We start from the raw sequence: 230,686 nt of genomic DNA, 5'->3' as shown, positions 1-230,686 counted from the left end.
GTCAGGGGCGGGGTGGTGGCGATCGCGGTCAACTCGTCGAGGGCCAACGGGATGTTCCGCTGTGCCTGCCGCCTGCCCTCGCGTCGGTGTTGTCGGCGTCGCCGGCTGTGGCGACGATCCGGGTGCCTTCGGGACGGTAAGCGACGACACTGCGTTCGAGCGTGCGGACACCCTGTTGATCTCGAACCAGGTATCCACCGAATCGAGCACCGTACCGTCCGGACGGGTGCCCGACCGAAATCTGGGTGCGGCGGGCACCCTGCCTGCGGCAGACTGTGCCTGGTGATCCTGACGATTTCCACGACGGCGCGCCCGGCAACCGATCTCGGGTACCTGCTGCACAAGCACCCCGATCGGGTTCAGGAGTTCACCCAATCCTGCGGTGTCGCACGCGTGTTCTATCCCGAGGCGAACGAAAATCGTTGCACGGCGGCGCTGTTGCTCGATGTCGATGCGATTCGGCTCGCCCGCACGTCCGGCAGGTCCGGCAGGTCCGGCAGGTCCGCCGACTATGCGCTCGGACAGTATGTCAACGACCGGCCGTACGCTGTGTCGTCGCTGCTGTCGGTGGCGTTGGCGGATGTCTTCCGCACTGCCCGTGCCGGACGGTGCACGCTCAAGCCGGAATTGGCCGCGACGCCGATCCCGCTGGAGATTTCGCTGCCCGCACTGCCGTGTCGCGGTGGACCGGAACTGGCCGAACAACTCTTCACGCCACTGGGGTGGACCGTCGAGGCGCGCCCCGTGCCACTCGACGACGCGTTTCCGGAATGGGGCGATTCCCGCTATGTGCGGCTCACCTTGCGCGGCGACATCCGGCTCGCCGACGCCCTGAATCACCTGTATGTACTGCTTCCGGTGCTCGACGACGCCAAGCACTATTGGGTCGCCTCCGACGAGGTCGACAAGCTGATCCGCGCCGGTGGATCCTGGCTCGCGGAGCACCCGGAGAGCACCCTCATCACCCGCCGCTACCTGCGGCATCAGTCCGCCCTGACGCGCTCGGCGTTCGAGCGGCTCGCCGAACTCGGCGACGACGTGGCGGAGCGGTTGGAACCACCGGTCGACGAGGAGCCCGGCAGCGACGCGGCGGGCATTGGGTGCGAGGCGGACACGGCGGCCGCCCCGCCGCTGAACCTGCTTCGGCGCGAGGCGGTCCTCGGAGCGCTCGGCGAACTCGAGGCCCGCACCGTCATCGACCTCGGATGCGGTTCCGGCCAACTCGTTTCCGCGCTGCTCGACGATCCCCGCCTCACCGAGATCGCCGCCGCGGACGTGTCGACCCGGGCGCTGACGATCGCGGCACGCCGGCTGCGGCTCGATCGGATGCCGGAGCGCCGCCGCGAGCGCCTGCAACTGTTCCAGGCGGCCCTCACCTACACCGACAGCAGGTTCGCCGGCTACGACGCGGCCGTGTTGATGGAGGTCGTCGAACACATCGACCCGCCGCGGCTCACCGCACTCGAGCAGGTGATCTTCGGTACCGCGCGGCCCGGGCACGTGATCGTGACGACACCCAACTCCGAGTACAACGTGCGCTACCCCGAACTCGAGGGAATGCGTCACCGCGACCACCGCTTCGAGTGGTCCAGGGCCGAATTCCGTTCGTGGGCAGGCAACGTATGCCGGGTCCACGGATACACCGCCGACTTCCGGCCGGTCGGCGAGGACGACCCCGAGGTCGGTCCACCGACTCAGATGGCGGTTTTCGCGCGGGCGGGTGGTTCCGATGCCTGACATCTCTGTGCCGGCACTGTCGCTGGTGGTTCTCGTGGGTGTGTCCGGCAGCGGCAAGTCCAGCTTCGCTGCGCGGCATTTCGCACCGACCCAGGTGCTGTCGTCCGACTTCTGCCGGGGGCTGGTCGCCGACGACGAAAACGACCAGGCCGCAACCTCGGACGCCTTCGACGTGCTGCTCTACATCGCCGAGACCCGGCTGCGGCGTGGTCTGCTCACGGTCGTCGATGCCACCAATGTGCAGCGCGAAGCACGCAAGGCATTGATCGATCTGGCCAAGTCCCACGACGTCCTGGTGGACGCGATCGTGGTCGACGTTCCCGACGACGTCGCGATCGCGCGCAACGCGACCCGACCGGACCGCGACTTCGGTGCACACGTGATCCGACGGCAGCACAAGGACCTTCGGCGGTCACTGCCGAAGATCGGCCGCGAAGGCTTCCGGCGAGTGCACGTGCTCACCGGAGTCGACGCCATCGACTCGGCGTCGGTGTCGACCGAGAAGGCCTGGACCGACAAGCGGGATCTGACCGGTCCGTTCGACATCATCGGCGACGTGCACGGCTGCCGAAGCGAGCTGGAAACGCTACTGCGCGAACTCGGCTGGCGGCTCCAGCCCGATGGCGCCGGCGCCCACCACCCCGAGGGGCGGACCGCAGTGTTCGTCGGCGACCTAGTCGATCGCGGACCGGACACCCCGGGCGTGCTGCGCCTGGTGATGGGTATGGTGGCGGCCGGAACGGCGCTGTGCGTCTCGGGCAATCACGAACAGAAGCTCGCCCGGGCGCTGCACGGCCGGAAGGTCGCCGCCTCGCACGGTCTGCAGGAGTCGCTCGATCAGCTCGCCGCGGAACCTGACGACTTCCGTAAGTCGGCGCACGCCTTCATCGACGGCCTGATCAGCCACTACGAACTCGACGGCGGCAATCTGGTGGTCGCGCACGCCGGGCTGAAGGAGGCCTACCACGGCCGCGCATCGGCGCGGGTGCGTTCGTTCGCCCTGTACGGCGACACCACCGGTGAGACCGACGAATACGGGCTGCCGGTGCGCTATCCGTGGGCCCACGAGTACCGCGGACGGGCCGTCGTCGTCTACGGCCACACCCCTGTTCCCGAGACCGAGTGGATCAACAACACCATCTGCCTCGACACCGGAGTCGTCTTCGGTGGCAGACTGACCGCCCTGCGCTACCCCGGCAAGGACATCGTGTCCGTTCCGGCCGAGCAGGTGTGGTTCGAACCGGCGCGACCACTCGAGACGGGGCCGGCCACACCAGCGCGTCGGACACAGCGCGATCCGGCCCTGTTGTCCATCGACGACGTGCGCGGAACACGGCACATCGACGTCCGGCACAACAAGGGACGCATCAAGGTGCGCGAGGAGAACTCCGCCGCCGCGCTCGAGATCATGAGCCGGTTCGCCGTCGACCCGCGCTGGCTGGTGTACCTGCCGCCGACCATGGCTCCACCCGCCACCTCGAACCTCGACGGCTACCTGGAACACCCCGCGCAGGCCTTCGCCGAGTTCGCGGCGAATGGGATCACCGAGATCGTGTGCGAGGAAAAGCACATGGGTTCCCGGGCGATCGCCGTGCTCGCCCGCGACGCCGCAACCGCGGCGGAGCGGTTCGGTGTCACCGATGGAAGTTCGGGGATCGTCTACACCCGCACCGGCCGACCGTTCTTCGACGACCCGGCCACGATGAGCGAACTGGTGGCCCGGCTCCGCACCGCGTGCAGGCCGCTGATGGACGATCTCGAGTCGTCGTGGCTGGCGCTCGATTGCGAGCTGCTGCCGTGGTCGGCGAAGGCCGGAGAACTGATCCGCAGCCAATACGCATCGGTCGGCGCCGCGGCGGGTGCGGCGCTGCCGGACGCGATCACCGCACTGGAACGGGCCGCGGCACGAGGGTTGGACGTCGCAGACCTGTTGGCTCACACCCGGACCCGCGCGGCCAACGCCCGACGTTTCAGGGACGCGTACGCGCGGTACTGCTGGCCGGTGACCGGCCTGGACGGGGTGCGGCTCGCACCGTTCCACATCCTCGCCTGCGACGGCCGCGCAACCGCGGTCACCGAACCGCACTCATGGCACCTCGCGAAGCTGGCGACACTCGACGATCCCCTCATCGCCGAGACCAGGCACCAGTTCGTCGATCTCACCTCCGACGAGTCCCGGGATGCGGCGACCACCTGGTGGTCGCAACTGACCGATGCCGGCGGCGAGGGCATGGTGGTCAAGCCACTCGGCTCCACACCCGCAGAACTGGCACAGAGAAGGATTCAGCCTGGCATCAAGGTGCGGGGACAGGAATACCTGCGAATCATCTACGGCCCCGATTACACCGAGAACCTCGACGTTCTCCGCGACCGCTCACTCGGTCGCAAACGATCGATGGCCCTGCGCGAACATGCGCTCGGCCTCGAGACGCTGACCCGGCTCACCGAAGGCGACCCGCTGTGGCGGGTGCACGAAACGGTGTTCGCGGTTCTGGCGCTCGAATCCGAGCCGGTGGACCCGAGGCTGTAGCCGTCACCGGATGCTCTGCCGGTGTGCGGTGATTGCGCCGTGAGGCCTGTAGCCGCTCCCGGTTCGGGTATGTGTCTCGATCACCTCGAAGCCGGCCTGGGCCAATTGCCGGCCGAGTTCGGCAACCGGCCAACGATGGGCAGTGGTCACGGCATGGTCGAAAGTCTCGACGGTTGCTCCTTCGAAGAAGCCGACCAGCAGCCCTCCGCCCGGTCGGATCACGCGCGCGAACTCGGCGAGCGGAATTTCGATGTCCTGTGGACCGTGATGAATGAGCGAGTACCAGGACAGCACACCACCCAGTGATTCTGTCGCGACGTCCAACGTCTCGAAGCTGCCGCCGCCGAAGGAGAGGTCCGGATATTGCGCGCGAGCACGTTCGACGAACTCGGGAACGAGATCAATTCCGCTCACAGCGGCTCCGCACGCGGCCAAGAAGTCGGTCCACTGCCCCGGACCGCACCCGGCGTCGAGCACGGGACCCGTCAGGGCGGCGGCCCAGCTGCTCACCAGGGCCCGATCGGACGGGTGCGTCGAAGTCATGGAGCCGAAGAGATCCGTGTACTCCTGGGATCTGGCCGAGTACGACTCTCGGACGATGTCGCCCGGCTGGATTCTCGTGTTCGCCATGCCGTCAATGATCGTCGATCGGGTGCTGCGAGTGCCGATCCTCCCCGGGGCGAGTCGACACCTGACGTCGACAACCGCCGTACGATCGCGTGGACCGCCCACGACGATCCGTTGTCGTCTCGCGATCGGTCGCAGTGTGTGGGCGAGCAGCGTGCAGAAGGATGGAGAGCGGGATGTCCAGCTCAACGGTGACATTGCAATGCTGATCTACTCGATGAGCGTCTCGGTGGACGGCTTCATCGCCGACCGGGAGGGCGGATTCGGGTGGACGGTGCCCGACGAGGAGCAGTTTCGTTTCCACGTCGCGCAGATACGCGAGCTCGGCGGCTATCTGTGCGGCCGCAGGCTTTACGAGACCATGCTGCCGTGGGACACGGATCCGTCGATGCGCGACAACGAGCTTCACGCCGCGTTCGCCGACGTCTGGTGCACTATCCCGAAGGTCGTCTTCAGCCGCACGCTCGACAGCGTTCACGGCAACGCCCGGCTCGCCGAGGCGTCGGTGGCCGAGGAGGCCGCCGCGGCGCGCGACGCGACCGACAAGGACGTCGCGATCGGCGGCGCCGGCCTGGCCGCGGCAGCAATCGAGCTCGGTCTCGTCGACGAGCTGCGCATGTTCCGCAATCCGATCGTCGTCGGTGGCGGCACGCCGTTCCTGCCGCCGGTCACCGAAAACGTTCCGCTGGACCTCGTCGAGACCAGGACGTTCGGCTCGCGCGTGATCTATGAGCGCTACCGGTGCGCCCGCGACGAGTCCGACGGGCCGGAAGCGAGCATCGAACTGTCATAGTGGCACGAACAGTTGCATTCCTCACCACGAAGGATTCGTCGATGACGTTTCGGTTCAAGTCGATACCGATCGCCGGCGTCGTCGTCGCCACGTCGGTGCTGATGGCTGCGTGCGGTTCCCACGGCGGCGAGTCAGCACCCCCCTCGGTGGGAGTGGAAGCAACGTCATCCGTGCCGGCCACACCCGACATTCCGGGATTGCTCCCGACGGCGGACGAGCTGACCGCTCTGTACAACACTGCCCTCGACTACGACGTCCCGTTGTCCGACCGAGTGAATCTGATTCAGGGCGTCGATGACGCCGATCCACGGCTCGCCCAGAAGTTCGTTCAAGAGGGAATGACGGTCGAGTTCCACCTAGTGGTGGACCGTGGCGACGGATCCTTACTCGCCTTCGGCAACCCCGTCTTACAAGGGCAGGCACAGCCGGAAGGGTCTCCGATTCCGTTCGTCGCCGAAGACGGAGCATGGAAGATCGCCAGAAGCTGGGCATGCTCACAGGGCGGCTGCTAGGCAAGGGCTCAGCCGGTTCGCGGCCGCTGTGCGTCCGCGCCCTATGAACTGCTGCCGAATGGTCCGGGTGGCGGCTGGACGGGATAGGCGGCGACGTCCATGAGCACCGAGCCTTCGCACGGGCCGCTGTCGATGTCGGTACGCCAGGAACCGGTCAGCGTCCCGTCTGGCTGCGGTGTGTAGTACGCAACCGAGTGCGCCGGTGCCCACACCTTCGGCACACCCTCGCCCTGGTAGCAGTCCCACTCCCAGTCGTAGGTGTGGACCCAACTGGTCCCGTCCCAGGTGTACCGCGGCGGTAGCGGCAGTGTCGGATTGGCCGGCGTGGGTCCATCGGTCACGGTCGCAACGCAGGAGTCGTCCGTGCAACTCGTCTCGAATCGGTACGTATCGGAGAAGTCGGGCTCCCACTGCCGCGCGGCCAAACTCGTGCCGGTCTTCGTCGCGGCGAAGCGCTTCAGCGAATACTCCCCCGACCAGGACGGCTGCGTCGGTGCCGCCCCCGCAGGCACAGCCCCGGCAACCGACCAGGACGCGATCAACGCGACTATCAGCAGTGACTTGCGCATGACGCGATTGAATCACAGGCGTCGGCAGCGCGGTGGGTGTATGTGTCCCGCGGTGGTAACCGGGATCGCGGCGACCAAGCAGCCCCAGAATGATTGGAGTCGCCCGCTCTGCACAGAGAAACAGGTCGCCGCATGCCTGCTAATCCGCGGAACTCCGCAGATCAGGACCGTGATCAGATCACCGGTCTCGGCAGTGAGTGGCGACCTGTTGCTCGTCGCGATGGTACGAGTAGTTCGCCCCTCTGACAGAGGGGATCTGATCCGCCCGCTACAGCGCGACCCCCGGCTGTCGACCCGCGAGCCACCTCACGGAACCCTGCGCAACGCTGCGCCCCATCGGCGACGATGAGTTTTGCATTGATTCCCAGTCAGTACCTACATCGATCAAACGTGACTCGAGGAGAACGACATGACCGCGACCTACACCTTCGACGTCTTTTCCAGCCTCGACGGCTACGGCGGCGTCAGCGGCGGAGACTGGGGAGGCTACTGGGGCAAACAGGGTCCCGAGTTGCTCGACCACCGCCTTTCCTTGTACGCGGCGGATCAGCGGATGGTCTTCGGGGCCAACACGTATCGGGCATTTGCGCAAATGCTGGCATCGAGCACCGAAGAGTCCGAAGTGCGTGACCCGTGGGTCACTCGGATGAGGAGTCTGCCTGCAACGGTGGTGTCGACGAGGTTGAAAGGACCTCTCGACTGGCCGGACGCGACCATCGTGAGCGGTGACGCCGTCGACATCGTCGCCCGGCTCAAGCAGGAGTCCGACGTGCCGCTGCGCTCCCACGGCAGCCTGTCGATGAACCGGGCGCTGTTGGCCGCCGGACTCGTCGACCGCCTGCAGGTGACGCTCTTCCCAGTGATCACCGGTCAGACCGGTGACGACCCGATCTTCCAGGGTGCGGCCGACTTCGACCTGGAACTGCTCGAGAACCGGACGCTCGACGGTCACATCCAGGAGCTCATCTACCGACCCACGCTCCATTGACCTACCGATTCCCGATGCGCGAGTAGAATTACCGCTCCGTCTTCGACGGATCGGCATACCGGATGACATCATCCGTGGATGGACACACGCCGAACGATCGATCTCGGGGTTCCTGTCCTCTTCGTCAGACTCTGGAGGGCGGCGCCGGGATCCAGAACGGCGACCTGAGCTCCGATTCGTGTGGACGTCTCATCTTCCTGGGGACCGACTTCGTCGTGGTCTACACGGGTGCGACATACGGCCCGGCGGAGGTCGGCATCAGCGTACGGACCACACCGCCGACGACCACGATGACCGAGTGGGAGACGATCGAGGAAGGCACGTTCGCGGTGACTGGCCCACTCTCACTGATCCCGCATCCTGCAGGGACCGAGACCTCCATCGAGGACATCGCGGGAGTGACCACGGTGGACGACATCTCGCCCGGTTCATGGCACATCCGGGTCCACGCGCGAGGACGGGACGCCGACCGGGGCGACGTGGCTGTCTTGCTGCAGCTATCGCCCGCCGAGCACCCGTTGCCACTGACGACGGTGAAAGTGGGCGACTCCTACCTCCCCCGGATGCTCACCACAGTTCCGACCCGGCCGGCGCCCTCACCCGCCACAGACCCTGCCGGCACGATTCATCGTTCCGCTGTCCTGCAGGAAGACGCCGCCCACGCGGTCATCGAGCAGTAGACGCGGATCGCCCACTGGATCCGCACACACCTGACCCCCGCGCCGATCGCCGGTGCGGACCGGGCACAGATCACCCAGTCCGTCGACGCCACCGGCGTCGAGTGGCCATACGAGCTGACGGCATTCTTCGAGCAGATCAGCGGATTTCCGCACGAGAATTGGGTGGCGTTGTTGCCGGCCTACGAACTGTTCGACCTCGAACGCCTCGTGGAGGAGCGGCAGTATGGAACTCGACATCTGGGGAGAGCTCGACGAAGAAATGGGCGGCGCACCCGCGGGTGGCAATTCCGCAGGCGAGACCGCGTTCACCTACCTGCCCGGGTTCATCCCGTTCGGCGGTGGATGGACGCCCGCTGTGACCGACGGGAAACTGAACTGGCAGTGCCGGCCCTGAAACCGCGCACCGATCAGGACTTGTCTGCTGGACTCTGTACACGGATGTCGAGAATGTGGCGCCGACTCCGTCCCAGGCACACCGGCGGCCACGAAAGGCCGCGCGACCACGAAGGAGAACCACATGGCGATTCAGCGGATGGACCACGTGAGCGTCGTCGTCGACGACCTCGAGGCTGCTATTGCGTTCTTTGTCGAACTCGGTATGGAGCGGGAGGGCGAGGCGCGGATCGAGGGACCTTGGGTGGACCGCATCAACGGGCTCGACGGCGTCCGAGTCGACATCACGATGATGCGGACCCCGGACGGCCACGGCCGGCTCGAGCTGACGAAGTTCCACAACCCGACGGCGGTCAGCGCCGAGCCGAAGAACGCACTGGGGAACACGCTGGGTCTACGGAGCATCATGTTCGCCGTCGACGATATCGACGACACTGTCGCCGGTCTGCGAGCCCACGGCGCGGAACTCGTGGGACAGATGGCGCAGTTCCAGGACAGCTACCGGCTCTGCTACGTACGCGGCCCCGCGGGGATCATCGTCGCGTTGGCCGAGGAGCTGAACTGACGGCACGTTGCCGACAGGAGATCGGTGACCAGGCCGGTCTGCACAGGAGCATAGACTTTCGAACGTGGTCGACCCGATGCACTTCGAGGCGCACGCCGACACCTACGGTGAGGCGCGGCCGCCGTATCCGCCGGCCCTGTGGGACGGTCTTCGCCGTCTCGGTGTTCTCCAGCCCGGCCGCCGCGCCCTGGACATCGGAGCGGGAACCGGGCAGGCGACCGGTCCCCTGCTCGCCGCGGGCCTGAACGTCACTGCGGTGGAGCCCGGCCCTCGACTCGCCGCACACCTTCGACGTGCATATCCGGACGCGGCCGTCATCGTCGAACGCGTCGAGGACGCCGAGCTTCCGGAGAATGGCTTCGATATCGCGATCGCGGCCACTTCCATTCACTGGATCGATCTCGCTGTCGCTCTTCCGAAGGTCCACCGCGCGCTGACCCACGAGGGGAGGTTCCTGGTGTGGCGGAACGTCTTCGGAGACCCCGATGCCGGGACCCCGTTCCGGGAGCAGGTCGCACGGATCGTGCAGGACCGCGGCACACCAGCACACCCCGGACGCGATCCGGAGGATGTTTCAGCGCTCACCGCGGAGTTGATTCGTTCGGGCCTGTTCACCGTCGACGTGGTCCGCACGTTCCGGTGGAACATCGAACTGAACGACCGGCAGGTGTTCCGGCTGTTCTCGACGTTCAGCGACTGGACCGCAGAGGAGGCCGACCGCGCTGCCGCCGCTGTCCGGGAACTCGGAGGCACCGTGGTCGAGCACTATATGACCTGGCTCGTCGCATCGACCCCCGCCAAGATTCCGTGCGCGGATCGGCGGTAGGTCAGCGCCCGTGGTTGTGCATGATGTGTTTGGTGCGGGAGTAGTCGTCGAGTGCGTAGATCGACAGGTCACGTCCGTAGCCGGATCCTTTGAACCCGCCCCAGGGGACTTCGTTCGCGAGGACGAGATGGGAATTCACCCACACGGTTCCGGCGTCGATGCGTGCGGCGACATCGTGGCTACGACGGGCGTTCTCGGTCCAGACCGATGCGGACAGCCCGAAGGGGACATCGTTGGCGCGGCGGATGGCGTCGTCCTCATCGGTGAAGGTTTCAACGGTGACGACGGGGCCGAAGATTTCCTCGCGTGCACATTCGGCGCCGTCGGGCACACCCACGAGCACGGTCGGTGCGACGAAGTAGCCGGGGCCGTCCAGTGGCGCTCCGCCGATGGCCGCGGTGATTCCCTGCTGCGCAGCGCGTTCGAGGTATCCGGCGACGCGGTCGTAATGCGCCTTCGACACGAGGGGTCCGATTTCGACGTCGCCGACGGCAGGTTCGCCGACGACGAGAGTGGCAACCTGCGCGACGAGTTTGTCGACGAAGGCGTCGGCGACCGATTCGTGGACAAGGATGCGGCAGGCGGCGCCGCATTCCTGGCCGGAGTTCCAGTAGCTCGCCGCGCGCAGGGAAACGGCGGCGTCGTCAAGGTCTGCGTCGGCGAAGATCACCACGGATGCCTTGCCGCCCAGCTCGAGGTGAACGCGTTTGAGGGATTCCGCTGCGCCGCGTGCGACGGCTTTGCCGCTGCCGACCGATCCGGTGAGGGCGATCATGTCGAGGTCGGGATGTTCGGTGAGGCGTGCTCCGACCGAGGCACCGAGTCCGGTGACGACGTTCAGGACACCTGCAGGCAGTAGGTCACCGACGAGTTCGGCGAACTTGAGCGTCGTCAGTGGGGTCTGCTCGGAGGGTTTGATGACGACGGTGTTCCCGGCGGCGAGGATCGGTGCGAGTTTCCAGGCGGCCATCAGCAGGGGGTAGTTCCACGGAGTGACGACGCCGACGACGCCGAGGGGTTCACGCAAGATGAGCGAGAGGTGGTGCTCGGCGTAGTCGCCCGCGGAGAGGGAGGTGGTGGCGCGCAGTGCGCCTGCCATGAATCGGAAGGTGTCGATGGCGCCGGCGACGTCGTCGTTCGAGACCTCGAACGGTTTGCCGGTGTTAGCAGATTCGAGGCGGGCGAGGATCTCGGAGTTCTGCTCGAGTCGGTCTGCGATGCGGTGCAGTATTTCCGAGCGTTGTTTGGGGACCAGCCGCGCCCAGTCGGGCTTGGCGGCGACCGCGGCGACGACGGCTCGGTCGACATCTGCGGCGGTGCCTTCGGGGATTCGGGTGATGACGGTTTCGGTGGAGGGGTCGACGATGTCCGTGAACGAGTCGGTCTCGCCGTCGACGAATTCTCCGCCGATGTAATGCTGCAACGGCGGGAGATCATCGGAGACCTTCAGTGAACCGTCGGTGGGTCGACGGACCGACGTGTGTCCAGTATGAGTGGGGATGGACATCGGACGAACCTCCATGGTGTTCTATGAAAATCGAACTGGCGCGTCGGCGTGGTTCCGACGGGTAAGAACTCGCGAAGTAAGCGCGCCCCCATCACGCGGGTTCCGCGCGAAGGACCGCGCACAGCGTCACATCGACGCCGTGCACGGTCCTCGAACGAAGAGCTCAATCTTTGCGATCCGCTGTAACGGTCGTGGCGCTGCTTTCCTCCCAGAAGTCGGCTCCTTCGATGCCGAGCGACTTCGGGTCGAAGGTCGGGTCGAGTCCGCGCTTCTTCTGCTGCTCGAAGTCGCGGTAGACCTTGTAGACCATGGGGAACAGCAGGACCAGGCAGGCGAGGTTGATCCAGGCAATCATTCCGAGCCCGATATCGCCGATGGCCCAGACGATTCCGGCGTTCACCACGGAACCCACGAAGACGATCGTGAGTGTGCCGATCTTGAGAATCAGCTTGGGCACCGGTCCCTTTCGCCCGTTCAGCAGGAACAGGAGGTTCGAGTTCGCGACGTAGTAGTACAGCAGCAGACAGGTGAAGCCGAACAGGAACACGGCGACGGCGATGAAGCCGGCACCCCATCCCGGCGCCAGTGTGTCGATGGACTTCTGGACCCAGTTCGGCCCTGCCTCGACGCCGGGAAGATTCTCGACGAGATGTCCGCCGGAGCCGTCCGAGACGTTGTACTGGCCGGACACCACCATCATCAAACCCGTTGCCATGCAGATCAGCAGGACGTCGATGTAGATGCTGAACGTCTGGACCAGGCCCTGCTTGCCGGGATGCGAGGTCCGCGCCGCCGCGGCCGCGAAGGTGGCCTCACCGATGCCGTTCGCCGACGCGAAGACCGCCCGGCGAACACCCCACGCGACTGCGGCGCCCGCGATACCGCCCAACACGGGATCGATACCGAATGCCGAGTTCACGATGAGCTTGATTGCGTCGGGGACGCTTTCGAGGTTCGCGAAGATCACGGCCAGTGCCAGCACGAGGTACCCGATTGCAAGAGTCGGAACGAGAGTCTGGGTGACTTTGACGATCCGCGTCGTGCCGCCGAAGATCACTAAAGCGATCAGCGCGGTGACGAAGACCGCAGGCACCCAGCTCGGCAAGCCGAACGCCAGCTGAGCACTGGAAGCGATGGTGCTGACCTGGAACCCGGGGAACATGAAGCCGTAGCCGACCAGCCCGAGAAACGCGATGAGCGCCGCGACCTTCGGAAGCTTCAGGCCGTACTTGATGTAGTACGGCATGCCGCCGATGTCCTCGCCGGCCTTCTTCCGGTCCTCGTCCTCCACCTGACGTTTGAACACCTGCGCGAGGGTGGCCTCGGCGTACCCGACGGTACAGCCGACGAGACCGGTCACGGCCATCCACAGCAGTGCGCCCGGTCCACCACCGCCGACCGCGGTTGCGACGCCCGCGATACTTCCGACACCGACGCGGCTCCCGAGAGCGAGCACGAGCGCTTGGAAGGAGGACAGGCCTCCCTCCCCCTCGCTGTGCTCCCTCAGTTGGCGAATCATGTCGGGAATGCGCCGGAACTGAATGCCTTTCATGGCGATGGTGTATGCCAACCCCAGGCCCAGGACGACATAGGCCATCGGTCCCCAGATTCCGTCTGCCAGAGTCGTGAGTAACTCGGCCCAGTCGATTTCCGGCACGATTTACCCGTTCCGGTCAGCGAGCTTCTTCAGTGCTCGTCCGATTCGCTCGACCTGCTCGGCGGGGAGCTCGGCCGTGGGTCGCCGGGGAGCGCCGACCGGCTCGCCCTGCAGGGCAAGTCCCGCCTTGACGGCGGAGATGAACGGAACGGAGATCATCGAATCGATCACCGGGTACAGGTCACGCCACTTGGCGAGCGCGCCGTGCAGGTCGCCGTCGGCGATGAGCCGGTTGACTGCGACGATCTCGTCCGGAACCACGTTTGCGGCACCTGCCATGACTCCGGCAGCACCCTCGACCAGAGCACTGTAGATGTAGGAGTCCCAGCCGATGAACGTACCGATCACGTCACTGTGGTGGTGGATCAGCTGCAGTGCCTGTTCCCAGTTCGCGCTCGAGTCCTTGATGTAGCGGATGTTGTCGACCTCTTCGGCCAGCGAGCGAACGGTGGCGGGGTCCAGGTTCACACCGGTGACCGCGGGGATGTTGTACAGCATGATCGGCAGTTCCACCGACGAAGCGACATCCTTGATGTACGCCACCGTCTCTTCGGTCGAGAGCGGCTCGTAGAACGGGGTGATCAGCATGAGCACGTCTGCGCCCGACTTCTCGGCGGCGCGGGAAAGCCGGATGGCTTCGGCAGTTGTCGTGGCACCGGTCTGAGCGATGACGGGCACCCGGCCATCGGCATGTTCGATGACCGTGTCGACGAGCCGCAGGCGCTCGTCCGACGACAGCGCCCCGACCTCACCGGTCGATCCCGCGGCGACGACTCCGTCGACGCCCGCCTTGATCGAGCGGTCCACCACGACCTCGAGCTTGTTCACGTCGATCTGCTCGTCGGCGTCGAACGGGGTGGTCAATGCAGTGAGGACACCGCTGAGTTGCTTGGACATAAGAGTGACTCCTGGATCGTTGGGGGGTGTGCGGAATATCAGGCGCTGGCGGCCTGTGCGGCTACGGGGCTGCTGTGAAGTGTCTGACGGTGTGTGGCGAGCACACTGGTCACCTCTTGTGCGGCGGAGAACCCGGAGGTGATCGACGTTTCCGTGTAGAGCGTTCCGAGGTAGTCGCCGGCCAGGAAGACGCGACCCGCTCCACGAGTCAGCGTGGGCTGCAGCTTCGCGCGACCCGGGAAGCTGTAGGGCGACGCATTCTTCCATCGCGCGGCCTTTGCCTCGACGACCGTGTCGGAGAATCCGGGCCCGAGGATCTGCTCGAGATCGGCGAGGTGGGTCTGTACGACCTCTTCGTCGCTCTTGTCGAGCAGTGCCTGACCCAGGGCTGCCGGCGAGAACGTCATGAAGCTGCCACCCGGCTGCCGTACGGACTCGCTGCCGCGCACGATGCTTGCCTGGTTCAGGGCAATCGCGAAGGAACGCTTCGGGGCAGCGATGGCGTAGATGTCGTCCCACGGCTGCTTCGTCTTCTCGTCGGTGAGGAACGCCGAGCTGACGTGGGGTCCGTACTTGACCTGTGCGAGCGCTTCACGCAGCTCCTGCGGCAGATCGACACCGACGCGATGCGACACGTCCGCGGTCGTGGCGAGAACGACGGTTCGCGCCTCTACCTCGTGGTCACGGCCGTCCTGGCGGTAGCGGACGACGACCGATTCCTTCTTGTGGACGACCTCCTGCACCTCCGCACCCAACTGAACGCGCTCGCCCAACGACGCGGCGAGGGCTTCGGTGAGGGTGGAGGGTCCGCCGACGATGCCGCGGCTCAGACCCTGTCCGAATCCGAGCACCAAACTGAAGTATCCGATGCCTGCACCGGCTGAGATCTGGTCCATGTTTCCGGCCGACCGGGTGACGGTGGTCTTGAACAGGGCGGCCGCATCCTCCGGCAGGTCTCCGACGAAATCGAGGAACGACTCGTCGTTCGCGAAGTTGTAGATTCGCTGCTGTCGCATTGCGCCGGACTCACCGGCACGCGTCCGCACCACTCCGGTGTACTTTCCGACGCCCGCAACGATCTTCATTCCGGCACGCATGGTCGCCATCCGCGCCGACAGGGACATCGGGATCCGGAACGGGTAAGTGGCGATGTGTCCCTTTTTGAGGAACTTCCCGTTCATGGAGAGCGCCTGAAGCGACCCGGGAATGTCGACCGACATGACGCCGGCCTCGTTGAGCAGGGCTTCGGTCGACGATCCGGGGCCGGCGAACACGTGGCCACCCCAGTTCAGCCAGTACGACCCGCGACGCTCGGAGCGAATACGGCCACCGACGCGCTCGTCGGACTCCAGAACAAGAGTGTCCCAATGACGCAACCGCCAACCGGCAGAGAGTCCGGCCAGGCCCGCGCCGACAACAACTACATCTCGCACTTCGTATCTCCTTGACTAGCGCCGCGTCCCCCACCGGAGGCATCGGCGAGTTGCTGGCGAATCCTTGTTTCGGGACGCCCGTCCTGGCTTGCGGTAGCGCCGTTGAAAGCCAGGCCGGGTCGAGTCGCACATATCGGGTGTGACGGTGATGCCCGTCATACCCGGACCACCTAAGACTAAAGTGTGATCACAGATCACGCAATCCCGAATCGCGGAAACTTCGGCGATTCCGAAGACTGTGGCGAGCTGACCGTCCGGTCAGGAAGGCTCCGCCGGAGGCTCATGCAGGGGGCGGACGGTCATCATCCTGGTCACCGCCGTGCTGATACTGCTGACGATCCCGTTCGCCGCCGCATTCGGAACGGCCACCCACATCCGGCTCGAACATCAAGCCCTCGCGCTCCGCGCTGGTGTGCAGCAGGTCCCGGCCGTCCTGCTCGACGACACCCACCCCGCACCCGACACCCCCGAAGACGCCCTCCGCCCCACCGGCACCAAAGACAGCGCCCGCGCCCGCCGGTCGACACCCCACGGCGAGCACACCGCCGTCGTGCCCATTGACACCCCCGCCAAGGCCGGTCAAACAATCACCATCAGCATCGGCGCCGATGGCAAACTCACCGGACCCATCCCCAGCAGCCGGCAGAACACGGCCCTCGCGGCGACCGCGGCGACCGCGGCCTGCGGAGTCTGGGCACTGTCCGCCGGCGCCCTCCTTGTCCCCACCACACTCACACGCAAACTGCTGCACCGAAAGCGACTGCGGCAATGCGCGTACGAATGGAAACAGCTCGACACCCCACCGGGATAGCACTCGATAAGCCAGAGTGCGGCGATGCAGACTGATCTGGTGATGCTCAGTGCGTCGAGCGCGATGTGGGGTCGAGTCCACGGAGGAAGGCCGCGAGGCCGGTGTCGAACTCGTGGTCTTGGCCGAGGGCGACGACTCGCCGTGCGATGTCGACGAAGTGAGACGCTGCCGCGTCGGTTCGATCGGTGGCGACGACGATCTCACCCCCGTCACCCGCCGTCTGCTGTTCGATCGCCGAACCGATGGTGTACCGCGAGATGGCGATCAGAGCCAGCGCGGCGTCCGTATCGCGAAAGCCCGCATCCTCCAGAAGCGCTATCTGTTCGATCGCGTTATCGAGACTCGGACTTCGCGCGCCCGTCGACGCGATCAGTCGGGCGCCGTCGACGAACTCCACCGCGCACCCGCCGAAGTGCGAGCCGATCTTCTTGCACGGCATCGCAGTACCAACTACTCCGTCGTCGACATCGAGCTCATCGACGAGCTCTATCGCGCCGAGTACGCCGAGCGAGTCAGCGGCGACCGTCGGCTGTTCATGCGCCGCGCATCGAGTGTCGACTCGGTCGTCGACACCGCGACCGGTATCAACGTCGTGGTCCGCGACCACATCAGCGGGGCCACCGACACACTCGAGTGTGACGCACTTGTGCTCGCGACCGGGTTTGAGCCGGCGCCACTACGTCCCATTCTCGGTGAGCTCGCACCGACGCAGACCGCCGAGCAAATCGTGTCCCGCGACTACCGACTCGCAACACCCGCAACCGTGACCGCGGGAATCTACCTGCAAGGCGGTACCGAAAAGACACACGGAATCACCTCGTCACTGTTGTCCAATGTCGCGGTGCGCGCAGGGGAAATTCTCGACTCCGTCGTCACCGGGCGAGGTGGCGAGGGCTGCAGCGTACGGATCGACCCCAGTACCGAAACATCCCGCCGGGTGACTCCGGCAACAACGTTCGCAGGGAGCGCAACACGATGAGCACGAACCCGTTCGACGATGAAGACGGCCGCTTCCACGTTCTGGCGAACGCCGAGGATCAGCACTCGTTGTGGCCGATCTTCACGCAGATCCCGGCGGGCTGGGATGTCATGTTCGGCGAGGCGAGTCGCCCCGCTTGCCTAGCGTACGTCGAGAAGAACTGGACCGATATGCGTCCACGCAGTCTTCGCGAGATGATGGGCACCGTCGCTGCAGTGCCTGTGCCCCAGCGCTGAACTGTCGCAGTCAGAGCGAATTCACCCTCGTACAGGTCCATGGCGCTCAGGCCGCTGTCGACATGCAGCGGCTGCCGGCGCCCCTCTCCACCGGTTGCCGGTGGACGGCGGCTCAGCGGTCCCTTCCGGTCGGGGCGGGACTTTCGTCACTGCTCATCCGGTGTAGTCCGAGAGGTCGTACACGGTGGCCGACCCCACGGTGGTCGGCTGGAAGTGGGCCGTCACCCAGTCCGCGATCTCGGAGTGCCGGTTTTCCCGTCCCGCGGCGTTCGCCGGGATCCCGCCGGCACCCGCCGCACTCGGCCGGGTGGTGCCGGCGCCGGGTGCCGTGTTGGGTGCGGTGTTGGGCTGGTGGTCGTCGCCTCGGTTCTCGACGATGTAGTAGGTCACCCGGTGGCCGGTGATGTCGTCGATGAACTGTCCGAGCGTCGGCGCCGGGTCACTTCCGGTGAACCCGCCGACCGCCATGACCGCTGTGCCGGTGGAAAGTTCGAGGTCGGCGGCGGCCGAGGAGCGGTCGATCGCCGCCGACCATGTGGTGCCGGTAGCCGCGAGCAGGTGATCGAGTTCGGGATTGTCCGCGTTCTCACCAAACATCCCGCCGCCGCGACCGCCGGGCTGCGACGTGGCCGCGGGCCCGACGGTCGGGCCGCCCCCGAGGTGCGGCTGCCCGATCGTCTCGATCGCATACGCGGTGGGGCCGCCGAGCGCGGCGACCACACCGGCAATGAGCGCTGCTGTCGAGAGCCACCGGACCGGGCGCGCAGCCCGGGACAGCACGATCGCGAGGGCAGCGAACACGGCTAGCAGTAGTAGCGCCCACCGCAATTGCGGAAACCAGCTGCTGTTGCGGCCCAGGATCCACCAGCCCCAGACCCCGGCGGTGAGCACCAGCGAGGCCAGGCCCACCAGGCCCAGCCACGACCCGCGCCGGACCCACATCTCGTGTCCACCGATGGCCACCATGCCGGCGATCGCCGGCGCAATCGAGAGACTGTAGTAGGGGTGGATGGTCCCCTGCATGTAGCTGAGCACCAGCCCGTCGACGATCAACCAGCCGCCGAACACGATCCCGCCCGCCCGGACGAGATCGGTGCGTGGTGCCCGCCACCGGGACACGATCACCAGGACGGCGGCGAGCAGTGCTGCGGGCAGCAGCCAGGCGATCTCGTACCCGAATTCACCGGTGAACAGCCGGGGCAGCCCCTGCGTCTGCCCGCCGAATCCGCCGTGGGCAGATTGTTCTGTCGCGGGAGTGCCGGCGTCGGGCAGCTGACCCGTCGCGAACGCGGACGCGCCCGGGCCGGGTCCGGGCCCCTGCCCATCGGGGTGGTTGCGGCCGAGGACCCTGGCGAACCCGTTGTAACCCAGCACCAGGTTCATGAAGCTGTTGTCCGTCGACCCAGCCAGGTAGGGGCGGGCGGACGACGGCCAGAGCACGGTGAGCAGGACGTACCACCCGGACGAGACGATGAGTGCGGTCGCCGCGCCGACCAGGTGCACCAACCGGGTACGCAGCGGCGTCGGCGCTGCGATCAGGTACGCGAGCCCCAATGCCGGCAGCACCATCAGGCCCTCGAGCATCTTCGACAGGAACGCAAATCCCAGGGCGACACCCGCCAGGGCGATCCACTTCGCGCTCGCGCGTTCGAGAGCACGCACCGTGCAGTAGGCCGCCGCGGTCATCAGCAGCACCATCACCGCGTCGGGATTGTTGAACCGAAACATCAACGCCGCCACTGGGGTCACCGCGAGGACGGCACCCGCGAGTAGACCGGCTGCGCGGCCACCGATGCGGGCGACCGCCGCATACAGCAACGCCACCGCGCCGACCGCCATCAGCGCCTGCGGGATCATCATGCTGGCACTACCGAAGCCGAACATTCGGCAGGACAGCCCCATCACCCACTGCGACAGCGGGGGCTTGTCGACGGTGATGAAATTCTCCGAGTCGAGCGAACCGAACAGCAGCGCCTCCCAGTTCCTCGAACCGGCCTGCGCAGCCGCGGCGTAGAACTGGTTACCCATCCCGTTGACGGTGATGTTCCACAGGTACATCACCGCGGTCCCGACAAGCAGCACAATCAGACCCGCGCGTTCCCACCCTGCGATCCGGCCGGGTTCTGCGGGGTCAGTCGACTGTTCGGGCGCTTCCGTCGTCGTGGTCACACCGCATTCACCCATGCCCAGCTGCTCGGGAACTGCCAGCACCCTGTGAAGTAGCTGGCAACTCGGGCTCGATTCGTTCTGCCATCCATGGCAGCGCCTCCGCGAACGCGCCGGCGGCGAACTGCCAGGTGTGCCCGCTGCTGACGGTGTGCACCGAGCAGGTGATCGCCTGCGCGCTCGCGGCGGCGCAGAGATTCTCCGCGGCGCCCTGATTGTCGGGGTTCGAGGCACGGTCCCGCCCGCCTACCCGTCCGCGGCCGCATCGGCCTGCGGAGGCCGAGACGCGGCGCCACCACCGCGGCCGCCGCCCCGTCCGGCCGTGGTGGTGTCCTCGAACCAGCCCGACACCCCGTGCAGGGCCCATGGCCGGCGAGCACGGTCATCGGGCCGAATCGGGACCACTGTGCCTCGTCGCCGCCGTAGAGTCGCTACGGGCTACCGGCCCGGGACGGCACAGCTGCCGGTCGTCATCTTCCGCAGCTTCGCGAGATCTGACGCAAGATCAACACCGCGCACTCACGCGCGGGCAACATCGGTAGCAGCTCCTGCCCGGCGCGGGTCCCCGTCGGCGCACATGACCGCGTGCCAGTGGAGTTTCTTTCCCACAGCCCTTCCTGGCTGGACCTGACGCCAGGGGGTGTCCCCAGCGCCGTTGCCCCTCGGGGTGTGCAGTTTCAGGCCGCATGTGCGGTCTGATGGACCGTCTCGTATTCGACGGGCGTCAGTCGACCGAGCTCCGCTACCGGCGCCGACTACACCGCCACTCCCGTCGTCATCACGAAACTCTCCACCAACACCGAACACTCCTCCAGAAACTCCTTGAACCGCATCAACCCCTCCGTCGCGAACTCGACACCATCGCATACCTCGAAGAAGACGAAGTCTCGCCCGCAGCACGCAAACCGCAGAAACAGGTACCGCCATACGCCAAACGACCCATGCGCAACCTCGCAGATCACACCACAATTGAGACCACTCGAATCACAGCCGAACCGTCAGAAGGAGGCCGCCGGACACAACGTCCGAACCACAACTTCACTCGCAGACACGCAGGCAGCACACCCCGCGCAGCCGCAGACAGGCAACATGCGCCCCCTTTTGAGGGATCGGTGCTGCACTCCCCGACCGCACCACCCCCTGGTGCGGTCGGGGGATCACCCCGCCCGTACGACGGCACCGTCGTACGGGCGGGCCTCCCTGCGCCCGACACGACCGCCTGTCCCGACCAGACAGCTTCACCGTCGCACTCCACGCCGCCAGCTTGATCGCCGTTACCGCTACCCGCCGGCCATAGACAGCGCCGAACTCGACGATCTGATACCCACGCGCAGAACATGATTGACGCGCATCGACTGAATCCAATGTGCGGGTTGTCGGCGCCAAACCCCGCCGGCCGTAAGTACGGCCCGCCCGAGAAAGTCATGTGGCGTGGGTCACACTTCGGAGTTGGGGGCTGGCGGCGGATCTACCATTTCCTCGCACCGGAACACGAAGGAGTAGGTCGACAAGCCACTGCTGCGCCAGCCAAACCTCTACTGGCCAGCAGGGATTGGTGAGCGCCAGTCCTGCCGAAACCGTGAATCCGGTCGATAGTTTCACACGCGGCAAACGTCCGAGGAGATATCAGCGAGGCCAACTGCCCAGGTACACCATCGCCGAACCGCACGTCCCGGCGAGGTCCCTGCCGGACCGCTTTGACTCACCTGGGTAGCACACCGAATCTCGGAGCGACGACGCGCGTATGTCACAGCGGCCGAGCTGGTTTCATCTTCCGCCGATACTCCGGCCGTGGGCTCGACGCCTCGGGCTCAGCCCGGTCCGACCAACACCCGCGAAACCCGCACCGGCGCACACCCTGCACCCGTCGTCGACCTCACCCGACACAGATCAGGACACCCACCACCGCCACTGCGACCACCGAGGCGCCGCCGCAGATCAGCCACGCCCGCGTTGCCAGCTGCCGGCACTGATCGCACCGCTCGTCCACGTCCGCGACCGGTCCCCTCGGGTTCGGATCGGGGGCTCGGGACTGCGAGAGACGGCGGACCTTCGCGTCCGCTCGTGCCGCCACACCGAACGAGACGGGAACCACCACCAGTGCAGCCATCAGTAGACCGACCATCGCGCCGATGTTCGTCCCGAACATTGTCGTTCCTTCCACACCACCAGGGCCCGTTACAGGCACCGCGCGTTGATCACCGGCCGTAACGCCGCCACCGGCCCAGGGCCATGAGCCGCGGCGGGCCTACACGCCGGGCATCGGGAACTTCCACACCGCCACCACGACCACGCCCATGATGAGCCCGGCGTACAGAACAGTGCCAACCACACTGACCCGCAATGTATTCAGCAGATTGGTACCCGGATTCTCGACGATCGGTGCCATGACAACTCTTCTCTCAGGTGCAGATATTCTCGGTTGCCACGTCGATGACGTGGCGTACCAGCTACCTTGGACCGACTTCGGCACCTGCACATTGGCCGAAATACCTGCACCCATACCCGTATTTGGGTATGGAGGCTTGGGTCTCGGCTAAGAGTTGCAACCGAACATCCCCGAGCACCAGGCTTCCACCATAGATTCAACTGTGTTTTACGTCACACATTCGGCGTCTGCACTCTGTCGCCCAAGTATTTCGCGTCGCCGACGCAGATCGCGCGGGGGTTGCCGATCGGCTCCGATCGCATCCAAACATGCTGTAGCACAAAGTAATCGGCCGTCTCGACCGATCGGGGTTCTCACGCAACTGCTCGACAACCAGAGTGCGCCGCCACTGCGGTGACGAAGTACAACACATCAGGTCCGGTCGCACACCCCTGTCGCAGCTCGCGCCGATCGCGACTGAGCAACTCCAACCGGATCATGCATGGCGTACGAGGACGTGAAATAACACTTACTGGTCGGTAATTCGGAAGGTGCGAAAATAGTGCAATGGCATGGATCACATTCCCTGGACCTTCCATGCGCCGGCTCACCAACATCATTGATGCGCTGCTCGTTACTACGTGCAGGTTGTCCGTGTAGCGCCCCTGCCAGCTGATATACATCGTTGGCGGGGGCTGCGCTTGGCTACGCCACAACAGTCAACCGGGGCCGCCCGGACAATACGCCGGCCATCGGCGTACCCGAACTCGGCAGACCGCTTCCGACTCGTACATGAAACCCTCTGTCCTCCAGTCACAGTCGCCGTCACTGCGCAGAGCCGACACCGACAACCGGCCCCACGGCCGACATCTCCACACGATGTCGAAGCGTGTGCGCCGGTCACATCCACGACCTTCACCGCGTGCGGATCCCACCCTACGGACAGCCCCCGGGCACGAAATAGGTATGTCTACCGGTCGTTCTACCGTCGTCGGATGGACATCTCGCGAGGAGTGTTGGAGTCGAACAACCCCCGAACCCTGCAAGTCGAGGCCCCCTATGCACGATCAGCTCCACTGCTCCCCCCTCGTCGCACGCGACGTGTGCACCATCCGCCACTGCGATCAGTGCCACACCATGCTCGCCGCCAACCCATCCACGTGCTCGTCGTGCCGCAGCACCGCACCGAGCAATGCTCCCTCGTCGGAAACGGCAGGGTCGTGTCGTAGATCGTCGTCGAGTTGTCGCCCGGTCGGACGGGCACCGACTTCACCACCTGTCACCGTCGCGATCGTCGCGCTCGACGATCGGACCGTCAGGCATACACCTGAGTCGACGACTCCCTCACCCAGGGTGCCCGGGGCAAACTCCGCGTCCGCGATGACCGGATGAATGCGGGCCAGCCGACCTCGCCGTTCTTCAGAACGATGTCTGTGCCCTGACTGCCTTGCCGAAGGCTGAGCCTGAAGCCGACGGCCACCGGCAGACAGAGTCCCGCTGCTTCAGGCTCCCGGAAGTCAGCGTGGAGAAATCGTCACATCGAGCCCAGCTCGCCGCCACGAAGAGCGGCCTCGAGATAGTTGCTCGAGGCCGCGAAGAAGAGAGAACTCAATTGAGAAGGCAATACGGGTTTCTAGCGTGTCTCGCAGTCACCCTCGGCGCATTCCTGGTCAACACGCCGACGGCATCGGCCACCGGTGTCGTCTCCAACGGTATTCCCTGGACCGACGACCTGAACCCGATACCACAGCCCCCCGGCGTCATCGATTTCTGCACGATGGGCGTCGTCGGTACCGACTCGATCGGCAACAAGATCGGCATCTCCGCCGCCCACTGTGTCGACGACGCACCCGACGGTGCGCCCGTCTACCGCTACACGCCGACCGGACCGCGGGAACACCTCGGGAACATCGCGTACCGCAGCCCCGGCGGCGGCACCGGCGTCGACTGGGTGGTCATCCGCCTCAACGCTGACGCGGTACTCACATCAAATGGTCCCAGTGCCCGGGTCGACGGGATCGGCGCCTCCGACCCGGTCGGTCCTCATTGCAAGGACGGGGCCGGTACCGGCGTTCATTGCGGGTCGATCACTTCGCAGAACATGACACGGTTCTACAGCAACGCCCAATCAGGCGGTGGCGACTCGGGTGGTCCCGTACTTCAGAACAACACCGAGATCGTGGGCATGGTCCGCGGATTCGACACTGCGCTCTTCGCATTCGAGTACATCAAATTCGCTGCCGTCCTCGACGGCATCTACGCCCAACCCAACCCTGTCGGCAAGGGCTTCGTCGTCACCAATAACTAACCCGCATCCCAGAAACCCCGAAGCTGAGAAAACGTCGCGGACTCAGGTCGGGTAGAACAGCGGACTACCAGAGCTGCTGCACAATCAGCCACAACCATTCTCGGACAGGTTGAGGAAACGGGCTGTAGTACAACCACCAATTGTCCATTGTCCGTCCTTCCGCGTGGGCGCCCCGGCGGTCCGTCGATCATACGTCCGACGTCTCGACAACGACGGGCGATCCGACCCTGTCCGACCCCGTAGTTCTTGTCACGCAGCGGCAGACGCGGACCTGTTGTCCCAATCTACGCTGACACGCGAAACGAAGCACATGCCCGGCAATCGAACTGGCGTGGCCCGGACCATGCTGCGGGCACTCAGACTCCGCTGAGACTTGATACGAATTCGTCGACGGCGCCGCTGCGGCCTGGGACGACCACTTTCTCGAAGAGGGTCAGGATCAGCTCGTCAAGGTGGTCGGTGTGCGCGTGGGTGGTGCGCGTGACGCTGACAGAACGGCGTCCGCGTCCGCGCACGAGTTCTGCGAGCAGTGCTCCATCACGCTCAGCGGTCGCCTTACAGCCGGACGTGTGCCGAAGTGTGTATACGCGTCCGGAAAGGGTGACTTCGGCTCTTTTGTACTTGCGGCGCATCCTTCCGGCCATTTGGTCCGTGACGGCCCCGGTGGTTCCGTCGGCCAGTTCCAGAGATGCTGGTACGCCCTTGCGTAACGCGGCACCGTAACGGTCAATGCGCTCGGCCAGGGATTCTCGCGTGAGGCGGGAGAAGTGGGCGGTGAACTCGTCACCGGGTCCCGGGCGCAGGGTGGCGCGGGCGATATGCGACGGATCGATCAGCGTGACCGAGGACAGGTCGTTGCTGATCCGGGCGGTCCATCCGGTGATTGTTGGTTGATTCCACGACATGTGGTGATTCTGTCAGGCCCGTGTGCAGACCGCGTGACCCGCATCGCGGGCCTTGCTCCCCACGTGCGCGTCGGGCGATCGAGATCAGTAGATATCTCGAGCGCCGGAATCCTCGCGCAGCAAGCCCGCGCCGACGAAACGCTGTCGCTGTTGCAGCGCGGTTCCGACAGCCGGCCCGAGGTCGACTACACCGCGCACACCGCCGCGCTCGCACACCTGATCCCACAGACCCCGCCGGGATCGGCGGCCGCCACCCCCGTGGCCGCGGCGAACGCGGAACTCGAACGGTGGCGCCAGGCTTTCAACTGTTGCCGATATATCTAACACTAGTAGTCGGTTCTGACATTGTCTGCCTGTGTGAATTGGTGAGGCCGCGGAATGCTCGGGATGTCGGTGGTTGCGGTGTGCAATACGGCGGCATGGGGCCGGTGGCCTTCTGGGAGTGTCGGTTCGGGTCACCGAATCATTGACCGCGCGGACCTCGCTCCTCCCTGGGCAGGCCCGGAGGGGGTATGCGGGAGCGACGCCGGAAAGGGGGTGGAGGCGGTGTATTGCCGGGTGTGGGACTCGAGGGGACAACGGGACGTCGATGGCCAATCGGGAAAAGATGGTGCGGGACAGCGCCACTGGTGAGGTGTAGTGGGGGTAGGCATGGATCGCGGCCCCGAGTCCGCGGGGGCGGCGCGCGGGGTTGGGCCGGATGCTCGGCGGCGCGGCCGAGCGTCGGTTCACGGTGGTGCGGGTGGTGTGGCGCGGGATCGATTGGGCCGGTTCGCCCGTGGGCTGGTTCGGGCGGTGCTTGTCGGAGGTCGGCGTTACAGTCGAGATCGTACGAGAGGGGGGTGTCACATGTGCTGGTGGGAGGGTCGATGAATGACGTCACGGCGGTGCCGGCATCGTTGTCCGGCCCGTTCTCCGGGCGCTGTGGCCGACACAGCAACAACGACGGGGTCTCCACGACGCCGCGGCAGTTCGCGTTCACCACCCGCGCCCACGTGGCGGTCGACGACGCGACCGGCGAACCGATCGGCCTCGACGACGTCGACACCCGGGTGCGGTGGCTCCTCGACCTGATCACCGTGGCCGGCGGCCAGTTGGTGTCGCGGCTGTGGCAGCCGGCGACGTTCGACGTGCTCGCCGCCGGCCGGGACCGGCACGATCGCAGGCTGCCCGCGCAGGGCCACGTCGCCGCGGCCCGCCTCGGCTGGAACCCGCACTACCCGGACGGGGTCTACGTGCCCTCGCGGGTGAGCAGGGTGGTGACGGCGCAGGTGATGGCGACCCTGCGGACCCTCGCCTATCGGGACACCGCGATCACGGCACTGTCTGAGCGGTTCGACCCGGCCACGGGCCGGATAGCCCCGCCCACCGCCGTCGCGGACTGCGTGCCGTTGGGTTTCGCTCGGGGCGTGCGGCGCCAGCTCGTCGCCCACGCCCGCGGCACCGGCGGGGCACTGGCCGGCCGGTTGCGGATCACCGACGTCCAGGGGCCGCCGCAGGTCGCGGCGATGGCCCAGCTCTCCGCCGTCGATCGGCAGCTCGCGCAGATCACCGCGACAGAACGTGAGTTGGTGTTCACGGTGAGGCTGCCGACCTGCCCGGCCCCGGCGGGGCGGGCGCAGTGGCGCAATGTCCGGCTGACCGCCGCCATCCCTGGGCACCTGCACGGCCGGGCGATCACCGACTGGCACCTGCCGACCCTGGTCCTCGACCGCCGGGGTCTGTGGTGGCGGTGCGCGGCGACCGAACTCGTCCCCGACTGTGACCTGGGATCGGCGACCGTCGCGGTGGGGGTCGATTGGTCCCCGTCCACGCTCGGTGCCGCCGCCATCACCACCGAGAACCCGGACGGGTTGTCCTCGGATTACCGGGGCTTCACCTACGACGACCGCGGCCTCGGGACCAAACTCGCCCGCCTGCAGACCGAGGGGCAGATGCTGCACCGCAAGGCCGCCCGGTTGGAGAAGCTGGCCGCCACCGCCGCACCAGAGGTCCGCGCCCGGCTGGAGACGAAGATCGCCGTCCTCAACGAGCACCGCACCGCGGTGGGCGTCAAACGGGCAGTTGCCCGCGATCCGGGTCGCCGAGCACGCACCGGTCCGCAAGTCCCGGGACAAGACCAGCCCGACCCCGAGCAGGCCGCGGCATCGCCGGGTCCGCCACAGCCTGCCCACCACACCACAGCGGGTGGGGGTGACTCCGAAACAGCATGTTCCTGCACCTCGAGCGTCGGTGTGGGACACGGTCAAACCCGCACCGCCGCACGGTGATGCGGGTAGCCGTGACACACGTCTATCTCCGACATCCGCCACGCAAGTGGCAGAGAGTATGAGATCTACGTAGACGCTCATACTCGCCAGCAGCAGGCACTCGACCGCGGCGATTGTCAAGGCGCCGCACGCATTGCGGTGGGTACCGGCGCCGACGACTCCGCGGCCGCCTTCGACGACCTCACCACACACATTCAGGAGGCGATCACTGCGTTGCGGGAAGAGGCAGTGAACGCCACCACCGAGTCGTATCGGGCCCTGTCGGCCCTGACGGACGGTGCGGTCGCATTGAGTGTGCTCGCCGCGCTCGCCGTCGGCGCCGGGGTGTGGCCCCGAGTGAACGAGTACCACTGATGCGGCCCCACCCCCTCATGACCGCGTGCCGGAACCTCTTCGGCGTGTTGATCACGGCCGCGGTCCTCCTCTCGGGATGCTCCGCGCCGCAAGAGCTCTCGCCGCCGGCCAACGAATCCTACGGCGACCTCCCCCTCCCGAACGGCGCGACGATCATCACGCCCATCGCCGCCACCGGCGGCACTGCCCCACCCGAACCGCAATCACCAGCAGAGTGCGGCGCCCTTGCCAGCCTCCGCCCCGCCCCGTCGGGCGCGGCATCCGCGGGCGGGGCGGTCGCCGCGATTCGCGCGCGCGGCCCGTTGATCGTCGGTGTCGACCAGAGCACCAACCTGATGAGCTTCCGCGACCCGGTGACCGGCACCCTGTCCGGTTTCGACGTCGACATCGCACGGGTAATCGCACGGGACCTGCTCGGGGATCCGTCAGGATCGAATTCCGCCTCCTGACATCGGCCGCCCGACTCGACGCACTGGAGAACAACGACGTCGACATCGTGGCCCGCACCTTCACCATCACCTGCGCACGGGCGGAACGAATCGCGTTCTCGACCGTGTATTTCCGGGCGAGCCAACGCCAGCTGGTACGCACCGACGACGCACCAGAGACTCCGGTGAACCTGGAGAGTCTGGCGAACCGGAGAGTGTGCTCGCTCGTCGACACTCCCTCGCTCGATACCGTGCAGCGGCTGGTGCCCACCGCGACGATCGTCGCCGTACGGGACCTCGACGATTGCCTCATCGTTCTCCAACAGCGCCAGGCCGACGCCGCGAGCACCGATGACGTCATCCTGGCGGGGATGGCAGTGCAGGATCCGCACCTCGAGGTCACCGGCCCCGAGCTGCAGTTGGATCAGTACGGCATCGGCGTGAACATGGACCACGACGACCTCGTGCGGGCAGTCAACGGCACCCTCGAACGCGTACGCTCCGACGGGACCTGGATGCGTTTGTACGACCGCTGGCTTGCCGCCCCGCTCGGTCCGGTGGCCGGCCCACCCACCCCGACTTACCGTGATTGACAGCGGCAGGCAACGTTGATGCGGTCGGGCCTTCCACTGCGCCGGGCTCGCCCTCGGCGGCGACGAATCTCCCAGCTGACCGCCCGGTGAACGCGAAACGCTGCACACACATCGGCCACGAGGGCTAGCATCCCCGATCGTGACAACATTGCGCGGCGTGCCGATGACACTTTTGCGAATGAATTATCAATTGCTGCGCATCCCTTTGCAATTCGTGGAGTACGTCGCAATCACGCAACTCGACGAACGAGCGCCGGCGCGCCTCGCGTACGAGCAATTGCTGATTCGGTGCGATCGCGCGGCCGCCTATTTTCTCGACGACGAGAACGCCGACGGCCGAGCGGCGGAACTTCACCGACATACGACTGCCGTTCGAGCCGGGATTGCCCGTCGACAACAGCAAGTAGATGCCGACAGCGCGACGCTCCTGGATCTCCAGCGCGCCCGGTTCCATCAGCGCCGCCAACCCCGCAGGGCCACCGACCCGGCGTGACGCACCGCGCTTCGCCGGCGCGGCAGCGGCCGATGCGGTCGAGCACCGGGCCGACCTCTCACCGGCACAGGCTCCGTTCGGCGGTGGCGATCAGGATGCGAGCGACCTCGTCGACGGGGAGGCTTCGCCCCGAGAAGAGCTGGTCGAAGCTGTCGAAGCTCGCCAGCAACCAGAGCAGGTCTGCGGCCTCGTCGACGGTGACGTCCGGCCGCAGGACGTCCTGCTCGGCCAGCCGCCGGGCGAGGTGGACCATCCCCCCGGCCCTGTTCTCCTCGATCCGCTCGATGGCCCCGCCGACGGCATCCGCGTCGAGTTGAGCCATCGAGAACAGTGTCCGGAAGACGTCGCGGTGGGCTGCGAACACCCGGACTCCCGCATCGATCCCGCCGCGCAGGTGCTCGCGCGCGTCCGGGTGCTCCACCGCGTCCACCACCCCCTGGAAACCTGCCCGGTTCCACCACAAGTCGGTGGTGAGTGCGTCGAAAAGCCCGGCTCGTGAACCGAACACCAGGTAGACGGTGGAGCGGGAGACACCCGCCGTCCGGGCCACTTTGTCGACACTCACCGGTGTGGCCGGCGCTTCCCGCAGCCGCTCGTAGACCGCGTCGAGGATGTTGCGCCGTGTTTCCTCGGCCGCCTCCGCACGCAGGCGCTGCTGATACTTCCTGGTCGCCACAGGCGTCACTCTAACATTTTCACTTGACATGTCGTCTCGTGAAGTTCACGCTTGTAATCGAAAGACATACTGTCCGGCGAAATTGGGAAGTGTCTGTGCACTCCCCTGGCACCGGGACAACCCGCCTTCCGACGAAGGAGCTGACGTCGTGAACAGCCCGACCACACCCACCCACCCGCAGAGTCCCCCGGCGTCCACTCCTGTCCTGGTGGTCGGTGCGGGACCGGCGGGACTGACCGCGGCCATCACCCTGGCTCGCCACGGGATCGAGGTCCTGGCGGTGGAGCGGCGACCGGCCCCCTCCGGCCTACCGCGGGCGGCCTCGGTCAGTACCCGCACGATGGAATTGCTGCGTTCCTGGGGCCTGGAACAGGAGATCCGGGCTGGCGGGGTGGAGGTCGAATGGAAGCAATGGGTCGGTCCCACGCTCGCCGCGACCGGTGACGCACACCTGACGAGCTTCCCGACCCGTGAACAGAGCGCGGTCCTCAGCCCGACCGCCCCTGCCTCGGTTACGCAGGATCACCTCGAGCCCGTGTTGCTGGACCACCTACGGTCGTTCGGCTCCGCTCGAGTGGAAATGGGTACCGAGGTGGCCGGCCTCGACAACCGATCCGACGGTGTCGACGTGACACTGCGCGACGTCGAAAGCCGCGAAACCCGATCCGTCCACGCCCGCTTCCTCGTCGCGGCGGACGGCGCGCGTAGCACGGTGCGTGCTGCCCTCGGGATCGCCATGCGTGGGCCGGGCCGTCTGTCCCAGGCCATCGGAACCGAGTTCCGCGCCCCGCTGTGGGAACTGCTCGGCGACCGCCGCTTCTGCATCTACGCCGTCACCCACCCCGAAGCCGCGGGGGTCTTCGTACCGGCCGGCCGCGGTGACCGATGGGTGTACGGCGTGGAGCACGACCTCGCCCGGCAGTCCGTGTCGAGTCTGACGAAGGAGCAGGCCGCCCGCCTCATCCGGCTCGGCAGCGGACTGGCCGACCTGGAGCCGCGCATCGAACGCATCGGGACGTTCACGTTCGCCGCACAGCTCGCGGACCGCTGGCGGGACGGCGCCGTGTTCCTGACCGGCGACGCGGCGCACCAGATCACGCCACGTGGGGGCACGGGAATGAACACCGCCATCCAGAGCGCCCACGACCTAGGGTGGAAACTCGCTTGGGTGCTGCACGGTTGGACCGGCCCGCAGCTGCTGGACACCTACGAAACCGAACGCCGACCGGTGGCCGCGCACAACGTGGCCCACTCGGCCGATCCGCTCGGCGGAACCCGGCTCGCCGCGCAGGAATTGCCTGCAGACCTCGGCGGCCGAATCCCGCACGTCTGGCTGCCCTCCCACGCCCACACGGTGTCCACCCTGGACCTGCTCGAACCCGGGCTGACGCTGTTCACGACGCACCCGAGCGCGTCCTGGCAGCGCGCCGCGACCACTCTTCCCGGGCCACCGCTCGTCGTCCACGACCTCGACGCCATCACCGCCCGCGGAATGGGCATCCCCCACGGCGGGGCGCTCCTGGCCCGGCCGGACGGGTCGACGGCCGGATGGTGGCCGGCAGGCACCGAACCAGGCACTGCACTCCGCCACGCAATCCACGCCCTGCGGGCCCAGTCGGATTCAGCGGATCGAATTTCCGAAGGCGCTAGTTCGTAGCGTCGACAGCCGCTAGCGCAAGGGGAACCCGAGACGGATCAGCGATTCCTTCAGCCGGTCCCGCCCGTTCAACCGTGCTGCCGAGGCGAGTCGGTCCAGAACCCGTGCAGTCCACGAATGTTCGAGCTGCTGGGCGCCGTAGAAGGCTGCGATCCGCCCCTCGTAGGCGTCGACGTGGTCACGCTGGGCGGGCAGGTCGTATTTCTCGTGGTGCAACACCGCCTGCCGGGGCAGGCGCGGTTTGATCTGGGCGTCGGCGTCCGGATGCGGATGTCCGACGACGAGCCCGAACACCGCGAACACGTGGGGCGGCAGACCGAGTTCCGCGACGACCTCCTCGGGCTTGTTGCGCAGCGCTCCGATGAACACCGTTCCCAAGCCGAGGGACTCCGCCGCGGTCACGGCGTTCTGCGCCGCCAGGGCGGCGTCGATGAACCCGAGGTAGCTGCTCTCGAGGTAATCGGCTCCCTCGATCGGCGCGCCGCGGTCGCCGGCGAGTTGTCGGACGCGGGCGAAGTCGGCGAGCCACACCAGCAGGACGGGGGCCTCGACGATGTGGGCCTGATCGCCGGCGAGCGCGGCCAGGCGGGCCTTCCTGTCGGGGTCGCGGACCGCGACGACACTCCACGCCTGGAGGTTCGACGACGTGGCGGCCGACTGCGCCGCCGAGACGAGGACGTCGAGGGTCTCGTCGGTCAGCGGATCGGGCAGGTAGCGGCGAACCGACCGGTGCGAATGCAGGGCTTCGAGAACCGGATTCCACTGCGCGGGTTCGGTGAGGGCGGGGTCCCAGTAGCGCTGCTGCAGTGCGGTACGAGGTGCGATGTCTGCGATGGTCACCGGGACAGGAAACCCGACTCCGCGTCCCCACTCCAGGGTTCGGCGCACCGTGATTCCTGCGGGCACCACGAACCGGCCGACCGAACGGCGGCTGTCGAACACCGGCGATCGGCGACAGTTCGATGGTTACCATCAGTTGGTCGTGAGCATGTGTTGTCGACCGAATTGAGGAGTGAACGTGACGGAACGGGTCATCGTCGTGACGGGTGCCGGCTCGGGCATCGGACGATCCATCACGACCGCACTACTCGACGCCGGACACCACGTGGTGCTGACCGGACGGACACGCGACGCCCTCGATCAGACGGCGTACGGGCACGACCACGCGCTCGTGGTACCGGCCGACGTCTCCTCACCCAAGTCCGTGCACAGCGTCTTCGCCGCCGTCGCCGAACGGTTCGGCCGCCTCGACGTACTCGTCAACAACGCCGGCACCCCTCCGGCGCGGTGGACGAGATCGAACCGGAGGACTGGGACCGGACAGTCGCCGCAAATCTGACTGGGGTCTTCCTCTGCTCCCGAGAGGCGGTGCGAATGATGAAGTCGCAGACACCTCGCGGGGGACGCATCATCAACAACGGCTCACTGTCCGCGCACACGCCACGACCCGCGAGCGTCGCTTACACGGCAACCAAACACGGGGTGTCGGGGTTGACCAAGTCGATCGCGCTCGACGGACGCGACCACGACATCTGCTGCACCCAGATCGACATCGGGAACGCCACAACCGCCATGACCGCCGGCATCGGCCACGCCGCCCGCCAGGCCGACGGGTCCGTGCGAGCGGAACCCACCTTCGATCCGCGGTACGTCGCGGACGCGGTGACCCGGCTGGTCGAGCTGCCCCTCGACGTCACCGTGCCGACGATGACGATCATGGCCTCCCGCATGCCGTACATCGGCCGCGGCTGACCACAGTCCGGCGGCGCCCCCGCGGCCGCTACCCCGTCCAGTCGACTCGGGCGGCCAGTGCATGCAGCGAACGTTTCCTGCTCTCGTTCGATTCCCCGACCCAGGCGATGCGCCCGTAGACGTACTCGCGAAAGTGCGGTCTTTCGTCACGATTCTGCGAATCCGGTCCGTGCCGAACGCAATTGAACAGCAGCGCCTTCACGTCGTCGTACTCGGCACGGGACGCCTGCGGACGAGTGTTGACCACCAGCCCGGCCAGGTGCTGCCGCCGGTGTGCTCGCATCACCCGGGTCTTGCCGGGGTGGACGGCGAAGCCTTCGTCCGTCACGATCCCGCCGACGGCGTGGATCAGTCGATCCACCGCCAGGTCCGAGCCGGAGAACGCAAGGTCGTCGGCATACCTGGTGTACGCGACGCGGTGGGCGCGCGCAAGTCCGGTCAGCCTGCGATCGAGCCGGTGTGCAACCAGATTGGCGAGAGCCGGCGACGTCGGCGCCCCCTGCGGTAGGTGCGCACCCCGGAGCCGGCTCGCCGCGTCGAAGGGAAGCTGCGCGAGGACACCGGGTGGGGTCGACGTCGTGCAGAGCCCGGCGAGCACCCGCGACACCCGGGTCGGATAGCCGAGTGCGTCGAAGACCGCCCGCACCCGCGTCCGCGAAACCGAGGGAAAGAACGCGCGAAGGTCGATGCGCAGCACGACCTCGTGCCCCGCATGCGGGCCGGCGAAGGTGTGGACACTGCGGCCTCGGACGAATCCGTGCGCCGCCGCATGAGGCGGAACGCGATCGAGGACGGTCCGCAGAATCCGGCGCTGTACCTCCCGGAGGCGTTCCTTCGGCGCTTCGAGCAGGCGGTTGTCCGGCCGGATCCGATAGCGGTAGTGCTGCAGCGGCGGCGCCTTCGTGCGCAGCCACCCGCCGGGATCGGCGAACCAGTCGAGTTCGGCGGGTGTGAGGCCGACCGCCTCGGCGACCGCGGCGGTGCGCGACCACTGCGGGACGTCGAACCTCCAGTCGTTGCCGGAGACTTCGTCGACAATCGGCTCTGCTCGCTCGATCAGCGGGAGGTCCGACAGCAGCCGAAAGACGCTGTCGATGCCGTCGATCGGCGGCGTGGGCATGAGGTCGTGGAGCCGTGCCGCGATCCGGGCGGCGTCCGGCACTCCGGATTCCTCGAAGCGGAGAACGAGGCCGGCCCTCGTCCAGGTTCCATCGATCGCCGCCGCTGCGAGGCGACGGGCGAACTCGGGCGGCAGGGCCGGACGTTCCGTCATGTGTGCGACGGTGCGAGGTGACCGATACCTGTCGTCTGCGGCGCGCCGGAGCACGCGGAGCATGCGGTCGCGCGTCGGACGGTGTCTCCGGTGAACACTGTCGAGCCAGGGGTTACCCCTGACGTGGTCGCGGTCGGCGAACCGGCCACACCACTCTCACCTCCGCACCGTCGCACCTCGTGAGAATGCCACATGACTTCTGCCGTGCGGGGCCCTATCGGTCTTGCTTTCGAATCGAGCGACTCCGCCGGTCGGAGTGCGCCATCGACCCGGTCAGCGGGGGCACAGGGCGACGACGTCGATTTCGACCAGGAAGTCACCGAGGTGCGATCCGACGGTGGTCCGCGCCGGATACGGGTGCGAGACGAACTTCTGATAGGTCTCGTTGAAACCGGTGAAGTCTCGCGCCGGATTCTGCAGGTGGACGGTCGCTTTGACCACGCGCGAGAAGTCCGAGCCGCACGATTCGAGTACGGCTGCGAGATTGCGCATCGCCTGGTCCGTTTGTTCTTCGATGGTGGAGCCGACGAGCTCCCCCGTATCGGGGTGGTGGGGCGTCTGACCTGCTGTGTACAGGACCCCGTCGGCAATGATCGCCTGAGAGTAGGGCCCTGCGGGGCTGGGTGCATGTTCTGTGCTGATCTGTTGCCTGTTCATGTGCATCTCAATCCTGATTGTTCGTTGCTATCGGTCGCGGGCGGGCGGGTGAGGTGTTCACAGCACCTTCGAGAGAAACGCGCGGGTCCTCTCCTGGTGCGGGTTCCCCAGAACCTCGGCCGGCGGGCCCGCCTCGACGACGACACCCTGATCCATGAAGACGATCTGATCGCTGACCTCGCGGGCAAACCCCAGCTCGTGGGTAACCACGACCATGGTCATACCGGCTTCGGCAAGGGACTTCATCACGTCCAGTACCTCACCGACGAGTTCCGGGTCGAGCGCGGAGGTCGGCTCGTCGAAGAGCAGCAACTTGGGCTTCATCGCCAGGGCGCGGGCAATCGCGATCCGCTGTTGCTGTCCCCCGGACAGCTCCCGTGGGTATGCCTGACCTCGGTTCCCCAGTCCGACACGATCGAGCAGCACGTGTGCCTCCGCCGTCACCTCGTCGCGGGGTCTGCCGAGAACGTGGATCGGGGCTTCGATGATGTTCTCGAGCACGGTCATGTGCGGAAACAAGTTGAAGCGCTGGAACACCATGCCGGCATTCAGTCGAGACCGTGCCGTCTGGCGGGGCTTCATCTCGTGAAGCCGGCCATTGCGTTCCGAGTAGCCGATCAACTGTTGATCCACGTACAGGCAGCCCGCATCAACCTTCTCGAGGTGATTGATGCAGCGCAGGAAGGTTGTCTTCCCAGATCCGGACGGTCCGATGAGGCAGGTCACCGAGCCGCGCTCGACACTGAGGTCGATGCCCTTGAGGATCTCGGTGGCACCGAATCGCTTCCGGACTCCCTCTGCTTTCACCATGACGGTGTTCATTTCGCCCTTCCCAGTGCAAATCGACGGCGTGCGGGGGTGACCGCCGCGGTGAAACCGCGCGCGTAGTGCTTCTCGAGCTTGTCCTGGAAGAAGCTCAGGATGGTGGTCATCAGGAGATACCACAGGCTCGCGACGATGAGCAGCGGGATCGTCTGGTAATTCAGCGAATAGATGATCTGCGCGGAGTACAGCAGATCGGAGATCGCCAGAACGCTGACGAGGGTGGTCCCTTTCAGCATCGAGATCACCTGGTTCCCCGTCGGCGGTAACACCACACGCATCGCCTGAGGAAGAATGACCCGGCGCATCAGCTGAGTCTTGTTCATTCCCAGCGCCTGAGCCGCGTCGTACTGGCCGTTGTCCACCGATCCGATGCCACCGCGGATGATCTCTGCCATGTAGGCCGCTTCGTTCAGGGACAGCCCGAGGAGGGCGGCCCCGAGTGGCGTGATCAGCGTGTTGACGGAACCGATCATGAATTCGGGTCCCCCGAAGGGGATTCCGATCGAGATGGTGGGATACAGGGCTGCGATGTTGTACCAAAAGATCAGTTGGACGAGGAGCGGAGTTCCCCGGAAGAACCAGATGTAGCCGCGGCTGATCGAACTGACGATCGGGTTCTCCGACAGTCGCATGACGGCAAGGAGCGTTCCGAGCGAAATACCGGCAGTCATCGAGACGATCGTCAGGATGATCGTCAGAACAACCCCTCGAAGTATCTCCGGCGCAAAGAGATAGGACGACACGACATTCCAATGGAACCGGTCGTTGGTTGCGACGTTCCACGTCACCGCCACGGCGACGATGAACAGTGCCAGTCCGAATGTTTGCCGGACAGGATGTTTGAGTGGCACAACCGGGATGGACGTGTCCGGGGACGCCGATACCGCCGACGGCGGAGGGAAGGCGTCTCGCGAGGCCAATTGGTGCATGGTAGGTCTCCTTATTGGGCCGCGTTGACGCGAGCTCGGGTGATCATCGCGGACTCCGCACCATATTTCTCGAGGACTTCCCGGTACGCGTCGCCGGCGATGACGGAGTCGAGTGCCGCGGATACGGCGTCGACGAGTGCTGGTTCCTTGGTCACGCCGACCGCGACGGGGGTGTAGTCGAACGTGTCCGACACCTCGATTGCCGGATTGTTGGCCGTGGCGTACTCGAGGATCGGTGAGTCTGCCAGCACAGCATCTTGCCGGCCGCTGGTCAGCGCAGAGATCGCCTGCCGCGTGTCCTGGAACTGGCCGATCCGGATCGGCGGCTTGCCGGCGGCCGCGCAGTCCTGCTCGTAGGCCGGAACGTTGACGGTGAGCTGATACGAGCCCGTCAGGACGCCGACTCTCCTGCCGCAGAGAGTGTCCCTCGTGACGGGCTCCGCTCCCTTCGCGACGACGATGGCATTCCCCATTCGCATGTAGTCGACGAAATCCATTGCCGCCATTCGCTTGGTGGTGGGCGTCATCGAGGACACCGTCATGTCGTAGCGTCCGGCAGCGATGCCGGGAATGATGGAGTCGAAATTGACAACCTTGATGTCGACATCCAGGTTCAGGGCCTTCCCGATGAGTCTCGCGATGTCGGGGTTCGTGCCCGTCATGTACCGGGTGCCCTCCGAATAGAACTGGGTAGGAGGTTCGTTCGTCGGGATCGCCACCCGCAGCGTGTGCCGTGCGGACACCGAACCGGGCAGCAGTGCGACGGCCGATTCGTTCACCGCAAGCGACGGCGTGCTGTCACCCTCGACGGGAGCCGAGGCCGGCGGGTCCGCAAATTCCTCGAGCCGACCGCAACCAACCGTGGAGAGGAGAAGGGCGGCGAGTGCGCCGGCACACAGGAATCGGTGAGAGTAGCCTCCGGGACGACTCGTCATGACGAGGACTTCCGCTTCGCGGTGACCGTGCGCGGTCCGGTGGACGCGTTCGTCGAGCGGGCGAAGGCGGCGTGGCGGTTCCTCACGAGGGACGGCCCGCTGTCCTGCAGTTCCTTGATGCTCGACACCCCCAGCAGCATCATCGTTCGGGTCATCTCCTCCGCGAAGATCCGCAGCACGTGCGCAACACCCTCCTGGCCCGCCGCCGCGAGGCCGTAGAGGTAGGGACGGCCGATCGCGCACGCAGTCGCCCCCAGCGCCAGCGCCTTGATCGCGTCCGAGCCACGGCGGATGCCGCCGTCGACGATGATCTCGACCCGACCGTTCACGCGTTCGACGATCTCCGGCAGAACGTCCAGCGGGGAGGCCATGTGATCGAGTTGCCGGCCGCCGTGGTTGCTGACCTGGATGGCGTCGATCCCGATGTCGGCGGCGATCGCCGCATCGTCGGCGCTGACGCACCCCTTGAGGACGATCGGACCGCTCCATCGGGAGCGCAGGTCGCAGAGGGTGTCCCAATCGGTGGGTTCGTAGGAACCCGACAGCAGGGTTCGCCACATATCCGGCGTGCTCGCCAGCGGCCCCTCCGCGATGGTTCCGTCGAGATTGGGGAAAGCGATCGCGTCGTTGCGCAGAAACCTCCACGCCCATACGGGATGGAGTGCCCCTTCGACGACCGTCCGCGGTTTCAGGGACGGGGGTGCAGTGAAGCCGTTGCGGTAGTCGCGTTCGCGATGACCGATCGCTCGGCAATCGACGTTGACCAGCAAGGCCTCGTATCCCGCGTTCGCTGTCCGGTCGAGCATCGCCTGGAGCATGCCCTTGTCCGCCATCGGTTCGATGTTGAACCAGCGACGAAGGCCCGGGGTCTGCGCGCTGACCAGTTCCATCGGCGTCGTACTCAGGTGCGCCAGACCGTACGGCACATTCGCGGCGAGAGCAGCACGCGCCGCACCGAGTTCGCCCTCCGGGTGAAAGAGTCGTGTTCCCCCGGTGGGTGAGAGCATCAACGGCATGGCGACCGGCTTGCCCAGGAGAGTCGACGCCAGGTCGAGGTTCTCCACCGCGCCCCAGCGTGGCACGAAGGACCAGTCGTCGAACGAGCAACGATTGCGGCGGACCGACGCTTCGTCCTCGCCGCCGCCCTCGATGTAGTCGAAGATGCTCAGCGGCAGACGGGCGGCAGCCAGCTTTCGTACGTCTTCGATGCTGTGGCATCGCCGTGCAAGGCGTTGTGACGCGGACCGAGCGGGGCCCTCGACATTCACTAACGACCTGATATCTCTGAGTTTCATCGGGACTCCTCGAAGTGGTGCTGACACCCGGTGCGCGGGGTGGAACCAATAGTGATCCAGACCTCACCTGGTTCATATGGAGGAGTTTCCAAGCTCGAGATCAATGCTTGTAAGATGTTCCAAATGGATCGCACGGAGGAGTCGTTGCGTCATCGCGACACGACACCTGCGCCGATCGCGCTGTCAGCCTGGAACAGGCTGGTGCAGGAAGATCTACTGCACGTCAACCCGACCGCCGAGAATCTCCGCCGTCCCGTCGCCGACGTACAGCTCTACGACGCACTCGACGACCAGGCGAACGTCAGGAACACCGTCGTCCTCGCGATGGGGGTGTCCTGTGGGTCCGCCGGATTCGAGCGGGTACTCGTCCACGCCGCCGACGGCGAGGCCGCCGCCGTGATCGTCAAAGCACGAGGAACACCGATCGAGGACCTGCGGGCCGCGTCCAGTCGTCACGACGTTCCCGTGCTCGTCGTCGGCGACGACGCGGATTGGACACGACTGATCGCGATGGCACGAACAGCGGTCGCGGGTGCTGCGGTCGATTCGGTATCGGGCGTGCGCCTGGGCGATCTGTTCGCCTTCGCCAACGCCGTTGCCTCGATAACCAATGGCGCCGCCAGCATCGTCGATCCTTCGGGCCGCATCCTCGGATACTCCACGGTGCCGGGCCAGCCGATCGACGACCTACGGCGCGAGACGACTCTGACCCTGCAGGAGCGGACACCTCCAGCCCTCGACGCCGATTTCAAGGTCGTCTACTCCTCCACCGCCGCACTGTTCGTGCAGTCGCCCAGCGGGATCGCGGACCGGCTGGCGCTCGCGGTCCGGGCGGGCGGGGAACTGCTCGGATCGATCTGGATCATCGATCCCGGAGGTGAACGCCGCCAACCGGCCCTCGATGCGCTCGACAGGCTGGCGCCGCTGGCCGGACTGCACATGCTTCACGCCCGGTCCGCTTCCGATTTCACCGAACGACGCAACGCCGATCTCATGCGGACGTTGATGGACGATCCGGCCCGGGCCTCGTTCGCCGCCGCGCAACTCGGTCTCGAGTTCACCGACGGATTCGCCATCGCGGCGTTCGCCCTCACCCATCCGAACGGCGGCAGCCTCGACGCCATGCGCGAGCAACATCGGCTACTGCAGCTCGTGACCGTCACGTGCAACGTCCAGTTCCGCAGTGCGTACAGCGCCCTGATCGACTCGGTCGTGTATGCGCTGTTGCCCTGCGCGGGCGACTCTCCCCGTGCAGCCCACCGTCGCGTCATTCGTGACATCGGCTCCTACGCGACGACGATCAGCGCGCATCCCGTCGTCTCCGCTGTGGGCGGGATCGCCGAGCAGATCAGCGAGCTACCTCGATCCCGGACCGAGGCGCTGCGCACACTGCGGTACCTGATGCACCAACAGTCGGTCACGCGAGAGAATCCGACACCTCGAGCCCCGGCAGCGGCTGTGTTCGAAGACTATTGGACCGAGCTCAACCTACTGGAGATCGGTAAGTACATCACCGAGAAGCAACTGGACAAGTTCGACGTCATCGATGCGATCCGGGCGTACGACGCCACCCATCACACCGACTTTCTGATCACTCTACGTGCGTACTTCGATTCGAACGCGAACGTGTCCAAGGCGGCTGACCGAATGCATGTCCACGGCAATACCATTCGGTACCGGATCACCCGTCTCGCCGAAGAGTTTCAGATCGACTTCGACAATCCGACCACGCGGCTGTGGCTGTGGCTCCGACTCGTTTCGACAGACCTCATGTGAGTGGACGCAAGTAGCGTGGCGGCGAGTGCTGCCGCCAGAACGATGCCCGACGCGACGAGCAATGCCAGGTGGTAGCCATCGGAAAGCAGTGGTGTGACGATGAGCGGGCCCCCGATCTGACCGAGACTGTATCCGGTCGTCAGGATCGCGACCGCGCGTGGGAACTGGAGGTGAGCGCCGATCGTCAGCGACATCTGACTGATGCCGAGGAATGTTCCCCCGAACAGGAAGGCAGAGATCAGGGCGGGCCAGATGCCGTCTGCCACCGCAGGCAGCGCGATGCCGGCGGCCTGAACGACGAGGGCGGTCACCAGCAGGATCGGGCGAGACCATCGCCGGCCGAGCAACGCCCAGAGTGGAGCGGACGGTAGCGCCGCCAGCCCGACGATCACCCAGGCGCCACTGCCGGCGACGCTGCCTGCGGTGTGGTCGATCGCTGCGACGAGAAAAGTGCCGGCGATGATGTATCCGACGCCCTCGAGGGAATAGCTGATGAACAGCATGCTGAACCAGCGGCGCTTCCTCTTGGGCGATTTTCGGCGCTCCACCGTCGGTGCCATGGGAGCGCGTTCCGGTGTGAGCGTCCACGCGGCGAGAGTGCAGATCAGGGTCAGCAGTGCAGCCGCCCACCACACAGAGCCCCAGGTACCCATCGACCGCAGGACGAGGACGACGAGTCCGGACAGGGCAATACCTGCCCCGATTCCGCCGAACGCCCAGCCCGACAGGTGCGCCGCCTGCCCACTCAGAGTGAAGTGCATGGCGCTGACAGCGACGACGAACACCATCGCACTGGTGACACCTGCGATGAACCGCAACACGCCCCAGAAGGTTTCGTTCGATGCCACCGGCATCAACGCCAGCGTGAGGGTCAGGACGAGCAGCGAGACACGCAGGGTTGCCGCCGAGCGCATCAACCCGGGTAGGGCGATTCCGGCGAGCGCCCCGATGAGATATCCGAGATAGTTTGCCGTCGCCAGACCGGCGCCCGCCGACGGTGTCAATCCTGCCTGGGCCTCCATCAGCGGAAGTACGGGTGTGTAGACGAACCGTCCGATGCCCATACTCGCCGCCAATGCAGCCCCGACCTGGCCGACCGTGACCCACGGCGATGTCGGCGTGCGGAACGCGACCAGGTCTTCGGCGCTACCACTTGCGTTCATACGTTCTCTTTCAAAGACATTCGCAGCGCTAGCGAGCCACAGATTTCAGGGAGGCCGGGCGGCTGGACGCGCGGGTGTGGAACAGGAAACGCGACAGGGCAGGGGTAGTGGTGGCGTCCTTGCGGCGGATGAACAGGGTTTCCGCGCGCGAGTCGGCCGGCGCGAGGTGATGCACCTTCAAAGCCGACGCCGACGGCGACGCGGTCACGACGCCCAGCGGCAGCAGCGTCACACCGATTCCGGCGGCCGCGCACCCGAGGATGCCCTCGAGACTTCCGAACTCGAGGACGTCCGGATTCGGCAGACCGTGCTGCTCGAAGAGCCGCTCGAGTCGGGCCCGGTAGGCGCAACCGGCCCGGAGGACGAGAACCCTGTGCCGCCGTCCGTCGGCCGACACGGAGTCCAAGTCCGCCACGCGAACGCCGCTCACCAGCACCAATTGCTCGACGAACACCTGCTCGGAGACCAGGTCCGGATGCCGCACCGGTCCGCAGACGAACGCCCCGTCGAGTCGATGCTCGAGCACCTGGGTGGTGAGGGCGTCGGTCGTGTCGGTCGTCAGGGTGAAGTCGACTCGGGGGCAGTCCTCGCTGAAGGCGGCCAGCACCCCGGGGAGCCGCAATCCCGCGGTGGTCTCCATGGAGCCGATCGCGAGTCGTCCGGAAGGATCCAGGTCGTCGCCGACGACCTGCGTCACTTCGCGTACGAGCCGAGTGATGTGTTCGGCGTACGGCAGCAGACGTTCGCCGGGGTTCGTCAGAGTCACTCCGCGCGCATGGCGGCGAAACAGTTCCACTCCGAGTTCGTCCTCGAGCGCCCGGATCCGTGAGCTGATGTTCGACTGCACCGTCAGAAGTTCTTTCGAAGCCCGGGAGATTCCCCCGGCGCGGGCCACGGCCAGGAAGAAGCTCAGGTCGCCGATGTCCATCAGGCGTCCCGCGCTTCTCTCCACAGGTCCCGGACGATCTCTTCGGCGGGGGCCGACCGGGCACTGCGATACCCGAGGCCGGCCCACAGGGCGAGGCCCTGCGGATCGTCCGCGGCGCCCGCCGCGGCCCGCAGCCCACTGGTCAGCAGGTGAACCTGCGGATAGGCCGTCACCGCGTAGGCATCGAAGTCGGTGATGAAATCGTTGACCAGGCCACGCGCGGGACGACCCGAGAACGCGCGGGTGACGACGGTGTCTCCGAACCGGGCGTCGTGCAACGCGGCGCGGTGCGCGGCTTTGGTGCCCGCCTCGTCGGCGCGCAGGAGAGCGGTACCGATCTGCACGGCGGTGGCGCCCGCCGCGAGAGCCGCAGCGACGTCTTCGCCCGTCGCGATCCCTCCCGCCGCGACGAGGGGAAGGTCGACCGCGGCGCGGGCCGCCTCGACCAGGTCCCGGGTCGAACGTGGGTCCGGCTCCGCGTCCGGATCGAGCGTCGCCCGATGCCCGCCTGCGTCGACTCCTTGCAGACAGATCGCATCGACGCCCCGCTCGGCGGCCGACCGTGCCTCGTCGACATCCGACACCGTGGCCACGACGGCACTGCCGGCAGCGTGCAACCGATCGACGACGCCTCGCGACGGAAGGCCGAACGTGAAGGACACCACGGGAACTGCACGCTCGACCGCGAGGTCGACCTTGGCGTCGAACGCGTCGTCGTCGTGGTCGACGACCTCGGGCAGCACCACGTTCCGGCGTTCGGCGAGCGGCTGCAACCGCTCCCGATAGGTCTCCACGGCCGCGCGGTCGGCCAGGGGACGGCCTGGGACGAAGAGATTGAGTCCGAATGGTGCGTCCGTCAGAGCGCGAACCGCGTCGATCTCATGGCGAACCGCATCGACGCTCTTGTACCCGGCCGCAAGGAAACCGAGGCCGCCGGTGGACGAGACCGCAGCAACGAGTTCGGGGGTGCTCGGCCCTCCCGCCATGGGCGCCCCGACGATGGGAATTCGGAGGTCTTCCTCGAAATCGAACACCAGGATCCTTTCGGTGGATGGGTGCGTGACGAACGAGGTTCACGCCGTTCTCACGCTTCCGTCCACCATCGTGCACCGCCGCATCGGGGAGCGGAAATGCCGTTTCGGCTGGATCTATGCTTGGCAGTTATGACCATCGAACTGCGGCATCTGCGAGCGGTCGTGGCGGTCGCCGAGGCGGGCTCGTTCACCGCCGCGGCGACCGCGCTCCACATCACGCAACCGGCACTGACCCGAACGGTGCAGCAACTCGAGGCCTCGCTCGGCGTGCGGTTGTTCGACCGGACCTCGCGTGCGCTCGCCCTCACCGAGGACGGCGCCGGGTTCGTCGAGAAGGTGCGCGTCATTCTCGGTGATCTCGATTCCGCGGTGGCGCTGTACACCACCCGAACCCTCGCCCTGGGCTTCAGTTGGCTCCTCCCCGATCCGTGGGCGCAGCAGGTGATCGACGACGTCGAGAGGAACTCCCGCGCCACCGTGGTTCCGCGTCGCTGCGACGACCCCATTGCCGCGCTGAACAACGCCACCGTGGACGCCGCGGTCGTCCGCCGGGACGTCCCGGGCGACGAGTTCGTGCAGCATCCGCTGTTCGAGGAGCAGCGGATCGCGGCGGTATCCGCTGCCTCGCCTCTCGCGAGCCGCGAGTCCATCGACTGGGCGGAGTTCGGAACTCTTCCTCTGGTCATCAACACCCTCAGCGGCACCACGTCCGAGGATCTGTGGCCGAACCACGACGGCCCGGTGGTGACGTGCTCGAACTTCGACGAGTGGCTCGAACTGATCGCTGCGGATCGCGGTGTGGGCACGGTTCCGGAAGTCGCCCGGCGGCGGGTAAACCACCGCAATGTCCGGTTCATCCCGCTGGTCGGTGCGCCGCCCGCGGTCGTGAGGTTCGTGTACCGCCGCAACCGGGTGACGCCGCTCCTGCGAGTTCTGCGGGACGCCGCGATCCGCAACTCTCCCCCACCCGGCACCACCGTCCGTCAACCCCGCTGACCGTCACCGCCGCCACACAGTTGCGCGATCTCCCGCTCCAGTTCGGCATTGCGGGATTTCAGGATATCGATTTCGTCCTGCAATCCCTTGCGGGCCAACGTGAGCGATTCCCGCATCCGCGCCTCGCCGTACTTCGGGGGAATGTTCTTCGTGCAGTTCCGGTCCAGCGCCTCGACGTGGACGACGAGCGCGCGGTCACAGCCGGCCTTCACGACCCCGTCAGCCGTGGCGAGGAGCCTGGCGACGAGATCCGGATCGTCGGCACGCTCGACGACCTCGGCTCGTCCGTAAACCTTGACTCTGGTGCGGGTGGGGTAGTCGATGAAGAAGAGGGCCACTGCGTCGTTCTCGTCGAGGTTGCCGACCGTGACGAACTGCTGATTTCCCGAATAGTCCGCGAGCGCGATCGTCGAGGGATCGAGCACGTGCACGAAGCCGGTCGGACCGCCCCGGTGTTGGATGTAGGGCCACCCGGAGGGCGTCACCGTCGCGACGAAGAACGAATCGGTGGCACGGATCAGTGCGGTCACAGTTGTGTCGAGTTCGTCGGGCCTGCCGGTGTTTTCGCCCTGAGCTCGCCTCCGCCCGTACCAGTGGATGCTTCCCGTCGCCTTCTGCCGCTCGGCCACCGGGGCGGTGAACGCGATCGCACCGTACCGGGTCGGGTGTCTCATGACGAGCACTCGGAATCGATCTGCTTCCACGCCCGCCGGACTATCGGGCTGTCCACTCCCCGCCGCAACGTCAGCACGAACACCACTGCCGTGACCGCGGTGATCGCGACGGGATAGATCAGCCCGGCAAGGACGTTCCCGGTCGCGGTGTCGAGCGAGAGCGCCACCAGAGGGGTGAAGCCACCGAACACGCCGGTCCCGATATGGTAGGCCAGGGACAGTCCGGTGTAGCGGATCTGCGGTGGGAACAATTCGGACAGGAAGGCCGCCGTGGGCCCGTAGATCATGGTGACGAAGACGACCTGGATCGTCAGTGCCAGGACCATCTGGAACTGGTCGCCGTGGACGGCGGCGTGTCGAATCCACGCGAACAGCGGAAGGTAGCCGGCTGCCGAAAAGACCAGTCCGCACAGGATGATCCGGGTCCGTCCATGCTTGTCGGACAGCTTTCCGAAGAGGACGAAGAACGGTGTCGCGATGACCAGTGCGATCCCGACGGAGACATTGGCTGTGAGGAAGTCGATCTTCAAGATCGTCTGCAGGAAGTACAGCGTGTAGAACTGGCTCGTGTACCAGGCGACCCCCAGACCGGCGGTCACCCCGAAGACCACGACGAGTAGCAACGCAAAGGACGGCTTGTGCGCGACGGCATCCTTGATCGGTGAACGCGAGAGGTTTCCGGTCCGTCGCATCTCCTCGAACACCGGCGACTCGTGCATCTTCATGCGGATCTTCAGCGAGAAGAGCACCAGGACCGCGGACAGGAGGAACGGGATCCGCCAGCCCCACGAGTCGAATGCCTCCTCGCCCAAACTGACCCGGCAGAGCACGATGACGCCGATCGACAGCAGCAGACCGCCGGTCGCGGTGGTTTGGAGAACACTCGTGAGGGCTCCGCGTTTCTTCGAAGGCGAGTTCTCCGCGATGTAGACGACGGCGCCCCCGTACTCACCGCCGATCGCGAGCCCCTGCAGCAGCCGCAACGTCACCAGCAGTATCGGCGCCAGGATTCCTATGTGGTCATAGGTGGGCATCAGTCCGAGCATCGTGGTGGCGCCGCCCATGATGAGCAACGTCGTCAAGAACGTCTTCTTACGTCCGACCCGGTCCCCCATTCTGCCGAACACGACGGCGCCGATGGGGCGCACGACGAAGCCCGTTCCGAAGGCGGCAATCGTGACGAGTAGTGCTGCGGTTCCGTTTCCTTCGGGAAAGAACATCCCCGAGAACACGACTGCGAGACTGCCGTAGATGTAGAAGTCGTACCATTCGATCAACGTTCCGACGCTGGACGCGGTAATGATCTTGCGAAGACTGTTCTTCGCGACACCGCTCGCGAGAGCAGGTGGTGAAACGGACTGGCTGGTCATGGGGAATCCTTCTGGGGGACGCGCGGGGTGACGGTTTGCGAGGTCGCACCGATCGGGCGCTAGGAGCCGATCGCCGCCAGGTCGTGGGAAGTGCGGCCGAGGATCGAGCAGGCCGTGCCGACCATCTCGTCGATGATCGACGCGACGGTGCCGACACGATCGATCTGTCCGACGACCTCACCGACGATCAGATTCGCGACGTCGTAGTCCTCGGCCTTCACCGCTGCCAGGAACTGCGCCTGCCTCTCCCGGAGCGCACCCCGCAGGCCCGGCTCGTCGCCGTGCCACCGGCGGATGAAGTCGTTGTGCAGGACTCGCCCCGTGTACCGAGTCGGCCAGGGCTTCTCACGCACGATGTCGAAGGCGCTCTGCCTGATCGTGTCGTCCCCACCCGCCGACAGCGCGCGGTGCTGGGCCGCACGCGGAATCGCCGCCTCCTCGGCCGCCCAGAACCTGGTTCCGACGAGGGCGCCGTCGGCACCTAGTGCGAGCGCTGCTGCCAGGCCCCGGCCGTCGCCGATTCCACCGGCCGCCAGCAGCATCACGTCCGGCGCCTCCCGCCGAAGGACATCGGCGATCTCGGGCACCAGGGTGAACGTCGATCGGGCCCCCGTCCCATGGCCGCCCGCCTCTCCGCCCTGAGCAGCGACGACGCTCGCCCCCACCTCGACCGCCCGGCGCGCCTGGTCGACATCGTGCACCTGGCAGATCAGCGGAATTCCCGCGGCACGAATCGCAGGCGCATGCGGCGCCGGGTCGGCGAAGGAGAGGAAGATCGCCGCAGGCCGGTAGCCGATCGTCTTCTCGAGAAGCCGCGGTTGCTGCGCCATGGACCACGTGATGAAGCCACAACCGACCGCGTCGGTCGTCACGTGGTCGAACTGATCACGCAACCAGGCCTCGTCGCCGTATCCGCCGCCGATGAGTCCCAGCCCACCAGCCTCGGCCACAGCGGTGGCCAATCGCCAATCGGAGACGTAATCCATCGGTGCAAGGACTACCGGGTGTTCGATTCCGAATTTCTCGGTCAGACGGTTCTGCAGACTCATGCTGGGCTCCTCCACACATTTCCGACGTGTCGCCGTGTTCTCCACGTGCTGCACGTCACACCGGACGGCTTTGCGACAACGCTAGAAGCCGGCAGAAGGGGGGTCCAACGGTTTGTACCGAACCCTGCGTTCTCCAGAACAGAACGCTCGAGAATTCGATGGCAGCGCACAGCGGGATCGCGAAACCCACTGCTCTGCAACAGTTAACGTGCGGCTCGTACAGGAGCCATCCATCTCCATCCATCCATGGGGTGTTCCTACCAGCCGCGCACCAGCCGCTCGGGCTGCCGCCGCACTGTGCCCGCGTCGTTCCAGTTTCGCGGCCTCGTGGAATTCGAATTCGTCGAGGATTACCTCCGACCACAACGGCCGATACAAGCCTTCGACCGCCATCGACAGCAGGAAATCCCGCTGCAGGCTCGGCCAGAGAACACACGTGTCGAGAACTGCTCCTAACACCCCGGCGCCTATCGACCACCCGCCGCGGCTGACCGATCCACGCTGCGGGTGCGTCGGCGCTCCGCAACCGCCTTCCGCTCAGCTGCTCCGCGACCACCGCCGGATCGTCCTCGTCGTCGATCTCGACAGCGGTCTGCGCGCGTGCCTCGTACTGGCGGCCACGACCTGCTCGAGGGCGGCATGCACCTCCGCAAACCTCACACCCTCCGCCGCCTGCGGCAGATACGTGTGCTGATCCAACGCCTGCGCACCCACCAACGAACCCCTCCCATTCGAAACAATCGAAACTAATTTCGAATCTTTCGAATAGACAGCGCGGGGTGAAGCATCCTGCACCACCGGGGAGTACGGAGCGTGCCAACCATCGTCCCAGGTCAGCGGAGTACCCGCACCCATGCCTCGTACCCTCGATCAGTGATCACCGAGCTCCCGTCATCGTGGCGCCGCAGGCGTGCAAGCAACCCCCGAAAGGCCTGCAACCGGTCGGGCGTCCCGATGTCGTGGCTAATCGACTCCGATGACCGTCCCTCCGGCTTTTCCGAACGCGCCCTGGGTCCATTGCGGGCGGAATCCCGACATCCTGGCAGCGTTCCCGCACCCGACTCGGTCGAACATAGTCTCCCGATCAACAGCCAAGGCCAGTTCGGACATTGCCGGTCCGCGCCCTCGGCGTTGCCACGCACCCTCTCGTCCCGGAGGGAGCATGACCCGAGAGGCCAAGATGAGTCGCACACCCGCCGTGGTTGGCGGCTTCCGGCGACGTCACGAGCGGCGGCGGTCACGGGGGCTCGCAGGATGGCCGCTGCGTTGGAAGATCGCGATCGTGTTGATCGTTCCGATCGCTGTTGCTGCTGTGCTCGGTGGTCTTCGCGTGGAGCAGAGCCTGCGTGCGGCAGCGGACTTCACGACGGTCGCCGATCGGGTCAAGATGCTCCCGCTTCTGGTCGAGTTGGACGGGGACGCGTCCGTCGTGATGGGAACACTGGCACAGCGCACGGTCACCCCGGCGATGATCGACAGCCTCGACAGGTCGATTGGCGTGGTGGAACAAGTGCGTCCAGGGGCCGAGCTCGACGAGGGCACGGCCGCCGACCTCGGGACTGCCCTTTCCGATGCGCGAGCGTTGAGCGCACAGGCCAAGCAGGGACCGACATCGACGGCGGCTCTCACCGAACAGCTCGCCTCCATCCGCTCTGCCTTGTCGAGGGTGGTGTCGGCGATCACCGAGCCGATCGCCGACCCCGAGGTCGTCGTCGAGACCGGGCGTCTCGAGGGCATGTGGTCGGCCCAGAAGCTGATCTCCGCTGAGGGATTGTCTGTCGTCGCATCCTCGGCAGTTCTTGCCGGTGAACCCGGTGGAACTCTCGAGGCCGAGGGCGTCAACCTGCTCGCGCACCTGAGGACCGAATCCGCACTTCTCGATCAGGTGGCGCAAAGGTATTCGCCCGATGACCCGACCATTGCAGCACTACGGAGGGGCATCAACGATCGAACCGCATTGTTGCAGAGTGCCACTCGAAGTGAGAGTGCCGATCAGGCCCTGACCGGTCTCAAATACTCGCTGTTCGACAGTATCGACGATTACTCCAGCGCAGTCGCCACGGCGTCTGCCGGTCTCAGTGATGCGGTTGCAGCCAAGTCGGATACGTTGCGGACCAGCGCGTGGCGGGACCTGACTGTCGTGACTGCCCTGCTGCTCGCCGCTATTCTGCTCGCCGTGGTCGTGGCTCGATCCTTGCTGATGCCGCTACGACGACTGCGGCACGGTGCTCTCCGAGTGGCTCACGCAGACCTTCCGGACGCGGTCGAACGACTCAAGTCCGGGACGGACGCTGCAACGCTGGAAGTCGACCCCATCGACGTCCACACCCACGAAGAGATCGGTCAGGTCGCCCGCGCCATCGATGACATCCACAACCAAGCCCTCCTACTCGCCGGCGAGCAGGCGCACCTGAGGCTGCAGATGAACAATGTCTTCGAAACGCTCGCCCGCCGAAGCAGGTCCCTGATCGACCTGCAACTGGAGATGATCGAACAACTCGAGTTCGAAGAACGCGACCCCAAGCGCCTCGACAATCTCTTCCGACTCGACCACCTCGCCACACGGATGCGCCGAAATGGTGACAACCTGCTGATCCTGGCAGGCAATACCAACCGCCGCGTTCGCCCGACGCCGATCCAACTGGGCGACGCCGTGCGTGCGTCCATCTCCGAGGTGGAGCACTACCAGCGCGTTCACGTCGGTGCGGTGCCAGCGGTGACCCTGACCGGCGCTGCCGGCAGGGATCTCGTGCATATCTTGGCCGAATTGTTGGACAACTCGTTGCATTTCTCACCGCCGGACAGTGCTGTGACCACCACCTGCGCGCGCACCATAGACGGCGGTGTCGTCATCGAGATCGTGGACCGCGGAATCGGCATGTCACCGACCGACCTTCGGGAACTCAACGATCGAATCGCTTCGACACCCGAGGTCACTCCTGACACAGCTCGCCACATGGGCCTGTTCGTCGTCAGCGAACTGGCACATCGTCACGACATCACCGTCACCCTTCGGCCGACGCTGGACCGGCCGCGCAACGCGGGAGTCACCGCCTCGGTCCACGTTCCCGGAGACGTACTGACTTCGGCTGTCGAGCCTCGAGTCCAGGCCATCCCTGTTGCACCGACAACTCCCGCACCCTGCGCTCTACCCCGCCGTCGACCCGGTGCGACCGGAATCGTCACCTCCCCGCGACCTCACGCCGAACCCTCACCACCGGGGAGCCCGGCGGTGAGAGAAGAACCGGCACCTCGACATCGGTTGGACACGGCGAGGACGGCGTCGTTCTTCCAGCCTCGGCTGCTTACACAAGCGGCATCGGAGGATCCGACGGCACAGACCCCGATCTTCGCCAGTATCGCTCCCCTGTGGCTGACCGACCCCACGGAGAGCGACGCCGATGTTCCGCAGCGGTGGGTCACCCGAGCGGACACCGGCTGGTCGGCCGCGCGGCGCGCCGCGCAGGGCCCCCAGGCACCGGTCACCGACGGCGGTCTTCCGCAGCGTGTGCCCGGGCAGCGCCTGGTCCCCGGCGGTGTCGACGCCGACGACCAGGCACCGATACGTGTCCGCACACCCGAGGCGGTCCGCGCACACCTCACCCGACATCAAAGCGGTGTTCGCGCAGGCAGGACGGGCACACGTCCCGTCCTTGGACCACTTGACCCATGGCAACAGGAGGAATCTTCGTGACGAGTCGTGGCACGTTGGACTGGTTGGTATCGAATTTCGCCAGCGACGTCCCCCGCGTGACGCATGCCGTGCTGGTCTCGGCCGATGGGCTGCTGATGGCCGCGAGCACGCATTTGCCACTCGATCGGGCCGAACAGCTCGCCGCGGTGACATCAGGTCTCGCCAGTCTCTCGGCCGGGGTGTCGACGCTGTTCGAGGGCGGTGGTGTCTTGCAGTCGGTCGTCGAGATGCAGCACGGGTATCTGTTGTTGATGAGTGTCGGGGACGGCTCGCAACTGGCCGCCCTGACTACAGCCGAGTGTGACATCGGGCAGGTCGGTTACGAAATGGCAATTTTGGTCGAACGGGTCGGGTCCGAGATCGAGGCCATGCCTCGTTCGGCAGTTCGGTCATGATTCCGTCAGGGTTACGTTCGGCCGGTCCTGAAGGGACGAACTTCTCGGCCGGCCGGGTCACTTCGGCCAAGATCGTCATCGCGGGCGGGTTCGGTGCCGGGAAGACCACGCTGGTCGGGGCGGTGTCCGAAATCGTTCCGTTGCGGACCGAAGCGATGGTCACCGACGCCAGCACCGACGTGGACAGCGTCACGGCAACACCCCAGAAGGTGACCACCACCGTCGCAATGGATTTCGGGCGACTCACGCTGGCAGACGATTTGATCCTCTACCTCTTCGGAACACCGGGCCAGCACCGGTTCTGGTTCATGTGGGACGACCTCGTGCGCGGAGCGATCGGCGCGATCGTTCTGATCGACACCCGCCGACTCGACGACAGTTTCGCCGCTGTCGACTATTTCGAATCCCGCGGACTTCCCTTTCTGGTTGCTGTCAACGAGTTCGATGACGCTCCGCGATACCCGTTGGACGACATCCGCGCCGCGCTGGCAGTCGCGCCCGACGTGCCGATCATCTGCGTCGATGCCCGCAACCGTGCCTCGGTGAAGGATTCACTTCTCGAGATCACGGCATATGCGCTGCAGGAGTTGAAAAATCGAGTTTCCTACTAGCACTTGCTTGATCAGGTCGGTTGCTGGTTCAGCTCGACAAGATACTCGTCCAAGACGGAGGACACCGGAGCGCCGACGCCATGCGTCCGGAGACCTCGTGCCAACCGGCTCACCGCAGATCCGGAGTCGAGTACCGGTCGGACCAGCCCGAGTCGCGCGCACTGCTCCGTGAGTGGCCACAGCTCCGTCAACGCGGCCTCCTCTCGTCCTGCGGCAGCCAGCACTTCTACCCTCAGCAAGGCGGCATTGAGGAATGCGCGGGGACGGGCCTGCGGATCGATCGACTCGACGAGGGCAAGCACCCGGGCGTACACCGCTTCCAGGTCCTGCACGTCGAACCGGCCAGTCAGGGCCTCGCGGATCATCGAGTCCTCCTCCAATTCCGAGGTGAGGACGACGATTCCGTTGTCTCGGTCGCTGTGGGGTCGGATCCCGCGGTCGATCGCCTGCCCACTGTATGCCGCCCCTCCGAGCCCGGCTCGGACTCGTTCGTTGGCGATCCGCGCTTCCAGTCGGGGCAACCGCAGTTGTTGCGCCAGTCGGGCGCCCTCGTCGAGACGCGACTTCGCCGCGTCCCTCTGCCCGAACAGGCGCTTCAGTCGTGCACCCGTGCCATAGGTGGCGAGCATGAAGTCGACGGTGCCACCTTCCGCCCCCAGCGTGTGGCTGCGGTCGAGGAGACGGTCCGCTTCCGCGAGATGCCCCTGTTCGTACAGCAGGTCGCCGAGCAGCGCGGCGGTGAGCCGGGTGCCGTACCCGAGACCCTCTTCGGCGTCGGTGGCCAGTGCCATGGCGTGCCGGAAGCTGGCCTCCGCGGCCGGCAGATCGAGTTGTTCCCGTGCCGCGATCCCGGCCATGCAGTATCCGTAGATGACGCTGAACGGGCCGCTGGAGCGCTGATGGAAGGGAAGCGCCCATTTCTGCCATCGGCGAGCGTCGTCGAAGTCGAAACGATAGATCGCGCGGAAGGAGGCGACGTCGGCGGCTCCGCACAGAACCCAGGGTCGCAGTGTGCTCGCCCGCGCCATGCATCCCTCGACGGCCTCGTCGAGGCCGTCGATCTCGTCGTCGAAGACGGTGACGGTGGCCCGGATGAATGCGGCCTCGACGCGCATATCCACCGTCGCGGGATCGTCGCCTGCGCTGACGAGAGCTGTTTCCGCGATGGAGAGAAATTGTTCGGCGTCGCGTGGGTGATGCAACAGGGCGTGCGCCCACGCGAGCGCGATCTGGAGGCGGGGCCGGTCTGTGGTTGGTTTGGTCGGCAGTTTCGCGGCGAGGCCGAGGAGCGTTCCCATCTGAGACTGCTCGAGCAGGTCCATCGCAGCCTTTTCGACAAGCGTGACGGCGTCGTCCTCGTCGCCTGCGAGGAGGTAGTGGTCGACGGCCTGGCTGAGAAGGTGCCGGTCGGCGAACCACCCGCCTGCTTTCCGATGGAGTTCGACTACCCGGTCGGGATACTCACGCTCGAGGCGGTGTTGGAGGAATTCGGCGAACAGGTGGTGATAACGGAACCAGTCGCCCTCGTCGTCGAGGCGTCGCAGGAACAGGTCCCGTGACTCGATGTCCTCGAGTTTTGCTTGGCCTTCCTGGTCGCTGGTGAGTACGCGTGCCAAGCTGCTGCAGGTCTTCTCGGTGATCGAGGTTGCGAGTAGGAAGTCGAGGGTTCGTCGATCGAGGCTGCCGAGGACGTTGTCGGCCAGGTATTCGCCGATTGCACGGTTCCCTCCGGTCAGGTGCTCGATCAACTCGCGGGGGTGCGGGTGATCGCGTAGTGCCAGCGAGACCAGTTGCAGTGCCGCGGCCCACCCGTCGGTCGACTGTTCGAGTTCGACGATGTCGGGTTCGTCCAGGGCGAGTCCGGAGCGGTCGACGAGCAATTGGGTCGACTCGTGAACGTCGAAACGCAGTGCTGTGGAGTCTATTTCGATGAGTTCGTTGTGCACACTCATTCTGCTGAGTGGGAGACCGAGCCGGGTACGGCTGGTAACGATCAGGTGCAGGTGGTGGCAGCCGTGCTCGAGCAAGAATGCCAGCGCCGATCGCGTGTCCTCGTTTGTCACACGGTGCCAGTCGTCGATGACGAGTGCGACGTGGTGGTCGGCGGAATGGAGCCTGTCGATCAACGAAGTGAGGACATACCGTTCGCGGTTGGCGCCGTGGATCTCGATCTCCCGGACCAGTTCCCGGCCGAAGGATGGTTGTGCGACCGCGATGGCCTCGATCAGGTGGGTGAGGAACCAGATGAGCGTGTTGTCGTCGTTGTCGATCGTCAGCCACGCAGTGGCCACCCCCTCTTCTCGGAGTGCCTCGATGCGCTGGGCGGCGAGTGTGCTCTTGCCGAACCCCGCGGGTGCATGAATGAGCACGAGACGGGGGCGGCCGCTGCGGCGCAGGCGCTCGAGCAGGTGGGTTCGCGCCACCGCCGCCCCCGGCGTGACAGGTGGGCGGTACTTGGTGGAGGCACTCGGCGGCGGCTCGAGCCGGGCGCCGCCGGCGGGTCGATATCGCAGGTAGTCCGACACCCCGGCCCCGATTTCGGTCGAGGGCCGGAAGGGGCGGTCGTCGTCCCCGGCCAGGGGAAGCGGCAGGTCGGCCAGCGCGAGTCCGATCTGTTCCCCAGCCCCGCGGAGTACGGCGCCCAGCTCGGCGGCGGTGGCAGGGCGATCTGCGGGGTCCCGGGCCATCGCCGTCTCGATCACGGCGCAGACGGCGATGGGGACTCCCTTGTCCCGGAGATCGGGCAGCGGCTCTGTGCCGATGCGCAGGAGTTGGGCGAAGACCTGTTCACCCCGGCGACGGGCGTAGGCGGGGTGGCCGGCGAGTGCGGTGAACAGGGTTGCACCGAGTCCGTAGACATCGGTGACGATCGAGGCGTCGGCGCCGCTGAGCAGTTCCGGCGCAGTGTAGGCCGGAGACCCGGCTACCAGTCCGTTCCGGGTGGTCTCGTCGCCTCCGGTGATGCGGGCGATACCGAAGTCGGTCAGCTGTGGTTCGCCGTACTCGGTCAGCAAGATGTTGGCGGGTTTGATGTCGCGATGTAGCACTCCCCCGCGGTGTGCGGTTTCGAGGGCGCCCGCGAGCTTGACCCCGACGGCGAGAACCTCGGCCGCAGTCAGCGGCCCGTGCGCGGCGATCCACGATTCGAGGGAGTCTCGGCGATGGAACGGCATCACGATGTAGGGGCGTCCGGTGTAGGTGATTCCGGCTTGCAGGACGTGGACGATGTTCGGGTGCCCGGACAACCTCCCCATGGCCTGCTGCTCGCGCAGGAAACGTGCGCGATCCATGTGGTCCGGATCGGGACTGAGGACCTTGACTGCCACCAACCGGTCGAGCGTCGGTTGCCGGCATCGGTAGACGATGCCGAAGCCACCGCGCCCGGCGATGCACGCGTCCTCGAAGCCTTCGGCTGCCAGCTCCGCGACGATGTCCGCGTCGACCTGGCGTTGGGTGCTCTCGGTGTCGTCCGGCATGGTTGGCCCTCAGCGCGCCGAGGCAGGTTCGTCGATGCGCCGCGTCCGGGCTGACCAACGCTTGCCCATGGGGTCTCCTCGCGATGCGACTACCCCATTCTAGGTATCGGCGGCCTCACCGGGCGCCGAAAAGAACCGACGATATCGAGACGTGGCAATCCGGTAGTAGACGCAACCGAGCACCACTGCTGCGGTTCCCACGACCCCGTAGGCGGTTCCCGGCGAGAGAAGGACGTCGTGCGACCAACGCGGAGATGTCACAAACCCGCTCACAAGACTGAGCTGGAGCTCCACGGCGCCGCTGAGCACCAGGTAGGGCCCCATCGCCCGACCCGAGTGCATCACTCCGAAGGTGAGCAGGCCGAGAAGGACCAGACCGAGGCTGATCGGGCGACCGGTCGTGACCGTCACGAGCAGTCCAGTGGTCGTGGATGCCGCCGCGAACGCTGCGCAGACCGTCTGCGCGGATGACCAGTTCGGCGGAACCAGTCGATCCGGTATGTCGTGTGCTTCCACCAGATGTCCCCCGGGCGTGGTTGACGGCGTGAATTCTCGTCACGGTATGAGGACGGTTCGCCGGTAGTCCCGCACTGTTGTCATCGCCGGCGTTGCGCCCCGGATCCGCACCTGTTGTCCGGGATAGCCGAACTCGATCGCGGGCATTTGATTCGACGGCACAGAGTGTGTGGCATGCAACACTCCTCGGTGATTCGGACGACCAACAGTGGTGGGCCGCGGCTCTCGCTCGCGGGCTCGGACCGGCGTCGTGTCGCGGTGATCGGTGGGCACGGCGACCGACGATTCGTCGTTCGCCTCGCCGAGCGATGCGGTGCCGGGCTGTCGGTGGACGTCTTGGTCTCGAGCCGGGCCGCGGACGAGCGGTGCGGGGTCGAGCGCGGGTGCTCGCAGGTCCGCACCATCGTGGTTCCGGAGCTGGAGTCTGTCAGCCGAGGCGATCTGATCGCCCGCTACGACGCCGTGGTGTACGCGTTCACCTCGTTCCGGGACAGACCTCTGCCGGTCCCCGGGGCTGGGCTCGAGGGCAGTGTGTGGGCCGATGACATCACCGATGTTCCGGGGGGATTGCCGGAATGGTCGCGCGCGGTCATTGTGGGCTCGGGTGTGCGAGCCTGCGCCGCCGTCCGGGCGGTGGCCCGCACCGCGGGCCGAGGTGGTGCCCAGGAGATTGTCGTACTCGGAGGTTGCCTTCCCGGGCAGCGGGCTGTGGTCGACGGTCTACCGGCGCGGCTGGAGGGTGTCGCAATCGACGTTCGTGGTCAGGGCCGGCTCCTGCAGATACGGGGTCGTGGCCGCGTCGATGCGGTGGTGACCGGTGAATGCAACGGGTCCCCGCAGGTGCGTGCGGCGCAACTGGTGGTGAATGCGACCAGTGAGCTTCCCGCGGTGATGGCGGGCCTGCCGATGCACTCGTCCGGGCTCATTGCGCACGAAGGGGGATGTATCTCCGGGACGGCGCACGAATTCGTGCTCGGTCCGTTGCAGAGCCGGGGCGCTACCGCCGAAGAGGACGCTCTGGCGGGCGAGGCCCTGGCCGGCCAGGTTGCTCGGCGGCTGCAAGATTGCCGGGGACCGTGGTCGCAGGTCGATCCGTTCGAGTGGCTCGAATTCCGGCACGGTGCCGTTCTCGCCACCAGACGGTCACGCCCGTCCGTGATGGCGAGCTGAAGGCGTCCTATCGATCGGGATAGCCGCATGCCCACCCGCTCGTGCCGGTGACCGGCACGAGCGGGTGGACCCGTGTGTGAGCTGCCGCACATACTCGGGGAGCGGCGGCGCACCTGGTCGTCGCCAACGTGAAAGGAAGTATCGTGGCGCCTCTTCAAACGGTTCAGAAGATCGGTCCTGTTCTGGACCTGTTCACCGTGTCCCGTCCGGAATGGGGGGCGTCCGAGGTCGCCGCGGCCATCGACGTGCCGCGCTCGAGTGCGCATGCCTTGCTGTCCTCCCTGGTCGAGACGGGATTGCTGCAGTGCCGCAACCGCGGCCGCTACCGCATCGGCTGGCGGGTGGTGGAACTGAGCCAGACCCTCAAGGGCACCGTCGATGTCCGCTCCTGTGCCTCACCGATTCTGCAGGATCTCGCGCACAAGTACGGCGAGACCACACATCTGGCCGTGATGGAGCGGTACCGGGTGCTCTACGTCGACAAGGTGCTCGGTAACCACGTCATCAACGTCGCCGGAGCCCGGGTCGGTGCACATCTCGAGCCGCATTGCAGCGCCGTGGGGAAACTTCTCCTCGCACAATGCGATCCCGGCGAAATCGAACGCAACATCACCAACAAGCCGTTGCGGCGACTGACGCCGTCGACGATAACCAATCCGGCCTCCCTGGCACAGGAGCTGCGGTCGGTGCTGCGGTCCGGGTGCGCCTTCGATGCCGGTGAGGCCGTTCCCGAGGTGCACTGCGTGGCCGCCCCCGTCCGAGACGAGATGGGACTGGTGGTCGCGGCGGTGAGCATGAGTGTGCCGGCCAGCCGGTTCGTGCCCGCCCAAACGGAATTCAAGAATGCGGTCATCGCCGCCGGCGCCGAGATCTCGCGGGCGATCGCGAACTCCGCGGACCCCGTGGTGCGGACCGAGCGCGACGATCCGACGGTCGCGGCGGCGAGCTGACCGCTCAACCCGACCGCATCGACAGGTACCGCGACAAACTCAGGGCGGCGGTCCGGACGGCGGCCGCCGAATGGTCCAGGTTGATGCGAGTGTGCCACCCGGACACCGAGATTCCGGCGACGACCTGACCGCCCAACCCGAAGACGGGGCTGGCCACGCAGGCCACACCGGCCCGCGACTCCTCCAAGTCGTAGGCAACTCCGCGTTCGCGGATCCGGGCCAATTCGGCGGCGAACCGGCCTGGCTCCACGATGGTCCGCTCACTCAGGCGCGGGAGTCCGGTGGCGAGGATGTGCTCGAGAACCGCCTGGTCGGAGAAGGCGAGGATGGCCTTGCCGATGCCGGTGCCGTGTGCGGGCCACCGGCCGCCCATCCGGGTCGGCAGCGGTGGGGAGTTCGGGCTGTGCAGAACCTCGAGGTACACCACACAGTCACCGTCGAGGACCGCGAAATGGACGGAATGGCCGGTCGCCTCCTGCAGGTCGGCCATGAACGGGCGGGCCGCCTCGCGGAGGTCGCGTTGGCGGGGCACGTGCTGACCGAGTTCGAACAGTTTGAGTCCGAGCCGGTAACGGGTGCCGTCCCGCTCGAGCAGCTTCGCCGCATGCAGCGCCTTGAGCATTCGCTGCACGCTGGACTTGGGCAGGCCGCAGCGGCGGGCGATCTCCGAGACCCCGAGGGCGGTGTCGGCGGCGCCGAGGGTGTCGAGCACGGCGACCGCACGGGCGATGGAGCCGGCGTCGCCGGCGGCGGTCGTTCCGGAAGTGCTGTGCCGTTTATCGGCACAATCGTCTTGCATAACGGCCCATATTGCCCGAGGGTGGGAGTTCAGTGCAACAGGTCACATCCCCGGCGGAGCTGCAACAGCGACCCGGGGCGCTTCCGAGGAAAGCCCGAGGTCTTCATGTCTTCCGACCAGGTACAAGGCGCCGCGCAGCGGCTGCTCGAGGCGTACCGCAGCGGTACGCCGATCGATCCGTTGACTCCCGAGTTCGCGCAGGCGGAATTGTCGACCGCCTATCGCATCGCGCAGGCTCAGGTCGAGCAGTGGGAGAAGGACGGTGACACCGTCAAGGGGCACAAGGTCGGGCTCGCGTCCGCCGCGATCCAACGGCAGATGGGGGTGGACCAGCCCGACTTCGGGCACCTGACGGCGAGCATGTTCCACCTCGAGCACCAGCCGATTCCGGCCGCGACCTACATCCAGCCGCGGATCGAGCCGGAGACCGCGTTCGTCCTCGGCCGCCCGCTGACCGGGCCGGGGGTCACCATCGCGGACGCCGTCCGAGCCGTGGAGTTCGTCCTTCCTGCCCTCGAGATCGTCGACTCCCGGATCCGGGACTGGAAGATCGGCATCTTCGACACCATCGCCGACAACGCCTCCTCCGGCGGAGTCGTTCTCGGGAGTCGTCCGGTGCTGTTGCGGGACGTCGATTTGCGTCTGACCGGCTGTACGCTGCACATCAACGGTGAACTGGTGGCGACCGGCGCCGGCGGCGCCGTGCTCGGCTCCCCGCTGAATTCGCTGGTGTGGCTGGCCAACACTGTCGGCCCACTCGGGGTGACCCTCGAACCGGGCCACGTGGTGTTGCCGGGGTCGATGACCAAGGCGTTCCCCATATCGCCGGGCGATTCCATCGTGGCCAACATGAGCGGACTCGGCAGTGTGTCCGCCATCCTCGGAGAGCGAGCAGAACAGTGACCAGCGAACAGCAGACGAGCGAACGGCACTGGAGCGCCGGCCGCATCGCCGACATCCTCCTCGACGCCGAGGCCACCACCACCTCGCGCACCTCACTGTCCGCCGAGTGGCCCGGCCTGACCCTTCCCGTGGCCTACGAGGCGCAGGACATCGCCCTCGCCGCCCGCAAGGCCCGCGGCGAGATCGTCACCGGCATCAAGCTGGGGCTGACCTCCAGGGCGAAGCAGCGGCAGATGGGCGTCGACGCCCCCTCCGTGGCCTGGCTGACCGATGTCATGGCGTTACCTGCCGGTGACCCAGTCCCCCGCAACCGGCTCATCCACCCGCGCGCGGAGCCGGAAATCGCGTTCGTGATGGGCCGTCGGCTGGCCGGGCCCGGAGTCACCGCCGCCCAGGCATTGGCGGCGGTCGATCACGTGGTCGGGGCGATCGAGATCATCGACAGCCGATACGCCGGATTCAAGTTCACCCTCGAAGACGCTGTCGCAGACAATAACTCGTCCGGCGTGTACGTTACCGGCCCAGTGCTGCGGCGACCCGAGGATCTCGACCTCGCCCTCGAGGCGTGCTTACTCGAGATCGACGGCCAGATCGTCGACACCGCGACCGGCGCCGCCGTGCAGGGTCATCCGGCCGAAGCACTCGCGTTCGCGGCGAACACGCTGGCCGAGCGCGGGCACGCCATCGAAGCCGGATGGGTCGTGTTGACCGGCGGGATGACGGACGCCGTCGCGGTCGAACCCGGTGCCCGGGTAGCAGCCCACTTCACCTCGCTCGGTTCCATCACCATCTCGGGAGGATAACCGCATGCCGTTCATCGATGTCACCATCGGACTGGGCCGTTCCCCGGAGCAGATCCGATCACTGATCCACGAACTGACCGAGGCCGCGCATCGGGCGATCGAGGCGCCGAAGGACAACATTCGCGTCGTCGTCCGCGAAGTTCCGGAGACACACTGGGCTGCCGGTGATGTCACGATCGCCGAGCGGCGCGCGGCGCGCTGATCGGAGTGACTGGACAATGCTGATCGGCAGTCGGGGGGCCGATCAGCATTGCCGACACTGCGTTGTCCGCGGCGGCCGGAGACCGTAGACCAGTAGGGACACAACCATCTTTCTCCTGGGAGCCCTCGTGACCACAATTCATGCCGTCGACGCTGACACCGACATCGACACCTACGATCCTCCGCGGATCGCCGACCGCATATACCACGACCTGCTCTCCCCGCCCGAGATCGCGGAGGTGCGCCGCCGGGTACGCCGGGTCGCCGCGGACACGATCGCCCCGATCGCCAGCCGCATCGCCCGCGGCGACGAACGGATCGACGGCTTCCCCCGCGACGCCTTCGACTCCCTCGCCTCGGCTGGAGTGTTCCGCATCCCCTTCGCCGGTGACGTCGGCGGCGACGACCTCACCCACCGCGCCACCGCGACCGCCGTCGCGGTCGAGGAACTCGCGTACTACTCCAACAGCGTTGCCGCGATCTTCGACGTGCACTGCATCCTCGCAGGCAATGCGGTCAACCAGGGCACCGATGCGCAGCGGCAGCGCTGGCTCGCCCCGGTGGTCGCCGGTGAGATCGTCGGATCGTTCGCCACCAGCGAGCCGGGCGCCTCGAGCGACCTGTCCCCGGCCGCCGTCACCACCGAGGCCACCCGGACGGCGACCGGCTGGGTCCTGCACGGCCGCAAGCGCTGGATCACGAACTCCGCCGTCGCCTCGTTCGTGGTCGTGCTGGCACGCACCGGCAGCCGGCTCAGCACCTTCATCGTGCCCACCGATACTCCGGGCGTCACCATCGGCACCCCCGACCGCAAGCTGGGCAACAAGGGACAGATCACCGCGGACGTCATCCTCGACCAGGTGCACCTGGACGCCGACGCGTTGCTCGGTGAGGAGGGCGGCGGGCTGAAGATCGCCCTGCAGACCCTCACCTACGGCCGGATCGGTATCGCGGCGGCCGGGGTGGGAATGGCGCAGGCGGCGTTCGACCACACCGCCCAGCACCTTGCTCGACGACATGCCTTCGGTGGCCCCCTGGCCGGCAAGCAGCACTGGCAGTTCCTGATGGCGGACCGGGCCACGACCATCGAATCCGCCCGCGACCTGTACCTCAAGGCGGCGCTGCGACTCGACTCCGGAGTCGCCTTCCCCGAACCGGAGGCCGCGATGGCCAAACTGCGCGGCACCGAGATCTCCGTGGACATGGCCCGCGACGCCGTGCAGGCCTTCGGGGGGCTCGGATTCACCCAGTCCCTCGGCGCGGACGACACCGACGGGCCGGTGGAGGCGTTCTACCGGGACAGCAAGATCGGTGAGATCTACGAGGGCGCCAACGAGGTCCAGAAGTGGGTGCTCGCCCGGCAGATCTTCGGACGCGAGGTCACCGGCTGACCGGGAGCCGACGTGGTCGCGCACCAACCCGGGTGCACGGCCACGTTCGGCGCGGCATAGGCCATGTTCGGGGTATCCGAACAATTGGCCCCCGCGGGTACCTGTTACGTCGGATAATCCTTTCAGGGCCAACCGGTAGCCTTGAGCGTGTAACACTGCGTTCACCTGAGGAGGTGATCCGCGATGTCAACGCGTGACGATCAGGACGACAATGCCCCCAATGGGGAGAACCCGCCGCCCGTGAACACGACGCCGGCGCGCCAGGAGATGTCCGGTGGCCGCGAGTGGTGGACGGACGCTCTCGCGGAGACCTACTGCGAGATGGACCCGCAGTGGGAGTCGCGCAGCGGCCGCTTCGAGGCGAGACTGAGCACTCGCCAGTTCGGCGACCTGTCACTGAGTACCGTACGCGCCCACGCGCATTCGGTTCTGCGGACACCGGCGATGATCGGCGACACCGATTCCGAGGACTACTTTCTGTGCGCGGTGACCGGAGGTCCCGGACGAATCGAGCAGCACGACCGCTCGATCTGGCTCGACAAGGGCTCGTTCGCGATCATCGACGCCGGCCAGCCGTTCAGGTTCGACTTTCCGCAAAGGTTCGAGCAGATCGTCGTTCGTGTTCCCCGCCCGCTGCTGCTGGGGCGGATGTCCGAACGGGACGTCGACCGCGTGATGGCACAGCCGGTGTCGGCCGCTTCCGGTGCTGGCGTCGTCGTCAGCAGGTTCCTGCAGCAACTCGCCGCCCTCGATGCCGCGGTGCCCGATGCGCCGGCCGCTGCACTGTCGGCTTCCGCGTTGGACATGATCGTGACCGCCTTGGCCGATACGGCTGGGACGGTCAGTCCGACGCAACAAGCCCACGCCGCGGACCTGCTTCGGGCGCAGAATCTGCTCAAGACCCGGCTCCACGACGAGAACCTGTCCATCACCGAAGCCGCCGCAGAGCTGGGAATCTCGCTTCGGTACCTGCAGAAGATCTTCCAGAGCACCGGAAGTACGCCGAGTGAGTGGCTTCTTCAGGCTCGGCTCGAACGTGCTCGCATGATATTGCTGAGCACTGACATCACCATCGGTGACCTGGCCAGCCGGGTGGGTTTCAAGGACATCTCGCACTTCAGCCGGTCGTTCCGCACTTTCTACGGAGCCAGCCCCGGCCAGTACCGCCGGCGCTGACTGGACAAAAACGCCGCAGTCCCACCCCTCGAGTGCGGGGTGGGACTGCGCGCTGTGGACACAGTGTCAGGGTTTCGTTCCCGCTCCGGCGATGGTGCGCCGGTACTTCAGGAAGGCCTTGTTGTCGTTCGCGGTGACACCAGCGACGAGCCCGGACTCGCCCAGCCCGTCCCAGTTCCACTTGCCCTCGACGCCGGTGTCCACCGGCACGAAGCTGTCGACCATCGTGACGAACCCGGCTGCCTTGAAATTGACATCGTACTGATCGGTCCAGAACGTCGGTATGGGTGAGTAGGGGGCCTTCCCACCGACCGCGGCGAATAGATTCTCCGCCGCGGCCGCACCCATGTCGGCAGCGTTCGACCAGTGCTCGATCCGAACCCGCTTCCCGACACCGCGGTGGGTCCAGGATGCGACGTCCCCGACTGCCACGATGTCCGGGTGCCCGGATGCATGACAGAACTCGTCGCACACCACGCTCCCCTGGTCCAGTTCCAGACCCGACCCCGTCAGCCAGTCGGTGTTGGGAACCGATCCGAGTGAGAGCAGGACCAGATCGGCGTCGAGTATCAGGCCGTTGTCGAGCTCGACCCGCTCGACTCGGCTTTCCCCGTGGAACTGGGTCACCGAGGTGTTGCAGTGGATGTTCACGCCGTGCTCGCGGTGCAGGCGCTCGGCGAACCGGCCGATGTCCGGTCCGAGAAGGGGCATCAACGTGGCGGCCCGCTCGACGATCGTGACCGATTCGACCCCGTTGACGCGCAGGCTCGACGCGACCTCGCATCCGATGAAGCCGCCACCGATGATGACCACGTTGTCGGCGTGCTGGGCCGCGGTGTGCAGGGCGATCGCATCGTCGAGGCCACGCAGCACGTGGAATCCGTCGAGCTCCGGCAGTCCGGGAAGGGTGCGCGCACCCCTACCGGTCGCGATGATCAGTTTGTCGTAACCGATCTCGCCGTCGGTGAGACTGAGCCGACGGTTCTCCACGTCCAGTCCGGCCGCGGCGTTACCGAGGATCCATTCGAAGTCGTCAGCCGCGGTGTCGAATTCGCATTCCACCGGGGACATGGTTCCGGCAAGCAGCTGCTTGGACAGGGGCGGACGATTGTACGGGCGATGCTTCTCGTCGCCGACGATGGTGATCAGCTCGGACGTGCCGGTCTCGCGGAGCCGCTGCGCTGCGCGGAGACCGGCCAGGCCGCCGCCGACGATCACTGTGTTGGTCACGGCTCAACCCTCGATGCGGATGGCCGCGACGGGGCAGAGCTTGATTGCGGCGTTGACCTTGTTTCGGAGTTCCTCGGCGGGAGTCTCGTCCAGCAGGATCACCTCGTCGCCGTCGTCGTTGAGGTCGAAGACCTCGGGGGCGGCGATGACGCACTCTCCGTGACCATCACACATTCCGTACTCGATCTGGATCTTCATCTTCTCTTTCCCTTCCCTAGTGATAGGGACGACGTCGGAACGCCGGCTAGCTAGTTTTTGTCGGCCCAGGTGATGGAGAGTTCGAGCTCCCCGAGGCTGCGGATGATGTTGTTGGGCTGGAAGCGGTGCTTACCGGCGTGGAAGCGTTCGACGTTATCGGCGAGCACGTTGAACAACGTGATCATTTCCAACCGCGCCAACGGCTTTCCCAGGCACGCGTGCTTCCCGCGCCCCCACCCCAGGTGACCGGCGGGGTCACGAGTGATGTCGAACGAATCGGGGTTCTCGAACTTGCGCTCATCCCTGTTCGCGGAGCCGTACATCACCACCACACGCGAGCCCTCCGGAATTGCCACTCCGGCGATCTCGGTGTCCTTCGTCGCGACCCGGGTGAAGAACTGCAACGGCGAGGCCAGGCGCACGATCTCGGGGATTGCGCTGGTCAGCAGGGAACGGTCCGCGCGCAGGCGGTCCCACTGGTCCGGGTGCTGGGCGAACAGCAGCAGGCCGATCCCGATCGCGCTGATGGTGCTGTCCACGCTCGGGTAGATGTAGTCGTTCATCACCCCGCGGGCGAAGTCCTCGGGCCATCCCACGGCCGCACCGTTCTTGAACAGCTGATCCGCCCAACCACCCTCACGCACATTGCTCGGGAAGTTCTCGTCGGCGAACTCCATGTATCCCATCATCGTTTCCAGGGCCGGCTGGGTACGCGGGGCGTGCAGGGGGCCGATGCTGTCGAATCCGGCGACACCCCACTTGAACATCTGCTCCTGGGTGACGCCCTCGACACCGACCAGATCGGTGACGATCTCGATGGGCATCGCCATCGCCACGTCCGCGACGCCGTCGAGATTGTCCTTGCCCTTCAGGGATTCGACCAGGTTCTCGGCGAATTCCTTCAGCCGCGGCTTGAGTTCTTCGAGCGGACCCTTCTTGATGGGGCATCCCTCGACCTGACGGATCTCGTCGTGGTGATCGCCCTCGGTCTGCAGGCTGGTCTCGGTGATGCCGTTGAAGAACTGGTTGAACCCCACGCCCTCACGGGATGTGAAGGTCTCCCAGTCCGAGAGCACCGCGGACACCTCGTCGTAGCGGGCGCAGGCGTAGTACCCGTACTTTTCGAGCCAGACCACCGGCCCGGCATCCCGCAGCTTTGCGTAGGTGGGGAAGGGATCGACGAGCACCTCGTCGACGTGAAGATCGTCGTCGAAACTCGGAATACCGGCCGGCCGTTGCTGCTGCTCGACCGCTGCATCCTGCGTCATTGTCTTCTCCTTGGAGGTTGTCGAAAAGTGAGTTCTGAGTGTTCAGCCGCGAAGGTGCGCGGAGAGGAAGGCTGCGGTAATGCCGAGGTGATCGTGTTGATCGAACTCAGGGCCTTCGTGGCCCGCGCCGCCGAGCACGAGGAGGGTGGACCGGGCGCCCGTGCTGACCAGGGCGTCGTGCAGTGCGTGGCTCTGCGAGGACAACGTGATCCGGTCGCGGTCACCGTGCGCGATCAGAAACGGCGGGGCCAGTGAGGTCACGCGGCTGAGTGGGCTGGCGTTCCACGAGGTGTCCGACGGCGCCGAAACCTCGTTCTCACCGAGCAGGGCGTTCTCGAACGGCGGTGGGAGAAGGTGGCTTTCGATCCAGCTGCGGCCGGCGTTGGCGGCCAGGTCGGACGGTCCGAACCAGTGGACGACGGCGTCGACGCGGCTGGACTGATCGAGATCGTCGCCGACGACACCTTCGAGTTCGTCGTCTCCGGGGGTCAGTCCGACCATGGTGGCCAGGTACGCCCCTGCCGATGCGCCCCACACTCCGATCCGGTCGGTGGAGACCCCGAGCTCGGCTCCGTGTGCGCGCAGCCACCGCACGACGGCCTTGACGTCGTGAATCGGGTTCGGGTACGAACCCTGCGGCGCAAGTCGGTAGTTCGCGGACACTACGGCGATGCCGTACGAGGCCAGTCGCGCGAGGCGGTCGTCGGCGCCGTCCTTCTTGTCACCGAGCTGCCATCCGCCCCCGTGGAGGTAGATCACCGCCGGCGGGTTGTCGATGTCCGGGCGGTACAGATCGACGGCGATCTCGAAACCGTCCACCTCGGCGACGCGCAGATTGGACTGCACTTGAACGTCATTCATGAAGAGGCCTTCCAGAAGGTCAGGTGTGTAAGTCGGCAAGGGGCTCGCCGTGCCCGGTTCTACGTCGAGCCTGTCGCGAAGGTCATTCGCGGTTTGTGCCTGTGATCCACAACACTACGAGCCCTGTTGCGGGTGTGCCATGGCGTCAGGCGCACATCATTTGGCATTCAGGCGCACGGCTGCGGCTGGGGCGACCCGTGCTCACGAAAATCGGTGCACGGCTGCGCTTACACACGAAGAAACGCGACGGACCAAGTGGTCCGTCGCGTTTGTCGTGGAATCACGTGGGTGTGACCAGGGTTCCGATCACACCCACGTGCGTATCAGGACGCCGGTGCGCCGGCGACGGCGTGGGACTGGTCGATCTCGTCCGGGATCGCGTGCTCGGCTGCTGCCGCGTCGGGGGCGGGGCCGTCGGGGCCGAAGTGCGCGTACTTCTCGATGTGCTGGTCGAGCGAGAGCGGGCTCGGGGTGCCGTAGGTGAAGTAGGTCTCCCACGGAAGCTTCGCGCCGCCGATCGCCAGGCCGGTGTCGATGTCGGACATCTGCCAGGTCTTGGTCTCGCCGTCGGGATCGAGGTGCAGGTACCCGACCTCACCGAACAGCTCGATGCGGTTGCCGCCGGGTTCGAAGACGTAGAGGAACTGCGCCTGGGTGATGCCGTGCTTGTCGGGGCCGGCTTCGATGCGAATGTCGTAGTCGCGGAACATCTCGACCGCGTCGATGTTGTGCTGACCGGTGCCGTAGTAGAACGCGAGGTGGTGCATCTTGCCGCGTTCGCCCTGCGCGTCCCGCAGACAGGCGACCTCGTGGCCGAGGATGTTCGAGCTCATCCAGGCACCGATCTCGGTGTCGCCGTCGACGACGCGTTCGGTGGTGCGGAACCCGAGGTGGCGTTCGAAGGAGTTCTTCACCGCGCTGACGTCGCTGGCGAGCAGGTTGAGGTGGTCGATGCGCTTGACGGGGATGCCCTGCAGCGGCTTCTTCGACGGGCGGGTGAGGATCTTGGACTGCAGCTCCGGCGGGGCCTGGTACTTCTCGACCTCCCACAGCAGTTCCAGGTTGTGCCCGTCCGGGGACTGGTAGGTGAAGGTCTTGCCGTACCCGAAGTCGCTCTCGCGCCATGCTCCGTCGACGTTGGCGTCCTTCAGTGACGCGGCCCGGCGTTCGAGGGCTTCCGGGGAGCTGGTGCGCAGTGCGGCGTGGCCGAGTCCGGCCTGGGTGGATTCGGTGACCTTCAGGCTCCACTGGTACGGGTCTTCGTAGGCGCGCAGGTAGACCGATTGCCCCTCGGTGTGGGTGATGTACATCCCGAGGAACTTGGTGAAGAAGTCCACCGTTTCCTGCGGCTTGGGGCTCAGCAGTTCGGCACGGGCGAGATGGGAAATCTCGAACCGAGAGTCACTCATGTCGTTCTCCTTTATCGCGCCGCCATGACCGCGGTGGGCCCTGTTCGCCGGCGACGTTTGTGGTGGATACGGGACTCGGGCGGGAATACGTCCGGGCCCTTGAAACCGGCGGTGACCGCTGTCGCGGTTGTGACTGCCTGTGGCCTAGAACACTACGAGCCGTGGCGGCGTCGAGCCATGGCTCCAGGCGCACATCGTTTTGCCTCCAGGCGCACCGCATCCGCCCCGACGTTCGGTCGCCGAGCATCGCCACCACGGCCGTGACCAGCGCGTCTCGGCCCGATCTTCGATTAATCCGGATCGGGGCGGTCCCACACAGGGGTGCTGTTCGGCTATTCCGACCATCGAACCCACCGCAGCGCATCAGTGGTTGTCTCGAAAGGGACTTCGGTGGGGTGCGAGCGCGATGTAAGCGCAGACCGCATGCGGGCACTCCACCACATTTCGACGCACCAGGTTCTGTCGGCACAGGCAGATATGAGCGAGAGGCACACAATGAGTCGCAAGAGCGCCGCGATTATCGGCTCCGGCAATATCGGTACGGATCTGATGTACAAGCTGCTGCGGTCCGAGCACGTCGAACCCCGCTTCATGGTGGGCATCGACCCCGCCAGCGAGGGTCTGGCCCGCGCCCGACAGGAGGGCCTCGAGGCCTCCGCCGGGGGGCTCGACTGGCTGCTCTCCCAGCCCGAGCTGCCCGATATCGTCTTCGAAGCGACGTCGGCGAAGATCCACGCCGCCGCGGCACCGCGCTACGCCGAGGCCGGGATCACCGCCATCGACCTCACCCCGGCCTCGGTCGGCCCGTACGTGGTCCCCGCGGTCAACCTCGACGCGCACCTGAGCGCCCCCAACGTGAACATGGTCAGCTGCGCCGGCCAGGCCACCATCCCGATCCTCTACGCCATCAACGAGGTCGCCGACGCTTCCTACGGCGAGATCGTCGCCGCCATCGCCTCCCACAGCGCCGGCCCCGGCACCCGCCAGAACCTCAGCGAATTCAGCGAGAAGACCGGCAAGGCCCTGGCCCAGGTCGCCGGCGCCGACCGCGCCAAGGCCATCTCGGTGATCAACCCGGCCGAGCCGCCGATGAACATGCGCGACACCGTCTACGCCAAGGTCCGCAACCCCGACGCCGCCGCAATCGAGCGGGCCGTGGTCGACATGGTCGCCAAGGTGCAGCAGTACGTCCCCGGTTACTCGTTGCGACTGGTCGACGTCGACGGCGACCTGGTCACCGTCATGCTCGAGGTAGTCGGCGCCGGCGACTTCCTGCCCACTTACGCCGGCAACCTCGACATCATCACCGCGGCCGCCGTCCAGGTCGCCGACGTCATGGCCCAGCAGAACCTCGTCCAGGGAGCAGCACAGTGAATACCCCCGCTCAGAAGAAGATCACGATCGTCGACACCACGCTGCGCGACGGCATGTCCTCGGTCTCGCACCAGTTCACCCCGCAAAACGTCGCGGACATCGCCCGGGGGCTCGACAAGGCCGGTGTCGGCACCATCGAGGTCGCCCACGGCATCGGGCTCGGTGCCTCGTCCATCCAGTACGGGTTCGCCGCCGCCACCGACCCGGACTACGTGCGCGCCGCCGTCGACGCCGTCGAGAACGCCGACATCGCCGCCCTGTACGTCCCCGGCATCGCGACCCTGGCCGAACTGCAGAAGGCCATCGACGCCGGCATCAAGACCGTCCGCGTCGCGGTGCACTGCACCGAGGCCGACTGCGGGCAGCAGCCCGTCGAGTGGGCGAAGGAGCAGGGCCTGACGGTGATGACGTTCCTGATGATGAGCCACAAACTCGAGCCCGAGCCGCTGGCCGAGCAGGCTGCCAAACTCGACTCCTACGGCGCCGACGTCGTCTACGTCGTCGACTCCGCCGGTGCCATGGTTCCGCAGCACGCCGGTGACCGGGTCGCCGCCCTGCGGCAGGCGATCACCGCGGACATCGGGTTCCACGCCCACAACAACCTCGGCGTCGGGATCGCCAATGCACTCACCGCCGCCGAGAACGGGGCGACCTTCATCGACGGGTCCCTGCGCGGGCTCGGTGCCAGCGCCGGCAACGCGCAGACCGAGGTCCTCGCCGCCGCCTTCGAGCGGGCGGGCTGGGACACCGGGGTCGACCTGTTCCCCCTGATCGACACCGCGGAACACATCGTCGCGCCGCTGATGAAGGAACCGCAGATCGTCGACGAGACCGCCCTGATTCTCGGCTATGCCGGGGTGTACTCCACGTTCTTCCACCCCACCAAGCGGGCCGCGAAGAAGTTCGGCGTCCCCGCCCGCGACATCCTCATGGAGCTGGGCCGCCGCGGCGTCATCGGCGGTCAGGAAGACATGATCATCGACGTCGCCTCGGAACTGGCCGGCCGCACCTACGAGACTCCGGCGCTGGCGGGAGCCTGATCGAGTGAAGGGGTGCTCGGGACGAGGGTCTGCGAGCACCCCTTCGTCGGACTTTCCGTGCCGTTGCCGTGCGCCTGGAGACCAGGCGATGTGCGCGTGAGGCCATGGTGTGCACGGAACGCAACTCGTAGTGTCGTAAGTCACAGACACCGTGAATGACATGCCGCGCATCGCCGCGCCACATCAGGATCTGAAGACTATTGGGTCCCAGCCTGATTCAACAGGAGAGCACATGACCGCAGTACCGGAAATTTCCGACGTCAAGCACCTCATCGGTGGCGACTGGCGTCCCGCATCGGACGGCGCGACGTTCGAAACTCGCGACCCGCACGACGGCTCCCTGCTCGGCACCGTCCCGCAGGGAACGGCCGCCGATGGAACAGACGCAGTCTCCGCGGCGCGGAAGGCGTTCGACGACGGTCCGTGGCCGCAGATGTCGCCGAAAGAGCGTGCGAAGATCCTGCACGCGGTCGCCGACAAGGTCGACGAACACCGCGAGGAACTGGCCCAGATCGAAACCCGCGACGGCGGCAAGAGCATCAACCAGTCCCTGCACGCCGAGATCCCGCGGGTCGCGCACAACCTGCGGTTCTTCGCCGACTACGTGTCCATGGCCGCCAACGAGGCCTACCCGGACGGGGACCTGCTCTCCTACGTCCTGTATCCGCCCGCCGGGGTGGTGTCCGCGATCAGCCCCTGGAACGCGCCGCTGATGCTCGCGACGTGGAAGATCGCCCCCGCCTTGGCCTTCGGGAACACCACGGTCCTCAAGCCCGCACCGCAGACGCCGCTCACCGCGCACCGGTTCGCCGAACTCGCCCTCGAAGCCGGCCTCCCGGAGGGCGTCCTCAACGTGGTCCACGGATTCGGCGGCGAGGCCGTCGCCGGTCCACTCACCGCGGACCCGCGGGTCGACCGGATCACGTTCACCGGGTCGAGCGCCACCGGCGTGAAGATCCTGCAGGCGGCCGCGGTCAACCACACCCCGGTCTCGGCGGAGATGGGCGGCAAATCCGCGAACATCGTCTTCGACGACGCCGACCTCGACATTGCCGTCCCGATGGCCATCCGCGCCATCTTCGGCGGCAACGGGCAGGTGTGCCTGTCCGGGTCGCGCCTGCTGGTGCAGAACTCGATCATGGACGAGTTCCTCGACCGGTTCGCCGAACAGGCCCGCACCCTCACCGTCGGTGACCCGAAGGACCCCGCGAACTTCGTCGGCCCGCTCATCGAGGAGAAACACCTCGAGAAGGTACACAGCTACGTCGAACTGGCGCAGGAGGAAGGCGGCAAGATCGTCACCGGTGGGTCCCGGCTCACCGACGACGCCCGCGCCAAGGGCTTCTACTACCCACCGACCGTCATCACCGGGCTCACCAACGACTCGCGCACCGCGCGCGAGGAGATCTTCGGCCCCGTTGAAACGGTTCTCGGCTTCGACACCGAGGACGAGGCGCTGCGCATCGCCAACGACTCCCCGTACGGACTCGCCGGCATGCTGTTCACCGACAACCTCAACCGCGCCCACCGCATGGCCGCCCGCTGGAAGGCCGGCACGGTGTGGATCAACACCTTCTTCGAGCGCGACCTCCGGTTGCCGTTCGGCGGTGAAGGCAGCAGTGGCCTCGGCCGTGAGGGCGGCCAGTACTCCCGCGAGTTCTTCACCGAACCGCGGGCGGTCACCATCCGGCTGCGCAGCTGATTCCCTGTCGTCCACGAGCGGCCGGAGCGGGTATCTCACCGCTCCGGCCGCTCGCCTTTTCTTCCAAGGAGAACACTGCCGTGACATCACCGGAACTCTGCGTCGTCGTGGGTGCGACCGGTGCGATGGGCACCGAGATCACCCTGCGCCTGGCCCGCCGCGGGCTGCGGGTCCTCGCCGTCGCCCGTAGCACCGACGACCTCGAAAAGCTCGCCGCAGCGGACGAGCGCATCGCCCCCTGCACCGCTGACATCGCCCACGACGACGCGATCGAAACGATCTCCGCCCAGGTGGATTCACCCGTGCGACTGGCGCTGTTCGCCGCCGGCCTGCCGGTGCGGGGCTCCGCCGACACGATCCCACCCGGCGACCTGGCGGTGGCGACGAACATCAAGGTCGGCGGACTGCTGCGACTGCTGCATGCCGTGCGTGACCAGCTCGTCGACGGTTCCCGGTTCGTGACCATCGCCGGCTCGCTCGGCCTCGAACCCGGCCCCCACGATGCCGCACCGGGCACGGCGAACGCCGCCGTGTTCAACATGATGCGGCAGCTCAGCGCCCTGTACGGTCCGAAGGGTGTCACCACGCATACCATCGCGCCGGGACCGGTGGACACTCCGAGGCTCCGAGCCTTCGTCGAAACGCAGTCCGCGGAAACCGGCCGGGATCCGGAGGAGATCTGGGAGCGGTACCGCGCGAAGACCACCCTCGGACGGCTGCCCACACTCGGCGAGATCGGCTGGATCGTCGAGACGCTGCTCGCCCCCGAGGCCGCCGTCCTGCACGGCTCGGTGCTCAACGTCGACGGCGGAACCCGCCACGGAATCGTCTGACCACTTCAACCGAAAGGAATTGCGGCCCGTGCCCGTCGCCCACTTCCACCTCGTCGACGGCGCCTACACGTCCGAGCAGCACCGGGAACTGCTCACCGCCGCGAGTCGCTGCTATTCCGAGGTCCTCGACTCCCCACTCGAACGAGTTCGGGCCTTCATCGTCCGATACCACCCCGACGACGTCGCCGTAGCCGGGACGATCGTCGGAGCAGGGGCACCGCCGGCGCCGTACTTCACGGCGATCGTGCTCGCCGGCCGCCCCGCGACGCAACGTCAGGAACTCGCGGCGCGGTTCACCGATCTGATCGTCGACATCCTCGGTGCGCAACGCTCGTTGGTGCGGGGACAGATCGTCGAGGTCGATCCGGCGAACTGGGCGATCGCGGGGACCGCCGCCGCGACGACCCGTGCCGGTGAGATCGCCGGTCGCGCCGGCGCGGCGCAGACCCCGAGCTAGGGCATCGGCGGCGCGTTCAGCCGCCGATGCCCTCGCGCCGTTGTCGCGGGCGTTTCTACTTGGGGACTTTCGGCAGGAGAAGCGAGATGCGCAGCTTCGAGTCGATCGTCTGCCCGAGGGCGAGGGATTGATCGAGCAGCGGACCGAGTGCCTTCACCGTGGCGTCGGCTTCGCCGAGCGTGGTGACGATCGACGCGGCCGGCGCGGCGGCGGCATTGGCCTGATCCGTCGCCGCCTGTCCGGCACCGATGATGCCCACGAGCGGTGCGTCCGCGGATTGCAGCGCGGTCCCGAGGGCGGCCAGCTGGTCCCCGAGCGAGCCGAGAGTCTGGTCGGCCCGGGTCAATGAGTCCAGTACCCCGACCACATGGGGCATGCTGTTGTTGATCGCCGCATTGGCGGGCGGTAGTTGCTGTGCTCCGTCCAGTGCTTGATCGGTGGTGCTGTCGACGATCTTCGCCTGCGCCACTCCGTCCTTGAAGATGTCGTTCGAGATGTTCAGATCGCGGGTGACGATGAGGATGCCGGCAAGTACGGCGATGGTGAATGCGAGGGCAACTGCCCAGGAGAGCCGAAGCATCGAGGATTCCGCCTTTCGAAAGGATCCGTGGTGCGCCGTCATGCAGGGGGCGCAGACGCCGGTGTGGGTGCAACGCCCAGCGGGGGCAGATTCAGGTCGTTGACCGGCGGGCCGATGACCGCGAGAAGGGGCCCAAACTCCTGAACGTGGGCGGCCTCCTCCCGAATGACCGACAAGGTGGCGGCGATCGCCGAGGCCTTCGGCCCGAGTTCGCCCAGTGAGCCGCCCACCGTCGTCAATCCTTGATGAATACCTTCCAATTGGGTCGTCACCGACCCGACCGCGGTGGACAGTCCCGCCACCGTCGGACTCGCCTGGTCGGCGCGAACGGTCACCGAGGCCACGAGATCGGGCAGCGGTTGTGCGGTGGCTCCGACAGACGAGGTGGAGGCATTGACGGTCTTCGCCAAACCGGAAAGTTCGCCGGCCTTGGTGGTGAGTCCTTCCAGATCGTCGGCGAGCGGAGTGAGCGTCTGGATATCGGTTGCCAGTTGGGCGTGCTTGGGAAGCAGGAGAGCGGACAGAGAATCGAACTGGCCGGCGGAATCGATGAGTTCGAGGCTCAACGCCGAGGGGCGGCCCAGCGGATCGCTGACATCGCGCAACGCCGGGAAGAAGCCGTTCAGCGCGCACAGGACCACAGCCGGAACGACGCCCAGGACCAGCACAACGAGAGACCATGTCTTTCTCGAGATCATCGATTTCCTTCCGGTGCGGGGATGAACGCGTCGGAAGCGGGCACGAGTGCGAGTTTGTTCGCCGTGCGGGTCAGTTCCGAATTGAGCTGAGTCGTCAGGTCGAGTGCTCGGGTGAGTTCGTCGTTGACGGTCGAAACCGTGGTGTTCGCGTCCGCGGAGACCTGGTGCAGCGAGGCGGCCGACCCTTGCAGGGTGGTTGCGACCGATTCGAGCTGACCCGCAATCTGGGTGTCGCCCTGGCCTGCTGCGACGAGCGCCTGGGCGTTGGGCAGCAGCGCGGCGAGGTGGTCGACGTCCGTAGCTGCTGCGAAATTCAGTTGTGCCAGGACTCCGTTGAGTTCGTCGAGTTGTTTGCGCGCGGTGGCGGGCGCGGTGAGATCTGCTCGCTGGGCGAAGAACTCGTTCGTCACCCGGAAGTTGTCGACCACGGTGCGTGCACTGTCTTGCACGAGGAGGCCCTTGTGGATGGTCAGCAATACCATCCCGAAGAGGACGACGGCGGTGACGGCCGCGGCGCGGCCACACCACTCGGTGACGACGGCGTACCGCGTCTGTGTCGGCCCGGATGCACCTGGTGGGTTGGTCGGCGGGCTCTTTCGTTCAGGCAGCGCCGAGGTCGGTATGTCGAAGCGCTGATAGCCGGCCAGGCCTCGGCGCGAGAGAGATGCTGGAGACAAAGTGTTGCCCTGCTGCATATCACGTCCAGTCTGATAAGGGATGGGCGGTTCGGTCGGTGGCGGTCTATCCGGGCAGGGGCAGCATCTGGTTGATCGTCTGTGCCGCCGCCACCGACCCCTCCAGGTCGCTCACCAGGCCCTGCACGATCGCGAGGAGATCGCGGCCCTGTGCACCGAACGCTTCGGCGGATGACACCAAGGGCAGCACCGTGTTCTGGACCTCACCGAGAATGGACTGGATGTTCTGCAACTGTTCGTTGGTCATCTGCGCCCCCGACGTTCCCTGGGCGAGCATCGCCGCGGCGGGGGTGATGGCCTCGTCGAGTTTGGTCAGAAGCGGCCCGAGCGCCTGTGTGGAATCCAGTGCGGTTTGTGCGGTGTGCGTGAGTTCGGTCAACTGCTGCAGTTGTCCGGTCAGTTTGTCGTTGACGTCGACGATGTCCTGAGAGACACCGATACTGGTCACGTTGACCTGCTGCTGATTGTCGAGTCGGTGATTGAGGTTGTACACGACGAAGGTCAGCAGTCCCAGGACACCGACCGCGACGATCGCGAGGACCATGCGTGCCGGGCCACCGCGGCGTCCGAAGAAGATCACAATAGTTCCTTACTTTCCTGACAGGTCGTTCGCGGACTCTTCCGCCGAGACGCGGGCGTTGTGCACTTCCTCGGCCGTCGACCGTGCGTCGTCGAGAATCGAGGCGAGCGTGGCGCGGTTGCCGGTCAACGCCGCAGTCGCACCGTCGACCGGTGGCTGGAGGGTGTTGATCTGTGCGGTCAGAGTGTCAAGGGATGCCACAAGGTCGTCGACATTTGTACCGGCCTGGTCCAGAGTGTTCTGAACGTCTCCGCTGATTTGACCGATCAGCGTATTGAGTTCCGCTGCAACGGTGGCATCGGTTTCTTGGACGCTGGCCAGTGCCGCCCTCATCTTGTCGAGGGCGGCGAACGCGGAGAGAGTGACCTTTTCGTGTTCGACGAGTTCGGCGAGCGCGGGGTTGTAGTTGTTGGCGGACACCACCGCCTGGTCGAGCCGATACGGTGTCGCGGTCAGGTCGTGGATGCGGGGGTAGAGGTAGAAGGCGGTGATCGGGATCAGAGCGAGCAGGACGATGCCCCGCAGAACTTTCGTCCGAGTGGAGGCGCGACGCGGTTCGGTGTCTGATCGACGATTCGGAACTGGAGAGGAAGCAAGCGGGACGGTCAGCTGGTCGTCGAATTCCCTGCCGGCACCACCGTGAGGGCCGGTGAACGCGGTCATGTCGGGCTCGCAGACAGTAGGGCGATCGTGTGTAGCACGGTCGCGGCATGGGCAAAGAGTCCCTTGACGACCAGCCGGCGGGTCAGGATCGCCGCGAGCAATCTCCCGCCGCGACCGGTCACGAGGCCGACTGCACCGAGTGGCCCCACCTTCCCTGGTAGCTGGGCGATGAGGTCGAGGTGTTTGTCGGTGACGATCAGGACCACGTCCGGCGGTCCGACGAGACCGTTGTAGACCACAGCCTCGTCGTCCCCGCACACGATCGTGCACGCGCTGTCGGTATCCGCACTGACGATCGCCACGGGTCGGGCGATTTTGTGCGCCAACTCGATACGTGAGGGGGCTGCCTCGAGGTTCTCCCCGAGGTGAGTACCGATCAGGCCTGCGATGCTGTTGGCATCGGGTCCGTCGTACAGGGAAACCGCGTACTTGGTGTGTTCGATTGTCGTCAATGTCAGCCTTTCGATGTTGGGTAATCGTTCGGCGTTGCGGCCTGTGACGCTGGGGAGCTGTCGACGGGCCAGGCGGGTTCGGTCCGGGCACGAGGATGGGGCCGGTGCAGATACCGGCCCCATCGTCGATCGGGCGTCGCCGGGATGCTCCCGCTGTCAGGGTCTAGGCGATGAGATCCTCGCGTCCGGCGTCCTTGAGGTCCTGGATGTAGATCGGGAACAGGAACTTGGTACTGGGAACCAGCTTGAGCACCTTCATGATCTGTCCCTCGGCCTTGACGGTGCCCGTCGTGAGAGCCATCGTCATATTGAGCTTGCCCTGCCAGAACTTGTTCGCGTTCTCCGAACTCATCCTCAGCGTGGCGTTCGGAGTGACACCGCCTTCCGCGACACTGGAATAGACCTTGTTGTTGGGCATGTCGAGGACGACCTCACAGACGGGGTCGTGGCACGAGACGAGCAGAACGGCGCCGGTGGCGGTGAGCTTGGGACCGAGCTTTTCGTCCAGGTAAGCCTTTTCGAAAATGCCTCCGACGAACTTACGCAGGTCGGTGGGGTCGGTGAATGCGAGCATTGTTCTCTGCTTTCTCTCTGATGGGTGTTGCTTGCAAGGGTTGAGTCGGTTCTGCCCGGGTAAGGCCAGGTGTCCGGTGCGAAAGGTCAAGTTCAGTCGTCGATCCGCAGAGCCGCGACCGGGCACAACTTGACCGCCGCTTCCACCTTCGGGCGAAGAGCCTCGGCGGGAGCGTCGTCCAGGACGATCACCTCGTCGCCGTCATCGTTGAGGTCGAAGACTTCGGGGGCCGCGATGACGCATTCGCCGTGCCCTTCGCATCGGTCGTAGTCGACGTGGATGTCCATGCCCGAATCTCCCTTTCGTCTGCACAGGTGGCTCGGGGAGACCCGGTGGCTGTGGGGCAGTTCAGCTCACCGAGCAACCGTTGTGTGCGGAGTGTGTGGATGGGTTCAGATCGGCGCCCGGCGCCTGCGGCTATCGGACCGACAGATTCTCCCGCTGCGCCGGAGACTGAATGATTGCGCGTGGGCGTCGCCGCAGGATGCCTGTGAGCAGTGCCAGCACACCGAGGACCAACAGGACGATCGGTGCGACCACACTGATCAGGTTCAACTGCATTGCCTGGGACTTGGCCGAGGCCGCTGCGTCGCTGATCGACTGGTCGTTGAGAGCGGTGTCGATGGACAGGACGGGCATCACGGGAACCAACTGGCCGCCGATCTCCACATTCGCGATGATCTGCTGGTTCAATTGCGCATCGATCGGTGAGCCCAAGGTCTGGTCGGCGGCGAGGTTGATGCGGGTGACCGCGGTATACGTGAACGGCACCGGATCGGCGAGCTGACCGAGGGCCCCACCGAGACTCTGCTGCACGTCCGCCGGCAGCAGGGGCGCGAGGGACCCGACCAGCGATTTGGGCAGCGCAGGCGGCAGCGTCCCTGCGATGGCGGGATCACGCAAGGCGCCCTTCGCCTCCACTGTGTAGTTGAGTACGTCCCGGCCGGAAACGTTGCCCGAGTCGACGTACGTCATCGGGACCGTGGTTCTGGTCGCGGAGTCGTAGTACTGGTAGCTCGCTGCCGGGTCCGGGTGCAGCGGAAGAGCGATGGTCATGCCGCTGTGCGGTTCGACCCCCTCACCGGAGTCACCTGCCGCCGCGTCCATCGTCTTGCGGTCGATGGCGTAGGTGTGGTTGGACGGCACGGAGAGGCCGGGTGCCGCGAGGGTGATGTCGTCATGAGCGAGCGCCGTGTCACCGTCGGTGCTCGACACGTAGATGTGACGATCAATGGTCACGGGAACATCCGACGCGACCACATTGGCGATGTCGCCGGCCTGCAGGGCTTGGGCGTTGAGCAGCGTGCCGGTCCCCTCGTAGACGGGATTGACATCGAGGTCACCGGGCAGCTTTGACAGCATGGGCACCAGCACGAACCGCAGGAGGGCGGCAAGAGCGATGAACAGCACTCCCACGACTACAAAGATTTTCGAAGATCGTCTGACAAGCATCGACCGGTCCTTCATGTATTCGAACGGTAGGTGAGGATGCGCCCGCAATAGCCACCGGAATTGGAACGCCTGCTCGGCCGTATCGATCTTGCAGACCGGTGTGTGAATGGCAGTCCGTCGGTTCGTTGGGTAACCCTCAACCGTGGTCACGGCGGAACACTGCCGAGACACCACTGCTTCGGTCCAGGGCTGTCCGCATATCCCGATCAATCGCGCGGAAACCGCGGGACCATTGCCGTGATGCCGGACACAACAACCGAAACTTTGTGACTGAGTACACAAATGCAATTCGGTTGGCGCCGATGCTCCGCGATCACACCGATCCAGCGGTCCGGGACAATAGCTACATTACCGCCGCACTCGTCCCGACATCGTGGCGCCGACACCATTTCGTCACGCACCGACACACACTGACTTCGGCGCCGATCCCAGCGCCGAACCGCAAAGGACAGGCCCGTGTGATGAACAGCTTTGATTCCGCGATCGTCGAATTCGCCTGCCGATGGCTGCCCTACGGCACTCCCCCGCCAGAGGAGTTGCTCACCCAATTCAGCATGACGAGTACGAGATACGAGCAGCAGCTCAGCCGGATCCTGGACGACTGTCCCTCACACATTCCCCTCGATACGCGACGCAAGCTGGCTACGCCTCGCTGAACGCCAAGCAGCACCGACGCGCGCGACGGCGTCCCCCGTGTGACATCGGCTTCCCCCTGCCAGGCAGGGGCACGGGCACCAGCGGCACACTCAACACGCACGATGAAGAAGGTCTCCCCATGAATTCTCCCGAACCGATCGTCGTAGTCGACGGCGCGAGGACCCCGATCGGCAGCTTCGGTGGTGCGTTCAAGGACGTGCCCGCCCACGAACTGGGTGCCACCGCCGTCAAGGCGGCACTGGATCGTGCCGGGGTGCCGGGCGGCGACATCGACGAGGTGGTGATGGGCTGCATCGGTCAGGTCGGGCCGGACGCCTACAACGCCCGCCGCGTCGCCCTCGCCGCCGGACTTCCGGAGAAGACCCCGGCGTATACCGTCAACCGGTTGTGCGGGTCCGGTCTGCAGGCGGTGTGGTCGGCGGCGCAGCAGATGCGCTGGGGTGGGGTGAACTTCGCCCTCGCCGGCGGCGACGAGAGCATGTCGCGGATGCCGTTCTACGACTTCTCGGCGCGCTCCGGGTACAAGCTCGGTGACCGCGCACTGGTGGACGGCACGGTCGCGATTCTGACCGACCCGTTCGGTGGGGTGCACATGGGCCGCACCGCCGAGGCCGTGGCCCGCACGTACGACGTCAGCCGGGAGCAGCAGGACGAGTTCGCCGTCGAATCCCAGCGCCGCGCCGCCACCGACACCGCGCGGGCGGCGTTCGCCGAGGAGATCACCCCGGTGCAGATCGGGGGCCGCCGTCCCAAGACGGTCGACGTCGACGAGCACCCCAAGCCCGACACCACCCTCGAAACCCTGGCGAAGCTGCGGCCGGCGTTCGAGGAGGGCGGGTCGGTGACCGCCGGCAACGCGTCGGGGATCAACGACGGCGCCGCGGCGCTGGTGCTGGCCACCGAGTCCGCCGCCCGGGAGAAGGGCCTGACCGGGCTGGTGACCCTCGAGGCGGTCGCGACGGCGGCGATGGACCCGGCGCTGATGGGATACGCCCCCGTGCTGGCGTTGCAGAATCTGTTCGAGCAGACCGGCACCACCCCCGGTGATATCGACGTGATCGAGCTGAACGAGGCGTTCGCGTCGCAGGCGGTCGCGGTGATCCGGGACGCGAAGCTCAGCCCGGAGAAGACCAACCCGTACGGCGGGGCGATCGCGCTGGGTCACCCGGTCGGGGCGACCGGGGCGATCCTGAGCCTGCGGATCGCGAAGGACATGGTGCGCCGCGACCTCGAACTGGGCATCGTCACCATGTGCATCGGCGGCGGCCAGGCCCTCGCCGCCCTCTTCAAGCGCATCTGACCCCGCATGTGAGTGGCAAAGCGTGCCCGCACACGCTTTGCCACTCACGTCAGGTGATGCGGTCGGCGTGGGTGTAGATATTCATGGTGGTGCCGCGCAGGAACCCGATGAGGGTCAGCCCGGTGTCGTGGGCGAGGTCGATCGCCAGCGACGACGGCGCGGACACCGCCGCCAGGATCGGGATCCCTGCCATCACCGCCTTCTGCACGAGTTCGAACGACGCCCGCCCGGACACCAGCAGAACCATGCCTCGCAACGGAACCCGGCCCTGTTCGATGGCCCAGCCGATCAGCTTGTCGACCGCATTGTGCCGCCCCACGTCCTCTCGCACCGCCAGCAACTGCCCGTCGGCGGTAAACAACCCCGCCGCATGCAAACCCCCGGTCGTGTCGAACACCTTCTGCGCCGCCCGCAACCGGTCCGGCAGTCCCGCGATGGTAGTCGTGTCGACCCACACCTGGTCGCTGGCCGGCGAATGCCTGGTGCGCTGCCGGATCGCATCGAGCGAGGCCTTCCCGCAGACGCCGCACGAGGAGGTGGTGTAGAAGTTGCGTTCGATACCGGTATCGGGCAGGAGCACCCCGGTTGCCAGGTCGACATCGAGGACGTTGTAGGTGTTGACACCGTTGTCGTCGACGCTGTTGCAGTAGCGAATCGACGCGATGTCCGCGCGGTCAGCGATGATGCCCTCGGTCAGCAGAAACCCCTGCGCCAGTTCCATATCCGAGCCAGGTGTCCGCATCGTCACCGCTAGCGGCACCCGGTTCACCCGGATCTCGAGGGGCTCCTCGGCGACCACGGTGTCGACGCGGGTGCGCCGCTGCTCACCGTCGATGCGGCTGACGGGACGTCGCGTGGTTACTCGGCCCACTGCGACCATCTCGCTGGCGCCGGCCGACTACAGACCGTGGCATTGGCCTCCTCGCGTGGGCCGGACGGTGAGTCGAAGTGGGGAGGTCGGCGTCCGACGCTGCGGACGAACAGGTAGATGAACGCCGCGAACGCGTGCAGGATGAGCGACAGCACAATTGGCCCTTCTCGAGACCCCGCGTTGCCGGGGCCACATTGATGAAGATCAGCCCCGCCTCTCGAGGCGGATCGTGACCGCCTTCGACACCGGCGTGTTCGACTTTTTCGCGACGTGATCGAGCGGGATCAGCGGATTCGTCTCCGGATAATAGGCCGCCACATTCCCGACCGGGGTCGGGTAGGGCACCAACCGGAAATCCTCCGCCCGCCGCTCCTGCACCGTCCCGTCCGGGGTTTCCCATTCGGAGACCAGGTCCACCCGATCCCCATCGGCGTACCCGAGGGCGGTGATGTCGAGTTCGCTGATGAACAGCACCCGCCGTCCGCCCTTCACCCCGCGGTAGCGGTCGTCGAGACCGTAGATGGTGGTGTTGTACTGATCATGCGAGCGCATGGTCTGCAGGATCAGCCTGCCTTCCGGCACCGGCACCCAGGACAGGTCGTTGACGACGAAATTCGCCTTCCCCGTGTCGGTGTCGAAGCGGCGCTCGTCGCGGGGTGGGTGCGGCAACCCGAATCCGTCGGGTTGGCGGACCTTGGTGTTGAAGTCCTCGAACCCCGGAATCACCCGCGCGATACTGTCGCGGATGCGGTCGTAGTCGGCGGTGAACGCCGCCCACGGCACCGCATGCCCCGGCCCGAACAACGCCTGCGCGATCCCGCACACGATCGCGACCTCGCTGCGCAACTGCTCGCTCGCGGGGGTGAGGCCGCCGCGGGAGAGGTGCACCATCGACATCGAATCCTCGACCGTCACCTGCTGCTTGCGACCGTTCTGCACGTCCTTGTCGGTGCGCCCGAGCGAGGGCAGGATCAGCGCGGTCCGCCCGGTCACGAGGTGGGAGCGGTTCAGTTTCGTCGACACCTGCACCGTCAACGCACAGTTGCGTAGCGCCGCCTCGGTGGTCTCGGTGTCCGGGGTCGCGGAGACGAAGTTGCCGCCCATCCCGATGAACACCGACGCCGTCCCGTCCCGCATCGCCCGGATCGAATCGACGGCATCGAGGCCGTGCGTGCGCGGGGAGCGGATCCCGAATTCCGCATCCAACGCCGCCAGGAACGGTTCGGGCATCTTCTCCCAGATCCCCATCGTCCGGTCACCTTGGACGTTGGAGTGCCCGCGCACCGGGCACACCCCGGCCCCGGGTTTGCCGATCATCCCGCGCATCAGCAGCAGGGCGACCGCGTCCTGGATGGTGGCGACCCCGTGGGTCTGCTGCGTCAACCCCATCGCCCAGCAGATGATGGTCTTCTTCGAGGAGATCAGTGCCGCCGCCGTCTGCTCGATCTGCTCGAGCGTCAACCCGGTGGCGGCGATGACGGTGTCCAGGTCGACGGTGTTGCGGATGTGGGCGGCGTAGTCGTCCCACCCGGCGCAGTGCTCGGCCAGGAAGGCGTGGTCGAGGACGGTGCCGGGGGCGGCGTCTTCGGCGTCGAGGACCAGTTTCGCCAACCCCTGGAACAGGGCCTGGTCGCCGCCGATCCGGATCTGCAGGAACTCGTCCGCGATGGCCACGCCGTCCCCGACCACGCCGTGCACCTTCTGCGGGTCCTTGAACCGCAGCAACCCGGCCTCCGGCAGCGGGTTGATCGCGATCACCCTCGCCCCGTTCGCTTTCGCCTTCTCCAGGGTGGACAGCATCCGGGGGTGGTTGGTGCCCGGATTCTGGCCGGCGATCAGGATCAGATCCGCGTTCTCCAGGTCGGGGACCGACACCGACCCCTTCCCGATCCCGATCGTCTCCACCAACGCACTACCCGACGATTCGTGGCACATGTTCGAACAATCCGGCAGGTTGTTCGTCCCGAACGCCCGGATCATCAACTGATACACGAACGCCGCCTCATTACTGGTGCGCCCGGAGGTGTAGAACACCGCCTCGTCCGGCGATCCCAGACCCCGGAGTTCCCCGGCGATCAACGCGAACGCCGCCTCCCACCCGATCGGCTCGTAATGCGTGGCCCCCGGCAGCAGCACCATCGGATGCGTCAGCCGGCCCTGCTGCCCCAACCAGAACTCGGTCCGGCCCAGCAACTCCGCCACCGAATGCTGGGCGAAGAACTCCGGGGTCACCGTCCGGGTCGTGGCCTCCTCGGCGACCGCCTTCGCCCCGTTCTCACAGAACTCCGCATGCTTACGGTGCCCCGGAGTCTCCGGCCACGCACACCCCGGACAGTCGAACCCGTGCCGCTGATTCAGCCGGAAGAAGGTCCGCGCCGTACGCACCGGACCCATCTGCTCCACCCCACGCTTGAGCGAAACCAACACCGCAGGAACACCCGCCGCATAGGACTTCTCGTGCGTGACGACGACATCATCCTCGTCGATATCGGGCATGTGGTGGGGCATGTCAGCGCTTTCGTTGAAGGCGGTCAAGAGAGTGAGGGTCGGGACCGGGCGACTAGTGGACGGAAGCGTTCGAACGTCGTCTTCGTTCACGCCGCTCCAGCAGCTGCTCGTGCAGTGTGGCCCGGTCTCCGGGTGCGAGGTGACGGGAGGACACGCTGCCGAGAATTCTGACAAGGTGCTGATCGAATCGGAGTTCCGTCATACCGAAGTCGACCAGGATTTCTTCGGACGGAGGCCCTCCGTACGGCAACCAGCGACACGCGAATTCGAGGATCGTCGAATCCTGACTGTCCACGCCCTGTCCCCCTCAGTCCTCCGCGAACTTACGCCGACTCGCCGTCCGGTCCACCGATGTTGCCGCGTGACATCATTGCCCCGGCATCGTTGCCGGAACTGCCGAACACACAGCCCTCGGAGGCCACGGCGAAGTCGGTTAATCGGGACAGAGCGCGACACCGCTGATCTGGGTCGAAACGGAGATGCTCCGGAAGACGGAGCTATCACGCACGAGCGTGGCGTGCGGACTTATGTCAGTTTCTCGGCGACGCGAAGCGCGTCCGTCGTGCCTGTCACATCGTGTACCCGAACACCCCAGGCGCCAGCGCGAGCCGCGAGGACGGAGATGACCGCGGTGGCGGTGTCACGTTTGGTGGTGCTCCTGTCGTGATTGCCTTCTCTCAGCAATGCACCGAGGAAGCGTTTGCGTGACGCTCCGATCAGGACTGGATACCCGAGCGAACACAGTTGGCGAAGATCGGCCAAAAGGGCCCAGTTGTCGTCGCTGTTCTTGCCGAATCCCAAGCCGGGGTCGACAATGATCGATTCGCGTGACACGCCTGCGGCGAGCGCGCGAGTAGTCGCGGTGTCGAGATCGGAGAGAACTCGAGCGACGATGTCCTCCACCGGTCGTGCGATGTGCCTACGCGAGTCGCGCCAGTGGGTGATGATCAGTCGAACTCCGGATTCTGCCGCCACGGCATACATTTTCGGGTCCGCACAGCCGCCCGAGACGTCGTTGATGTAGGTGGCGCCGGCCCGTGTTGCCGCGGCTGCCGTGTCCGCGCGCATCGTATCCACGCTGACCGCGACACCGCGTGCCGCCAGTTCCTCGATGACGGGGATGACGCGGGACCGCTCGACCGGCCCGGATACCCGGTGTGCGCCAGGTCGCGTTGATTCTCCCCCGACGTCGACTATATGTGCCCCCGCGTGATGGAGGCGAAGCCCGTGGGCCACAGCCGAGGAGGCGGCGAGAAATCGGCCGCCGTCGGAAAACGAATCGGGGGTGACGTTGAGAATGCCGAGAACGGTTGTGCCTGCCGATTCCGGACGACAGGTGCTGATCGTCGCGAATGGCTTCGATTCAGCGGGTAGCGCTGAGAGCGTGGAAGTCACGTAGTCGGGGCCTTCCGTTCGGCAGCTTCGACGATATTCGCCAGGAGCATGGCGCGGGTCATCGGACCCACACCTCCCGGCATCGGTGTCAGGTACCCCGCGACTCCCCATGCGTCGGGCGCGATGTCGCCGACGATGCCCTCTTCGGTTCGTGTAATACCCACGTCCAGGACCGCGGCACCCGGTTTGATGTCGGAGCCGGTGATGAGCGCGGGGCTACCGGCTGCCCCGACAACAATGTCGGCGCCGCGTAGGTGTGTGCGGATATCGCGCGTCCCTCTGTGGCAGAGGGTCACGGTGGCGTTCTCGGTTTCCCTGGTGAGGAGAAGTCCGAGTGGCCGCCCGACGGTGATGCCGCATCCGACGACGACAACTTCCGCCCCGTCGAGGGGGATGCTGTAGCGGCGCAGGAGTTCGACGATGCCCCGGGGTGTGCAGGGCAGCGGTCCCGCAGCACCGAGAACCAGGCGACCGAGGTTCACCGGGTGCAGGCCGTCAGCGTCTTTGTCCGGGTCGACGCGCTCGAGGAGTGCGGTCCGGTCGATATGTGCTGGTAGTGGGAGTTGAACGATATATCCGGTACACGCCATTTCGCTGTTGAGATCATCGAGGGCTGCTAGCGCATCTGCCGTGCTCGCGCTTGCGGGAAGGTTGATCTTGAACGAGGACAGACCGATCTCGGCGCAATCGCGGTGTTTGCCGGCAACGTAGGCCCTGCTGGCCGGGTCCTCACCGATCAGTACCGTTCCGAGTCCGGCAGAGACCGATCGGGCCTCCAGTGCCGATACCCGTCCGGCCAGTTCGCTGCGGATGTCCTTAGCTGCAGCTTTGCCGTCGAGCACCACCGTGGGCCCGATCATCGTGGACGAGAGTGCGCTCACCGAACATCCCCTTTCGTGAGAGTGACGCAGGACCGCACAGATGACCGCGGCCTGCGGATGCGGGCGCGTTCGCGCCGCTCTACTTCGCCGTCAACGCTAGGCCGGGTGCCTATCGGTCAGGCAGCGGCGTCCGACGTGAAGTCACGGCCGATCTCGGTGGGCATCGCTAGGTCAATTGACGCGCCGGCCGCTGCTCCGACTGTCCCGGGGCGTCCTACCATGGATCGAGTGAACAGCAGGTCGATCGTGGACGCGATTGCAATCGGGGTTGCGGTCGTCGATGACGTCGGCCGGTTCGTCTCCGTCAACTCCGCCGGGGCTCTCATACTCGGCGCCGCGACACCGGATGAACTGCCTGGTGTGCAGAGCCCGTTCGAGATCGGATCTGAATCCCCGGGATCCGATGCTGACGCCGAACGCGTCGGATACTGGGACGTCGGCCTCGAGGACTTCGTCATGCTCTCCTACCAATTCGGTTCCGACACGGCCGACGGGACGGTCGTGACGTTCCGTGATGTCACCGATCAACGGCGTCAGCAACGTCGCGTTGCCGCCTTGGCACGCACGGCGTCGAACATGGCGGCACAACGATCGGTCACCACGTCGGTGCTCGATGCAATGGCGTGGGAAGTTCAGCAGTCCGAGGGCGTCGCCGCTGCCCAGTTCATTACGGTGGCACCGGCGACCAGACGGCTGCAGGTGATGGGAGCTGCGGGCTTCGCGGAGGTGCACACCTTCTTCGACCTGCTCATGGCGTCACATCGCCGCGGCGCGAACCTGGCCACCTACGAGGTGATGGACCGCGGACAGCAGATTGTGTATCCGCACCGGCGAGCCGAGATGCTGGCCGATCCCGATTGGCAGCCGATCCACGCCTATATCTCTCAACTCGAATGGGACGACTTCGTCTGTACACCCTTGATGACTCGAGGTAAGTCCGTCGGTGTCCTCAACGTCTACATGGAACCGAGCTACCACGCCGGACACACCATGCTCGACTTTTTCGCAGCGATGGCCGACCAAGCTTCTCTGGCAATCGATTACGCCACTCTATTGGAGCGCGATCGGATCGCTGTGCGCAGGGAAGAACGCAAGCGACTGGCCCGAGATCTTCACGATTCCGTCGTTCAGCAAGTCTTCTCGATCGGAATGCAGGCTCGCGCGCTGCAGAGGATGGCCACCAAAGGCCCCGAACCGCTCGCCACCGACATCGGCCGGATCGCTGCCGAGGTCGGGGAGCTGAGCCAGGCGGTTCAGCACGATCTGCGGGGGGTTGTACTTGCTCTGCAGCCGTCGATGGCCGCCGAGATGGGGCTGTCGGCCGCCTTGCACCTGCTCGCCGAGAAGATCACGCGGCGTACCGACATCCAGATCGAGTTGTCAGTCAGTCCGGAGCTCGACGACGACGATGCGGATTTCGTCGAAGACGTCTATCAGGTCGTCAGCGAATCGCTGCACAACGCGGTCAAACACGCCGCTCCGTCGACCGTTCTCGTATCCATTGAGATATCCGACGGTCCTCGCGTTGTCCGGATCGAGATCATCGACGACGGCTCCGGCTTGACGAACACGTCGTCGACCCCGGGCGGATACGGGCTGACATCGATGCGTGAACGCGTCACCAGGTGGTCCGGGCACCTTGATGTCACGCCGAACGATTCCGCCCGAGGTACCCGGGTCACTGCGACTCTCGTGCCGCCCCCGCCCCATCCCGACCAAACGACAAGGTAGAGAACAGATGGACGACTCGACCACTACCATTCGTGTCCTCGTGATCGACGATCACGCGGTCGTCCGTCGCGGAATCGCCAGCTTCCTCGCCTCTACGGACGACATCATCGTCGCCGACGAAGCCGGCGACGGAGTTGAGGCATTGGAGAAGCTCGCCGCGATGTCGGCGCACCACCAGCTGCCCGACGTCGCCCTGCTCGATCTCGTCATGCCGCGAATGGACGGAGTGGAGACCGCGAAGCAAATCGCCTCCCGCTACCCGGGTGTCCGCGTGGTCGTGTTGACCAGCTTCGGGGAGACCGAGCGGGTACATACTGCTCTCGCCAACGGGGCCTCGGGATACCTGCTCAAGGATGCCGACCCGTCCGAGGTCGAGTCGGCTATCCGAGCGTCAACGCGCGACGAGGTCTTTCTCGACACCGCGATCGCCCGTCAGCTGACCCATCAGATGGTCACGCCGGTGGCCGGCCTCCGCTCGTTGAGCACTCGCGAACGTGACGTCCTCGTCCTCGTCGGGCGAGGCCTGTCGAACCGGGCCATCGCCAAGGAACTGTCGATCAGTGAACGCACAGCTCGCACGCACGTATGCAACGTCCTGGCGAAGATGCATCTGAACTCGCGAACCCAGGCCGCCCTCGTCGCGGTGCGCGAAGGGCTTGTCCAGCTCTGAGACGCCACAGTTCACGCTCCCAGGCACGCAACACGATGGCTGGGGGTCGTTCGATCACTCTGCCGGCTCACCAGCCACGAGTCCGCAAAGACCCAGCAGGGTCCGCACAGAACGAGTTCATCCTCCGGAAGGCGTGACAAAAGCACTCGCCGTGAGGTTTCTCGCGCGTTCCACTGTCGGAGATCAAACTTCGCGATCTTCGGCCACTAGCGTCCCTACCAGGCGATCGTCGTGTCGTAAGCCATGTGCTCCCAGCACAAGACCGGGGCCACGTTTGGCGCCCTGGCATATGGTCCAGATCACATTCGCCCCCTAGTCTTGGTCGCGTAACCGGCTATCGACAGCTGAAACAGACACCCACAGGCTCGATCGCTCGACATTCTCGCCCCTGCCGGACCGGCCAGCGAGCTCCGCGAACGAAGTGGGCAGCTCTCGATAGGTCAGGTGACTGCGGAACGTGGTTCAGCTTCCGTCGCCTGATCGGGCGCGGCGGCACCTCTCTTCTGCAAACGACGTTCGTCGAAAGTTGACATCCTCCAAGAAGGAACGATCGCTATGAGCTTTACTGAAGCAGACTTTCCTGACGTGGACCTGGCCACGTTCAAGCACCGTCCATACCTCGACAGGTTGAAGGTCCTCACGCGCCATTGGGCCGAGTTCGGTGTCGGGACTCCGTGGAGCGTGCACATGCTGTACGTCGCCAAGATAGTTACGTATCTCTTCACCGGAGTGGTGATCGCCAGTTTCACGAGCGGTTTCGGCGGCTTCTGGGATATCGGAGCCTTCTGGACCCAACCGATCTTCTATCAAAAGATGCTGCTGTGGACCATGCTGTTCGAGTTCCTCGGGCTCGGAGCGTCCTCTGGACCGCTCGCATTCCGCTTCTCGCCACCGATCGGCGGAGTCTTGCATTGGTTGCGGCCGAACACAATCCGGCTCCCACCATGGCCGTCCGCGATCCCCTTCACGAAGGGAAGCCGGCGTACCTGGTTCGACGTTGCGACCTATCTGGGCGTGGTCGCTTCGCTGGTCACACTCCAACTGTCCGACGGCGTCTCGAAGGAAGGACAGCCCGCCGATAGCGTCGGACTGCTCGACCCGGCCCTGTTACTGCCACTGATCGTGCTGCTCGCGATCGCCGGCTTGCGGGACAAGACGCTCTTCCTGGCGGCCCGGTCCGAGCAGTACTGGGTGGCCGCCATCTTCTTCGCGTTCCTTCCCTTCGTCGAGATGATCGTCGGACTGAAGCTGATCATGATGGCAGTCTGGTGGGGTGCAGCATTCTCGAAGCTCGGCCGTCACTTTTCGTTCGTGGTCTCGGCGATGATGAGCAATGCACCATGGTTCCGCTCGCCCCGTCTGAAGCGGCGTCTGTATCGGAACTACCCGGATGATCTGCGCCCTTCCAAAGTGGCGTCGTTCATAGCGCACCAGGGAACCGTCATCGAGTTCGTTGTACCCGTTGTGTTGCTGTTCTCCTCGAATCGGCTCGTAACGATCTGCGCGTTGGTAGTCATCGTGTTCTTCCATCTCTTCATCACGTCGATGTTTCCGCTCGGAGTTCCCTTGGAATGGAACATCTTCTACGTATTCAGCGCCGTCTACCTGTTCGGGCTGTATCCCGCCGACGGTTACGGCATCGGGTCGATCTCGCCGATGCTGTTGCTCGCGCTTGTTCTCGGGTTGTCACTGTTTCCGGTTCTGGGAAACTTCTTTCCCGACAGGATCTCGTTCCTGTGGTCGATGCGCTACTACGCAGGAAACTGGGCCACCACCCAGTGGGCGTTCCGCAAGGGAAGCGAGTCCCGCCTGAACGACAAGATCGTGAAGGCTGCGCCGATCCAGGTCGATCAACTGACGTCACTGTATGGGCGCGACGTGGCTGAACTGCTTGTCGAGAAGGCGGTTGCGTGGCGATCTCTTCACAGCCATGGCAGAGCACTGACCACTCTGATCGGAAACCACGTCGACTCCTATCAGAATTACGACATTCGGGAAGGTGAATTCGTCGCCGGCGCGGTGCTGGGTTGGTCGTTCGGCGACGGGCATCTACACGGGGCACAATTGATGGAGGCGATTCAGGAGCGGTGCAGCTTCGCACCAGGTGAAGCGATTGTCGTTTACATCGAATCGCAACCCGTCCACAACTTGCGACAGCGGTATCGCGTCTACGATCTGGCGGTCGGAGAGATCGAACGTGGATATATCGACGTCGCCGACATGATCACCGCGCAACCGTGGCTCGAGGACGGACCCATCCGGGTCCATCCGCAATGGTCCCACGCCGACCACCGCAGCTCATTCGGGAAGGGTGTTGTCGAAGCATGACCACCGCACTAGTGGTCGGCGCAGGGCCCAATGGTCTGGCTGCAGCCGTCACGCTCGCCCAACACGGCGTCGAAGTGACCGTAATCGAGGCCGCCGAGACCATCGGGGGCGGTACGCGAAGCAGCGAACACACCGTCCCCGGGGTATTGCACGACGACTGCTCGGCAGTCCATCCAATGGGCGCCGGCTCCCCGTATCTTCGAACCCTCGATCTCGATTCGCACGGGCTCGAGTGGAAGTGGCCGGAGGTCGACGCCGCGCACCCACTCGACACCGGCAGCGCGGGAGTGCTGCTCCGCTCCCTCGACGACACTGCACACCTGCTCGGCGCCGACGGTCGGCGGTGGCGCCAACTGTTCGGTCCGCTGGCCAGTCGATTCGACGACCTCGCGCAGGATCTGTTGCGGCCGATTGCTCACGTGCCCCGCCATCCCGGTGCGCTTGCGCAGCTCGGGCTGCGCGCGTTGCCGCCGGCAGGGACGTTGGCGCGCGTATTCCAATCCGAGGAGGCGAGGGCTCTCTTCGCCGGAATCGCCGCGCATGTCATTCACCCGCTCACCCGCCCGGCGACGTCGTCGGTCGGCGCGATGATGATCGCGGCGGCGCACACCTACGGTTGGCCGGTAGCGGCCGGCGGGTCGCAGTCGATCACAAATGCTCTCGCCTCGCTCCTCGGATCGCTCGGCGGAAAGATCGAGACCGGTCAACCAGTGCGCTCGCTGAGTGACCTGCCGCCATCGGACATCGTGATGCTCGATCTTGCGCCGCGAGGTGTTGTCGATATCGCCGGCGACCTTCTACCGGCCCGAGTTCGCCGCGCGTACAGCCGATATCGGTACGGGCCCGGTGCCTTCAAGGTCGACCTGGCGGTCGACGGTGGTGTCCCATGGATCAATGAACACTGCCGTCGAGCGGGCACGGTACATCTCGGCGGGAACCTTGCCGAGATCATTGCCTCTGAACGTGATATTGCGCGGGGAATTATGCCCTCGCGCCCGTTCGTCTTGATCGGCCAGCAGTATCTTGCCGATCCAGACCGTTCGAACGGTGACGTCCATCCGATCTGGGCGTATGCTCACGTACCCCATGGGTACAGTGGCGATGCAACGGATGCCATCATCGGCCAGATCGAACGGTTCGCGCCCGGAACGCGCGAACGGATCGTGGGTGCCTTCAGTAGATCGACAGCTGCGATGAGCGTCTACAACCCGAACTATGTCGGCGGCGATATCATCACCGGCGAGAACAATCCCGTTCAGTTGGTGTTGCGCCCCCGTATTGCCGTCGATCCCTATCGCACTGGAATCGACGGCGTCTACATCTGTTCGGCCGCAACACCTCCAGGTGCTGGAGTGCACGGGATGTGCGGACATAATGCGGCCCTCGCAGCGCTACGGAACCGAGGGAGGTGACAGTGCCTTGTCCGAGACAGCCGATCGGTCCGCCGAGCGCAACAACAGGGTGATCCGAGAGATCGCCGATCGTGTCATTCCCCATCAAGCAGAATTCGCCGAGGGATTACTCGCTTCCATCATCACAGACATGCCGTCGGTCGTTCCGGATCGCGAATATCGCGACATGCTCCGGGTAAGCGTCATCGAGAACACGATGGTCCTCCTCGATGCGCTTCGTGCCAATGTCGACCCGGTGAGTATCTCGCCTCCGCCCGGTGCGGTCACATATGCACGCGGACTTGCTCGGCGCGGCGTTTCCCTGGCCGACCTGTTGCGGATCTATCGGGTGGGTCAAGCCCAGTTCACCGGAATCTGCCTTGACGTGGCCGACGGCCTGGACGAGGCCAACGACTTGCGGGCGGTGAAAACAGTGATTGACACAGTAGCGACTTACCTCGACCACGTATGTGAATGCATCACTGTCGATTTCGAGGAGGAGCGCGAACGGTGGATTCATAGCCGCAGCGGATTGAAGCAGCATTGGATATCTCGGCTGTTGGCCGGAACGGTGGCCGATACGGCGGAGGCGCAGCGGGCCATCGGTTACCCGCTCTCGGGAACCCATCTGGCCGTCGATGCGTGGATTATTGCAGATCGCGCGCAGGTGACGGCGTCGGTCGAGGTTCTCGACCGCTTCCATGACCTGTTGACGACAGCGGCTGCTCGAGCTAGCACGGTGTCAGTTCATACCGACGAGGCAGCCATGACGATCTGGGTGTCACTGCGCGAACCGGAACGGAATCTCATCGCCAGGCTGAAAGCCCTGCTCGACGCTGATCCGCTCCCGGTCCAGGTGGCCACGGGGCTGCCGGGTGACGGTGTCGATGGCTTCCGCTGTTCGTACGACCAGGCAGCACGCGTGAGGAAGCTCGCTGAATCGGCCCGGCCTGGGCCACCTCAGATCCTCACGTTCGCCGATGTTGCCCCCGTCGCGATGATGACGGGCGACGTCGCCGAGTTACGCTACTTCGTGGGAGCAACCCTCGGCCCGTTGTCAGCCGATACCGAACGTGCACATGAACTCCGTGAAACACTGCGCGTCTACCTCGCATGCAATCGGAGCCCCGCGGCGGCGTCCGAGCGCATGATGCTGCATCGAAATACGGTCACGTACCGGGTTCAGCAAGCATCTGAAGAGCTGGGAGGGACGCCCGAGGGAGTCGATCAGTTCACTGTATCGGCCGCTCTGGAGGTCTGCCGGTGGTACGGCAGTTCCGTGCTGTGTGCGCCGCCGTGACATCGAGGCGACGGGCCTCCGAAATGTGTGCACGGGCCGATCGTCTGGTTGCACTGCACACCAGTGGACTGCGCAGCCGTCAGGACCTGTGAACCCGCCGAACGATTCGACAGTGCCGGCTCTACCAGGGTTGCGGCAGTGCGTAGTTCATCGACGTATCGGCGAACCTCCGGTCGCCGAAAGCGCGAGCTGGGGACTAACCGACTACACATGAATCAGTGTCCGAGAGCGCAAACCTCTGACGCATAGTGACTTCCTCACCCGATTCCGGCTCACCACCGTAGCCGGGACTTCAACTCTCCGAAAGTGATCCACCGATCATGAATACTCCCGCACCAGGACACGTGCTTCGTCCGGCACCCACAAAGACCGAGTGGCACAACAGCCGGCTGGGCCGATACCTATCGAAGATCGAGGAACGCACCGACCAGCACTTCGACACCTACGAAGACGCTTGGCGATGGTCGACTACGGATCTCCAGGGCTTCTGGGAATCGATCTGCGACGAATTCGGCGTCAGCGCGCACACACCGCACTCTGCTGTGCTCGCGGACCCGACGATGCCGGGGGCACAGTGGTTCCCAGGTACCACACTCAACTACGCAGAACACATCCTGCGAGAGCTGTCGGCGCGACCAGACAGGGTGATGGTCCTCTCGCGTAGCCAAACCACGGGCAACGTCGAATGGACCGGTGCACGCCTGATCGCGGAGATCGGACGCATCCAGTCCGGTCTGCGCCGATTGGGCATCGGGCGCGGGGACCGTGTCGTGGGCTACCTGCCGAACGTCCCCGAAGCCGTCGCCGCGTACCTCGCTACCAGCGCGGTGGGAGCGGTGTGGAGCTGCGTTCCGCCGGAGATGGGGGCGAGTGCGGCACTACAACGCATCAGCCAGCTCGATCCGTCGTTGGTCATATCGGTTGACGGATACCGCTGGGGCGACAAGAACATCGGCCGCGAAGCCGATCTGATGGAAATCAGTGCTGCACTGCCTGATTCCACGATGGTCCTGCTGCCCTATCTCGACGCGGACACAACGATTCCCGACAACTTCATTTCGTACTCCGAGTTCACCGCTGAAGACGGGCCCGTCACCACGGACCCGGTACCCTTCGGTCATCCACTAGTGGTGCTATTTTCCTCTGGAACAACAGGGCGCCCCAAAGCCATCGTGCACTGTCACGGCGGGTTTCTTCTCGAACACTACAAGATGCTCGGCCTTCACCAGGACTTCACCGCAGACGACATCGCGTTCTACTACACCACCACCGGTTGGGTCGTGTGGAACCTGATGGTGTCCTCACTTCTGCTCGGCACGGCCATCGTGCTTGTCGACGGCGACCCGGCGTGGCCAGCGCTCGACGGCCCGTGGTCACAGTGGGCTATCGCTGCAGAGACAGGAGCTACCTTCCTTGGGACCGGCGCGGCCTACTTGACGCGTTGGGCACATTCGGGACTACGCCCCGCAGACCAGTGGGATCTGCGCAATCTACGGCTGATCATGTCATCCGGATCGGCGTTGGCAGCCGACGCGTCCGGGTGGATCTACACCGCGGTGAACAACGATCTCCTGCTGCTCTCGTCCTCTGGTGGCACCGATGTGGGAACGGGATTCATCGGAGGTTGCCCCCTGGTGGCGGTTTATGCGGGCGAGATGTCCTGCCGCCCACTCGGGGTCGATGTCGACGCACTCGACCCGCACGGTGTTCCCGTTCAGGGTGTTCCGGGCGAATTGGTGGTTCGCCAGCCGATGCCCTCGATGCCGGTGTTCTTCTGGGGCGACGAGGATTTTGCACGGTACCGCGCGAGCTACTTCGACGTATATCCGAACCAATGGCGACACGGCGACTGGCTGATCCACACCGAACGCGACACCTGGGTGATTACCGGCCGCTCCGACGCGACCCTCAACCGAGGCGGGGTCCGGCTCGGCACCGCCGAGTTCTACGCCGTCCTCGACTCGGAACCCGACATTACCGACAGCATCATTCTGCATTTCGAAGATGAAGCCGGGATGGGCGCACTGGTACTCGCCGTCGAGCTTGCGGCTACCAGCGCTGTCGAGCCGGAACAGGTGCACCACGAGGTTCGACGCACACTTCGGACACGCCTCTCACCGCGGCACGCTCCTGATCATGTCGTCATCGTTCCCAGCATTCCACGCAATAGGACCGGTAAGCGCCTCGAGCTTCCACTGAAGCGGATCGTCAAGGGGGAAAGCATCTCTGACGCCCTCGACCTCGGTGTGGTAGTGAGCCCGGAGCATGTTTCCGAGACGGCCTCACTCATACGACGCGCCCTGAACGGTGCCCCTACCGGCGCCTGAAGGCCGCCGCAGCGCCCGACCTCACCCATCCCGACCAAGGAAACAACGAATGAGTCTCTCAACTTCCCTAGCGGACGATTCCAGCATCCGCGCCGAGAAGTACGAATGCGCAATCGACTTCGACGCAATTACCGCCCTCGACGTCCACACCCATGTGGAGGTTGACGGGTGCGGTCATCGAGCACTTGACGACGATCTCATGGCGGCATCCGCTCAGTACTTCAAGTCAGAGGCCGACAGGGCCAGCACAGTCGATTCGGTCGCGGCTCACTACCGTGCACGCAACATGGCAGCGATCGTCTTCACTGTGGACGCCGGCTCCGCCAGCGGTCACCCCGGAAACTCGGTCGAAGATATTGCCCGAGGTGCCGCGCGCAACAACGATGTGCTGATCCCGTTCGGGTCTGTCGATCCGTGGGGCGGCAAGGCGGCCGTCAAACGGGCCGTTCACCTGATCGACGACTACGGAGTTCGTGGCTTCAAGTTCCATCCGAGCATGCAAGGCTTCGAGCCGAACGACCGACGATTTTATCCGCTGTACGAGGCAATCACCGAAGCCGGCGTACCTGCCCTGTTCCACACCGGACAGACTGGCATCGGAGCAGGTCTCCCCGGAGGCCATGGAGTCAAACTTCGCTATTCCAATCCCATGCTGCTCGACGACATCGCCGCCGACTTCCCTGATCTCACCATCATCATGGCCCACCCGGCGATCCCGTGGGCCGACGAACAGATCGCAATCGCAACACACAAAGCCAACGTCTACATCGACCTCTCCGGATGGTCCCCGAAATACTTTCCGCCCCAACTCGTCCGTGCCGCAAACTCGTATCTCAGACACAAGGTTCTCTTCGGTTCCGATTTTCCCATCCTGCAATCGGATCGATGGATGAGCGAGTTCGACAAACTCGAGATCAGGAAAGAAGTTCGCCCCCTGATCCTGAAGGAGAACGCTCTCATCGCCCTCGGCTTCCGCTAAGCCTCCACCTCGCCGAACGAACACCGGAATCTTCGTTCGGCGAGGTGCAGGCGGATGCACGGCCAAGCTCGCCTCTCTCGCGTGGCGGCCATCCACAGCGAAAAGCACGGCCGTCGACGCTCATCCAGGCTGTCGGCCGAGCCATATTCGACTCTGCGACTGGTGAGTGGTCCACCCTTACACAGGTGACGCGTCCGACGAGGACATTCCCTCGTCAGACGCGTCACCTGTCGTTCGCAATCCCTCCACACCTGCTGGGTGGTCGAGCTCGAGGCGGACGAACCCGAACCCTTACGCCGCGCAGGTGCATCGTGATTGGCAGCCGGGTGCATTGCCACCCAGCTGCCTTCGTCCTCTCAGTCAGCGAACACCACGGTGGTGCTGCCGTTGGTCAGCACCCGCCCGGTCAAATGATGGCGGACTGCCGCGGCAAGAACTCGACGTTCGATGTCCCGCCCCTTCCTCACAAGCTGGTCCGGGGTGTCGCGGTGGGTCACCGGCTCGACGTCCTGGATGATGATGGGTCCTTCGTCCAGGTCGCCGGTCACGTAGTGCGCGGTGGCTCCGATCAGCTTCACACCTCGCGCATGAGCCTGGTGGTACGGTTTCGCACCCTTGAAGCCGGGCAGGAACGAATGATGGATGTTGATGCACCTTCCGGCCAACTTTGCGGACAAGTCATCGGAGAGGATCTGCATGTATCGGGCGAGGACCACGAGGTCGACCCGGTATTCGTCGACGAGACCGAGGAGCTTGGCCTCCTGATCCGCTTTGGTGTCCTTGGTGACCGGAAGGTGATGGAAGGGTAGGTCGCCGAGGTCGATGTTCTGGTATACCTCGCGCGGGTGGTTCGAGACGATACCCACGACATCCATGGGCAGCTCGCCGGTGCGCCAGCGGTACAGCAGGTCCACCAGGCAGTGATCGAGCTTTGACGCCATGATCAGTACGCGCATCCGCTCGTCGGTGCTGGTGACCGTCCACGTTGCATCGAATGACGTCAGTACCGGTGACAATCCGGCGCTGACCTCCGATTTCTCGAGGTCGGCGCGCACCGTGTCGAACTGGATACGCGAGAAGAACCGGCCGGTGAGCTGGTCGTCGAAGTGTTGCGCGTCGGTGATGGTGCAGCCGAGCTGCAACAGGGCGGTCGAGGCGGCACTGACGATGCCCGGCTCGTCGTCACAGGAGAAGGTCAGCACGTAAGAGTGGGTCATGACGGGACTTTCACATTCTTCGAGGTGGATTAGGCGGTGTGGAGGTCGCTGCGCCGGCGGTCCGGCTTGTACGGAGCCGGCGCCACGGTCGCTCGGATCGGCTTCTGGGGACCGCCCGGGCGACCCCAATGCACGGTCAGCTCGGTCCCGGGTTCGCTGTGCGCCACGTCGATCGTGCTGAGCGAGAGCATCTGCCGGTAGTAGTAGCTGTATCCCCGGGAGGTCGCGATGCCGACCAGGTCGTCGCCTGCGGTTACCTTGTCGGCCCACATGAACCCCCGCTGGTCGCGCGGCATCTCCATGTACGGATAGTTCTCCCCCGGCCGGAACAGCGAGGCGAACACGTCCTGAACGTCGTCGGCGTCCCACACCAGGGTGCGGATCACGCGGCGGGGGTTGGCCTTCTCCTCCTCCAATGCGGCGCGGCCGAGAAAGTCGTGGTCGAAGTTGATGTTGCGGGCCCATCCCAGTTCGACCGGGCTGCGGTAGTACTCACTTATCGCACGCCCGTCGTAGCTGCCGGCGATGTAGGCGGGTTGCGCGAACGACGGCATCGACGAGGTGAAGACGTCGAGGTACTCGGCCATGTCCTCGTCGAAGATCGCCGGAATGTAGTCGGTGGCGATTGTCGGGAAGCACGCCTCGAGGTGGTTGATCATCGCGACCCGACCGCCGAGCTTGCGGATCCCGAACTCCTGCCCGGCCTCGACGATGAGGTCATAGATTTCCTGCCCGTATTCCTTGGGGCCCTGCAACTCGAAGCCGATCTCACCGGACATGCCCTGCCGCAGTGCCCAGATCTTGTAGCCACCGATCGTGATCGGGTGCAGGCGCATGAACCCGGTATCGCGCAGGCCGGACTCACCGCTGACCTTCTCGAGCACTTTCACCGAGTTCGGGCCGGACACCTGGTAGATGAACCAATCCTCCTGCTGAACCTTCACGTCGTAGTCGGTGCGGCCCAGTTGGTAGCTCGCCCAGAAGCCGCCACGTCCGTGCAGCATGAAGTCGTCGTCCCCGAACTTGGTCAGGACGCCCTCGTGGATCACCTTCCCGTCGTTGTTCGTGTGGATCACGTGCTTGGACTGGCCGTGATCGAACTTCGCGAAGCTGTTGACGGAGATGTCGGAGAACAGCCGGAGGGCGTCGGGGCCGGTGAACCGGTGTTGCCACAGGAAAGACCAGTCGCCGATGTAGCAGGTCTGCTTCCAGGACATGCTCTCGTCGAGCCAATCGGTGTACTCCTGCTGCCCGAAGCGGCTCCACGCGTATACCTCTGGTGCGGTTCGCATCTCGTCGACTGTGAACGTCATTGCTTTCCCATCTCTGCTGTAGGCGCAGACGAAAAGTCGAGCGCCGGGGTCTGTCTCCTCACGGTAGGACAGCTGCCCGTTCGCGCAACACACTCGTATGACTCCGATCACGACGATTCGTGACCTGCCGCGGCCAGGTCATTTGACCCATCGAGGGAGCCTCTCGCCATATGAGCCGAATCAGACGCGGAAGCCGCCGCGGCAATCTTGGAGTTGTACCTAGATCTGGGGTCGACGACACCGTCAGGCTCGCGACGAAGTGACACCTCAGGAAGAGGATCCATTCGCACAAGAAAAGCTCGACAATATCCGTCGACGAGGAGGACGATCCAAAATCGGTCAGTTGGGTACGATCTGCGCACCGGCGTAGCCGTGGGCTCTGTCCTATACGACCGAGCGGCCTCCATCTGACTACGCGGCAGCGTGCTCACTGAACGCCTCGGCTTCCACTGCCGAGGAAATCGGGAGGGGCCCAGGTGCTAGCGAAGTTGCCCTGGAGAAGACCGGTCTACATCGTTTGCGGTGGCGCTCGGCATCCAATAACGGCGACTGGAGCCATCACACTTGACGGACTGCCAAGGAAGAGGATCTCGGGCTCCCCGACTCCCACGCCGGCGAGGACCACGAACGCAGAGCGCGTGAACGCCGAGCTGTCGCACCTGGGTATCGGCCGTAAGTGTGCGAACTATCCGTCTAGGTTCCCAGACTGCGGCTGGTCCGACGAGGCGTCGCTTCCCAGATCTCGGCGCGGCATGACAGGACCGCGTGCTCGCCGCGAAAGTCCAAAAAACGCAGACTAGCGCAGCGGATATCCGCGGAGCGCACAATTTCCCAGTCTCCGAACATTATTGGGGTGATTTTCGTCGCTTGTTCGGCAATTCTGGATTGTGTAGCGGACAGCGGGTGATTCGGATCATTCTCGTGACATCGGACACAAGCCGATACCGAATCGGCAGGGCCGAAGCGCCAGACAACGCCACTCCGCACTGGTCCCGATCGCCGTTGGGGCACAACACCCCACGACGCCTTCGGGGAGCGGACCCTGCCATCGCCGGCAGGCAACAAAGGAGAACGACATGAGTGACTCTCGGTTCGAGATTTCCCATCTCGCCCGTGCCGAACTGCTGAGCCCCAAGCCGCAGGAAACGGTGGACTTCTTCACCAAGTTCCTCGGGATGTACATCACCCACACCGAGGGGCAATCGGTCTACCTGCGCGCCTACGAAGACCCGTACCAGTGGAGCCTGAAGGTCACCGAATCCACCCAGGCCGGACTCGGCCACGCCGCACTGCGCACCAGCTCCCCGGAAGCCCTCGAACGCCGGGCCGCGTCACTGAAGGACGCCAACGTCGACGGAGCATGGCGCGAGAGCGACTTCGGGTACGGCAAGACCTTCACCTACCAGTCCCCGGACGGGCACAACCTGGAACTGCTGTGGGAGGTCGAGAAGTACCAGGCCCCGCCGGAGCTGCAGTCCAAGATCCTCACCCGCCCGTCGAAGAAGCCGCTGCAGGGCATCCCCGTCAAGCGCATCGACCACCTCAACCTGCTCGCCAGCGACGTCAGCGCGGTGAAGAACTCCTTCGAACGCCACCTCGGGTTCCGCACCACCGAACGCGTCGTCGACGGCGACACCGAGATCGGTGCCTGGATGAGCTCGAACATCCTCGGCCACGAGGTCGCCTGTCTGCGGGACGCGCAGGGCGAACGCGGCAAGATGCACCACCTCGCGTTCTACTACGGCACCGGTCAGCACAACATCGACGCGGTCGAGATGTTCCGCGACTACGACATTCGCATCGAAGCCGGCCCCGACAAGCACGGCATCACCCAGGCGCAGTTCCTCTACGTCTTCGAACCCGGCGGCAACCGCATCGAGCTGTTCGGTGAGGTCGGGTACCTGCACCTCGATCCCGACGGCGAGACCAAGACCTGGCAGATGTCCGACATCGACACCGGCCTGGCGATCGGCGGCGCGAAGCTTCCGTGGGAGACCTACTTCACCTACGGCACCCCGAGCCCGCTCTCGCTCGACCAGCACATCGAGAAGTACGCGCACTTCGGCCCCGACGGCCCCGCCCCCGACGCGGCAGCAGCCGAGCACGCGATCCCGGACGAGATCGACCAGTCCCGCGCCGTCGCCGGCGCACCGGCGTCCTGACAACACTCTCCAGTTGGGCTGTGCAGGCCGGTGGCGTCGATCGACGCCACCGCACCTCACACCTGAACCCATCCACTTTCGCTCGGTCGTCGGTTCACACGAGTGAACCAGCGCGAGTCCCCACTGCACGCGGGCCCGAAGCAGAAGGAGCACCATGACTTCCACCCAGAGTTTCATCGACGAGATCACGATCGAAGAGCTCGAGACCGACCCCTATCCGTTCTACGAGCGTCTGAGGAAAGAGGCCCCGGTAGCCTTCGTCCCGGCGCTGGGCATGTACATCGTGTCGACGAAGGAACTGTGCGCCGACATCGCCAAGGACGCCGAGAACTGGCCGGCCGTCATCTCTGCGGCCGGAGGCCGCACCTTCGGACCCGGCGCACTGCTCAACACGAACGGCGACGAACACCGCAAGCTGCGGGACATGGTCGAACCGCACCTGCAGCCCTCAGCGGTCGACAAGTACATCGATAATCTGGTGCGCCCCTTCGCCCGTCAGCGACTCGCCGAGATCGAGAACGACGGAAACGCCGACATCGTCGCTGCATACTGTGAGCCGGTCAGCGTCCGTGCTCTCGGCGATCTCCTCGGACTCGATGACGTCAGCACCGACAAGCTTCGCGAATGGTTCCACAAGCTGAGCGTGTCGTTCACCAACGCCGCGGTCGACGAGAACGGCGAATTCGCCAACCCGGACGGGTTCATCCCCGGCGACGAAGCAAAGGCCGAGATCATCGCCCACGTCGATCCCAAGATCGACAAGTGGATCAAGGAACCCGATCACACCGCGATCTCCCACTGGCTGCACGACGGTATGCCCGAAGGGCAGACCCGCAGCCGCGATGTCATCTACCCCAACCTGTACGTCTTCCTGCTCGGAGCGATGCAGGAGCCGGGACACGCGATGGCGACCACGCTGGCAGGACTGTTCACCAAGCCCGAACAGCTCGAACGGGTCGTCGACGACCCGGCGTCGATCCCCCGGGCGGTCTCGGAAGGCATGCGCTGGGTGGCGCCGATCTGGTCTGCCGTGGTCAAGCGCGCCGCGCACGAGGTCGAGGTCGGTGGCGTGACACTGCCGGAGGGGTCGATCGTGATGCTCTCCTATGGCTCGGCCAACCAAGACGAGAACGCCTACAACGCCCCGACCGAATTCGATATCGATCGGGCTCTGCTTCCCAACATGACATTCGGTGGCGGAAAGCACGCCTGCGCGGGTACCTATTTCGCCAACTCGGTTATCCGGATCGGCCTGGAGGAACTGCTCGAGTCCATTCCGAACCTGGAACGCGACGAGGCTCACGAGGTCGATTTCTGGGGCTGGGGTTTCCGCGGCCCGAAGCAATTGTTCGTCAAATGGGAAGTGTAACAGAATCACGTTTCCGGAGGTCCGAAGTGCCCGGTCCGGAGATTGATGGGTCGGGCACTTCGGGAGCATTTTTATTGGATTGGAGCATTGTCGGAAATGGCTAATAACTACACGGTCCGTATCCAGGGTAAGAATTCGGACATCACCGTTGCCGAAGACCAATCCATCCTCGATGCGGCGCTGCGAGCGAACGAGTGGCTTCCGCACTCGTGCACCCAGGGCACCTGCGGCACCTGCAAGCTCGAGGTGCTGTGCGGGGAGGTACGCCACAACGAATCCCCCGAGTACACCCTGACCACGGACGAGCGCGCCGAAGGCTTGGCTCTCGGCTGTATGGCCACCCCGTGCTCCGATCTGACGGTCGAACCGATCGGTGGAGCCGGGGACGACGGAATTCCGCACTTCCCACTGCGTGACTACGAGGGCACGGTGACAGTGCTCGAGGACATCGCGGCGAATACCCGTCGGCTCGTGGTCGAGGTGGACACGCCGATGCTGTTCAACGCCGGTCAGTACGTCGAGTTGATCGTCCCCGGGCACAACGTCGGCCGGCAGTACTCACTGGCCAATCCACCGACAGAGACACGGAACCTGGAATTCCACGTCAAACTCACAACCGGGGGTCTGGCCACCGACGGGTGGATTTTCGGACCGATGCAGGTCGGTGACCGCATCTCTCTGCGCGGGCCGTTGGGCCAGTTCAACCTGGTCAACCAGCAGGACGAGGCCGCGATCCTGATCGGCGGTGGTACCGGATTGGCGCCCTTGAAATCGATCGTCCAGCATGCGCTGGCCGAGCGCCTGGTTCCGGAGTTGTACCTCTACCACGGCGGACGCCGCCAGGAGGATCTGTACGACGTCGGCTTCTTCCGTGACCTCGCACAGGAGCATGAGCACTTCCACTACCGCCCCGCGCTGAGCGAGGAACCGTGGGACGGGGCCATGGGCATGGTGACCGATGTCGTGCTCGACGACTTCTCGTCGTGCAAGGGAATGAGCGCCTACCTGTGCGGACCGCCGGCAATGGTCGAGGCGGCGGTCAAGGCCCTCAAACGACGTCGGATGGCGCCCCGGCTGATCTTCCGTGAAGAGTTCACGATCGCCGCACCGAACCTGGCCGCCGTGGTGCAGTAGCCACGACGTCCCTGCCCCTCCGGATCAGGACGTTGGCGCTGACGGATCCGGACGGCACCGATCCCGCGGAAGTGAATGGGCACGATCACTTCCGCGGGATCGTCATATCTGCTACCGGAACGGCACCGTGCGCAGGTCCTCCGACGGACTCACTCCGAAGGTCTCCTTGTACTCCCCGGCGAACCGGCCGACGTGCAGGAACCCCCACCGCTGTGCGATCTCGGTGACACCTTCGTTCCCCGGGTCCGCCTTGAGCAGGTCTTTGCGCGCCTTCTGCATGCGAATGATCTTCAGCTGCCGCATCGGCGTCGTACCCAACGAATTCTGGAATCCCACCTGCAGAGACCGCACACTCACCCCGACGTTCTTGGCGACCTGCGCCACCGTCAGCGGATGCTGCGCGTGCGCCTCGAGATAGTCGACGGCGAGCCGGACGATTCCCGGCAGGGCGGGCTTGGGTTCGTACAGCCGTGCTCTGTAGTCGTGCTCGGCTGCAACGAGAAGCCCGCTCATCAGACATTCGGCCATCGGCGTCGAAACGATGGGATGCAGCGCCAACGCCTCAGGACTGTCGAGTTGATGAGACAGACCTTCGACCAGTGAGAGCCACTGACGGCCGACGACGGTGTCCAAATCTAGGTCCATGCCGAAGACGATCGGGTCGACGATCTCGCTTCCCAACCGTGCCGCGAGTTGGTCCTCGAGTGCCCTGCGCTCGATCTTCAGGGCCAGCACCGGGGTGGGATATGGCGATGCCCACCCACGCAGCAAGGTTCGTTGATCGCACCGGTACACCGCAGCGCGGTGGGGGGTCGCCACGGTCCGGGCGCGACCCGACCCGGTGACCAACTCACCCCGCATCGGGATGTTCACCTGATAGGAGTCGCGCAACTCGTTGGTGAAGATTTCCACCTCGGTCGAATAATCCAGCCGGCCGAGCGTGACTGGACCGAACGAGGCGGCAGTCATCCTCATTTGAAAAATACGCTCGTCCCCGAGGACGCGAACCTCATGCGGATAGTAGAGATCGCTGCCGATGGCCCGCGCCTCGTCGATGTCGTCGGAAAGAAACGTTTTGGTGCCGTTTCCGCGATCCAGGTCTTCGCTCATCTACTTTATCGGTCTCTCTGATCTCACTAAATCGAGAACAATTCAGTTGCTGCGCCAATTGGCTATATTGCTGCGCTCACAGGATAGTGCGTCATGTGACTTGAATCATACGCTAATCAGGAATCACTCAACAGCTCCTATATCCAAATCTGGAGGAGACGAATGACCGTCGATCACGCGCCGGAAGGCGTGAAAAGCCCGACCGGATGCCCCGTTTCAGGTATGGCGGCAGACTTCGATCCGTTCCGGGGTGCCTACCAGGTCGATCCATCCTCGTCGCTGCGGGAGGCCCGCAAAGACGAGCCGGTGTTCTTCAGTCCACTGCTCGACTACTGGGTGGTCACGCGCTACGAGGACATCAAGCAGATCTTCAAGACACCGTCGGTGTTCTCCCCGTCGATCACGCTCGACCAGATCACCCCGATCAGTGACGAGGCGCTGCAGATCCTCGGCAGCTATCGGTTCGCTCCCGGCCCGACGATCGTGAACGAAGAAGAGCCGATCCACACCGAACGTCGCCGGCTGCTGCTGCAGCCGTTCGAGGCCGACAACGTCGCCACGCTCGAACCGAAGATCCGCGAGGTCGTCAACACCTATCTGGACCGGGTCATCAAGGATGGCCGGGCCGACCTGATCGGCGATCTGCTCTACGAGGTTCCGTGCATCGTCGCGCTCATCTTCCTCGGCGTGCCCGACGAGGACATCGAGACCTGCCGCCACTTCGGGATGCAGCAGACCCTGTTCACCTGGGGACGCCCGACCGGAGACGAACAGACTCGGGTCGCGACCGGGATGGGGAAATTCTGGGAGTTCGCCGGCGGACTGGTCGACAAGCTCAAGGCCGACCCGAACGCGAAGGGGTGGATTCCTCACGCGATCGAGATGCAGCGGCAGCACCCCGACCTCTTCGACGACAACTACCTGCAGAACATCATGATGAGTGGTGTGGTGGCCGCGCACGAAACCACCACCAACGCCACCGGTAACGCGTTCCGTACCCTGCTCGAGAACCGCAGTTCCTGGGACGAGATCTGCGCCAACCCCACGCTGATCCCCAAGGCCATCGAGGAATGCCTCCGCTACAGCGGATCCGTCGTCGCCTGGCGCCGCAAGGCCGTGGTGGACACCACTGTCGGCGGAGTCGATATCCCGGCCGGCGGTCGACTGCTGATCGTCATGGCGTCGGCGAACCGCGACGACTCGATGTTCCCGGAGCCCGACGACTTCGATATCCATCGCGGAAACGCCCGCCGCCACTTGACGTTCGGCATCGGCAGCCACACCTGCCTGGGCGCGACGCTGGCACGATTGGAGATGAAGGTCTTCCTCGAAGAGGTATCGCGACGCCTGCCGCACATGTCACTCGTTGCTGGACAGGAATTCTCCTACCTTCCCAACACCTCGTTCCGGGGACCCGAGCACGTGTTGGTCGAGTGGGATCCCCAGCAGAATCCTGTGCCCGCCGACCGGCCCTGACCGACCCCAACGAAACAAGGACACCATGTATCGCGTCACCATCGCCTACAACCAGCCCGCCGACCCCGCCGCCTTCGACGAGCACTACACCACCAAGCATTTGCCTCTGGTGCAGCAGATCCCGAGCGTCAAGAGATTCGCCGCAGGCAAGTGTGAACCCCTCGACGGCAATCCCCCCTCGGCGTATGCGCTCGCGCAGCTGTACTTCGAGAGCAGGGAGGAGGCCGGGCAGGCATTCGCCTCCAGTGAGGGTCAGAACGCCGCCGCCGACGTCGCGAACTTCGCCTCCGGCGGAGTGACGATGCTGTTCAGCGACGAAGAAACCGTTCTGCCGTGAGTCGGCGGTGGGGTGCCGGATCGACTGCCGGCACCCCACCCGAGTTCGTCATTACTGCACTATCCGTGAAAGAGAGATAGACGTGCCTACCGTCACCTACGTTCACCCTGATGGACCCAAGCATGAGGTCGAGGTTCCTGCCGGCAAAAGGGTCATGCAGGCCGCCATCGGCGCCGGAATCGACGGCATCGTCGCCGAATGCGGCGGCCAAGCCATGTGCGCGACGTGTCACGTCTACGTGGAAAGCCCCTGGGCCGACAAATTTCCCTCGATCTCCGAGGAAGAAGACGAAATGCTCGACGACACCGTCAGCCCCCGCACCAAGGCCAGTCGCCTGTCCTGCCAGCTCGTGGTCACCGACGACGTCGACGGCCTGATCGTCCGGCTTCCGGAGGAACAGGTATGAGCATCGACCGCATCGTCATCATCGGTTCCGGACAGGCCGGATTCGAAGCAGCCGTCAGCCTGCGCAGTCACGGATTCTCCGGCACGATCACCCTGGTCGGCGACGAGCCGGGTGTGCCCTACCAACGGCCACCGCTGTCGAAGGCCTACCTGCACAGCGACCCCGACCGACAATCCCTTGCGCTGCGACCGGCCCAGTACTTCGACGACCACCGGATCACGCTCGCGTGCGGCAAGCCCGTCGTCCGCATCGATCGGGATGCACAACGGGTGGAGCTGATCGATGCCACCGCCATCGAGTACGACCACCTGATCCTGGCGACCGGCGCCCGCAACCGGCTCCTGCCCGTCCCCGGCGCCAACCTCCCCGGCGTGCACTACCTGCGTACCGCCGGCGAAGCAGAGTCCCTCACCTCGAGCATGGCCTCGTGCTCGTCCCTGGTCGTGATCGGGGCCGGCTTCATCGGTCTCGAGGTCGCCGCAGCGGCCCGCAAGAAGGGCCTCGACGTGACCGTCGTCGAGGCGATGGATCGGCCGATGGCCCGCGCACTGTCGCCGGTGATGTCGGACTACTTCTCCACCGCACACACCGAACACGGTGCGCACATGCGGCTGTCGACCGGCGTGAAGACCATCATCGCAGCCGACGGCCGAGCAGCCGGGGTCACCACCGCGTCTGGCGACGTCATACGCGCCGACGCCGTCGTCGTGGGTATCGGTGTCGTACCCAACATCGAAATCGCCGCCCTGGCGGGCCTGCCCGTCGACAACGGCATCGTCGTCGACGAATACCTCCGCACCCCCGACGAGAACATCTCGGCGATCGGTGACTGCGCCGCCTACCCGATCCCGGGAACAGCCGGTTTGGTGCGACTCGAATCCGTACAGAATGCCGTCGATCAGGCCCGCTGCCTCGCCGCTCAACTCACCGGCACCAGCACCACCTACCGGAGTGTGCCGTGGTTCTGGTCCGAGCAGTACGAGTCGAAACTGCAAATGGCCGGGCTGACCGCCGGCGCGGACACCCACGTGGTCCGCGGTTCCGTCGACAGCGGCGCCTTCTCCATCTTCTGCTTCCTCGGCACCCGGCTACTCGGCGTCGAGTCGGTCAACAAGCCCCGCGACCACATGGCGGCACGAAAGATCCTTGCCACCGAAATGCCGCTCACCCCCGAACAGGCAGCCGACACGGACTTCGACCTCAAACTGGCAATCGCCCGACACAAGGACACGCACAAGGACGAGGTTGCTTCGGCCGAAATCGGCGAGCGTCAGGTGGTGGCGTCATGAGAAGAAGGCTTCGGATCGAGCGGGTCGTCACCGACGTCGGCGACCGGCTCGTGGACGTCGCGATCTGCACCCACGGTCGCAACGACCACGTCACCGTCGCCCGCGAACTCGCCGAGCGTTTGCACGCCCCGGTACTTTATCCACCCTCCCAAGCAGGAGATGTTACGAACGCGGACGAACAAGCCATGCTCGAACTGGCCCGAATTTGGGCACCCTACGGGGGTGCTCGACCGGGTGACATCCTCGTCGAGTTCGGCATGAGCCCAGCGAGGTTCTACGCGAACATAACCAGGATCCTGCGTACCAACGCAGCAGGGTGGAACATGCCGATCGCCGAGCGACATCGAATCGAGGAGATCGCGGCACGCTATTCCACTCAACCTGCCTCCGTGTAGGAGTGAAGATGGACACGCTTCGACACCCACCAGGTTTGGTCGCCGCAACAATCCCGAGAGAGCCCACGCCGTGTGCGAGGGGCGTTCACTGGACAGGGAGGATGCACCACCGGGGAATCATCATCAGCCAAGCTTTGGTACCTGGCAGTAGTGACGGACAGAATCTCGGTCCGAGTCCCCTTACGCGATCAAACAGTTGGAGTGCGCGAAGGTGCCCGCAGCAGGTGGAATCAGGTGTGATTGGAGGCCCCCCTTACGCGTGATTACCGGTTCGTCCGTTCGTGGAGCGACCAAGGGCTGCATCATTGCTCGCAATGGGTGACCACCCCAGGAAGCCCCGATTTCTGGGCCGATTACGCCACGTGGGCGTCGCGCAGGTTCGCGGCCTCCGCGAGGAGGTCGGGGTCTGCGGTCAGTTCGTGGACTGCGCCGATCTCAGCAAGGATCGCGGCCCGAACCTGTTCGAGACCGAGAGCCGGGTTCAGGTCCGTGAGGGACGCCGCCGTGGCGGGGTCGAACTCCAACTCGAGGGCAGCATTGACATCGGCGAGCACCGCCCGCACGGGATCCGAATCGGCGACCACGAGCTCGAAGCCGAAGAGCCACGCGCCGGCAACTATTCGCTGCGCGGTCCCCGCCAACTTGACGCGGCCCCCGCCGTTCACCGTCCAATCACCGGGGCAGTACTCACCGGGAACCGGTCCGATGCGAGCATCGACGCCGAGCGTCCTCAGTACGGCGACGATCCTCGGGGTGAGGCGCTGGAAGCGGGGCCGGGCCCCGACGATGCCCTCCGTGTCCGGGGAGACGATCTCCACGACGAGGGTCCGCTCGTGGTATGCCGCAGCCCGACCGCCCGCGCCCCGGACGACGGGCGTGAACCCGTGGTGCCGCGCCGCCGCGGCCGCGACCGGAAACTGCGGCCGAACAGCGTCCAACCGCCCGAACGACAACGTCCGCGCGGGACTGTAGATCCGCACCAGCCCAGACGCATTCGGATCTCGCCCCGTGCGCCGCAGCAGCGCCGAGGCAAACGCCGCATCCATCACGGGATCATCCGGAAAATGCGTGGTCAGCAACTGCTCGATCGTCATACTCTTCCCGTCGGTCCGCTCCGGAATACCTCAAACGTCACCACTACCGTGTCGCCGAGTCTCCGACACAGTCTGCACGGCGATCGGATTTCGGGGATATCCCCTCGGCCGCACGGTTCGTGGCCCTACCCTGGACACGCCGTAATGCACTCCCCCTGGACGCCTGCGCGCAGTGCGCAGGGCCAGCGCGCCGAGAGGTCGTCAGATGCTCCTCAGATCGAGTGTGGTCGTCTTGTCCTGTGCCGTCGCGGCGGTGCTGTCCGCTTCCCCCGCCCAGGCCACGCCGTCTTCGGGGGTGACCGCACAGATTCTGTTCGAGACGACGGTTCCGGCGGTCGCCGGAAGTTCGGCGGGCACGGATCTGACGCTGCGGCGCATCGAGATCGCCCCCGGCGGCACGACGGGGTGGCATTACCACGACGGCCCGGTGTACGCCTTCGTCGAATCGGGTGTGCTGACGCGCACGCTGCAGGACTGCACGACCGCGGTGACGACCGCCGGTCAGGCGATCACCGAGGACCACGGCAGCGATCACGTCCACGAGGGTTCCAATCTGGGTACGGAACCGCTGGTCCTGCTCGCGTTCTACACCGAACCGGAGGGCAAGCCCCTGTCCGAGGATGCGCCGGCACCGGCCTGCTGACCGGACCGGCCGGGTCATCGTCGCGTGAGAGCGCCGATCCAGGCGATGGCTCCCGCGACGTCGTCCACCGTTGCCGTTGCCGTCGCCGGCGGCAACGGCGGACGGCGAATCATCAGTACCGGGACGCCCAGCGCGCGTGCGGCGTCCAGTTTCGCGTCGGTCTGACCGCCGCCGCTGTTCTTGGTGACGAGAACGTCGATGCGGTGCTCACGCATCAGTGCGGTCTCGTCGGCGACAGCGAACGGCCCGCGGGCCAGGAGCAGCGTCGAGTGCGGCGGCATCGCCACGTCGGGCGGATCGATCGCGCGGATCAGGAACCACAGTGCCTGCAGGTCCGCGAACGCGTCGACGCCCTGCCTGCCGATGGTGAGGAAGACTCTCGTTCCCAGATCGGGCAGCAGTTCGGCGGCGTCGGCAAGGTCCGAGGCGCCGTGCCAATGTTCACCCGGACGCGGCGACCACTCGGGGCGACGGAGAACCACCAGCGGGATGCCGCGACGGTGCGCGGCATCGGCGGCGTTGCTCGTGATCTGCGCCGCGAACGGGTGCGTCGCATCGACGATCGCATCGACGGGATGCGCGCGCAACCACTCCGCGAGGCCGTCCGCTCCCCCGAAACCGCCGATCCGCACGTCACCGACGGGCAGGCGCGGGTCACGGACCCGGCCGGCGAGGGAGGACACGGCCTCGACACCCGGAACGTCCGCGAGTGCCGCGGCCAGCGCGCGGGCCTCCCCGGTGCCGCCGAGGATCAGGATCCGCGTCACGCTCAGTGGGTGGTGCGCTCGCGGGTGGCGGAATACAGGTAGCTGTCCGGAAACCCTTCGGCAGCAAGTACTCTACCGACGATCACCACCGCGGTCTTCGTGACGCCCGCCGCCTTCACCTGATCGGCGATGGTGGCCAGGGTGCCGCGCAGAACGATCTCGTCGGGACGCGACGCGAACGCGACGACAGCGGCCGGACAGTCGCGGCCGTAGTTCTCGGTGAGTTCTTCGGCGATCTGATCGATCCGGTGCGCACCCAGGTGCACCACCATCGTGGCGCCGCTACGGCCGAGGGAACGCAGGTCCTCACCCTCCGGCATCGCGGTCGACAGGGTGGACACGCGGGTCAGCACAATCGACTGCGAGACACCGGGAACGGTCAGTTCCCGACCCAGCGACGCCGCCGCCGCGGTGAACGCGGGCACCCCGGGCACCACCTGGTATGCGACCCCGGCGGATTCGAGCCGGCGGACCTGTTCGGCGACGGCACTGAAGATCGACGGGTCACCCGAATGCAGTCGCGCGACGTCCTGACCGGCCGCGTCGGCGTCGATCAGCAGGGCGACGATCTCGTCGAGACTCAGACGCGCCGTGTCGATCACCCGCGCCCCCTCGGGGCATTCCGCCAGGAGTTCCTGCGGGACGAGGCTGCCCGCGTACAGACAGACGGGGCTGGCGGCGATGATCCGCTGCGCGCGAACCGTGATCAGGTCGGCCGCACCGGGACCGGCTCCGATGAAGTACACCGTCATGCCACAACACCTTTCGACTGCTTCGTCACCGACCACTGCGCCACCGGCAGTTGCGGCCGCCACGCGGTGAACCCACCGAGCGGCTCCCCTCGGTACACCTGAAATTTGCGGAGCTGCCCACCGCAGTGTGAGAACCACTGCAGCAGGAGCGCTTCCGATTCCGCCGTCACCGCGTTGGCCACCATCCGGCCGCCGACCCGGAGCCGGGACCAGCACTCGTCCAGCAGACCGTCCTGGGTGACGCCACCGCCGACGAAGATCGCGTCCGGCGCGGACAGTTCGGCGGGCACGTCGTCGAATGCCGCGGGTGCGTCGCCGAACACGGCGAGGGACGGCACTCCGAGCGCTTCGGCGTTCGACGCGATCTGGTCGACGCGTGCCGCACTGCGCTCGAAAGTCACTGCCCGGCAAAGGGGGTGAGTACGCATCCATTCGATCGCGACGGTGCCCGATCCGCCTCCTACGTCCCACAGCGACTCCCCCGCCGCGGGTGCGAGGGCGCACAGTGTCAGGGCGCGGATCTCGTGTTTGGTCATCTGCCCGTCACCGGTGAACGCGGCGTCGGGCAGTCCCGGCAGCCGCGTCAGCCGGACGGCGCCGGCCTCGGCGCGGCAGTCGATCGCGATCACGTTCAGCCGGGGTCCCGGCACGGATGACCACGCCGACGCCGTTCCGTCGAGTCTCGACTCGCCGGGTCCGCCCAGTTCGCCGAGCACGGTGAGCCGGGACGGTCCGAACCCCCGTCCCGTCAGGAGTTCGGCGACGGCCGCGGGGGTGTGCTCGTCGCGGCTCAGCACCAGCAGTCGCGTCCGATCGCCGAGTGCCGGCAGGAGCGTGTCCACGGGCCGGTTCACGAGACTGACCACCGGTGTCTCGTGCGCCGCCCAGCCCAGCCGGGCGCAGGCCAGGGTGGCGGAGGACGGGTGCGGGATCACCCGCACGCGGTCCGCGCCGAGGAGTCCGACGAGGGTGACGCCGATGCCGTGGAACATCGGGTCTCCGCTGGCCAGCACACAAATCCGCCGGCTGTGGTGCTGCTCGAACAGGCCGGGCAGCGCCGGGACCAGCGGCGACGGCCAGGTCACCCGCAGCGCAGGCGACTCGGGAATCAGGGCGAGTTGGCGCCCCGAACCCATCACGACGTCGGCGGCCTCGATCTCGCGCCGTGCAGACGGCGACAGACCGTCCCACCCGTCGGCACCGATACCGACGACGACGATCGGGTCGGTCATCGCGGCATCCGGCGCCAGATCGCCTGCGGCAGCAGTCGCATGACGAAGAACACCGGTCGCAACCGTCCCGGCACCCACACTCGGCTCGCGCCGCGGCGCAGGCCCCGCACGGTCGCGTCCGCGACCTGCGCCGGCGTGCTCGACATCGGCGCGGGCGACATTCCCTCGGTCATCCGGCCGATCACGAAGCCGGGCCGCACGAGCAGCAGGGACACACCGCTGCCGTGGAGGGCGTCGCCCAGACCGGAGGCGAACCCGTCCAGTCCGGCCTTCGCCGACCCGTAGACGTAGTTGGCGCGGCGCACCCGGACACCCGCGACGGACGAGAACACCACGATCCGTCCCGACCGCTGCTCCCGGAGCAGGGTGGCGAGATGGGTGAGCACAGAGACCTGCGCCACGTAGTCGGTGTGGACCACGGCGACGGCGTGCCGTGCGTCCCGCTCGGCGCGCGCCTGGTCGCCCAGAATGCCGAACGCCAGCACCGCCACCGACAGCGGGCCGCGGGCGTCGACGACGGATCTCAGCAGCTTCTCGTGGCTGTCGAGGTCGTCGGCGTCGAATTCCACGCAGTCCACCGCGGACGCTCCCGCATCGAGCAGCGCCTGCCGCTCGGCGGCGAGTTCGGTGCTGCGGCGGGCGGCGAGGACGATCGTGCGGCCGGGCGCGAGCCGGGAGGCGATCTCGAGGCCGATCTCGCTGCGACCACCGAGCAGGAGTACCACCCCGTCGTCGGGCTTTCCGCTGTTCTTCTTCGATCCCAGGCTCACCCGTCCAGTGTCCTGGATTACCGTCGGGGGATGGACCGCACCCCCTCCACCCCGATCCGCCTGCCCGACGCGGCGCTCGCCTTCCTCGGCGAATACCACCTCGGGACGCTCACCACGCTTCGCAAGAACGGCACCCCGCACGTCGTCGCCGTCGGCTTCACCTGGGATCAGGAGCACGGGCTGGCACGGGTCATCACCAACGGCTCCTCGCAGAAGGCCCTCAACGCCGAACGCGGAGGGTACGGCGCGGTCAGCCAGGTGGACGGACCGCGCTGGATGACGCTCGAAGGTCCCGCCCGGGTCCTCACCGACCCCGAATCCGTCGCCGACGCCGTGGCCCGCTACGCCGCGAGGTACCGCCAGCCCCGGGTGAACCCGACACGGGTGGTCGTGGAGATCGCCGTCAGCCGCGTACTCGGCTCGGCTGCGCTGCGTCACGACTGAACCGCAGCTTCCACGGGACCCGCGCCGACTCGAGCTGCACCGCGAGGCTCATCTTGGACACGCCGTCGGTGCGTTCCTCGAACCGGATCGGGACCTCGGCGATCGTCATGCCGCGTTGCACCACCCGGTAGTTCATCTCCACCTGGAACGCGTACCCGTTGCTCTGCACACCCTCGACGTCGATGGCCCGCAGCGTGTCCGCGTGCCACGCCTTGAACCCGGCGGTGGCGTCCTTGACCCGCAACCGCAGGATCGCGTTGACGTAGAAGTTCGCCCACGCCGACAGCGCCTTGCGGTGCCAGGGCCAGTCGCTGGCGACCGCGCCGCCCGCCATGTAGCGGGAGCCGAGCACGACGGCCGCATCCGTCGTCGTCAGCGTCTCCACCATCCGCGGGATGGCCTCGGTGGGGTGCGACAGGTCGGCGTCCATCTGGATCACGATGTCCGCGCCCTCGGACAGCGCCCGCGTCATTCCGGCAACGTAGGCCCGCCCGAGGCCGTCCTTCACGGTCCGGTGCAGCACACCGACCGGGATCGGACCGCTCTGTGCGAGCGTGTCGGCGACCTCACCGGTGCCGTCCGGCGAGTTGTCGTCGACGACCAGCACGTGCAGGTTCGGGATGGCCAACGCCGCGAGAAGCTCGACGATCTTGGGCAGGTTGTCGCGTTCGTTGTAGGTCGGGACGACGACGGTTACCTTCGGGGCGACGCTTTCCATGACACCTTCGGTTGATCTGTGATCCCGACTCTCCGCGGACGTGCAGCGGCGAGTGCGGTCGTGAACAAATGGGAGATGTTACTACCCGCGCCGCACCGCCCCGCACACTCCCGGTTCCCGCGGCGTACTCAGCCCGGGAGAACCGTCAACCCGTGCGGCCGGGTGTTGACCGGCTCACAGCCGTCGGCGGTCACGATGACGATGTCCTCGATGCGGGCACCCCACTCCCCGCGGAAGTAGATTCCCGGTTCCACACTGAAGGCCATCCCCTCGGTCAGTTCGATCGCGTTACCCGAGACGATGTACGGCTCCTCGTGCACCGACAGACCGATTCCGTGCCCGGTCCGGTGCACGAACACCTCGGCGAGCCCCTGCGCGGCCAGCAGGTCCCTGGCGGCCGCGTCGACCGCCTCGGCGGTGACGCCGGGCCGCACCAGGGCGACCGCCGCCGCCTGCGCCTGCTCGAGCACCGCGAACTTCTCGGCCACACCCGGATCGGGTTCACCCATGCTGTAGGTGCGGGTGGAGTCGGAGTTGTAACCGGGTTCGACGGGTCCGCCGATGTCGATGACCACGACGTCACCCGACTCGACGACCCGCTCGGACACCTCGTGGTGCGGGTCGGCGCCGTGCGGTCCCGAGCCGACGATGACGAACGCCGCCTCGGTGTGCCCCTCGTCGAGGATCGCCGCCGTGATGTCCGCCGCCACCGCGGCCTCGGTGCGGCCGACCTTCAGGAACTCTCCCATCCGGGCGTGGACCCGGTCGATGGCCTGACCGGCCCGGCGCAACGCGTCGATCTCCGCGTCGTCCTTGACCATCCGCAGCTCCCGCAGCACCTCGGTGGCCAGGACCGGCAGCGCCCCGAGCGCCTCGGACAGCGGAATCAAGTGCAGCGCCGGCATCGCATCCGTGACGGCGGTCCGCGCAGGAGACGGCAGCAGACCCGACACCAGCGCGTACGGGTCGACCCCGTCCACCCAGTCGCGGACCGTCAGACCCAGTTCGGACGTGGCGGATTCGGTCAGCGCGGCCAGTTCGAGCCGCGGCACGACCACGGACGCGGTGTCGCCGGTCGCCGGAATCACCAGGCAGGTGAGCCGTTCGAACGACTCCGCGCGCGAACCCAGCAGATACCGCAGATCGGGTCCGGGCGTGATGAGGAGGCCGTCGAGTCCGGCATCGCGGGCCAGGGCGCCTGCGCGCGCGATCCGGCCGGCATAGATGGTCGTCGGGAAGCGTGAAGTCGATGCGCCGAGGGAACTCATGGCTTCAGGCTAAACCGGTTTGGCAGGATGAGGGTCATGACAGGGCCTCTGCTTCTCCTCGACGGTGCCAGCCTGTGGTTTCGCGCGTACTACGCGCTACCCGACTCGATCACCTCACCTGACGGTCGATCCGTCAACGCAGTGCGCGGATTCACCGACATGGTGGCCGCACTGATCACCAAGCACCAGCCGTCCCGGCTCGCGGTGTGCCTCGACCTGGACTGGCGGCCCGCGTTCCGCGTCGAAGCGGTGCCCACCTACAAGGCGCACCGGGTGGCCGAGGACACCGGCGGGGCGGAGGAAGAGGTCCCCGACACCCTGTCGCCACAGGTCCCGATGATCCTGGATGTCCTGGCCGCCACCGGAATCGCGACCGCGGGCGCGGAAGGTCTCGAAGCCGACGACGTTCTCGGCACCCTCGCCGCCACCGAGACCCGCGACCCGGTCGTCGTCGTCACCGGCGACCGCGACCTCCTGCAGGTCGTCACGGACGACCCGGTGCCCGTGCGGGTGCTGTACGTGGTACGCGGACTCGCCAAGGCAGAGTTGCTCGGGCCCGAAGAAGTGGCGGCCAAGTACGGGGTGCCCACCGATCGGGCCGGCGAGGCCTACGCCGAACTCGCGCTGCTGCGCGGCGACTCGTCCGACGGACTGCCGGGCGTGAAGGGCATCGGCGAGAAAACCGCGTCCAGCCTGATCATGCAATACGGATCGCTCGCCGCACTGCGGGCCGCGGCCGTCGATCCCGAATCGGACATGGCGAAGGGTGCGCGCGCGAAGTTCGCCGCCGCGGCCGACTATCTCGACGCGGCGCTGCCGGTGGTGCGGGTCGTGCGCGACGCGGACGTCGAACTGTCCCGCGAAGACACGCTGCCCGCCGAACCGGTCGACGCGGACCGGCTCGGCAGGCTGGCGGACGAACTCGGAATCGAGAACTCCGTGGGACGCCTCACGACGGCGATGAAAAAGGTGGCCGCCGCACGGGTTCCGTGACGGCCGGGTGGGCCGCCGCCTAGCTGGGGCGGCTCACCTCATACGTGCCCTTGTCGTCGGTGAAGGTGAGAGTGACCTGCTTCTTCTCACCGTCGACGGTGAGGCTGCACGTGAAACTGTTGCCCTTCTTCACTTCCTGACCCGAGGGGCAGGTGACACCGGACACGTTCTCGGCGCCGTACGAATCGGTGACGATGCGCTCGACACCGTCCTCCGCCGCCTTCTGATCGAGAGTGTCCGTGCCGAACACCGTGAACGCCAGCACCAGAGCGATACCCACGATCACCAGCAGTGCCACCACACCGCCGATGATCAACGGCAGCTTCGATTTCCCCGAGGACGGAGGCTGACCCCACTGCTGCTGGCCGGGGGCCGGCCCCCACTGCTGCGGCTGACCCGGTTGCTGACCCCACTGCGGCTGCCCGGGCTGCTGAGGCTGCTGGCCCCACTGCCCCGGACCCGGCTGTCCGAGCTGACCGGGCTGCGGCTGCTGACCCCACTGCGGCTGTCCGGGCTGCTGACCCCACTGCGGCTGCCCGGGCTGCTGAGGCTGACCCGGTTGCTGACCCCACGGCTGGGCGGGCGGCTGCTGACCGTACTGCGGCGCGCCGTACTGGCCGCCGGTCTGGTCAGGATTACCCTGGCCCGGTTGCTGTCCCTGGGCCCATTGCCCGTTCGGGTCGTTCGGTCCGTAAGGGCCGCTCATCGTCGCCTCCCGCTCACGTGTCAAGTTTTGTACCTACCGTAACGCCCCACCATCGGATTCGGGCCCTCGGACGGCGTGCGAATCCAACCACACGGCGTCGGGTCACGCAGCATCCACGGCGACAACGCCGCGACGGATCGCCGCGACCGCACGACTCGCCGCCTTGCCGACCTCCGGATCGGGCGACGTCGAACGGACCTGCTCGAGGAGGTCGATCACCTGTCGGCACCACCGCACGAAGTCGCCGGCGGACAGCGCGCGCCCCTGGTCTCCCGCCGCGATCAGCGCCTCGACGAGCGAATTGTCGCTGGCCCAGTGGTAGATCGCGGCGGCGAAGCCGAAGTCCGGTTCACGGGTGGGCGGCAGCTTGTGCCGAATCTCGTCCGCCCGCAGTTCCCGCCACACCCGCACGGTCTCGTCGAGGGCGTGCCGCAGCGCTCCCGGACCGCCGCTCTCGACTGTGTCCCCCTCGCGGCGCGATTCGAAGATCACAGCGGACGCGACGGCGGCGAGTTCCGCGGGCCCGAGCCCCTTCCACACACCCTGCCGGAGGCACTCGGCCACCAAGAGGTCGCTCTCGCAATAGATCCGGCTCAACCGGGTGCCGTGCTCGGTGGCATCGGGGTGCTCACCCGCCGAGACGTAGTCGCGCTCGGCGAGCAGCGACAGGATCCGATCGAACGTGCGCGCCAACGAGTTCGTCGTGGCGGCGACCTTCTGCCGCATCGTCTCCGTCTCGCGGGCCAGCCGGTTGTAGCGCTCACCGATCCGGCTCAGCTGCTCGCGGTCGGGCCAGCTGTGGCACGGATGCTGCCGGATCGCGCGCCGCAGCCGCGCGATCTCGGCGTCGTCTCCGGCCGCACCCGACTTCTTCCGCTTCCGCCGGCCCGGGGCGACGATTCCGGTGCTGCGCAACGCCGATGCCAGATCGCGTCGCACCCGGGCCGTGTGGTGATCGAAGCGTCGCGGCAACCGCATCGATCCCAAAGACCGTGCCGGCTCGGGGAAGTCGCCCGCCGACACCCGGCCCGCCCACTTCGCCTCGGTGAGGATCAACGGCTTCGGGTCCGTCGGATCCCGGTCCGGTTCCAGCACCACCGCCAGACCGGAGTGCCGTCCCACGGGGATCGCGATCACGTCGCCGCGCCGCAGGGCGACGAGCGACGCGACGGCGGCGTCCCGGCGTTCGGTCCGGCCTGCGCGTTCGAGCGATCGTTCCCGGCTGCTCAGTTCCTCCCGCAGCCGCGCGTACTCGAAGTACTCGCCGTCCTCGCCGCCGAGCCGTTCGCTGAGCGTGGTGAGCGCGGCCTCGTTGCGTTCGATGCCGCGCGTCAGGCCGACCACCGACCGGTCGGCCTGGAACTGGGCGAACGACCGCTCGAGCATGGCCCGCGATTCCGCCGCACCCATGCGGTCGACCAGGTTGATAGTCATGTTGTAGCCGGGACGGAACGAACTGCGCAGCGGGAACGTGCGGGTGGACGCCAGCCCGGCGACGTCCACCGGTTCCACCCCGGGCTGCCACAGGACCACCGCGTGACCCTCGACGTCGATGCCGCGACGTCCCGCCCGGCCCGTGAGCTGGGTGTACTCCCCCGGGGTGAGTTCGGCGTGAGCCTCGCCGTTGTACTTGACGAGGCGTTCGAGGACGACGGTGCGGGCGGGCATGTTGATGCCGAGCGCCAGCGTCTCGGTGGCGAACACGGCCCGGACCAGTCCCTTGACGAACAACTCCTCTACCGTCTGCCGGAACGCGGGCAACATCCCCGCGTGGTGCGCGGCGAGGCCACGTTCGAGCGCCTTGCGCCATTCCCAGTACCCGAGGACCTCCAGATCGGCCTTCGGCAGTTCGCCGGTGTGGGCGTCGACGATGGTCCGGATCTCGGCGACCTGCTCCGGCGTCGTCAGATCGAGTCGGGATCGCAGGCACTGGGCCAGCGCGGCGTCGCACCCGGCCCGGCTGAAGATGAACGTGATCGCCGGGAGGAGCCCCTCGTCGTCGAGGCGGGAGATCACTTCCGGCCGGGGCAGCGGCCGGAAATCGCTGGAGTACCCGCGGCCGCCGCCGCGTCGTCCCCTGCCCCGCGACTCCCACGAGTCGGCCCGTTCGAGGGCCTGCCGCTGCTTGACGTGACGCACCAGATCCTGGTCGACCACCAGATCCTTGCGGGCGTCCCCGCTGCGCGCCCTCGTGTCGAACAGGTCGAACAGCCGCTTTCCGACCATGATGTGCTGCCACAGCGGGATCGGGCGGTTCTCGTCGACCACCACGGTGGTGTCGCCGCGCACCGTCTCCATCCACGCACCGAACTCCTCGGCGTTGCTGACGGTCGCCGACAGACTGACGAGCCGGACGTCCTCGGACAGGTGCAGGATCACCTCTTCCCACACCGCCCCACGGAACCGGTCGGCCAGGAAGTGCACCTCGTCCATGACGACGTGCGACAACCCGCGCAGCGCGGCGGAATCGGCGTACAGCATGTTCCGCAACACCTCGGTGGTCATCACGACCACCGGGGCGTCCGAGTTGATGCTCGAATCTCCGGTCAGCAGCCCGACGGTGTCCTTGCCGTAGCGTCGCACCAGTTCCGCGTACTTCTGATTGCTCAGCGCCTTGATCGGTGTGGTGTAGAAGCACTTGCGACCGGCCGCGAGCGCCAGGTGCACGGCGAATTCGCCGACCACCGTCTTTCCCGCGCCGGTCGGGGCGCAGACGAGGACGCCGTGGCCGCCCTCGAGCGCGCGGCAGGCGTTGATCTGGAAGGGGTCGAGCACGAAACCGAGCTGCGCCGAGAACACATCGAGTTCGGTGCCGCCGGTCCTGTCACCTGTTGTCACTGCCACCCCGTCAGATTGTCACAGGGTGTCGGAGAAGTCCTGACCCGGTGTGTTGCTGCCGGTCGTGCTCGCGTCGTCGTTCTTGTTCGCAGCACCGGACTTCCCGGACTTGCGGGAACGACGGAACCGGCCCGCGGGCTCGGGGACCGCGGTGGCGGCCACGTCGAACGACTCGTTCAGGTCCGACGGCGCCGCGATCGTCGACGCCTCGTCGTCGTCGAGGGCACCCCACTCCTGCTCCGTGCGACGAGCCTTGCGGCGGTCGTTGACGCGGGCGATCTGCACGGCGATCTCGAACAGCAGCGTCAACGCGAACGCGAGCGCGAGCATCGAGAACGGGTCCTGACCGGGTGTGGCGATCGCGGCGAACACGAAGAGGGCGAAGATCAGGCCGCGGCGCCACGCCTTGAGCTTCGCGTAGGACAGGATGCCGACGAAGTTCAGGGCGACGATGAGCAGCGGGATCTCGAAGCTGACGCCGAAGATGATCAGCAGGTTGATGATGAACCCGAAGTACTCCGCGCCGCCGAGTGCGGTGATCTGGACGTTGTCGCCGATCGTCAGCAGGAAATGCAGGGCCTTCGCGACGACCACGTACGCCAGAACGGCGCCGGCCATGAACAGCGCCGCGCCGGACACCACGAAGCCGATCGCGTAGCGGCGTTCCTTCGCGTACAAGCCGGGGGTGATGAACGCCCACAGTTGGTACAGCCAGATGGGGCAGGCGAGGACGACGCCCGCCGTGAACGCGACTTTGAAGCGGAGCATGAACTGCTCGAACGGTCCGGTCGCGAGAAGTCGGCACGACCCGTCGTGGCTCAGGTCGGCGCGACTCGACTCCGGCAGCGAACAGTACGGCCCACGCAGGAGTTCGCCGAGACTCTCGATGCCGAAGATCTCGTGGGAGTACCAGAAGAAGCCCACCGCGGTGGTGACCACGATGGCCAGCACCGACAGGAGCAGTCGCGTGCGCAGCTCGTAGAGGTGATCGACCAACGACATCGTGCCGTCGGGGTTGGTCCTCCGCTTGCTGTGGCGCGGATCGAACGGAATTCGCACTGTTGTTCGCCCTAGTCTTGGTCAGCAGTCAACCGGGGTGAAGAGTCACCCCGGTTGTCAGGCGGCTCGGGCTACGCCGACTTGGGCTCGGTGTGCTGCGACTGCGGCTGCACCGGCGCCGGAGGAGTGACCGGTGCGGTGGTGGTGTCCGCCACGGGCAGCTCGGCGGGCGCGCTCTGCGCGGGGGGCGCACTCTGCGCGGTGGGCGCCGGCGTGCTGTTGTCGTTCTGCATCTCCTTGACCTCGCTCTTGAAGATGCGGAGCGAACGGCCGAGTCCACGAGCCGCGTCGGGCAGCTTCTTGGAACCGAACAGGATGACGACGACCAGCGCGACGATGGCCCAGTGCCAGGGGCTCATGGCTCCCATGATGAAACCTCCAAAAGATCAGGTGACCCTGATGCTACCGGACATACACGGCACCGGTTCGGTCGAAACCGGCTAGTTGCGCTGCCGTTTCCCTGCCGGTTTCCTGGGTCCCCGCTGTGAGCGCAGATCGGCGAGCAAAGCGTCCCCGGACCACTGCCGGTTCCCGCCCGCCTCGGCCTCGCGGATCAGTGCGACCAGCCTCGCGTTCACCGGCGCGGCCGTCCCCGACGCCTCCGCCAGGCGCACGATCTCCCCACTGATCCAGTCCACTTCGGTGCGCCTGCCCGCCTCGAGGTCGTCCCACATCGACGACCGCGCGTGCGGGTCGATGGCCAGCATCCGACTACCCGCCACCCGGAACACTCCGTCCGGGACGGTCAGCAACCGGGGAATCCACTGCGGCGGCAGCGGTGTGAGCTTGGCGACAGCGATACCGCGGGCGGCCAGCAGTGCGAGGGCTTCCCGCTGCGCCAAGGCGAGAGCCCGGCGGAACGGCCGCCACGACAACTCCTCGCGGAGCGGCAGACCGGACAGGGCGTTGACCGGGTTGTTCAGGTTGAGCAGCAGCTTCGCCCACTGCACCGAACGGAAGTCCTCATGGGCGTGCAGCGGCAGTCCGGCGTCGTCGAACACCGGCGCGAATGCGCGCACCGCCGGATGCTGCTCGATCTCGAGGTCGCCCTCGGAACCCTGGTGAAAGTGCCCGTCGCCGCGGTGCACCACGTTGAACGGCACCATCGCCGCGAGAACGACCTGCTCCGGGAGTGCGGCGCGCAGGGTGTCCGCGTTGCCCAGCCCGTTCTGGGCGCTGACCACGACGGTGCCGGGGCCGATCGCCGACGCGAGTGTGGCACCCGCCTCCGGTGTCCCCGCCGACTTCACCGACACGACGACGAGATCGGCGGTGGCCGCCGACGCGGCCCCGGTGTCGAAGGCGATGTCGGGGGCACCGACGCGGATGTCCGATCCGTGCAGGTCCGTCAGCCGCAACCCGTGGTCACGGATCTCGGTCCCGACCCGCTCCCGGCCGATCAGGGTCACCTCGGCGCCGGCTGCGGCGAGCCGGCCCCCGAGATAGCACCCGATGCTGCCCGCCCCGAACACACTGATCCGCAGCGGACGCGCGGCGCCGGTCATGCCTCGACAGCCTCGTACGCGGACAGCGCCTCCACGGCCCGGCGGCGCACCTCGTCGACCAGAGCGGGTGGTTCGAGCACGGTGATTCCGGAACCGAACCCGAGCACGAGCCGGGCCATCCACTCCAGCGCCCCGTAACTCATGGTCGCCTCGACCGAACCGTCGGCGGCGACCGTGGCGACATCCATCGGGTAGTAGTCGAGCACCCACACACAGTCGGCGCGGATGTGCAACCGTGCCTGGGGAAGGGATGCGTCGCCGCTGAACAACTCCAGGTTGGAGTCTCGCACGAGCGCCTGCGCCGGCGGGGTGGACGGCTCGTCCAGTTCGGTGGCGGCGTCGATCCGGTCGAGGCGGAACAGCCGGACCCCCTCGGCCTGCCGGCACCACGCCTGCAGATAGCTGTGATTGTCGACCAGCACGATCCGCACCGGGTCCACAGTGCGCTCGGTGACCCGGTCCCGGGACGCCGAGTAGTACGTCAAGTGGAGGGCCCGCCGGCGATGGAGTGCGGATCGCACCGCGGCGGCGATGGGATCTTCCGGCACGTCCTCCACCGCGTCCCGCTCGGACGCCGGCGTCACCGCCGCACGGGCCGCCGCGGTGCCCGCGGCGTTCTCGATCTTCGCGATCGCACTGTGCGCGGCGGACGGGTCGACCATGCCCGGCAACTCCACCAGCGAACGCAGGGCAATCAGCAGGGCGGTCGCCTCGGTGGACGTCAACCGCAGCGGACGGTCGATGCCCGCCGAGAACGTCACCTCGATGCTCTCCTCGGAGAACGACAGGTCGATGAGGTCACCGGGACCGTAGCCGGGCAGCCCGCACACCCACAACTGGTTGAGGTCGGACATCAGCTGTGTGGTGGTGACGCCCAGTTCGGCGGCGGCCTCGGCGGCGCTCATCCCGGGGTTCGCGATGAAATACGGCACCAGGTTGAGGAGCCGGGACAGTCGCGACGACAGCCTGTTGCTCACGACGTCCCCCCTTCCCCTGCGGCGTCCTTCAGCTTGGTCAGCACCTCGTGTCGTAGTTCCGGCGGATCGAGGACCAGGGCGTCCGCCCCGTGACCCGCGACCAGCCGCGCGATCCAGTCCCGGGAGTGGACGGGGATCCGGAGCACGGTGCCGCTGCGCTCGTTCACCCGCTTCTCCTCCGCGGTGGTCGCCAGTCGGCGCAGTTCCTGGGCTCGGCCCTCGGCCACCCACACGGTGGCGGTGCCGGTGACCTCACCCGAACCGGTGACCCGGTCGACGATGTCCCTGAGGTCGACGCCCGCGGGTTTGTGGACGACCCCCGACGGTCCGAACTCCGTCACGTCGTCGCCGATCCGCGACAGCCGGAACGTCCGGACGGCTCCCCGGTCGACGTCGTGACCGACGAGGTACCACCGGCCGTGGGCGGTGACGACACCCCACGGTTCCACGGTGCGTTCGGTGTACGGCTCGTTGAGAGCCCCGCGGTGCGGGAAGTGCACGGCGCGGCCGGCGTCGACCGCCGCCAGCAGCTTGCCGAGCGCCGGTTCGGAGCCGCGGGTGCGGGCGGGCACCGCCGTGATCGGGGTGGCCGCCGAATCCGGATCGACCTGCACACCCGCCGCACGCAGCTTGAGCAGCGCCCCCTGCGCCGCGGACGTCAACTCCGGCGACTCCCACAGCTGAACGGCCACCGCGACGGCCGCCGACTCCTCCTGGCTGAGGTCGATGTCGGGGAGCTCGTACGCATTGCGGTTGATCCGGTAGCCCTCGACCGTCGAGAACCGCGACGCCTGCCCGGTCTCGAGCGGAACACCGAGATCCCGCAACTCGTTCTTGTCGCGTTCGAACATGCGGCTGAACGCCTCGTCGCTGGCGGAGTCGGCGTACCCGGCAACGCTCTCGCGAATCTTCTCGGCGGTGAGGAACTGTCTGGTGGACAGCAAACAGATCACCAGGTTCATCAAGCGCTCGATCTTGGAAGTCGGCACGCCGGGAAGCCTAGTGGGTGAGCCCGTTACGGACTCCCCGAGCGCCGCTACATCGAGGCAATCAGCCGCTCCACCCGCTCGTCGACCGACCGGAACGGGTCCTTGCACAGCACGGTCCGCTGGGCCTGGTCGTTGAGCTTGAGATGCACCCAGTCGACCGTGAAGTCGCGTCCGGCCTCCTGCGCGGCGGTGATGAATTCGCCGCGCAGCTTCGCCCGGGTGGTCTGCGGCGGAGTGTCCACCGCGGCCTCGATGGTCTCGTCCTCGGTGATCCGCTTCACCAGACCCTTGCGCTGCAGCACGTCGAACACGCCGCGACCGCGTTTGATGTCGTGGTACGCCAGATCGAGTTGCGCGATCTTCGGGTCGGCCAGTTCGAAGCCGTGCCGGTCCTGGTAGCGCTGGAACAGCTTGCGCTTGATCACCCAGTCGATCTCCGTGTCGACCTTTGCGAAATCCTGCGTCTCGACGGCGTCCAGCATGCGGCCCCACAGGTCGACCACCTGCGTGACCTGCGGATCGGGGTCGCGGTTCTGCAGGTGTTCGACGGCGCGGGCGTGGTACTCCCGCTGGATGTCGAGGGCGCTGGCCTGCCTGCCGCCTGCGAGCCGCACCGGGCGGCGCCCGGTGACGTCGTGGCTGACCTCGCGGATGGCGCGGATCGGGTTGTCGAGCGCGAAGTCGCGGAACGACACCCCGGCCTCGATCATCTCGAGCACGAGCGCCGCCGTGCCCACCTTCAGCATCGTGGTGGACTCGGACATGTTGGAATCGCCGACGATCACGTGCAGGCGGCGGTACTTCTCCGCGTCGGCGTGCGGCTCGTCGCGGGTGTTGATGATGGGCCGCGACCGCGTGGTCGCCGAGGACACGCCCTCCCAGATGTGCTCGGCGCGCTGCGACAGGCAGAACGTGGCCGCCTTCGGCGTCTGCAGTACCTTGCCGGCGCCGCAGATCAGCTGCCGCGTCACCAGGAACGGGAGCAGCACGTCCGAGATCCGGGAGAATTCGCCGGCCCGCGCCACGAGGAAGTTCTCGTGACAGCCGTACGAATTACCCGCCGAGTCCGTGTTGTTCTTGAACAGGTAGATGTCGCCGCCGATGCCTTCCTCGGCGAGCCGCTGCTCGGCGTCGATCAGCAACTCCTCGAGGACGCGCTCACCCGCCCGGTCGTGGTTGACCAACTGGATGAGGTTGTCGCACTCGGCTGTCGCGTATTCGGGGTGCGAGCCGACGTCCAGATACAGGCGGGCACCGTTCCTGAGGAACACGTTGGAACTCCGGCCCCACGACACCACCCGCCGGAACAGGTAGCGCGCAACCTCGTCCGGGCTCAGTCGCCTGTGACCATGGAAGGTGCAGGTCACACCGAACTCTGTCTCAATTCCCATGATTCGTCGCTGCACACCTCGAGAGTACAACGCCGATCACCCGGCGGAGCGGGAAAACCGTCCGGCGACACTCCGCGCCTACGCTGAGACGGTGAACCGACACCTGCACCGCATCCACCGGGCCGACGAAATCGTGTTCGGCCGCAGCGCAGATCTGCGCCCCTCCGAGGTCGACCGGGCGATGCGCTTCCTCAGTCACGCGGCCGACAAGGGGGTCTTGTGGTGGTGCGTGGCGGCGCTGCTGGGACTGGTCGGCGGACGCGCCCGGCGCGGTGCCGTGCGGGGCCTGCTGTCCCTCGCGATGGCGAGCGGTCTCGCCAACGGCATCCTCAAACCGGTGTTCCCGCGGCGGCGCCCTCCCGCCCGCGCGTGGACGAACGCGCTGCGCGGGGTGCCGATCCCCCGGTCCTCGTCCTTCCCGTCGGGACATTCGGCGTCGGCGGCGGCGTTCACCACGGGTGTCGCCCTGGAATCGCCCGCGGCCGGTGCCGCACTCGCCCCCCTCGCGGCCGCGGTCGCGTACTCCCGGGTGCACAACGGCGTGCACTGGCCGTCGGACGTCGTCACCGGGCTGATACTGGGCGGGGCCGTCGCTTCGGGAACCCGCCGCTGGTGGGCGGTGCGCACCGAGGACCCGGCGGAACTGGGCCGCGCGGTCGACGCGCCGGCGCTGCCGGGCGGTGAGGGCCTGCTCGTGCTGGTGAACCAGGAGTCCGGGCCGGACACTGTGGATCCCAGTGAGGAGATCGCCACCGCACTCCCGAACGCGCACGTGCGCGCCCTCGACACCGACCACGATTTCGCCGAGCAACTCGACGCCTGGGTGGCCGAGACGAATCCGCGTGCACTCGGGGTGTGCGGTGGGGACGGGACCGTGGTCGCCGTCGCGTCCGCGGCGGCGCGTCATTCGCTGCCGCTGGCGGTGTTCCCCGGCGGCACACTCAATCACTTCGCGCGCGACGCCGGCGTCGCCGACATCTCGGACACCGCGAAGGCCGTCGAGACCGGACGTGCGGTTCTCGTCGACCAGGCCGTCGTCCACACCGATGTCGAGGAACCCGCCCCGTTCCTCAACACCGCCAGTCTCGGCGGCTACCCCGACGCGGTGCGGCTGCGGGAGAAGTGGCAGCCCCGGTACGGGAAGTGGCCCGCGGCCTGTGCGGCGATGATCCGGATTCTCTCCGCGGCAACACCGCTCGCCGTCACCATCGACGGCAGGCCCGTGAAGGTGTGGATGTTGTTCGTGGGGAACGGTCGGTATTCCCCCGGCGATCAGGTTCCGATGTCGCGTCCCGCCATCACCGGCGGACTGCTCGACGTCCGCTACGTGCGGGCCGACCGGCGAGCGTCCCGGCCGCGGCTACTGTTCGCCGCCGCCACCGGGACGCTCGGAAGCAGCCGGGTGTACGTGCGATCCCTCGTGCCCCGGCTCACCGTCCGCGTGGACGGCTCGCCGGTTGCGCTGGCCACCGACGGTGAAGTGGTCGCCGACGCCCTGCGCTTCGACTTCCGGTCGGCGCCCGAAGCGATCGCGGTGTACCGGCCTCAGTCCTGAGTGTCGGCCGGCTTCGTCTCGGTGTCCGGCTTCGACTCCGGAGCGGGCTCCGAGGCGGCCGCAGGCTCTGCGGGGATCAGCTGTTCGAGCGCGGGTCCGGCGATCCGCCGGAACGCGCGGCGCGGCCGGGACTGATCGAGCACGGCCACCTCGAGGCTGGCCACGTCGACGTTCCGCTTCTCGCCCTCCCCGGCACCGCCCTGACGTAGGGCGTTGACCGCGATACCGACCGCCGCCTCGAGGTCGAGGTCGGCACGGTACGACTCGCGCATGGCGGTCGCGATCGGCTCGGTCGTGCCACCCATCACGACGAAATGCTGTTCGTCGACGATGGATCCGTCGTAGGTGATGCGGTACAGCTGGGGAGCCTTCGGGCTGCCCACGCGCCCGACCTCCGCGACGCAGATCTCCACCTCGTACGGCTTGGGTTGCTCGGTGAAGATCGTGCCCAGGGTCTGCGCGTACGCGTTGGCCAGCGATCGGCCCGTCACGTCACGGCGGTCGTACGAGTAACCGCGCATGTCGGCGTGGACGATCCCTGCGCGCCGCAGATTCTCGAACTCGTTGTACTTGCCGACGGCCGCGAAGCCGAGCCGGTCGTACAGTTCGCTGACCTTGTGCAGCGCGGTGGAGGGATTCTCGGCGACGAACAGCACGCCATCGCGGAACGTGAGCACCACGACGCTGCGTCCGCGGGCAATTCCCTTGCGCGCCAATTCCGAGCGGTCCCGCATGATCTGCTCGGCGGAGGCGTAATACGGCATGGTCATCGCGCAGACCCCCCTTGTTCGGTGCGCTCGGCGACGATGCGCCGAGCCAACTCGGACGTCGTCTCCTCGGACACGTGTACGGCACCGGCCTGGGTGATCGTGACCGCGGTCGGGTAGATGCCGCGGGTCAAGTCGGGCCCACCGGTGGCCGAGTCGTCGTCGGCCGCGTCGTACAGCGATTCGATGGCCGCCCGCAGGGCGGTCTCCTCGTCGCTGTCCGGCGAGTAGATCTTCTTCAGTGCCGACTTCGCGAACAGCGAACCCGAACCGACCGCGTGGTATCCGGCGCGTTCCTCGTACCGGCCGCCGACGACGTCGTACGAGACGATGCGGCCCGCATGGGCCTCGTCGTCCGCGTCGAGGTCGTAGCCGACGAGCAGCGGGACGACCGCGAGACCCTGCATCGCCGCCCCGAGGTTGCCCCGCACCATCGACGCCAGGCGGTTGGCCTTGCCGTCGAAGGTCAGCTGAACGCCCTCGATCTTCTCGTAGTGCTCGAGTTCGACGGCGAACAGGCGGACCAGTTCGATGGCGATGCCCGCGGTGCCGGCGATACCGGCCGCCGAGTATTCGTCGGTGACGTACACCTTCTCGACGTCCCGGCTGGCGATCAGGTTGCCCTGGGTCGCGCGCCGGTCGCCTGCCAGCAGGACGCCACCCTTGTAGGTGAGCGCCACGATCGTGGTTCCGTGCGGTGCGAGATCACCGCTCTCCATCCCGTCACCACCCCGTGTCGAGTGCGAACGATGGCCGATCCGATTCTCCGGCAGCAATTCTGGTGCGTGACCACGCAGATACTCGGTGAACGAGCTCAGATTCGAACCGAAACTGAGTCTCGTGTCACCGTCGCCTGTCCGCAATGCCGGTCGATCCGCCGTCACTGGCCGCCCTTCTGGACATAGGCCCGGACGAAGTCCTCGGCGTTCTCCTCGAGCACGTCGTCGATCTCGTCGAGCAGGTCGTCGGTGTCCTCGGCCAGCTTTTCGCGACGTTCCTGACCGGCCGCACCGTCACCGCCCGGGGTGTCGTCCTCGTCGCCGCCGCCAGTTCGTTTGGTCTGCTCTTGCGCCATCGCCGCCGACCTCCTTGTGTGAAGGGAGCTCTTCTTCCGAGCGTCCTGTGCTGCCAAGCAGTCTGACTACATCATCCGCTCGGACCTTCACCCTACCGAGCGTCGCCGCCCCACGTGTGCCGACGCGACGGCGAGTTCCGGGCAGATCCGTGCGGGAACGGCCGAGATGTCAGTTCGTGAGCTCGTCGACGAGCTCTTTCGCGGTCTCCACCGACTCCAGCAACTCCCCCACGTGCGCCTTGCTGCCCCGCAGCGGCTCGAGGGTGGGAATGCGGACCAGGGAGTCGCCACCGAGATCGAAGATCACCGAATCCCAGCTCGCAGCCGCGATGTCGGCGCCGAACTTGCGCAGGCATTCACCGCGGAAGTAGGCGCGGGTGTCGGTCGGCGGGGTGTCGACGGCGTCGAGCACCGCCTGCTCCGACACCAGGCGCTCCATCGACCCGCGGGCGACGAGCCGGTTGTACAGACCCTTGTCGAGGCGGACGTCCGAGTACTGCAGGTCGACCAGATGCAGTCGCGGCGCGGACCAGTTGAGGCCCTCCCGGTTCCGGAAACCCTCGAGCAGACGCAGCTTGGCCGGCCAGTCCAGCAGGTGGGCGCATTCCATCGGGTCCCGCTCGAGGAGGTCGAGCACCATCGCCCACTTCTCCAGCAGATCGGCCACGCGGGGGTCGTCGTTGCCCTCGGCGGACATGAACTTGTCGACCCGGTCCAGATAGATCCGCTGCAACGCAAGCCCGGTCAGTTCCCGGCCGTCGGCCAGCGCGACCGTGGCGCGCAGCGTCGGGTCGTGGCTGATGTGGTGCACGGCGGTGACCGGTCGGGCCAGCTGCAGGTCGGTGAGGTCGACACCGGCCTCGATGAGGTCGAGGACCAGCGCCGTCGTCCCGACCTTCAGGTACGTGGACATCTCGGCGAGGTTCGCGTCGCCGATGATGACGTGCAGACGCCGGTACTTGTCCGCGTCGGCGTGCGGTTCGTCGCGGGTGTTGATGATGCCGCGCTTGAGCGTGGTCTCGAGCCCGACCTCCACCTCGATGTAGTCGGCCCGCTGGGACAGCTGGAAGCCGGCCTCGTCACCGGACTGGCCGATGCCCACCCGGCCCGACCCGCAGATCACCTGACGGGACGCGAAGAACGGCGTCAGCCCGTTGATCACCGCAGAGAACGGCGTGGCCCGGGACATCAGGTAGTTCTCGTGGGTGCCGTACGACGCGCCCTTGCCGTCCACGTTGTTCTTGTACAGCTGCAGTCGCGGGGCACCGGGGACGCTCGACGCGTGCCGGGCGGCCGCCTCCATCACGCGTTCGCCGGCCTTGTCCCAGATGACGGCGTCCAGGGGGTCGGTGACCTCCGGGGCCGAGTACTCGGGGTGCGCGTGGTCGACGTAGAGCCGGGCGCCGTTGGTGAGGATCATGTTGGCCGCGCCGACCTCGTCGGCGTCGATGACGGGCGCCGGGCCGCTGAGCCGGCCCAGGTCGAATCCGCGGGCGTCCCGCAGCGGGGATTCCACCTCGTAATCCCATCGGGTGCGCTTGGCGCGCGGCACTCCCGCGGCTGCCGCATAAGCCAGCACCGCCTGGGTGGACGTCAAGATCGGATTGGCCGAAGGCTCGCTGGGTGAGGAGATTCCGTACTCGACTTCGACACCGATGATCCGCTGCATGCTGCCGAGCCTATGCGATCACCCACGCCACCCGGCGGCACACTCCTGCCGCGCGAGCCGTCGGTGTCCGGCGACTAGCCCGGCGAGCACTCCAGGTACTGGTCCGCCGCGATCACCTCGAGCACGGTCCGGACCCCGGGCGGCGCCCAGGAGTGGGTGCCGTCGGTGCCGATTCGAGGGTCCGTCAGGTGCACCGTCCGGCGGCGCGTCACGATGGTGCATCCGCCCGCCGCCACCACGTTTCGCACCCAGTCGCTGTGCGCTCCGTACGTGAGGGCGAACCGGTAGCGGCCGTCCACGACGAACACGTTGACGGGCGTGCGATACGTCCTACCGGATGTGCGGCCGCGGTGCTCGACCACGGCGAACCCGGGCAGGATTGTCGCGACGCGACGGCTCACCCGGTTGGTGAGGACCCGGTTGAATCGGGCGATCGAACGCGGCAACGCCATGAACTCTCACCCCTTCGGCACCGGAACGAGCAACCGACCTCGACAGTACCGACGTTCGCCGGGGTGCTGGCAGGATCGACTCATGGATTCCGCACCGAACACCCCACCCGGCACGGACGAAGTGGTGGCGGTGTTCGACAGTTCCGGGCGACCGGTGGGATCGGCCGCGCGTTCCCGTGTCTACGCCGAGGGACTGTGGCACGCGAGCGCCGGGGTCCTCGTCCGATCTGGTGACGAGCAGCGCCTCTACGTGCACCGGCGGTCGGACACGAAGACGGTGTTCGCCGGACACCACGACTGCCTGGCCGGCGGGGTGGTCGATCCCGGGGAGACGCCGGAAGAGGCGGCGGGCCGGGAACTGGCGGAGGAACTGGGCATCACCGGGGTGAGCCTCACCCCCATCGCGAGGGTGGCGTGGGACGGCGAGTGGCAGGGCCTGCGGCTGCGCTGCCACCTGTACGCCTACGAGACGCACTGGGACGGGCCCGTCGTCCACCAGGCCAGCGAGATCGCGTCGGGCTGGTGGTGGACACCCCACGAACTGGTGACACACCTGCGCGACCCGCGGTGGCCGTTCGTGCCGGACACGAGGGCACTCCTCGAGGACTACCTCGTCGCACGGGACCGCTGACACACGGCCGACCCGCGCGGCGGGAACCGTCCCCGGTTCCCGCCGCGCGGGTCGTACCGATCGGCCTACAGGTACTGGCCGGTGTTGGACTCGGTGTCGATGGCGCGGCTCGCGCTCGCGTTCTTACCGGTGACCAACGTGCGGATGTAGACGATCCGCTCACCCTTCTTGCCCGAGATCCGGGCCCAGTCGTCGGGGTTGGTGGTGTTCGGCAGGTCCTCGTTCTCCGAGAACTCGTCGACGATGGAGTCGAACAGGTGCTGGACGCGCAGGCCCGGGGCACCGGTGTCGAGCACCGACTTGATCGCGTACTTCTTGGCGCGGTCGACGATGTTCTGGATCATCGCCCCCGAGTTGAAGTCCTTGAAGTACAGGACCTCCTTGTCGCCGTTGGCGTACGTGACCTCGAGGAAGCGGTTCTCCTCGCTCTCGGCGTACATACGGTCGACGACCCGTTCGATCATCACCCGGATGCAGGCCGTGCGGTCGCCACCGAACTCCGCGATGTCGTCGCTGTGCACCGGCAGTGTCTCGACGAGGTACTTCGAGAAGATGTCCTGCGCCGACTCCGCGTCGGGGCGTTCGATCTTGATCTTCACGTCGAGGCGGCCGGGGCGCAGGATCGCGGGGTCGATCATGTCTTCGCGGTTGGAGGCGCCGATCACGATGACGTTCTCGAGTCCCTCGACACCGTCGATCTCACTGAGCAGCTGCGGCACGACGGTGGTCTCGACGTCGGAGGAGACACCCGACCCGCGGGTGCGGAAGATCGAATCCATCTCGTCGAAGAACACGATCACCGGGGTGCCCTCGGACGCCTTCTCCCGGGCCCGCTGGAAGATCAGCCGGATGTGCCGCTCGGTCTCGCCGACGAACTTGTTCAGCAGCTCGGGGCCCTTGATGTTGAGGAAGTAGGACTTGGCTTCCTTGCTGTCCTGCCCCCGGGCCTCCGCGATCTTCTTCGCGAGGGAGTTGGCGACCGCCTTGGCGATGAGCGTCTTGCCGCACCCGGGCGGACCGTAGAGGAGCACACCCTTCGGCGGGCGGAGCTCGTATTCGTGGAACAGGTCCTTGTGGAGGAACGGCAACTCGACGGCGTCACGGATCTGCTCGATCTGCCGGCCGAGGCCGCCGATGTCGTCGTAGTGGACGTCGGGAACCTCTTCGAGGACGAGATCCTCGACCTCGGCCTTGGGGATCCGCTCGAACGCGTACCCGGCCTTCGTGTCGACGAGGAGGGAGTCGCCCGGCCGTAGTTTGCGGGTGGGCGATTCGGCGTCGTACGCGACCGACTCTCGTTCGCTGTCCGCGTACACGGTGGCGAGGGGTTCGGCCAGCCAGACGATCCGTTCCTCGTCGGCGTGACCGACCACGAGGGCGCGCTGACCGTCGTCGAGGACCTCGCGAAGTGTGCTGATCTCACCGACACGCTCGAAGTTGCCCGCTTCCACGATCGTGAGTGCCTCGTTGAGGCGCACGGTCTGGCCGAGCTTGAGGGTCTCGGCGTCGACATTCGGGGAGCAGGTCAACCGCATCTTGCGTCCGGAGGTGAACACGTCCACGGTCTGATCGTCGTGCACTCCGAGCAGCACGCCGTATCCGCTCGGCGGCTGGCCGAGGCGATCGACTTCCTCTCGGAGCGCAATGAGCTGCTGACGGGCCTCCTTGAGGGTGTCCATCAACTTGGTGTTCCGGATGGACAGCGAGTCCACTCGCGATTCCATCTCACGAAGCTGTTCCGGCGACTCCGCGAGCTGCCTGCGCAGTGCCGACGCCTCCGCGCGCAACGCCTCGAGCTCTCGTGCGGCCGCAACCGAATCGGGGTTCTCTGTCGAGCTCATGTGCGTCTCCTCCCAATGAGATCTATCAACGCTACCGGCACTGCCCGAATTCTGCGCCGTGACACGGATTCTGCCGATTGCGAATCGGCATACGCGACACCCGGGGCCATCGAAATTCTCATGTTAGCCTTACCTACCTGTCGAGCAGTTTCCTCTCTGTTCCGTGTAACGAAAGGGTTCGTCGTGATAATCCGCAAGCCCCTGAACGGCACGTCCTTCACCGGTAGGTCCGTGGTTGCCGTGGGCGCGGTGGTCTTCGCGCTCGGAATGTCGGCCTGCTCGTCCGACGACGGTTCCGGCACCGCCGCGGCGACGTCCGCGGCCACGTCGTCGCAGGTAGACGCGACCGTCGCCGCCCCCACGTCGGAGGAACTGCTCGGTACGCTCCAGCTGCTCGTGGACCCGGCCCGGCCGGTCGACGAGAAAACCGTCGTGGTCGTCGACGGCGACGAACGCCGCCCGAATCTGGAGGCGATGACCGCCGCCATGGCCAACTACCCGGTGTCCTTCACGGTCACGGACGTGCAGGTGGAGGGCGATACCGCGACGGCGAACGTCGCGATCGTGAGCCCGCACGGCACGGCCGCTCCGACGGCGTGGACGTGGGAGAACGTCGACGGCGTGTGGAAGGTGTCGGACGAGAGCACGTGCACCCTGCTCGGCATGGCACGCGCGGGCTGCAGCTAGCCCGGTCCTTCGGCGGCGCCCGCTCCGGGCGCCGCCGAAGCCGTGTCTCAGCCCTTACCCGACCGGCGCTGCGGCTTGGGGGTGACGGTTCCCTCGGCGAGACGCCGGGCGCTCACCAGGAACGCGGTATGGCCCTGCATCCGGTGTTCCGGCCGCACGGCGAGCCCGACGACGTGCCAGCCACGGACGATCGACTCCCAGGACCGCGGCTCGGTCCAGCACTCCTGCTCGCGCATCGCCTCGACGACCTTGGAGAGCTGCGTCACAGTCGCGACGTAGACGACGAGCACGCCGCCGGGGACCAGCGCCTTGGACACCGCGGGCAGCGCGTCCCAGGGTGCCAGCATGTCGAGGACCACCCGGTCGACCGGGCCGCCCGCCGCGTCGGCGTCGAACTCGGCGACGTCCGCGATGGTCAGGTCCCAGTTCGCGGGGCGTTCCCCGAAGAACGTCTCGACGTTCCGCACCGCGTGCTCGGCGTGGTCGTCGCGCACCTCGTACGAGATGACCCGGCCTTCCGGCCCGACCGCCCGCAGCAGGGAGCACGTCAGGGCGCCCGAGCCTGCGCCGGCCTCGAGGACGCGGGCGCCGGGGAAGACGTCGCCCTCGTGGACGATCTGCGCGGCGTCCTTCGGGTAGATGACCTGCGCCCCGCGGGGCATCGACAGGACGTAGTCGACGAGCAGCGGTCGCAGCGCCAGGTAGGGGGTGCCGTTGGTCGACTTGACCACGCTGCCCTCGTCGGTGCCGATCAGGTCGTCGTGCAGGATTCCGCCGCGGTGCGTGTGGAACTCCTTGCCGGCCTCCAGGTTGACCGTGTAGTGCCGGCCCTTGCCATCGGTCAGCTGGACGCGATCGCCCACCCGAAACGGTCCACTCGGTCGCGTTTCGCGTCCCACCATCGTCACCGACTCCTCAGCCTGTTCGTCCGGCGCCGTCCGGCGCCCGTCCCGCTGCCCCGACACGACTGTCGGACCGGGGGCCTACCCTGCCAGGTGTGAGCATCTCAGAGTCGCCAGCCCCCGTCACACAGGGTTCCCCGTCACAGCCCGGCGACACTTCGGTCACCCGCAGGCGCCCCGCCCTGTCGCCGTCCCGCGCCGGCGACTTCAAGCAGTGCCCGCTTCTCTACCGCTTCCGTGCCGTCGACCGGCTCCCGGAGGCGCCGTCGCGCGCGCAGGTGAAGGGCACGGTCGTGCACGCCGCGCTCGAGACGCTATTCGCGCTGCCCGCCGCCGAACGGGTTCCGCAGAAGGCGGTCGATCTGATCCTCCCGTCCTGGGAGCGCCTCCTCGCCGAGGCCCCCGACCTGATCGACCTGGTTCCCGAGGACCAGCGCGAGTCGTTCCTCGACGAGGCGCGGTCGCTCGTCACCGCCTACTACGAACTGGAGGACCCCACCCGGTTCGAGGCCGAATCGTGCGAACAGCGTGTCGAGACCGAACTCGCCGACGGGGTGCTGCTCCGCGGATTCGTCGACCGAATCGACGTGGCCCCCACCGGTGAGGTGCGGGTGGTCGACTACAAGACCGGTCGCGCACCCCGCGAGATGTCCGAGTCCAAGGCGCTGTTCCAGATGAAGTTCTATGCGCTGGTCCTGCTGCGCACCCGCGGCATCGTCCCGGCGCAGCTGCGACTGCTGTATCTCGCGTCCGGGACGGTCCTCACCTACGCACCCGACGAGGACGAACTGCTGCGGTTCGAGCGCACACTGTCGGCGATCTGGAAGGCCATCCTGGCGGCGGGTGTCACCGGCGATTTCCGACCCAAGCCGAGCCGGCTCTGCGACTGGTGTGATCATAAGTCCCTGTGCCCCTCGTTCGGAGGAACGCCGCCTCCCTACCCGGGATGGCCGGAGGGGCCCGCCGAAGACGCACCAGGTTTCGAGGAGATTGTCGAATGAGTTCCGAGTCCTACTACGTACCACTCGGTTCGGAAGCACTGGGTGCGCCGGAAGTGGACTCGGACCAGAAGATCACGGTCGAGCGATTCGACAGCACGGATCTGACGATCAGCGTGTGGGCCGAGACGATGCAGCACGGCGCTCCCCCGTCCGCGCTGCTCGTGCGGGCACTCGAACGGTGCGCCCCTCGTGACGACGCGCGCATCACGCGGGTCGTGGTCGAGATCCTCGGCCCGATCCCGATCGCCGAACTCGAGGTCCGGTCCTGGGTGCAGCGGCCGGGCCGCCGGGTGGAGTTGGTGGTCGCCGAACTGTGGACCGTCGGCGACCGGCCCCGGGCCGTGGCGCGGGGCTCGGCGTGGCGCATGGAGACCGTCGACACGAACGATGCCGTCCACGTCGTCGACCCGCCGCTCGAACCTCGGTCCACCGGCCGGGAGGGCAAGTTCAGCGAAGGCTGGAATTCGGGCTACCTGACGACCCTCGACTGGCGGTGGATCGCCGAGATGGGGTGCGAGGGCCCCGGCAAGCTGTGGGCGAGGCCGCGGCCCGCGCTGGTCCTCGGCGAGACCATGACGCCGCTCGAGCGGCTCTTCTCCATCGCGGACGTCGCCAACGGTGTGGGATCGAAACTCGACCCGGCCGACTGGACGTTCCTCAATACCGACCTCACCGTGCACATCTTCCGGGTCCCCGAGGGCGAATGGGTCGGCGTCGGCTCCGAGACGTCCATCGGCCCCGACGGCGTGGGGATGTGCGCGGGCGTGCTGTACGACGAGACCGGCGCGGTCGGCCGGATCGCCCAGACCGTACAGGTCCGCGCCCGCTCCTGATCGGAACGGGCGCGGATCGTCCTGCGGCGGAACGAGATCAGAGGGCGCGGCAGGACCGGATGTTCGACGCGAGGATGGCCTTGGCGCCGAGGTCCGCGAGTTCGTCCATCACTCCGTTGTGACCCTTGATCGGCACCATCGCCCGGACCGCGACCCAGTTCTCGTCGGCGAGCGGCGACAGCGTCGGCGACTCCAGTCCGGGGGTGATCTTCAGCGCGTCGTCGAGGATCGTCTTCGGGCAGTCGTAGTCGAGCATCAGATTCTGCTGCGCGAAGACGATGCCGCGCACCCGCTCGACCAACTGGTTGCGTGCGGAATCGTCGGCGGGCGAACCGGCGCGCTCGATGAGCACACCCTCGGAGTCGCACAGGGTGTCACCGAACGCGACCAGGTTGTGCTGGCGCAGGGTGCGGCCGGATCCGACGACGTCGGCGATGGCGTCCGCGACCCCGAGCTGGATCGAGATCTCCACGGCGCCGTCGAGGCGGATGACCGAGGCCTCGATCCCGCGTGCGGAGAGGTCGTCGCGCACCAGGTTGGGGTAGGACGTGGCGATCCGGAGTCCAGCGAGATCCTCGACCTTCCAGTCCTTGCCCGCGGGGGCGGCGTACCGGAACGTGGAGCGGCCGAAGCCGAGCGACAGCCGCTCGGCGACCGGGGCGCCCGAGTCACGGGCGAGGTCGCGGCCGGTGATGCCGAGATCGAGTTCACCGGATCCGACGTAGATCGCGATGTCCTTGGGGCGGAGGAAGAAGAACTCGACCTGATTGGACGGGTCGAGGACGGTCAGGTCGCGGGAGTCGGTGCGACGGCGGTAGCCGGCCTCGGAGAGAATTTCGGCGGCGGACTCGGACAGCGAGCCCTTGTTGGGGACTGCGACGCGCAGCATGGCTGAGGTTCCTTTCGGGAGCGGGTGGAGGAGTCTCGATCACCGATCACAGATGTCGGTAGACGTCCTCGAGTTTCAGGCCCTTGCCCACCATCAGCACCTGCGTCCAGTACAGCAGCTGGGAGATCTCCTCGGCGAGCGCCTCGTCGCTTTCGTGCTCGGCGGCGATCCACACCTCACCCGCCTCTTCGAGGATCTTCTTTCCCTGCGAATGGACGCCGGCGTCGAGGGCGGCAACGGTGCCGGACCCCTCGGGGCGGGTAGCGGCACGCTCGGTCAGCTCGGCGAACAGGGATTCGAAGGTCTTCACGAGGACCCATTGTTTCACGCCGCCGCGGACCTCTCCGAACCGGTCACCACCCGAGTGTGCGGCGACTCTCGAACCGGCGGACCCGGCCCGAACGGGGATCGGTGAACTCGATGGCCCGCGCCAGCAACCGCAACGGGGTCGAGAAGTCGCCGGGCTCGGATCGGCGGAAGTCCGGGTAGTAGTTGTCGCCCTCGATCGGGAGTCCCAGCGACGACATGTGCAGCCGCAGTTGGTGCGTCCGGCCGGTCTTCGGCAGCAGCCGGTACCGGGCGCGGCCGTCCCGGGTCTCGATCAGGTCGACGACGGTTTCGCTGTTCGGTTCTCCCGGCTCCTCCGTGGCCGTCATGATCCCGTGTTCCTTGACGATGCGGCTGCGGATGATGCGCGGAAACTCCAGCGTGGGATCGTGCCCGGCGACGGCCTCGTATTCCTTGGTGACCTGCTGGGAGACGAACAGTTCCTGATAGGCCCGGCGGTCTTCCGGCCGGATCAGGAACACCAGCACACCGGCCGTCATCCGGTCGAGCCGGTGCGCCGGGGTGAGATCGGGGAGGTCGAGCGTCCGCCGTAACCGCACGACCGCCGTCTCGGTGATGTGCGCGCCCCGCGGGATGGTCGCGAGGAAATGCGGCTTGTCGATCACCACGAGGTGGTCGTCGCGGTGGAGGATGTCGATCTCGAACGGAACCGGGATCTCGGGTGCGGGGTCGCGGTAGAAGTACACGAATCGGGTCGGCGCATAGCGGGTGCCGCGGTCGACGACCCGGCCGTGTTCGTCGACGACTCCCCCACCGTCGATCAGCGACAGCCAGTGCGCCCGCTCGTCGGGGTACGTCTCGACCAGGAATTCGGCGACGGTCTTCGCCCCGAGCCCGGCCGGCATCCGGATGCGATCGGGACCGAGACCGTTGCGGACGGGCAGCGGCGCCCCGGCCACCTCAGCCCGCCCGGTTCTCGGTGCAGTCGGCGCACACGAGCACGAGTTCGCGGCCCCGGTCGTTCGGCAGATTCTCGTACCGGGACGTCGGACCGCCGCATCGGGTGCAGCGCCCCAGGGTCGTGGCCTGGTCGCTGAACTCGATGGTCATCCGCTTGTCGAAGACGTACAGCGACCCCTCCCACAGACCCGTGTCGCCGAACGCTTCGCCGTACCGGACGATGCCGCCGTCGAGTTGATAGACCTCGCCGAACCCGCGCGAACGCATCAGCGAGGACAGGACCTCGCACCGCACTCCCCCGGTGCAGTAGGTGACGACAGCCTTGTCCTTGAGATGGTCGTATTTGCCGCTGTCGAGTTCGTGCACGAAGTCGCGGGTGGTGGACACGTCCGGCACGACGGCGTCCCGGAAGCGGCCGATCTCCGCCTCGAAACCGTTGCGTCCGTCGAAGAAGACGACGTCGTCACCGCGCCCCTCGACCAGGCGGTGCACCTCGTCCGGCGCCAGGTGGGTACCGCCGCCGACGACGCCGTCCGCGTCCACCTTCAGCTCGCCCGGCACACCGAACGTCACGATCTCCGACCGCACCTTGACGCTGAGCCGCGGGAAGTCGTCACCGAGACCGTCCGACCACTTGATGTCGGCGTCCTTGAACGGCGCGTAGCCGCGGGTCCCCTTCACGTACCGCTTGACGTCGCGGATGTCGCCGCCGACGGTCGCGTTGATGCCGTGCTCGGAGACGAGGATCCGCCCGGTCAGGTTGTGTGCCTCGGCGAGCGTGTACTGCCACAGCCGGATCGCCTCCGGGTCGGCGAGCGGAGTGAACACGTAGAACAGCACGATTTTCGGGACAGCCACGGGGAACCAGACTACCTAGAGACGCACACCGCTCGGCTGCGCCCAGGCCTCGGCCAGATCGGAACCGGTGAGACCTTCGAGGCTGTCCCGGAACACCCGCCCCGGGCCGTCGGCCACCGGGATCTCGCACGGGACGATCAGCACGACGCAGCCCGCGGCCTGCGCGGACGCCGCGCCGGTGGGCGAGTCCTCGATCGCGAGGCACTGCGACGGATGCAACCCGAGAAGTTCGGCACCCCGCAGGTACGGGTCGGGATGTGGTTTGCCTGCCGGCACCTCGTCGCCGCACACCGAGTGGTCGAAGTGGTGCCTGCCGAGCGTCTCCAGCGCCCGCTCGGTGAGGCGGCGCTCGGTGTTGGTCACCAGCGCCGACCTCAGGCCGTGGGCCCGGGCGGTCCGCAGTGCATCGTGGGCGCCCGGCCGCCACGGGATGCCGTCGCCGAACAGTTCCTCGACGCGGGTGAACATCCATTCCTTGGCCTCGGCGAGCGCCGCCGGATCCCGGTCGAGCCCGAGGGCGTCGAAGATGACGCCGAGCGCGTTGGCGCTGGACGCGCCGATCGTCTTCAGCCGGGTCTCCTCCGTCATCGGCCCACCGAGGTGCATCGACAACTCACGGACCGCGACGTCCCACATCTTCTCGGAATCGAGCAGCGTTCCGTCCATGTCCCACAGCACGCCTGCGAGACCGTCGAATGCGTCAGACATTGAAGTACTTCGCCTCGGGGTGGTGCAGCACGAACGCATCCGTGGACTGCTCGGGATGCAACTGCAGTTCCTCCGACAACTTCACACCGATCCGTTCCGGTTCGAGGAGAGCGACCATCTTCGCGCGGTCCTCCAGGTTGGGGCAGGCGCCGTAGCCGAACGAATAGCGGGCGCCGCGGTAGGCGAGGTCGAAGAACCCGGACACCTCCGACGGATCCTGCTCGGCGACGTTGTGGCCGCCAGGCAGCACGAGTTCTTCGCGGACCCGTCGGTGCCAGTACTCGGCCAGCGACTCCGTCAGCTGCACGCCGATGCCGTGCACCTCGAGGTAGTCGCGGTACGCGTTGGCGGCGAACAGCTCGTTCGCGAAGTCCGCGATCGGCTGCCCCATGGTGACCAGCTGCATCGGGAACACGTCGACCTGGCCGGTCTCCTTCGCCTCGGTGCGGGACCGCACGAAGTCGGCGACGCAGAGGAAGCGGTCGCGGTGCTGGCGCGGGAACGTGAACCGGAAGCGTTCGTCCGCGTCGGGCGCCGGGTCGGTGAGCACGACCACGTCGTCGCCCTCGGACACGGCGGGGAAATAGCCGTACACCACGGCGGCGTGCGCGAGGATTCCCTCGGTGCTCAGCCGGTCGAGCCAGTACCGCAGGCGCGGGCGGCCCTCCGTCTCCACCAATTCCTCGTAGGTGGGACCGTCGCCGGAACGCTGCCCGCGCAGGCCCCACTGCCCGAGGAACAGGGCGCGCTCGTCCAGCAGTCCGGCGTAGTCGGACAGCGAGACACCCTTCACGATCCGGTTGCCCCAGAACGGCGGGCTCGGGACGACGATGTCGGTGGCAACGTCGGACCGTTCCGGCACCTCGACCGGGGTCTCGGCGGCCTTGCGCTTCTCCGCGATCCGCTTGGACCGTTCGTGGCGCGCCTTGCGCTCGGCCGCCTTCTCCCGGGCGGCGATCGCTTCCGGGCTGTCCGGGTCGGGTCCGCCGCCGCGTTTGACGGCCATGATCTCGTCCATCCTGTGCAGGCCCTCGAATGCGTCGCGCGCGTAGCTGACGTCGCCCTCGTACACCTCGGCCAGATCGTTCTCCACGTACGAGCGGGTCAGCGCGGCACCGCCGAGGAGGACGGGGAACTTCTCCGCGACTCCCTTGGCGTTGAGTTCCTGCAGGTTGTCCTTCATCACCACGGTCGACTTCACGAGCAGACCGGACATGCCGATGACGTCGGCCTTCTGCTCGATCGCCGCGTCGAGGATCGTCGCGATCGGCTGCTTGATGCCGAGGTTCACCACGTCGTACCCGTTGTTGCTGAGGATGATGTCGACGAGGTTCTTGCCGATGTCGTGGACGTCGCCCTTCACGGTGGCGATGACGATGCGGCCCTTGCCGTCCTCGTCGGTGGCCTCCATGTGGGGTTCGAGGTACGCCACGGCCGCCTTCATCACCTCGGCGGACTGCAGCACGAACGGCAACTGCATCTGCCCGGACCCGAAGAGTTCGCCGACGGTCTTCATGCCGGACAGCAGGGTCTCGTTGATGATCGCGAGCGGCGGCTTCTCTTCCATCGCCGCGGTGAGGTCGTCGTCGAGGCCATTGCGCTCACCATCGACGATGCGCCGTTCCAGCCGCTCGAACAGCGGCAGCGCCGCCAGTTCCTGGGCGCGGGATTCGCGTGCCGACGCCGCGGAGACGCCCTCGAACAGCTCCATCAGCTTCTGCAGCGGGTCGTAGCCCTCGCGCCGGCGGTCGTAGACCAGGTCGAGGGCCGTTTCGCGCTGTTCGTCGGGGATCCGTGCCATCGGCAGGATCTTCGACGCGTGCACGATGGCCGTGTCGAGGCCGGCCTCGGTGCACTCGTGCAGGAACACCGAGTTCAGGACCTGACGGGCGGCAGGGTTGAGACCGAACGAGATGTTGGACACGCCGAGGGTGAAGTGCACCCGCGGGTGCCGCTTCTTCAGTTCGCGGATCGCCTCGATCGTCTCGATGCCGTCGCGGCGGACCTCTTCCTGACCGGTGGAGATCGGGAAGGTCAGCGCGTCGATGATGATGTCGGACTCGTCGAGGCCCCAGTTCACGGTGATGTCGTCGAGCAGGCGCTCGGCGATGCGGACCTTGTGCTCTGCGGTGCGCGCCTGGCCCTCCTCGTCGATGGTCAGCGCGACGACGGCGGCGCCGTGTTCCTTGACGAGCCGCATGATCTTCTGGAACCGCGAGTCCGGTCCGTCGCCGTCCTCATAGTTGACGGAGTTGACGGCGCACCGGCCGCCGAGGTGTTCGAGACCGGCCTGCAGGACCGCGGGCTCGGTGGAGTCGAGCATGATCGGCAGCGTCGACGACGTCGCGAACCGGCTCGCGAGGGCGGCCATGTCGGCGGCGCCATCACGTCCGACGTAGTCGACGTTGAGGTCGAGCATGTGGGCGCCGTCGCGGGTCTGATCCTTCGCGATGTCGAGGCACTTCTGGTAGTCCTCGGCGATCATCGCCTCACGAAATGCCTTGGAGCCGTTGGAGTTCGTGCGCTCGCCGATCATCAGGATGCTGGCGTCCTGCTCGAACGGCACCGCCGTGTACAGCGACGACGTCCCCGACTCGTGCACCGGGTTGCGCGCGGCCTTCTCGACGAGGCGGACCGCCTCGGCCACCTGCCGGATGTGCTCCGGGGTGGTGCCGCAGCAGCCGCCGACCAGACCGAGACCGAACTCGGTGACGAAGCCGCTGAGCGCCTCGGCGAGTTCCTCCGCGGTGAGCGGGTACTCGGCACCCTTCGGGCCGAGCTGCGGCAGTCCGGCGTTGGGCATCACCGATACGGGGAGCGAACTGTACTTGGACAGGTGGCGGAGATGTTCGCTCATCTCGGCGGGACCGGTCGCGCAGTTGAGCCCGATCATGTCGATACCGAGCGGTTCGAGCGCGGTCAGCGCGGCACCGATCTCACTGCCGAGCAGCATCGTGCCGGTGGTCTCGACCGTGACGTGGGTGATGATCGGCAGCCGCGACCCCAGCGTCTCCATCGCCCGCTGACTGCCCAGGATCGCCGCCTTCACCTGCAGCAGGTCCTGGCAGGTCTCGACGAGGATCGCGTCGGCGCCCCCGTCGATCATGCCCATCGCGGCCTCGGCGTAGGCGTCGCGCAGGATCGCGAACGGCGCGTGGCCGAGCGTCGGCAGCTTGGTTCCGGGCCCCATCGAGCCGAGGACGAAGCGGCCCATGCCGTCGCGTCCCGGCCCCATCTCGTCGGCGACCTCACGCGCCAACCGGGTGCCCTTCTCGGCCAGTTCCCGGATACGGTCCGAAATGTCGTAATCGGCGAGGTTGGGGAGGTTGCACCCGAACGTGTTGGTCTCGACGGCGTCGGCCCCGGCCTCGAAGTACGCGCGGTGGATCTCTTTCAGCACGTCAGGGCGGGTGTCGTTGAGGATTTCGTTGCAGCCTTCGAGCCCGAGGAAGTCGTCGAGCGTGAGGTCCGCGGCCTGCAACATGGTGCCCATGGCTCCGTCGCCGATGACAACGCGCTGGTTCAACGCATCGAGCAGGGCAGAGTGAAATGGCGCAGACATGCCGTCCAGACTAGTGGGCGGGGGAACCAACGCTGGCCGTAGGCTGGGTGGGTGAGTTCCAGTGAGTTCCCCGTCACGCCTGCGGGCCCCGACGACGACACCCCCGACACCGCCGACGACGGTGCCACCGACAGCGCCGACGACGGTGCCACCGACACTGGCGTGCCCGTACTTCGTGACCCTGTTCTCGTCGCCGCCTTCGAAGGCTGGAACGACGCCGGCGACGCCGCGAGCGGAGCCGTCGAGCACCTCGAACTGACCTGGGACGCCCAGCCGCTGGCCGAGCTGGACTCCGAGGAATACTACGACTACCAGGTCAATCGCCCCACGGTCCGGCAGGTCGACGGGGTCACCCGGGAGATCGTGTGGCCGGCCACCCGGCTGTCGGTGTGCTCGCCTCCTGGCAGCGACCGCGACGTGGTGCTGCTGCGCGGAATCGAACCGAACATGCGCTGGCGCAGCTTCTGCGAGGACCTCCTCGAGCTGATCGATCAACTGCAGATCAACACCGTGGTGATCCTCGGGGCACTGCTCGCGGACACCCCGCACACGCGGCCGGTCCCGGTGACGGGCAGCGCGTACAGCAGCGAGGCCGCCGAGCGGTTCAAGCTCGAGCAGACCCGCTACGAGGGGCCGACCGGGATCACCGGGGTGCTGCAGGACGCGTGCGTCCGGGCCGGTGTGCCTGCGGTGTCGTTCTGGGCGGCCGTGCCCCATTACGTGTCCCAGCCGCCGAACCCCAAGGCGACGGTGGCTCTGCTGCAGCGCGTCGAGGACGTCCTGGACATCGAGGTGCCGCTCGGGGAACTCCCGTCGCAGGCCGACGACTGGCAGGAAGCCGTCACCGAGATGACCGCGGACGACGAGGAGATCGGCGACTACGTCCGCTCCCTCGAGGAGCGCGGCGACGCCGAGACCGACATCTCCGAGGCCATCTCGAAGATCGACGGTGATGCGCTGGCGGCCGAGTTCGAGCGGTATCTCCGCAGGCGTGGGCCCGGCAGCTTCGGGCTGTGACGAAGAACTCGTCCGAGTCGCTTCGTTCCTCGCTCCAGCGCACGGCGCTCTACGCCGGCGGTTTCCTCGGCCCGTTCGGCGGCGGGGTGGTCGCCTCTATCCTTCCCGAGATCGGTGACGACCTCGGCGTGAGTGCATCCGCCGCGGCCGGGTCGCTGACGGCGTACCTGCTGCCGTTCGCGTTGCTGATGCTGGTGTCGGGCACGCTGGGCGCCCGGTGGGGACAGATGCGGACCGTGCGGATCGCGTACGGCGTCTACCTGCTGTCGTCGCTGGCCTGTTTCGTGGCGCCGACGCTGCCGCTCTTCCTCGGTGCCCGCGTGCTCCAGGGGTGTTCGAACTCGTTCACGACGCCCCTGCTGCTGGCGGCGCTCGCCGCCTCGACCCCGAAGAAGCATCTCGGCCGGGCGCTGGGGATCTTCGGCGCCTTCCAGGCTGCGGGACAGTCGAGCGCGCCGCTGGTTGGTGGGCTCGCGGCGGAGGTCGACTGGCGTCTCGCGTTCCTCGTCATCGCCCTCGTGGCCGCGGTGCTGGGGATGGTCGGCGTTCCCGACAGCGCTCCCGCCGAGCCGGGGGCGCCGCGCCCGCGACTGCGCGACGCCCTCACCCCGTCGGTGCTGAGAATCGGGGTGGTCGCACTCCTCGGGTGGGGCGCGCTCGGTGGGCTGAGCTTCCTGGTCGCGTTCCGCGCCGAGGACGTCTTCGGGCTGAGCCCGACCCAGCGCGGGCTGCTGCTCACCGGGTTCGGCGTGGCCGGAATCCTCACCGCACGTCTCGTCGGCGGTGTCATCGACAAGATCGGGGCCCGGGCGGCCGTACTGATCGGCGCGTTCGGCGGGGCGATTCTCGTCGCGGCCGCCGGGACCGTGTCCCTCCTCGCAGTCGTGGCCGTGGCGTGGTTCGCGGCCGGGGTCGCCGGTCAGTTCATCCTGGTCGGGGTCAACGCCGCCGTGCTCGGGTCGCCGGGCCCGAACCGGGGCGGCGCGGTGTCCGTCGTGCAGGCGCTGCGATTCATGGGCAACGCGCTCGCCCCGATCACCCTCACCCCGGTGTATTCCGTGTCGCCTGCGGCCGGCTTCCTTCTGCCCGCCGTGCTGCTCGCCGTGCTGGCCCCGCTGCTCATGCCCCGCGACCACGCACCCGCCTGACACGCCTTCCCGGAGGACTGTGAGGTGTTCCTGATTCCCACGTAACGTGCGCGCAGCCGTTACGACACTCCCGGGGCGCAGCCTCTGTGCATGGCCCACACACCGAGTTCGAGCAAGCTGCTGGTCGTCGGCAACGGTATGGCCGGCGCACGCACCGTCGAGGAGATCCTCAACCGTGGCGGGCGTGAGCGTTTCGAGATCACCATGATCGGCGACGAGCCCTACGGCAACTACAACCGCATCATGCTCTCGCACGTGCTGTCCGGGGAGGCGGCTGTCGACGACGAGGACCTGATCCTCAACCCGATGGGCTGGTACACCGCCAACGGCGTCAAACTCCACGCCGGCGACCGCGCGCTGGCGCTCGACCGGTTCGCGAAGACCGTGACGTGCGAGAGCGGCCGCGTCGTCGACTACGACGTGCTCATCATCGCCACGGGAAGCAATACGTTCTTCCCCAACATGGACGGACTGCGGGAGCACGACGGGCGCCTGGCCCGCGGGGTGTTCGGATTCCGGAACATCGCCGACACCAACGGCATGCTGCAGATGGCGCAGGCCCGCGACGACGTGTCCGCGGTGGTCATCGGCGGCGGTCTGCTCGGCCTCGAGGCCGCGTACGGGCTGCGCACCCAGGGCCTCACCGTCAACGTCGTGCACTCCCCGGGGCACCTGATGAACCAGCAGCTCGACGAACGCGGCGGCAGCGTCCTGCGCGCCGAGATCGAGAAACTCGGCGTCGGCGTCCACACCTCGATGCGGACCACCGCCGTGCTGCGCGACGAGGCGGGCCTGGTGACCGGGGTGTCGTTCGTCGACGGCTCCACAATGGCTGCCGACATGGTCGTCGTCACCGCCGGAATCCGGCCCAACACCGAACTCGCGCGGGCCGCCGGGCTGGTGGTCGAACGCGGCGTCGTGGTGGACGACCAGATGCGCTGCGAGGACGAGGGTTCCGTGTACGCCGTCGGCGAGTGCGCACAGCACCGTGGGGAGACCTACGGCCTCGTCGCCCCGGTGTGGGAGCAGTCGGTCATCCTCGCCGAAGTCCTCACCGGCTCCAATCCCGAAGCGGCGTACGTCGGTACACGCACCACTACGAAACTGAAGGTCGCCGGTGTCGACGTGGCCGCGATGGGCGTCAAGGGACCCGAGACGGCGGACGACGAGTTCATCCAGTACTACGAACCGCGCAGCGGCACGTACAAGAGCCTCGTCGTCCGCGACGGCAAGCTGATCGGCGCCACGCTGATGGGCGACATCAGCAAGGCGGGTTTCCTCACGCAGGCGTTCGACGGCAAGGTTCCGCTGCCCGAGGAGCGGATCGGCATGCTCTTCGACGTCGGAGCCCCGAGCGCCGCGACGAGTGTCGCCGACCTCCCCGACGACCTGCAGGTGTGCAACTGCAACGGCGTGAGCAAGGGCGATCTGGTGGCGTGCGTCCATTCCGGCGCCAAGACGCTCACCGACGTCTGCGCCCAGACCCGGGCAGGCAAGGGCTGCGGCTCGTGCAAGGGACTCGTCGCCGACATCGTGGCCTGCGCCGCAGGCGGCGAACTCGAAGCCGACCCCTCCGCCGACTGGTACGTGCCCTGCATTCCGATGACGAAGCCCGAACTCATCGCGACCATCCGGGAACGCGATCTCCGCGCCGTGTCACAGGTGTTCGTCGAGCTCGCGGTGGACGCGAAGGAGGAGTCGTCCGCGAAGATGCCCCTGGCCTCGCTGCTTCGCACCATCTGGGGTCCCGACTGGGTGGACGAGCGCGGCGCGCTGTTCATCAACGACCGCGTGCACGCCAATATTCAGCGCGACGGCACGTTCTCGGTGGTCCCGCAGATGAAGGGCGGTGTCACCACGCCGGAGCAACTCCGCAAGATCGCCGACGTGGCGGACAAGTACGGCGTGCCGCTCGTAAAGGTCACCGGCGGGCAGCGCATCGACCTGCTCGGCATCAAGAAGGAGGATCTCCCCAAGGTGTGGGGTGACCTCGACATGCCGTCCGGGTTCGCCTACGGCAAGAGCATGCGCACGGTGAAGACGTGCGTCGGAACCGACTTCTGCCGCTACGGTCTCGGTGATTCGACGAGCCTCGGCATCGCTCTCGAGGAGCGGTTCCAGGGCCTGGAGACGCCCGCGAAGCTGAAACTCGCGGTCGCCGGATGCCCACGGAACTGCTCGGAGGCCCTGTGCAAGGACTTCGGTGTGGTCGCGGTCGGCGACGGTCGATGGGAAATCTACGTCGGCGGCGCCGCCGGAGCGCATGTCCGCAAGGGCGACCTGCTGGCCACGGTCGAATCACCCGACGCCGTGATCGAACTCGGCGGGCGATTCATCCAGTACTACCGCGAGAACGCGAAATGGCTCGAACGCACGTACGACTTCGTGCCGCGGGTAGGACTCGAACATCTTCAGGCGCTACTGGTCCGAGACGAGGAGGACATCGTGACCGGATTGGACGAGCGGATCCAGACGGCGGTGGACGGCTACCGGGATCCCTGGAAGGAGCGCAGCGCGCCGAAATCGCCCGCACAGTTCGCTCCCTCGCTGCCGCTGCTGCCGCTCCCCCAGGTGCCGGTCCGATGACCGCCCTGATCGAGGGTCCCGCCGAGGTCGCGGTGGGACCGGTCAGCGACCTGACACCGGGCGAAGGCCGGACGTACGTCGTGCAGAACCGTCAGGTGGCCGTATTCCTGCTGTCGGACGGCACCGTTCGGGCGATGGATGCGGTGTGCCCGCACAAGGGTGGTCCCCTCGCCGACGGGCAGATCGACGCCACCGGCGTGACGTGCCCGCTCCACCAGTACGCGTTCGCCTTCGACACGGGCGCATGCGGATCCGAGGGTGTGGGCTCGGTCCGCACGTACCCCGCGTCGGTCCGCGACGGGTCGGTCGTCGTGCACGTGTGAGTGTTCGCCCGATTGTGCTCTGCCCTGGTACGGCGTGCCTTTCGGGAAAACTGCGGCACCGCTGTCATCATGAGGCCAGTGCTGCAGCTGAAGGGGCTCGTCGCATGGACAGATCGCTGATCGAGTGAGTACCGTCGCCAGTTCGGAACGACGGGGCCGATCCGGTAACCGCCCTCAGGCCGGTGACCGGACCGTGGGAACCGTGTTCCGTACGGACATCGAGGGTCTGCGGGCCGTCGCGGTGCTGGCCGTGGTGTTCTTTCACGCGGGTGTGCCCGGGATCGACGGCGGATTCGCCGGTGTCGACATCTTCTTCGTCGTCTCGGGGTTTCTCATCACCGGGCTGCTGTGGCGGGACGTGGCTGCCACCGGCCGCGTGGGACTGGCCGAGTTCTACGGCGCCCGTGCCCGGCGACTGCTGCCCGCCGGGTGCGTCGTGCTGGTGGCCACCGCGATTGGCGCGGCCCTACTCCTTCCTCCGTTGCAGGCCCGCGCGGTCCTCGGTGACGGGATCGCCAGCGCGCTCTACGTCGGCAACTACCGACTGGCGCTGCACGGCACCGACTACCTGGCCGCGGACACGCCCCCGTCACCGTTCCAGCACTACTGGTCGCTCGGCGTCGAAGAGCAGTTCTACCTGCTGTGGCCTGCGCTGATCATCGGGGTCGCCTGGCTCGTGCGGCGCAGAACACGACGCCAGGGCCCGGACCACGCACCGTCGACGACCCCGTATCTGGTGGTCCTCGCGGTGGTCGCGGCGGTGTCGTTCGCGGTCTCGCTCGACTGGACCCGCACGCTGCCGCCGTGGGCGTTCTTCTCGCTGCCCGCCCGCGCCTGGGAGCTGGCCGCCGGTGGGTTGGTCGCGCTGTCGGTTCGGCACTGGCGGCGGCTGCCGCCTGCGGTCGCCGCGGCCGCCGGTTGGGCAGGCCTCGCACTGATCGTCTTCGCCTGTCTTCGGCTGGGCGAGAAGACACCCTACCCCGGCACCGCCGCGCTGCTGCCGGTGCTCGGCACGGTGCTGGTGATCGGAGCGGGCTGTGCCGCACCGCGGCTGGGGGTCGGCCGGGGCCTGTCCCTGCCGCCGATGCGGGCGGTCGGGCGGGTGTCCTATTCCTGGTATCTCTGGCACTGGCCGGTACTGCTGCTCGCGCCGATCGTGCTCGGCCGCTCTCTCGATCTGACCGATCGGCTGGCGATGGTCATGGTGTCCGCAGGTCTGGCCGGACTCACACTGGCCCTGGTCGAGAACCCGGTTCGCTTCGCGGCTCCGCTACGTCTCTCGGCCTCACGCAGCCTCGTCCTCGGCGGAGCCGTCACCGCCGTCGCCGTCTGTGCGGCGCTGGTTCTGCTGGTGGCGCGGCCGGTCCCGGTCGGACACGGCGCCGCCGCAGCAGCCCTCACCGTCTCGGCACCGGTCGAATCGGCCACTCCCGCAATCGATCCGCGTGACTCGGCGGTGAACGACATGACCGCTCAGGTGCAGGCGGCGGTCGCGGCGGCTGCTGGGCTGCAGTCGGTCCCGTCGAATCTGTCGCCACCGCTCGCCGACGCACCGGCAGACAAGCCTGCGGTGTTCGTCAACGGCTGCGTGCGGTCGTGGCTCGAGGTGGGGCAGGACGAGTGCGCATCGGGTGACGTGACGTCGGCGACGACGGTGGCGCTGGTCGGGGATTCGCATGCCGCGATGTGGGCCCCGGCGTTCGAAGCGGCCTCCGAGCAGCATCATTGGCGGCTGGAGACGATGGGCAAGGTCACCTGCCCACTCCTCGACCTTCCCCTCACCAGCCCCTACCTCGGGCGGGAATACACCGAGTGCGAGCAGTGGCGCGGCGAGATCGTCGACCGGCTGCGGGCCGAGCGGCCCCGGTTGGTCGTGCTGAGCATGTCCCGGCGGTACGGCGCCGATTTCGGTTTCAGCGTCTATGCCCGGCCCTGGCTCGACAGCCTGACGCGGCTGGTCACGGAACTGCGGGCCACGGGTGCGGCCGTCCTCGTCCTCGGTCCCGTCCCGGATCCGCAGTCGACCGTCCCGACGTGCCTGTCCGCGCACCTCGACGACGCGAGTGCCTGCTCGCCCCCGCGTGCGGTCGCGGTCAACGACGCCGGGGTCGCGGCCGAGGCGACCGCCACCGCGGCAGGCGGCGGCAGGTACGCCGATCTCACCACCCTGTTCTGCACCGCCGAGCGCTGCCCGGTCGTCGTCGGCAACGACCTCGTGTACCGCGACGACAACCATCTGACCCTCGAACACGCGCAGGCGCTCTCACCCGTGATCGCCGCGCTGGCCGACCGCGCACTCGCGCAGGGCTGAGGGGCGGCCGGCGAAAAAGATCCGGTTCGGATGTCACATTCGGCTCGTGGCCGGTGTCTCTATGCCGAGAACATTCCAACCGGAGGAGGAATCATGACCAGGATCCCGCAGGCAGAGCTGACCGGCATCTACGGTGCGGTCGTCAAGCGGATGTCCCGCAAGATGCTCGGCGACGTACCCGACGGGGTGGGGGTCGTGTGGCACAACCGCAAGGTGCTGAACTTCAGCTTCAGCGTGGGCCGCAAGGTACAGAAGTGGGACCGGTGTGACGAGAATCTGAAATCGTTCGCCCACATGGCGGTGGCGAGCATGGTCGGCTGCGGCTTCTGCCTGGACTACGGCTACTTCCAAGCCCACAACAAGGGACTGGACGAGACGAAGGCACGCGAGGTGCCTCGGTGGCGCGAGTCGGACGTCTTCACCCCGTTGGAGCGGGACGCGCTGGAGTATGCCGAGGCGATGACGCTGACCCCGCCGACGGTCACCGACGAACTGTCGGCCAGGCTACTGAAGGCACTCGGCCCGGCCGCGATGGTGGAACTGACCGCGTTCATCGCACTGACGAACTTCATGACCCGCTCCAACACCGCGTTCGGCATCGAGTCGCAGGGCCTCGCGGCGTCGTGTGGCCTGAAGCCGCTGAGCGCACGCTCGACGACCCGTACTCAGCCGATGTCGTAGGACAGGACGAATTCGTAGCCGCCCTCGCCGGGTCCGGCGATGGACAGGTCCGCGCTGCCACGCAGGTCGGTCAGACCGCCGGTGCCCATACCCGGCACCACCTCGATCCGTGCCGACACGGAACCCTGGTCCTGGCTGCCGAGGTGCTGGAACACGCACGTTCCGTCGTGCCCGCCGATCGAGCCCTCGAAGCGCTCGAGGCCGAGCACCGGGGCGGCATCGGCCTTGTACGCGATCAGGTAGGTCACGGTGCTCGTTCCCTCGATGTCGCCGGAGTACGAATATTCGACGGCCGCTCGCGTGGCGCCGCGTGCGGGGTAGTAGGTGTCGCCGGCGGTCGTACCTTCGCCGTCGATGTCGGTGATCACCGATTCCGACCACGCGGCGATGGTGAATTTGCTTCGTGCAGTGTGTGAGTAGCTCATGTCAGGAGACTCTAGGTACGCGGCAGCGTGGCGCTCTTGAACATTCGCGACACTAGGATGAGCGAGTGCCGAATGTGCCAGGACATCCCGAGGCGATCGTCCGCCCGACCGCCGACGCACCCGGTTTCGAGGTCGAACGAGTCGCTCCCCGAGCAGATTTGGCCGAGTTCGTCGACTACCACTGGCTGGTGAGGTGGTCGGTGCCGAAGCCCCATCGGCAGCAGGTGGTTCCTCAGCCGCGCGTTCACGTCGCCGCCGAGGACGGACAGTTGCTGGTGCACGGGATCTCCCGGTCGCCGTTCTCCCGAACGTTGACGGGACACGGCCACGTGCTGGGTGCCGCCTTCCACGCCGGCGGGTTCCGGCCTCTGCTGAAGAGCAGTCTCGGCGCGATCTCGGGAACCGTCCAGCCCGGACGGGATCTTCTGTCCGGTGACGATCGCCCCGTCGCGGAACGGATCCTCGCAGGCACGGACAGCGCGGAGATGATCGACACCTTCGAGCGGTATCTTCTGCGCAGCGATCCCGTTCCGGATCCTACGGGACGGGAGGTCACGGCCCTGGTCGGCGACGCCCAGCGCCGCCGGGACTTCGTCCGCGCAGACCAGCTCGCCGCGCACGCCGGCTGCAGCCTGCGTACCCTGCAACGGCTGTTCACCGAATACGTCGGCATCGGCCCGAAGTGGGTGATCCAGCGGTTTCGCATCCTCGACGCGGCCGCCGCCGCCCACTCGGGCGAGAGGATCGACTGGTCTGCGCTCGCCTACGAATTGGGGTTCAGCGACCAGGCCCACCTGACCCGGGTCTTCACCCAGGTCGTCGGCACACCGCCTGCCACCTACCAGCGCGCGAACGGCCTGCTGTAGCGCGTCCGGCTCCGCCGCTCAGCCGGCGAAGCCGAGTCCCCGCTCGGCGAGTTCCTCCTCGAGGATCCGGATCGCTTTCGGTCCGACGCCGTGGATCTTCAACAGCTCCTTGGCGGTGACCGTCGTCAGTTGATCGAAGCGCGTGTAGCCGTGGGACGCGAGCTCACGACGGGAGACCTTCCCCATACTCGCGGGGAATTCCGTCTCGCCTGCGGTGTCGGAAGACGACATATCCGTCCTTTCTTCTCGGCGTGCGCCGATGCCGCCCACATCGTATGTGCCGTGCACCGTAGGCGTGCGTTCGTCACGCCGGCGGAGCGTCGTCCGCGGCGTGCAGGTGTGCCCGCTCCCCGTCGTGGTCGAAGATCGTGAGGATCTCCACCGGACCGTCGTGGGCGCCGATGGAGTGCGGCACCATGGTCGAGAACTCCGCTGCGGCACCGGCTTCGATCAGGATGGTCCGCTCCCCCAGTTGCAGGCGGGCCGTCCCCGACAGGACGGTGAACCACTCGTGACCGGGGTGCACACAGACGTGCTCCGGGCCGGCCGGCCGTTCGGGGGTGATGCGCATCTTCGCCACGGTTGCGCCGTGGAGGGCGCGTTCGCGGGACAGGAGCCAGGTCGTGAGGCCTCGCGTGTGTTCGGGCATCGGCCGGATCACCACGTCCTCGTCGTCGACGGACTCGACGAGCTGATCGAGCGTGGTGCCGAGAGCCCGCGCGATCGGAACCAGTTGGTCGAGGGCGATCCTGCGGTGGCCCGTCTCGATGCGGCTCAGCGTAGACGGACTGAGGAAGCAGCGGGCGGCGAGCGCGTCGAGGGACCAGCCGCGGGCCAGCCGTAGGCCCCGGATGCGCTGCCGGATCACACCGTCCAATCCGAGTTCTTGCGTCATACGCAAGAGTGTATGCGTATAGAGCAGAACGTGACTAGCCTTGGAGTCATGACACAGCATTCGCATCACCACGCCCACCACCACGGCGAGCACACACTCGCCCACGAAGCCGCTCTGCCGAATCTCCTCGACCTGGACGCCGAGATCTTCGGCTCCTACCTGGATCAGGTGGCCGAGTGGGCCGAACGGCGCGTCGGGGAGACGCCGCGCCGGGTCGTCGACGTGGGCGCGGGAACGGGCGTCGGCAGCCTGACGCTGGCTCGGCGGTTCCCCGCGGCCGAGGTGGTCGCGATCGACAGGTCGGAGGTGATGCTCGAGCGCGTCCGCACAGCCGCGCGCGGGCAGGGCCTGGCCGACCGGGTGAGCGTCGTGCACGCCGATCTGGATGCCGGCTGGCCCGCAGTCGAGGCCGCCGATGTCGCGTGGGCGGCCTCTTCGTTGCACGAGGTCGCCGACCCCGACCGGGTGCTGCGCGACATGTACGCCGCGCTGAACACCGACGGCGTGCTGGTGGTCGTCGAGATGGACGCCCTGCCCCGCCTCCTGCCGGACGACCTGGGCATGGGCCGCCCGGGCCTGGAGTCGCGCTGCCACGAGGCCTTGGCGCGGATGGACTGGAACGCTCACCCGAACTGGCGGGACCACGTGGAGAGAGCTGGTTTCGTGGACGTCGAGGAGCGCAATTTCACCAGTGAGGCAACCCCCACCCCGCCCAGCACCGGACGCTACGCACATACCTTTCTGAGCCGTGTTCGCTCCGCCCTCGACGGACAACTGGCCGCCGACGACCGCGACACTCTCGATCGTCTTCTCTCGGAAGACAACCCGGACAGCGTCCTGCACCGCGGGGACCTGACGGTCCGCGGCAGCAGGACCGCCTGGACCGCCCGACGCCCCTGAAATCGTGTGCGTGCCCTTGTCCGAGCTTTCGGAACGGGTGTTGTGCGGTGGTGAGGATCGGCGGGATCTGCATGCTCGGTGACCTACGGAACGGAACCCCAGAATTCGGTCTTTTACGCGGTTCCGTCTCGGACCGATTGAGTAGACTGGCGAAGTGCCGAATCAGGAGAACCCCGAATTCGCCGGGAGCGAGCCCAAGGTCCCGTTCCCCAAGCCGGAACGCGACATCGATCTCTACCGCCGGGCGATCGCGACCCTCCAGGCCGCACTCCCCCACGGCTGGTCGCTGACGTCCGGAAAGTCCCGCTCCCTCGCCGACGCACCGGAACGGTTGCTGGTCGGTGCCCCGGGCGGCGAGGTGGCGTCCTTCTCCGTCATCCCCGCCCGCGGGGTGCTCGCGGGGGACGCCGCCCGGTTCGCCGACGGACTGTCCGGATCCGATCGCGGATTCGTCTGCGCCCGTTATCTTTCCGAACCCGTTCGCCGCCAACTCGACGCCAGGGGTCTGTCGTACGCGGACGCGACGGGCAACACCTCTCTGTCGGCGGACCGGCCCGCCATCTGGGTGCGAGACCGGGGCGCGGACGCCGACCCGTGGCGTGGGCCCGGCCGTCCGGCCGCCCAGCTGACCGGCGATCCCGCCGCGCGGGTCGTGCGTGCCCTCGCCGATCACTCGGGTCAGCTGACGGTCCCGGAACTCGTCCGGCTGTCCGGCGCGTCCACCGGCGCGACCTATCGGGTGGTGGAGACCCTGGAGGAACGCGATCTCCTCGAGCGACTCCCCCGCGGCCCCATCACCAGTGTTCGGTGGCAGCAGATGCTGCGCGCCTGGAGCAGCGACTCCAGCTTCAAGGACTGCCCCATCGTCGGCTACTTCGCACCCGAGGGAGTGCAGTCGTTCGTCGCGAAACTCGGGAAGGTCTCCGACCATCTCTACGCGGTGACAGGCTCGCACGCCGCAGCAGCGTTCGTCGAGTACGCACCGACGCACCACGTGCAGATCTACGCCGACAACGCCGAGACGCTGGCAGGCGCTCTCGAACTACGTCCCGTCGATCAGGGTGCCAACGTTCTCGTCGCCACTCCCCGATCGGCCGCGGTCTTCGAACGCACCCTGTTCCGCGACAACGTCCGCCTGGTCGCCCCGGCACAGGCCTTCGCGGATCTCCTCGCCGGCACCGGCCGCCATCCGCAGGAAGCGGAGCATCTCCTCAGCTGGATGACCGAGAACGTGACCGAGTGGAGAACGGCCCTCGGCGCGCCCACGGTGACCTGACTCGATCACTCGTCGCAGGCGGAAACTCCCGAGTGTGTGCAATACGACCACGCCACGCCGCGCGTGATGGCGCGCACAAGCACCCTCGGGTAGCAGGATGTACATCTTGTGGCCTCACCGACCGAGTCGGGCGGGCCTGACGGAAGTCGCAATCCGTTCGCAACACGAATAGGGGTTCTTGCATGTCCATGGGAGTCGGGCTCAGGATCGGCAGTGTCGTGTCCACCGCGGTGGTGGCGTCGAACGATCCAGGATCCCCGGATCCGATCGTCATCGTCCGCGACACCGTCTTGCACATGTGCCCGGACGGCACCGCAATTCTCGGCGGATCGGCGCCGCACACGATCGGAGATACCCACACCGTGTCGGGGTTCCTTCCCCGCGTCGGCGACCCCGCCGGCGTCGCGGTGGGCGACGGATCGCGGTACCGCGCAGAAGACCTGGTCGCGGGTGCGATGCGATGCCTGCTCCGCGAGTGCGAACCTCTGCCCGACCACGGCGGCCGAACGGGTGGCGCCCCCGACATCATGGCCACCTATCCGACCCGCTGGGACTCGGCCGCGGTCGCAGCGCTCCGCGACGCGCTCGACTACGCCGACATGTCGTATCTGTCCCTGGTCTCGGATGCCGAAGCCGCCGCGGCCTGGTTCGAATCCGAGATCGCCGAGCGCCCCGGGCAGTTGGTCGGCATCTATCACGTCGACGACACCGGATCGACGGTCGCGCTGATTCGCTCGGGGGTCGAGGCAGGCAAGGCGTTCCGGTTCTCCTCGGGGGGCTCCCCGACGGCCCAGATCGCGACCGCACTCGGTGCGTTCGGCTGGCTGCCCAGCAACCTCGACGCCGTGGTCGTCACGGGCGACGGTCTGATCGCGAGGGACTCCGCGGCCGTTCACGGATTCGCGGCCACGATCGGCGAGAAGTTCGATGTCCGGTGCGTCGTCGGCCCAGGCCCCGAGCAGACCTCGGCGCTCGGTGCCGCCATCCGCGCCGCCGGGTTCAATCCGACCACCCACAGGGTGACCCCGATCGGCCTGCCACCGTCGTACGACGTCACCGAGGTGATCGACGCCGTCGTCGGCGAGCCCGTGCCGTCGACGTCCGCAACCCCGAACCGGGCCGCCACACGCACGCAGAACCCCGCGTACGCCGCAGCGGTGGGCGCCTCCCCCGCGCGAGTGTCGGGCGGAACGGCAGTCGCGACGCCGCCGGAACCGCGCGCCGTCGTGCAGTCCGGGGAAGATTCCGACAGTGCCTCCCGGGCGTCCTGGCTCGTCGCCGCAGCGGTCGGGCTGGCGCTCGTGCTGGTCGCGATCGTCTTCGTGCTGTTCGTCCTCTGATTGCCCCGCCTCCCTTTCGTCGGTGTCGTGGTGGGGTGAGGGGTGCAGGTCGGCACGGCGTTCGCTCGACCGCTGCACGACCGCATAACCTGTCACGGTGAGTGAATCAGGCAGCGATCCAGGTCGGTCCCCGTCGGGGCTGCGCGCCGGGCGTCCGGCGGTCGCTCCCCCGCTCCGGGACGACCGGCTGAAACTGTTCTCCTTCGCCACCGCGGAGAAGCGGGCGGAGTATCTGTGGGTGCTGCGCGCCTTCGATCACGCCCGCGCCAACTACATCGTGCTGCTCCACGCCGGCGACGTCGCCCGCATCCTGGACGGCCTCGCCGGCGACGACCCGGCCGGGCAACTCGGCGCCGGAGACGTCACTCCCCTGCTCGAGCAACTCCACGTCTGGGAAGTGCTCGAACGCAGTTACGACGGAACGCGCGCCGCGACACTCGCCGAATATCGGAACCGGCACTTCGTGTACCAGTTCAGTCAGGCCGGCTACCAGGTGTTCCGGGCCGTCGAGGACGCACTCGCGGCCCGGCTCGACGACGCGTCGCTGTCCCGGCTGGCGCTCCCGGACCTTCTCGCCGACATGAACGACCTGGCCGCGGCGAATCGCGCCGCCGACAACGACCTGGTGTACCGGAAACTCAACCGACTCGATGCGACGCTGTCCGACATGGCCGGACGCGCGGCCCAGTTCTATCTGACCCTGGGCGATCTCGTCCGCACCACGGAGATCACCCCGGAGACGTTCATGTCCCACAAGGACGCTCTCCTCACCCACATGCGCGAGTTCAGCTCCGACCTGTCGCGGTATGCGCCGAAACTCGCCGCGGCCATCGCGCTCGTGGAAGACACCGGTGTCGAGGCGATGGTGGCGCGGGCCGCCGCCAGCGACGAGCGGGTGTTCCTCGATGTCGAAGAGCGCGAAGCCGATTGGCGCGCCCGGTGGACCGGTTTGACGCACTGGTTCGTCGGGAGCGAGGCGGGTCCGAGCGAGTCGGAACGCCTGCGCGAGGGCACGATGAGCGCCATCGCCGCCGTCCTGTCGCTGTTGCGCCGCGTCACCGAGACCCGCAAGGGCGGCGTCAGCAGGGAGAGCCAATTGCGCCACCTTGCAGGCTGGTTCGCCGCGACTCCGAACGAGGACGCCGCGCACGCGCTGTTCCAGGCGGTGTTCGACCTCGGGCGTCCGCGCCACCTCTCGATGGTGCACCCGGACGCCGACATCATCCCCGACACCCGGTCGTGGTGGGAGGCGCAGCCCGTGGAGATCTCCCGCACGCTGGCCGAGACCGGACGTCCGCCGTCCCCCGGCCTGCCCGCGCGGGTGCAGCGCAACGAGGGCAGCGTGCGCCGCCTGCGTGAGGAACAGCTGACCGCACAACGAAATCGCGCGGCCGCCGCCCAGTCGCTGGCCCGGGGCGGAGTCTACGAGCGGGAACTCGACGAGGCCGAAACCGACGTGCTGCTGAGCCTGCTCAACGCCGCACTGACGGCCCGGGTACCGGTCAGCGGCCGCGTCACGAGCAGCACCGGATCGGAGAACGGCGTGAAGCTCACCCTCAGCCCGCACAGCGAATCGACGGTGGTGCGCACCGCCCGAGGACGACTGCACCTCGACGGACTGCAGGTGAGCGTTCGGTGAAGGCACGGGAGATCTCACCGCTCGCCCTCGATTCGTATCAGCGCGCCGCCCGCGTCATCCTGTCGAATCATCTGGTGACGCAGACCTATCCGGATCGCATCGCGCTTCCCCTGCTCCGCCGGTGGGCCACCGAACTGCGCGACGATCTGATGACGCTCTTCGGGTACCGGCTCGAGGTCACCGAGACGACCGCCCGACTGTTCACGGTCAGCGACCGACTCGACGCCGGGACCCCGGCCAAGACGGCCACCGACCGCACGTTCGACCGGTACCGCTACGCCTACCTCGCGTTGGCGCTGGCCGCATTGGGTCGCGCCGGCAACCAGATCACCCTGTCCGAACTCGCCGATCACGTCGCCGCCGACGCCGCGCAGGTCGACGGGGTGGACCTGTCCACCGAACGCGCGTCCGACCGGGACGCGTTCGTCGACGCCGTCGGCTGGCTCGCGGCCCGCGGCGCGATCGCCCTCGCCGACGGTGACGCGGGCGGCTGGGCCGCCAATCCCGATGCGGGCGAAGCGCTCTACGACATCGACCGGTCCGTCGTCATCGCCCTGTTCCGGCCGCCGCGCGCACTGCAGCATCTCCGCTCCATCCGCGGTCTGCTCGCCGGCGCGGACTCGATGACCGACGACGACGCCGCGGAGTTCGGGACGTCCCGGACGGTCGACGTGAAAGAGACGACGCGGCGGGTCCGGCGCGCTCTCGTCGAACGGCCCGTCGTCTACGCCGCCGACCTGGACGATCACGAACTGGTGCAGCTCGCGCTCCCCCGCGCCGCAGCCGATGTCGAGTTGCTCACCGGACTGGTCGCGGAACGGCGCGAGGAGGGCGTCGCGATGATCGACTCCTCCGGACGGCTCTCCGACGTCCGGTTCCCCGGGACGGGAACGGTCGCGCAGGTCGCGCTGCTGCTCGCGGGGGAGATCGCCGATCGTGTCCTGGATCCCGACACGCCGGAGACGGCCCGGATGCCGCTGCCGCGGGGCCGGTCCGAGGACCTGGTCGAACAGGTCGACAGCGCGATTCCGCAGTCCGGGATCTTCGACAGCCTGGCAGGCCACGACGGGGTCGAACCCGAGGAGCCCGCCCCCGCCGACCGGCTCTTCCCGGTCGTCGAGGACCAGTGGATCACCGACACCGTCCGGACCCTGACCGACAGATTCGGGCGCACGTTCGCCGCCGGGTGGCAGGCCGACCCCGACGGTCTGGGACGCGCCGCTCTGGCGCTGCTCGACCGGCTGCGCCTCACCGCCGCGGTGCCGGGCGGCGTGCTCGCGCTCCCGGCGCTCGCCCGCTACCGCGGTGTGGTGGTCACGATCCGCGACCGCACACCGGAGATCGACCTGTTCCAGAGCTCAGCGAACGACAGCGAGGACATCACAGCATGACGAGTGCGCGTTTCCGGCCCACCCGAGCCGGGATCATCAACCTCTGGGACTACCGGGATCAGGAGTTCTCCTTCGCCGACGGCCGCCTCGTTCTTCGTGGCCCCAACGGTTCCGGCAAGACCAAGGCGCTCGAAGTGCTGTTCCCGTTCGTCTTCGACGGCAGGATCGAACCGCGGCGTCTCAACCCGTTCGCCGGCGAGGAACGGACCATGAAGTCGAACCTCCTGTACCGCGGGCAGGAGAGCGCGTACTCGTACGTCTGGATGGAGTTCTGCCGCGGCGCGAAGGACGACCCCGAGGCCGTCACCGTGGGCATCGGCATGCGGGCCTCCCGCACCAACGACAAGGTCACGCGCTGGTACTTCGTGGCCGACGGCCGGGTCGGCGTCGACTTCTCCCTGCTCGGCACCGACGACCGTCCGCTCACGAAGAAGCAACTCGGCGAGCAGATCGGCACCGACTCCATCACCGACCGGCCGCTCGACTACCGCGCCGCCATCGACGCCCGGATGTTCGGGCTCGGTGTCCAGCGCTACGACCAGCTGATCAACCTCATCCTCACGCTGCGCCGCCCCCAGCTCGCGAAGAACCTCGACCCCAAGGGACTGTCGCAGGCGCTCACCGACGGTCTGCGACCCCTCGACGAACAGCTCGTCCTCGAGGCGGCGCGCTCGTTCAGCGACATGGAAGAGGTCGGCCGGGCGCTCGAGGGGCTGGCGGCGGCGGATCAGGCGGCGCAGAGCTTCGTCGGTGTGTACGCGAAATACCTTCGCCAGCAGGCGCGTACGGACGTCGACCAACTCGCAACCCGTCTCGACGCGGTGCGATCCGGCATCACCGCCCTCCACGGGGCGGCAGCCGACCGGGCGCGCAGCCAGGCGAGCCGGGAGGCCGCCGAGGAACGCTTCACCGCCGCCGACCGCGCACTCGACCAGGCCAACGCCACCCTGGACGCACTGAAACGGTCGACCGCCTACGAGGGGCGGACTCAACTCGACGACCTTGCGCAGGCCGTGTCGACGCTGGAGAAGTCGACGGAACTGCAGGCCGAGAAGGCAAAGAAGGCCAAGGCGACCCTCGAACAGCGGTCCGAGGAGCACGAGAAGGCGGGCGACGCCGTCACCCGCGCCGTCGAGGCGCTCGCCCACGCCGAAGACGAACTTCACGTCGCCGCCGAGGACGCCGGAATCACCTGGACCGCACTCCCCGACGACGCGCGCGCCGACCAGTTGACCGCGGCGCTGCGCGGGCACGCCGAGGAACGCGACGGCGACCTGCGCGCGGTCCGGGCCGCGCTCGCCACCGTCGAGAAGGCCGCCACCGAGCGGACCCGCGCCGACGACGCGGCACGTCGTGGCCAGGAACAACTCGACACCGCGACGGTGGCCGTCCTCGAAGCCGAGACCGCGGTCGAATCGGCCCGCAGCCGATGCGCCACCGAACTCCGCTCCTGGTGGACGGAACAGTCGTCCCTCTACGCCGAGATCGAGGCGCCCGCTGCGCTGTTCGACGCACTGGACGGCGCCCTCCGCGGGATCGGCGACGACGACGCCGCCACCCTGTCGGAGACGCTGACAGAGCAGACCACGGACGCCGTCGACGCACTCCGGCTGCGTCGTCAGCAGTACGACCGCGACGCCGCCGCCGCGGCCGAGGCGATCACCGAATACGAATCGGCGCGCGCGGCAATCGAATCCGAGCACGACGACGCCCCACCGCTCCCGGCAGGCAGGCACGACGCGCGGTCCGGGCTGACCGGTGCGCCGCTCTGGCGTCTGGTCCGGTTCGCCGACGGCGTCGACGCCGCGGTCGCGGCGGGAATCGAGGCCGCACTGGAGGCCGCGAATCTCCTCGACGGCTGGGTCACCGTCGACGACGCGCTCCCCGACGTCGAATCCGAACAGTTCCTCGTGGCCCTTCCCGCCGAGGATCGGCCCACCGGCAGGACCCTCGCCGACGTCCTCGACGTCGAGCAGGACACCGGTGTCCCCGACGAGCGCGTGCGCGCAATCCTCGAATCCATCGCCCTCGAATCCCTCGACCTCGCCGAGGGTCCGGTGGGCGTCGCCGGGGACGGGGCCTACCGCCAGGGGATCCAGCGGGGACGGCACACGAAATCGGATGCGGAGTACATCGGAACCACCGCGCGGGCCCGCAGGCGCGCCGCCCGACTCACCGAACTCGACCGGACGCTCGAGGAAACCCGGGCGCGGCTCGACGACACCCGGGCGTCCGCGGATACGGCGGCAACGTTGCTGACGCGGACGACCGCGGCGGCACAAGCCCTGCCCCGCACCGGATCGATCCTCACCGCGCTGAAGAAGGTCACCGAATCGGCAGGCGCGCTCCGCAGCCGCACCGACACCGCGACCGCCGTCGGCCGCGAACTCGACCAGGCCATCGCCGACCTGTCCGCGAAGGAAAAGCAACTCCGGGCCACCGCATCCACGCACCGGACTCCCCACGTCGCCCGCGAGATCGACTCGCTCGCCGCGGCCGTGCGGCATTTCGAGAAGCAGGGCGAGATGGTGCAGCGGTGCAGGCGCGAACACGGCAAGGAGGTGGAGCACACGCGCCAGTCCGAGGACCGGCTGCACGAGGCGCGCGGCAACGCGGAGGAATTCGCGGAGGAGGCCGCCGTCGCCGAAGAGGTGCTCGCGCAACAGATCCAGCGTCTCGAGACGCTCCGCGACACACTGGGCGCCGGGGCCGAACAACTGGACCGGCAACTCGAGGAGGCGCACGCGCGGATCGAGGCGTGCAAGAAGGAGCAGCGCGACGCCCGCAAGGCGGACAAGGATGCGGGCGAGGCCATCGGTAAAGCCGAGGGCGCGTACAACACCGCCGTCCAGACGCTCCGGCTGGCGCTCACCGAAACCCACGCCGACGCCGCCCACCTCGCGCCGTACGCCCGGCGCGACCTGCTCGAACTCCTCGGCGTCGACGGCGGCCACACCTGGCCGGCCAGTACGGCGGCGTGGATGAGCGCCGAACAGCTGGTGTACCGCATCCAGAACGCCGACCAGGACACTCCGATCCTGCCCCCCGAGGCGGATGCGCTGTTCCGCGCACTGGACGGCGCCACCGAATCGGTGCGGGTCAGCGACTCGGCACGCAAGTCGACGCGGACGGCGCTCACCACCGCGCTGCAGGACTTCGACGCGCAACTCGCGGCCGCCGGCCAGGACTACCGGCTGCAGTGGGACGCGCCCGACGGCCTGACGGTCGTGCAGGTGCAGGACGACGAGGGTTACTCGTCGATCGGCGAGTTCGCCGCCCGTATCGCGTCCGCGCGCTCCGATCAGGAACTGCTGCTCACCGAATCCGAGCGCCGCATCCTGGAGGACGCGCTGCTCACCGGTCTCGCCCAGCAGATCCACGAACGCACCGTCGACGCCCGCGAACTCATCGCCCGGATGGGCACCGAGATGCGGGAGCGGCGGATGTCGTCCGGCAACACTATCGGCGTCCACTGGGTGCTCGCCGACAACCTCGACGACAGCGCGAAGGCCATCTCCAAACTGCTCGAGCGCGACACCTCGGCGCTGGGCCCAGACGAACTCGCCACGATGCGCGCCCACTTCGCCCACCAGATCAGGACCGCCCGCGCTGCCCACCCGGAACGGTCGTACCCGGAGATCCTGGCGTCCGCCCTCGACTACCGGCGGTGGCGGGTGTTCTCGTTCACCCTGATCAGCGGGAACGGCAACGAGGACAGGCTGACGGTCGCCCGGCACAGCGCACTCTCCGGTGGCGAGCAGTCCGTCTCACTGCACCTGCCGCTGTTCGCCGCGGCGCACGTCATGCTCGACTCCGCCGACCCGCACGCCCCGCGACTGCTGGCGCTGGACGAGGCGTTCGCCGGCGTCGACGACAACGGCCGGGCCGAACTGCTCGGTCTCAGCGTGCAATTCGACCTCGACCTGTTCATGACCGGGTTCGACCTGTGGATCACGTACGGCGGCGTGCCGGGCTGCGCGCACTACGATCTGGCGCACTCGACGGCCGAGCAGAGCGTCAGCGCCACCCTGCTCGTGTGGTCCGACGGTGAGCTACTCGCCGAACACGACGGCACCGACCTGGCGCAGGCGCTCGGTTCGCCCCTGCGCCGGCGCGTCCCGACGCCCGCGGAGGGTGCCCTCGAGTTCGCCTGACCCGTGAGTACTTGTTAACCGCGGGCGGTTAACAAGTACTCACGGGCGGCGAAGCCGCACACCGAGAAGGGCATCCACAGCCGCGGCGAATTCGCTCGGCGCGTTCGTGTCGGAACCACCGTTGTCGAGGGCGCGGCGGGCCCAGCCGTCGAGGGCGTCGAGCGCCTTCGGGGTGTCGAGGTCGTCCGCGAGATGCTGGCGCAGCCGGGCAATCGTGTCGGTGGCGGACTGCGCTGACTCGAGTGCGGCGGCATCTTTCCACAACTGGAGCCGGGTGTGGGCGTCGGCGAGAACCTGCTCGGTCCACGGACGGTCCTGCCGGTAGTGCCCGGACAGCAGTCCGAGGCGGATGGCGGTCGGGTCGACGCCCTCGCCGCGCAGTTTCGACACGAACACGAGGTTGCCGCGGCTCTTCGACATCTTCTCGCCGTCGAGACCGATCATGCCGGTGTGCACGTAGTGGCGCGCGAAGCGGCGATCCCCGGTAGCCGACTCGGCGTGCGCCGCGGAGTACTCGTGGTGCGGGAAGATCAGGTCGCTGCCGCCGCCCTGGACGTCGAAACCCGAGCCGATGCGGTTGAGGGCGATGGCCGAGCACTCGATGTGCCAGCCGGGACGCCCGGGACCGAACGGCGACGGCCAGGACGGCTCGCCCGGCCGGGCCGCACGCCACACCAGCGCGTCGAGGGGATTCTGCTTGCCGGGGCGGTCCGGGTCGCCGCCGCGTTCGGCGAAGAACTTGTCCATCGTCGCGCGGTCGTAGCCGGATTCGTACCCGAACTGCTCCGTCGCGTCCGCGCGGAAGTACACGTCGGGGAATTCGGCGTCGTCGACGACGTAGGCGGCGCCGGACGCGACGAACTTCTCGACCATCTCGATCACTTCGCCGATCGATTCCACCGCGCCGATGTAGTCGCGCGGGGGAATCACCCGGAGGGCTTCCATGTCTTCGCGGAACAGAGCCGTCTCGCGCATGCCGAGGACGACCCAGTCCTCGCCGTCGCGGTTGGCGCGCTCGAACAGCGGGTCGTCCACGTCGGTGACGTTCTGGACGTAGTGCACGTCGTGCCCGGCGTCACGCCAGATCCGGTTCACCAGATCGAACGTCAGGTACGTGGCGGCGTGACCGAGGTGGGTCGCGTCGTAGGGGGTGATACCGCACACGTACATCGTGGCCGTGCGTCCGGGAGTGACGGGGCGCACCTGCCGGTCGGCGGTGTCGAACAACCGCAGCGGAGGCCCCTGGCCTGGAACGGACGGGACAGCGGTTTCGGACCAAGACTGCATGACAGCGAGCCTAATGGACCCGCGTTTCCGCCTCGGAGGGAGCCGCCGCCCGCCGGGCTCCGAACGGGTCGCTCAGAACGCGGGCCACGGGATGGGCCGGTGACCGTTCGGCCGGGGCATCACGGGTGCGGCGAGAAGGTCCACGGCGCGCTCGTACAGCGCGGCCACCTCGCCGGACGTGATGTGCTCGCCGAGCCGCGCGCCGAAGTCGCCCTCGAGTGAGGAGATCAGTTCGGCGATGTCCACGACGAGGGCGCCCGGCACCTCCGTCCCGGCCCACCCCCACAGCACGGTCCGCAATTTGTTCTCCGTGTGCAGGCAGATGCCGTGGTCGACGCCGTAGACGGAACCGTCGAGACCCTCGAGCGCGTGGCCGCCCTTGCGGTCGGCGTTGTTGATCAGCACGTCGAGAACAGCCATCCGCTGCAGCCGCGGGTCGTCCGCGTGGATCAGTGCGACCGGTTCGCCGTCCATGTCGGTGGCGCGCAAGATCTCGAACCACCCCTCGGGGACGGCGTCGGGCGCGCAGATGTCGACCAGGTCGAGACCGCCGGTGTCGTCGGCGTGCCGGTCCGGGGTGTCGACCCACCGCTGCACCATCCCCGGGCCGAACGGACCGTCCCGCAGGAGAGTGCGGGGAATCACACCCCACCCGAGCTGCTCGGACACGAGATACGACGCGTACTCCCGTCCGGCGAGCGTGCCGTCCGGGAAGTCCCACAGCGGGCGTTCCCCGCGGACCGGTTTGTACACGCAGCGGACGGTGTTCTCACCCGCGGCCGCGTCGCAGACCAGGGTGGCGTTACTGGCGTGGGTGATCTGGCCGATGAGGGTCAGCTCGCCGGACTCCAGGGGATCGGACTCCTCGGCAGGCAACCGTCAGTCCTCCTCGTCCATTTCCGGGGTGAGTCCGAAGCTCTGGCCGCGGCGGTACCCGTTGGTGCGGATGCAGATGTGTCCCTCCGGGGCGAGCGGCTCGCCGCACAGCGGGCACGGTGCGCGACCGGCGGCGATGACCCGCTCGGACCGCAGGGAGAAGTCCCTCGCCTGCAGCGGGGTGAGGAAGACGCGCACGGCGTCCGGTCCGTCGTCGGAGTCGTCGAGGACGACGGACTCGTCGAATTCCGTCTCGCTGACGGCGAGCAGTTCCACGACGACGGCTCCGGCGTCCGCGTCCCAGCCCAGGCCCATCGTGCCGACCCTGAACTCGGCGTCGATCGGGGTGACGAGTGGGCTCGAGTCGTCGAGTTCGGCCCCTTCCGGGGGAACCTCCGTGCCGAACCTGCGGTGCACTTCCTCGAGGAGAAGTCCCATCCGGTCGGCCAGGACCTGTACCTGCTGTTTCTCCAGTAGGACGCTGATCACTCGCGCCTCGTGTACTGCCTGGAGATAGAACGACCTGTCGCCGGGTTCGCCCACCGTCCCGGCAATGAATCGGTCAGGAGTGCGGAATACGTGAATTGCGCGTGACATTGCACCTCCTTCAGCTGGAGCCGGGCCCTACTGCGGCGCTGCCCACTCGTTGTTCCGTCTCGGACTGTTCCTCGCAGCATGCTGCGTTCATTATCCGTCAATCGTTACCGGCGGTGTCCGCCCAATCATCACAACCGGACCTCCCCGCCCGGCACCGATCCGGATACTTCGGCCCGGGCGCCGTCTCCCGACGCCGGTGGCACGTTCACCCCCGACAGATCGGCCCCGGTGTCGTTCATCTTCAGCACGTAGGGGCGGGTGGAGGTGTACCGGACGACGCTGATGGAGGCGGGTTCCGCGACGATCCGCTGGAATCCGTCGAGGTGCGCGCCGAGGGCGTCCGCGAGGACCGACTTGATGACGTCACCGTGCGAGCAGGCCACCCACACGACGTCGCGGCCGTGGAGTTCCGCGAGCCGGGCGTCGTGCTCCCGGACCGCGGCGACGGCCCGCGCCTGGACCTGGGCGAGCCCTTCTCCGCCGGGGAACACGGCGGCGGACGCGTGCTGCTGCACGATCTTCCACAGCGGCTCCTCGAGCAGGACCTTCAGCTCGCGACCCGTCCACTCGCCGTAGTCGACCTCGACCAGCCGATGTTCCACCACCGGGGTCAGGCCCCGTGCTCGGGCGAGCGGTGCCACCGTCTGCTCGCACCGCAGAAGCGGTGAGTGCACGATCTCCTCGATCACCACGTCGGCGAGCCGGGCCACGATCGCCTGCGCCTGCTCGCGGCCGCGGTCGTCGAGTTCGACTCCCGGTGACCGGCCGGCGAGCGTGTGTGCAGTGTTCGAGGTCGACCGCCCGTGGCGCAGCAGCACAACTGTCATTGGCCCAGCCTAGTGTCGCGCACTCCCCGACCGCCCGATCTCAGGTGGCCGACACGACGCCGGTCGCGAGAAGCGACAGGACGATGACGCCGAGGATTATGCGGTAGCCGACAAACCAGTACATGGAGTGGTCGACGACGAAACGCAGCAGCCACGCGATCGACGCGTAACCGATGGCGAAGGCGATCGCGGTCGCGACGAGGAGCTGCGGACCGCTCGCGTTGAGACCCTCACCGGCCGGTTCGAATGCGTCCGGCAGGCTGAACAGCCCGGATGCGACGACCGCGGGGATGGCGAGGAGGAACGAATAGCGGGCCGCGGCTTCGCGGGTGAGTCCGAGGAAGAGGCCGGCGCTGATCGTGCCGCCCGACCGCGAGACTCCCGGGATCAGGGCGAGCGCCTGGGCCGAGCCCATGATGATGCCGTCCTTGGCGCGCAGGTCCTCGACGGGACGCACCTTCCGCCCGTAGTACTCGGCCGCCGCGATGACGAACGCGAACACGATCAGCATGGTGGCGATCAGCCACAGGTTGCGGGCTCCGGTGCGGATCTGGTCCTTGAACAGGAACCCGAGCACACCCACCGGAATCGTGCCGATGATCACATACCAGCCCATCCGGTAATCGAGGTCACTGCGATGCTCGGCATGAAACAGTCCCCGGAACCAGCCGGCGATAATCCGTCCGATGTCCCGGGCGAAGTAGATGAGCACCGCGGCCTCGGTGCCGAGCTGGGTGACGGCGGTGAACGAGGCACCGGCGTCGTCACCGAAGAAGACCTCCGACACGATCCGGAGATGGCCCGACGAGGAGATGGGCAGGAACTCGGTCAATCCCTGGACGGCACCGAGGACAATCGCCTGGAGCCAGGTCATCGCCTCGCCCATCACTCACCGGTCCCGAGGCCGAATGTGCCGCTCTGACGCCAATTTCCCATGTCGCGTTCGTAATTCACCGGCGCCACGGTACCGGTGGGGGTGACCTCCGGCAGAATCCGGCGTGGCAGGACCCCTGCCACGCGATACCCCACTACTCTGCTCCTGTGGTGGCCGGTCCCGGGGGCACCAGCATCTTCGGGGGATGCCCGGGTTGCAGCTACGGTACGAGACGCAGGCGGTTATGGAACAGAGATCGGTCGGAGCAAGCGGGTTGCGAGTGTCACGTCTCGGCCTGGGCACGCTCACCTGGGGTCGGGACACCGACGGCGACGAAGCCGCCGCGCAGATCGCGGCGTTCGTCGATGCGGGCGGAACCCTCGTCGACACCTCCCCCGCATACGGCGACGGTGCGGCGCAGCGGATCCTGGCGGAACTGCTCGACGACGTGGTGCCGCGCACGGAACTCGTCCTGAGCTCGAGTTCGGGCATCAACCCGGCGGGACCCTCGCGAATCGACTGCTCGCGACGGGGACTCGTCGCCCAGCTCGACGCGACCCTGCGCGAGCTCGGCACCGACTACCTGGACATGTGGCAGGTCGCCACGTGGGATCCGTTCACGCCGGTCGACGAGGTCGCCGCCACACTCGATTTCGCGGTGTCCAGCGGCCGGGTCCGGTACGTCGGGGCGAGGGGCTACCTGGGCTGGCAGCTGGCGACCGCGGCAGGCGCGTCCCGGGGCACCACGCTCGTCGCCACGCAGGTGGAGTACTCGCTCCTCGCCCGGGGCGTCGAGGAAGAGCTCGTTCCGGCAGCCGCCCATCACGGCGTCGGGATGTTCGCGGCCGTGCCGCTGGCCCGCGGGGTGCTCACCGGCAAATACCGCAACGGCATCCCCGTCGATTCACGCGGGGCCGACGAAGCGCACGCGCAGGACGTCCAGAGTTACCTCACCGACTCGTCCGTGCGGGTGGTGGACGCGGTCGTGACCGCAGCCGACGGTCTCGGCACGTCCCCGCTGGCGGTCGCACTCGCCTGGGCACGCGACCGTCCCGGGGTCGCGAGCGCGGTCGTCGGGGCCAGGGACATCGCCCAGCTGACCGGAGTGCTCGTCGCCGAGGAGCTGGAATTGCCCGCAGCGATCGCGGCCGCGCTCGACGACGTCAGCGCGTAGCGCGGGCGGGGCAGGCGGACGTGCACCTGCAGTTCACGTGCAGGGCAGGCTAACCTGGTGCTCACCGGCCGACGTCCGTAGATCCGCAGGAGAGTCCATGACCACGCTGAACGAGGCCGACGCGGCCGACCGCGGAACCGTCGGCTTCGCCGAGCGCATCAAGGCGGGCACGGACGCCGCTCACCGGGAGACCGAGCAGTCCCGCTTCGTCGGGGCCCTGCTCGCCGGTGAGCTCACCTCGGACGGCTACGCCGAACTGCTCGCGCAGACGTACCTCGTCTACCGCGAACTCGAGGACGCCGGACGCGCCCACACCGGCAGCCCCGTCGTGTCGCCGTTTCTCCACGACGAGCTGTTGCGGGTTCCGTCGCTGGAAGCGGATCTCGAGTTCCTGCGCGGGCCGTCGTGGCGGGACACCGTCTCCGCGCTGCCCGCCACCACCCGGTACGTGGAACGGCTCCGCGAGGTGGCGTACGAATGGCCCGCCGGTTTCGTTGCGCACCACTACATCCGGTACATGGGCGACCTGTCGGGCGGGCAGATCATCCGGCGCATGCTCGAGCGCGCCTACGGGTACAGCACCGAGGGCTTGCAGTTCTACACCTTCGACGAGATCCCGAAACCGAAGGTGTTCAAGGATACCTACCGCGCGACACTCGACGCGGCGCCGCTGTCTCCGGAGGACCAGCAGCGCGTGATCGACGAGGTCAACCTCGCCTACCGCCTCAACGGCGCCCTCTTCGCCGACCTCGAAGCCGGCATCGACCGGTATCGCGCACGATGAGGCTGGTGTCCCGTACCCGCGCAGACAGGTCGCTGTTCGCCGTTCTCGTCCTGCTCCTGGTGGCCGCGGTGGCCGTGTCGGCGTGCAGTTCCGGTACCGGCGACAGCGCGGGCGGTACCGGCGGCGCGCGCACGGCGGTCCTCGACGACCTGAATCCGGAGCCTCTCGCGTCCCCGGCGACACCGGCGCTGCCCGTCACGGTCCGCAGTTTCGACGGGGTGGACGTGACGATCACGGACGCGAGCCGGATCGTGACCGCGGACCGCTACGGAACGCTCACCGAGACGGTGTTCGCGCTCGGGCTCGGCGACAACGTGGTGGGCCGGGACATCGCGTCCGAGTTCCCGGCCGCGCAGGACGTGCCGGTGGTCACACCGGGTGGGCAGTCCCTCAATGCCGAGGCCATCCTCGACCTGGCGCCGACGGTGATCCTCACCGACACCAGCATCGGACCGCAGGCGGTGCAGGATCAGCTGCGGGCCGCCGGGGTGCCGGTGGTCTATTTCGATCCGACGCGCACCCTCGACGGCGTGCCCGGCCAGATCACCGCGGTGGCGGATGCGCTCGGGGTGCCGGAGCAGGGCCGGGAACTCGCGGCCCGCACGGAGAGCGAGATCGCGGCGGCCCGCAGTCGCGCGCCCCAGGGCGAGAATCCGCTGAAGATCGCGTTCCTCTATCTGCGCGGCACCGCGATCACCATGATCGGCGGCCCGGGATCGGGGGCCGACTCCCTGATCGACGCGCTCGGCGCCGTCGACGCCGGTACCGCCTCGGGGATCACCCAGCAGTTCGCCCCGATCACCAGCGAGGCACTGATCGCCGCCGCCCCCGACGTGCTTCTCATGATGACCGGTGGACTCGAATCGATCGGCGGGATCGAGGGCCTGGAGAAGGTCCCCGGGGTGGCGCAGACACCGGCGGGCAGGAACCAGCGGGTCGTGGACATGCAGGACGGGGTGCTGTTGAGCTTCGGCCCCAACACCGGTCGCGTCCTCGGCGCTCTGGCCGACGCCGTCTACCCGGCCGCCACTCCATGACGGTCGAAGACCTCGACGCTCCTGGTAAGCCCTCGTCACGCACCCGGACCGGTGCCGTTCTCGGCGGTCTGCTGATCGCCCTCGCCGTCGCCGCCGTGTTCTCGGCCTGCATCGGTCAGGTGCCGACCGGCCCCGGGGAGGTCGTCGGAAGCATCCTGCACCGCGTCGGACTGGATCTCGGGCCGATGCCCGCGCACCCCAGCGGTGAAGTGACGCTGTGGGAGGTCCGGTTCCCCCGCGTGATCCTCGCGATCCTGGTCGGGGCGGCACTGGGATGCGCGGGAGCGCTGCTGCAGGGTGTGTTCGCCAACCCGCTCGCCGAACCCGGCGTCATCGGGGTGTCCGCGGGCGCCGCGGTCGGCGCCAGCGCCGCGATCGTCGTCGGCGGCGCGTTCGCGGCCGGGTGGACGGTGGCCGCGGCCGCCTTCGTCGCCGGACTGGTCACGACCGTCGCCGTGTATCTCCTCGCCCGGCACGAGGGCCGCACCGAGGTCGTCACCCTCGTCCTGACCGGTGTCGCGGTCAACGCGTTCGCCGGCGGACTCATCGCCTTCTTCACGTTCGTCGCGTCCCCTGCGGCGCGCGATCAGATCGTCTTCTGGCAACTGGGCAGCCTCAACGGGGCCACCTGGAGCGCGGTCGCGGTGGTGGCGCCGATGACGGTCGCCGGGATCGCCGCCACGATGACGATCGCCGGGAAACTCGACCTGCTCTCGCTCGGCGAGAACGCGGCACGTCACCTCGGCCTCGACGTCGAACGGCTGCGTCAGATCGCGGTGCTGATCGTCGCCCTGCTCGTCTCGTCCAGCGTGGCCTTCACCGGCATCATCCTGTTCGTCGGGCTGGTGGTCCCGCACCTGATGCGGATCGCCGTCGGTCCGGGCCACCGAGCCCTGATTCCGGCGAGCGCGCTGTGCGGTTCCCTCGTGCTGCTGCTCGCCGACCTGGGCGCCCGGTCGCTCGTGGCCAACGCGGACCTCCCCCTCGGCATGCTCACGGCCCTCGTCGGCGGGCCCTTCTTCTTCTGGTTGCTGCGCCGCACCCGGGCCAGTCAGGGCGGATGGGCATGAATCCGTCGTTCCGCACCCGCGTCGGCGAGGCCCTCGAGCAGAACCTGTTCCGGCGGACCGATCCGGTGCCCCCGCCGCGACCCTCAGGGGCCGTGACGCTGCGCGCGGACGGCATCGCCGTCACCCGCGGCGGCAGACCCGTCCTCGACGACGTGTCCGTGGACGTGCGGATCGGGGAGGTCCTCGTTCTCGTCGGCCCCAACGGGGCGGGCAAGTCGACGCTTCTCGCGGCGCTGTCGGGTGATCAGGACGTCCACGCGGGCAGCGTGCACCTCGACGACCGGGACCTCGGCGAGTGGACGGCGCTCGAGATGGCCCAGCGACGGGCGGTCCTCCCCCAGCAGAACACGGTCGGATTCTCGTTCACCGCACGTCAGGTGATCACGATGGGCCGGTCCCCGTGGGCGCGCACACCCCGCACCGACGACGACGCCGCCGCGATCGCCGAGGCCATGCGGATCTGCGACGTGGTGGCGTTCGCCGACCGGCCGTTCACCGCGCTGTCGGGTGGCGAACGCGCCCGCGTGGCGCTGGCCCGGGTGCTGGCGCAGCGGACCGAGACGATCCTGCTGGACGAGCCCACCGCCGCCCTCGACCTCGGCCATCAGGAGACGGTGATGCGTCTCGCCCGCTCCCGCGCGGAACGGGGCACCGCGGTGGTGGTCGTGCTCCACGACCTCGCACTCGCCGCCGCGTACGCGGACCGGATCGTGGTCCTCGAGCAGGGCCGCGTCGCGGCCGACGGGCCTCCCCGCGACGTCCTGTCCGAGGACCTGCTGACCCGGGTGTACGGGCACCCCGTCGAGGTCATCGCGCACCCGGTGACCGGCGCGACCCTCGTCCTCCCCCGCCGCGACCACCGCTAGCGGCCGGCGGTCACAGTCCGTCGATGACCGCGCCCAGGCGGCTGAGGACCGCACGCACGGTGATGCCGTCCTCCGTCCCCACCACCAGGGAATCGGGATCGGACACGGCGTCCCGCACGACGGCGACGATGCTGCGCTCGTCGGTCAGGTCGATCTCCCGGACCGAGCGCCGCGCCGACGCCACGATGTCGTCCGGGTCCGGGACCTCGGTTTCCACGTCGGCGCGGTAGACCTCGACGTGCATCGTGCTCTTGCGCACGCGGAATGCGTAGGAGTTGCCTTCGGCGGTCCGGCCGAAGCCGTGCGCGTGCGGTCCGACCGAGATGTCTTCGACGGTGAACGTCGGCGTTTCGGGTGTTTCCACGGTCTGCTCCTCGATGACCTGGGCCGGCGGTCGGGAAACCACCGGGCGCGGGGTCGATGTTTCTCACGGTATCGCCTCGGCACCCGCTCGGCACCGACCGAATTCGTGGGCGTTTCGCGGATCAGGGATGCTAGTGGACAGTTGTGCAGGTGTAGGTCGTTGAGAGAACCCCGAGGAGCAGCACATGGGTAGACCGGGAGCGCGCGTCGTCGCCTCGTGTATCGGAGCGGCATTTCTACTGGTCACGGGTTGTTCGTCGAACTCCGACGAGGATCAGGCGATCACGATCGCGCCCGCGACTGCCGCGCAGTCCCCGGCGCAGAGCACCGCGCCCGCGGGTGTCGTCCACCCCGTCGGCGTGCCGATCGATTCGACCACCTTCGACCCCGAGACCCGCACGACCGTCGTCCTCGGCGGCGAAGGCAACGAGATCCTGCTGTTCCCGGCCGGCGATTTCACGGCGGCTCCGCGCACGATTCCGCTCGACGGGGCCGTCGCCCAGGTCTCCCTCGCTCCCGGCGGCGTGGCCCTTCTCGCGATGAACACGCAGGTAGGACGGCTCGACCTGCGCACGGGCGAGGTGACGTTCGTCCCCGCCGACGGCGACGTCCGTTCGGTCGCGCAGTTGCCCGACGGCCGGCTGGCGATGGGCCTGGGCAATGGCGAGATTCACATCGTGAACACCGAGACGAACGAGTCACAGGTGATCGACGGCCTCACCTCCGTCGACGGGCTGGCCGTCGTCGGCGACTCGCTGACCGCCCTCGACCGCGGTCAGACGTCCGTCACCGCCGTCGACGTCCCGGGTTCCGCGCTCGGCGTCGCGCTGCGCGCCGGTGAAGGTGCGACGCAACTCACCACCGACCACTACGGGCGCATCCTCGTCACCGACACCACCGGCGACGAACTGCTCGCCTACACCACTGACACACTGATGCTCCGTCAGCGGTTCCCAGCCGGACTTGCGCCGTACGCCGTCGCCTACGACGACTCCGCCGACCGGGCGTGGGTCACGCTGACCGGAACCAACGAGGTGGTCGGATTCGACCTGTCCAGCGGTGTCGGCGTGGAAACGGCCCGGTATCCCACCGTCCGGCAGCCGAACTCTGTCAGTGTGGATACCGTGAACGGTGACCTCCTGATCGGTTCCGCGACGGGAGACGGCTTGCAGCAGATCCCGACGAGGAGTTCGTAGATGGCATCGCATTCACGTCGACTCCCCTCCGGGTGGGAGATCGAATCCGAGGACTACGAGTACGTGCCGCTTCGGCTGCCGCCCGACGTCACCCGCGTCAGCGCATCGATGCGCTTGGCCATCCAGGCGGAATTCGGCGGCTGGGAGCTGTCGCGGGTCCGTCTGTACTCCGACGGAAGCCGCCGAGTTCTGCTCAAACGAAGGAAGACCGCTCACCATGTCCCCGACCCCGCAATCTAGGGAGACCTCCTTGTACCACCTGCTCTTACGGGTGATGTTCTGCCTTCCTCCGGAGCGAATTCATCACCTGGCCTTCGCTGCGATGCGCCTGGTCACGCGGTTCTCGCCGCTGCGCCAACTCGTCGCCAGGGTTCTCGTGGTGGACGATCCGATACTGCGGAACACCGTGTTCGGACTCGACTTCCCGGCGCCGCTCGGGCTGGCCGCCGGGTTCGACAAGGACGCCACCGGTGTCGACGCTTGGGGTCCTCTCGGATTCGGGTTCGCCGAAGTGGGCACCGTCACCGCCCAGGCGCAGCCGGGCAACCCGGCTCCCCGCCTGTTCCGGCTGCCCGCGGACCGTGCGCTGATCAACCGGATGGGGTTCAACAACCACGGCGCAGGCAACGCGGCCAATCACCTGCGTCAGCGCCGGGCCGGCGTCCCGATCGGCGCGAACATCGGCAAGACCAAAATCGTGAATGCCGCGGACGCCCCTGCCGATTACACGGCGAGCGCGCAACTGCTCGGCCCGCTCGCCGATTTCATGGTGGTCAACGTCAGCTCACCGAACACCCCGGGACTGCGCGACCTGCAGGCCGTCGAATCCCTCCGGCCGCTGCTGCGTGCGGTACTCGACACCGTGACCGTGCCCGTGCTGGTGAAGATCGCCCCGGACCTGTCCGACGACGACGTCGACGCGGTCGCGGATCTCGCCCTCGAACTCGGCCTCGCCGGCATCGTCGCGACCAACACCACCATCCGGCGAGACGGCCTGAACACCCCGGACGACGAGGTGACGGCGATCGGCGCGGGCGGGTTGTCCGGCCCTCCGGTCGCCGAACGATCCCTCGAGGTCCTGAACCGCCTGCACGCACGGGTCGGGGATCGCCTGGTGCTGATCTCCGTCGGCGGCATCGAGACGCTCGACCAGGCGTGGGAACGCATCCTGGCCGGGGCGTCCCTCGTGCAGGGGTACACCGGCTTCATCTACGGCGGCCCGTTCTGGGCTCGCCGCATCCACAAGGGCCTGGCCCGGAAGGTGCGCGAGGCCGGCTACTCCTCGATCGCCGATGCGGTCGGCGCCGGCGCCGTGCGCTGACGCAACCCGCACCGAGACCGGTGGCCGGAGAATCCCGAGGATTCGCCGGCCACCGGTGTTTCCGGAACTACCGGAGTTACTGCTCGTACGTCCCCTGGATCTTCGCGCGGGCGATCGCGTGGGAGAACAGGTTGAACCCCAGGAACGCGGGCGTCGACTCGGCCGTGACGCCGTCGAGGGTCTCCACGTCGACCGCGTGGACCACAATGATGTAGCGGTGCGGCCCGTGACCTGCCGGCGGGGCGGCGCCGAGGAAACGACTCAGTCCGGCGTCGTTCTTCAGCGTGATCGCACCGGTCGGGAGCCCGGTTCCCTCGTCGTCGCCTGCGCCGCTCACCAGCGTGGTCGTGTCGGCCGGGATGTTCGCGACCGCCCAGTGCCAGAACCCGGACACCGTCGGCGCGTCGGGGTCGTACACCGTCACCGCGAAGCTCTTGGTCTCGGCGGGGAACCCCGACCACGACAGCTGCGGTGAGTTGTCGTGGCCGCCGGCGCCGAAGATTCCGCTGACCTGTTCCTTGTTCAGCGGCTGCCCGTCGGTGACGTCGGTGGAGGTCAGCTCGAAACTCGGCAGGTCGGGAAGTGCCTCGTACGGATCGTGTGACATGCGGTTCCTCTCTTGTCGCGTATCGGTTTTCGATCAGCTGTGGAGCAGAAAATGTTCCAGCACGCGTGTACCGAACAGTAATGCGTCCACGGGTACCCGTTCGTCGACGCCGTGGAACAGCGCACCGAAATCCAGGTCCGCAGGCAACTGCAGCGGTGCGAATCCGAAGCACCGGATGCCGAGCTTCGCGAACGCCTTGGCGTCGGTTCCGCCCGACAGCATGTACGGCACGGTGCGGGCGCCGGGGTCGTGGGCAAGGATGGCGTCGTTCATGGCGTCGACCAGATGCCCGTCGAAGGTGGTCTCGTAGGAGTCGAGCTTCGTGATCCATTCGCGCTGGACGTCCGGTCCGATGAGTTCGTCGATCGTCGCCTCGAACTCAGCCTGCCTGCCGGGCAGGATCCGGCAGTCGACGACGGCCTCCGCGGTCTGCGGGATGACGTTGGCCTTGTAGCCGGCGGACAGCATGGTCGGGTTCGCGGTGTCACGGAGCGTGGCACCGAGGATGTTGGCGATGGAGCCGAGTTTCGCGAGGGTGCCGTCGAGGTCGGGCGACGTCGGGTCGAAGTCGAGTCCGGTCTCCTCGCCTGCCGCTTCGAGAAATTCGGCCACCGAATCGGAGATGACCAGCGGGAACGTGTGTGCCCCCAGCCGGGCGACCGCCTGCGCCAGGATGGTGACGGCGTTGTCGCCGTGCAGGAACGAACCGTGTCCGGCCCGGCCCTTCGCGGTCAGCCGCATCCATCCGAGACCCTTCTCCGCCGTCTCGACGAGATAGAGCCTGCGGTCCGTGCCGTCCGGGCGGGCAACGGTCAGGGAGAAGCCGCCGACCTCGCCGACGGCCTCCGTAACCCCCTCGAACAGATCGGGACGATTCTCGACCAGCCACTGGCAGCCGTACTTGCCACCGGCCTCCTCGTCGGCGACGAACGCGAACACGAGGTCGCGGGGCGGAACGATGCCCTCCGCCTTGAACTGGCGGGCGACCGCCAGGATCATCCCGACCATGTCCTTCATGTCGACGGCGCCGCGACCCCACACGTACCCGTCCTCGACGGCTCCGGAGAACGGGTGGACGCGCCAATCGGCCGGTTCGGCGGGTACGACGTCGAGGTGACCGTGCAGCAACAGCGCGCCGCGGTCGGGGTCCGAACCCTTCAGCCGCGCGAACACGTTGCCGCGACCCGGTGCGCCCGACTCCACGTATTCGGTCTCATAGCCCACTTCCTGCAGCTGGGACGCCACCCACTCCGCACACTCGCGCTCGCCCTTCGTCGTCGCGAGCTCTCCGGTGTTGGACGTGTCGAAGCGGATCAGTGAACTGACGAGATCCACGACTTCGGCTTCGGCGCGACCCTGGCCTGGGGTTTCCTGTGTAGTTGGCACTCCACTTTCCTACCATCGGGCAGGCGGAAACGCTCAGGTGAGAGGGGCGATTTGGGCCGTGGCGGTTCATCGGTTAATCTTTTGCAGCACCCAGGAAATGGGGGCAGGCAAGTCCGAGTGGCGGAATGGCAGACGCGCTAGCTTGAGGTGCTAGTGTCCTATTAACGGACGTGGGGGTTCAAGTCCCCCCTCGGACACTCTGAGTTGAGACAGACGAAAAGGCCCCGGTTCACTGAACCGGGGCTTTCTTCGTGAGAGGGCGAAGTTCGATGGGTGAAACAACGACGACGATCGATCCGGCGGATCTCGAGATCTGCCTGAAAGTTCTCGATCTGGCGGCAGACCTCGACGACGCGGATCCCGATTCCGTCACGGTCCAGCGTGCTGTCGGTCACCTTTTCAAGAAGTTGAAGAAGCGCAGGCGGATCGCGGCCCGCGACGCCGTCTCCGAGGCCGACCGTAAGGTCGTCGCCGCCACCGCGACAGGTTCCCCCGACCGGATCGACGACGAGACCGCGGGCATCCTGCTGACGTCGAACGCCGACGGCGCGTCCGCGGGCACCCTGATCCGGCCCCGCCCGTGCTACATCTGCAAGCAGCGCTACACCCGGGTCGATGCGTTCTACCACCAGTTGTGCCCCGAGTGCGCGACGAAGAGCCGCGCCAAGAGGGACGCGCGCGCCGACCTCACCGGACGCCGGGCGCTGCTGACCGGTGGTCGCGCCAAGATCGGCATGTACATCGCGCTGCGGTTGCTCCGCGACGGCGCCCACACCACCATCACGACCCGTTTCCCCAACGACGCCATCCGCCGCTTCAAGGCGATGGAGGACAGCAGCGAGTGGATCCACCGGCTGCGGGTGGTCGGTATCGATCTGCGTGACCCGGCGCAGGTCGTCGCGCTCGCCGACTCCGTCGCCGCGCAGGGCCCGCTGGACATCCTGATCAACAATGCCGCGCAGACGGTGCGACGCTCGCCCGGCGCCTACAGCGCGCTGGCGGACGCCGAATCCGGTGCGCTTCCCTCCGGCGACCTTCCCGACGTCCTGACGTTCGGCAAGACGAGCGACGCCCACCCGGCGGCGCTCGCCGGGTCTCTGTCCGACGTGTCCGTGATGGCGGGCGCCGCGCTGTCCCCCGACGCGGTGAGTTCGCTCGCGCTGGTCGCGAAGTCGGCGTCTCCCGATCGGATCGATCAGGGTCTCGCGATCGACGCCGGCGGTCTGCTGCCCGATCTGGCGCACTCGAACAGCTGGGTCCAGACGGTCGAGGAAGTCGACCCGATCGAGCTGCTCGAGGTGCAGTTGTGCAACTCGGTCGCCCCGTTCATCCTCGTGTCCCGGCTGCGGCCCGCGATGGCGGCGGCAGGTGCGCGCCGCAAGTACGTGGTGAACGTCTCCGCGATGGAAGGCCAGTTCAGCCGCGCGTACAAGGGTCCCGGGCATCCGCACACCAACATGGCGAAGGCCGCGCTGAACATGCTCACCCGCACCAGCGCGAAGGAGATGCTCGAGGACGGCATCCTCATGACCGCGGTGGACACCGGGTGGATCACCGACGAGCGGCCGCACTACACCAAGATGCGCCTGGCAGACGAGGGTTTCCACGCCCCCCTCGACCTCGTCGACGGCGCCGCCCGCGTCTACGACCCCATCGTCCAGGGCGAGCAGGGCGTCGATCTGCACGGCTGCTTCCTGAAGGACTACGAGCCCTCACCCTGGTGATCGAGCACCACACAAACCCCCGTTTCGAGAGCATCGACACAGCCGGAGCACTGTCCGGCGTGGGGATAATGGACGTGGTACCGATCCCTGAATATGGAGGCGCTTCATGGCGATAGCCGTTGTCCACCGAGACAGCCCGGAAGGCCGGGCGGCCATCGTCCACGCCGCCCGCGAGGCTGTGCAACGACGGGAACAGCTACTCGTCCTCCACGTCCTCGACGACGACCCCGGACAGGATGCGGAGTCCGACCGGTCCGCTCTGCGCGCCGAGATCCAGGCGACGCTCGAGAGCGGCGGGGTCGGCGAGTCGTCGTGGGAACTGCGCACCAGCGAACACGACGGCGATCAGGTGAGCGCACTGCGCACGCTGGTCGACAGCAGCGGCGCGGACCTGCTCGTCGTGGGCACCCGGCGCATGTCCCCGGTCGGCAAGTTCCTCCTGGAACGATGGCTGCAACGCCTCCTGCTCGAGGTCGATATTCCGATCCTGGTGGTCAAGGAAGAGGCGCGCGGCCCCGCCTGATTTCGTTCCGAGCCCGTTCCCCCGTGGACCCGGCAGCCCGCGCCTACGATGGCGTAGGGGGACACTTCGGAGGTCAGGGGTGCATCGATGGGGAGCGTGGTCTTCTACGAAGTCGTCGCCGACGCGACGGTCGTCGCACACCTGATCTTCATCCTCTACGTCGTGTGCGGTGGTTTTCTCGCCTGGCGGTGGCCGCGGACCATCGCCCTCCACCTGGCGGCGGTTGCCTGGGGGTTCACCGGCCTGATCGTCGGCATCGACTGCCCGCTGACGCATCTGGAGAGTTGGGCCCGCGTCCGCGCCGGGCAGGACCCGCTCCCCTCGTCCGGGTTCATCGCCCACTACCTCACCGGCGTGGTCTACCCGGAATCCGCCGCGGGAGCGATCCAAACCCTCGTGGCGCTGGGCGTCGTCACGTCGTGGGCCGGTTATGTCGTCCTGCGGGTCCGCACCCGTGCACCCCTCACACCGACCCGCCCCGGCGGCGCCGGACTCTGACCTCACCCTTCCCTACCGACGAGTAGGGTCGTGTCATGACAGACAGCACACGTGAATTGGATCTCGTCGTGTACGGGGCCACCGGCTTCGTCGGCAAACTCCTCGCCGACTATCTCGCACAGCACGCCCCGGACGGTGTCCGGATCGCGCTCGCGGGGCGGACGGCCGCCAAACTGGAAGCGGTGCGGTCCGCGCTCGGTCCGCGCGCGGCGGACTGGCCCCTCATCGTCGCGAATTCCGACGACGCCGCGTCGCTCGCCGCCCTGGCGGGACGCACCCGCGTGGTCGCGACGACGGTCGGCCCCTACGCCAAATACGGACACGCACTCGCGGCGGCCTGCGCCGAGGCGGGCACCGACTACGTCGACCTCACCGGAGAGGTGCTGTTCGCCCGCGAAAGCATCGACGCCAACCACGAACGGGCCCGCGAGACCGGCGCCCGGATCGTCCATTCCTGCGGTTTCGACTCCATTCCGTCCGACCTCGGGGTGCACGTCCTGCACGCGAAGGTCCGTGAGGACGGCGCGGGTGAACTCACCGACACCACCCTGGTGGTCACGTCGCTGCGCGGCGGCGTCAGCGGCGGCACGATCGATTCGCTCCGCACCCAGGTTGACGTGTCCAAGAAGGACGCGGCGTCGCGCCGTCTCGCGGCCTCGCCGTACTCGCTGAGCCCCGACCGGTCGAAGGAACCGGATCTCGGCAAGCAGTCCGACATGGGTGTGGTCGACGGCAAGACCATCGCGCCCGGGGTCAAGGGCTGGAAGGCGCCGTTCTTCATGGGCCCCTACAACACGCGGGTCGTGCGGCGCAGCAACGCGCTCCGCGATTGGGCGTACGGCCGGGAATTCAAGTACCGCGAGGTCATGAGTGTCGGCAGTTCCCCGATCACGCCGGTGATCGCGGGTGCGGTGACGGTCGGCCTCGGCGCGTTGATCGCCGGCATGGCCCTCCCTCCCACCCGGTACGTCCTCGACCGCGTTCTGCCCTCACCGGGCGACGGTCCCAGCGAGGAGGCGCAACGCAACGGCCACTTCACCGTCGACCTGTACACGACCACCACCACGGGCGCGCACTACACGTCGCGGGTGAAGGCGAAGGGCGACCCCGGCTACCGCGCCACCGCGGTGATGCTCGGCGAATCCGCGTTGAGTCTCGCCCTCGGCGGCGACGCGCTCCCGGACGCGGCAGGTGTCCTCACTCCGGCGACGGCACTCGGCGACGTGCTGGTCGCACGGCTGCGCGACGCGGGCATGGAGATCTCCGCGCGAAAGCTGTGAACGGGTGGGCGCGTGTGAAGATGACACGCGCCCACCCCTCCCGCTAATGTCGATCCTTGTGCGCGGATGGCTGTGCACACGACGCGAGACACGGGAGTTCGAGTGAACGGCACGAGCGCGCAGGCAGGCCCCGCGGCCTCGCTCGCCCTCATGCCCTTCTGGCCCTCCCGCCGAGGCCATGCCTTCGACCAGGGATGTTGCTGACCAGCCTGCTCGCTGGTCTTTGCTGCCCTGACGGTTCGCTCTCTCGGTCGGAGTCTCGATGTTCAAGCTCTTGATTTTCACGCTGGTCGGCGTGGGTGCCCAGCTGGTCGACGGCGCCCTCGGCATGGCGTTCGGCGTGACTGCGACCACCCTGCTCGTGTTCAGCGGCGTCGGGCCCGCCCACGCCAGCGCGGCGGTGCACTTCGCCGAGGTCGGCACGACGCTCGCCTCCGGGGCGTCGCACTGGCGGTTCCGCAACATCGACTGGCCCCTCGTGCTCCGCCTGGGCGTCCCCGGCGCCATCGGCGCGTTCCTCGGCGCGACGGTGCTGTCGCAGTTGTCGACGGCCGCCGCCGTCCCCGTGACGTCTACGATCCTGCTCGCGATCGGCGTGTACGTCCTCCTCCGCTTCTCGATCCGTCCTCCCGCCGTCAACGACGCGCGGACGTCGCCGCACACGGCGAAGTTCCTCTCACCGCTCGGACTGTTCGGTGGATTCATCGACGCGAGCGGTGGCGGCGGCTGGGGGCCGATCACCACCAGCACGCTGCTCTCGCGAGGCAAGACCGCGCCGCGCACGGTCATCGGCTCGGTCAGCGCGTCGGAGTTCCTGGTGTCCGCCGCGGCCAGCATCGGATTCATCTTCGGGCTCGGCAGCGACTTCTTCGACAACATCCCCATCATCGCGGGTCTGGCGCTCGGCGGAATCATCGCCGCACCGGTCGCCGCGTGGCTCGTCAGCCGGGTGCCTGCGACCCTTCTGGGCACCGGTGTCGGCGGCATCATCATCATCACCAACGCGCAGAAGCTGTTCAAGACGTTCGACGTGACCGGCGTCCCCGCCGCCCTCGGCTACATCGCCCTCGTGGCGGGGTGGGCCGGACTGCTCGTGGTTGCGTGGCGCCGCTCGCGTCTCAGCGCCGCGGAGGCCGCGGGCGATCTGCACCGGATCGACACCGAGATCGACACGCTCGGTGAGCCGGAAGCGCAGTCCCTGGAGCCGTCCACCGGCGACAAGGCCTGAGCTCACCTCACACCTCCGCCCGGATCGAGAAGCCGCCGGACATCTGCCACACCGCATCCTTACCAGCGGGTAACATTGGTCGCGGTTCATGGCACCCGTCCGGTGCTCCGATAGCGGAACAGTGAGGCTTTTCATGACTGAGCGTGTTGAGGTCGGCGGTCTGCAGGTCGCGAAGGTGCTCTACGACTTCGTGAACGAGGAGGCGTTGCCGGGGACCGGGATCGACGTCGACGGTTTCTGGTCGGGTGCGGTGAAGGTGATCGAGGACCTGGCGCCGAAGAACCGGGCCCTGCTCGCCACCCGCGACGATCTGCAGGCGCAGATCGACCGGTGGCACCGCGACCACACCGGCACCCCCGACCCGGCCGAGTACCAGCAGTTCCTGACCTCGATCGGCTACCTGGTGCCCGCACCGGCCCCGTTCGCGGTGTCCACGGCGAACGTGGACACCGAGATCACCTCGACCGCCGGCCCGCAGCTGGTGGTCCCGGTCCTCAACGCCCGCTTCGCCCTGAACGCCTCCAACGCCCGCTGGGGGTCGCTGTACGACGCCCTGTACGGCACCAACGCCATCCCCACGGACGGCGGCGCCGAGCCGGGCACCTCCTACAACACGGTCCGCGGCGACCGGGTCATCGCCTGGGCCCGCACGTTCCTCGACACCGCCGCCCCCCTCACCGAGGGCTCGCACGCCGACACCGTCGGCTACACCGTCGACGGGGACACCCTGCGGGTGGAGTTGGTCGACGGCACGATCACCGGGCTGGCCGAGCCGGGCAAGTTCGTCGGCTACCTCGGCGACCCGGCCACCCCGTCGTCGATCCTGCTGCGCAACCACGGCCTGCACGCCGAAATCCAGATCGACCCGACCTCCCCGATCGGGTCCACCGACCGGGCCGGGATCAAGGACGTGGTGCTCGAGTCCGCGGTCACCACCATCATGGACTTCGAGGACTCCGTCGCCGCCGTCGACGCCGACGACAAGGTCATCGGCTACCGCAACTGGCTCGGCCTGAACCGGGGTGATCTGACCGAGGAGATGACCAAGGGCGGGAAGTCGTTCACCCGCCGGCTGAACCCGGACCGCACCTACACCGCCCCCGACGGCACGCACCTCACGTTGCACGGGCGGTCGCTGCTGTTCGTCCGCAACGTCGGGCATCTGATGACCACCCCGGCGATCCTGCACCCGGACGGCACCGAAATCCCGGAGGGCATCCTCGACGCCCTGCTCACCTCCCTCTGCGCCGTCCACGGGCTCGGCACGTCGGAGGCGTCGGGGCCGTTGGTCAACTCCCGCACCGGGTCGATCTACATCGTCAAACCCAAACAGCACGGCCCCGACGAGGTCGCGTTCACCACCGACCTGTTCGGCCGCGTCGAACAGGTCCTGAACCTGCCCGCCAACACGTTGAAGGTGGGGATCATGGACGAGGAGCGGCGCACCACCGTCAACCTCGCCGCCTGCATCCACGAGGCCCGCGAGCGGGTGGTGTTCATCAACACCGGGTTCCTCGACCGCACCGGCGACGAGATCCACACCTCGATGGAGGCCGGGCCGATGATCCGCAAGGCCGAGATGAAGCAGCAGACCTGGATCACCGCCTACGAGGACTGGAACGTCGATGTCGGCCTGGCCGCCGGCCTGCAGGGCAAGGCGCAGATCGGCAAGGGCATGTGGGCGATGACCGAACTGATGGCCGAGATGCTCGAGCAGAAGATCGGCCACCCGAAGGCCGGCGCGAACACCGCGTGGGTGCCGTCGCCGACCGGGGCCACCCTGCACGCCACCCACTACCACCAGGTCGACGTGTTCGCCGTCCAGGACCGGTTGAAGGGGGCCCCGCGGGCCACCCTCGAGCAGATCCTCACCATCCCCCTGGCCCCGCACACCGACTGGACCGACGAGCAGAAGCAGCAGGAACTCGACAACAACTGCCAGTCCATCCTCGGCTACGTGGTCCGGTGGATCGACGCCGGCGTCGGCTGCTCCAAGGTCCCCGACATCCACGACGTCGCCCTGATGGAGGACCGCGCCACCCTCCGCATCTCCAGCCAGTTGCTGGCGAACTGGATCCGGCACGGCGTCGTCACCGCCGACCAGGTCGTGGCCTCGCTGCAACGGATGGCGCCGGTGGTGGACCGGCAGAACCAGGACGACCCCACCTACCGGCCGCTGGCCCCTAACTTCGACACCAACATCGCGTTCCAGGCCGCCAAGGAACTCATCCTCGACGGCACCGCGCAGCCCTCCGGCTACACCGAACCGATCCTGCACCGCCGCCGCCGCGAATACAAAGCCGCCAACGCCTGACCCCCACGTGAGCGGCAAAGCGTCCCCCCACACACTTCGCCGCTCACGTATCGGGGGTTGACACCGCGCATCACTACACTGCGAGGGTCAACGTCGAACTCGTCGAACAGGGGCTGGAAAGCACGTGGGGCAGCATCGCGGCGAATCGCGCGCCAGGGGTATCAGCAAGGGGCCTTTGATCGTGCTCGGTCTCGTCGTCGTGCTCGTGCTCGGCGTGCTGGGCTGGTTCCAACTGCGTGACCGGATCAACGATCAGGGAGTGGCGGCCGCCGGCGCCTGCGTCGAAGGCGAATCGGTGCTCGCGGTCGCGGCGGATCCCGACATCGCGCCCCAGCTGCAGACTCTCGCCGAGCGCTACACCGAGACGGCCCCGGTGATACGCGACCAGTGCGTGTCGGTGACGGTCACTGCCGTCGCGTCCGACACCGTGCGCGACGCCCTGTCCGCGGGCCCCGACGGCCCGTGGGACGCAGCGACATTCGGCCCCCGCCCCGCGCTGTGGATTCCGTCCAGCTCGCATTCCGTCAAGCAGGTGTCGGCGACCGGGGTCATCAGCGGTGAGGCACGTCCGCTGGCGACCAGCCCGGTGGTCCTCGCCGTCCGGACCGCGTTCGCGAACGCGCCGGGCACGGCGGCGCTCGACTGGAAGGAGTTGCCGTCCCTGCAGTCGGGCCGCGATTCCCTCGCGACTCTCGGTCTGCCGGGCTGGGGCAGCCTGGGCTTGGCGCTTCCCGTCGGTCCGGGCGCCGAGAGTACGGAGATGGCCGTCGAAGCGGTCGCTGCCGCCGTCACCGGAAGCAGCACCGGCCCGGTGACGGAAGAGCAGGCGCGTTCCGTTCCCGTCACGTCGGCACTCACCGATCTGGCGCTCGGCTACGAGGCGTCGACGGGGACGAAACCCGCGACGACGCGGGAGGCGCTCACCGCGCTGGCTGCGCAGGGAGACCCCGCCTCTTCCGCCATCCATGCGGTCGCGACCACCGAACAGCAGGCCTATCAGGCCCTGCGCGACGCACCCGGAGCAGACATCACCGCGACGATGCCGAAAGGCCCGACACCCGTGGCAGATCACCCGGCGGCCGTCCTCGCGGGCCCGTCCGTCGACGAGACGCAGAGCCGCGCCGCCGCGCAGTTCGCGGAATTCGTCCGTCGACCCGAACAGGCGCAGGTCCTGGCCGACGCGGGTTTCCGGGTCGAGGGGCTCGCCCGCCCCGACGACACCACGCTGGCCTTCCCCGGTTTCGAATCCACCCTGGTTCCTGCGGACGCCGCCGCTGCGGCCGAGTTGATGCAGGTGATCCGGAATCCGATCTCGCCGCGCACGTCCACCATCCTGCTCGACGTCTCCAGTTCGATGGGCGAACGCGAGGGGACGGCGACGCGACTGGCGAACACGACGACGGCGCTGGCCGGCCAGGTGGATCGTTCTCCGGACTCGTCGAGCCTCGGGTTGTGGGAGTACAGCACCACCCTCGACGGGTCCCGGCCGTACACGACCGTGGTCGCCACCGGTCCGCTGTCTGCGGGCGGATTCACCGAGGGCACCCGCAGGCAGGCCCTCGACGCCCGGCTTGCCAAGGCGACACCCGCCACCGGATCCTCGACCTACACGTCGCTCGAGGCCGCGTACAAGAGTGCGGTCGACGGATACACGCCGGGCCGCACCAATTCGGTGCTGCTCGTCACCGACGGCGCCAACGACGACTCCGTCGCGCGCGCGGATCTGTTGTCCGCCATCGCCGCAGCCTCGAGCACGTCGAAGCCGGTCCGCATCGACGTGGTGACGATCGGCGAGAATCCGGACCTCAACACGTTGCAGGCACTCGCCGATCGCACCGGCGGGTCCCTGGAGAAGGTCACGTCTTCGGACGGAGCGGCGTTGCCGACCGCGATCAGCAAGCTGCTGTCGTGACGAGACTCCTGGTCTTCGCGGTCTTCCTCGCGCTCGTCACCTGGTGGCTTCATCGGCGGCTGGTCCGGGCCACCGGTGTGGGGCGCCCCTGGTCGGTGGTCGTCGACGTGACCCTCGTCGCCTTGTGGGTTCTCGCCGTGATCGGCGTGGGCAGCGGCGAAGCCTTCGACCCGGGGTGGGCGCGTCCACCGGGCTGGGTGGGCTGGGTGTGGCTCGGTGCGATGTTCTATCTGGTGCTCGGACTTCTCCTGGTCGCCCTGGTGTCGCTGCTCACGCGGCTGTTCGCTCGCCTGCGCGGCAGCGGGCGCGACGAACAGGTCGATCTGTCGCGTCGACGTGGTCTGCGCATCGCCACCGCGGTCGTGGTGGTGGGTGCCATCGGCGCTGCCGGCTACGGGGTGCGGGAGGCCGCTCGTCCACGGATCGTGCGGGTCCGGGTTCCGCTGCAGCGCCTCCCCGCCGAGTTCGAGGGTGTGCGCGTGGCGCTCGTCTCCGACCTGCACGTCGGCCCGGCGCGAGGGGTCGATTTCACGCGCCGTGTGGTCGATCTGGTGAACGCGGAGCGGCCGGATCTCGTCGCGATCGCGGGCGACCTGGTCGACGGGACCGTCGCGAAGGTTGCGCCCGACCTACAGCCGCTCGGCGACCTCGACGCCCCGCTCGGGGTGTTCGGAGTCAGCGGCAACCACGAGTTCTACGCCGACGACGGTGGCCGGTGGCTCGATGTGTGGGACCGACTGGGCATCCGGACGCTGCGCAACGAGCACGCGACCATCACGCGGGGCGGCGCCGCCATCGACATCGCGGGCATCCACGACTATTCGTCGCCGGCGCCGTACGAACCGGACCTTCCCGCCGCGCTCGCGGGACGCGATCCGTCGACGTTCGTCGTGCTCCTCGCGCACGAACCGCGGCAGGCCCTGGAAGCGTCGGATCTCGGTGTGGACCTGCAACTGTCGGGGCACACGCACGGCGGCCAGATGTGGCCGCTGAATTATCTGGTGCCGTTGCAGCAGCCGTCGGTGGCGGGACTCGACCGCATCGGGAACACCGTCCTGTACACGACCCGCGGCGTCGGCGCGTGGGGCCCGCCCGTGCGGGTGGGCGCCCCACCGGAGATCACGATCCTCGAACTGGTGCGCGCGGACTGACTGCGGAGGGCCCGCCCCGTCGAAGCGGGACGGGCCGCCCGTGTCAGTCGCCTTCGAACGCGGAGATCGGCGGGCAGGAGCACACGAGGTTGCGGTCGCCGTGCGCGCCGTCGATGCGCCGCACCGCAGGCCACACCTTCGGCCGGGCCTTGCCGCGGGGGAACACCGCCGTCTCACGGGTGTAGGGGTGGTTCCACTCCGCCGCCAGGCAGCCTGCCGTGTGCGGGGCACCGCGCAGCGGGTTGTCGTCCACCGTCCACTCCCCCGAGCCCACGCGGTCGATCTCGGCGCGGATCGCGATCATCGCCTCGCAGAAGGCGTCGATCTCTTCGAGGTTCTCGCTCTCGGTGGGCTCCACCATCAGCGTGCCCGCCACCGGGAAGCTCATCGTCGGGGCGTGGAAACCGTAGTCGGCGAGGCGCTTTGCGACGTCGTCCACGGTCACACCGGTGTCCTTGGTGATCGGCCGGAGGTCGAGGATGCACTCGTGGGCCACCATTCCGCCCTCGCCGGTGTAGAGGACGGGGAAGTACTCGTCCAGGCGGCGCGCGATGTAGTTGGCCGACGCGATGGCGGTCAGGCTGGCGTGGCGCAGTCCGACGGCGCCCATCATCCGGATGTACGCCCACGTGATGGGCAGGATCGACGCGCTGCCGTAGGGGGCCGCGGAGATCGGGCCCGCGGTGCCGAGTTCCGGCGCGAGCGGATGTCCGGGCAGGAACGGTGTGAGGTGCGACCGCACACCGATCGGACCGACACCGGGGCCGCCGCCGCCGTGCGGGATGCAGAACGTCTTGTGCAGGTTGAGGTGGCTGACGTCGCCGCCGAACCGGCCGGGCCGGGCCAGACCGACCAGGGCGTTGAGGTTGGCGCCGTCGACGTACACCTGGCCGCCTGCGTCGTGGACGGCGGCGCAGATGTCGGCGATCTCGTGCTCGTACACCCCGTGGGTGGACGGGTAGGTGATCATGATCGCCGCGAGGCGCTCGGCGTGGTCGGCGATCTTCGCCCGCAGGTCGTCGAGGTCTACGTCACCGTTCGGGCGGCACGCGACGACCTCGACGCGCATCCCGGCCATGACCGCCGATGCGGCGTTGGTGCCGTGGGCACTCGACGGGATGAGGCAGGTGTCGCGGTGATCGTCGCCGCGGCCGAGGTGGTAGTTGCGGATCGCGAGCAGCCCGGCGTACTCGCCCTGGCTGCCGGCATTCGGCTGCAGGCTGACGGCGTCGTAGCCGGTGACGGCGACGAGCCAGTTCTCGAGGTCCTTGATGATGCGGAGAATGCCCGGGGTGTCTCCGGTGGGCGCGAACGGGTGCAGTCCGGCGAACGCGGGCCAGGTGATCGCTTCCATCTCGGCGGTGGCATTGAGCTTCATCGTGCAGGAGCCGAGCGGGATCATGCTGCGGTCGAGTGCGATGTCCTTGTCGGACAACGCACGCAGGTAGCGCAGCATCGCCGTCTCGGTGCGGTATCGGGTGAACGCCTCGTGCTGCAGGTAGTCGGATCCGCGGAGCTGCGCGGCCGGGACGGACGTGCCCGCCTCGGGGGCCACGGCGCCGTCGCCGCCGAACGCCGCCAGCACGTGGGCGATGTCGTCGTCGGTGGTGGCCTCGTCGCAGGCGACGGCGACATGATCGGCGTCGACGAGCCGCAGGTTGATGCCGGCGTCCTTCGCCTTCGCCACCACGTCCGCCGCCCGGCCGTCGACGCGCACGAGGATCGTGTCGAAGAAGTGCTCGTGCACGACGACGGCCCCGGTCCTGCGGAGTGCGGCGGCCAGGGAGTGTGCCGTGTTCGCCACGCGCAGGGCGATCGCCTTCAGGCCCTCGGCGCCGTGGTAGCTGGCATACATGGCCGCGAGAATCGCGAGGAGCACCTGCGCGGTGCAGATGTTCGAGGTCGCCTTCTCACGGCGAATGTGCTGCTCGCGGGTCTGCAGCGCCAGCCGGTACGCCTTGTCGCCGTCGGCGTCGACGGACACGCCCACCAGGCGGCCGGGAAGCTGGCGTGCGTGCTTGGTGTGCACGGCCAGGTAGCCGGCGTGCGGGCCACCGAAGCCCATGGGGACACCGAACCGCTGGGTGGTGCCGAAGCAGGCGTCGGCCCCGATCTCGCCGGGCGGGGTGAGGAGAGTCAGCGCCAGCAGATCCGCCCCGACCGCGACCAGTGCGCCGCGCTCGTGGGCCGCGGCGATCACGTCGGTGTAGTCGGCGATGCGGCCCGTCGCGCCGGGCATCTGCCCGAGGACGCCGAAGAAGTCGCCGTCCGGCAGGCCGGCGGACAGGTCGGCCACCACGATTTCGATGCCGAGCGGCTCGGCCCGGGTCTCGACGACGGCCAGCGTCTGCGGGAACAGGTCGGCGTCGACGACGAACCGCGGAGACTTGCTCTTGCTCGCCCGGCGCAGCAGGGTCATCGCCTCGGCGGCGGCGGTGGCCTCGTCGAGCATCGACGAGTTGGCGACCTCCATGCCGGTCAGGTCGGCGACCATCGTCTGGAAGTTGAGGAGGGCCTCGAGGCGGCCCTGGCTGATTTCGGGCTGGTACGGCGTGTAGGCCGTGTACCAGGCCGGGTTCTCGATGATGTTCCGGATCAGAACCGGCGGGGTGAGGGTGTCGTAGTAGCCGAGCCCGATCATCGACGTCGCCACGGTGTTCTGCGCGGCGAGTGCGGACAGTTCGGCGAGCGCCTCGTGCTCGGAGACCGGTGCGGGCAGGGCGTCGAGGCCGTCGGCGATGCCGCCCGTGACCCCGTCCAGGATGACGGCGGGAACGGCCTTCGACGCGAGGTCGTCGAGCGAATCGGCTCCGACCAGTTCGAGAATGTGCGCGAGTTCCGCAGCGTTCGGGCCGACATGACGATCGGCGAATGTACGGCTTCCAGCGTCGATCACGACAACTCCCAAGCAGTTCGGAGGATCAGGACACGCCCCGCTCTGCGGAACGCCCCTCCCCCTCTGTCGCCTGCTCGGGTCGAGCGCCTGAGAGATTCGGTACCGTCGTTCGCGTGCGAACACGGCCCTTTCCCCGTGGGCGGGTGGGTGCTCCCACCGCTTTCCAGAGGCGTCGGAGCCCGCACGGTCCTGTTTGCCTGAGAGATTGACGGGGAGGTGTTGCTCCTTCGGCGCCCGAACTCCCGCACGCACGATGCTGCTGTGCATGCAGTGCCCGGAACTCTCCCGCACGGCGTCGACGCACCGCCAGTCTATGCCACGAGCACAGGCAGCGGCGCCACCAGCGCCGTGGTCCTGGGGTTGCGGTCTAGCCGGTCTTGCGGCTCGCGCGGTTCTTGCGCCGCGACGCCAGCTCGTCCTCGGGGCTCTGCTCGCTCTCGCCGCCGTCGGCGCGCTCCGCCGGGAAATCGGCGATGGTGCCGGTCAGTTCGCGCATTGCACCACTGACCGCGATACCGAACACACCCTGCCCGCCCTGGAGCAGATCGACGACTTCCTCGGCCGACGTGCACTCGTAGACCGTGGTCCCGTCCGAGAAAAGTGTGATCTTGGCCAAGTCCCGCACCCCGCGCTTACGGAGGTGGTCGACGGCCACGCGAATGTTCTGCAAGGATATTCCGGTGTCGAGCAGGCGCTTGACGATCTTGAGGACGAGGATGTCTTTGAACGAGTACAGCCGTTGGCTGCCCGACCCGGCCGCGCCACGGATGGACGGCACCACGAGAGATGTGCGAGCCCAGTAATCGAGCTGACGGTAGGTGATTCCCGCGATCTGGCAGGCGATGGGGACGCGGTATCCGACGAGGTCGTCGGGCACGGAATCGTCCGGGAAGAGGCCCGGCTGGATCTCCTCGGAGCTGAACTCGGGCTCGGCAACGTTGTCGCCGGGCGCAAGATTCAGCGCATTCTCCTGCGGCCGATCTCCCACTGACTACTCCCTCTCGCATGTTGCACTGAACCCGACGATCAGTGCGCCTGTGACGCGCGTCGCCAGTGTCCACGGCAATCCGCAGCACATCGACCGGCGCAAGCGCCACCAGTGACATCGAGCTAGTCCGTACCCTGAACCTACTCAGCGTACGCCCGATACAATCTGCAGGGCAGAAAATCACTGCACCGAACGCTATGACTCCAAGGAGACCGGGTCAACGCAACGCGCCGGAAGAACCTCAACCATTACTGCGCCGGCGGCTATTCCGCTGGGGAAACCTAGCCGTCGGTGGCCTTGAAATCGTCCGGCGACACGGACTCGAGGAATTCCTTGAACTTCTCGACCTCGTCCTCACGCTCGTCGGGCATGACCAGACCGGCCTCCGTGAGCACCGATTCCTCGGCGAAGATCGGGACCCCGATGCGCAGTGCGATCGCGATGGAGTCGGACGGGCGGGCCGACACGCGGGTGTTCTGGTCGAACACCAGGTCGGCGTAGAACGTGCCCTCGCGGAGGTCGACGATGCGAACTTCCTTCAGGGTGCGACCGAACGCTTCGATCAGGTTCTTGATCAGGTCGTGGGTCAGCGGACGCGCCGGCTCGACACCCTGTTGCTCGAGTGCGATGGCCGTGGCCTCGGTCTGTCCGATCCAGATGGGCAGGTACCGTTCGCCGTCGGTTTCCCGCAGCAGCAGGACAGGTTGATTCTGGGGCTGCTCGACACGAACTCCGATCACGTGCATTTCGCTCATCGCGTCTGCCTCCACCCTGCAATGGTCCGTCCGCGGCACACAATGCCGTACCAGGATTCTATTCGATTCGTGTCTGCTCTTCGACCGTACAGCCGTTCGAGCGCAGCGTCGTTGGGAAGTTCCCGAGGTGGGACCGCCGGCGAACTCACCTCACCGATCGAGCGCACCTCGGACTGCCGACTTCACCAGGCAGGTGTGCAACGTCAGAGACAACGCGGCCAGTTCGCGCACCATCTCCTCGGCGCGATCACGCGCGCCCGCGTCGCGGCCCTTGGCGACGGGCCCGGCGATCTGCGCGACCAACCCGGCCTCGCGGTCGGCGGCCAGCTTGAACGCCCTCAGGTGCCGCACCTCGAGTCCGAACTCGGACATCGCTCTCGCGGTGCGCGCCAGCGTCACCGCGTCCTCGTCGAAGAACCCCGCAGGCCCGGGAACGACCAGGCCGCCTCGCGTCAGCTCGACGAGGAACTTCTCGTCGATCCCTGCCCGGGAGATCAGATCGTCGCGGCTGATCCGCACCTCGCGGTCGGTGCGGAATTCCTCCGGGGACACCTCGCCCGGGGCCACCGTGAGCGCGCGCGGCCGGCGCGGCGAAGAATCGCCTGCGCCGACCGTGGCCACACCTCTGTCGATGGCCTCGAGCTGCTCCTTGATGACCTTCAGCGGCAGATACTGATCGCGCTGCGCAGTCAGGACGTAGCGCAGTCGTTCAGTGTCGGCGATCGAGAATCGCCGATACCCCGAGGGAGTGCGCTGCGGGCTGATGAGACCCTCTGCTTCGAGGAATCGGATCTTCGAGATCGTCACATCAGGAAAATCGGGGCGCAGTCGATCCAGCACGGAGCCGATCGACATCCCCGAGTGCGCCTGCTGCTGCCGCACCGCGGTCATTGGCTACCCGCACCAGCTGACGTCTCACCGATCTGCGAGCCACCGGCCGTGGTCCGGGGTCCGGTCAGGAAGACCAGCCGGAACTTGCCGATCTGCACCTCGTCGCCGTTCGCGAGGACTGCCGAGTCGACCGGCTCGCGGTTGACGTAGGTGCCGTTGAGGCTGCCGACGTCGACCACCTGGAACTCGTCGTCCTCCTGACGGAACTCCGCATGACGACGGCTGACCGTCACGTCGTCGAGGAAGATGTCGCTGTCGGGATGCCGTCCCGCGGACGTCGTCGGCTGGTCGAGCAGGAAGCGCGACCCTGCGTTCGGTCCACGCTTGACGACGAGCAGAGCAGAGCCCGCGGGCAGTCCCTCCACACCCGACACCGGAGCTTCCGGAGCCTGGGTTGCCGAGGAGTTGTCGAGCTCATTGAGAAAGTCCGCGCGGAAGACCGACGTGGTTTCCGCCGGCGTCTCCCCATAGACCGCGTCGTTGCCGTTCTCGCTCACCGTTTCTCCTCCTAGTTCGATCATCCAGCAAGATTCGCTGGACTACGCAATGCCACTCGGTACTACATAATTCGGTTCCCGTGCACATTAACTTCTGTGCAAACTCCCACGATCACATTCAAACTACGGACCTGCGCCCCGACACGGCACATGCGTTCAACATTGACCGTACCCTGCGCACGCCGGTGCGTGTAGTGAGACAGGCCGCCAGTACATTACGAACCGGTATTCCGACAGCGGATTTCCCCGGCAACCCCGTTTTCCGGGCTGTCGGCACCTTCCAAAACTATCCGATTTCCGCTTCGCGTGTTCGGCGGGAAATTATCCTGCCGTGATGTCTGCATACCCGGCGGCGTCCAGCATTTCGGCCAGTGCGGCGTCGAGGGCCGCCTCGTCGTCGACGCCGAGTTCCACCAGCCACCCCTGCCCGTAGGGCGCGGAGTTCACGAGTTCCGGGTTGCCGTCCAGATCAGCGTTGGCGGCAACGACTTTCGCCGTCAGCGGGGCGAAGATGTCGGAGACGCTCTTGGTGGATTCCACCTCGCCGAACGACTCTCCCGCCGCCACGTCCTCGTCGACCGCCGGAAGCTGGACGAACACGACGTCGCCGAGCTGGGACTGCGCGAAATCGGTGATGCCGACGCGTACCGTCGTGGGCCCCGTCCGCTCGACCCACTCGTGTTCGGCGGTGTACCGACGATCGGCGGGGATTTCGAGCTCACTCACAGTGGCGTCCTTTCGATGGCAATCCGCGGGCGGATGCGAAGATCAATTTCCGGGCTGAGCGTATTGGCGAGGTTTCGCCTCCCGCAAGGCGGAGATCGTGACCTGCTGCGATTGTTCGATCGTCAACTGCCCACCGCTGCGCGCGACCGTGTCGACCACCCCGCCGGGAATGTTCAGGGCCGCCGCCAGAGTCGGCGGATCACCGATGGCGACAACTCCGTAGGGGGCGTTCACCTTGCGGCCGTCCACCGACACGCCGCCTGCCGAACCGGACACCCAGGAGTCGACGCCGATCCGGATGGGCGGGCCGTCGGCCCCCTGGATCTGCACGGCCTCGGCGCCCGCGGCGCGCAGTTCCTGGACGAGGTCGAGCAGGACCTCGGATCCGACGCCCTTGTTGGGGTCGGTGATGCGCATCGTCACGCCGGGGCCGGTGGCCGGTGCGCTCCCGACCTGGATCGACAGGGCCGTCAACCGGGCCTGCGCCTCGTCGAGTGCCGCCCCGGAACTGCCACTCTGTTGCAAGGTTGCCAAGGTCTGTTCCAGCGATGCGATCTCCTGCCGCAGGGCCGCCTCCCGCTGATTCAGCGTGTCCAGGACGACCAGCAGATCCGCGGGGCTCGCCGAGTCGAGCGTGTCACCGGACCCGGTGTTCTTCACCTGCGTCACGATCGCGATTCCCAGCCCGCCGAGCAGGAGCGCGGCCAGCAGCGCGAAGACGACGTGTGAGCGCCGCGACGTCGTGGGTTCGTTGCCGTGCAGTTCGTGTCTGCCCTCGTGCCCGCTCACGTCGCGATCACGCCCCGAACAGACGACGCCGCAGTGCGGCCGCGTTGCCGAAGATGCGGATGCCGAGGACGACGACGATCGCGGTGGACAGCTGGGTTCCGACACCGAGTTGGTCGCCGAGCCACACGATCAGCGCCGCCACGAGGACGTTGAAGACGAACGAGACGACGAACACCTTCGAGTCGAAGATCTCGTCGAGGTATGCGCGCAATCCGCCGAACACCGCGTCGAGCGCGGCGACGACGGCGATGGGCAGGTAGGGCTGCACTGCGTCGGGCACTTGCGGGCTGAACACCACCCCCAGCACGATTCCCACGACCAGGGCGAGCACCCCGTAGATCGCGGATCCGCCCTTCAGTGCTGCCTTCATTCGTGTGACGCCTCCATCCGACTCCGCCGTTGTCATCGTGTTCCTGCTTCCCGGGCTGCCCGCACTTCCCGCGCCGGGGCGGCGGGCAAGTGGAGATCGTCGGCCTCCGCGACCGCGAATCCGATGCCGTACAACTGCGCCACGCTCGACATCCGCAGGTAGGCGTCGCTCACCACGAATCCGGTCTGCATCGGCCCTTGCGGGCCGATGGCGGAGACCACGTACGGCGAGAACACCGGCTGATTGTCCACGAGCATCGCGCCACCCGCCTGCCGGATCGTCACCGACGGGCCGATCCGCACGTCGCCGACCGCAATGGCCTCGGCGCCGCCCGCCCACAGCGAGTTGACCACCGACTGCAGGTCGCGATCGAGCACCACCGCCTTCCCCCCGACACTGCGCTGGGACGAGTCGGACAGGTTGGGTTTGGCTGCGGGGTCGGTGAGCGTCACGGTCAGTCCGGGACCGTGCACGGCCTCGACCCCGGCGTCCCCCTCGAGCCCGTGTAGCTCGTCGAGCAGTGCGTCACCGCGGGCGTCGCCGGCCAGCGCGGAGGCGCGGGCGTCGTCGGCCTGTGCCGACAACGTGTCCCGGGTTGCCGCGAGGGCGCCCGCCCGGTCCTCCGCGTCCTGCACCTTGCTCAGGAGTTCGGTCCGCACCTGCTCGGTGCCCGGGATGCGTTCGGTGGCCTGGCGGTAGGCGACCGACAGCACCAGGCCCACGAGCAGTGCGCCGATCGCGATCCACACCTGCCGGCCGACCCGCGTCTGCCGCGAATGTCCGTGCTCGCGATCCTCGGCCGCGCCCTCGTAGCCGGGGTCCAGATGATCGTTCATCAGAGACTGCAGCAGGGACGGCACCGGATTCCTGCGGACGCCGGACTCGGTGCGTGTCATCAGCGGACCTCGCGTTCGTCGCCGCCCGATCCTCGCGCGGGAACGGTGCGCGCGACGGTCAGCGCGTTGACGGTGTAGAGCAGCCCGGTCCACACGTACAGCACCGTGCCCCAGATCAGCAGTGCAGCGCCGAGCGGCTCCGCCACGGCGGCGATGCTCCAGTCGCCCTGCGCCGCGAGGGTTATCGGCAGTGCGAACATGAGCAGGAACGTGGCCCCCTTGCCGAGGTACATCACGTCGGGGGGTGGCAGTCCGCGCCGCCGGTAGATCAGCAGTGTCAGCGCGAGAACGGCGTCGCGGCCGATCAGGATCGCCGCCACCCACCACGGGATGAATCCGCGCACGACGAACGTCACCAGCGTCGTGACGACGTAGAGGCGATCGACGAACGGGTCGAGCAGCGCACCCAGCTTCGACGACTGGTCGAGGATCCGGGCCAGCTTGCCGTCGAGCCAGTCGGTGAAGCCGCTGATCATGAGGATCGCGAGGGCCCACCCGTCGGAGTGCGTGACGAGAAGCAGGTACACGAACAGCGGCACTCCGAGCAGGCGCACCACGCTCAGGAGATTCGGGACGGTCACGATCCGGTCCGACCGCACAGTGTCCCGGTCCACCGAATTCACCAATATCTCCCCAGCGTCGAGTGCGGACCTGTTCTCGGGCGCTCGTCGCACCGCTCTCGCCACTCTTCCACAACCGCGGCGGTGGTCCGCCGATCGTCCCCCGGAGAATCCATCGGAGCAGGTCAGGCCCTTCTCACTCGCCCGCAGCGATGTCCGGTCGTGGCGGGAGCGGAACCCGCGCGACGGCGTCCGCGGTCAGACTTCCCAGGTACAGCCACCCGTCGTGCTCCCGCACACCGGTGACGGGTGCGTAACTGCCCTTGCCGCCGCGCAGGCTGTGCACGATCTCGCCACGCTGATCGAGGGCGACCACCCAGCCCGCGTGCACCGGGTTCGGCTGGACGGCTTCGGGCAGGTTCGCCGCGACGATGCGCAGCGCGGGGTACGGCGCGAGCAGATCCAGCAGCCGCATCCGCGGGCTGTAGAGCGCCACCCAGAACAGCCCGTCGTCGGTCTGCGACGTCATGTTGTCCGGGATGCCGGGCAGATTCTCGGCCCACACGGACGTCCGGCCCTGCGACGGTCCGATCAGGTCGACGCGGGAGATCTGGTACGAGCCGGTCTCGGCGACGAGGACGAACGATTCGTCCGAGGCCAATCCCACGCCGTTGGCGAACTGCAGTCCCTCCGCGAGGAGGTCGGTCTCCCCGGTCCGCGGGTCGAGCCGCAGCAGGCGACCGGTCCCCCGGTGTTCGAGGAGGTCGTAGCGGTGGTCGGCGATCGTGAAGTGCGCGGAGGAGTCGGTGAAGTACACGACGCCGTCGCGGCCGACAGCGGAGTTGTTACACGCCACGAGCGGGCGCCCGACCGCGGTGTCGGCGAGCACGTCGACGCGCCCCTTCTCGTCCACCCTCAGCACGCCGCGCTCGGCGTCGCAGATCAGGTACCGGCCGTCGTCGAGGACCTCGACCCCGAGGGGCCGCCCGCCCGTGTTCGCGAGTTCGGTGGCGTCGCCGCGGCTGTCGAATCGCCAGATCCGGCCGTCGTTGCCTCCGGTGACCACCCGGCCGTCGTGATCGACGGCCACGTCCTCCGGTCCCTCTCCGGTGGGCAGGGCCCAGCGGTGCACGCCGTCGAGCACTCCGTTGGGAGCGAGCACTCCCGTGAGCGGAGGGGGCGGCGGGGCGTGCCAGACGACGGGGTCGACACCGGTGCGGTCGAGTTTGCGGGCGAGAGACTCGAAGAAGGTCACGGACTGTGAGATTAGTCGCGTATCCCGGTGAACGTGGCCGCCTACCGCCAGGCGAAGACGGGTTGGTCGAAACCGTCGATCCGGGTGTGCCGGTCGTGCAGTGCGACCTCCCGGAACTGGTACACGACCGCGCCCGTCGGGGCGTGCACGAGGTGACGCCGGAACGGCCACTGGATCACCGGTTTCGACGATTCGGGGATCTCCACGAATCGCGGCTCGGCGTCGATCTCGGCAACGCCCACCGAGAACACTTCCGCCACTTCCTCGTGGTTGGGGACGAGCGAGGTGATCGACTGCTCCGACCACACGACGAAGGGCGTGATGACGTACCCGGAGCGGGTGACGTAGTCGTCGAGTCTGCCGAGCACCGCGGACGGCTCCACGTCGAGGCCGAGTTCCTCGTGCAGTTCGCGCCGGGCGGCGTCCTCGCCGGTCTCCCCCGGATCCACCCCGCCACCGGGCAACGCGAACTGCCCCGGATGCGCGCGCATCTTGCTCGGGCGCCTGGTCAGCGGAACGGCCTGACCGTCCGCGCCGTCGTTCATCACGGCGATCACGACCGCCGCGGACCGCCGGTTCGCCGGGTCCACGATCCGTGGTTCGAAGCGGGCCAGCGCGCCGGCGAGCCGTTCCCTGCTGAGTACGTGCCCATTCACCATCACCCGACAGTATCGCCACTCGCCGCGAAACCCACGTTCCGGTCCCCCGCGTTTCGAGGCCCGCGTGCCGGGCGTCCGCCGTCAGCCGAGCAACTGCTGTTTGATCTCGTTCTTCAGGACCTTCCCGAGTTTCGAACGAGGCAGATCGGGCCAGACCAGGATCTCCTTCGGCGTCTTCACGCTGCCGATGCGCGCCTTCACGAACGCCGTGAGCGCGTCGGCCTCGATAGGCTTTCCGGTTCGCGTCTGGACGACGGCGACGACGCGTTCGCCCCATTTCTCGTCGGGGAGCCCGATCACCCCGCAGTCCTGGATGCCCGGGTACGCCATGAGCGCCTGTTCCACTTCGACGGAATAGACGTTGAATCCGCCGGTGATGATCATGTCCTTGGCGCGGTCGACGATGTACAGGAAGTTGTCCTCGTCGAGGTACCCGATGTCGCCTGTGTGATGCCAGCCGTGTGCCGACGCCTCCTGCGTCGCAACGGGATTCTTGTAGTACCCCGTCATGACGAGTGAGCTGCGCACGACCACTTCGCCTCGTTCCCCGGCCGGCAGCAGGGTTCCCTGCCCGTCCATGATCGCGACCGTGACCAGCGGGGAGGGCCGGCCCGCGGAACTCAACCGGGCGGTGGCCACCGACCCGTTCTCGTCGAAGTGGTCTTTCGGCGCCATCGTCGCGATCATCATCGGCGCCTCGCTCTGCCCGAACAGCTGGGCCATCACCGGCCCGATCCGGGTCAGCGCCTCGCTCAGCCGCGTCGGCGAGATCGGCGCCGCGCCGTACCAGAAGCATTGCAGCGAACCGAGGTCCGTCGTCTCCAGGTCGGCGTGGTCGAGCAGCATGTAGATCAGGGTCGGCGGGAGGAACGTGTGGGTGACGCGGTCCCGCTCGATGTGCGCGAGGAACTGCCCGAGGTCGGGCGCGGGCAGGATGACCACCTGCCCGCCGAGGGTGAGGATCGGAAAGCACAGGACACCCGCCGCGTGGGTCAGCGGCGCGAGGGCGAGGTACACCGGTCTGCCGTCGAACGGGTAACTCATCAGGGTCAGCGCCGACATCGTCTCGATGTTCCGGCCGGTGAGCATCACCCCCTTCGGCCGTCCCGTCGTCCCGCCGGTACCGACGATCAGCGCGAGGTCGTCTACGGGCTCGGCGTCGAGGCGTTCGGCACCCAGCCAGGTGTCGAACGAGTCGGCGTACGCCTCGTCGCCGTCGAGACAGACGAGCGTCGTGAGCAGCGGTAACTGCTGCCGGATCCGATCGACCAAGGGCGCGAACGCTTTCTGGAAGATCAGGCAGCGACAGTCGAAGAGGTCGAGCAGGTCCCTGTTTTCCGCGGCTTCGTTCCGCGGGTTGATCGGGCACCACACCGCCCCGGCCCGGCTGATCCCGAACACGCAGGAGAATGCGGTCGGGTCGTTGCCGGACAGGACGGCCACCTTGTCGCCCGCGGCGATCCCCGACCGTGCCAGCGCCGCGGCGACCCGCCGGCTGAGGTCCTGGACGTCCGCGTACGTCAGCGTCCGCTCGCCCATCGTCAGGCACGGCGACGACGGTCCGAGCGAGGCGCCCTTGTCGAGGTAGTCGGTCAATCGCATGGTGCTGTCCTCCTGACGGTCGCGGCCGGGACGATCAGCTCTGCACGGTGAGCACCGGCTCCATCACGAGGCCGAAACTGCGCAGGGCTCCGAGGAGTTCGCGATGCCCGAATGCCTGACACGCCGATGCGAGGCCGGTTCGCTTCGGGGACTGCTGCAACAGGGAGTGCGCGGCGTACGCCTGCAGGAGTCCCGTCTGCTTGTAGTTGCAGTTTCCGTGGATGACGCAGTGCGCCCGGCCGAGCGGACCCGACGCGTACACGGAGTCGAGCGACGTGTTGACGCGGGGGTTCTCCCTGGGCGGCATCCCTGCCTGCACGGAGCCGGCGATCTCCGCGAGCGCCGCGTCCTGCTCGTCCGCGGGGAGGGTCTTGATCTGCTCCTCGACCATCTTCTGGGTCGCGACGACGCCCTCCATCACGGAGCGGTCGAACACGCCGCCGGCCGCCTTCACGTTCGCCACCCGCGGATCGTCCTTGAACCACACGGGGTGGCAGGTGCCGCCCCACGGCAGCGCGAGGGCCATCTGGTGCTGTCCCGGCACCACGACGTCGAAAGTGGTACCTGGGTCCCACTTCACGTACCGGTTCTGCTCCAGGCAGTACCAGTCGGCCTTGAGGATCGTGAAGATCGTCTGCGTGGACGCGTAGGTGGGAAAACCCTTCCACAGCACCAGAATGTCGAGTGTGTCCAGCCCCGGCGTCTCGAGCGCGATGTTCGCCGCGATCTCGCCGGTGGTGTACATCTGGGCGACGCCGGGAGACAGCAGCAGCCCCTTCTCCGCGAACTGGTCGCCGAACTTCGCCTGCACGTCCAGAACCCAGTCCTGCTCCCCGGTCGTGTCGGTGTAGTGGCATCCCGCGGCGAGGGCCGCCTCGACGACGACGGCGCCGTGCTTGATGAACGGGCCGACCATGTTGCTGACCACCCGCGCGCCGCTGAACAGCTCCGTCAGCGCCGGAACGGTGTGTTCCACCTCGACGACCTCGTGGTCGACGGTGTCCAGGCCGGGGATCCGGTCGACCACTTCCTGAATTCGCTTCTTGTCCCGGCCGGCGGCGATGAACGGAATGTTGAACTCGCGCAGGTATTCACACACGAGCCGTCCGGTGTAACCGGAGACTCCGTAGACGATGACGGGCTTCTTGTCGGTCATGACGTGCCTTTCGGTGAATGCGGGGAGAGCCGGAGCGGTCGAATTACATGCCCATGCCACCATCGACCGGCAGGCCGATTCCGGTGACGAAGCGGGCGGCGTCGGAAGCCAGGAAGACGACGGTGTCGGCGATGTCCGCGACCTCACCGAGCCGCCCGAGCGGGGTCAGGCCGATCACGTCGGCGACCGCGGCGTCGGCGCTGGGCCACAATCCGAGCCGCTCCATGTCGGCGGCCAGCCCGAGTCCCATCTCCGTGGCGACCAGCCCCGGGTACACACAGTTCACGCGGACGCCGTACCCCAGTTTTCCCGCTTCCTGCGCCGCGACCCGGGTGAGCCGGTCGACGGCGGACTTCGTGGCGGAATAGCCGGCGATGCCGGGGAACGGGATGGTGGCGGCCACCGAGGAGACGTTGACGATCGACCCTCCCGCGCCCGCGGCACCGCCGGGACGCATCGCGCGCAGACCGTGCTTCAGGCCGAGCGCGACACCGAGGATGTTCACGTCGCACATCCGGCGGACGTCGGCGGGGTCGATATCGACCACGAGTGACGAGATCTCGATGCCGGCGTTGTTGACGAGGAGGTCGAGTCCGCCGAGTTGCTCCACGGTGGCAGCGACGGCGCGCTCCCAGTTGCCGTCGTCGGTGACGTCGAGGGTCACGAATCCGGTGTCGACACCGGACTTCCCGAGCGAGTCGGCGGTCGCGCGTCCCTCTTCCTCGAGGACGTCGCCGATCACGACCGCCGCACCGGCTTCGGCGAGAGCGGCGGCCATTCCGGCCCCCAGACCCTTCGCACCACCGGTGACCAGCGCTTTTCGTCCTGCAAGATCACGCACGCTCATTCCGACCTGCCTTCGCACCGAGACGATTCGCGGAAACCACGTCACGAGACACTGTTCGCATTGTGGTGTGGATCACAGCGTATTCGACTTTGGACGACTGTCAAGAATTCCCTTGACGATTGTCAAGCTTTTGTTACACAGTCGTCAAGGAACGCGGGCTAGACTGATGCTCACCGTGCTGGACTCCGCGAGCCGAACAGGAAGAATGCCGTGACACCCGTCGCCGAGAAGAACGCCGACCGGGTCTCGCGCCGCCAGGTCGACAAATTCGCCGAGCGCCGGGATCAACTCGCCGAAGCCGCGTTGCAGACCCTCTCGGAACTCGGCTACGCCCGCACCAGCCTTCGGGAGATCGCCCAGAACTCCGAGTTCTCGCACGGCGTTCTGCACTACTACTTCAGCGACAAGGTCGATCTGATCACGCACTGCGTCCGCCATTACAAGGCGCGCTGCGTCACGCGCTACGACGGCGTGGTCGCCACCGCGCAGACGCCCGAGGAGTTGAAGGCGGGATTCGGCCGGGTACTGGCGGATTCGCTCCGCGGCGAGGCCTCGATGCATCGCCTCTGGTACGACCTCCGCTCGCAGTCGCTGTTCGAGGAGTCGTTCCGCGCAGACGTCGCCGCGATCGACAAGAGTCTCGAAAACATGATCTGGCGCATCGTGTCCCGGTACGCGGAACTGGCGGGACGCACGATCACGATCGCCCCGCCCACCATGTACGCCGTGTTCGACGGGCTGTTCCAGCAGAGTCTCGCCCGGTATCTGTCCGGCGACGACTCGGCGGCGGACGCCCTCGCCGAGGGCGTCGATCAGATACTGGCGCTCGTCATTCCGGCACGGTAGATCCAGTCACTTCTCCGCGGCAGCCTTGATTCGCTGTGCGAATGCGGGCGCGTCCTTGCGGGCTGCTCGAAGCGCGAGGGGCGCGATCAGTTTCCCGATTCCGTGACCCTCCAGCACATTGAAGATCGTCACCTTGGTGCCCGCGCCCGACGGTTCGAGGTCGTAACCGCCCTCTTTCGCGATCACGGAATTCTTCGATCGCTCCGCCCAGCGAATCTTCCGCGGCGCCTCGAATTCGGTGAGTTCGAACTCACGCTTCGTGGTCATCCCCGCGTCCTTGACGGTGCTGACGAAGACGGTGCCGACTCCGGGAGGACCGTCCGTCTTCTTCACGATCTCCTGGACCCGCGGGCTGAACTCCCGGTCGTTGACCCCGGCGGCGAGGTACTCGAACACTTCCTCGATGGGGCGATCGATCACCACAGTGCCTTCGAACCGTCCAGCCATGCCAGCCTCCCGTTTCCGTGACCTGCCGGGTTCCGACAGTACTCGCGCCGCGGCCTGCGCGCGGTCACATCGCCGCCGGGCCGTCGGTCATAGAAGTGACGGCCGACGGCGCCGCACCGCCCGCACGAAACCCGAGAGCACAGGAAGGCTTCGACATGGACACCTCGATCACCGGCACGTCCGGATCGCGACAATCGACTGCGGCACCCCCGCTTCTCTCCACCGCCCGCGGCAGACTCACCCTGACGTTGTTGTGCGCCGTGGCCTTTCTCGACTTCGTCGACGCATCCATCGTCAACATCGCGCTGCCCGACATACGCGGCGACCTGGACTTCTCGGTGCAGCAACTGCAGTGGGTGCCCAGCGGCTATCTCGTCACCTACGGCGGGTTCATGCTGCTCGGCGGTCGCCTCGCCGACCTCCTCGGCCGCCGTCGCGTTCTCGTCACCGGCACGGTCGTCATCGGATTGTCCTCGCTGGCCGGTGGTTTCGCGGGCAACGCGGAGATCCTGATCGGCGCCCGGCTGACACAGGGTGTGGGTGCGGCGCTGATGCTTCCGGCCGCGCTGTCGATCCTGACGACGACATTCGAGGAAGGGCCCGAACGCCATACCGCGCTCGGTGTCTGGGCCGGCGTGGGCGGTCTCGCGTCCGCCGTCGGCGTGTTTCTCGGTGGTGTGCTCACCGAGGGCCCGGGCTGGCGATGGGTGCTGTTCGTCAACCCGGTGGCATGTGCTCTCGTGCTTCCCGCGGTCTACGCGCTGATTCCCGACGACCGCCGCCGCGCCAGGCTCGCGGACTTCGACCTAGTGGGTGGCGTGCTCGGTACCGGCGGCATGCTGATGTTCGTCTACGCCCTGGTCGAGGCGCCCGACCAGGGGTGGGGGTCGGCCCGCACGATCGGCGCGCTGGCCGGAGCGTTCGTCCTGATCGCCGCGTTCGTGGTGAACGAGCAGCGCAGCCCCGATCCACTGCTGCCGCTGTCGATCTTCCGCATCAAGGGCCTGGCGGCGGCAAATGTCACCGGGCTGATCGCGTTCGCCGGTCTGCTCGCGATGTTCTTCTTCCTCACCCTCTACATGCAGAATGTTCTGGGCTACTCCCCCATGCAGACCGGGGCGGCGTACCTTCCGCTCTGTCTGGGCGTCGGCATCGCAGCCGGACTCTCCTCCCAGGTGCTCACGCGAATCGGAACCCGCCCGGTCACCGTCGTGGGCGCGCTGGTGGCGGCGGCGGGCCTGTTCTATTTGTCCCGGATCCCGGTCGACGGCTCCTATCTCGCCGATCTGTTCCCGGGGCTGATGATCGTGTCGCTGGGCCTCGGCGCCGTCTTCGTCGGCGTCACCACCGCAGCCAACGCGGGGGTGCCTGCCGACGAGGCCGGGCTCGCGGCGGCGTTGCTGAACTCCTCGCAGCAAGTCGGCAGCGCGCTCGGTCTGGCGATCTTCGCCGCGATCGCCACCTCGTATTCCCAGCGTCTGCTCGCGGCGAATTCGCCTGTGCCCGAGGCGCTCACCTTCGGGTTCCAGCGAGCGCTGCTGACCGGCAGCATCTTCCTTGGTGCCGCAGCCCTGATCGCCTTACGCACCGGCAACGCCCACGGAGACGGTGAGCGACGCACGGAGTGACCCCGACCGGGCTCGTCAGTCGAGATTCTCGACGACGAGCCCGGCGAGGCGCTCGCGGTCGGCGAGGATGTCGATCTCCACGATCACGCCCTGCCGGATCGTGACACCCAGGACCGACAGCAGCTGCCCCTCGGAGATCGCGACCACACCGGCGGCACCGTTGACGAGTGCCGGGTGCGCGAACCGGGCCAGCCGCGCGAACCCGAGAACCCGGCCCGCGACGGTCCCCGCGCCGCGCACCATCGTGGAGGCGCCCGCAGGAAACGCACCCGTGTCGGCCCGGAGCACGACCTCCGGATCCAGTACCGCCACGAGGGCGTCGAAGTCGCCACCCCGCGCTGCCGCCAGGAACGCGTCGACCACTGCGCGCTGCCGGACGGGATCCGTGTCGGGAACGGGCGCGCCCTGCAGTCGGCGGCGTGCGCGGCTGGCCAGTTGCCGGGCGGCCGCCGGGGATCGCTCGACGATCGGGGCGATGTCCTCGAACGGCACGGCGAACATGTCGTGCAGCACGAACGCCAGCCGCTCCGCAGGAGCGAGCGTGCCCAGGACCACGAGCAGAGCGAGACCGACCGAATCGGCGAGCACCGCCTCCTGCTCCGGGGAGCTTCCGTCCGTCAGCGTCACGATCGGGTCGGGCACCTGTCCATCCAGGGGCTCTTCCCGCCGCGACCTGCGTGACTGCAGCATGTTCAGGCACACGCGGGCCACCACCGTCGTCAGCCAGCCGCCCAGGTTCTCCACGGAATCGGTGTCCGTGCGGCTCAGCCGCAGCCAGGATTCCTGCACCGCGTCCTCGGCCTCGGTGAGCGAGCCGAGCATCCGGTAGGCCACCGCCCGCAGGTGCCGGCGATGCGTCTCGAACTGCTGCGCCAGCACGTCGTTCTCGTTCATCGGTCACATCCCTCCGTCGCCGTCTGTCACCTATGTGACCGGCGAAACGCGGCCGATGTGACGACGACGCGTCGCCCGTGGCCCTCTGATGCGCGTAATGCATCCAGTTTCCCCGGTTCCGCTGTCGGATATCGCCGTGGTTAACTGAAATGACGCTCACAGTCTCTGAAGGGCTGGACGGCATGTGGAAAGCTCAGCAGGTCGGACGTCTGTTCCTCGTCTCGGTACTCGCGGCACTCGCCGTGTGCGGAGTGAGCGCCGCCGCGTCGGCGGCGCCCCCGGCCGTCACCGGAAAGATCCTCGCGCCGGCACTCTCCCCCGCGAGCGGTCAGGTCGTCGGCATCGCCCATCCCGTCGTCGTCCGGTTCACGTCCCCGGTACCCGATCGCGCGCTCGCCGAGCGTGGTGTCCGGATCACCCCGTCGACACCGGTGCCCGGGCAGTTCTCCTGGATCGACGACCGCACCCTGCAATGGAGCCCGGACCACTTCTGGCCGGCGCACACCGGGGTGACCGTCGAAGCGGCGGGAGCGAAGTCGCAGTTCCAGGTCGGTGACGCACTCGTCGCCGTCGCGAACACGACGACGCACCAGTTCACGGTCAGCATCAACGACCAGATCGTGCAGACCATGCCTGCGTCGATGGGCAAACCCGGATACGAGACACCACTCGGGACGTTCCCCGTCATCGAGCAGTTCCGCGACATGATCATGGATTCGTCGACGTACGGTGTCCCGATCGACGACGAGGAGGGCTACCGCCTCTACGTCGAATACGCCACCCGCATCACGTGGGGCGGGATCTTCGTGCACGCCGCACCGTGGTCGGTGGGTTCGCAGGGCTTCGAGAACGTCAGCCACGGCTGCATCAATCTCAGCACCGAGAACGCGCGGTGGTTCTACGACAACGCCAAGATCGGCGACCCCGTCATCGTCACGGCGTGAGTCCCGCGCCCGAGACACAGAAAAGGCGGCTCCCCGTTTCCGGGAAACCGCCTTCGCCGATCATCTGGTCGGGCTGACAGGATTTGAACCTGCGACCACTTGACCCCCAGTCAAGTGCGCTACCAAGCTGCGCCACAGCCCGTCCACACCCTCGTTCAGGTGCTCGATGAGATTACATCAGTGGCAGTCCGTAACGCTAATCGCCTGGTCAGAGCACATTCTGTCGGATCAACGACTCCGCCGCTCACGCTTTTCCCGCACCCGCACCGAGATGCGGACGGGGCTGCCGTCGAAATTGAACTCCTCACGCAGGCGCCGCTCCAGGAACCGGCGGTAGCCAGCCTCGAGAAACCCGGTCGTGAACAGCACGAACGTCGGCGGACGCGTCCCGGCCTGCGTGGCGAACATCACGCGAGGCAGCCGGCCACCGCGCATCGGCGGCGGCGTCGCCGCCACGACTTCCTTGAGCCACGTGTTGAGCCGGCCCGTCGGAATGCGCTTGTCCCACGATTCCAGCGCCGTGTCGAGGGCGGGCACCAGCTTCTGCACCGCGCGTCCCGTCTGCGCCGAGATGTTGACGCGCTGCGCCCACGGCACCCGCACCAGGTCCCGATCGACTTCGCGGTCGAGCTGGAGTCGCCGGTCCTCGTCGACGAGATCCCACTTGTTGAACGCGATGACGAGAGCCCGGCCGGCGTCGGCCACCATGCTCAGCACGCGCAGGTCCTGCTCCGAGATCGGCTCGGACGCGTCGATCAGCAGAATCGCGACCTCCGCGGCCTCGATAGCGCTCTTCGTCCGCAGCGACGCGTAGAACTCGGCGCCGCTGGCGTGGCTGACCCGCTTGCGCAGACCGGCGGTGTCGACGAAACGCCACGGCCTGCCGCCGAGTTCCACGATCGAGTCGACCGGGTCGACGGTGGTGCCCGCGACGTTGTGGACCACCGAACGCTCGTCGCCCGACAGCTTGTTCAGCAGGCTCGACTTCCCGACATTCGGCTTCCCGACCAGAGCCACACGCCGCGGTCCGCCGCCGGGGATGCCCTCGCGCGGGGTCTCCGGGAGGGCGGCGAGCACCTCGTCGAGGAGATCGCCCGTACCGCGGCCGTGCGTCGCACTCACCGAGTGCGGCTGCCCGAGCCCCAGCGACCACAGTGCGGCCACCTCGGATTCGGTGCGGCCGTCGTCCACCTTGTTGGCGACCAGCAGAACCGGCGTCTTGGACCGGCGCAGCACCTTGGCCACGGCCTCGTCGGTCGCGGTGGCGCCGACGACGGCATCGACCACGAGCAGGATCGCGTCCGCGGTCTGCATCGCCAGCTCCGCCTGCCGGGCCACCGACTGCTGCAGGCCCTTGGCGTCGGGTTCCCAGCCGCCGGTGTCCTGCACCATGAACCGGCGTCCGCTCCAGTTCGCCTCGTACGAGACACGGTCCCGGGTCACACCGGGAATGTCCTCGACGACGGCCTCGCGGCGGCCGATGATCCGGTTGACGAGCGTCGACTTGCCGACGTTCGGGCGTCCGACCACGGCGAGCGTGGGAACCGGGACGTGGGCCTCCCCGTCGCCGCCGTCTTCGAGGTCGAGGACCTCCCAGTCGGATTCCTCACTCCAGGTTCCGTCGCCTGCGAACTCGGTGGTGAATTGTTCGGTCACTGCCCTGCTCCACTTCTTTCGCTTACCACCAGCAGCAACCTGCCGATCACGTCGTCGATTCCGAGTTCGCTGGTGTCGACCAGCACGGAATCGTCGGCCGGCCGCAGCGGCGACACGGCGCGCGTGGAGTCGAGGTGGTCACGGCGCTGCACATCGGCCAGCACGGCCGCGTAGTCGTCGCCTCGTCCTTCCGCGAGATTCTGCGCATTCCTGCGCTGGGCCCGGGCTTCCGCCGAGGCGGTCAGGTAGATCTTCACGTCGGCATCGGGAAGCACGACGGTGCCGATGTCCCGGCCCTCGACGACGATCCGTTCGGTCTCGCCCGTGAGACGACGCTGCGCCGCGACGAGCAGTTCGCGCACCGCGGGAACGGCGGAGACAGCCGAGACGGCCTTGGTCACCGCGTCGCCGCGGATCTCCTCCCCCACGTCCTCGCCGTCGAGCAGGACCTGCTCGCCCGCCGGGTCGGTTCCGATCGACCACGGCAGACCGACGGTCGCGTCGGCGATCGCGGCGGGATCGGTGAGGTCCACGCCCTTGCGCAGCACATGCAGCGTCGCGATGCGATACATGGCTCCGGTGTCGAGGTACCGGGCGTCGAGTCGCTGCGCCAGCATCCGCGAGACGCTCGACTTCCCGGTTCCGGACGGGCCGTCCATCGCGACGACCAGCGACGAGGCACTCACAGGCCCACCGCCCCGTAGAGTCCGCCGACCTCGCCACGACCCAGGACGCGCAACGTACCGGGCCGCTGGTCGCCGAGCGCGACGGCGCCGATGTCCGTCCGGACGAGCCGGATGACGGGGTGCCCCACGGCGTCGAACAGGCGACGAACGATGTGCTTACGGCCTTCGTGCAGCGTGACCCGGACGAGCGACTTGCCCTCGTTGATGTCGAGGAGCGTGAACGTGTCGACCTTCGCCGGTCCGTCCTCGAGTTCGACACCCTCCTTCAGCTTCTTACCGACGCCGCGCTCGAGAGCACCCGACACGGTCGCCAGGTACGTCTTCGACACCTCGAACGACGGGTGCATCAGCCGATGCGCCAGGTCACCGTCGTTGGTGAGCAGCAGCAGTCCCTCGGTGTCGGCATCGAGCCGACCGACGTGGAACAACCGCTGACCGGCGGCGACCCGCTCGGAGACGATGTCGCCGACGCACGGGCGGCCCAGGTCGTCCGACATCGTCGACTGCCAGCCGCGGGGCTTGTTGAGGGCGAGGTGGACCAGGTCCTTCTGGACGACGACGCGGACACCGTCCACGCGCACCACCGCGTTCTCGGGGTCGATGCGCAGTCCCTGTTCGATGACGATGCGGCCGTCGACCTCGACACGACCCTGCGAGATCAGTTCCTCGGCCGCACGACGCGACGCGACACCGGCCTGAGCGAGAACCTTCTGCAGGCGCATGCCGTCGCCCTGCGGCGGGCCGACGGGCCGATCGGCGTCGGCGTACTGGTGCCGGGCCGGCTTGGCGTTGCTGATCTTGGGGGCCTGCGCCTGCGCGCGCTGCGGCTTGGCCGACTTGGGCTTGCCACGCTTGTTCTTCGCGGCAGGGTCGGGCCTGCCAGGTTTGCCCTTCGCGGCGTCGGGCCGGCCTGATCGATGACCGGCCTCGGCCCTGTCCGGACGCCCTCCGGTCTCCGACCTGGTGCGCCCTCCGGTCTCCGACCTGGTGGGGCGCTGCTTCTTGTTGTTGCGATCCGGTGTGCCATCTCGGCGAGCGGGTTTCTTCACTTTTGTACTATCCCTGTCAGTCTTCGGTGTCCAGCCCGGTGTCCAACTCTTCTGTGGAAGCCGTAGCTTTATTCATTCTCGCAAATCGTGGGTCAGATTCCAGACTGTCACTGATGTCATCTATCAGATCCACATCCGGCAACAACGGAGCCAACGCGGGAAGATCGGCCAGAGACGCCAAGCCGAGCCGTTCCAGGAAGAGTTCCGTCGTCGAGTAGTGCGTGGCGTTGGTATCGGGATCGACGCCGGCTTCGGCGATCAACCCGCGAGCGAGAAGTGTGCGCACCACACCATCCACGTTGACGCCGCGCACCGCACTGATCCGTGCGCGGGTCAACGGTTGACGGTATGCCACCACGGCCAGAGTTTCCAACGCCGCCCTCGTCAGTTTGGAGCGGGCTCCGTCGAGCAGGAGCCGTTCCACGTAGGGCGCGTACGCGGTGCGGGTGTAGAGACGCCAACCGTCACCGGCATATCGGAGGTCCATCCCGCTTCCCCGGGCGGTGAGCTCGGCGGACATGCGGTTCAGCGTCTCCGTGATGCGATTCACAGAAGCACCGGTCGCGGACGCGAGCTGCTCCGCACCGGCCGGAGAGTCGACGATCAGCAGCAACGACTCGAGAACCGCAGCGAGTTCGGTGTCCGACAACTCGGGTTCCGTGTCCGACAGCTCGGGTTCCGCGTCGACGGCGCCCTCGTCGTCCGGCTCGTCGAGCGGGGCCGAACTCATCCGTAATCCTCCTCGGTCACCGGGGCGTCTGTGCGTTCCCCGGTCCAGCTCACCAGCAATTCCCCGAGTGGCTCGGGCTGTTCGAACAACACCGACTGCTCGCGGTACAGCTCGAGCAGCGCGAGGAATCTTGCCACGATCAGGGCGGTGACCTCGCACTCCGAGACGAGGTCGCCGAAGGTCGCCCACTCCCCGGCGCCGCGCTCGCGGAGCAGTTCCAGCATCCGCGCCGCCTGTTCGGGGACCGACACCGCGTGCATGTCGTGCAGGTGGTCGAGTCCCACGGTGGGCTTCGGGCGGGGTGTGAACACGGTCGCGGCGATCTCCGCGAACCGCTGCGGGTCGACGCCGAGCAACACTTCCGGCAGCAACTGGGTGAACTGGTCCTCCAGTGCCGCCGACCGCGGATACCGGCGCAGCGCGGCCGCCTCGAGCTCACCGAACAGTTGCGCAACCTGCTTGTAGGCGCGGTACTGCAGCAGCCGGGCGAACAGCAGGTCGCGCGCCTCGAGAAGCGCGAGGTCCTCGGCGTCCTCCACCTGCCCCGCCGGGAGCAGACGCGCCGCCTTCAGATCGAGCAGCGTCGCGGCGACGACCAGGAATTCCGTCGTCTGGTCGAGTCCCATCTCCGCGCCGAGCGTGCGGGTGTAGGCGATGAAGTCGTCCGTCACCTGGTGCAGCGCGACTTCCGTGACGTCCAGCTGTCGCTGGTTGATAAGGGTGAGGAGCAGATCGAACGGTCCCTCGAAGTTGCGCAGCGTCACCCGGAAGCCGGGCTTGACGGCGGGCGCCTGCGGGTCCTCGCTGTTCGAACCCTCGGTCTGCGGTGGTGCCGGAATGTCTTGCGTATTCACCACTTACCGGCCGGACCGGTGAATGACCTCGCGTGCCAGCGCACGGTACGCCTCGGCGCCGGTCGACTTGGGCGCCCAGGTGGTGATCGGTTCCCCGGCGACGGAGGTCTCGGGGAATCGCACGGTCCGGTTGATCACGGTGTCGTAGACCAGGTCCCCGAACACCTCCACCACGCGAGCCATCACCTCGCGCGCGTGCAGGGTACGCGAGTCGAACATCGTCACGACGATGCCGGCGAGTTCGAGGCGCGGGTTGAGCCTGTCGTGGACCTTCTCGACTGTGTCGTTGAGCAGCGCCAGGCCGCGCAGGCTGAAGTACTCGCATTCCATCGGGATGATCACCGAGTCCGCGCAGGCCAGCGCGTTGACCGTGAGCAGACCGAGGGACGGCTGGCAGTCGATGAGGACGTAGTCGTAGCGGTCGAGCACGGGATGCAGCACGCGACCGAGCGTCTGCTCACGGCCCACCTCGGTGACGAGCTGGATCTCCGCCGCCGACAGGTCGATGTTGCTCGGCAGAAGGTCGAGGCCCTCGACACGCGTCCGCATCAGGACGTCGTCGATGGAGACGCGCGGTTCGACGAGCAGATTGTGGACGGTCAGTTCGAGGTCGTTGTGCGCGACTCCGAGGCCCGCGGACAGCGCCCCCTGGGGATCGAGGTCGACGAGCAGGACCCGCCGGCCGTATTCGGCCAGCGACGCACCCAGATTGATCGTCGACGTCGTCTTGCCGACGCCGCCCTTCTGGTTGCACATCGCGACGATCTTGGCCGGGCCGTGCGAGGGCAACGGGGCGGGTTCCGGTACCTCACGCGTCGGCCGACCCGTGGGGCCGAGTTCCTCCTCCACGACCACGGCAGCGTCGTCGAACAAGTCTGCGGTGTCGGTTTGCCGCACGTCGAACATGTCGCCCTCCGGTTGCGAGTGCTCTGACTCCGCCGCTGGCGGCTGCGGTGTCACCACGGTCCGATGATCCCCTGTTCTCTCGATGATCGCTGTCGATCCCACATCGTTATACGAACGCTACCGCCTCGTACCGTGAATTTTCCCCTCGACACGCTTTCCGCTACCGCGCCAGGGGGTGCGCTCCCGCCCACACCTCGCGCAGCGCACCCACTGTCAGCAGCGTATATATCTGCGTGGTCGTCACCGACGCGTGTCCCAGCAACTCCTCGACGACGCGGACGTCGGTGCCGCCGTCGAGCAGGTGGGGCGCCGGCCTCGGAGATGCGGGCCCCCGGCGAACAGCGCCCGGGCCACCGAACTCGCCGCCAGCGGCGGCAGTTCACGGTTCGGATCACCCGTCCGCAGGGCGATCACCACGTCATGTCCGCGCGGCTTCGTCCCCAGCGGCACGTGCGCGCTTCCGCTCGCTGAACCGTTCGGGGCGATCGACCCAGGGGGCGCTCACGTCGCGGAGTTCGCCGAGACCGCCCGGCCGGGACCGGGCGGCGGCGAGGGCCATGACGCCGGATGCGGCCGTGGCGTTGACGATGGTCCCGTTCAGCACCATCGACACGACCTCGTCGAACGGAATCCGCTCGATCTCGAGGTCGGCTTCCTCGTCCTCCGGGTCGGGCCGGTCCACCTCGTACAGGTCCTCGGCGAGGAACACGCGCACCGACTCGTCCGTGAACCCCGGTGAGAGAACGACATCCACGAGGACGGACCAGCGCCGGGCCGCGAGGCCGGTCTCTTCCGCCAGTTCGCGTCGCGCGGCGTCGACGGGGTCCTCCCCCGGCTCGTCCAGCAGACCCGCCGGGATCTCCCACAACCGGCGCCCCACCGGGTGCCGGTACTGGTGGATCAGGACGACCCGGTCCTCCTCGTCGAGCACCACGACTGCGACGGCGCCGTGGTGCTCGACCACCTCACGTTCGGCGGTCCGGCCGTCCGGCATTGCGACGTGATCCACCCGCAGCGCGAGGATCGCGCCGCTGTAGACGGCGCGCGAGTCGAGGGTCTCGAATTCGTGCCGGCCGATGTCGGGCATAGTCCGTCTCGCCCTATCCCGCGCTGTCGACCGACGCGACCTCGTCGCGGTCGGCGGAATCGGCGATCTCGGCGTCGGCGGCCGCCGCACGCTCCTCGCCGTGCACGTCGACGGGGAGGCGCTCCTCGAGCTTGTGCCTCAGCGCCGCGTCGACGAACGCCGCGAACAGAGGATGCGGGCGCGTCGGACGGCTCTTCAGCTCGGGGTGGGCCTGCGTGGCGACGAAGAACGGGTGCTGGTCGGCCGGGTACTCGACGAACTCGACGAGGTGACCGTCGGGAGAGGTGCCGCTGAACCGGAGTCCGCTCTTGGCGATCCGGTCCCGGTACGCGTTGTTGACCTCGTAGCGGTGACGGTGCCGCTCCGACACCTCTTCGGTGCCGTACGCCCGCGCCACGACGGACCCCTTCGCCAGGACTGCGGGGTACGCGCCGAGGCGCATCGTGCCACCGAGGTCGGCCTCACCGGCGATGACGTCTTCCTGGTCGGCCATCGTGGAGATCACGGGGTGCGTGGTCTCGGGTTCGAACTCGGCGGAGTTGGCGTCGTCCAGACCCACGCTGCGCGCGGCCTCGATCACGACGCACTGCAGACCCAGGCACAGTCCGAGCAGGGGGATCTTCCGGTGGCGGGCGTACCGGATCGCGCCGAGCTTGCCCTCGATGCCGCGGATGCCGAAGCCACCGGGGATCAGCACGCCGTCGACGTCGCCGAGCGCGGCCTGCGCGCCCGCCTCGGTCTCACATGCGTCGGACGGCACCCACGAGATCTCCACCTTCGAGCGGTTCGCGAACCCGCCTGCACGCAGCGCCTCGGTGACGGACAGGTACGCGTCCGGCAGGTCGACGTATTTTCCGACCAGGGCGATCCGCACGGTCTCGCGCGGCTGGTGGACGCGCTCGAGCAGGTTTCCCCATACGGTCCAGTCCACGTCGCGGAACGGCAGTCCCAGCTGACGGACGACGTACGCGTCGAGGCCCTCGCTGTGCAGCACCTTCGGGATGTCGTAGATCGACGGCGCGTCGGGGGTCGAGATGCAGCCGTCGACGTCGACGTCGCACATGAGCGCGATCTTGTTCTTCAGCGCCGGGGGGACCTCGCGGTCGCAGCGCAGGATCAGCGCGTCGGGCTGGATGCCGATGTTCCGCAGCGCGGCGACCGAGTGCTGGGTGGGCTTCGTCTTGAGCTCACCCGACGGCGCCAGGTACGGGACCAGGGAGACGTGGAGGAAGAAGACGTTGTCCCGGCCGACGTCGTGGCGCACCTGACGGGCGGCCTCGAGGAACGGCTGCGACTCGATGTCGCCGACGGTGCCGCCGATCTCCGTGATGACGACGTCGGGGCGGTGTCCCTGCAGATCCGGCCCGCTCATCGCGAGGATCCGACTCTTGATCTCGTCCGTGATGTGCGGAATGACCTGGACGGTGTCGCCGAGGTATTCGCCGCGCCGCTCCTTGGCGATGACCGTCGAATACACCTGGCCGGTGGTCACATTCGCCTGACCGGACAGGTCGCGGTCGAGGAAGCGCTCGTAGTGGCCGACGTCGAGGTCGGTCTCGGCGCCGTCCTCGGTGACGAAGACCTCACCGTGCTGGAAGGGGTTCATCGTGCCCGGATCGACGTTGAGGTACGGATCCAGTTTCTGCATGGTCACGCGCATTCCCCGCGCGGTCAGCAATTGCCCGAGGCTCGAGGCTGTGAGGCCCTTGCCAAGTGAGGAGGCGACGCCGCCGCTCACGAAGATGTGCTTGGTGGCGGTACGCGAATGAGTGCGTGACTGTGGCAAAGGGGCTCCCGTGACGACTGTGCAGGGCTTGGTCTGTTCGAGCAATGCTGGGGCCTGCCGACCCACGGGACTTCACGGTAACACCTCGGCGGACGTCCCGGAAACAACGCGCCGCGATTGCCCGCCCCGATGTGACGCGCGCTACGCCGGGGTGGCCCCCACGGTGACTCCGGTGGTGCCGGGTCCCGTGCCGTACCGGCCTGCGCCGCCGTTCAGTTGCTCCTGCAGCGCCAGCGGAACGGTGATCTTGCCCGCTTCCCGGTCGATGTTGTCGATCGTCGTGAGCGCCGCAGAGAGGGCGGCGTCGGCGCGTGCCACGGCGACCGCGCCGTTGCCCTGGGCGGAGGCCGGACGTCCGGCGAGCACCGCCCCGGCACCGCGCGAGTCCAGCGCGCCCGCGAACCGGGCCACGACCGCACCGCGGTTGCCGCTGACGCCGTCCTCCACGTCCCGATCTCCGGTCAGCACCACCGCGACCTGCGCAGGCTGGACGGCCCCGTCGTCGTAGCTGACGAATCCGGCGCCGCGCAGGGTCTCGAGGGCAAGCGCCATCTCCTGGGCGGAACTCTGCGGCTGACCCGTCTCCTTGCCGAGCATGAGGACCGAACCCAGCAGGTCGCCTGCGAGGCTGCCCTGGTCGACGGCCCCGGTCTTCAACGTGACGCCCGCGGGGATCACATTGTTGACGACCGTCCGCAACCGGTCGCCGCCGGTGGCGTCGACGAACGAGTCGGTCAACGACACCCGCCCGGTCACCGAACCTCCTGCTTGCGCGATCATCCGGTTGACCCCGTCGAGGTCGGCGGGGTCGGCATCGGGGGTCGTCACGACCATCACGGTGCGCTGCGCGAGCGAGTCGGCGACCACGCGGCCGCCCACCGCGGAATCGAATCCGTCGGCCGAGTTCAACTGCTCGGTCAGTTGGTTGTTGCGTTCTGTCGCGTTCTCCATGTCGGTCTGCAAGTCGGCCTTGTCGTCGCGCAGCCCCGACACGAGACCACTCGACAACAGGCCGGAGCCCATCACCACGCCGATTGCCAGAGCCAGAAAGATCGCCGCTATGGAAATGGCATGTTGACGCAGAGAAATCACTTGAAGAACCCCTGCACCCACAACGCGAAGCTGTTCCACGTCGCGACAGCCCAATCGAGTGCCTCACCACCCACGTTGGACACGACCAGAGCCACGATCACCGCCACGAGAGCGGCGAGGACGAGCAGCGCGATCGCGCCGCCCGACACCCGGCTGCGGTACAGGGTCGCCACGGCCTTCGCGTCCACCAGTTTCGGCCCGACCTTCAGGCGGGTCATGAACGCCGACGGGTTGCTGTCGCGGCGGCCGCGGTCGAAGAACTCGTCGAGGGAGACGGTGCTCCCGACCGTGACGATCAGCGACGCGCCGTGGTGGTCGGCCAGCAGGAGTGCCAGGTCGGACGGGGATCCGGACGCGGGGAACGTCATCGCTCCGATGCCGAGGTCCTGGATGCGCGACAGACCGGGTGCGTGGCCGTCCTGGTCGGCGGGCAGAACCACCTCGGCGCCCGACTTCAACGTCGCGCTGGTGATGTCCTCGGGGTCGCCGACGATGAGGTCGGGGCGATAGCCCGCCGACTTCAGGACGTCGGCGCCTGCCCCGACGCCGATGAGGATCGGCGAGTACTCCTTGATGAACGGCTTGAGGTTCTTCAGGTCGGACGCGTGGTCCGGGCCGTCGGACACGATGACGACGTGCCGTTCCTTCATGTCGACGTCGACGTCGGGGACCCCGACCCCGTCGATCAGCAACGGGCTCTCGGTGCGGATGAACTCGATGGTGTTGCCGGAGAACGCCTCGAGGTGGTCGACGAGACCGGTCTTCGCCTCGATCATCCGGTCGGAGATCTCCGCCTCGGTCTGTTCGTCGCCCTTGGCGATGCGCCGTTCCCCAGAGTAGACACCTCCCCCGTTCACCCGGACCTTGCTGCCGTCCTTGATGCTCTTGAAGACCTCGGCGCCCGCCGAATCCACCAGGAGGATCCCGTTGGCGACGATCACCTCCGGGCCGAGATTGGGATAGCGCCCCGAGATCGAGGGTGACGCGTTGATCACTGCGAGAACGCCGGCCTTCACCAGGGCATCCGCGGTTCCACGATCGAGGTCGAGCTCGTCGAGAACGACGATGTCACCGGGTCCGACGCGGCGCAGCAACTTGGCCGTGTTGCGATCCACCCTGGCGATGCCGCTGACCCCAGGCAAAGTTTCGGTGTTACGTGACAGCAGTGCCGGCATCTTCATGGATTCGATGATGGACCGGAAGCCGGACCGACCTGTGGAGGCGCGCCGAACCGTTTACCACATCAGTCACACCATTACCACGGACGGCCCGCCGGGCCGGGTCAGGCGGAACGCTCGGCGCTGGCGGTCGCCAACAGCTCCTCCGCGTGGGCGCGTCCGGTCTCGGTGTCGTCGAGGCCGGCGAGCATCCGGGCCAGTTCCACGACCCGTTCGTCGTCGGTGAGTGTGTGCACGCCACTGCTGACGACGCCGTCCTCGTCGTCGACCTTGTCGACCACCAGGTGGGTGTCCGCGAACGCCGCGACCTGCGGCAGGTGCGTGACGACGATGACCTGGTGCGTGCGGGCCAACCGGGCCAGCCGCCTGCCGATCTCGACCGCTGCCCGTCCGCCGACACCGGCGTCGACCTCGTCGAACACCATCGTCGCGCCCGAGTCGGACCCGGCGAGCACCACCTCGAGGGCGAGCATCACTCGTGAGAGCTCACCGCCGGACGCGCTCTTGCTGATGGGCAGCGACTGCGCGCCGCTGTGCGCCGACAGCCGGAACTCCACTTCGTCGACGCCGGACGATCCCGCATGGAGTTCGGTGCCGTCGACGGTGAGCGGGGCCGTGTCCTGGGGTCCGGCGATCCGGGGCCGGACCGTCACCTCGAGCGCCGCCCGGCCCATTGCCAGACCGGCGAGTTCGGAGCTGACGGCCTTGGCGAGTTTGGTCGCGGCCTTGACGCGGGCGGCGGTCAGTTTGGACGCGGCCTCCGCGGTCGACGCCGCCGACTCCTCCACCTGTTTCGTCAGCGCGGCCAGCGCGTCGGAGGACACGTCGATCTTCTCGAGCCGCGCACGGGCGTTGTCGGCCCATTCCAGGACGCCGTCGACGTCGGCGGCGTACTTGCGGATGAGGTTCTTCAGCTCCGCCTGCCGGGACAGCAGGGAGTCCAGTGCCCCCGGGTCCGCGGGCAGTCCGGCGAGGTATGTGGTGAGGTCGGCGGAGACGTCGGTGACCACCGCGATCACCTCGGCGAGGCGGGGTCCGAGTCCGTCGAGTTCGGGGTCGGTGGCCGATTCGATCCGGGCCCGCGCCTCGGACAGCAGGTCCAGCGCGGGCGCGGCCACACCGTCGCCGTCCATGTCGTCGCCGCCTGCGAGCGCGGCGTGTGCTTCCTCCGCCGCCGACCGCAGCGAGTCGAGTTCGCTGAGCCTGCGGACCTCGGAGACGATCGACTCGTCCTCGCCCGGGGCCGGGGCGACGCCGTCGATCTCGTTGAGGGCGAATGTCAGTTGGTCGGCTTCCTGCGCGAGTTCCCGCGTACGACCGGTCCGTTCGATGAGTTCGGATCGCGCGGTCATCCACTCGTCGCGGTGCTTGCGGTACCGCGCGACCAGCGGACCGACCGTCTTGTCCGCGAATCGGTCGAGTGCGGCGCACTGCTGGTCCGGGCGGAGCAGCCGCAGCTGGTCGTTCTGCCCGTGCACGGTGAGCAGCGGATCGGTGAACTCGGACAACACGCCCGCCGGAACGCTGCGCCCACCCAGGTGGGCACGGGACCGGCCGTCGCTGCCGACGGTGCGGACCGCGATGATGGTGCCGTCCTCGTCGCGCTCGGCACCGGTCGATTCGAGCAGCCGGGACACGGCGCGTTCGACGTGCTCCGAGCCTTCGTCGGTCATGAACCGGCCCTCGACGACGGCGCGGGGCGCACCGAGGCGAACCCGTCCCGCGTCTGCTCGCGCACCGCTGAGCAGGTGCAGGCTCGTCACCACCATCGTCTTGCCCGCACCGGTCTCACCCGTGAGCACCGTCAAACCTTCGTGGAATTGCGCCGACGCCTCGGAGATCACACCGAGGTTGTCGATCCTGATCTCTGCCAGCACGTCTAGGGCTTCCTTCCTCGCCACCCGGTGACGGGCAGCTCGAACTTTCGCACCATCCGGTCCGCGAACGGCGCCGAATCCAGTCGTACCCAACGAACGGGTTCCTTGCCACGCACCACTTCGACGCGGGCGCCCGCAGGCAATTCCAGGGTCCGGCGACCGTCGCAGAACACCAGGCCGTCGTGGCTGCCTGCCACCGTCTCCACCGCGATCAGCGATTCCGGGCTCGTCACGAGGGGGCGCGCGAACAAGGCATGCGCGTTGCTAGGGACGACCAGCAGCGCCTCGAGCTCCGGCCACACCACAGGGCCACCCGCGGAGAACGCGTATGCCGTCGACCCGGTGGGTGTGGAGATGAGCACGCCGTCGCAGCCGAACGCCGACACCGGCCGCCCGTCCACCTCGAGCACCACCTCGAGGACACCGAGCCGGGACCGGTTCTCGATGCTCGCCTCGTTGAGCGCCCAGCCTCGTTCGATGATCTCGTCGTCCACCCGGACGAGCACGTCCAGCGTCATGCGGTGTTCGATGCGGTATTCCCGGCGCACCACCTGTCCGAGCGCCTCGTCGAGGTGCTCGGCCTCCGTCTCCGCGAGGAACCCGATCCGGCCCAGATTGATGCCGAGGACCGGAATGGACGCGGCCTGGGCGAGTTCCGCCGCCCGGAGGAACGTCCCATCCCCACCGAGGACGAGCACCATCTCGCACCCGAGGGCCGCGTCGGGGCCTGCCTGCACGATGGTCACTTCCAGCCCGGGAACCAGGAATTCGTCGGCCGCCATGCCGTCCATCGGTTCGATGCGAGTGCTGTCGACCTCGTCGACGAGGACGCGCAGTCCGATCCCGGCCCGCTCGAAGATCTTGCCGACGCGCCGCGCCGTCTCCGTGATCTCGGCGCGACCCGGGTGCGCCACGAGCAGGATCTCCCGCTCGCGTTGCTGGGCGCCGCTGCTTCCCCCGCTCACTGTGGTCCCTCCTGCACCGCGGTGCGGATCAACTCTTCTACCGACTCGACCGGTACATCATCCGTCCCGGGTGTGACATCCGCGCGGAGCCACAGGAAGTATTCGACGTTCCCCGACGGTCCCGGCAGCGGGCTGGCCACCGCACCGACGGTACGCAGTCCGAGCGAGGCCGCCGTCTTCGCGACATCCAGTACCGCGGCGACCCGCAACTCCGGGTCACGCACCACCCCACCGGAGCCCACGTGATCCTTGCCGACCTCGAACTGCGGCTTCACCATCGGAATCAGGTCTGCGCCCTCGCCCACGCAGGCGACGAACGCCGGGAGAACCAGCTTCAGGGAGATGAACGACAGGTCCGCGACCACCAGTTCGACCGGGCCGCCGATCTGCTCGGCATCGATGGATCGCACGTTGGTGCGGTCCACGACGTGCACGCGGTCGTCGGACTGCAGCCGCCACACCAACTGTCCGTACCCGACGTCCACCGCCACAACCTCCCGCGCGCCGTGGTGCAGCAGCACATCGGTGAAGCCGCCGGTCGATGCGCCGGCGTCGAGGCAACGCTTGCCGTCGACTTCGAGTCCGCGGGGGCCGAACGCCTCGAGAGCGCCGAGGAGTTTGTGCGCGCCACGGGATGCCCAGGACACTTCGTTGTCGACCTCGACGACCCGCAACGGGGTTCCCGCTTCGATGGCGGTGGCCGGTTTGGTCGCTGCCGCACCCGAGATCAGCACTCGGCCGGAGGCGATGAGTTCTTGCGCGTGTTCTCGGGACCGGGCCAGCCCCCGCCGAACGAGTTCGGCATCCACCCGTGCTCGACGGGCCACGTCAGATCTTGTCCACGGTGGCCAGGGCCTCCACCAGCACGTCGTGCGCCTTCTCGAGAAGGTGGGCTTTGCGTGGAATGACCCCGACGCCGTGCTCGTCGTCGGGATCAGGTTCGACGGCTCCGAGCCGCGACAACAATCCGTCGACCTCCGTGTGGATCTTCTCGGGGTCGACACTCTGAGGAGGCCCAGGTAGATGGGCTCCCGGGCGCGGTATTGGCGTGCTCATCGGGCACAACGCTAGTCCATCGCGTTCCGATACGCATACAGCGAATCGCGTGACGAACAACGCGGGTCGGGCGGCTTTCAGGCACCCCAGCCGGACACGACCGCGCTCACCGCGGGCGTCGTCGATGTGATCCGCACGAAGTCGGGGAATTTCCACGCACCGACGGCCACCACTCGCAGCAACTCAGTCGAATCCACCGGCTCGGTCGAATCCGCGGTCGGTTCGATCACCAGATCGGTGCCGTCGAAATCGACGGACCACCGGCTGTCCTCACCGACCAGCGACTCGTCGGCGGGCCGGTTGAGTGCGTCCAGTGCGGATGCCAGGTAGGTGGGGCGCTGCTCCGGGGCGGCACGCAGGACGTCGATCGCGGTGCTCACGCCGGTGAGGACCAGTAGCGAGTCGAGACCGACGTTGCTGGCGCCTTCGATGTCGGTGTCCAGCCTGTCGCCGACCACCAGGGGCCGCACACAACCGCTGCGGCGCATCGCGTCTTCCATCAGCGGTGCTGCCGGCTTGCCCGCCACGAGTGGTTCGCGGGATGTCGCCGCGCGCAGGGCCGCGACCATCGAACCGTTGCCGAGGACGAGACCCCGCTCGGTGGGGAGGGTCGAGTCCAGGTTCGCCGCCACCCAGACGGCGCCCGCACGGATCGCGAGGGTCGCCTCGGCGAGGATCGCCCAGTCCGTGGTCGGCGAATGTCCCTGGACGACGGCGGCGGGTGCGTCCTCGAACGACCGCACCGGACGCAGTCCGACGTTCCGGACCTCGTCGGCGAGCGCTTCCGTGCCCACGACCAGCACCGCCGAGCCCGGTGCCACGTTCTCCGCGAGGAGCCTGGCCGCGGACTGCGAACTCGTCACCACCGTCGACTCGTCGGCGGCGAAGCCGAGTTCGGTCAGGTGCTCCGCGACGTCGCCGGGACTGCGACTGGCGTTGTTGGTCACGTAGTAGCAGGGCTGCGTCCCGGTCGCCAAAGCCTCACGCGCACCGGGGATTTCCTGCGGCCCCTGGTACAGCGTGCCGTCCAGGTCGAGCAGCAGAGCGTCGTAATTCTCCCGCAGGGTCGTCACTGATCGTCTCCGGTCAGCTCGGCCACACGCTCCTCCGCGTCGGTGTCACCCTCGAGATCCGCCGCAGCGGCGTTGAGGAACCACTTGAGTCCGTCCTCGATGCGACCGGCCGCCACCAGCGCATCGGCATACGCGTAGAACAGACGGGCGGCACCGGGACCGGTCCGCGCGGCGTCGAGATCGGGGGTCTGCAGCGTGACCACGGCCTGATCGAACTGACCGAGGTCCATGCGCGCTCCGGCGACCACCATGCGCAGTTCGGCAGCCTCGTCACCGGACAGCGCAGCAGCTTCCTCGCTTCGCCCGAGTTCGATCGCACGCTCCGGGCGACCCAGTCCACGTTCGCAGTCCGCCATCACCGCGAGCAGTCCGGGACCGCCTGCCATGCGACGAGCAGCGCGCAACTCCGACAGCGCCTCCGCCCATTCGCCGGCGTGGTACGCGGTGATACCCGCGGCCTCACGGACGATGGCGATGCGGCCCGCACGCTGGCGCGCCGCTCGCGCATGCGCGAGCGCAAGTCGCGGATCATCGTCGACGAGTTTGCCGGCCATCACCAGGTGGCGCGCAACCGTGTTCGCGTTCGTCTTGTCCAAGCTCAGCAGATCGCGACGTACCGCGGGATCGAGCTCACCGGCCTCGACGTTCTCGGGCAGATCCGGTTCGTCCGGACGGGCCTGCTGCCGCTGCGGACGGTCACCTTCACGTCCGCGAGGCGCGAAGCCGCCCTCACCGCCACGACGGGGTCCGCCACCGCGACGATCGCCGCCGGCACCGCCACGGTTGTCGCGCGAATCGCGACGGGGACCACCGGACGAGCCACCACGACCCGAACCGCCGGCGCCGCCACGGTCGCCGCTGGACGCACCGCCACGATTGCTGTTGGAGGCATTGCCTCCGCGGAAGGACCGACGTCCGTCGTCACTCTCCGACACAGTCATTCCTTTCACACAAACCACGAAAGGGGACCCAGTATATTGGGTCCCCTTTCGGTAACGGATGTTCGGCGGTGTCCTACTCTCCCACACCCTGTCGGGTGCAGTACCATCGGCGCTGGAGGGCT

The 230,686-nt window shown here is 67.3% G+C and carries 213 protein-coding genes, 2 tRNA genes, 5 pseudogenes and 1 riboswitch (1 of these 221 cut by a window edge); of the genes and pseudogenes, 95 read left to right on the top strand and 125 right to left on the bottom strand.

Going from position 1 to position 230,686, the window contains the following annotated elements; translation table 11 throughout:
* Positions 1-47 carry the 5' end (the start) of a hypothetical protein gene (locus CJ179_RS52925; protein ID WP_255314973.1) on the bottom strand. It extends 79 nt beyond the left edge of the window, so the window shows 47 of its 126 coding nt (coding positions 1-47); the start codon lies at positions 45-47; the stop codon falls past the left edge of the window.
* A 235-nt stretch (positions 48-282) separates the two neighbouring features.
* Here CJ179_RS52925 and CJ179_RS29610 point away from each other — a divergent pair, with 235 nt between their 5' ends.
* Both CJ179_RS29610 and CJ179_RS29605 read left to right on the top strand, forming a co-directional pair.
* Positions 283-1,737, top strand: coding sequence for a 3' terminal RNA ribose 2'-O-methyltransferase Hen1 (locus CJ179_RS29610; protein ID WP_095863775.1), 1,455 nt, complete (start codon positions 283-285; stop codon positions 1,735-1,737).
* The gene (locus CJ179_RS29605; protein WP_095864012.1) at positions 1,730-4,267 is read left to right on the top strand and encodes a polynucleotide kinase-phosphatase; all 2,538 of its coding nucleotides are present in this window, start codon (positions 1,730-1,732) and stop codon (positions 4,265-4,267) included. The genes CJ179_RS29610 and CJ179_RS29605 overlap by 8 nt, the downstream gene beginning before the upstream one ends.
* Before the next feature lie 3 nt (positions 4,268-4,270).
* Here CJ179_RS29605 and CJ179_RS29600 read toward each other — a convergent pair whose 3' ends face one another.
* Positions 4,271-4,897: a class I SAM-dependent methyltransferase gene (locus CJ179_RS29600; protein WP_095863774.1), complete on the bottom strand. Its 627-nt coding sequence runs from the start codon at positions 4,895-4,897 to the stop codon at positions 4,271-4,273.
* A 199-nt stretch (positions 4,898-5,096) separates the two neighbouring features.
* Here CJ179_RS29600 and CJ179_RS29595 point away from each other — a divergent pair, with 199 nt between their 5' ends.
* Both CJ179_RS29595 and CJ179_RS29590 read left to right on the top strand, forming a co-directional pair.
* Positions 5,097-5,687, top strand: a complete 591-nt coding sequence (locus CJ179_RS29595; RefSeq protein WP_095864011.1) for a dihydrofolate reductase family protein — start codon at positions 5,097-5,099, stop codon at positions 5,685-5,687.
* A 41-nt stretch (positions 5,688-5,728) separates the two neighbouring features.
* Positions 5,729-6,199 carry a hypothetical protein gene (locus CJ179_RS29590; RefSeq protein ID WP_179377670.1) on the top strand — a complete coding sequence of 157 codons (471 nt, stop codon included), beginning with the start codon at positions 5,729-5,731 and terminating at the stop codon, positions 6,197-6,199.
* A gap of 41 nt (positions 6,200-6,240) precedes the next feature.
* Here CJ179_RS29590 and CJ179_RS29585 read toward each other — a convergent pair whose 3' ends face one another.
* On the bottom strand, positions 6,241-6,768 hold the full coding sequence (locus tag CJ179_RS29585; RefSeq protein WP_095863773.1) for a hypothetical protein: 528 nt from the start codon (positions 6,766-6,768) through the stop codon (positions 6,241-6,243).
* A 409-nt stretch (positions 6,769-7,177) separates the two neighbouring features.
* On the opposite strand from CJ179_RS29585, the gene CJ179_RS29580 reads away from it, so the two are divergent.
* The 5 genes from CJ179_RS29580 to CJ179_RS29565 all read left to right on the top strand — a co-directional run bounded on the left by CJ179_RS29580 (position 7,178) and on the right by CJ179_RS29565 (position 10,220).
* Positions 7,178-7,756, top strand: a complete 579-nt coding sequence (locus CJ179_RS29580) for a dihydrofolate reductase family protein (protein WP_095863772.1) — start codon at positions 7,178-7,180, stop codon at positions 7,754-7,756.
* Between the two features lie 74 nt (positions 7,757-7,830).
* Entirely contained in the window at positions 7,831-8,436 is a 606-nt protein-coding gene (locus tag CJ179_RS29575; RefSeq protein WP_095863771.1) for a hypothetical protein, read from the top strand.
* A 223-nt stretch (positions 8,437-8,659) separates the two neighbouring features.
* Positions 8,660-8,830: a hypothetical protein gene (locus CJ179_RS51460; RefSeq protein ID WP_179377669.1), complete on the top strand. Its 171-nt coding sequence runs from the start codon at positions 8,660-8,662 to the stop codon at positions 8,828-8,830.
* Positions 8,831-8,953: 123 nt separating this feature from the next.
* A complete protein-coding gene (locus CJ179_RS29570; protein WP_095863770.1) occupies positions 8,954-9,394 on the top strand; it encodes a VOC family protein in 441 nt (146 codons plus the stop codon).
* 64 nt (positions 9,395-9,458) lie between these two features.
* A complete protein-coding gene (locus CJ179_RS29565; protein WP_095863769.1) occupies positions 9,459-10,220 on the top strand; it encodes a class I SAM-dependent methyltransferase in 762 nt (253 codons plus the stop codon).
* Between the two features lies 1 nt (position 10,221).
* Here the strand turns inward: CJ179_RS29565 and CJ179_RS29560 are convergent, their stop codons facing one another.
* From CJ179_RS29560 to CJ179_RS29545, 4 genes are all read right to left on the bottom strand, one after another.
* Complete coding sequence (locus CJ179_RS29560; RefSeq protein WP_095864009.1) at positions 10,222-11,727, bottom strand: aminobutyraldehyde dehydrogenase; 1,506 nt, start codon at positions 11,725-11,727, stop codon at positions 10,222-10,224.
* A gap of 163 nt (positions 11,728-11,890) precedes the next feature.
* Complete coding sequence (locus CJ179_RS29555) at positions 11,891-13,384, bottom strand: sodium:alanine symporter family protein (RefSeq protein WP_095863768.1); 1,494 nt, start codon at positions 13,382-13,384, stop codon at positions 11,891-11,893.
* 3 nt (positions 13,385-13,387) lie between these two features.
* Positions 13,388-14,281, bottom strand: a complete 894-nt coding sequence (gene dapA, locus CJ179_RS29550) for a 4-hydroxy-tetrahydrodipicolinate synthase (RefSeq protein ID WP_095863767.1) — start codon at positions 14,279-14,281, stop codon at positions 13,388-13,390.
* Between the two features lie 38 nt (positions 14,282-14,319).
* Positions 14,320-15,714 carry an NAD(P)/FAD-dependent oxidoreductase gene (locus CJ179_RS29545; protein WP_095863766.1) on the bottom strand — a complete coding sequence of 465 codons (1,395 nt, stop codon included), beginning with the start codon at positions 15,712-15,714 and terminating at the stop codon, positions 14,320-14,322.
* A 319-nt stretch (positions 15,715-16,033) separates the two neighbouring features.
* Here CJ179_RS29545 and CJ179_RS29540 point away from each other — a divergent pair, with 319 nt between their 5' ends.
* Complete coding sequence (locus tag CJ179_RS29540) at positions 16,034-16,525, top strand: hypothetical protein (RefSeq protein WP_306454254.1); 492 nt, start codon at positions 16,034-16,036, stop codon at positions 16,523-16,525.
* 46 nt (positions 16,526-16,571) lie between these two features.
* Here CJ179_RS29540 and CJ179_RS52920 read toward each other — a convergent pair whose 3' ends face one another.
* Positions 16,572-16,964, bottom strand: a complete 393-nt coding sequence (locus CJ179_RS52920; RefSeq protein ID WP_257015834.1) for a TetR/AcrR family transcriptional regulator C-terminal domain-containing protein — start codon at positions 16,962-16,964, stop codon at positions 16,572-16,574.
* Here CJ179_RS52920 and CJ179_RS52915 point away from each other — a divergent pair.
* Both CJ179_RS52915 and CJ179_RS29530 read left to right on the top strand, forming a co-directional pair.
* Positions 16,905-17,504: pseudogene (locus tag CJ179_RS52915) on the top strand (SidA/IucD/PvdA family monooxygenase); the annotation flags it as partial. The gene CJ179_RS52920 and the pseudogene CJ179_RS52915 overlap by 60 nt on opposite strands.
* Positions 17,501-17,740, top strand: coding sequence for an MbtH family protein (locus CJ179_RS29530; RefSeq protein ID WP_072941615.1), 240 nt, complete (start codon positions 17,501-17,503; stop codon positions 17,738-17,740). The pseudogene CJ179_RS52915 and the gene CJ179_RS29530, both read left to right, overlap by 4 nt.
* A gap of 153 nt (positions 17,741-17,893) precedes the next feature.
* On the opposite strand, the gene CJ179_RS29525 is transcribed toward CJ179_RS29530, so the two are convergent.
* The 4 genes from CJ179_RS29525 to CJ179_RS51450 all read right to left on the bottom strand — a co-directional run bounded on the left by CJ179_RS29525 (position 17,894) and on the right by CJ179_RS51450 (position 23,557).
* Entirely contained in the window at positions 17,894-19,924 is a 2,031-nt protein-coding gene (locus CJ179_RS29525) for a glycosyltransferase family 39 protein (RefSeq protein ID WP_095864008.1), read from the bottom strand.
* Positions 19,925-21,782: 1,858 nt separating this feature from the next.
* Positions 21,783-22,055 carry a hypothetical protein gene (locus tag CJ179_RS29515; RefSeq protein ID WP_095863762.1) on the bottom strand — a complete coding sequence of 91 codons (273 nt, stop codon included), beginning with the start codon at positions 22,053-22,055 and terminating at the stop codon, positions 21,783-21,785.
* Positions 22,056-22,154: 99 nt separating this feature from the next.
* Positions 22,155-22,295: a hypothetical protein gene (locus CJ179_RS51455; RefSeq protein ID WP_179377668.1), complete on the bottom strand. Its 141-nt coding sequence runs from the start codon at positions 22,293-22,295 to the stop codon at positions 22,155-22,157.
* A gap of 1,103 nt (positions 22,296-23,398) precedes the next feature.
* Entirely contained in the window at positions 23,399-23,557 is a 159-nt protein-coding gene (locus CJ179_RS51450; RefSeq protein ID WP_179377667.1) for a hypothetical protein, read from the bottom strand.
* Between the two features lie 329 nt (positions 23,558-23,886).
* Here CJ179_RS51450 and CJ179_RS29505 point away from each other — a divergent pair, with 329 nt between their 5' ends.
* A complete protein-coding gene (locus CJ179_RS29505) occupies positions 23,887-24,582 on the top strand; it encodes a hypothetical protein (RefSeq protein ID WP_072941622.1) in 696 nt (231 codons plus the stop codon).
* A gap of 356 nt (positions 24,583-24,938) precedes the next feature.
* Here CJ179_RS29505 and CJ179_RS29500 read toward each other — a convergent pair whose 3' ends face one another.
* Positions 24,939-25,487 carry a hypothetical protein gene (locus tag CJ179_RS29500; RefSeq protein WP_095863760.1) on the bottom strand — a complete coding sequence of 183 codons (549 nt, stop codon included), beginning with the start codon at positions 25,485-25,487 and terminating at the stop codon, positions 24,939-24,941.
* Positions 25,488-25,520: 33 nt separating this feature from the next.
* Here CJ179_RS29500 and CJ179_RS29495 point away from each other — a divergent pair, with 33 nt between their 5' ends.
* The 5 genes and pseudogenes from CJ179_RS29495 to CJ179_RS29475 all read left to right on the top strand — a co-directional run bounded on the left by CJ179_RS29495 (position 25,521) and on the right by CJ179_RS29475 (position 29,625).
* Positions 25,521-25,811, top strand: coding sequence for a hypothetical protein (locus tag CJ179_RS29495; RefSeq protein ID WP_143548922.1), 291 nt, complete (start codon positions 25,521-25,523; stop codon positions 25,809-25,811).
* A gap of 545 nt (positions 25,812-26,356) precedes the next feature.
* A pseudogene (locus CJ179_RS29490) lies at positions 26,357-27,830 on the top strand (hypothetical protein).
* 65 nt (positions 27,831-27,895) lie between these two features.
* The gene (locus CJ179_RS29485; RefSeq protein ID WP_095863758.1) at positions 27,896-28,111 is read left to right on the top strand and encodes a hypothetical protein; all 216 of its coding nucleotides are present in this window, start codon (positions 27,896-27,898) and stop codon (positions 28,109-28,111) included.
* Positions 28,111-29,132, top strand: a pseudogene (locus CJ179_RS29480) (glutamate ABC transporter substrate-binding protein). Before CJ179_RS29485 ends, CJ179_RS29480 begins: the two are co-directional and overlap by 1 nt.
* Positions 29,133-29,271: 139 nt before the next feature.
* Positions 29,272-29,625 carry a hypothetical protein gene (locus CJ179_RS29475; RefSeq protein WP_306454253.1) on the top strand — a complete coding sequence of 118 codons (354 nt, stop codon included), beginning with the start codon at positions 29,272-29,274 and terminating at the stop codon, positions 29,623-29,625.
* A 58-nt stretch (positions 29,626-29,683) separates the two neighbouring features.
* On the opposite strand, the gene CJ179_RS29470 is transcribed toward CJ179_RS29475, so the two are convergent.
* Complete coding sequence (locus tag CJ179_RS29470; protein WP_095863756.1) at positions 29,684-30,301, bottom strand: TetR/AcrR family transcriptional regulator; 618 nt, start codon at positions 30,299-30,301, stop codon at positions 29,684-29,686.
* Between the two features lie 148 nt (positions 30,302-30,449).
* Between CJ179_RS29470 and CJ179_RS29465 the strand changes: the two genes are divergently transcribed.
* Positions 30,450-31,958 carry an FAD-dependent monooxygenase gene (locus CJ179_RS29465; RefSeq protein ID WP_179377666.1) on the top strand — a complete coding sequence of 503 codons (1,509 nt, stop codon included), beginning with the start codon at positions 30,450-30,452 and terminating at the stop codon, positions 31,956-31,958.
* A 12-nt stretch (positions 31,959-31,970) separates the two neighbouring features.
* Here CJ179_RS29465 and CJ179_RS29460 read toward each other — a convergent pair whose 3' ends face one another.
* On the bottom strand, positions 31,971-32,798 hold the full coding sequence (locus tag CJ179_RS29460) for an NADPH-dependent oxidoreductase (RefSeq protein WP_095864007.1): 828 nt from the start codon (positions 32,796-32,798) through the stop codon (positions 31,971-31,973).
* A 172-nt stretch (positions 32,799-32,970) separates the two neighbouring features.
* On the opposite strand from CJ179_RS29460, the pseudogene CJ179_RS29455 reads away from it, so the two are divergent.
* Positions 32,971-33,710 (top strand): annotated as a pseudogene (locus tag CJ179_RS29455) (SDR family oxidoreductase).
* 28 nt (positions 33,711-33,738) lie between these two features.
* Here CJ179_RS29455 and CJ179_RS29450 read toward each other — a convergent pair.
* From CJ179_RS29450 to CJ179_RS29425, 6 genes are all read right to left on the bottom strand, one after another.
* Entirely contained in the window at positions 33,739-34,983 is a 1,245-nt protein-coding gene (locus CJ179_RS29450) for a reverse transcriptase family protein (protein WP_095864006.1), read from the bottom strand.
* Positions 34,984-35,256: 273 nt separating this feature from the next.
* Positions 35,257-35,640, bottom strand: coding sequence for a RidA family protein (locus tag CJ179_RS29445; RefSeq protein ID WP_072941942.1), 384 nt, complete (start codon positions 35,638-35,640; stop codon positions 35,257-35,259).
* 57 nt (positions 35,641-35,697) lie between these two features.
* The gene (locus tag CJ179_RS29440) at positions 35,698-36,462 is read right to left on the bottom strand and encodes an amino acid ABC transporter ATP-binding protein (RefSeq protein ID WP_072941645.1); all 765 of its coding nucleotides are present in this window, start codon (positions 36,460-36,462) and stop codon (positions 35,698-35,700) included.
* Positions 36,459-37,394, bottom strand: a complete 936-nt coding sequence (locus CJ179_RS29435) for an amino acid ABC transporter permease (RefSeq protein WP_095863754.1) — start codon at positions 37,392-37,394, stop codon at positions 36,459-36,461. The genes CJ179_RS29440 and CJ179_RS29435 overlap by 4 nt, the downstream gene beginning before the upstream one ends.
* 11 nt (positions 37,395-37,405) lie before the next feature.
* Positions 37,406-38,329, bottom strand: coding sequence for a transporter substrate-binding domain-containing protein (locus CJ179_RS29430; protein WP_072941648.1), 924 nt, complete (start codon positions 38,327-38,329; stop codon positions 37,406-37,408).
* Positions 38,326-39,624, bottom strand: a complete 1,299-nt coding sequence (locus CJ179_RS29425) for an alpha-hydroxy acid oxidase (protein WP_257015833.1) — start codon at positions 39,622-39,624, stop codon at positions 38,326-38,328. Before CJ179_RS29425 ends, CJ179_RS29430 begins: the two co-directional genes overlap by 4 nt.
* A gap of 123 nt (positions 39,625-39,747) precedes the next feature.
* On the opposite strand from CJ179_RS29425, the gene CJ179_RS29420 reads away from it, so the two are divergent.
* On the top strand, positions 39,748-41,400 hold the full coding sequence (locus tag CJ179_RS29420; protein ID WP_095863753.1) for a CdaR family transcriptional regulator: 1,653 nt from the start codon (positions 39,748-39,750) through the stop codon (positions 41,398-41,400).
* On the opposite strand, the gene CJ179_RS29415 is transcribed toward CJ179_RS29420, so the two are convergent.
* The 3 genes from CJ179_RS29415 to CJ179_RS29405 are packed head-to-tail and all read right to left on the bottom strand — an operon-like array spanning position 41,328 to position 44,525.
* The gene (locus CJ179_RS29415) at positions 41,328-42,563 is read right to left on the bottom strand and encodes a YbfB/YjiJ family MFS transporter (RefSeq protein WP_095863752.1); all 1,236 of its coding nucleotides are present in this window, start codon (positions 42,561-42,563) and stop codon (positions 41,328-41,330) included. The genes CJ179_RS29420 and CJ179_RS29415 overlap by 73 nt on opposite strands.
* 28 nt (positions 42,564-42,591) lie before the next feature.
* On the bottom strand, positions 42,592-43,491 hold the full coding sequence (locus CJ179_RS29410; protein ID WP_095863751.1) for a LysR substrate-binding domain-containing protein: 900 nt from the start codon (positions 43,489-43,491) through the stop codon (positions 42,592-42,594).
* Complete coding sequence (locus CJ179_RS29405) at positions 43,491-44,525, bottom strand: nitronate monooxygenase family protein (protein ID WP_095863750.1); 1,035 nt, start codon at positions 44,523-44,525, stop codon at positions 43,491-43,493. The genes CJ179_RS29410 and CJ179_RS29405 overlap by 1 nt, the downstream gene beginning before the upstream one ends.
* Positions 44,526-44,654: 129 nt before the next feature.
* On the opposite strand from CJ179_RS29405, the gene CJ179_RS29400 reads away from it, so the two are divergent.
* Positions 44,655-45,521, top strand: a complete 867-nt coding sequence (locus CJ179_RS29400) for a LysR family transcriptional regulator (protein WP_095863749.1) — start codon at positions 44,655-44,657, stop codon at positions 45,519-45,521.
* On the opposite strand, the gene CJ179_RS29395 is transcribed toward CJ179_RS29400, so the two are convergent.
* Genes CJ179_RS29395 through CJ179_RS29385 form a run of 3 tightly spaced genes read right to left on the bottom strand, consistent with a single transcriptional unit; the run spans position 45,509 to position 48,614 of the window.
* Positions 45,509-46,195 carry a pyridoxamine 5'-phosphate oxidase family protein gene (locus tag CJ179_RS29395; protein ID WP_095864004.1) on the bottom strand — a complete coding sequence of 229 codons (687 nt, stop codon included), beginning with the start codon at positions 46,193-46,195 and terminating at the stop codon, positions 45,509-45,511. The two genes, CJ179_RS29400 and CJ179_RS29395, sit on opposite strands and share 13 nt — an antisense overlap.
* On the bottom strand, positions 46,192-47,565 hold the full coding sequence (locus tag CJ179_RS29390; protein WP_095863748.1) for an MFS transporter: 1,374 nt from the start codon (positions 47,563-47,565) through the stop codon (positions 46,192-46,194). The genes CJ179_RS29395 and CJ179_RS29390 overlap by 4 nt, the downstream gene beginning before the upstream one ends.
* 59 nt (positions 47,566-47,624) lie before the next feature.
* The gene (locus CJ179_RS29385; protein ID WP_095863747.1) at positions 47,625-48,614 is read right to left on the bottom strand and encodes a nitronate monooxygenase family protein; all 990 of its coding nucleotides are present in this window, start codon (positions 48,612-48,614) and stop codon (positions 47,625-47,627) included.
* A gap of 1,162 nt (positions 48,615-49,776) precedes the next feature.
* On the opposite strand from CJ179_RS29385, the gene CJ179_RS29375 reads away from it, so the two are divergent.
* From CJ179_RS29375 to CJ179_RS29365, 3 genes are read left to right on the top strand one after another with little or no spacing between them, the layout of a single operon-like run.
* On the top strand, positions 49,777-52,308 hold the full coding sequence (locus CJ179_RS29375) for a sensor histidine kinase KdpD (protein ID WP_257015831.1): 2,532 nt from the start codon (positions 49,777-49,779) through the stop codon (positions 52,306-52,308).
* Positions 52,284-52,703, top strand: a complete 420-nt coding sequence (locus tag CJ179_RS29370; protein ID WP_095863745.1) for a roadblock/LC7 domain-containing protein — start codon at positions 52,284-52,286, stop codon at positions 52,701-52,703. Before CJ179_RS29375 ends, CJ179_RS29370 begins: the two co-directional genes overlap by 25 nt.
* Positions 52,700-53,314: an ATP/GTP-binding protein gene (locus tag CJ179_RS29365; RefSeq protein WP_095863744.1), complete on the top strand. Its 615-nt coding sequence runs from the start codon at positions 52,700-52,702 to the stop codon at positions 53,312-53,314. Before CJ179_RS29370 ends, CJ179_RS29365 begins: the two co-directional genes overlap by 4 nt.
* An 11-nt stretch (positions 53,315-53,325) precedes the next feature.
* Here CJ179_RS29365 and CJ179_RS29360 read toward each other — a convergent pair whose 3' ends face one another.
* Both CJ179_RS29360 and CJ179_RS29355 read right to left on the bottom strand, forming a co-directional pair.
* Positions 53,326-56,790 (bottom strand): serine/threonine-protein kinase, encoded by a 3,465-nt coding sequence (locus CJ179_RS29360; RefSeq protein WP_095863743.1) that lies wholly within the window; start codon positions 56,788-56,790, stop codon positions 53,326-53,328.
* 99 nt (positions 56,791-56,889) lie between these two features.
* The gene (locus CJ179_RS29355) at positions 56,890-57,306 is read right to left on the bottom strand and encodes a hypothetical protein (RefSeq protein WP_095863742.1); all 417 of its coding nucleotides are present in this window, start codon (positions 57,304-57,306) and stop codon (positions 56,890-56,892) included.
* A gap of 174 nt (positions 57,307-57,480) precedes the next feature.
* On the opposite strand from CJ179_RS29355, the gene CJ179_RS29350 reads away from it, so the two are divergent.
* Both CJ179_RS29350 and CJ179_RS29345 read left to right on the top strand, forming a co-directional pair.
* Complete coding sequence (locus CJ179_RS29350) at positions 57,481-58,476, top strand: hypothetical protein (protein WP_095863741.1); 996 nt, start codon at positions 57,481-57,483, stop codon at positions 58,474-58,476.
* A gap of 143 nt (positions 58,477-58,619) precedes the next feature.
* Complete coding sequence (locus CJ179_RS29345) at positions 58,620-59,426, top strand: IclR family transcriptional regulator (protein WP_095863740.1); 807 nt, start codon at positions 58,620-58,622, stop codon at positions 59,424-59,426.
* A 4-nt stretch (positions 59,427-59,430) separates the two neighbouring features.
* On the opposite strand, the gene CJ179_RS29340 is transcribed toward CJ179_RS29345, so the two are convergent.
* Positions 59,431-60,225 (bottom strand): IclR family transcriptional regulator, encoded by a 795-nt coding sequence (locus tag CJ179_RS29340; RefSeq protein WP_095863739.1) that lies wholly within the window; start codon positions 60,223-60,225, stop codon positions 59,431-59,433.
* Between the two features lie 105 nt (positions 60,226-60,330).
* Between CJ179_RS29340 and CJ179_RS29335 the strand changes: the two genes are divergently transcribed.
* The 5 genes from CJ179_RS29335 (at position 60,331) to CJ179_RS29315 (ending at position 64,699) form a co-directional block, all read left to right on the top strand.
* Positions 60,331-61,128 (top strand): 2-keto-4-pentenoate hydratase, encoded by a 798-nt coding sequence (locus CJ179_RS29335; RefSeq protein ID WP_095863738.1) that lies wholly within the window; start codon positions 60,331-60,333, stop codon positions 61,126-61,128.
* Positions 61,125-61,931, top strand: coding sequence for a 2-keto-4-pentenoate hydratase (locus CJ179_RS29330; RefSeq protein WP_095863737.1), 807 nt, complete (start codon positions 61,125-61,127; stop codon positions 61,929-61,931). Before CJ179_RS29335 ends, CJ179_RS29330 begins: the two co-directional genes overlap by 4 nt.
* A gap of 4 nt (positions 61,932-61,935) precedes the next feature.
* A complete protein-coding gene (locus CJ179_RS29325) occupies positions 61,936-62,133 on the top strand; it encodes a tautomerase family protein (RefSeq protein WP_095863736.1) in 198 nt (65 codons plus the stop codon).
* A gap of 127 nt (positions 62,134-62,260) precedes the next feature.
* Positions 62,261-63,523 carry an acyl-CoA dehydrogenase family protein gene (locus CJ179_RS29320; protein ID WP_095863735.1) on the top strand — a complete coding sequence of 421 codons (1,263 nt, stop codon included), beginning with the start codon at positions 62,261-62,263 and terminating at the stop codon, positions 63,521-63,523.
* Positions 63,524-63,706: 183 nt separating this feature from the next.
* The gene (locus CJ179_RS29315; protein WP_095863734.1) at positions 63,707-64,699 is read left to right on the top strand and encodes a helix-turn-helix domain-containing protein; all 993 of its coding nucleotides are present in this window, start codon (positions 63,707-63,709) and stop codon (positions 64,697-64,699) included.
* Between the two features lie 66 nt (positions 64,700-64,765).
* On the opposite strand, the gene CJ179_RS29310 is transcribed toward CJ179_RS29315, so the two are convergent.
* From CJ179_RS29310 to CJ179_RS29290, 5 genes are all read right to left on the bottom strand, one after another.
* Positions 64,766-65,929, bottom strand: a complete 1,164-nt coding sequence (locus tag CJ179_RS29310; protein ID WP_095863733.1) for an NAD(P)/FAD-dependent oxidoreductase — start codon at positions 65,927-65,929, stop codon at positions 64,766-64,768.
* A gap of 3 nt (positions 65,930-65,932) precedes the next feature.
* Entirely contained in the window at positions 65,933-66,127 is a 195-nt protein-coding gene (locus CJ179_RS29305; RefSeq protein WP_095863732.1) for a ferredoxin, read from the bottom strand.
* 50 nt (positions 66,128-66,177) lie between these two features.
* Positions 66,178-67,395, bottom strand: coding sequence for a cytochrome P450 (locus CJ179_RS29300; protein WP_095863731.1), 1,218 nt, complete (start codon positions 67,393-67,395; stop codon positions 66,178-66,180).
* Between the two features lie 42 nt (positions 67,396-67,437).
* On the bottom strand, positions 67,438-68,256 hold the full coding sequence (locus CJ179_RS29295) for an alpha/beta hydrolase (RefSeq protein WP_095863730.1): 819 nt from the start codon (positions 68,254-68,256) through the stop codon (positions 67,438-67,440).
* A 323-nt stretch (positions 68,257-68,579) separates the two neighbouring features.
* Complete coding sequence (locus CJ179_RS29290) at positions 68,580-69,665, bottom strand: VOC family protein (protein WP_095863729.1); 1,086 nt, start codon at positions 69,663-69,665, stop codon at positions 68,580-68,582.
* Between the two features lie 495 nt (positions 69,666-70,160).
* On the opposite strand from CJ179_RS29290, the gene CJ179_RS29285 reads away from it, so the two are divergent.
* From CJ179_RS29285 to CJ179_RS29265, 5 genes are all read left to right on the top strand, one after another.
* Positions 70,161-71,039: an acetaldehyde dehydrogenase (acetylating) gene (locus CJ179_RS29285; RefSeq protein ID WP_095863728.1), complete on the top strand. Its 879-nt coding sequence runs from the start codon at positions 70,161-70,163 to the stop codon at positions 71,037-71,039.
* The gene (gene dmpG / locus CJ179_RS29280) at positions 71,036-72,079 is read left to right on the top strand and encodes a 4-hydroxy-2-oxovalerate aldolase (protein ID WP_095863727.1); all 1,044 of its coding nucleotides are present in this window, start codon (positions 71,036-71,038) and stop codon (positions 72,077-72,079) included. Before CJ179_RS29285 ends, dmpG begins: the two co-directional genes overlap by 4 nt.
* Before the next feature lie 232 nt (positions 72,080-72,311).
* Positions 72,312-73,781 (top strand): aldehyde dehydrogenase, encoded by a 1,470-nt coding sequence (locus tag CJ179_RS29275; RefSeq protein WP_095863726.1) that lies wholly within the window; start codon positions 72,312-72,314, stop codon positions 73,779-73,781.
* An 80-nt stretch (positions 73,782-73,861) separates the two neighbouring features.
* Positions 73,862-74,614, top strand: a complete 753-nt coding sequence (locus tag CJ179_RS29270) for an SDR family NAD(P)-dependent oxidoreductase (RefSeq protein WP_095863725.1) — start codon at positions 73,862-73,864, stop codon at positions 74,612-74,614.
* 28 nt (positions 74,615-74,642) lie between these two features.
* Positions 74,643-75,071: a tautomerase family protein gene (locus tag CJ179_RS29265; protein ID WP_095863724.1), complete on the top strand. Its 429-nt coding sequence runs from the start codon at positions 74,643-74,645 to the stop codon at positions 75,069-75,071.
* Between the two features lie 55 nt (positions 75,072-75,126).
* On the opposite strand, the gene CJ179_RS29260 is transcribed toward CJ179_RS29265, so the two are convergent.
* The 9 genes from CJ179_RS29260 to CJ179_RS29220 form a co-directional block, all read right to left on the bottom strand.
* A complete protein-coding gene (locus tag CJ179_RS29260; RefSeq protein WP_095863723.1) occupies positions 75,127-75,651 on the bottom strand; it encodes a hypothetical protein in 525 nt (174 codons plus the stop codon).
* A gap of 38 nt (positions 75,652-75,689) precedes the next feature.
* A complete protein-coding gene (locus CJ179_RS29255) occupies positions 75,690-76,349 on the bottom strand; it encodes a hypothetical protein (RefSeq protein ID WP_095863722.1) in 660 nt (219 codons plus the stop codon).
* Positions 76,346-77,044 (bottom strand): hypothetical protein, encoded by a 699-nt coding sequence (locus CJ179_RS29250; RefSeq protein ID WP_095863721.1) that lies wholly within the window; start codon positions 77,042-77,044, stop codon positions 76,346-76,348. The genes CJ179_RS29255 and CJ179_RS29250 overlap by 4 nt, the downstream gene beginning before the upstream one ends.
* Before the next feature lie 46 nt (positions 77,045-77,090).
* Positions 77,091-77,624: a hypothetical protein gene (locus CJ179_RS29245; protein WP_095863720.1), complete on the bottom strand. Its 534-nt coding sequence runs from the start codon at positions 77,622-77,624 to the stop codon at positions 77,091-77,093.
* A 9-nt stretch (positions 77,625-77,633) separates the two neighbouring features.
* A complete protein-coding gene (locus CJ179_RS29240; RefSeq protein WP_095863719.1) occupies positions 77,634-78,287 on the bottom strand; it encodes a hypothetical protein in 654 nt (217 codons plus the stop codon).
* Positions 78,284-78,739 carry a hypothetical protein gene (locus CJ179_RS29235; protein WP_095863718.1) on the bottom strand — a complete coding sequence of 152 codons (456 nt, stop codon included), beginning with the start codon at positions 78,737-78,739 and terminating at the stop codon, positions 78,284-78,286. Before CJ179_RS29235 ends, CJ179_RS29240 begins: the two co-directional genes overlap by 4 nt.
* A gap of 163 nt (positions 78,740-78,902) precedes the next feature.
* A complete protein-coding gene (locus tag CJ179_RS29230) occupies positions 78,903-79,313 on the bottom strand; it encodes an SCP2 sterol-binding domain-containing protein (protein ID WP_095863717.1) in 411 nt (136 codons plus the stop codon).
* Positions 79,314-79,405: 92 nt separating this feature from the next.
* The gene (locus tag CJ179_RS29225) at positions 79,406-79,600 is read right to left on the bottom strand and encodes a ferredoxin (protein WP_095863716.1); all 195 of its coding nucleotides are present in this window, start codon (positions 79,598-79,600) and stop codon (positions 79,406-79,408) included.
* Between the two features lie 130 nt (positions 79,601-79,730).
* The gene (locus CJ179_RS29220) at positions 79,731-80,765 is read right to left on the bottom strand and encodes a DUF3068 domain-containing protein (RefSeq protein ID WP_257015827.1); all 1,035 of its coding nucleotides are present in this window, start codon (positions 80,763-80,765) and stop codon (positions 79,731-79,733) included.
* A 461-nt stretch (positions 80,766-81,226) separates the two neighbouring features.
* Between CJ179_RS29220 and CJ179_RS52185 the strand changes: the two genes are divergently transcribed.
* Positions 81,227-81,421: a DUF3263 domain-containing protein gene (locus CJ179_RS52185; RefSeq protein WP_095863714.1), complete on the top strand. Its 195-nt coding sequence runs from the start codon at positions 81,227-81,229 to the stop codon at positions 81,419-81,421.
* A gap of 119 nt (positions 81,422-81,540) precedes the next feature.
* Positions 81,541-82,722 (top strand): thiolase family protein, encoded by a 1,182-nt coding sequence (locus CJ179_RS29210; RefSeq protein ID WP_095863713.1) that lies wholly within the window; start codon positions 81,541-81,543, stop codon positions 82,720-82,722.
* A 49-nt stretch (positions 82,723-82,771) separates the two neighbouring features.
* On the opposite strand, the gene fdhD is transcribed toward CJ179_RS29210, so the two are convergent.
* The 4 genes from fdhD to CJ179_RS29185 form a co-directional block, all read right to left on the bottom strand.
* On the bottom strand, positions 82,772-83,593 hold the full coding sequence (fdhD, locus tag CJ179_RS29205; protein WP_095863712.1) for a formate dehydrogenase accessory sulfurtransferase FdhD: 822 nt from the start codon (positions 83,591-83,593) through the stop codon (positions 82,772-82,774).
* 204 nt (positions 83,594-83,797) lie between these two features.
* Entirely contained in the window at positions 83,798-86,101 is a 2,304-nt protein-coding gene (locus CJ179_RS29200; protein WP_095863711.1) for an FdhF/YdeP family oxidoreductase, read from the bottom strand.
* 525 nt (positions 86,102-86,626) lie between these two features.
* Positions 86,627-87,496 (bottom strand): dihydropteroate synthase, encoded by an 870-nt coding sequence (gene folP / locus CJ179_RS29190; protein WP_306454251.1) that lies wholly within the window; start codon positions 87,494-87,496, stop codon positions 86,627-86,629.
* On the bottom strand, positions 87,493-88,356 hold the full coding sequence (locus CJ179_RS29185) for a bifunctional methylenetetrahydrofolate dehydrogenase/methenyltetrahydrofolate cyclohydrolase (RefSeq protein ID WP_095864001.1): 864 nt from the start codon (positions 88,354-88,356) through the stop codon (positions 87,493-87,495). The genes folP and CJ179_RS29185 overlap by 4 nt, the downstream gene beginning before the upstream one ends.
* A gap of 249 nt (positions 88,357-88,605) precedes the next feature.
* Here CJ179_RS29185 and CJ179_RS29180 point away from each other — a divergent pair, with 249 nt between their 5' ends.
* From CJ179_RS29180 to CJ179_RS29150, 7 genes are all read left to right on the top strand, one after another.
* The gene (locus CJ179_RS29180; protein ID WP_218834841.1) at positions 88,606-90,108 is read left to right on the top strand and encodes a histidine kinase; all 1,503 of its coding nucleotides are present in this window, start codon (positions 88,606-88,608) and stop codon (positions 90,106-90,108) included.
* A gap of 7 nt (positions 90,109-90,115) precedes the next feature.
* Positions 90,116-90,778 (top strand): response regulator transcription factor, encoded by a 663-nt coding sequence (locus CJ179_RS29175; RefSeq protein WP_095863708.1) that lies wholly within the window; start codon positions 90,116-90,118, stop codon positions 90,776-90,778.
* 555 nt (positions 90,779-91,333) lie between these two features.
* The gene (locus CJ179_RS29170) at positions 91,334-93,106 is read left to right on the top strand and encodes a DUF3556 domain-containing protein (RefSeq protein WP_095863707.1); all 1,773 of its coding nucleotides are present in this window, start codon (positions 91,334-91,336) and stop codon (positions 93,104-93,106) included.
* Positions 93,103-94,518, top strand: a complete 1,416-nt coding sequence (locus tag CJ179_RS29165; RefSeq protein ID WP_095863706.1) for an NAD(P)/FAD-dependent oxidoreductase — start codon at positions 93,103-93,105, stop codon at positions 94,516-94,518. Before CJ179_RS29170 ends, CJ179_RS29165 begins: the two co-directional genes overlap by 4 nt.
* 7 nt (positions 94,519-94,525) lie before the next feature.
* Positions 94,526-95,797: a CdaR family transcriptional regulator gene (locus CJ179_RS29160; protein WP_179377664.1), complete on the top strand. Its 1,272-nt coding sequence runs from the start codon at positions 94,526-94,528 to the stop codon at positions 95,795-95,797.
* Positions 95,798-96,117: 320 nt separating this feature from the next.
* Positions 96,118-98,124 (top strand): acetoacetate--CoA ligase, encoded by a 2,007-nt coding sequence (locus CJ179_RS29155; protein ID WP_095863704.1) that lies wholly within the window; start codon positions 96,118-96,120, stop codon positions 98,122-98,124.
* A 49-nt stretch (positions 98,125-98,173) separates the two neighbouring features.
* Positions 98,174-99,103 (top strand): amidohydrolase family protein, encoded by a 930-nt coding sequence (locus CJ179_RS29150; protein WP_095863703.1) that lies wholly within the window; start codon positions 98,174-98,176, stop codon positions 99,101-99,103.
* A gap of 356 nt (positions 99,104-99,459) precedes the next feature.
* Here CJ179_RS29150 and purU read toward each other — a convergent pair whose 3' ends face one another.
* Both purU and CJ179_RS29140 read right to left on the bottom strand, forming a co-directional pair.
* The gene (gene purU / locus CJ179_RS29145; RefSeq protein WP_095863702.1) at positions 99,460-100,320 is read right to left on the bottom strand and encodes a formyltetrahydrofolate deformylase; all 861 of its coding nucleotides are present in this window, start codon (positions 100,318-100,320) and stop codon (positions 99,460-99,462) included.
* A gap of 29 nt (positions 100,321-100,349) precedes the next feature.
* Positions 100,350-101,633: a hypothetical protein gene (locus CJ179_RS29140; RefSeq protein WP_218834840.1), complete on the bottom strand. Its 1,284-nt coding sequence runs from the start codon at positions 101,631-101,633 to the stop codon at positions 100,350-100,352.
* 1,076 nt (positions 101,634-102,709) lie between these two features.
* Between CJ179_RS29140 and CJ179_RS29135 the strand changes: the two genes are divergently transcribed.
* From CJ179_RS29135 to CJ179_RS29125, 3 genes are all read left to right on the top strand, one after another.
* Positions 102,710-103,795 (top strand): VOC family protein, encoded by a 1,086-nt coding sequence (locus CJ179_RS29135; RefSeq protein WP_095863701.1) that lies wholly within the window; start codon positions 102,710-102,712, stop codon positions 103,793-103,795.
* A 154-nt stretch (positions 103,796-103,949) separates the two neighbouring features.
* Positions 103,950-105,164, top strand: a complete 1,215-nt coding sequence (locus CJ179_RS29130; RefSeq protein WP_095863700.1) for a cytochrome P450 — start codon at positions 103,950-103,952, stop codon at positions 105,162-105,164.
* Positions 105,165-105,260: 96 nt separating this feature from the next.
* Complete coding sequence (locus tag CJ179_RS29125) at positions 105,261-106,298, top strand: 2Fe-2S iron-sulfur cluster-binding protein (RefSeq protein ID WP_179377663.1); 1,038 nt, start codon at positions 105,261-105,263, stop codon at positions 106,296-106,298.
* A 111-nt stretch (positions 106,299-106,409) separates the two neighbouring features.
* Here the strand turns inward: CJ179_RS29125 and CJ179_RS29120 are convergent, their stop codons facing one another.
* The gene (locus CJ179_RS29120) at positions 106,410-107,408 is read right to left on the bottom strand and encodes an AraC family transcriptional regulator (RefSeq protein WP_218834839.1); all 999 of its coding nucleotides are present in this window, start codon (positions 107,406-107,408) and stop codon (positions 106,410-106,412) included.
* Positions 107,409-107,570: 162 nt separating this feature from the next.
* Between CJ179_RS29120 and CJ179_RS29115 the strand changes: the two genes are divergently transcribed.
* From CJ179_RS29115 to CJ179_RS29095, 5 genes are all read left to right on the top strand, one after another.
* On the top strand, positions 107,571-108,884 hold the full coding sequence (locus CJ179_RS29115; RefSeq protein WP_095863699.1) for a cytochrome P450: 1,314 nt from the start codon (positions 107,571-107,573) through the stop codon (positions 108,882-108,884).
* Positions 108,885-108,909: 25 nt separating this feature from the next.
* Positions 108,910-109,221, top strand: a complete 312-nt coding sequence (locus tag CJ179_RS29110; protein ID WP_095863698.1) for an EthD family reductase — start codon at positions 108,910-108,912, stop codon at positions 109,219-109,221.
* Between the two features lie 82 nt (positions 109,222-109,303).
* Positions 109,304-109,627 (top strand): 2Fe-2S iron-sulfur cluster-binding protein, encoded by a 324-nt coding sequence (locus tag CJ179_RS29105; protein ID WP_095863697.1) that lies wholly within the window; start codon positions 109,304-109,306, stop codon positions 109,625-109,627.
* Positions 109,624-110,916 (top strand): NAD(P)/FAD-dependent oxidoreductase, encoded by a 1,293-nt coding sequence (locus CJ179_RS29100; protein WP_095863696.1) that lies wholly within the window; start codon positions 109,624-109,626, stop codon positions 110,914-110,916. The genes CJ179_RS29105 and CJ179_RS29100 overlap by 4 nt, the downstream gene beginning before the upstream one ends.
* A complete protein-coding gene (locus CJ179_RS29095) occupies positions 110,913-111,311 on the top strand; it encodes a DUF3263 domain-containing protein (RefSeq protein ID WP_095863695.1) in 399 nt (132 codons plus the stop codon). The genes CJ179_RS29100 and CJ179_RS29095 overlap by 4 nt, the downstream gene beginning before the upstream one ends.
* Positions 111,312-111,664: 353 nt before the next feature.
* Here CJ179_RS29095 and CJ179_RS29090 read toward each other — a convergent pair whose 3' ends face one another.
* A complete protein-coding gene (locus tag CJ179_RS29090; RefSeq protein ID WP_095863694.1) occupies positions 111,665-112,405 on the bottom strand; it encodes a lipoate--protein ligase family protein in 741 nt (246 codons plus the stop codon).
* Between the two features lie 205 nt (positions 112,406-112,610).
* Between CJ179_RS29090 and CJ179_RS29085 the strand changes: the two genes are divergently transcribed.
* Complete coding sequence (locus CJ179_RS29085; protein WP_095863693.1) at positions 112,611-113,048, top strand: cupin domain-containing protein; 438 nt, start codon at positions 112,611-112,613, stop codon at positions 113,046-113,048.
* A 14-nt stretch (positions 113,049-113,062) separates the two neighbouring features.
* On the opposite strand, the gene CJ179_RS29080 is transcribed toward CJ179_RS29085, so the two are convergent.
* From CJ179_RS29080 to CJ179_RS29065, 4 genes are read right to left on the bottom strand one after another with little or no spacing between them, the layout of a single operon-like run.
* A complete protein-coding gene (locus CJ179_RS29080) occupies positions 113,063-113,815 on the bottom strand; it encodes a cobalt-precorrin-6A reductase (RefSeq protein WP_095863692.1) in 753 nt (250 codons plus the stop codon).
* Between the two features lie 2 nt (positions 113,816-113,817).
* Positions 113,818-114,567, bottom strand: a complete 750-nt coding sequence (cobM, locus tag CJ179_RS29075) for a precorrin-4 C(11)-methyltransferase (RefSeq protein ID WP_095863691.1) — start codon at positions 114,565-114,567, stop codon at positions 113,818-113,820.
* Positions 114,564-115,799 carry a precorrin-6y C5,15-methyltransferase (decarboxylating) subunit CbiE gene (gene cbiE, locus CJ179_RS29070; protein WP_095863690.1) on the bottom strand — a complete coding sequence of 412 codons (1,236 nt, stop codon included), beginning with the start codon at positions 115,797-115,799 and terminating at the stop codon, positions 114,564-114,566. Before cbiE ends, cobM begins: the two co-directional genes overlap by 4 nt.
* Positions 115,796-116,569, bottom strand: coding sequence for an SDR family NAD(P)-dependent oxidoreductase (locus tag CJ179_RS29065; RefSeq protein WP_095863689.1), 774 nt, complete (start codon positions 116,567-116,569; stop codon positions 115,796-115,798). Before CJ179_RS29065 ends, cbiE begins: the two co-directional genes overlap by 4 nt.
* Positions 116,570-116,599: 30 nt before the next feature.
* On the opposite strand from CJ179_RS29065, the gene CJ179_RS29060 reads away from it, so the two are divergent.
* Positions 116,600-117,013, top strand: coding sequence for a TIGR03618 family F420-dependent PPOX class oxidoreductase (locus CJ179_RS29060; RefSeq protein ID WP_012687822.1), 414 nt, complete (start codon positions 116,600-116,602; stop codon positions 117,011-117,013).
* On the opposite strand, the gene CJ179_RS29055 is transcribed toward CJ179_RS29060, so the two are convergent.
* Both CJ179_RS29055 and CJ179_RS29050 read right to left on the bottom strand, forming a co-directional pair.
* The gene (locus CJ179_RS29055) at positions 116,973-117,731 is read right to left on the bottom strand and encodes a polyprenol monophosphomannose synthase (protein WP_095863688.1); all 759 of its coding nucleotides are present in this window, start codon (positions 117,729-117,731) and stop codon (positions 116,973-116,975) included. The two genes, CJ179_RS29060 and CJ179_RS29055, sit on opposite strands and share 41 nt — an antisense overlap.
* A gap of 128 nt (positions 117,732-117,859) precedes the next feature.
* Positions 117,860-118,999: a Xaa-Pro peptidase family protein gene (locus CJ179_RS29050; protein WP_095863687.1), complete on the bottom strand. Its 1,140-nt coding sequence runs from the start codon at positions 118,997-118,999 to the stop codon at positions 117,860-117,862.
* Positions 119,000-119,035: 36 nt separating this feature from the next.
* Here CJ179_RS29050 and CJ179_RS29045 point away from each other — a divergent pair, with 36 nt between their 5' ends.
* Positions 119,036-119,992: a 5'-3' exonuclease gene (locus tag CJ179_RS29045; RefSeq protein WP_095863686.1), complete on the top strand. Its 957-nt coding sequence runs from the start codon at positions 119,036-119,038 to the stop codon at positions 119,990-119,992.
* Positions 119,993-120,011: 19 nt separating this feature from the next.
* On the opposite strand, the gene CJ179_RS29040 is transcribed toward CJ179_RS29045, so the two are convergent.
* The 8 genes from CJ179_RS29040 to pafA all read right to left on the bottom strand — a co-directional run bounded on the left by CJ179_RS29040 (position 120,012) and on the right by pafA (position 129,472).
* Complete coding sequence (locus CJ179_RS29040) at positions 120,012-120,698, bottom strand: DUF4333 domain-containing protein (protein ID WP_072941705.1); 687 nt, start codon at positions 120,696-120,698, stop codon at positions 120,012-120,014.
* A gap of 102 nt (positions 120,699-120,800) precedes the next feature.
* Positions 120,801-123,536, bottom strand: a complete 2,736-nt coding sequence (locus CJ179_RS29035; protein ID WP_095863997.1) for an RNA helicase — start codon at positions 123,534-123,536, stop codon at positions 120,801-120,803.
* A gap of 18 nt (positions 123,537-123,554) precedes the next feature.
* The gene (gene tatC / locus CJ179_RS29030) at positions 123,555-124,595 is read right to left on the bottom strand and encodes a twin-arginine translocase subunit TatC (protein ID WP_095863685.1); all 1,041 of its coding nucleotides are present in this window, start codon (positions 124,593-124,595) and stop codon (positions 123,555-123,557) included.
* A gap of 71 nt (positions 124,596-124,666) precedes the next feature.
* Entirely contained in the window at positions 124,667-124,963 is a 297-nt protein-coding gene (gene tatA, locus CJ179_RS29025; RefSeq protein WP_072941710.1) for a Sec-independent protein translocase subunit TatA, read from the bottom strand.
* A 72-nt stretch (positions 124,964-125,035) separates the two neighbouring features.
* Positions 125,036-126,100, bottom strand: coding sequence for a 2-dehydropantoate 2-reductase (locus CJ179_RS29020; RefSeq protein ID WP_072941713.1), 1,065 nt, complete (start codon positions 126,098-126,100; stop codon positions 125,036-125,038).
* On the bottom strand, positions 126,097-127,077 hold the full coding sequence (locus tag CJ179_RS29015) for a YafY family protein (RefSeq protein WP_072941715.1): 981 nt from the start codon (positions 127,075-127,077) through the stop codon (positions 126,097-126,099). Before CJ179_RS29015 ends, CJ179_RS29020 begins: the two co-directional genes overlap by 4 nt.
* Positions 127,074-128,066, bottom strand: a complete 993-nt coding sequence (locus CJ179_RS29010; protein WP_095863684.1) for a YafY family protein — start codon at positions 128,064-128,066, stop codon at positions 127,074-127,076. Before CJ179_RS29010 ends, CJ179_RS29015 begins: the two co-directional genes overlap by 4 nt.
* A gap of 47 nt (positions 128,067-128,113) precedes the next feature.
* Entirely contained in the window at positions 128,114-129,472 is a 1,359-nt protein-coding gene (gene pafA / locus CJ179_RS29005) for a Pup--protein ligase (RefSeq protein ID WP_012687833.1), read from the bottom strand.
* A gap of 76 nt (positions 129,473-129,548) precedes the next feature.
* On the opposite strand from pafA, the gene CJ179_RS29000 reads away from it, so the two are divergent.
* The gene (locus CJ179_RS29000) at positions 129,549-131,012 is read left to right on the top strand and encodes a phosphatase PAP2 family protein (RefSeq protein ID WP_095863996.1); all 1,464 of its coding nucleotides are present in this window, start codon (positions 129,549-129,551) and stop codon (positions 131,010-131,012) included.
* Here CJ179_RS29000 and prcA read toward each other — a convergent pair.
* The 5 genes from prcA to CJ179_RS28975 form a co-directional block, all read right to left on the bottom strand.
* Entirely contained in the window at positions 131,003-131,782 is a 780-nt protein-coding gene (gene prcA / locus CJ179_RS28995; protein WP_095863683.1) for a proteasome subunit alpha, read from the bottom strand. The two genes, CJ179_RS29000 and prcA, sit on opposite strands and share 10 nt — an antisense overlap.
* Entirely contained in the window at positions 131,779-132,663 is an 885-nt protein-coding gene (prcB, locus tag CJ179_RS28990; RefSeq protein ID WP_072941723.1) for a proteasome subunit beta, read from the bottom strand. Before prcB ends, prcA begins: the two co-directional genes overlap by 4 nt.
* Positions 132,660-132,854 (bottom strand): ubiquitin-like protein Pup, encoded by a 195-nt coding sequence (locus tag CJ179_RS28985; RefSeq protein ID WP_005242990.1) that lies wholly within the window; start codon positions 132,852-132,854, stop codon positions 132,660-132,662. The genes prcB and CJ179_RS28985 overlap by 4 nt, the downstream gene beginning before the upstream one ends.
* Before the next feature lie 169 nt (positions 132,855-133,023).
* Positions 133,024-134,523, bottom strand: coding sequence for a depupylase/deamidase Dop (gene dop, locus CJ179_RS28980; protein ID WP_007299057.1), 1,500 nt, complete (start codon positions 134,521-134,523; stop codon positions 133,024-133,026).
* 74 nt (positions 134,524-134,597) lie between these two features.
* A complete protein-coding gene (locus CJ179_RS28975) occupies positions 134,598-134,975 on the bottom strand; it encodes a nitroreductase family deazaflavin-dependent oxidoreductase (protein ID WP_072941725.1) in 378 nt (125 codons plus the stop codon).
* A gap of 82 nt (positions 134,976-135,057) precedes the next feature.
* Between CJ179_RS28975 and CJ179_RS28970 the strand changes: the two genes are divergently transcribed.
* On the top strand, positions 135,058-135,606 hold the full coding sequence (locus CJ179_RS28970) for an NUDIX domain-containing protein (protein ID WP_095863682.1): 549 nt from the start codon (positions 135,058-135,060) through the stop codon (positions 135,604-135,606).
* A 65-nt stretch (positions 135,607-135,671) separates the two neighbouring features.
* Here CJ179_RS28970 and arc read toward each other — a convergent pair whose 3' ends face one another.
* Complete coding sequence (gene arc, locus CJ179_RS28965) at positions 135,672-137,447, bottom strand: proteasome ATPase (protein ID WP_072941731.1); 1,776 nt, start codon at positions 137,445-137,447, stop codon at positions 135,672-135,674.
* Positions 137,448-137,630: 183 nt separating this feature from the next.
* Between arc and CJ179_RS28960 the strand changes: the two genes are divergently transcribed.
* Positions 137,631-138,134 carry a hypothetical protein gene (locus tag CJ179_RS28960; RefSeq protein ID WP_095863681.1) on the top strand — a complete coding sequence of 168 codons (504 nt, stop codon included), beginning with the start codon at positions 137,631-137,633 and terminating at the stop codon, positions 138,132-138,134.
* 47 nt (positions 138,135-138,181) lie between these two features.
* Here the strand turns inward: CJ179_RS28960 and CJ179_RS28955 are convergent, their stop codons facing one another.
* A complete protein-coding gene (locus tag CJ179_RS28955) occupies positions 138,182-139,036 on the bottom strand; it encodes a tRNA (adenine-N1)-methyltransferase (RefSeq protein WP_072941736.1) in 855 nt (284 codons plus the stop codon).
* Positions 139,037-139,131: 95 nt separating this feature from the next.
* On the opposite strand from CJ179_RS28955, the gene CJ179_RS28950 reads away from it, so the two are divergent.
* Entirely contained in the window at positions 139,132-140,037 is a 906-nt protein-coding gene (locus CJ179_RS28950; RefSeq protein WP_095863680.1) for a RecB family exonuclease, read from the top strand.
* Complete coding sequence (locus tag CJ179_RS28945; RefSeq protein ID WP_072941740.1) at positions 140,034-140,870, top strand: thioesterase family protein; 837 nt, start codon at positions 140,034-140,036, stop codon at positions 140,868-140,870. The genes CJ179_RS28950 and CJ179_RS28945 overlap by 4 nt, the downstream gene beginning before the upstream one ends.
* A gap of 37 nt (positions 140,871-140,907) precedes the next feature.
* Here CJ179_RS28945 and hisG read toward each other — a convergent pair whose 3' ends face one another.
* Genes hisG through metH form a run of 6 tightly spaced genes read right to left on the bottom strand, consistent with a single transcriptional unit; the run spans position 140,908 to position 148,135 of the window.
* On the bottom strand, positions 140,908-141,759 hold the full coding sequence (gene hisG, locus CJ179_RS28940) for an ATP phosphoribosyltransferase (RefSeq protein WP_012687844.1): 852 nt from the start codon (positions 141,757-141,759) through the stop codon (positions 140,908-140,910).
* A gap of 46 nt (positions 141,760-141,805) precedes the next feature.
* The gene (locus tag CJ179_RS28935; RefSeq protein WP_009473527.1) at positions 141,806-142,087 is read right to left on the bottom strand and encodes a phosphoribosyl-ATP diphosphatase; all 282 of its coding nucleotides are present in this window, start codon (positions 142,085-142,087) and stop codon (positions 141,806-141,808) included.
* 25 nt (positions 142,088-142,112) lie between these two features.
* Positions 142,113-143,006: a pseudouridine synthase gene (locus CJ179_RS28930; RefSeq protein ID WP_095863679.1), complete on the bottom strand. Its 894-nt coding sequence runs from the start codon at positions 143,004-143,006 to the stop codon at positions 142,113-142,115.
* 1 nt (position 143,007) lies between these two features.
* A complete protein-coding gene (locus tag CJ179_RS28925; protein WP_095863678.1) occupies positions 143,008-143,865 on the bottom strand; it encodes a rhodanese-related sulfurtransferase in 858 nt (285 codons plus the stop codon).
* Between the two features lie 15 nt (positions 143,866-143,880).
* Positions 143,881-144,573 carry an HAD family phosphatase gene (locus CJ179_RS28920; protein WP_072941745.1) on the bottom strand — a complete coding sequence of 231 codons (693 nt, stop codon included), beginning with the start codon at positions 144,571-144,573 and terminating at the stop codon, positions 143,881-143,883.
* Complete coding sequence (gene metH, locus CJ179_RS28915; RefSeq protein ID WP_072941746.1) at positions 144,566-148,135, bottom strand: methionine synthase; 3,570 nt, start codon at positions 148,133-148,135, stop codon at positions 144,566-144,568. The genes CJ179_RS28920 and metH overlap by 8 nt, the downstream gene beginning before the upstream one ends.
* Before the next feature lie 51 nt (positions 148,136-148,186).
* Between metH and CJ179_RS28910 the strand changes: the two genes are divergently transcribed.
* The 6 genes from CJ179_RS28910 to CJ179_RS28885 all read left to right on the top strand — a co-directional run bounded on the left by CJ179_RS28910 (position 148,187) and on the right by CJ179_RS28885 (position 156,201).
* Positions 148,187-149,152, top strand: a complete 966-nt coding sequence (locus CJ179_RS28910; protein ID WP_072941748.1) for a PAC2 family protein — start codon at positions 148,187-148,189, stop codon at positions 149,150-149,152.
* Complete coding sequence (locus CJ179_RS28905; RefSeq protein ID WP_072941750.1) at positions 149,149-150,300, top strand: MFS transporter; 1,152 nt, start codon at positions 149,149-149,151, stop codon at positions 150,298-150,300. The genes CJ179_RS28910 and CJ179_RS28905 overlap by 4 nt, the downstream gene beginning before the upstream one ends.
* Positions 150,301-150,390: 90 nt before the next feature.
* The gene (nirB, locus tag CJ179_RS28900) at positions 150,391-152,886 is read left to right on the top strand and encodes a nitrite reductase large subunit NirB (RefSeq protein ID WP_095863677.1); all 2,496 of its coding nucleotides are present in this window, start codon (positions 150,391-150,393) and stop codon (positions 152,884-152,886) included.
* Entirely contained in the window at positions 152,883-153,209 is a 327-nt protein-coding gene (locus tag CJ179_RS28895) for a Rieske 2Fe-2S domain-containing protein (protein ID WP_072941754.1), read from the top strand. Before nirB ends, CJ179_RS28895 begins: the two co-directional genes overlap by 4 nt.
* A gap of 124 nt (positions 153,210-153,333) precedes the next feature.
* Positions 153,334-155,520: an acyltransferase family protein gene (locus CJ179_RS28890; protein ID WP_095863676.1), complete on the top strand. Its 2,187-nt coding sequence runs from the start codon at positions 153,334-153,336 to the stop codon at positions 155,518-155,520.
* Positions 155,521-155,613: 93 nt separating this feature from the next.
* Positions 155,614-156,201 (top strand): carboxymuconolactone decarboxylase family protein, encoded by a 588-nt coding sequence (locus CJ179_RS28885; protein ID WP_095863675.1) that lies wholly within the window; start codon positions 155,614-155,616, stop codon positions 156,199-156,201.
* Here CJ179_RS28885 and CJ179_RS28880 read toward each other — a convergent pair.
* Positions 156,186-156,626, bottom strand: coding sequence for a DUF3224 domain-containing protein (locus CJ179_RS28880; RefSeq protein WP_095863674.1), 441 nt, complete (start codon positions 156,624-156,626; stop codon positions 156,186-156,188). The two genes, CJ179_RS28885 and CJ179_RS28880, sit on opposite strands and share 16 nt — an antisense overlap.
* Positions 156,627-156,691: 65 nt before the next feature.
* Between CJ179_RS28880 and CJ179_RS28875 the strand changes: the two genes are divergently transcribed.
* A complete protein-coding gene (locus CJ179_RS28875; RefSeq protein ID WP_072941761.1) occupies positions 156,692-157,492 on the top strand; it encodes an AraC family transcriptional regulator in 801 nt (266 codons plus the stop codon).
* A gap of 18 nt (positions 157,493-157,510) precedes the next feature.
* On the opposite strand, the gene CJ179_RS28870 is transcribed toward CJ179_RS28875, so the two are convergent.
* The gene (locus tag CJ179_RS28870; protein WP_072941763.1) at positions 157,511-157,723 is read right to left on the bottom strand and encodes a hypothetical protein; all 213 of its coding nucleotides are present in this window, start codon (positions 157,721-157,723) and stop codon (positions 157,511-157,513) included.
* Between the two features lie 73 nt (positions 157,724-157,796).
* Positions 157,797-158,387 (bottom strand): helix-turn-helix domain-containing protein, encoded by a 591-nt coding sequence (locus tag CJ179_RS28865; protein WP_072941765.1) that lies wholly within the window; start codon positions 158,385-158,387, stop codon positions 157,797-157,799.
* A gap of 48 nt (positions 158,388-158,435) precedes the next feature.
* On the opposite strand from CJ179_RS28865, the gene CJ179_RS28860 reads away from it, so the two are divergent.
* From CJ179_RS28860 to CJ179_RS28835, 6 genes are all read left to right on the top strand, one after another.
* A complete protein-coding gene (locus CJ179_RS28860; protein WP_095863673.1) occupies positions 158,436-159,287 on the top strand; it encodes a trans-aconitate 2-methyltransferase in 852 nt (283 codons plus the stop codon).
* 154 nt (positions 159,288-159,441) lie between these two features.
* On the top strand, positions 159,442-160,563 hold the full coding sequence (locus CJ179_RS28855; RefSeq protein ID WP_095863672.1) for a helix-turn-helix domain-containing protein: 1,122 nt from the start codon (positions 159,442-159,444) through the stop codon (positions 160,561-160,563).
* Positions 160,564-160,745: 182 nt separating this feature from the next.
* A complete protein-coding gene (locus CJ179_RS28850; protein ID WP_095863671.1) occupies positions 160,746-161,903 on the top strand; it encodes a hypothetical protein in 1,158 nt (385 codons plus the stop codon).
* A 187-nt stretch (positions 161,904-162,090) separates the two neighbouring features.
* Complete coding sequence (locus tag CJ179_RS28845; protein ID WP_095863995.1) at positions 162,091-163,542, top strand: TIGR02677 family protein; 1,452 nt, start codon at positions 162,091-162,093, stop codon at positions 163,540-163,542.
* Positions 163,539-164,933 carry a TIGR02678 family protein gene (locus CJ179_RS28840; protein ID WP_095863670.1) on the top strand — a complete coding sequence of 465 codons (1,395 nt, stop codon included), beginning with the start codon at positions 163,539-163,541 and terminating at the stop codon, positions 164,931-164,933. The genes CJ179_RS28845 and CJ179_RS28840 overlap by 4 nt, the downstream gene beginning before the upstream one ends.
* Positions 164,930-169,087 carry a TIGR02680 family protein gene (locus CJ179_RS28835; protein WP_095863669.1) on the top strand — a complete coding sequence of 1,386 codons (4,158 nt, stop codon included), beginning with the start codon at positions 164,930-164,932 and terminating at the stop codon, positions 169,085-169,087. The genes CJ179_RS28840 and CJ179_RS28835 overlap by 4 nt, the downstream gene beginning before the upstream one ends.
* Before the next feature lie 39 nt (positions 169,088-169,126).
* Here CJ179_RS28835 and mshC read toward each other — a convergent pair whose 3' ends face one another.
* From mshC to CJ179_RS28810, 5 genes are all read right to left on the bottom strand, one after another.
* Positions 169,127-170,374 carry a cysteine--1-D-myo-inosityl 2-amino-2-deoxy-alpha-D-glucopyranoside ligase gene (gene mshC / locus CJ179_RS28830; RefSeq protein WP_095863668.1) on the bottom strand — a complete coding sequence of 416 codons (1,248 nt, stop codon included), beginning with the start codon at positions 170,372-170,374 and terminating at the stop codon, positions 169,127-169,129.
* 72 nt (positions 170,375-170,446) lie between these two features.
* Positions 170,447-171,250, bottom strand: a complete 804-nt coding sequence (locus CJ179_RS28825; protein WP_072941779.1) for an SCO1664 family protein — start codon at positions 171,248-171,250, stop codon at positions 170,447-170,449.
* A 3-nt stretch (positions 171,251-171,253) separates the two neighbouring features.
* Positions 171,254-171,847 carry a DUF3090 domain-containing protein gene (locus CJ179_RS28820; protein ID WP_072941781.1) on the bottom strand — a complete coding sequence of 198 codons (594 nt, stop codon included), beginning with the start codon at positions 171,845-171,847 and terminating at the stop codon, positions 171,254-171,256.
* Positions 171,848-171,975: 128 nt separating this feature from the next.
* Positions 171,976-172,674, bottom strand: a complete 699-nt coding sequence (locus tag CJ179_RS28815; protein ID WP_072941784.1) for a histidine phosphatase family protein — start codon at positions 172,672-172,674, stop codon at positions 171,976-171,978.
* Positions 172,675-172,714: 40 nt separating this feature from the next.
* Positions 172,715-173,560, bottom strand: coding sequence for an undecaprenyl-diphosphate phosphatase (locus CJ179_RS28810; RefSeq protein ID WP_072941787.1), 846 nt, complete (start codon positions 173,558-173,560; stop codon positions 172,715-172,717).
* Between the two features lie 232 nt (positions 173,561-173,792).
* Here CJ179_RS28810 and CJ179_RS28805 point away from each other — a divergent pair, with 232 nt between their 5' ends.
* From CJ179_RS28805 to CJ179_RS28785, 5 genes are all read left to right on the top strand, one after another.
* Positions 173,793-174,722, top strand: a complete 930-nt coding sequence (locus CJ179_RS28805; protein ID WP_072941788.1) for an aldo/keto reductase — start codon at positions 173,793-173,795, stop codon at positions 174,720-174,722.
* 97 nt (positions 174,723-174,819) lie between these two features.
* Complete coding sequence (locus CJ179_RS28800; RefSeq protein ID WP_072941791.1) at positions 174,820-175,506, top strand: heme oxygenase (biliverdin-producing); 687 nt, start codon at positions 174,820-174,822, stop codon at positions 175,504-175,506.
* A complete protein-coding gene (locus CJ179_RS28795) occupies positions 175,503-176,543 on the top strand; it encodes a hemin ABC transporter substrate-binding protein (RefSeq protein ID WP_072941792.1) in 1,041 nt (346 codons plus the stop codon). The genes CJ179_RS28800 and CJ179_RS28795 overlap by 4 nt, the downstream gene beginning before the upstream one ends.
* Positions 176,540-177,613: an iron ABC transporter permease gene (locus tag CJ179_RS28790; RefSeq protein ID WP_072941795.1), complete on the top strand. Its 1,074-nt coding sequence runs from the start codon at positions 176,540-176,542 to the stop codon at positions 177,611-177,613. The genes CJ179_RS28795 and CJ179_RS28790 overlap by 4 nt, the downstream gene beginning before the upstream one ends.
* The gene (locus CJ179_RS28785; RefSeq protein ID WP_072941963.1) at positions 177,610-178,479 is read left to right on the top strand and encodes a heme ABC transporter ATP-binding protein; all 870 of its coding nucleotides are present in this window, start codon (positions 177,610-177,612) and stop codon (positions 178,477-178,479) included. The genes CJ179_RS28790 and CJ179_RS28785 overlap by 4 nt, the downstream gene beginning before the upstream one ends.
* A 10-nt stretch (positions 178,480-178,489) precedes the next feature.
* Here the strand turns inward: CJ179_RS28785 and CJ179_RS28780 are convergent, their stop codons facing one another.
* Entirely contained in the window at positions 178,490-178,843 is a 354-nt protein-coding gene (locus CJ179_RS28780; protein ID WP_072941965.1) for a hypothetical protein, read from the bottom strand.
* 184 nt (positions 178,844-179,027) lie between these two features.
* On the opposite strand from CJ179_RS28780, the gene CJ179_RS28775 reads away from it, so the two are divergent.
* Genes CJ179_RS28775 through CJ179_RS28765 form a run of 3 tightly spaced genes read left to right on the top strand, consistent with a single transcriptional unit; the run spans position 179,028 to position 181,359 of the window.
* The gene (locus tag CJ179_RS28775) at positions 179,028-180,038 is read left to right on the top strand and encodes a hypothetical protein (RefSeq protein WP_095863667.1); all 1,011 of its coding nucleotides are present in this window, start codon (positions 179,028-179,030) and stop codon (positions 180,036-180,038) included.
* Positions 180,039-180,278 carry a DUF5703 family protein gene (locus tag CJ179_RS28770; protein ID WP_072941800.1) on the top strand — a complete coding sequence of 80 codons (240 nt, stop codon included), beginning with the start codon at positions 180,039-180,041 and terminating at the stop codon, positions 180,276-180,278. It abuts the gene before it with no gap.
* Between the two features lie 10 nt (positions 180,279-180,288).
* Positions 180,289-181,359, top strand: a complete 1,071-nt coding sequence (locus CJ179_RS28765) for a quinone-dependent dihydroorotate dehydrogenase (protein WP_072941802.1) — start codon at positions 180,289-180,291, stop codon at positions 181,357-181,359.
* A 76-nt stretch (positions 181,360-181,435) separates the two neighbouring features.
* Here the strand turns inward: CJ179_RS28765 and CJ179_RS28760 are convergent, their stop codons facing one another.
* The gene (locus CJ179_RS28760) at positions 181,436-181,966 is read right to left on the bottom strand and encodes a YbhB/YbcL family Raf kinase inhibitor-like protein (protein WP_072941804.1); all 531 of its coding nucleotides are present in this window, start codon (positions 181,964-181,966) and stop codon (positions 181,436-181,438) included.
* Positions 181,967-181,999: 33 nt separating this feature from the next.
* Positions 182,000-183,352 carry a M20/M25/M40 family metallo-hydrolase gene (locus CJ179_RS28755; protein WP_095863666.1) on the bottom strand — a complete coding sequence of 451 codons (1,353 nt, stop codon included), beginning with the start codon at positions 183,350-183,352 and terminating at the stop codon, positions 182,000-182,002.
* Positions 183,353-183,463: 111 nt separating this feature from the next.
* Here CJ179_RS28755 and CJ179_RS28750 point away from each other — a divergent pair.
* The 9 genes from CJ179_RS28750 to CJ179_RS28710 all read left to right on the top strand — a co-directional run bounded on the left by CJ179_RS28750 (position 183,464) and on the right by CJ179_RS28710 (position 193,982).
* Positions 183,464-183,549 (top strand) — tRNA-Leu (locus CJ179_RS28750).
* 72 nt (positions 183,550-183,621) lie between these two features.
* On the top strand, positions 183,622-185,076 hold the full coding sequence (locus CJ179_RS28745) for an SDR family oxidoreductase (RefSeq protein WP_095863665.1): 1,455 nt from the start codon (positions 183,622-183,624) through the stop codon (positions 185,074-185,076).
* A gap of 106 nt (positions 185,077-185,182) precedes the next feature.
* The gene (locus CJ179_RS28740) at positions 185,183-185,599 is read left to right on the top strand and encodes a universal stress protein (RefSeq protein ID WP_072941812.1); all 417 of its coding nucleotides are present in this window, start codon (positions 185,183-185,185) and stop codon (positions 185,597-185,599) included.
* An 87-nt stretch (positions 185,600-185,686) separates the two neighbouring features.
* The gene (locus CJ179_RS28735) at positions 185,687-186,097 is read left to right on the top strand and encodes a DUF2784 domain-containing protein (protein WP_072941814.1); all 411 of its coding nucleotides are present in this window, start codon (positions 185,687-185,689) and stop codon (positions 186,095-186,097) included.
* A gap of 35 nt (positions 186,098-186,132) precedes the next feature.
* Entirely contained in the window at positions 186,133-187,377 is a 1,245-nt protein-coding gene (locus CJ179_RS28730) for a trans-acting enoyl reductase family protein (RefSeq protein ID WP_095863664.1), read from the top strand.
* 262 nt (positions 187,378-187,639) lie between these two features.
* Positions 187,640-188,605, top strand: a complete 966-nt coding sequence (locus CJ179_RS28725) for a sulfite exporter TauE/SafE family protein (protein ID WP_072941819.1) — start codon at positions 187,640-187,642, stop codon at positions 188,603-188,605.
* 133 nt (positions 188,606-188,738) lie between these two features.
* Positions 188,739-190,919 (top strand): malate synthase G, encoded by a 2,181-nt coding sequence (locus tag CJ179_RS28720; protein ID WP_095863663.1) that lies wholly within the window; start codon positions 188,739-188,741, stop codon positions 190,917-190,919.
* A gap of 124 nt (positions 190,920-191,043) precedes the next feature.
* Positions 191,044-192,831: a substrate-binding domain-containing protein gene (locus CJ179_RS28715; protein ID WP_095863662.1), complete on the top strand. Its 1,788-nt coding sequence runs from the start codon at positions 191,044-191,046 to the stop codon at positions 192,829-192,831.
* Entirely contained in the window at positions 192,828-193,982 is a 1,155-nt protein-coding gene (locus tag CJ179_RS28710) for a metallophosphoesterase (protein ID WP_095863661.1), read from the top strand. Before CJ179_RS28715 ends, CJ179_RS28710 begins: the two co-directional genes overlap by 4 nt.
* 43 nt (positions 193,983-194,025) lie before the next feature.
* On the opposite strand, the gene gcvP is transcribed toward CJ179_RS28710, so the two are convergent.
* The 15 genes from gcvP to CJ179_RS28635 form a co-directional block, all read right to left on the bottom strand.
* Positions 194,026-196,878, bottom strand: a complete 2,853-nt coding sequence (gene gcvP / locus CJ179_RS28705) for an aminomethyl-transferring glycine dehydrogenase (protein WP_095863660.1) — start codon at positions 196,876-196,878, stop codon at positions 194,026-194,028.
* Positions 196,879-197,052: 174 nt separating this feature from the next.
* Positions 197,053-197,176: riboswitch (glycine riboswitch) on the bottom strand.
* Between the two features lie 69 nt (positions 197,177-197,245).
* Positions 197,246-197,866, bottom strand: coding sequence for a MerR family transcriptional regulator (locus CJ179_RS28700; protein WP_012687890.1), 621 nt, complete (start codon positions 197,864-197,866; stop codon positions 197,246-197,248).
* 281 nt (positions 197,867-198,147) lie between these two features.
* Positions 198,148-198,621 (bottom strand): bifunctional nuclease family protein, encoded by a 474-nt coding sequence (locus CJ179_RS28695; protein ID WP_072941833.1) that lies wholly within the window; start codon positions 198,619-198,621, stop codon positions 198,148-198,150.
* A gap of 150 nt (positions 198,622-198,771) precedes the next feature.
* Positions 198,772-199,512 carry a MerR family transcriptional regulator gene (locus CJ179_RS28690; protein ID WP_012687892.1) on the bottom strand — a complete coding sequence of 247 codons (741 nt, stop codon included), beginning with the start codon at positions 199,510-199,512 and terminating at the stop codon, positions 198,772-198,774.
* Positions 199,509-200,033 (bottom strand): FHA domain-containing protein, encoded by a 525-nt coding sequence (locus CJ179_RS28685; RefSeq protein WP_370183841.1) that lies wholly within the window; start codon positions 200,031-200,033, stop codon positions 199,509-199,511. The genes CJ179_RS28690 and CJ179_RS28685 overlap by 4 nt, the downstream gene beginning before the upstream one ends.
* 297 nt (positions 200,034-200,330) lie before the next feature.
* On the bottom strand, positions 200,331-200,735 hold the full coding sequence (gene gcvH / locus CJ179_RS28680) for a glycine cleavage system protein GcvH (RefSeq protein WP_072941836.1): 405 nt from the start codon (positions 200,733-200,735) through the stop codon (positions 200,331-200,333).
* Positions 200,736-200,777: 42 nt separating this feature from the next.
* The gene (locus tag CJ179_RS28675; protein WP_072941838.1) at positions 200,778-201,524 is read right to left on the bottom strand and encodes a DUF881 domain-containing protein; all 747 of its coding nucleotides are present in this window, start codon (positions 201,522-201,524) and stop codon (positions 200,778-200,780) included.
* 7 nt (positions 201,525-201,531) lie between these two features.
* Positions 201,532-201,894 carry a small basic family protein gene (locus CJ179_RS28670; RefSeq protein ID WP_072941841.1) on the bottom strand — a complete coding sequence of 121 codons (363 nt, stop codon included), beginning with the start codon at positions 201,892-201,894 and terminating at the stop codon, positions 201,532-201,534.
* Positions 201,895-201,926: 32 nt separating this feature from the next.
* Positions 201,927-202,790, bottom strand: a complete 864-nt coding sequence (locus tag CJ179_RS28665; protein WP_095863659.1) for a DUF881 domain-containing protein — start codon at positions 202,788-202,790, stop codon at positions 201,927-201,929.
* Positions 202,790-203,413 (bottom strand): CDP-alcohol phosphatidyltransferase family protein, encoded by a 624-nt coding sequence (locus CJ179_RS28660; protein WP_072941847.1) that lies wholly within the window; start codon positions 203,411-203,413, stop codon positions 202,790-202,792. Before CJ179_RS28660 ends, CJ179_RS28665 begins: the two co-directional genes overlap by 1 nt.
* 133 nt (positions 203,414-203,546) lie before the next feature.
* Positions 203,547-204,605 (bottom strand): SMP-30/gluconolactonase/LRE family protein, encoded by a 1,059-nt coding sequence (locus CJ179_RS28655; protein ID WP_095863658.1) that lies wholly within the window; start codon positions 204,603-204,605, stop codon positions 203,547-203,549.
* Between the two features lie 41 nt (positions 204,606-204,646).
* On the bottom strand, positions 204,647-205,264 hold the full coding sequence (locus tag CJ179_RS28650) for a CoA pyrophosphatase (protein ID WP_095863657.1): 618 nt from the start codon (positions 205,262-205,264) through the stop codon (positions 204,647-204,649).
* A gap of 81 nt (positions 205,265-205,345) precedes the next feature.
* Positions 205,346-206,866 carry a long-chain fatty acid--CoA ligase gene (locus CJ179_RS28645; protein ID WP_072941854.1) on the bottom strand — a complete coding sequence of 507 codons (1,521 nt, stop codon included), beginning with the start codon at positions 206,864-206,866 and terminating at the stop codon, positions 205,346-205,348.
* Between the two features lie 34 nt (positions 206,867-206,900).
* Positions 206,901-208,022 carry a DUF5938 domain-containing protein gene (locus CJ179_RS28640; RefSeq protein ID WP_095863656.1) on the bottom strand — a complete coding sequence of 374 codons (1,122 nt, stop codon included), beginning with the start codon at positions 208,020-208,022 and terminating at the stop codon, positions 206,901-206,903.
* Positions 208,023-208,065: 43 nt separating this feature from the next.
* The gene (locus CJ179_RS28635; protein ID WP_095863994.1) at positions 208,066-208,869 is read right to left on the bottom strand and encodes an SDR family NAD(P)-dependent oxidoreductase; all 804 of its coding nucleotides are present in this window, start codon (positions 208,867-208,869) and stop codon (positions 208,066-208,068) included.
* Positions 208,870-209,079: 210 nt separating this feature from the next.
* Here CJ179_RS28635 and CJ179_RS28630 point away from each other — a divergent pair, with 210 nt between their 5' ends.
* Complete coding sequence (locus CJ179_RS28630) at positions 209,080-209,715, top strand: TetR/AcrR family transcriptional regulator (protein WP_095863655.1); 636 nt, start codon at positions 209,080-209,082, stop codon at positions 209,713-209,715.
* A 6-nt stretch (positions 209,716-209,721) separates the two neighbouring features.
* Here the strand turns inward: CJ179_RS28630 and CJ179_RS28625 are convergent, their stop codons facing one another.
* Positions 209,722-210,162: an SRPBCC family protein gene (locus tag CJ179_RS28625; RefSeq protein WP_072941864.1), complete on the bottom strand. Its 441-nt coding sequence runs from the start codon at positions 210,160-210,162 to the stop codon at positions 209,722-209,724.
* Between the two features lie 155 nt (positions 210,163-210,317).
* On the opposite strand from CJ179_RS28625, the gene CJ179_RS28620 reads away from it, so the two are divergent.
* On the top strand, positions 210,318-211,790 hold the full coding sequence (locus CJ179_RS28620) for an MFS transporter (RefSeq protein ID WP_095863654.1): 1,473 nt from the start codon (positions 210,318-210,320) through the stop codon (positions 211,788-211,790).
* A gap of 15 nt (positions 211,791-211,805) precedes the next feature.
* Here CJ179_RS28620 and CJ179_RS28615 read toward each other — a convergent pair whose 3' ends face one another.
* On the bottom strand, positions 211,806-212,684 hold the full coding sequence (locus tag CJ179_RS28615; protein WP_095863653.1) for a sigma-70 family RNA polymerase sigma factor: 879 nt from the start codon (positions 212,682-212,684) through the stop codon (positions 211,806-211,808).
* A 182-nt stretch (positions 212,685-212,866) separates the two neighbouring features.
* Here CJ179_RS28615 and CJ179_RS28610 point away from each other — a divergent pair, with 182 nt between their 5' ends.
* Positions 212,867-213,628, top strand: a complete 762-nt coding sequence (locus CJ179_RS28610) for a L,D-transpeptidase family protein (protein WP_072941871.1) — start codon at positions 212,867-212,869, stop codon at positions 213,626-213,628.
* 65 nt (positions 213,629-213,693) lie between these two features.
* Here CJ179_RS28610 and CJ179_RS28605 read toward each other — a convergent pair.
* The 18 genes and pseudogenes from CJ179_RS28605 to CJ179_RS28525 all read right to left on the bottom strand — a co-directional run bounded on the left by CJ179_RS28605 (position 213,694) and on the right by CJ179_RS28525 (position 230,564).
* Positions 213,694-213,770 (bottom strand) — tRNA-Pro (locus CJ179_RS28605).
* An 86-nt stretch (positions 213,771-213,856) separates the two neighbouring features.
* The gene (der, locus tag CJ179_RS28600; RefSeq protein ID WP_012687907.1) at positions 213,857-215,284 is read right to left on the bottom strand and encodes a ribosome biogenesis GTPase Der; all 1,428 of its coding nucleotides are present in this window, start codon (positions 215,282-215,284) and stop codon (positions 213,857-213,859) included.
* Positions 215,281-215,970, bottom strand: coding sequence for a (d)CMP kinase (gene cmk, locus CJ179_RS28595; RefSeq protein WP_095863652.1), 690 nt, complete (start codon positions 215,968-215,970; stop codon positions 215,281-215,283). Before cmk ends, der begins: the two co-directional genes overlap by 4 nt.
* A complete protein-coding gene (locus tag CJ179_RS28590) occupies positions 215,967-217,019 on the bottom strand; it encodes a pseudouridine synthase (protein WP_095863651.1) in 1,053 nt (350 codons plus the stop codon). The genes cmk and CJ179_RS28590 overlap by 4 nt, the downstream gene beginning before the upstream one ends.
* A gap of 16 nt (positions 217,020-217,035) precedes the next feature.
* On the bottom strand, positions 217,036-217,749 hold the full coding sequence (gene scpB, locus CJ179_RS28585) for an SMC-Scp complex subunit ScpB (RefSeq protein WP_095863650.1): 714 nt from the start codon (positions 217,747-217,749) through the stop codon (positions 217,036-217,038).
* The gene (locus CJ179_RS28580) at positions 217,746-218,606 is read right to left on the bottom strand and encodes a ScpA family protein (RefSeq protein ID WP_095863649.1); all 861 of its coding nucleotides are present in this window, start codon (positions 218,604-218,606) and stop codon (positions 217,746-217,748) included. The genes scpB and CJ179_RS28580 overlap by 4 nt, the downstream gene beginning before the upstream one ends.
* On the bottom strand, positions 218,607-219,611 hold the full coding sequence (locus CJ179_RS28575; RefSeq protein ID WP_072941884.1) for a ParA family protein: 1,005 nt from the start codon (positions 219,609-219,611) through the stop codon (positions 218,607-218,609). It lies immediately after the preceding gene.
* A gap of 58 nt (positions 219,612-219,669) precedes the next feature.
* A pseudogene (locus CJ179_RS28570) lies at positions 219,670-219,819 on the bottom strand (tyrosine-type recombinase/integrase); the annotation flags it as partial.
* Positions 219,820-219,927: 108 nt separating this feature from the next.
* Positions 219,928-220,596 carry an NUDIX hydrolase gene (locus tag CJ179_RS28565; protein WP_072941887.1) on the bottom strand — a complete coding sequence of 223 codons (669 nt, stop codon included), beginning with the start codon at positions 220,594-220,596 and terminating at the stop codon, positions 219,928-219,930.
* A 13-nt stretch (positions 220,597-220,609) separates the two neighbouring features.
* Positions 220,610-222,382, bottom strand: coding sequence for a CTP synthase (locus CJ179_RS28560; RefSeq protein WP_072941889.1), 1,773 nt, complete (start codon positions 222,380-222,382; stop codon positions 220,610-220,612).
* Positions 222,383-222,523: 141 nt separating this feature from the next.
* Entirely contained in the window at positions 222,524-223,474 is a 951-nt protein-coding gene (locus CJ179_RS28555; RefSeq protein ID WP_095863648.1) for a copper transporter, read from the bottom strand.
* On the bottom strand, positions 223,471-224,655 hold the full coding sequence (gene steA, locus CJ179_RS28550) for a putative cytokinetic ring protein SteA (protein WP_095863647.1): 1,185 nt from the start codon (positions 224,653-224,655) through the stop codon (positions 223,471-223,473). Before steA ends, CJ179_RS28555 begins: the two co-directional genes overlap by 4 nt.
* A 101-nt stretch (positions 224,656-224,756) precedes the next feature.
* Positions 224,757-226,529: a DNA repair protein RecN gene (gene recN / locus CJ179_RS28545; protein WP_072941895.1), complete on the bottom strand. Its 1,773-nt coding sequence runs from the start codon at positions 226,527-226,529 to the stop codon at positions 224,757-224,759.
* Positions 226,530-226,531: 2 nt separating this feature from the next.
* Complete coding sequence (locus CJ179_RS28540; protein WP_072941897.1) at positions 226,532-227,494, bottom strand: NAD kinase; 963 nt, start codon at positions 227,492-227,494, stop codon at positions 226,532-226,534.
* Complete coding sequence (locus CJ179_RS28535; protein WP_095863646.1) at positions 227,491-228,321, bottom strand: TlyA family RNA methyltransferase; 831 nt, start codon at positions 228,319-228,321, stop codon at positions 227,491-227,493. Before CJ179_RS28535 ends, CJ179_RS28540 begins: the two co-directional genes overlap by 4 nt.
* Position 228,322: 1 nt before the next feature.
* Positions 228,323-228,550, bottom strand: coding sequence for a hypothetical protein (locus CJ179_RS50650; RefSeq protein ID WP_043943807.1), 228 nt, complete (start codon positions 228,548-228,550; stop codon positions 228,323-228,325).
* A 77-nt stretch (positions 228,551-228,627) separates the two neighbouring features.
* On the bottom strand, positions 228,628-229,623 hold the full coding sequence (locus CJ179_RS28530; RefSeq protein WP_072941901.1) for an HAD-IIA family hydrolase: 996 nt from the start codon (positions 229,621-229,623) through the stop codon (positions 228,628-228,630).
* A complete protein-coding gene (locus CJ179_RS28525) occupies positions 229,620-230,564 on the bottom strand; it encodes a M48 family metallopeptidase (protein ID WP_072941904.1) in 945 nt (314 codons plus the stop codon). Before CJ179_RS28525 ends, CJ179_RS28530 begins: the two co-directional genes overlap by 4 nt.
* Positions 230,565-230,686: the final 122 nt, after the last annotated feature.

This window comes from Rhodococcus sp. ACS1 (genome assembly GCF_002300155.1).
In the GTDB taxonomy this organism is placed as follows: Bacteria; Actinomycetota; Actinomycetes; order Mycobacteriales; family Mycobacteriaceae; genus Rhodococcus_F; species Rhodococcus_F koreensis.
Note: the sequence above shows the minus strand (reverse complement) of the source record. Positions and strands in the feature narration are given on the sequence as shown.

Bases quoted from the DNA above. Each gene is read 5' to 3' on its own strand.
- CJ179_RS29605 (WP_095864012.1), top strand. From the start codon at position 1,730: ATGCCTGACATCTCTGTGCCGGCACTGTCGCTGGTGGTTCTCGTGGGT.
- CJ179_RS29600 (WP_095863774.1), bottom strand. From the start codon at position 4,897: ATGGCGAACACGAGAATCCAGCCGGGCGACATCGTCCGAGAGTCGTAC.
- CJ179_RS29595 (WP_095864011.1), top strand. From the start codon at position 5,097: ATGCTGATCTACTCGATGAGCGTCTCGGTGGACGGCTTCATCGCCGAC.
- CJ179_RS29590 (WP_179377670.1), top strand. From the start codon at position 5,729: ATGACGTTTCGGTTCAAGTCGATACCGATCGCCGGCGTCGTCGTCGCC.
- CJ179_RS29585 (WP_095863773.1), bottom strand. From the start codon at position 6,768: ATGCGCAAGTCACTGCTGATAGTCGCGTTGATCGCGTCCTGGTCGGTT.
- CJ179_RS29580 (WP_095863772.1), top strand. From the start codon at position 7,178: ATGACCGCGACCTACACCTTCGACGTCTTTTCCAGCCTCGACGGCTAC.
- CJ179_RS51460 (WP_179377669.1), top strand. From the start codon at position 8,660: ATGGAACTCGACATCTGGGGAGAGCTCGACGAAGAAATGGGCGGCGCA.
- CJ179_RS29570 (WP_095863770.1), top strand. From the start codon at position 8,954: ATGGCGATTCAGCGGATGGACCACGTGAGCGTCGTCGTCGACGACCTC.
- CJ179_RS29560 (WP_095864009.1), bottom strand. From the start codon at position 11,727: ATGTCCATCCCCACTCATACTGGACACACGTCGGTCCGTCGACCCACC.
- dapA (WP_095863767.1), bottom strand. From the start codon at position 14,281: ATGTCCAAGCAACTCAGCGGTGTCCTCACTGCATTGACCACCCCGTTC.
- CJ179_RS52920 (WP_257015834.1), bottom strand. From the start codon at position 16,964: ATGCCGTGCAAGAAGATCGGCTCGCACTTCGGCGGGTGCGCGGTGGAG.
- CJ179_RS29530 (WP_072941615.1), top strand. From the start codon at position 17,501: ATGAGCACGAACCCGTTCGACGATGAAGACGGCCGCTTCCACGTTCTG.
- CJ179_RS29525 (WP_095864008.1), bottom strand. From the start codon at position 19,924: ATGGGTGAATGCGGTGTGACCACGACGACGGAAGCGCCCGAACAGTCG.
- CJ179_RS29515 (WP_095863762.1), bottom strand. From the start codon at position 22,055: ATGTTCGGGACGAACATCGGCGCGATGGTCGGTCTACTGATGGCTGCA.
- CJ179_RS51455 (WP_179377668.1), bottom strand. From the start codon at position 22,295: ATGGCACCGATCGTCGAGAATCCGGGTACCAATCTGCTGAATACATTG.
- CJ179_RS29500 (WP_095863760.1), bottom strand. From the start codon at position 25,487: ATGTCGTGGAATCAACCAACAATCACCGGATGGACCGCCCGGATCAGC.
- CJ179_RS29450 (WP_095864006.1), bottom strand. From the start codon at position 34,983: ATGACGGAACGTCCGGCCCTGCCGCCCGAGTTCGCCCGTCGCCTCGCA.
- CJ179_RS29445 (WP_072941942.1), bottom strand. From the start codon at position 35,640: ATGAACAGGCAACAGATCAGCACAGAACATGCACCCAGCCCCGCAGGG.
- CJ179_RS29440 (WP_072941645.1), bottom strand. From the start codon at position 36,462: ATGAACACCGTCATGGTGAAAGCAGAGGGAGTCCGGAAGCGATTCGGT.
- CJ179_RS29435 (WP_095863754.1), bottom strand. From the start codon at position 37,394: ATGCACCAATTGGCCTCGCGAGACGCCTTCCCTCCGCCGTCGGCGGTA.
- CJ179_RS29430 (WP_072941648.1), bottom strand. From the start codon at position 38,329: ATGACGAGTCGTCCCGGAGGCTACTCTCACCGATTCCTGTGTGCCGGC.
- CJ179_RS29425 (WP_257015833.1), bottom strand. From the start codon at position 39,624: ATGAAACTCAGAGATATCAGGTCGTTAGTGAATGTCGAGGGCCCCGCT.
- CJ179_RS29420 (WP_095863753.1), top strand. From the start codon at position 39,748: ATGGATCGCACGGAGGAGTCGTTGCGTCATCGCGACACGACACCTGCG.
- CJ179_RS29415 (WP_095863752.1), bottom strand. From the start codon at position 42,563: ATGAACGCAAGTGGTAGCGCCGAAGACCTGGTCGCGTTCCGCACGCCG.
- CJ179_RS29410 (WP_095863751.1), bottom strand. From the start codon at position 43,491: ATGGACATCGGCGACCTGAGCTTCTTCCTGGCCGTGGCCCGCGCCGGG.
- CJ179_RS29400 (WP_095863749.1), top strand. From the start codon at position 44,655: ATGACCATCGAACTGCGGCATCTGCGAGCGGTCGTGGCGGTCGCCGAG.
- CJ179_RS29395 (WP_095864004.1), bottom strand. From the start codon at position 46,195: ATGAGACACCCGACCCGGTACGGTGCGATCGCGTTCACCGCCCCGGTG.
- CJ179_RS29390 (WP_095863748.1), bottom strand. From the start codon at position 47,565: ATGACCAGCCAGTCCGTTTCACCACCTGCTCTCGCGAGCGGTGTCGCG.
- CJ179_RS29385 (WP_095863747.1), bottom strand. From the start codon at position 48,614: ATGAGTCTGCAGAACCGTCTGACCGAGAAATTCGGAATCGAACACCCG.
- CJ179_RS29375 (WP_257015831.1), top strand. From the start codon at position 49,777: ATGACCCGAGAGGCCAAGATGAGTCGCACACCCGCCGTGGTTGGCGGC.
- CJ179_RS29370 (WP_095863745.1), top strand. From the start codon at position 52,284: ATGGCAACAGGAGGAATCTTCGTGACGAGTCGTGGCACGTTGGACTGG.
- CJ179_RS29365 (WP_095863744.1), top strand. From the start codon at position 52,700: ATGATTCCGTCAGGGTTACGTTCGGCCGGTCCTGAAGGGACGAACTTC.
- CJ179_RS29360 (WP_095863743.1), bottom strand. From the start codon at position 56,790: ATGCCGGACGACACCGAGAGCACCCAACGCCAGGTCGACGCGGACATC.
- CJ179_RS29350 (WP_095863741.1), top strand. From the start codon at position 57,481: ATGCAACACTCCTCGGTGATTCGGACGACCAACAGTGGTGGGCCGCGG.
- CJ179_RS29340 (WP_095863739.1), bottom strand. From the start codon at position 60,225: ATGCAAGACGATTGTGCCGATAAACGGCACAGCACTTCCGGAACGACC.
- CJ179_RS29335 (WP_095863738.1), top strand. From the start codon at position 60,331: ATGTCTTCCGACCAGGTACAAGGCGCCGCGCAGCGGCTGCTCGAGGCG.
- CJ179_RS29325 (WP_095863736.1), top strand. From the start codon at position 61,936: ATGCCGTTCATCGATGTCACCATCGGACTGGGCCGTTCCCCGGAGCAG.
- CJ179_RS29315 (WP_095863734.1), top strand. From the start codon at position 63,707: ATGTCAACGCGTGACGATCAGGACGACAATGCCCCCAATGGGGAGAAC.
- CJ179_RS29305 (WP_095863732.1), bottom strand. From the start codon at position 66,127: ATGAAGATCCAGATCGAGTACGGAATGTGTGATGGTCACGGAGAGTGC.
- CJ179_RS29300 (WP_095863731.1), bottom strand. From the start codon at position 67,395: ATGACGCAGGATGCAGCGGTCGAGCAGCAGCAACGGCCGGCCGGTATT.
- CJ179_RS29295 (WP_095863730.1), bottom strand. From the start codon at position 68,256: ATGAATGACGTTCAAGTGCAGTCCAATCTGCGCGTCGCCGAGGTGGAC.
- CJ179_RS29290 (WP_095863729.1), bottom strand. From the start codon at position 69,665: ATGAGTGACTCTCGGTTCGAGATTTCCCATCTCGCCCGTGCCGAACTG.
- CJ179_RS29285 (WP_095863728.1), top strand. From the start codon at position 70,161: ATGAGTCGCAAGAGCGCCGCGATTATCGGCTCCGGCAATATCGGTACG.
- CJ179_RS29275 (WP_095863726.1), top strand. From the start codon at position 72,312: ATGACCGCAGTACCGGAAATTTCCGACGTCAAGCACCTCATCGGTGGC.
- CJ179_RS29260 (WP_095863723.1), bottom strand. From the start codon at position 75,651: ATGCTTCGGCTCTCCTGGGCAGTTGCCCTCGCATTCACCATCGCCGTA.
- CJ179_RS29255 (WP_095863722.1), bottom strand. From the start codon at position 76,349: ATGATCTCGAGAAAGACATGGTCTCTCGTTGTGCTGGTCCTGGGCGTC.
- CJ179_RS29250 (WP_095863721.1), bottom strand. From the start codon at position 77,044: ATGCAGCAGGGCAACACTTTGTCTCCAGCATCTCTCTCGCGCCGAGGC.
- CJ179_RS29240 (WP_095863719.1), bottom strand. From the start codon at position 78,287: ATGACCGCGTTCACCGGCCCTCACGGTGGTGCCGGCAGGGAATTCGAC.
- CJ179_RS29230 (WP_095863717.1), bottom strand. From the start codon at position 79,313: ATGCTCGCATTCACCGACCCCACCGACCTGCGTAAGTTCGTCGGAGGC.
- CJ179_RS29225 (WP_095863716.1), bottom strand. From the start codon at position 79,600: ATGGACATCCACGTCGACTACGACCGATGCGAAGGGCACGGCGAATGC.
- CJ179_RS29220 (WP_257015827.1), bottom strand. From the start codon at position 80,765: ATGCTTGTCAGACGATCTTCGAAAATCTTTGTAGTCGTGGGAGTGCTG.
- CJ179_RS52185 (WP_095863714.1), top strand. From the start codon at position 81,227: ATGAACAGCTTTGATTCCGCGATCGTCGAATTCGCCTGCCGATGGCTG.
- CJ179_RS29210 (WP_095863713.1), top strand. From the start codon at position 81,541: ATGAATTCTCCCGAACCGATCGTCGTAGTCGACGGCGCGAGGACCCCG.
- CJ179_RS29200 (WP_095863711.1), bottom strand. From the start codon at position 86,101: ATGCCCCACCACATGCCCGATATCGACGAGGATGATGTCGTCGTCACG.
- CJ179_RS29185 (WP_095864001.1), bottom strand. From the start codon at position 88,356: ATGATCGGGCCCACGGTGGTGCTCGACGGCAAAGCTGCAGCTAAGGAC.
- CJ179_RS29175 (WP_095863708.1), top strand. From the start codon at position 90,116: ATGGACGACTCGACCACTACCATTCGTGTCCTCGTGATCGACGATCAC.
- CJ179_RS29170 (WP_095863707.1), top strand. From the start codon at position 91,334: ATGAGCTTTACTGAAGCAGACTTTCCTGACGTGGACCTGGCCACGTTC.
- CJ179_RS29165 (WP_095863706.1), top strand. From the start codon at position 93,103: ATGACCACCGCACTAGTGGTCGGCGCAGGGCCCAATGGTCTGGCTGCA.
- CJ179_RS29155 (WP_095863704.1), top strand. From the start codon at position 96,118: ATGAATACTCCCGCACCAGGACACGTGCTTCGTCCGGCACCCACAAAG.
- CJ179_RS29150 (WP_095863703.1), top strand. From the start codon at position 98,174: ATGAGTCTCTCAACTTCCCTAGCGGACGATTCCAGCATCCGCGCCGAG.
- purU (WP_095863702.1), bottom strand. From the start codon at position 100,320: ATGACCCACTCTTACGTGCTGACCTTCTCCTGTGACGACGAGCCGGGC.
- CJ179_RS29140 (WP_218834840.1), bottom strand. From the start codon at position 101,633: ATGACGTTCACAGTCGACGAGATGCGAACCGCACCAGAGGTATACGCG.
- CJ179_RS29135 (WP_095863701.1), top strand. From the start codon at position 102,710: ATGAGTGACTCTCGGTTCGAGATTTCCCATCTCGCCCGTGCCGAACTG.
- CJ179_RS29130 (WP_095863700.1), top strand. From the start codon at position 103,950: ATGACTTCCACCCAGAGTTTCATCGACGAGATCACGATCGAAGAGCTC.
- CJ179_RS29125 (WP_179377663.1), top strand. From the start codon at position 105,261: ATGGCTAATAACTACACGGTCCGTATCCAGGGTAAGAATTCGGACATC.
- CJ179_RS29120 (WP_218834839.1), bottom strand. From the start codon at position 107,408: ATGAGCGAAGACCTGGATCGCGGAAACGGCACCAAAACGTTTCTTTCC.
- CJ179_RS29115 (WP_095863699.1), top strand. From the start codon at position 107,571: ATGACCGTCGATCACGCGCCGGAAGGCGTGAAAAGCCCGACCGGATGC.
- CJ179_RS29110 (WP_095863698.1), top strand. From the start codon at position 108,910: ATGTATCGCGTCACCATCGCCTACAACCAGCCCGCCGACCCCGCCGCC.
- CJ179_RS29100 (WP_095863696.1), top strand. From the start codon at position 109,624: ATGAGCATCGACCGCATCGTCATCATCGGTTCCGGACAGGCCGGATTC.
- CJ179_RS29095 (WP_095863695.1), top strand. From the start codon at position 110,913: ATGAGAAGAAGGCTTCGGATCGAGCGGGTCGTCACCGACGTCGGCGAC.
- CJ179_RS29090 (WP_095863694.1), bottom strand. From the start codon at position 112,405: ATGACGATCGAGCAGTTGCTGACCACGCATTTTCCGGATGATCCCGTG.
- CJ179_RS29085 (WP_095863693.1), top strand. From the start codon at position 112,611: ATGCTCCTCAGATCGAGTGTGGTCGTCTTGTCCTGTGCCGTCGCGGCG.
- cobM (WP_095863691.1), bottom strand. From the start codon at position 114,567: ATGACGGTGTACTTCATCGGAGCCGGTCCCGGTGCGGCCGACCTGATC.
- cbiE (WP_095863690.1), bottom strand. From the start codon at position 115,799: ATGACCGACCCGATCGTCGTCGTCGGTATCGGTGCCGACGGGTGGGAC.
- CJ179_RS29060 (WP_012687822.1), top strand. From the start codon at position 116,600: ATGGACCGCACCCCCTCCACCCCGATCCGCCTGCCCGACGCGGCGCTC.
- CJ179_RS29055 (WP_095863688.1), bottom strand. From the start codon at position 117,731: ATGGAAAGCGTCGCCCCGAAGGTAACCGTCGTCGTCCCGACCTACAAC.
- CJ179_RS29050 (WP_095863687.1), bottom strand. From the start codon at position 118,999: ATGAGTTCCCTCGGCGCATCGACTTCACGCTTCCCGACGACCATCTAT.
- CJ179_RS29045 (WP_095863686.1), top strand. From the start codon at position 119,036: ATGACAGGGCCTCTGCTTCTCCTCGACGGTGCCAGCCTGTGGTTTCGC.
- CJ179_RS29040 (WP_072941705.1), bottom strand. From the start codon at position 120,698: ATGAGCGGCCCTTACGGACCGAACGACCCGAACGGGCAATGGGCCCAG.
- tatA (WP_072941710.1), bottom strand. From the start codon at position 124,963: ATGGGAGCCATGAGCCCCTGGCACTGGGCCATCGTCGCGCTGGTCGTC.
- CJ179_RS29020 (WP_072941713.1), bottom strand. From the start codon at position 126,100: ATGACCGGCGCCGCGCGTCCGCTGCGGATCAGTGTGTTCGGGGCGGGC.
- prcA (WP_095863683.1), bottom strand. From the start codon at position 131,782: ATGACCATGCCGTATTACGCCTCCGCCGAGCAGATCATGCGGGACCGC.
- CJ179_RS28985 (WP_005242990.1), bottom strand. From the start codon at position 132,854: ATGGCGCAAGAGCAGACCAAACGAACTGGCGGCGGCGACGAGGACGAC.
- dop (WP_007299057.1), bottom strand. From the start codon at position 134,523: ATGCAGCGGATCATCGGTGTCGAAGTCGAGTACGGAATCTCCTCACCC.
- CJ179_RS28975 (WP_072941725.1), bottom strand. From the start codon at position 134,975: ATGGCGTTGCCGCGTTCGATCGCCCGATTCAACCGGGTCCTCACCAAC.
- CJ179_RS28970 (WP_095863682.1), top strand. From the start codon at position 135,058: ATGGATTCCGCACCGAACACCCCACCCGGCACGGACGAAGTGGTGGCG.
- arc (WP_072941731.1), bottom strand. From the start codon at position 137,447: ATGAGCTCGACAGAGAACCCCGATTCGGTTGCGGCCGCACGAGAGCTC.
- CJ179_RS28955 (WP_072941736.1), bottom strand. From the start codon at position 139,036: ATGGTGGGACGCGAAACGCGACCGAGTGGACCGTTTCGGGTGGGCGAT.
- CJ179_RS28945 (WP_072941740.1), top strand. From the start codon at position 140,034: ATGAGTTCCGAGTCCTACTACGTACCACTCGGTTCGGAAGCACTGGGT.
- hisG (WP_012687844.1), bottom strand. From the start codon at position 141,759: ATGCTGCGCGTCGCAGTCCCCAACAAGGGCTCGCTGTCCGAGTCCGCC.
- CJ179_RS28920 (WP_072941745.1), bottom strand. From the start codon at position 144,573: ATGTCTGACGCATTCGACGGTCTCGCAGGCGTGCTGTGGGACATGGAC.
- metH (WP_072941746.1), bottom strand. From the start codon at position 148,135: ATGTCTGCGCCATTTCACTCTGCCCTGCTCGATGCGTTGAACCAGCGC.
- nirB (WP_095863677.1), top strand. From the start codon at position 150,391: ATGGCCCACACACCGAGTTCGAGCAAGCTGCTGGTCGTCGGCAACGGT.
- CJ179_RS28895 (WP_072941754.1), top strand. From the start codon at position 152,883: ATGACCGCCCTGATCGAGGGTCCCGCCGAGGTCGCGGTGGGACCGGTC.
- CJ179_RS28885 (WP_095863675.1), top strand. From the start codon at position 155,614: ATGACCAGGATCCCGCAGGCAGAGCTGACCGGCATCTACGGTGCGGTC.
- CJ179_RS28880 (WP_095863674.1), bottom strand. From the start codon at position 156,626: ATGAGCTACTCACACACTGCACGAAGCAAATTCACCATCGCCGCGTGG.
- CJ179_RS28870 (WP_072941763.1), bottom strand. From the start codon at position 157,723: ATGTCGTCTTCCGACACCGCAGGCGAGACGGAATTCCCCGCGAGTATG.
- CJ179_RS28865 (WP_072941765.1), bottom strand. From the start codon at position 158,387: ATGACGCAAGAACTCGGATTGGACGGTGTGATCCGGCAGCGCATCCGG.
- CJ179_RS28860 (WP_095863673.1), top strand. From the start codon at position 158,436: ATGACACAGCATTCGCATCACCACGCCCACCACCACGGCGAGCACACA.
- CJ179_RS28850 (WP_095863671.1), top strand. From the start codon at position 160,746: ATGTCCATGGGAGTCGGGCTCAGGATCGGCAGTGTCGTGTCCACCGCG.
- CJ179_RS28835 (WP_095863669.1), top strand. From the start codon at position 164,930: ATGACGAGTGCGCGTTTCCGGCCCACCCGAGCCGGGATCATCAACCTC.
- mshC (WP_095863668.1), bottom strand. From the start codon at position 170,374: ATGCAGTCTTGGTCCGAAACCGCTGTCCCGTCCGTTCCAGGCCAGGGG.
- CJ179_RS28820 (WP_072941781.1), bottom strand. From the start codon at position 171,847: ATGTCACGCGCAATTCACGTATTCCGCACTCCTGACCGATTCATTGCC.
- CJ179_RS28815 (WP_072941784.1), bottom strand. From the start codon at position 172,674: ATGACAGTTGTGCTGCTGCGCCACGGGCGGTCGACCTCGAACACTGCA.
- CJ179_RS28810 (WP_072941787.1), bottom strand. From the start codon at position 173,560: ATGGGCGAGGCGATGACCTGGCTCCAGGCGATTGTCCTCGGTGCCGTC.
- CJ179_RS28805 (WP_072941788.1), top strand. From the start codon at position 173,793: ATGGAACAGAGATCGGTCGGAGCAAGCGGGTTGCGAGTGTCACGTCTC.
- CJ179_RS28800 (WP_072941791.1), top strand. From the start codon at position 174,820: ATGACCACGCTGAACGAGGCCGACGCGGCCGACCGCGGAACCGTCGGC.
- CJ179_RS28795 (WP_072941792.1), top strand. From the start codon at position 175,503: ATGAGGCTGGTGTCCCGTACCCGCGCAGACAGGTCGCTGTTCGCCGTT.
- CJ179_RS28790 (WP_072941795.1), top strand. From the start codon at position 176,540: ATGACGGTCGAAGACCTCGACGCTCCTGGTAAGCCCTCGTCACGCACC.
- CJ179_RS28785 (WP_072941963.1), top strand. From the start codon at position 177,610: ATGAATCCGTCGTTCCGCACCCGCGTCGGCGAGGCCCTCGAGCAGAAC.
- CJ179_RS28775 (WP_095863667.1), top strand. From the start codon at position 179,028: ATGGGTAGACCGGGAGCGCGCGTCGTCGCCTCGTGTATCGGAGCGGCA.
- CJ179_RS28770 (WP_072941800.1), top strand. From the start codon at position 180,039: ATGGCATCGCATTCACGTCGACTCCCCTCCGGGTGGGAGATCGAATCC.
- CJ179_RS28760 (WP_072941804.1), bottom strand. From the start codon at position 181,966: ATGTCACACGATCCGTACGAGGCACTTCCCGACCTGCCGAGTTTCGAG.
- CJ179_RS28745 (WP_095863665.1), top strand. From the start codon at position 183,622: ATGGGTGAAACAACGACGACGATCGATCCGGCGGATCTCGAGATCTGC.
- CJ179_RS28740 (WP_072941812.1), top strand. From the start codon at position 185,183: ATGGCGATAGCCGTTGTCCACCGAGACAGCCCGGAAGGCCGGGCGGCC.
- CJ179_RS28735 (WP_072941814.1), top strand. From the start codon at position 185,687: ATGGGGAGCGTGGTCTTCTACGAAGTCGTCGCCGACGCGACGGTCGTC.
- CJ179_RS28730 (WP_095863664.1), top strand. From the start codon at position 186,133: ATGACAGACAGCACACGTGAATTGGATCTCGTCGTGTACGGGGCCACC.
- CJ179_RS28725 (WP_072941819.1), top strand. From the start codon at position 187,640: ATGTTCAAGCTCTTGATTTTCACGCTGGTCGGCGTGGGTGCCCAGCTG.
- CJ179_RS28720 (WP_095863663.1), top strand. From the start codon at position 188,739: ATGACTGAGCGTGTTGAGGTCGGCGGTCTGCAGGTCGCGAAGGTGCTC.
- CJ179_RS28695 (WP_072941833.1), bottom strand. From the start codon at position 198,621: ATGAGCGAAATGCACGTGATCGGAGTTCGTGTCGAGCAGCCCCAGAAT.
- CJ179_RS28690 (WP_012687892.1), bottom strand. From the start codon at position 199,512: ATGACCGCGGTGCGGCAGCAGCAGGCGCACTCGGGGATGTCGATCGGC.
- CJ179_RS28685 (WP_370183841.1), bottom strand. From the start codon at position 200,033: ATGATCGAACTAGGAGGAGAAACGGTGAGCGAGAACGGCAACGACGCG.
- CJ179_RS28670 (WP_072941841.1), bottom strand. From the start codon at position 201,894: ATGAAGGCAGCACTGAAGGGCGGATCCGCGATCTACGGGGTGCTCGCC.
- CJ179_RS28665 (WP_095863659.1), bottom strand. From the start codon at position 202,790: ATGACACGCACCGAGTCCGGCGTCCGCAGGAATCCGGTGCCGTCCCTG.
- CJ179_RS28650 (WP_095863657.1), bottom strand. From the start codon at position 205,264: ATGGTGAATGGGCACGTACTCAGCAGGGAACGGCTCGCCGGCGCGCTG.
- CJ179_RS28645 (WP_072941854.1), bottom strand. From the start codon at position 206,866: ATGCGATTGACCGACTACCTCGACAAGGGCGCCTCGCTCGGACCGTCG.
- CJ179_RS28640 (WP_095863656.1), bottom strand. From the start codon at position 208,022: ATGACCGACAAGAAGCCCGTCATCGTCTACGGAGTCTCCGGTTACACC.
- CJ179_RS28635 (WP_095863994.1), bottom strand. From the start codon at position 208,869: ATGAGCGTGCGTGATCTTGCAGGACGAAAAGCGCTGGTCACCGGTGGT.
- CJ179_RS28625 (WP_072941864.1), bottom strand. From the start codon at position 210,162: ATGGCTGGACGGTTCGAAGGCACTGTGGTGATCGATCGCCCCATCGAG.
- CJ179_RS28620 (WP_095863654.1), top strand. From the start codon at position 210,318: ATGGACACCTCGATCACCGGCACGTCCGGATCGCGACAATCGACTGCG.
- CJ179_RS28615 (WP_095863653.1), bottom strand. From the start codon at position 212,684: ATGAACGAGAACGACGTGCTGGCGCAGCAGTTCGAGACGCATCGCCGG.
- CJ179_RS28610 (WP_072941871.1), top strand. From the start codon at position 212,867: ATGTGGAAAGCTCAGCAGGTCGGACGTCTGTTCCTCGTCTCGGTACTC.
- scpB (WP_095863650.1), bottom strand. From the start codon at position 217,749: ATGAGTTCGGCCCCGCTCGACGAGCCGGACGACGAGGGCGCCGTCGAC.
- CJ179_RS28565 (WP_072941887.1), bottom strand. From the start codon at position 220,596: ATGCCCGACATCGGCCGGCACGAATTCGAGACCCTCGACTCGCGCGCC.
- steA (WP_095863647.1), bottom strand. From the start codon at position 224,655: ATGAAGATGCCGGCACTGCTGTCACGTAACACCGAAACTTTGCCTGGG.
- CJ179_RS50650 (WP_043943807.1), bottom strand. From the start codon at position 228,550: ATGAGCACGCCAATACCGCGCCCGGGAGCCCATCTACCTGGGCCTCCT.
- CJ179_RS28525 (WP_072941904.1), bottom strand. From the start codon at position 230,564: ATGACTGTGTCGGAGAGTGACGACGGACGTCGGTCCTTCCGCGGAGGC.